Consider the following 182,594-nt stretch of genomic DNA (forward strand, 5'->3'; position numbering starts at 1 on the left):
GTATCCAAAACACTAATGGCTTTATCTGGTAATTGCCGTCCACTGATATAACGATGCGAATTACGTACCGCAGCAATAATGGCTTCATCATCAATGTGCAGCTGAAAATGCTGAGTCATGACCGGAATCATGGCCCGTAACATGTCGATAGCCACTTCTTCAGTCGGTTCTTCTACTTTCACGACCTGGAAACGCCGACTAAGCGCAGCATCTTTTTCAAAATATTGTTTGTACTCAGCCCAAGTCGTCGCTGCAATGGTGCGTAGTTCACCACGTGCCAAAGCCGGTTTTAACAGATTGGCTGCATCATTCTGACCCGCTTGACCTCCAGCACCAATCAGGGTATGGGCTTCATCAATAAATAAGATAATAGGATAACGACAAGACTGAACTTCCTGAATGATTTGTTTGAGTCGATTTTCAAATTCACCTTTGACACTGGCACCCGCTTGTAATAATCCAAGATCCAACATATGCAGCTCTACATTTTTAAGTGGATCAGGTACTTGATGGGTAGCAATTTTAAGTGCCAGTCCTTCTACAACGGCAGTCTTTCCTACTCCTGGCTCGCCAGTAAGAATAGGATTGTTTTGACGACGGCGCATCAGTATATCTAGCATCAAGCGGATTTCGAATTCACGACCAATCACTGGATCAATCTGGCCTAGGCGCGCTTTTTCAGTTAAATTTATTGTGTATTGATCGAGTGCTGGGGTTTTATTAAATTCTGGCTGTTGAACGGGTGAATTTTCTTGTATGTTGCTGCAATGAGTATGATCTGGGCTTTCAATACTTTGCTTACAGTGCTCTAAAAATTGGTGCTTCATGCTATCAATTGGAAATAGCTCAAATAATGCAGAGGCACGAATCGCAACTTGATATAGATCCGGTGCAGTAAGCAAAGCAACCAGTAAATGTCCACTCCGGATCATCGTATTTTTTTCTGCTGAAGCCAAAAGCCAGGCTTGTTCTAATACACGAATAATTGATTTAGCAAAGATAGGAGTGCGAGAATTCCCTTTATTCAGTTGTTGAATACTCAGACGAAGCTCATTAATCAGATTATCTTCATCAATTTTATATTTTTTCAGCAAGAACTTTATATCATTTAATTCATTTTGTTGTAGCAATTCTAAGAAAAAATGCTCAATTTCGATTTCATAATTTTGATTTTTAATGCAGGAGTTCGCCGATTTTTCAAGGTAGAGGCGCGCATGTTCGGATAATTTTGTAATCAAAATTTTTAAATTACTCATATTTTTCTCTTTTCAATATATAGCCTGATATTTTGGGAATTTATAGCTATATGATTCTTATTATTAAGTTTAATTTTTATTTGTTTAAGTTTATCTATAGGCTGTCAAAATATTTTGACGCACTATTTTTGGCATATTCTACTCAAATCTAATAAAAAGTCTGCATTCATTGATCGGAATTTAGCAATTTTAGCAAATTACATAAATTTTTTAACTAAAACTCATTTTCGTATTGACTTTTTGTGATCATTTTTTGTTAAATCCACATCACGATTTTTAAATTATAAGAATAGAAAAATCATTTTTTAATATTCAAAAATAAAAAACAACAAAAAATGAGGCTCACTTTGAAAAACAATTTAAGTTTTATCGTATTGCTCATCTCAGGAATGGCACAGCTATGTTTTGCTCAAACCCACGCTGCAGAATTAAATCGATCATGTATCAAGGCCTATCCACAGGCAAAGGATGTTACTGATTTAGCACTGATCGGTTTATATCAGCAGCTTTGCGACAAATCGGTGAAGAAAAATATTCCGCTACAGCATCAACTCAATACCCAAATCGCCAAGCGCTATGTCGAACTAGGATATAACCTGAAGGCATTGAATTTAATCGAGCAATTACATCAGCAGAATTACCATCATCAGGATTTGACTGATCTTGGTTTTTTGGCCGGTATTGGAATCTCTGCCGGAAGTTTAGAGCAGATGCGTAGTACAGAAGTTCGTGCTTTAAACGAATTTACCTATCCGCAAGCCAAATCACTGACTGAACATATTTATCTGGCACAACCCGCACCGAAATTTTCTGAATCTTCATCCCATACAGCGTTGAATTCGAAATCAAAACAGATAAAAACCAAGGCAAATACTACGCTAAAACAAAATGTTAATCTAAAGAAAAATAAAACATCGAGTAATAATACGAAAGTGAATACAGCAGCCATGAACAATAAGAAACCAGAAAATATAAGCACTCAAACCCATGGCCTCACTACCAATCCATTTGGATCATTAAAAAATAATTAACAAGGAAAATCATGATGGCTAAGCGTGAAAGTGTACAAAAAAAATTACAACGCATTCGGCCGCCGCGTGTGCAATTGACCTACGATGTCGAAGTCGGGGATGGCCGTGAAGTCAAAGAGTTGCCATTTGTGGTCGGGGTGTTGGGAGACTTTTCAGCAGCCTCTGAACTGAAAAGCAGCAAGCTTAAAGATAAAAAATTTATCAATGTAGACCTCGAAAATATTGATGAGGTAATGCAGTCCTTAGCACCCCGTGCCAGTTTTCAGGTGGACAATAGTTTGACCGAAGAGGGCGGAAAAATTTCGGTAGATCTGATGTTCCATGCTATGGATGATTTCCTGCCGGAACAGGTAGTACAACAGGTTGAACCTTTGCGAAAACTGGTTGAAGCAAGAGAACGTTTAACTGATTTGCGCAATAAGATTTCCAATAATGAACGCCTGGAAGATTTGCTGGATGAAGTTTTAAAAAATACTGACCAAATTCAGAAAATGAGTGTGGAGGCAGACAGTGAATCATTCTAATGCTGCAATTGTCCCAGATGTATCTATTCAGGAATACTCGGTTCTGGATTCTATCGTTGAACGTAGTCGAATTGCCCGTACAGAAGAGGAACATGAACGTGCTAAAAGCCTGATTGGTGAATTGGCCAAGGAGGTTATGGCCGGTACGATTATAGTCTCTGAAAATATGACACTGGCTTTAGATAAACGTATTGCAGAAATTGATGCCTTAATTTCGACTCAGCTCAGTAAGGTTATGCATCACGAACAGTTTCAAAAAATCGAATCTACTTGGCGTGGACTATACTATTTTTGTCAGGAAACGCCATCACATTCTTTAATCAAGATTCGCATGCTGAATACCACTAAAAAAGAACTGGTTAAAGATTTTCAGAGTGCAACTGACTTTGATCAAAGTACATTATTTAAAAAAATATATGAAGAAGAATATGGTTCTTTTGGTGGAGCGCCTTATGCCACTTTAATTGGCGATTTTGAATTTGATCGCACACCGTCAGACCTGTATCTGCTAGAGCAGATTTCACATGTGGCAGCCGCCGCACATGCACCATTTATCTCTGCGGCAAGTCCTTCAATGTTTGGACTGGAAGCTTTTACCGACATCGATCGTCCACGCGATGTGTCCAAAATCTTTGAAACAGCTGAATATGTACAATGGCGTTCATTCAGAGAAAGTGACGATGCCCGTTATATGGCATTGACCATTCCGCGAGTATTAGGCCGTTTACCTTATCATCCGAAAGAAGGTACTGCGACAGCAGGCTTTAACTACGTGGAAGATGTTTCCGGTAAAAATCACAATGAATACCTCTGGATGAATGCTGCTTATGCTCTGGGTACACGGTTAACCAATGCCTTTGACATGCATGGCTGGTGTGCGGCAATTCGTGGTGTTGAAGGTGGCGGTCTGGTCGAAGGTCTGCCAGTACATACATTTAAAACCAATGATGGGGAAGTCATTTTTAAATGTCCGACGGAAATTGCCATTACAGATCGTCGTGAAAAAGAACTCAGTGATCTTGGATTTATTCCGTTGGTACATTGTAAAAATACGGATTATGCTGCCTTTTTCGGCGCTCAATCTACACAAAAACCAAAGAAATATGCAAATGACCTGGCCAATGCCAATTCTGCATTATCAAGTCAAATTCAATATATTATGGCAGTTTCACGTATCGCCCATTATTTAAAAGCCATGATGCGTGACAAGGTGGGAAGCTTTGCATCAGCAGGAAATGTCGAAGCATTTCTAAATGATTGGCTGTCTCAATATGTACTCTTGGATGACGGCGCTTCACAGGAAGCCAAAGCACAGTATCCACTACGTGAGGCTTCTATCAAAGTTGTAGAAAATCCGGCAAAACCTGGACACTACAAGTCTGTGGTCTTTTTGAGACCACACTTTCAGCTAGACGAGTTGTCTGTCTCTTTGCGACTGGTCACTGAGCTGCCGCAGTCAAGCAATTAAAGCTGTTGGCAAAATTATAATAACGTTTATAACAATAGGAAAATTATTAAAAATGAAAGATATTTACGTCCAATTTCGAGGCAAATATAAAGTCGATGGTGAATCTCGTGATTCAGAACATAAAAGCTGGTTAGAAGTGAACTCTTGGTCTCACAATATTCGCCAGCCAAAATCGGCAACCTCTTCCAGTGTAGGTGGTCATACTGCAGAACGGGTTGAACATTCTGACATGATTTTTATGAAAGATCTGGATGCAACCAGCCCAAAACTTTGGGAAGCATGTTCAGCAGGTTATACCTTTGATGAAGTACAAATCGATTTTTATCGAGCGAATGGCGATAAACGCATTAAATATCTACAAATTAAATTAAAACATGTGTTGGTTTCACAAGTGACTCCAGTAGTGAATCAAGAAGGTGTTCCAACAGAAGCTTTTGGTCTGAAATATGCAGCAGTTGAATGGACTTATAATCAACAGGATATTAATGGCACGCAAAAAGGTGCAGTGACCAAGAAATGGTCATTGGCAAATAACACTGCATCTTATGCAGCATAATTTGCTCCTTTAGAGGCTGATCCTGATCAGCCTCTCTCAGAATATTTAAAATAATAAATAAAATTAGAAAATAACAATATGAATTTGGATCAGCTCCATCCTTACGGATTTAGAACAACATTATTTGACCGTCTCTTGCCTCAGAACCTAATGAGTGTACAAGGGCTTTCTTTGCAGGCCTTAAGAGAATCAGTCGCTACTGATCTGGAAGATCTATTAAATAGCCGCATGGCTAATCTGGAGGGCAGGGTTGATCGCTATGATCAGGTCAAAGGTTCCATTCTTCAATTTGGCATTATAGATTTTGTCGGTCTTTCAACGGCGAATCCACTGGATCGGGACAAAATCTGCCGTTCTATTGAGCAGTCTATTCATGTTCATGAACTACGTTTAAAACAAGTTAATGTAGAGATGCTGGTAGATGAGCAGAATATGGGGAGCTTGTGTTTGAGTATCCAAGCTTATTTAAATATTTATCCACTCTATGAGCCGGTGATTTTTGATGCTTTTCTCAACCCCACAACACAACAATACGTGATTTTGCCTAGAACATCAGCAGGTGTGCTGTGATTGAAGAATTATTACCGTATTATGAAAAACAATTACAGGAATTCGGACAACAATCACGAGAATTTGCCAAAAAATATCCGAAAATTGCTCAACGTCTTGCTCTCAATCAGGAGCAAATTGATGACCCGCATATTGAACGATTGATTCAGGCATTTTCACTCATTTCCGCCCGCATTGATAAAAAGTTACATGACAGCTACGAGGTATTCACTCGCTCTATTTTTGAGGTGATGTTTCCGCAGTATCTGAAACCTTTTCCAGCATGTTCAGTGGTCAGTTTTGAGGATTGCAATAAAATCCGACAGCTTAAAAGTAGCCAGCAGATTCCTAAAAAAACTATACTAAAATCAAAAAGTACCCGTGGAGTACAATGCGAATATCGTACGGTAAAACAGGTTGAACTATTACCCATCGGATTAAAATCGCTCAGTTTTAAAACACATGCTTCGGCACATATTCATTTAAATCAGAACGCAACTCTAATCTTTGGTTTCGAGATTTTTAACCAGCAGCAACGACTGCTAGACCAACAAAAACTGCCGATTTATCTTGATGCAATTTCCAATCTCCCCTTGCAAGTACTGGATTGTATTTTTAAACCCGAGACCCGTTTTTCTATAAACACACAGACCCAAAAGATTGATATTGAAAATCCATTTGAGTTGCAGGGTTTTACTGAGACAGAAAGTGTATTACCAATCGATCAGCATACTCACCATGCTTATCGTTTATTAATTGAGTATTTTTGCTTTCCAGAGAAATTTAATTTTCTTGATTTGAATCTGAATTTTCTAAAAAACCTGAATATAGAAACTACAGAATTTGAATTAAAGATTCACTTTAAAATGAATCTGAATGATCAGGCAATGATCCGAAACTATTCAGAATTAAATAGCGCCAATTTCAAATTATTTGCAACTCCCATAGTGAATTTGTTCCCTAAACAGGCTGAACCACAGAAAATTGATTATCAACGCCTTGAGTATTCACTCATAAGTGATATCCATCATCCTGAATATTTTCAGGTCTATGCAATCACTGAGATGAATATATTACGAGAAAAAAATGAAAAAAATCAGATGATTTGTTCAGTCTTACCTTTTTTTGCTATGAGTCATTATCATCAGGCAGATGGGCAGTTTTATTATCATCTACTCCCTGAGGACAATAATAACCGTACAGGACTAAAATATTCCATTATTTCAAGATCTTTAGAACCGCATCAAATTTCATCTGACTTTGTCAGTATCCAGTTACTATGCTGTAATCGGGATCTGCCTTATGAAAGTTACCATAAAGATCAAAACACCTTATCTTTAAATGACAGTAGCTTGATGCGGAAGGTGACCTTAGTCAAAAGACCTAATTTACCTTATTATTTTGATCAAAAACTGCAGGAACAGTGGCGGATTATTTCACACTTATCATTAAATAATCTATCTTTAATGCAAGGGGATGCGGTCAGCTATATTAAAGAATTACTTGAACTTTATAACTTGCCACAATCCAAAGAAAATCGCCTCATTATTAACTCAATTCAGACTGTACAATTTTCCCTGACGCAGAAACTGCGTGAGCATAAACCGTTTCCACTATTTGTACGTGGTGTCAAAGTTGAAATTCAAATTGATACCGAAATATTTCGGGGAGCTAGTCTCTATATATTTGTGCAGGTTTTAAATCATCTCTTTAATTTAAAGGTTCAGATGAATAGTTATGTAGACATGCACGTTATTGATTCAAAATCAAAACAGGAGTTATACCAATGCGTACAGCAGATTGGTGGCAAAAGGCTTCTGTAGTTGACCGGCTTTATCAGCAACCGACCAGCTTTGAATTTATTCAAGCCACGCGATTATTAAGGCATGCGCCTGAACAGAAAAACGAGCAGGAATGGAGTAAAGCCTTTCAATTTATCAGTTCACTGAATCTTAATTTTCCAGTCTCTGAAATTGAATCACTACAAACTCAAGATAAGAAAGTGCAGATGACCAATTTAATTGTTGGGCTAACTGGTATTCTGGGAGAATTGCCTTATATCTATACGGATAAAATTAAACAGGGCACACGGGCACAACGAGAAGAAAGCTTGCATTTTCTGGGATTATTCAATCATAAGCTTACTGCACAATATGTCGATGCCTGTCTGAATTATCACTTAGCCTTACGCTATGAAATTGAGCAGGAAAATCATTATCTGAACCTGCTACATGCTTTGAGTGGCTATATGAGTCAGCAGCATGAACAGCAGAATATAGATGATTATTTTGCTGAATTTTCAGGTTTGATGCAGGGTCAAAATAATACACATTATGCCTTAAACAGCGTCCTGTCCTGTATCTTTAAGTTTAACTTTCAGATCAATGAGTTCATTCCAGAAACCTTTCAGCTTAATGAACAGCAAAGAAGCTGTTTGGGAGAATCACGACCGGTTCGGCTGGGAATCAATAGTTTTTGTGGCGAAAGACTTGAGCAAATTGATGAAAAAATTGAAATTGAAATCGGCCCATTAAAACGTGAAGACTATCTGAATTTTTTATCTGAAGGGATCCATAGTGTCAAATTAAAAAAGATTCTTCAAATCTGGTGTAGCCCAACCTTATTGGTAGATCTCCGGCTGATTCTAGAAAAAGATGAATTATGTTCAGTCCAGCTCGGACAAGCGAATCCTATGGGTTTGGCAAAAGGGGCGGTATTGCTGGCCAATCAGGCGACACATAATACGCAAACTTGTTATAGCCTGATAGGAAGCCTGTCATGATCAAGCCTGTCATTCAGACTTTTGTAGGCTTATTTGTGCTTACGAGTGGTCTTGTCATTTATTACTGGAGAGACATTCAGTACGATCCATCCAATATAGAGTTGACATTGTATTTCGGTATTTTACCTTTACTACTTTGCCTGCTGTTATTTACACCTTATTTGATCTATAAAGCGCTAAAAAAGTATCAGCAAAGAAAACAAAAGCAGCAGGATCAAGCAAATTCATTGGCTCAAATACGGCAGCAAGATTCTGAAAATACAAAAGAAACCTTAAAGCCGATTGAAGATTACCCCCTTAATATTTTTTCAGCTGCGGCTTGGCACAGTTTTGGTGAAAATGCAGAAATTTTAGAGAAAATGATGCAGTTTAGTAGTCCAGAATTAGACCCCAAATTGCTGAATTATTTTGGTCTGCCGCTATTGGCATATCGTATTCATGCCATAGATTCATTGCTCGAAAAAGACCAGACTGAGCAAGGAATAATGACAAGCTTAAGTGGACGGCGGATTCAACACCTCATTCAAGATCAACTGGAGCAGCATCAGGAAAGCCTGAGCTTAATATCAAGACAGTTAAAACATTCTGCATTATTTTATGATCAGGAGCTGGCTTATCAATATCGAATGCATCCGGGATGGAGACAGAAAAATTACCAAGAAGATGAGAGTCACATTACACCTCTTACTACCGCACCAGTCGTTCGCTTAAATCGATTGAATCTTCATATTTTGTTAGCCGATCATTTGATTGATGATTGGAATGAAATATATCAGAAACAACTCTTAAGCCAGATTGAGCAGCAATATTCAATAATTCCTGCTCAGATTCATCTCCAGTTGCATTTCTTGCCAGCTGATCGTGCTTATTCCAACTGGTTGAATTTAATACAAGAGAGCGCAGGGCAATCCCATGAGGCCAGTCTTATCATCGTGGCAGATTCTGAAATTGATCAGGACTATCTCAATGATCAACTTTGGCAAAATGAACACTATATTGCGTCAGAATATGCTGCCAGCTGGTGTCTAGCTGCGCCTGAGTTAGAAATTGAAGGAATGATCCCGTTGCAGACCCTGCAAGTAGCTAAGCATGTCACGCATTTGCAGGAATATCTGGCTCAGCATCAAGTTGATCTCTCTACTCAGCTAGAATGGCCTCAACCTTTTTTAGTTGTATTGGATGAAGTCACGCATTCCAAAAAAATGAAGAAAATACAAAAAAGTTTCGAAAATATTGACTTCGAACCAGATCATGTTGTTTATCCTAAAATTTATTTGGGGCATACACAGCATTTAGCCACCGTTTTTGCCGCGATGTTGTCAGCACATCTAGTAGACAATGTCATTACAATAACCTATGGCCTACAACAAGAATCTACCTATTTATATTTTACCAATACAAAAAATGATCAACTCAATCAAAGCACATTAGTCGCTTAACTATTTATAAAAATTAAAATAAGAGATAACCGTGAATACACTATTTTATACCGTCTTGGGCTATGTCTGGCAGTACATTGGTAATCCTAAAGCGATGATGGCCTTATCTTTTTTAGTGGTCATTATTTCCATGAAGAATACGGTCGCTGATCGAGTCTTCTGGATTTTACTGTTGGTCTATGCTGCTATTTTAATAGGTTGGGGGATTTATGCATTTATCCAGCGTTATCGGTCTGCTAAACAGGACGAAAAAATTGCAACGGCCTTAGCTCAAAATACCGAGGCTGAAAGCAAGAATAATAAAGTAGAACTTCAGTTGATCAGTCAACAGGTCAAAGAGTCCATCCAGCTGATTCGTAAATCTAAACTGGGCGATTGCAAGGCTAATGCTGCACTCTATGAACTGCCTTGGTATATGGTGATTGGTCATCCTGAAGCAGGGAAAAGTTCTGCCATTTATCATTCAGGTCTACGCTTTCCATTTGAAGCAACCCATCAGAAAATGCGATCTGCCGGGCTCAATGGAACTCGAAACTGTAACTGGTTTTTTTCAACACAGGGTGTGTTGCTGGATACCGCTGGGCGGTATTCGGTCTATCCTGAAGACCATCCGGAATGGCTGGGATTTTTGAATATTCTCAAGAAAAATCGTGCTAAAGCCCCAGTGAATGGATTGATTGTGATGGTCAGTGTGGCCGAACTGGTCAACCAAAGTCCGGAGAAGTATATGCAACTGGCCAAAAGTCTGCGGGCGCGTATACAGGATCTGACTGAACGTCTAGAGGTATTTGCTCCGGTTTATCTGGTATTTTCCAAGATGGATCTGATTGCCGGATTCACGGAGTTTTTTGATTGTTATCATGAGCAGGAATTTGATCAGGTTTGGGGTGCCACCTTGGCCTATGAACCAGCTTCCAGTGAAAATGCTGTTCAGTTGTTTGAAAAGCATTTCAGTATTTTATATGACGGACTCAAAAATGTAAGTACGACCCACTTAACCCGTCGTCATTCGCAGCAGATATCACCCAGCGTGATGACCTTTCCTTTGGAATTTAAGAGTCTTAAACCAGTATTCAAGACCTTTATTGCAACCTTGTTTCAGGAAAATCCTTACCAATTTAAACCGGTTTTTCGTGGCTTTTATTTTACCAGTGCCTTACAGGAAGGCCAGATTGAAAGTCCAATGACAAAACAGATTGCTAAGGATTTTCATCTGATTCGCAGTGATGATGAAATTGCGCTATCCACTCCATCAACATCCCAGAATCAAGGTTATTTCCTGAAAAGCCTATTTTCTGAGGTCATCCTTAAAGATAAGCATCTGGTAAAGCAGCATATTAATCCGGCACGAAAACGTCAGCGCTTTATGGCTTTTACCGGGGCTTTACTCACAGTATCAATTGTACTGAGTATGTGGATATGGTCTTATCGGAATAACCAGCAGTTAATGGCTGAGGTTCAGGCTGACCTGAATAAGGTGGTGCTGATGCAGCAACAGTCAGGAACTGAACTGGCCACACAAACGGATGCATTATTAATCCTGCAAGCGCATTTACAACAGTTGGATCAATTTGATCAAAGGCTTCCATTCAAGTATCGTTTTGGTCTGTATCAAGGGCATCAGATCCGGGAAAAACTGCAAGCTGAATATTTGAAAGGAATTGAGCAATTAATCTTGCAGCCTACCCAGCAGAGTATTGCGGAATATCTACAACGGGTAAAACAGCATTCGGCGACTTTAAAAGAAAATCATATCAATGTACAAGTTCAGCCGGTTGCACAAGTTCAACAACTGGCCTTAGCGCCATCAGACCAAAATCCACAAGATGCCTATAATGCGCTTAAGACTTATTTGATGTTGAGCAACCGCCAATATATAGATTCAAGTCATTTGAGTGACCAGCTGACACGGTTCTGGCGAAACTGGCTTGATCAGCATCAGGGGCAACAGCCACGTACCGAAATGTTGCAAAAGGCCGAACAATTACTCAGCTATGCCATGACTTTGACAGGTTCAAGTTCATTTCCTCTGCTTAATCCTGATACTGTTCTGGTGGAACAGACCCGTCAGGTTTTGTCAGCACTGACGACAGGCGTATCCGCACGTGACCGTGTGTATAACGAAATTAAAATGCGGGCTTCGGTACGTTTTCCAGCCTTAACCATCAAGCAGATGGTAGGGGAAAGTGCTCAAACAATAATGTTGGGAAGTTATGCCTTACCCGGTTTTTATAGCTATCAAGCCTGGAATGATTATGTACAACATGCCATAGATACGGCAGCTCAAAGCTCAACCGAAAGCAAAGACTGGGTATTGAATACCATCCAATCAGATGACCTGAGTTTCAGTGGGAGTCCGGAACAAATTCGACGCCAGCTGACTGAAATGTATAAAAAAGAATATATCAGTGAATGGCGTAAATTTTTAAATGCAATTCATTATGCCAAGACAACCGATTTTAATCAGCATACCCGTCAGATTGATATTCTGGGTGAGCCAGAAAACTCACCCATCCGCAAGGTCATTCAACGTGTAGCACAAGAAACCAGCTGGGATAATCCTGTGGTGCAAGCTGAATTGGCAGTTCCACAAAAAGGTTTTATTGCCTGGTTTAAACGTAAAGTATTGCAACGTGATGATGTGAAACTGGCACAGAATTCTGCATCACATTTATCTCATGGCGTGATTTCTAAAGATTTTCAGTTGTTTTATCAGATTGTACGCTCGCGAGACGATCTGCAGAACCGGTCGCTGCTAGATGAGTATATGCAGTCCATGGCCAAGGTTCGAAGCCGTTTCAATGATTTAAAAAGTTCTGGCGATATTGGTCCTGCCAGCATGATCTTAGTCAAACAAACCATTGATGAGCAGAACTCTATCTTTAATATCACACAGAAATTTGTCGATGAAAAAATGTCGGTGGGAAGCAATGAGCTGGATCAACAGCTGATTAAAAAATTATTGAGTGTGCCGCTGACACGTTCCTTTGAAAGCCTGATGATTCCGGCCCAGGCTGAAATGAATAAATTATGGCAGATACAGGCCTATCAACCATTTAGTGGAAATTTGGCACAAAAATATCCGTTTAGCAGTCAGGCCAGTTTGCAGGCAAGCTCTCAGGAAATTAATCAGATTTTTGGTGAAAATGGCAGTATTGCACGTTTTGTCAAAGAGCATCTGGATCCTCTGGTGATCCGTCGCGGCTATAGTCTGACTTCAAAAACCTGGCAAGATTTAGGCATTAGTCTAAATCCTGCCTTTATTGCAAGTTTTCAGAATTATGTCGCACCGGTACATGGTCTGGCGACTGGAGAGTTAAACCATACCAATTCAAAAACCGTGAACCTCAATCAATCTAATTTTCAGTTTTATCCCTTAGAACAGTCTCACTTACTAGCGTATACCATTGATATTGATGGACAAAGAATGCTATTTGAAAATGGTGTTCAACAATGGGTGAATTTTATCTGGCCAAATCCTGGCACCATTCCGGGCGCTCGAATCACAGTAATCGATCTGGAAGGGAAGACCCATACCATATTTGATGAACCAGGTGAATATGGCATCAACCGCATGATTGATAATGCACAACGTACTCAAAAAGGCAATATTTTTGAAATGGTGTGGCGCAGCGAAGATCATCCTGAACTATTTGTGAAGACCCATTTCCGGCTGGTGAGTGGTAATAATTCAAGTTCTATCGGAGGTCAGCCAAATTATAGCAATTTGCAACTGGTAGATCAGATCGTCTCGAATAAATCGGTACGTGTGGTCGCTGCACAGCGTACTGCGGTGTCTGGACAAATAAATCAAACATCTATGCTTCCGGTAGGAAAAACAGGAGCGACGACGCCATGATCTTTTTAATCCAAAATAAATAAATAAATGTCAGATGAGCTTAACTCACGATATTAAACTATAAAAAACACATGGGGTAGAAACCTGAAATGAAAATAAAAAAAACCTGCTTAAAATTGAATTATATAAATAAAATCATAATTTTATTATCTATATGTTTAGGCGGCGGCGTACAGGCCCAATCCATTATTGTTGAAGGTGTTGTACCGAATGAAAGCACACAACAGGAAATTTTGAATAAACTCTATGCAACTTATGGCCAGAAAAATGTGATAAATCGCATTCAGATCCGTCAAGTGACAGCACCAATTGGATGGTCGAATGCGGTAAATAAGGTGATTAATGATGATCTTAAAAAGGTAAAACAAGGTAAATTAACGGTCAAAGGGTCTAATATTCAGTTGATTGGTAAGGTTTTGAATCTTCATGAAATGGATATCACTACTAAAAAGTTTCAAGGTTTAATACCAGCAAATTATCATTTAAATGCACAGCTCACTGTAAATCAGGCAGAACAGCAGATTATTGATGCGGTATTAAAGAATCGCATTGTTGAGTTTGAATCTGGTAGTGCGGTACTGGCAGCGTCCGGTGCAAAGATTCTGGATGAAATGGTCATAGCTTTAAATAAGGTGAGCGGAAAGAAGGTACGGATTATTGGACATACTGATAGTTCCGGTGATGCCAACAAAAATATAGTACTGAGTCAACAGCGCGCAGAAGCCGTAAAGAATTATTTAATCAGTAAAAATATAGCAGCTGAAAATTTAAGTGTTGATGGTTTAGGATCAACTCAACCTATAGCTGATAATTTAACAGCTGAAGGTCGTAAGAAAAATCGCAGGATTGAATTTGAAGTGCTTTAAAGCTTAGGTTGCTTGAGCAACATATCTATTTGTGGCTTACAGATTGATTTCGTATAATGTATATTATGTTAAATTGAGTGCATGATACTTTAATATAAATGATTGCTCAAAATGTGAAAAATAGAATGCTGTAAACCATAGGCGGTATTCTGTTCTATTAAGATTTAGACAATGGCGGTATCTAGTTTTACTTAAAATCATGTCAATCACAGCTCTATGAATAATTGATAAATCTCGAATGCATTCTGTTATTAAATGTTGAGACCGAATGCATAAAGCTAGAAAGCCTCTAAGATATTTCTAAACTTTGTACAGAAAAAGGGAAAACATGAATAACTATCCTGAAACCCCTGCTTCAACTGAAACTCAAGATCATCAACCTGGTGTGCAAACCAAAATGGATCCTGCACCGGAAGTCATCAAACCGAATTATAAAGGTAGCGATAAACTTAAAAGTAAAATCGCCCTGATCACAGGTGGCGATAGCGGTATAGGTCGGTCAGTCTCGGTCTTGTTTGCCCGTGAAGGTGCTGATATTGTGATTTGTTATCTGGATGAAGATCAGGATGCTCAAGATACCAGAAAGATGGTAGAGGATGCAGGACGGCGTTGTTTACTGATCAAGTGTGATTTACAAGATCAAGATGAAATCAAGAAAATGGTTGAGCAGACGCTTCAGGAATTTAAAACCATTAATATTCTGGTCAATAATGCCGGGGTTCAATATCCGCAAAAAAGTATTAGCGATATTTCTCCTGAGCAACTTTTTAAGACCTTTAATGTGAATATTCTGTCGATGTTTCACTTGACTCAGGCTGTGATTCCGCACATGCAAGAAGGTGACAGCATTATTAATACCACCAGTATTACCAGTTATCATGGACATGATGAACTGATTGATTATTCAAGTACCAAAGGTGCCATCACCACATTTACCCGCAGTCTTTCCACCAGTTTGTTAAAAAATAAAACCGGGATCCGGGTCAACGGCGTAGCACCCGGCCCCATCTGGACTCCCCTCATTCCAAGCAGTTTTGATGAAGAACAGCTCAAAGAGTTCGGTAAACAGACACCCATGGGTCGGATGGGCCAGCCTAGTGAAGTCGCACCAGCGTATTTATTTCTAGCGAGTGAAGAAGCCAGTTATATTTCCGGTCAAGTCATTCATGTTAATGGAGGCAGTATCATTAACGGTTAATTAGAATTTGAAGATAACAGTCAGTGAGAACCGTTATCTTCATTCATTTATTCTTCAGGTTTTCTATCACTTAAAAGATGCTGGTTTTATAAAATAATTTCAACAAATACATGACAGATATTTACCGCCATAGAAACAGGTCATTGTTATAGTAATTTCAGCCAACCTTGATGAGGACAGCAATATGCCTAGAGGTGACAAATCAGCCTATACCGATAAACAAAAACGGCAGGCCGAACATATTGAAGAAAGCGAAAAAGAACGCGGTCATTCTGAGGAGGAAGCCGAACGTATTGCCTGGTCTACTGTCAACAAGCAAGATGGCGGTGGCAAGAAAAGGAAAAAATCCCATTAATAATAGTAAGTTAGGGTAAAATCCTATGTTGAAAGCTCGGCGAAAAACCCTCTCATTACTGCGTATGAGAGGGTTTTTAATCTGAATCTTTAATATGTATTTTCTACGCGCTGTTGAGTCCAAACCGGCCAGAGTTTTTCCAGCGTTTTTTCAAATTTCGAATTATCGGTTTGCCATTGTGGATTTTTATCTTTATCAATAATCAGTGCACGTACACCTTCAATAAAGTCGCCTTGCTCCAACCAGACATCCTGCAGATCTCGCTCCAGTTGCATACATTTTTCCAGCGATAAATTTTGTCCTGCCTGCTGTAACTTCAGACTCGTTTGCTTGGCCATGACTGGACGTTGCTGCAAGATGACCAGCATTTTATTGGCCCACTCCTGATCGGTAGCACTACTTGCATGTGCCAAACTCTGTTCGATCTCATCGAGGTTTGGATGGCCAAAATGCTGACTAATCAGATCTGCACGTTTTTGCAACTCGCTTTCTACCGGATGGGTAATGTACGCACTGATGATTTTCTGGATTTCAATCTGATTTAATACCGGTGCAGCAATCAATGCGGTTTCCAGTTCAGCAAAATTTTCACTCGGTACATGATAATCGACCAGATCCAGATATAGCGCATCACTGCTGCTGATCTGCTCCCCTGTCAACGCCATATAAATGCCTACATCATCCAGTCGGGAGAGAAAGTGGGTGGCTCCCACATCCGGGAAAAATCCAATCGCGGTTTCTGGCATGGCAAAGCGTGATTTTTCACTGCTCACTTTAATATGACAGGCTTGAGCCAGACCAAAGCCGCCGCCCAGAACATAACCATCCATCATCACGATGACAGCCTTTGGAAAATTGCGCAGTGTGCTCAGCATGCTATATTCAGTGGCAAAAAAATCCTGATATTGGGTATTGCCTGCCTGATAGCTGTCATACAGATAACGGATGTCTCCTCCGGCACAGAATGCCTTGGGACTGTTAGAATTGATCAGAATCGCTTGCACCGCTGGATCATGGCGCCACTGATCTAGTTGTGACTGAATCCCTTGAATCATCCGCAGGGTTAAGGCATTTAAATGACTGGTGCGGTCCAGGCTGATAATGCCTAAACGTCCTTGTACCCGAATCGCTAAATTATTTTCATCACTCATTTTATTTTCCTATTTTTGTTTTATTGATGGGTGAATTTGGCTGGGCGTTTTTCGACAAAAGCCTGCATGCCTTCCTTTTGATCAGCACCGGCAAAAATGGAATGGAATATCCGTCGTTCAAAGCGTAGACCTTCGGCCAGACTGACTTCAAAAGCCCGATTAATTGATTCTTTAATCATCATCACGGCCGTAAGCGACTTTTCAGCAATTTTTTCGGCAGCTTGCAGAGTTTGTTCTAGTAACTCTTCTTTGGCAAAGACACGTGCCACTAACCCACTTTGCTCGGCTTCTTGCGCGCCCATGTGACGTGCAGTCAGACACATTTCCATGGCTTTGGCTTTACCAATCGCCAAGGTTAAACGTTGCGTTCCGCCAATGCCGGGCAATACCCCTAAAGTGACTTCAGGCAAACCAAATTTTGCATTATCAGCGCAGTAAATAAAATCGCACATTAAGGCCAATTCACAACCACCGCCCAAGGCATAGCCACTCACCGCAGCAATTAAGGGCTTACGGCGCTGGGCAATCCGGTCGGCCAGACTGAAAAAATCATCCAGATAAATTTGCGGAAAATTCAGATCTGCCATTTCTTTGATATCTGCACCTGCAGCAAAGGCTTTTTCCGAACCAGTGATGACAATACAGCCAATCTGCGGGTCTTTTTCCAGCTGATCCAGCGCCTGATTCACTTCAACGATCAATTGATTATTCAAGGCATTTAAGGCTTGTGGACGATTTAAAGTAATCAGCCCGACCCCGTTACGCTGTTCGAGTAAAATAGTTTGCCATTGCATGATAAAAATCCCTTTAAAATTATAAACTACGTGCAATTACCAGACGCTGAATATCGCTGGTGCCTTCATAAATCTGACAAATACGCGCATCGCGATAAATGCGTTCAATCGGAAAGTCTTTCAGATAACCGTAACCGCCAAAAATCTGCAGCGCTTTGGAACAGACACGTTCTGCCATTTCCGAAGCAAAGAGTTTGGCCATAGAGGCTTCGGTTAAACAGCTTTCACCTGCTTCCTTTTTACGTGCAGCAAAATGGACCAGTTGTCGCGCCGCTTCAATTTCGGTGGCCATGCTGGCCAGCCTGAACGAAATCGCCTGCTGTTCAAAAATCGGTTTGCCAAAGGCCACGCGATCATGTGCATAAACAGTCGCTTCTTCCAATGCAGCGCGGGCCAGACCCACTGCTTGTGCGGCAATGCCGATCCGTCCACCTTCCAGATTGGCCAAGGCAATTTTTAAGCCTTCACCTTCTGCACCGAGTCTTAAACTTTCATGAACGCGGACATCGGTTAAAGCAATCTGACAGGTATCCGAAGCATGCAGACCGAGTTTTTCTTCGACCCGAATCACTTCATAACCGGGCGTGTCGCGCGGCACTAAAAATGCACTCATGCCTTTTTTTCCCGCAGTTGGATCGGTCACGGCAAAGACAATAATCATCCCGGCATTATGACCCGAGGTAATAAACTGTTTGGCGCCATTGATAATGTAGTGATCGCCATCTTTCACGGCCCGGGTTTTAATCGCTGCAGCATCCGATCCGGTATGCGGTTCGGTCAGGGCGAAGGCACCAATCATTTGCCCTTGAGCCAAAGGTTTTAGAAACTGCTGCTTTTGCTGTTCCGTTCCAAACTTGAGAATCGGCACACAACCCACCGAGTTGTGTACGCTCATGATGGCGGACGTTGCACCATCTGCCGCTGCCACTTCTTCGAGGGCCAGTACATAAGCCAGCGTGCCTGTACCTGAACCGCCCCACTCTTCTGGAATCAGCATGCCTAAAAAACCCAGCTCTCCCATTTGGGCCAAGGCATCTTTGGGAAAGATGCCTTTTTGATCCCACTCGCTGGCAAAGGGTTTAATCTGTTCCTGGGCGAAGCTTTTGGCCATATCCTGAATCAGTTGTTGCTCTTCCGTAAATTGCATGGATGCTTCCTTCAATCTCTTTATTTAATATTTTTATTCAATCTGCTGGCTTTGGCTAGTTATGCGGTCTTTACCTGCTGCTTGTTGATTTCCTGATTACGCAGTAAGAAACGCTGAATCTTGCCACTCGGGGTTTTTGGCAATTCTGTGACGAATTCAATCAAGCGCGGATAGGCATGCGCAGACAAACGCTTTTTCACAAATTGACCCAGCTCTTCTTCCAGATGAGATGAAGCTGTAAAATTATTCGCCAGAATCACAAAGGCTTTAATCACTTCGGTACGTTCAGGATCAGGCACGCCAATGACGGCGGCTTCGATTACCGCATCATGTTCCAGCAAGGCACTTTCCACATCAAATGGCCCCACGCGATAGCCTGAGGTGGTAATGACATCATCACTACGTCCAACAAAGCTCATACTGCCATCAGCATGAATTTCCGCGGTATCACCGGTTAAATAGTAATGTCCAACAAAGGGCGATTTACGGCTTTCTTCATAACCCGAGAACCACATCATGGGTGATTGACTGATATCCACTGCCAGGACGCCCGGAACGTCAGCCGTTAATTCATGACCTTGTTCATCGACGACTGCAATCCGGTAACCCGGGCTGGCAAAGCCTGCCGAACCTGAACGGACCGGATGTTGTAGCGCATGATGATTACACACCACCATCCCGACTTCAGTCTGGCCATAATGGTCATAAATTGGCACATCCAGCACCTCTTTAAACCAGCGGATCACTTCCGGGTTTAAAGGTTCTCCAGCACTGCTGACCACGCGCAACTTGCCCCGTAGCTGTGCCATCTGTTCAGCATCTGCTGCCATCATCATGCGGTAAGCGGTCGGCGCACCGGCCAGATTGGTAATGCCATATTGCTTGACAATGTCGCAGACACTTTCGGCATTGAAACCACCCTCATAAAACAGGGTCGAGTGTCCGAGCAATAACGGGCCGGTAATCCCATAGTACAAACCATAAGCCCAGCCCGGATCAGCAATATTCCAGAAAGCATCATCTTCGGTTAGACCGATGGCATTGTGCATATAGCCAGCAAAAGCAATCAGGGCTTTAAGTGGAACTTTTAAGGGCTTGGCCGGTCCAGTGGTTCCAGAGGTAAACATCAATAAAAATGGCTCATCGATACTGAGCATTTCCAGTTCACAACCTTCAGCCTGGCGGTTTAACACCGTCCAAAAACTGAGGTCCTGTGGATAACGCTCTGCCTCGGTTTCAACATGTACGGTGACGATCGTGGGACAAGCACTAAGATTGGATAGTTTCTCCCGATTCGCCAGATCAGTCACTACCAGCTTGCTTTGCGCCAGCTGAATGCGATGTTCAATAGCTTTGGGACCAAAGGCCGTAAATAAAGGTTGATACACTGCACCAATCCGCCAGGTCGCTAAAATGGTAATGATCAGCTCCGGAGTCCGCGGTAATAATCCGGAAACGCGGTCACCTTTGCCAATGCCTTGAGATTTTAAGAAATTTGCAAACTGGCTGGAATATTTCTTGAGTTCGCGAAAACTATACTGTTCTTTGCGGCCATCTTTACCGTACCAGTGTAAAGCAATTGCATCGGAATCTGCATGGCGGTCGCAGCATTCATAACAGGCGTTCAGCGCCTGCATCGAACCGGACAGATACTGCTTTGCCACTGCATCTAAATCAAAATTTTCAATTGTTTTTTGATAATCTAACATGTTAAACCTCAGCCTGAATTTATCGTTATTACTGACAAGGTATTGTTGATGAAGCGAATCCTTGCTCCATCTGGATATCTTAAGTTTTAAGCAGGTGGCGTGGTGTATTGATGCATGATGCTGGAAAAATCCAGATGCGCATCCCCTTCCTGACAAAGCTGTTGATAGAGTTTCTGCACCATGCTACCCAGAACCACCGGTTGGTCCACCTGTTGCGCTGCATCGACAGCCAGGCCCAAATCTTTAAGCATCAGTTGTGCTGCAAAACCATCGGTATAACCCCGTGATGACGGCGCATTGGCACAGATATCTGGCCAGGGATTATAGATTTCAGAACTCCAGCAACGTCCGGTGGAACTATTGATTACCCCGGCTAGTGCTTGCGGATCAATTCCCAGTTTGGCCCCAAGTGCCATGCCTTCTGCAACAGCAGTCATGGAAATCCCCAGAATCAGGTTATTACAGATTTTTGCAACCTGTCCTGTTCCCACCGCACCACAATGCACCAGATTTTTGCCCATACAGCCAAGGACCGGTTTTACGGCCTCAAAGGTGGCATCGTCTGCACCCATCATAAAGGTCAAGGTACCGTCTTTGGCGCCCAAAGTCCCGCCAGAGACTGGCGCATCGCAGACGCGAATCTGTCTGGCCTGCGCTGCTGCAGCAACTTCCTGAATGGTTTGCGGGTCAATGGTACTGCTGTCGACACACAAACTGCCCGCCTGAAGCACGTTCAGAATACCGTGCTCACCGAGATAAACTTCACGTACATGCTTGGCTGCAGGTAACATGCTGACCACAAAATCTGCCTGTTTTGCGGCCGCTTGTGGACTGTCACAAACGATACCACCCGCTTCGGCAAAATGCTGTAAAGCGACTTCACTCAAGTCATAACCAAAAACCTGATGCCCTGCCTTGAGCAGGTTCTGCGCCATCGAGCCACCCATGTTGCCCAAACCAATAAATGCAATCTTCATGCTGATGCTCCTTAGCGCAGGCTAATCGTGGTATTGACACCTGTGGTTTCCTGATCATCTTCAAACCAGCGGCTGGTAATGGTTTTGGTCTGGGTATAGAACTGCACTGCCTGCTTGCCATAAGGACCTAAATCCCCCAGTTTTGAACCACGCGAACCGGTAAAGCTGAAGAACGGCACAGGTACAGGAATTGGAATGTTAATACCGACCTGACCGATATCAATCTGGTGCTGGAATGTGCGTGCAGTATTGCCATTTTGGGTAAAGAGTCCAACGCCGTTACCGAATGGATTGGCATTAATCAGCTCAATCGCTTGTTCTAAAGTATCAACATGTATGATCGCCAGTACCGGACCGAAGACTTCTTCTTGATAAATGCGCATATCGGTCGTGACCTGATTAAAAATCGTTGGCCCGACAAAATTGCCTTTTTCATAACCCGGAACATTTACATCACGGCCATCCAGCAGCAGTTCAGCGTCCTGTTCAACGCCACTGTTAATTAAGTCTATGACACGGGCTTTGGCACGGGTCGAAATCACTGGCCCAACATCAGTATTCGGTTCATGCCCGGCATTCACCTTTAAGGTTTTGGTTTTAGCCACCAGTTCATCGACCCAGTGCTTGGTGTCCCCGACCATCACGGCCACCGAAAGCGCCATACAACGCTGACCGGCTGCACCAAATGCTGCACCGACCAACGCATTTAAGGTCTGTTCTTTATTGGCATCCGGCATCACCACGACATGGTTTTTCGCGCCCATCATCGACTGTACACGTTTACCGTGCTGGCCGGCCAGATTGTAGACATGCGTACCCACAGCGGTTGAACCGACAAAGGAAATGGCTTTGATGTCACGATGGGTACACAGCAGATCCACCACTTCTTTACCGCCATGCACTACATTCAGCACACCAGCAGGTACGCCTGCCTCAATTGCCAGTTCCACCAGCATCATGGTCGATAGCGGATCCTGTTCCGAGGGCTTTAAGACAAAGGTATTACCGCAGACAATCGCCATCGGGAACATCCACAGTGGAATCATCGCCGGAAAGTTAAACGGCGTAATTCCCGCACAAACACCGAGTGGTTGCTGCAAGGTATAGGTATCGACCCCACGTGCCACACCTTCAACATATTCCCCCATTTGTAGTGAACCAATAGAACAGGCATGCTCCACCACTTCTAAGCCACGCTGAATGTCACCTTCGGCATCAGCCAGGGTTTTGCCCTGTTCCGCCGTTAATACTTGGGCAATACTTTTTAAGTTAGTACGAATCAGATCCTGCAGCTTCAACATAATCCGCATACGTGCCTGAATCGGGGTTTGGCGCCAGCTGGCAAAGGCATTTTGTGCGGCAGCAATCGCGGCATTGACTTCTTCTGCAGTTGCAAATGGTACCTGACCCAAAACTTCTTGAGTGGCAGGGTTGATAATATCTTGCCAATGACTGGTTTTTGATTCGACAAATTCACCATTAATGAGGAGTTTTGCGGTGGTGAATCCGGTACTTTGCTGTGGATGATGAATGGCGTTCATGGTCGCTCCGTGCTGGTTTGTTATTGTCGTTGTGTCTGCCTTTACTGGCTGTTTTAAACGTATTATTTTTACGCTGTTTCAGTAGACTAACAAAGAACACTTTGACCACCAATAGAAATTGATGCACGATAGATGTGCAAATATGCACAGGGATTTAACAGGATGTTAAATAGAAGATGAAAGTAGATTGGGATCATTTACGTTTCTTTTTGGTTTTGGCACGTGCCAAAACGCTCACCAATGCAGCACGCTTGATTGGGGTGGAACACAGTACCGTGGCACGGCGGATTCAGGCGCTGGAAAACACCTTGGGTACTCAACTGTTTAAACGCGAAGCGACAGGGTATGAGCTGACCTCGGAAGGTCTGGCATTGGTGCCGCGTGTGGAACTGATGGAACAATCCTTTATCCAGATTGACAAACGCAACGATCCCTTGCAAGGCCGGGTGCGGATTGGTGCACCAGAAGGTTTTGGTACGGCATTTTTAGCGCGCTTACTGGCCGAGTTCTCCCAGCACTACCCTTTACTGACCATTGACCTGATTCCGGTGCCGAAAGCGATCAAACTTTCGCATCGTGAAGCCGATATTGTAATTGCGATTGACCGGCCCAAATCGGGCCCCTATATCATTACCCGTCTGTCGAATTACTGTCTAAAACTGTATGGCAGTCAGCATTATTTACAGAAAAATCCGCAAATTAAAAAACTGGAAGACCTCAAGCAGCACCGTTTTGTCGATTATATTGATGATCTGGTCTATAGCTCGGCCCTGTATTCGCTGGAACGTTTGCCGTTGCAAGTGACGGCCTGTTTTCGCAGTAACAGTATTCTGGCCCAGCAGATTGCGGTCAGTGCCGGTGCCGGACTGGCGATATTACCGAGATTTCTGGTGCATGATAAAACTGAGCTGGAAGAAGTCTTGAGTGATCAGGTGAATTTTACCCATACTTTCTGGATGCTCACGCTGGTCGATTTACAGCATGAACCAAAAATCAAACTGGTCTGGGACTTTCTGCGCAAACAGGCCGATGTCCAGCAAGAGCTGTTAATGGGCGCTTAGATTTAGATCACTTCTTTGAGCTAAACACGTATCGATACAGCAAATGAACGTATCACAACATTATTTTCCCTAGACCCTTGTTAAATTAACAGCCGATGAGTCGAATAATTTTAGAACAATTTAGGAAAATCATATGAAAATTCTGATCGTGCTGACCTCACATGACAGCTTGGGCGACACAGGCAAGAAAACCGGTTTCTGGCTGGAAGAACTGGCCGCCCCTTATTATACGTTTGTCGATGCAGGTGCTGAAGTCACCTTGGCCTCTCCCAAAGGTGGCCAGCCACCGTTAGATCCAAAAAGTAATGAAGCGGATGCCCAGACCAAAGCGACCGAGCGTTTTAAATCAGATACCTCAGCGATGCAGGATCTGTCTCAGACCCGAAAGCTGAGTGAAGTTTCGATTGCCGATTTTGATGCGGTATTTTATCCGGGTGGTCATGGACCCTTATGGGATCTGGCCGAAGACAGAGATTCAATTGCGCTGATCGAGCAAAGTTTACAGGCCAATAAACCGGTGGCTTTGGTCTGTCATGCACCCGGTGTGCTACGACATGTAAAAGGCCATAATGGTCAGCCGCTGGTCAAAGGCAAGTCCGTGACCGGTTTTAGTAATAGCGAAGAAGATGCGGTTGGCTTGACGGATATTGTACCTTTTCTGGTGGAAGACATGCTGAAAGAACATGGCGGCCAATACTCTAAAGCGGAGGATTGGCAGGTGCATGTCCAGCAAGATGGTTTATTGATTACGGGACAAAATCCGGCATCTTCTGCTGCAACCGCAAAAGCCTTACTGAAATTCGCGAAATAACAGCTAAACGCCCTCTTAATCGTTGATGTCTAAATGGAATAAAACCAATAAACTCCTGAATGGATTTTTCAGGAGTTTATGTTGAGAGAAATGAGATTTAACTGGCGGAAGCAATATGTTGAGCCAGCAGTTCCCGAAGTTTAAATTTCTGGATTTTCCCGGATGGGGTCATCGGAATTTCTTCCCAGACCTCTAAACGTTCCGGAATATACTGGATTGCCAGATTATGGGCTTTCAGGAAATCGACCAGATCCTTTAATGCCATGTGCGGCGCACCTTCTTTCAGCTTCACAATGGCACAGGCTTTTTCACCCAGTCGTTCATCTGCATAAGGAATTAAGGCCACGGTTGCCACATCTGGATGCAGATAGATCAAAGATTCAACTTCGGCCACCGGAATATTTTCACCACCGCGAATAACCACATCTTTTTTACGCCCGGCAATCCGGATATAACCCTGCTCATCTACATAAGCAATATCACCGGTATCAAACCAGTCATCCTCACTGGTTTCGTTTAAATGTGGGCGTTTCAGATAACCACCAAAATTCGAACAGCTCCGGATCATTAGCGTGCCGGATTGATGTGGTGCCAATTCCTCGCCATCATCGCCTACCACTTTGACTTCAACGCCAGGCAGCGGCAGACCGTCAGTATTAAATGAACGCTCATCATCATCTTCCGGACGAGTTGTAGTCACCGCACCACACTCGGTCATCCCCCAAGCGGAAATCACTTTCACACCGATGTTTTGACGTGCTTTTTGCACCAGCGTGCTTGGAATAGGTGCACCGGCACACAGGAATATTTTCAGACTATCTAAAGATTTGTGACTATTGAGTACCGCTTCAGACAAGTCATTTAAAAATGGTGTCGAAGCCATAGTGAAAGTCGCCTGATGCTTATGCATCAGCTCGATGGCCGTATTGACCTCCCAGACATCCAGCAATACCGCTTTGGCTTTTAACAGCACAGGCATAATCAGGCCATACATAAAACCGGTTTGATGCGCCATCGGTGATCCCATGAAAATCACATCATTCTGGTTTAAATGCAAACGCTTGGCATAAGGCACGATATTGGAAAATAAGGTATTCGCAGTATGCATCACCCCTTTGGGTTCGCCAGTGGTACCGGAGGTAAACACCAGTTGAGCAATATCATCAGCTGTGATGGTGACATCATTCAGGGTATTCAGGATTTGTGGATCTTGATCCAGTCCGTGGTTAAGCAATAAGTTTTCAAAACTGTTCTCGCCTTCACCACCGACGACAATAATCTGTTCCAGGCTCTCAATATTTTTCTGTAATTGATCGGCCAGTTTTTCATGGTCAAACTTACGAAATACTTTCGGTACGATAAAGACCTTACTTTCCGTATGTTTCAGCATGAATGAAAGCTCACGCTCTCGGAAAATCGGCATCAGCGGATTCAGGATGGCACCAATCCGGCGACACGCAATATACAATAGCGTAAACTCCCACCAATTGGGTAACTGGCAAGAAACGATATCCTGTTTCTGCACGCCTAAACGCTTCAGTCCCAAAGAGATTTTATTGGCTGTATGCAGCATTTCCCGGTAGCTAAAGCTTGTTTCAGACTGATCTTCAGTTTTATAACTGACCAAGGCCACTTTATCAGGATGTTGATGTACAGCTTCATTCAATGATTGAAGAATGGTCTTATTTAACCAATAACCTTGTTGCAACATTTTTTCCCGGCGTGGGGGTAAAAGAACCGCATCGAAATCCATTCCATAACTCCAATTTTATCATTATCTACCTGTTCTTTTGGTCAGACCGAACACTAGTCATCAACTCAAACATTGCAGATCTAAATTCTGCGATGCAGATGACACAAAATTCTATTTGAATCATCTGCACGATTGATCACGCACCCACATGATCTGTTTACATCAGGCAGGAACGGCTTTACGTCCGGCCTTTTTACGCGCAATAATGGTTTTCATGATCTGAGCTGTTCCGTCACCAATCTGGAAGCCCAGTACATCTCGCATACGCTGTTCCATTACACCACGGTCATAACCAGCATGACCAAAGGTCAGTAAACATTGATGAATCACATCATAGGCCAGTTTTGGCCCCCACCATTTACACATTCCAGCTTCGGAAGTATGTGGCAGATGATTGTCTTTGAGCCATAAGGTTTGCAGACAGAGTAAACGCGCGGCCTCTACCTGAGTTTCATACTCGGCCAATGGATGCGACACGCCTTGAAGTGCTGTTAAGGGCTGACCAAAGGCTTCACGTTGCGCCGCATATTCCCAGGCTTCATCCAGACTGACACGTGCAACAGCCAGAACCTGTAAACCAATCAAGGCACGTGAAAAGTCAAAGCCTTGCATGACCTGCACAAAACCTTTGTTTTCATCACCTAAGCGATGATTGACCGGAACGCGAACATTATCAAAGAAGATTGAACCGCGACCAATGGCACGTTGCCCATGACAGTCAAAACGCGTGGTGCTAATGCCAGATAAATTCATGGGAACCAGAAGTGCTGTCACGCCATGTGCGCCGTCCTCATGGGCACCAGTACGGCCAAACACCACCGAAGCATCGGCCTGATCGGCAGCCGAAATCGAAGTCTTTTCGCCATTAATGATATATTCATCGCCGTCACGTTCGATTTTTAAACGCAGGTTGGCAGCATCTGAACCGCCACGCGGCTCGGTCAAGGCAATCGAAAAAATTGCTTCACCGGCGGTCAGTTTCTTCAGCCACGGTTCAACCACTTCGGGTTGACCATGTTCCGCCAGAATCTGGCCATTTAGCGAAGCGAGCAGATTGATATAGGAAAAACTTAAATCCGCTTTGGCTACCGCTTCATGAATAATGCCTGCTGCCAGACGTCCCATGCCTTGGCCGCCATATTGTTCCGGAAGTTCCGGTGCAATAAAGCCCATCTCTCCCATTTTTTTGACCAGATCACGATCAAACACCCGACTTTGATCGCGTTCTAAAAAACCGGGGGCAATATATTTTTGCGCAAACTTTTCAGCAGTTTCTGCTAAAAACTCTAAGTCTTCCGTAATATAAGGATTTTTAGTCATGCTGTATCTTCCTTATTTATAAAATTTACGAAATTCAGGCTGGCGCTTTTCTTTGAGTGCATTGACGCCTTCACGCGATTCTTCCGTGTCGTAATACAGTTTTAGTGCATACATGCCCATGCCGGCAATCCCCGCCTGATGTGCGGTATCCATATTGAAGCTACGTTTGGCAATGGCGATGGCTGTCGGACTACGCCGACAGATTTCTTCGGCCCAAGCCTGTACTTCAGCATCAAGTTGATCTGCAGGTACACATTTATTGGCAAGACCCATTGCAACCGCTTCTTGGCCTGTATAGCGACGGCACATATACCAGATTTCACGGGCTTTTTTCTCACCGACTACACGTGCTAAATACGCTGTGCCATAACCCGGATCGACTGAACCCATTTTCGGTCCCACCTGACCAAAAATGGCATTCTCTGAACAAATGGTGAGGTCACAAATAGTCGCCAAAACGTTACCGCCACCTATCGCATAACCTTGTACACGAGCGATCACCGGTTTAGGCACATCACGCATTGCGGAAGGTTCCCAAGACTGTTGTCCGATATTCAGTAGGTACATATTCTGCCATCAATGTATTGGCTGCAATATATAAAGCGCCAATTCCGAATGCAGACAGAAAGCGTAATAGCGCGAACTGTTCAAAATTCTGGGTAAAACCCAGTGCCGCAGTCAATGTAGAAAAAATCAGGATGGAAATGACCACGGTGCGTACCCGGCCTAAATGGTCACAGGCCCAACCGCCCATAAATCCGCCAATGGCCATCCCGGCCAAAGTGAAACTTCCCAGTGCTCCTGCCTGTAAATTGCTTAAACCAAACTCAGCTTTGAGACTGTTCAAGCTAAATGACAGCAATAACATGTCTGCGCCATCGACCAGTAAGGCCAGAAAAGCAAATATAAAGGCAATTTGCTGGGTTCTTTTGGTCGTGGGCTTGATTTTTCCTAATTCTGTTGCGAGATCCGTCATTGTAAATATCCTTGTTATTGCTTATTTCGTATTGATGTTTTAATTGCCATCTTGCACATAGACGGGTTGCTACAAATGCAATCCTGACAATTTTTAGCTCCTGTTTTTCTTGGTTTCTCTGAGAGATTTTCAGATCTCCTTTTATTTTTGCTGTTCCTGTCGAGCCCAATCAAGGTAATTAAGATAAGTTGAATTTTCAACAATATTTGATATTAAGTTTTGTTATACGAAATTAGTTATCGCTAATTTGATTATTAAATCATTTTAAGATATTTTGATATGAGGATTAGAAATTAGATGATATTGAATACAATAAAACAGGGAGTGTAAGGATGGGTGCTTTAACAGGCTTTCGCGTACTGGATTTAAGCCGTATTTTAGCCGGCCCGTGGTGCAGTCAAATTTTGGCCGATTTAGGCGCCGAAGTGATTAAAATTGAAAAACCTAATCACGGGGATGACACGCGAATCTGGGGCCCGCCCTGGCTAAAAAATGACAAGCAGGAAGATACGCATGAATCGGCATATTATCTTTCTGCCAACCGCGGTAAACATTCAGTTGCCGTGGATCTGTCTACGCCTGAAGGTCAAGAGATCATTAAAAAAATTGCCCAGCAAAGTGATGTGGTCATCGAGAATTATAAAGCGGGTTCTCTAAAAAAATATGGTCTGGATTATGAAAGTCTGAGTCAGTTAAATCCGCGTCTGGTGTACTGTTCAATTACCGGCTTTGGTCAGAACGGCCCACGTGCACACGAACCAGGTTATGATTTTATTATTCAGGGCATGGGTGGCATGATGAGCGTCACCGGTGAACGCGATGACTTGCCGGGAGGCGGCCCGCAAAAAGCCGGTCTGGCTTTTGCTGACCTGACCACCGGTTTATATTCTGCAATTGCCATTCAGGCGGCATTATTGTCGCGGGAAAAAACCGGTGAAGGCCAGCATATCGATATGGCACTGCTGGATACCCAGGTGGCTTCCCTCTCCGTTCTGGCAATGAATTATCTGACTTCAGACAAAGTGCCGGGCCGCTTTGGAAATGCGCATGCCAATATTGTGCCTTATCAGGTGTTTAAGGCACAGCAAGGTGAGTTTATTATCGCCTGTGGCAATGACCTGCAATTCAAGGCCTTGTGTCAGGCAGTGGGCTTGGCTGAGGTCGCCGAAGATCCTCGTTTCCTAAAAAATTCAGGACGGGTGATGCATCGTGAAGAGCTGACCACAGTGCTACAGGCACATTTCTATAAGCAACCCGCACAAACCTGGGTGGATCTGATTCATGCAGTCAAAGTTCCGGTTGGTATGATTAATAACCTGAAGCAGACTCTGAAAGAAGAACAGGTATTGGCACGTGAGATGGTCATCCAGATGCCACACACTTTACGTGAAGATTACACCTCGATTGGCTCACCGATTAAACTTTCCAAGACCCCGGTAGAGTATAAAAAAGCGCCACCCTGTTTAGGTGAAGATACCGATGTAGTCTTAAGCCAGTTTTTAAGCCCGGATGAAATAGATGAGCTGAAAAGCAAAAAAGTCATCCAGCAGCGATAAGCTAGCAAGCAATAAAAAAAGGAATCTTTAGATTCCTTTTTTACTTTAAATCTAATGAATTAGATTATTCTTTAGCAGACTTTGGCACTCGACTGAACAGTACGAGGCAGTTCACGACGCAGAATTTTGCCTACTGTAGACTTTGGCAATCCAGCCACAAACTCAATGTATTTTGGCAGTTTATAACTGGTCAGTTGCTGTTTCAGGAAAGCCATGACCTCATCTTGAGTCAGGTTGGCATCCTGTTTCACAATAAATGCCTTGGGTACCTGCCCGGATTTTTCATCCTCAATCCCGATCACGGCACATTCCAGTATTTTGGGATGCTTGGACAGTACGCCTTCCAGCTCATTCGGATAGACATTAAAACCAGACACCAGAATCATGTCCTTTTTACGATCGAGAATGGTGATATAACCCTGCTCATCCATACAGCCGATATCGCCTGTCAGAAAGAAGCCGTCTTTCGTAAATGCCTGAGCCGTTGCTTCCGGTTGCTGCCAGTAACCTTTCATCACCTGAGGTCCGCGAATGGCAATTTCTCCAGCCTGATGAAACTCAACCGGCTTGGCCTCATCGTTTAAAATCAGGATTTCAGTCCCTGCCAGTGGCAAACCAATGGTTCCGCTAAAACGTCGGCTCAGCGGTGGATTAAAGGTCGCGGTGGGTGATGTTTCAGAAAGTCCATAACCTTCATAAATCTGGCAGCCTGTGACTTCATACCATAACTCAGCAGTGCTTTTTAAAATAGACGATCCACCACCTGTGGTAGTTTTAAGATGTGAATGATCCAGCTCACGAAATCGAGGATGATGTCCCAGCGCGTTAAACATGGTATTCACGCCCGGAAAAACAGTCGGTGGATGTTTCTGATATTGGTCTAGCAAAGCATCCAGATCTCTCGGATTTGGAATCAGGACATTGGCGAAACCGCGACTCAGACCATAACTGAACAGGCAGATGGTAAATCCATAAATGTGATACAGCGGCAAGGCACAGAATACATATTCATTTTCAGCGGCATAGCGGTCAGTAAAATGACTGATAAATACGGTACTGTTCTGGGCGATATTAAATAAAATATTGCGATGGCTCAGTTCTGCGCCTTTAGAAACACCTGTGGTTCCTCCCGTGTATTGCAGAATGACCGTATCTTCCTGATGCTGTACAGGCGGTGCAAAATCAATAATCTCTACCTGATTTATTGCCTGTCTAAAGTCAGAAAATTGTTTATCCGGATATTGTGCTGCCTGACTATAAATAGCACTTGGCTGCTCTTGAATAAAATCCAGCGGATGCGTTGAAATGACATACTTGAGTTCAGGGCATTTATCTAATGTTATTAATTGCTCCAAAGTCTGCCCCAGGATAATCAAGGCTTCTGCACCTGAATCCTGTAGCTGATGATAGAGCTCGCGCTGGGTGTACATGGGATTGACATTGACCAGCACATAACCGGCACGAATAATGGCAAAGGTCGCAATTGGATACTGAATAATATTGGGTAACATCACGGCAATACGGCTGCCAGCAGTCAGCCCAAGACTCTGTAAATAGCTTGCCAGTTTCTGGCTATACATATCGATATCGTGATAGCTGAATTTACGATCCAGATAAATAAATGCGGTTTTATCCTGAAATTTCACCAAATTCTCAGCAATTGTCGTGCTCAGCGTTTTCTCAGGATCTGGCCGGGTAAACTCCGGATTGATATTCCACTTTTTATATTCTTCCATCCATGGCTGACTGCTCATGACTATACTCCTGTCCTGGATTTACAATTATTTTGTATTATTTAAACCATAAGATTTTGATTTTAATTAAATATTTTTAAACCACTTTCTGCTGTCTCGATTCAACATACTTGTAGTGATAACCGCTACGAATAAAATGCTGATTTTTATCCCTAAATGAATGAGCATAATCAGGCCAGACCAAAGTCAGCTTGCGACTGACCGGGTCCAGATACCAGCTTTTACAGCTTTCCGATAACCAGACACTACCTTGGGAAAGCTGCTGTAGCTCCTGCATATAGCTATTTTCAGCTTCTTGATCTGCTTCAAAGACCTGAATCTGTTGCTGCTCAAAAAACTGCAAGGCATCCAGCACCAGATCAAACTGGGTTTCCAGAAAATAAAGTGCTGAATTATGTCCACTGCCTGTATTTGGCCCATTCAGGATGAACAGGTTTGGAAAGTTGTGTACGGTCGTTGACTGATAACCCTGCATACCACTGGACCATTGCTGCTCCAGGCTTAAACCCTGTTTACCTACCACCTTCGCGGCATAAGGTGGACGTGCCGCTTCAAATCCGGTAGCAAATACGATGATATCTGCAAAAAATTTATTTCCAGCCTGGCTTAATACACCGTCTTTCGTAACTTCTGCCAATGCTGAATCTTCAAGTGTGACATGCGGTTTTAAAAAGGTTGGATAATAATCATTAGAAAGCAATAAGCGCTTACAACCAGGTTCATAATTCGGCGTGAGTTTGTGCTGTAATTCAGGATCTGAAATCTGATGTTTTAAGAATTGCAGGCAGTTTTTCTTGACCCGCTCAAACTGGCTTTTCAGATTACGGCGCTGGGCAAAATTGTATTCATTGCCCCAAAACAAGGAATGTCTTAAGGCTGACATACTGTCCGGATCTTTGCGGAAAAGCTGTTTTTCTGACTCAGAATAAGGTCGGTCTGGTCGGGGCAAAATATATGGTGCACTACGTTGCAAGACGGTCAGGTTTTTTGCTGTTTTGGCAATTTCCGGCACAAGCTGAACGGCTGAAGCCCCTGAACCCACCACAACGACATGCTGGTTCTCCAAACTTATCTGATGATTCCAGCGTGCTGAATGCATGACCTGGCCTTCAAATTCTTCCAGCCCCGGAATTTGCGGGAGATGCTCATCTGCCAGATGCCCGGTTGCGGTAATTAAGATCTCAGCCTGATACAGACCTTTAGAGGTGTGAATTTCCCATATTCGTTCTCGTGCATTCCAGCTAGCCTTTTCCAGTTGCGTATGAAAATCAATATGGGGCCGGATATTTTCCTGATCACAGCATTGAATTAAATAGCACTGAATTTCTACCCCTTGTGGAAAGACACGCGACCAGTTGGGATTTTTAATAAACGAGAAAGAATATAAATGGGAAGGTACATCACAGGCGACTCCGGGATAGGTATTGTCACGCCAAGTGCCGCCCACTTCTGCTGCACGTTCAATGATTTTAAAATCGTGGATGCCCTGCTGTTTAAGGCGGATTGCCATTCCCAAACCACCAAAACCACTGCCTACAATTAGAATCTTGCTGCGCTGTCCTTGAGCTTGCATTATTTATCTCCTTTAAGGCATATAAGGCTGGATTTTTTGATTCACCGGATATTGTTCTGGATGCTGGCTAAACTGGTTGACCAGTTGCACCACTTCGGCTGGCGCTTCGATATAGAGCGCATGTCCTGAAGAAATTTCGATATAGCGACTGTTCGAAATTGAAGCAAACAGCAATTTTGCTTGGGCTACAGGCACCATGCGGTCTTCACGGCAAGCCACAATCAACGTCTCTGCATGAATCTCAGGCAAGATCGATGTAATATCAATGTGATAATTCAGTTCACGCTGTTTGGCTGCATCTAGTGAAGGTTTAACAAAGCGTGCCAGATCCAACACCTGCTGTTCGCTACGTGCAGACAGATAATCATCGCTATACAGGCAATAATTGACAAAATGAGGCAAGGCCGCAGATTGTTCAGTAAATAATTGCTGCCAAATGACGGTACGCAATTGTTGCACCGAGCTGGTCTTGGCCCAACCCGCTAACAGGATCAAACGCGCTACGCGCTGCTTTAAACTGGCTGCTACTTGTGCAGCAATCACGGCACCGAGTGAATAGCCGACCACTGTAATGGTTTCATCTTCTGCAACTGCATGCTGAATCAATGCTTCAACCTGTTGGCTAAAATCAGTCACCTTTAGATCAGCTTTATTCGGGGTATGCAAATCAATGGATAAAACCCGCTGATGAATACCAAGCATCGGAAAAATATAGCTGAAATGCTTGTCGGTATTTCCACCGGTACCATGAATCAGAATAATAGTGGGAAATGCAGAACGCTGTCCGACTTCATGAAAATTAAGTTGCCGATCAGCATAAGGACACTGTCGAGTAATCATGTCTAAATCCATATAGACTCCTGATCTTGTTGTTTTATGGTTTATTCAATACCAAAGAATAACTCTCAATATTTGAATGGGATTAGGATGCAAAAATTATTAAAAAAAGACCCACGACACGTGTATCGTGGGTCAAAAGCTTTAATCGAATTTGAACTCTTCAGGTTCAAGTAAAAACAGGCTTTCGCCACCAACTAGAATATTGGCAGTATGTGTCGCGGTTCTTGGTAAAATCCGAGCAAAGAAGAATTGTGCAGTTTTGATCTTGGCTGCATAGAAGGGATCAGTATTGCCTTCTTCAATTTTCTGCTGCGCAGTAATTGCCATTTTCAGCCACAGATAAGCGGACACGACATAACCAGAGAAATATAGGTAGTCAACTGATGCTGCCCCAATTTCATTGGCAGACTGTTGAGCCTGTGCCTTAATGGTTCTGGTTAATTCCAGCCATTGTTCAGTCAACTGGCTGACTTGTGTAACTTGCTGGCTAAACTGGACATGTTGTTGTTGCTCTTTTACAAAGCCCTGAATTTCATCGGTTAATGCGGTCAGCAGACCCAGTTTTGAACCTAGAACTTTACGCGCCAGTAAATCGATAGACTGAATTTCAGTGGTTCCTTCATAGAGGCTGGCAATACGTGCATCACGGGCAATCTGTTCCATGCCATGTTCAGCTATATAACCGTGACCACCGAAAATCTGCATACCATGTTTAGCCGCTTCTATGCCAGTTTCAGTCATTAATGCTTTGGCAATTGGGGTTAATAATGCCAGACGGTCTTCAGCTGCTTTCTTTTCTTCCGGGCTGTCAGTGGCTTCAGCAATATCGGCATAGGTCGCCAGATAATATGCAAGTGCACGTGAACCTTCTGCAAACACCTTTTGAGTCAGAAGCATGTTACGTACTGCCGGATGTACGATAATCGGATCTGCAGGCTGGCCTGGCGCTTTTGCACCTTCAAGTGAACGCATCGCCAGACGGTCTTTGGCATAAGCCAATGCCCCCTGATAAGAAGATTCTGCTGCTGCCAAGCCTTGAATGGCTGTACCAATACGCGCCGAGTTCATAAAGGTAAACATGCAGTTCAGGCCGCGGTTTTCAGGCCCGATCAGAAAACCTTTGGCATTGTCAAAATTCAGTACACAAGTCGCATTCCCGTGAATCCCCATTTTGTGTTCAAGCGCGCTGCAGACCACGCCATTACGCGAAGCCACATTGCCCGCTTCATCCAAATTGTATTTCGGCACGATAAACAGCGAAATACCTTTGGTACCGGCAGGCGCATCGGGTAAACGTGCCAGTACGATATGCACAATATTTTCAGCCAGGTCATGTTCACCGGCAGATATAAAGATTTTCTCACCGCTGATGCTATAACTGCCATCTTCATTTGGCACTGCTTTGGTACGGATTAATCCCAGATCTGAACCAGCATGCGATTCGGTTAAACACATGGTTCCAGTCCAGCGGCCGGCAATTAAAGGCACCAGAAATTTCTGTTTTTGCTCATCGCTTCCGTGGTGTTCCAGAGTGCGCATAGCACCGTGTGATAGGCCCGGATACATGCCCCAAGACCAGTTGGTCGCGGTAATAATTTCTGAAATCGCGATACGGTATAAAGTCGGGAAGCCTTGGCCGCCATATTTTTCATCACCGGTTAATGAGGTAAAGCCAAGTTCCACATATTTATCATAAGCCGCTTTAAAACCATCTGGTGTGGTTACCACGCCATCTTGTAAACGGCAACCCTGCTGATCGCCTGTGGCATTAATCGGTAGCAGTTCGTTTTGGCAAAAATCGGCAGCGACTTCCAGATATTGCTCCATAATATCCATCGATACTTTGTCTGCGAACCTGGTATAGCCCTGATATTTCTGTTCCACATTGAGCAGGTCTTTCAGCACAAACGTCATGTCTTTTAATGGCGCAATATAATTTCTCATCGTAATTCCCTTGCATGAGTTTTTAATTTGTATATTTATGACTTAAAATTTCATAATACGAAATTATGTTTTAAATCCAATATAATATAAGTCCCAGTATAAAATCTAGTCATTCTGTGAAATTTCCTATTTAAAAAATAAAAATATTCAACATGAAAAAAAGCCATTCATGCTTGAATGGCTTTTTATTGAGTGATAACGCTTAGATGATCTAGCGCGGGAAAAATTGAGCCAAACGTTGATAAATAATCTGCTCGGCATCCTGCATGATATTGTCAATCAGCGCCTGACAGGTCGGAATATCATGAATCAATCCCATCACCTGTCCAGCGGTCAGTACGCCCGCATCTACATCGCCATTTTCCAGCGCAAGCTTGCCTTTTAAACCACTGACATAGGGACGAATCTGTTCAAACTCCAGACCTGGATCTTCACTCATTTTCACCACCAGCTCAGATACTGCATTTTTGGCAACACGCGCAGTATTTCTAAACTGCCGATACAGTAGATGTGTCGCCCTTTCATCATTGTCGACATAAAACTGTTTGATGTTCGGATGGATTGGCGCTTCCTGAGTCGCACAAAAGCGTGTGCCCATATTGATGCCTTCTGCACCCAAAGCCAATGCTGCGACCAGACCACGACCATCAGCAAAACCGCCACTGGCCACAATCGGTACAGTAAGCTGATCTGCTGCCGCAGGAATCAGGATCAGGCCAGGAATATCATCTTCACCCGGATGCCCGGCACATTCAAAACCGTCAATCGAGATCACGTCCGCACCGATTCTTTGCGCTGAAAGTGCATGACGAACCGAGGTACATTTATGAATCACAATGATGCCATGCTGTTTAAATGCCTCAATATGTTCGTGTGGCTTATTGCCTGCTGTTTCTACGATCTTGATACCGCTTTCAATAATGGCCTGTCGATATTCGGCATACGGCGGCGGATTCACAGCGGGTAATAAAGTCAGATTCACCGCAAAAGGCTGATCAGTCATGTCACGGCAACGTGCAATTTCCTTGACCAGTGCTTCTGGCGTTGGTTGCGTTAGTGCCGTTAATGTTCCCAAGCCGCCAGCATTAGATACAGCACTGGCCATTTCCGCTGTACCGACCCACATCATGCCACCCTGAATAATCGGATAGCGAATCCCTAAAAGCTCGGTTATACGGGTCTGAATGTTCATGCAAGCTCTCCTTAGCATCCGGTAAATTGTGCAGGGCGTTTTTCGAAAAAAGCCTGGACGCCTTCTTTATAATCCTGACTGTTTAGCGCCAGATATTGCAGGTTTTGTTCCAGCTCCAGTTGCTGGTCGATGGTATTTTCAGCACTGCGTTGCAAGGCCTGTTTGGTTAAAGCCAGTGCATAAGTCGGCTGTTGTGCCAGTCGCTGTGTAATATCGTCGATATAAACATCAAATTCTGTATCTGGAAGCATTTTCCAGATCATGCCCATTTCGGCAGCCTCTTTGGCATGTAAGGGTTCACCGAGTAAAGTCAGTGCCATGGCACGTGCATAACCGATTAAATGTGGCAACATCCAGGTGCCACCAGCATCGGGAATCAAGCCGATTTTGGAAAAGGCCTGAATAAATCGGGCACTTTCCTTGGCAATGACCAGATCACAGGCCAGCGCGATATTGGCACCTGCACCGGCAGCAACTCCATTTACTGCTGCAATCACCGGTTTGAGACTCTCACGGATCAGCTTAATCAAGGGATTATAATATTTGGCCAGCGAACCTTGTGGTGGCAAAGGCACCTTGCCGAGCTGTCCGGCACGTTCTTTTAAGTTCTGTCCCGCTGAAAAGGCCCGACCATTGCCACGAATCACAATCACCCGTATATCCGGATCTGTATTCCAGCTTTTCAGCACCTGCTGCACTTCCTCATGCATTTTCCGGTTAAAACTGTTAAGTGACTCCGGGCGGTTAAAGCTTAAAGTCGCGATGCCTTGCTGAACCTGAGTTTGAATCGTATCCCACATTCGCAATCTCCTTATTTTTATCTGTATCCCTACAATTAATAACCTTTGTTGACATCTACCTGATGACACAACTCCAGACCCTGCTTGAAACGGCGGTCATTCTCCAGAATCTGTTCCACCACTACCGACATCGGCGCATGTGAGGCCACATGTGGGGTTACGATAATTTTTTCATGCTGCCAGAATGGATGCTCGGCAGGCAGTGGCTCCTGTTCAAACACATCGACAATTGCACCTCGTAGATGACCTGAATCCAGCACCTTCAATAAATCCTGTTCGATTAAATGCTGGCCTCTCCCGACCTGAATGAGAGCTGCCTGTTCAGGGAGTTGCTGGAATAATTCAGTAGATAGAATGCCGGTATTCTCTTCTGTAAGTGGCAACAGGTTAATCAGGATCTGGCTTTGAGCCAGGAAATCGGACAACTGTTCTGAACCGACATAGCTTTTAACCTGTTTAATCTCTTTCGGGGAATTGGCCCAGCCCGAGACCTGATAGCCCATGTCGGCAAAACGTTCTGCTACATAAGCCCCCATATGCCCAAGGCCCATAATTCCGATCTGGATATGCTGGCTATAACTCTGACGATACTGCTTCCATAGCTGCTGCTTTTGTTGCTGAATCATGCGGTCAAAATAACGCTGAAAATACAGCACACCCCAAAGCAGATAATCAAACATGCCTTTTTGATGATGCGGATCGAGTACCCGGCACACGGCTTGATCCGGTCGTATCTCATTCAAGTTTAAATGCTCGACCCCGGCCGCAATCGAATGGATCAGGCCAAGTTTTGGAAGCTGCTGCAATTTCTCCAGATCTGGAAACCAGCAGGCGGCCGTGGTCGCCTGCTCTGCTTCCGGGCTGTCCACTGTACAAAAACTGTCCTCAGGGGCATATTTCTGAAAAGACTTGACCAGAATGGCTTCAATGTTCGGCACAGTACTGGAAATCACAATCATGATGCATACTCCGTATATTGATGCTCAATCAGGGATAAAGCAGCCTGCCAGGCACGCTGTAAAATCGGTTCTACCAACGGACTGGCGAACTGTTTGGCGGTTTTAATCCGCACGTCTTCACTTGGATAATGTAATTCAGCACCGCCACTTAAAGCCTTGACCTGTGCCTGACAGGCGCGCTCCAGAAAATAAATTTCATGAAAAGCCCGTGCAATGGTTTCGCCAGCCGTTAATAGGCCATGATTACGTAAAATCATGGCACGATGACCAGCTAAATCCTCAATCAGGCGTTCCTGCTCATCTGTTGACAGTGCCACGCCTTCATACTCGTGATAGGCCAACTGCTGATAAAATTTCAGCGCATGCTGGGAAATTGGCAGAAGTCCATGTTTCTGGGCAGAAACGGCTATCCCATCTGCGGTATGTGTATGAATGACGCAATTCAGATGAGGATATGCTTCGTGAATTGCGGAGTGGATCACGAAGCCAGCCATATTCACCGGCTTGTCCTGTTCATAGCTTTCTACGACCTGTCCTGCATGATTGATCTTGACCAGCGTTGAGGCACGCATTTTTTCAAAAGCGACGCCATACTGATTAATCAGAAAGCAGTCTGGCTGATCGGGCACTCTTAAACTGATATGGGTATCAATCAGGTCGGTCATCCGGTAATGCGCAATAATGCGATAAAGCGCTGCAAGCTCACAACGTGCCTGCCATTCAGCATCTGTAACCAGAGTTTTTATTGTCATGATTCCATCCTGGAAAAATATAGCATTTTGATCACTATCTGTTATATCATAATTTTAGAAAAACAGAATATTATTTCATAAGGCGAAATAAATCATTACAAGGAGTTGCTATGCCAACATCACAATTAAACGGACTTGAATATCTCACTGCCATCAAGAATGGGGAAATTTCCAGTTCAGCCATGAGTGAAATTATTCCCATGCGTCTAACGTTGGTGCGTGAGAACTATGTGGAATATGAAGTACGCCCCGATCAGCGCCATTACAATTTACAAGGTGGGATTCATGGCGGTTTTTGTGCAACGGTTTTAGACAGTGCGACCGGTGCTGCCGTGCATACGACGGTTGATGCCGGGGTAAGTTTTTCGACCATCGATCTGAATGTGAAAATGCTGAAAGCCATGAAAAGTGGTGAAACCTATACTGCCATTGGTGAAGTCATCCGGATCGGACGTAATGTACTCACTTCAGAAGGCCGGATTGTCGATAAAGAAGGTAAAGTTTATGCCTTTGGTTCAGCGACTTTATTGGTGACTGGACGCAAATAGTCTTTGAACTGATTTAAACATTCCCTGCATGTGCAGGGATTTTTATTTCTCTATCTATATAAATAGCGCAATAAAAAATGCCATGCATATCATCTATACATGGCATGAAGGTGATAACTCAAGCGGTTAAGCTGCTTCAGGGTTTTCAATCACCATTGCCAAGCCTTGACCCAGACCAATACACAGGCTGATCACGGCATATTTTTTACCGGTACGCTGTAACTGACGCGCAACGGTTAAAGCCAAACGCGCACCCGAACAGCCCAGTGGATGGCCAATCGCAATTCCGCCACCATTTGGGTTGACACGCGGATCATCAAAAGCAACATCCAGACCTTTCAGGCAAGACAATACCTGACTGGCAAATGCTTCATTGATCTCGATAATGTCCATATCGTCCAGCGTTAAGCCTGCACGTTTTACGGCTTTTTTGATTGCTTCAATTGGACCTGCACCCATGATGCGTGGCTCAATCCCAGCCGCGGCTGAAGACAGGATCCGCGCCAGAGGTTTTAAGCCGTACTGTTCCTGAACTTTTTCACTGCCGATCATCAGTGCTGCAGCGCCGTCATTGATACCTGATGCATTCCCCGCAGTCACCACCCCACCTTCAAATAGCGGTTTTAACTTGGATAATGCTTCAAATGTTGAAGAAGCACGTGGATGCTCATCTTCAGTGACCTGTTTAGGCGGCAATTTTCGTCCTTGAGAAACTTCAATTGGAGTAATTTCACCTGCAAAGAAACCTGCTTCTTTTGCTGCCTGATATTTTGCCTGTGATGCAGCGGCGAAAGTATCTGCCTGTTCACGTGAAATACCAAATTCTTCAGCCACATTATCACCAGTTTCCGGCATGCTGTGTGCGCCAAACTGTTCAGTGAATTTACGGTTCGGAAAACGGGTACCAATGGTCGTATCATAAATTTTGGCCTCACGTGAATACGCGCTTTCTGCTTTACCCATCACAAAAGGCGCACGTGACATGCTTTCTACACCACCGGCAATATACAGCTCACCTTCGCCTGCGGTAATCGCGCGCGCCGAATCAATCACTGCCCCTAGACCCGAAGCACATAGACGGTTGATGGTCTGTCCGGGCACAGTGACCGGCATACCGGCTAACAATGCTGCAAAACGTGCCACATTACGGCTATCTTCACCGGCCTGATTGGTGCTGCCAAAGATGACATCTTCTACATCTGCTGCCGGAATACCGGTTTTTTCCAGCAGATTTCTAATTACGGTTGCTGCCAGATCATCTGGACGGACACTTGCCAGACTTCCTGCATGGCGACCAATTGGTGAACGTAACCCATCATAGATATATGCATTTAACATGAATGTTATTCCTTTAACTTTTTAATTAATGTGTGCTATGGACAAGTGCTAAACCGAGCTGAACACGGCGACGCAGCCAAGGACTTGGACGGTAGCGCTGGTCACGGGTAATCGCGGTCATGCGATCCAGAATTTTCAGGATTTTTTCAGCACCCAATACATCACCCCATTCAATTGGGCCATGCGGATAACCGAGGCCTAATTTCACGGCAATGTTAATGTCTTCTACCGTAGCTACGCCTTGCTGGGCAATATCACAACCAAGGTTCACAATCATCGCCAAAGCACGCTGCGCCACAAAGCCGACACTTTCCTGAATTGTGCTCGCAGTCACGCCATCCAGATTAAAAATCGATTGTGCGGCATGAGTCAGTTCAGGCTTGGTCACAAGAGTTGGCATTAAAGTGCGATGTTTATTCAGACCATAGAGCAGGTCGATGCAGACCACTTGCTGAGGTGTCACCTGATAACGGACAGCGGCTGAAGTTGCATCTTCACCATAAGTGGCAATTAAGATTAAGGCATCTGCCGAAGGTGTTTCAGTTTGTTCGATCTGAATATTGAACTGTTGCAGATACTGCTCAAGCGCCTGACGATCTTCACTATATTCTGTGCCTAGCCAGACTGCTGGATAGTGATCGAGCTTTTCAACCAGTGTTGGAGCCACATCACCTACTTTGCTACCTGAAGTGTAATCATAGAAGCCTTTACCGGTTTTACGACCGAGCTGTTTGGCAATAAAGCGTTGACGGGTAATCACACTTGGACGGTAACGTGCTTCTTCATAATACTGGTGATAAATCGATTCACTCACCGGATGCGATACATCCATACCGGTCAGATCGCCTAGCTCAAAAGGTCCCATTTTAAAACCGATCCCATCGCGGTAAATCCGGTCAATCTCATAAAATGGCGTGACATTTTCATTCAGAATGGCATAGGCTTCACTGCCAAAGGCCCGACCGGCATGGTTAATGATAAATCCTGGGGTATCTTTGGCTTTGACCGGGCGATGTCCCATCTTGGTAGATAATTGAGTCAAGGCTTGCACAATATCAGCGCGGGTATTGAAGCCTTCGATCACTTCCACCACTTTCATCAGTGGTACCGGATTAAAAAAATGATAGCCGGCCACACGTTCCGGCTGACTGCAATTGGCAGCAATGGCACTGATCGATAATGAAGAGGTATTCGATGCCAGAATGGCTTCCGGTTTTACAAGCGCTTCCAGTTGCTGCATCAGCTTTTGCTTGATTTCCAGATTTTCGATAATCGCTTCAACAATCAGATCACAATCTTTCAAGTCTTCTAGCTGCTGCGCGATTGATAAATGGGCAATATCTTCAGCTGCTTTTTCGTGGCTAAACTTGCCTTTATCGGCCAGTGTATTCAGTGTTTTAGCCAGTTTTTCCTGCGCCTGTTCGGCTGCACCGGCTTTGGCATCAAATAACACCACATCATGCCCAGACTGAATGGCAATCTGGGCAATGCCTGCACCCATGGTGCCGACACCAATAATACCGATTTTCTGAATTTGAATGCTCATGCTTATCGTCCCTGATAATTCGGTTTACGTTTTTCAATAAAGGCCTGCATGCCTTCTTTCTGGTCTTCTGAAGAAAACAGCATCTGGAAAGACTTACGTTCCAGGCTAAGTCCGGCATTGAGCGGCACATCTTCGGCCAGTAATGCCACTTCCTTGATTTGCTCCAAGGCAATTGGCGGTAATTTTGCCAGACCTTCGGCCATCTTGATGGCAGTGGCAAGGGTTTCATTGTCCTCGGTCACTTGAGAGACCAGGCCAATTTGATAAGCTTCCGGCGCAGGTACCAGACAACCGGTCATGATGATGCGCATGGCATGAAATTTACCCACTGCACGGAATAAACGTTGAGTGCCACCTGCACCCGGCATCACGCCAACTTTCACTTCCGGTTGACCGAACTGGGCACTTTTTCCGGCAATAATAATGTCAGCATGCATTGCCAGTTCACAGCCACCCCCCAGTGCATATCCGTTTACAGCGGCAATCACCGGTTTTGAACACTGGGCAATAGCCTGCCAGTAACGTTCAGTACGGCGCTGCATCATCTGGATAGTTTCAGCAGTCGCTAATTCTTTCAGGTCGGCCCCTGCGGCAAAGTCTGTTTCGCCCCCAGTGAGAATAATGGCACGGATATTTTCATCATCATTGAGCTGTAGAAAAGCAGCAGCAAGTTTCTGACGTACTTCTGTATTCAAGGCATTTTTTGCTTCAGGCCGATGAATTTTAACCATCGCCACATGCGTCGAGATTTGCTCTATTTGAACGACCTGTTCCATTATAATCTCCATTTATTTTGTATAGCGAAACTTTATTTTGTATAAAACATATGATTTTTAGGTCATTAAATCAAGTTTTTTTAGTCCATAAACTCTAATAAGTTATTTTTTACTAAAAATAGAGTAAAAACTCTTGTTTGGCTAGTAATTTTATGATTAATTGATTTCGCAATACGGAATTAAATATTTTAAATGTAATTTGGTTGTTTATTTAAGTAAAAAATAACCACAGAGCAAAACTAAATATTGATTTGTGAAACATAAATCCTCAGTAAATGCTGATTTTTCAGCCTGGAAATTGAAAAAATCACTGCAGCCGGATGGTGGATACGGCTCAGGCAAACAGAAGCAATCTCCTTAGATCAAGGAAAATACGTTTCCGTGAGGAATAAAATGGATGTAGTGGCAGCATAGGAATGCTGTTTTTAATAAATAGAGGATATAAGAATGACAAGCGACACGATCGTCACAGGAGACAATAAAACACCTGTCTCTTCCGAGGACACCATTAAACAGGCACCAAAACGCCTGTGGATTACAGCTTTTATCTTTGCTTTCCTGATCTTGCTGTGTGACGGTGCGGATATTGGTATTTTGGCTTTCAGCCTGACTAGTTTAAAAGCAGAATGGGGTTTAAGCTCGATGCAGGCGGGTGCTTTAGGCAGCTGGTCTTTATTGGGTATGGGGATTGGCGGGTTTGTCGGTGGATGGGCCTGTGATCGATTTGGACGGGTTCGTGTGATTGTACTGGCAACCATCACCTTCTCCCTACTGTCTGCCTATTCAGGTTTTGCCCAGTCTTATACTGAATTTGCAATTTTGCGTACGCTTTCATGTCTGGGTTTAGGCTGTTTATATATTGCCTGCAACACCTTGATGTCTGAATATGTGCCAACCAAATACCGTACCACAGTATTGGCCACACTCATGACCGGTTTTACCTTGGGCTCGCTGGTGATTACCCTGCTGTCTGGCTGGATTATTCCCGAGTTTGGCTGGCGTATGCTGTACTGGATTACCATTGCACCACTGGCACTGGGTGTCTTGATGCACTTTATGGTGCCTGAGCCAGAATCATGGAAACGTGTCCGTGAAATGAAGCGTACGGGTCAGATCGTGGATAATGATGCCAAAAAAGGCAATCCATATGTCACCATTCTGAAAGACAAGACCCATGGCAAAATGTTTATCTTGTGGTCTTTCAGTTCCGGTTTCCTGCTGTTCGGTTATTTTGGAGTAAGCAACTGGTTACCGACATATCTGGAAGCTGAATTAGGCATCAAGTTCAAGGAAATGGCCCTTTATATGGTCGGTACTTTCCTGACCATGATCTTTGCCAAAGTGATTGCCGGCTATGTGGCAGATAAAATTGGCCGCCGCATCGTATTTGCTTTTGGCACCATGGGCACCGCGATTTTTATTCCAGTGGTGGTATATCTGCATACCCCTGAAAATATTGGTGTCTTAATGCTGATCTTCGGTTTCCTGTACGGTATTCCTTATGCCATTAATGCAACGTATTTAACTGAAAGCTTTCCGACCGGGGTGCGCGGTACTGCTGTAGGCGGTGCATTTAATATTGGCCGAATTGGTGCTGTTTTTGCTCCAATCACCATCGGTTATCTGGCGATGCATGGTTCAATCGGAACCGGCCTGATGGTGATGGGTGCAGCTTATTTCCTGTGTGGCCTGATTCCTGCCCTGTTTATTAAAGACCGTTTATACGATCCACAAAAAGCAGAATAACTGACCACCTGGAGGGCGGCTCAACAAACCACCCTCCTCACACTTCATCTTTTTTGACCTTGCAAGCCAATATCTGTTGTTAGCTGAACAGAATATTGCTCATTTGACGAGCACGATATTCATGCTTCGAAAGTCAAAATCACCTTTATTTAAATTTAAAAATTAAGGCAATCAAAAGGAAAGCGCTTTCCTTATTTACATCTGAAAATTTCTTTAGGGATTAAGAAATGAAAAAAATAGTATTAGTTACGCTGTGCAGTATCGCATCAGCACAGGCATTTTCAGCAGAGGTTTCTCCTGATCGTATCGAGTTTTTAGAAACGCAATTAAAGCAAATTCAGGCTGAGCTGGAACAACAAAAAGCAGCCCAGTTGTCCTTAAAAGCCCAACAGGAACAAACTAAAACTGCAGACTCCAAGACTTTAGGTTCAATGCTTGATAATGTCGATGTTTATGGCTTGATCCGTCTGGATGGCGCAGTAGATTTTAAGAGCACTACCGAAACGCGTGGCCGTACCATTAACCAGATCAATAAAGTACCTTTTACTGAACCGGATTCGGTACGTTCAGATTTCACTTTAGCAGCCAGCCGGATTGGTTTTCTGGCCAAAGATATTGGTGGTAATCCAAATGTATCGGCACGTGTAGAAGCTGACTTCTGGACCAATAATGGTAAAGGTGATGGCGGATTACGCATTCGTCATGCCCATTTTAAATATTATAACTGGACTTTTGGTCAGGCCTGGTCACTGATGTCTACACCTGAAATCAGTACAGAAGCAGTAGACTACAGTTTACTGCTCGGCGGTTCGGTTCTGCGTACGCCTCAAGTCAGTTATGCTTTCAAACTTGATCCGGAAAATACCTGGAATGTCGGCCTGGAATATATGGCAAGTGGCGACCGCTCATCTGCCTTACCGGCATTCACCAGCAAATATGTGCATCAGTCTGGTCCCTTACATTTATTGGCACAAGGCTTTGTCAATGAAAAGCAGGCTCAAACGGATACAGGTGATATTAATAAAATCGGCTGGGGCGTGGGCGTTGGTGGACGCTACCTTATTGATGATAAAAACTCGGTTCAGGGCAATTATTTTCATATCGTCGGGGATCAGCGGATTGCGGCCTATTTAGTTCAGGGCTCGACCGCCGATGGCGCAGCCTGGGGTGGTGATTATTCAGTTGATACTGCGAATGATGAACTTTTACTGAATTCATTTAACAGTCTGAATATCGGCTTTACCCATAAGTTCACACCAAAATGGCGGAGCAGCATTTCCGGCAGTCTGGTCGACTTTGATGACTCAAGTGAATATGCAAGAGCAAATCCGGAAAGTAATAAACGCTTAACCGACTATGTGGCCAATGTGATTTATTCTCCAGTTCCGAATATCAATCTGGGCGCGGAATATCATCATGGTAAACGCGAAACCTTTGATGCCAAAGAAGCTGATATTTCACGGGTAAATTTATCAGCGACCTATCGCTTCTAAAGTCTGAGGAGACAAGGATGTCAGCCCAAGGGCAACCCTCACGCCGTTTCATGTTTATGATGGCCATGACCTGCGCGCTCTGCGCAGGTTGTAATTACTTTAACCAGCCCTTAATTTATTCGATTGCCCAGGACTTAAATATAAGTGTGGCGCAGTCTGGCTGGACAGTGGTCCTGACTCAGATTGGCTATGCAGCCGGTCTGTTTTTGTTTGTGCCTCTGGGTGATTTATTTGAAAAGCGTTTATATATCTGTAGCCTGATGTGCTGTACCGGCCTGGCACTGATCGGACTGTCTGCCAGCAGTAATTTGCAGATGCTGTATGGCTTTACCCTGCTTGCCTCATTTTGTTCTATTAGCACCCAGATTCTGATTCCTTTTGCCGCCAATTTATCGCAGCGTGAAAAAAGTGCCGAAGTGGTGGGTCTGCTGATGAGTGGTGTTCTGGTCGGTATCCTGTTTGCCCGAACTGTATCAGGAATGATTTCTACCTTATGGTCCTGGCATGCCGTGTACTTATTAAGTGGTTGCGCCATTTTACTTTTAAGTATTGCGATGTGGTATCAGTTACCCAAAGCGAAAAGCCAGTTACAGATGAGCATTTTACAGATCTATTATTCCTTATTTACCTTTGCCAAGACCGAACCGATGTTGATGCGACGGAGTCTTATCGGCGGTCTGGGTTTTGGAATGCTGAGCATCATTTTTACCACCATGACTTTTATTCTGGCAGAAGCACCCTACCATTTTAATGACTTCCAGATTGGTCTGATGGGCGTCGTGGGGGTAATCGGGATCTGGTCTTCACAATGGACGGGGAAAATGATTGGCCGCCATCGGGAGAAGTGGCTGGCACAGCTCGCGACAGCTGGACTGATTTTGGCCTGGATTCCTCTGGCTTTTGCACAGCGCAGTTTATGGTTATATATTCTGGGCCTGATGATTGCCTATTTTGGCATTTCATCTTTACATGTACTCAACCAGAATCTGGTCTATCGGCTTTCAGTCCAAGCCCGCTCGCGTATTAATGCCATCTACATGACCTGTTATTTTTCTGGTGCCGGGCTTGGTGCATTTCTGTCTTTAAGTTTATGGAAAATCTATGGCTGGCCGGCCTGTGTAGCACTCGGTTTTCTATTTGCCTTGCTGATGTTTGTAATTAATTATTATGACCTGAATCAAAAACACAATTTGGTGAATATCCAGCCCAGACCTTAATCACTGTACTTTCACCTTGAATTTTTAATTTCTTTGCGGATGATCAGATTCCATGGATAAATAAAGAGGCTTTAATTCAGTTAAAGGCGCAGGTTTCGCATAAAAAAAGCCTTGTAGTAAATCACAGCCTTGTTGATAAAGTAATTGGGCTTGATTCAAGGTTTCCACACCTTCAGCCACAACATCTAAATCAAGCTGATGGGCCAGATGAATGATGGATTGAACAATTGCAGCATTCTGATCATCCAGTGTCAGTTCCTCGATAAAACTCCGATCTAGCTTGATCTGGTTGATCGGCAGGCGCCGTAGATAACTCAGGCTTGAATAGCCGGTCCCAAAGTCATCAATCGCGACTTGAACACCTAAAGCACGTACCGTTTTCAAAATTTCAATGGTGCGATCTGCGCCATTAATAATCACCCCTTCGGTAATCTCAATTTTGAGCAGTTCCGGAGGCAATTGACTGCTTGCAAGGACATGTTTAAGTATTTGCAGGAAACCTGCCCTGCGGAATTGGAGCGGAGAAATATTGACCGATACGGTGATCTGACGATTGTGCTGCTTGTTCCATGCAGCAATATCTACGCAGGCTTTTTCCAGAACCCACTGGCCTACACCGATAATTTGCCCTGTTCGTTCTGCAAGCGGAATGAAAACCGCAGGAGAAATATAACCCTGCTGCGGGTGCTGCCAGCGAATCAGAGCTTCTACGCCAGTCACCTGACCATTTGCAGGATTAATAATCGGTTGATAGAAAAGATTAAACTGTTTCTGGTTGATCGCTTGCATCAGTTCCATACGCAGATTTGCATAATCTATTTCTGGTGCAGGTTTCATATTGGTTTTTTCATACCATTGCCAGATATTTCGGCCTTGTCTTTTGGCTTCCTGCATCGCCAGAACAGACTGATAAATCAGCTCAGAAGAATGCTGAATCGAACTGTCATCTGCAACAATACCAATACTGGCACTTAAATGAATCTTGTATTCATCCACGATAAAAAGCTGGGACTAAACAATTAGGGCGTGTCATCAATTAGCTTGAGGAAAACCGCCTTGTCCCCATTATACTTTTATGACTAAACGCTATGCATTAAAAGATGAGCAGTGGGAACAGATTAAAGATCTGTTACCTGGACGAATGGGTACTGTTGGAGTAACGGCCAAAGATAACCGACTATTTGTTGAAGCGGTATTGTATCGGTATCGTTCAGGTATCCCGTGGCGAGACTTACCCGAACGCTTTGGTGATTTTAGAGTCGTGCATACTCGTTTTAGTCGTTGGGCTAAAACAGGTGTGTGGCAGAGAGTCTTTGAAGTACTGTCACATGACAGTGATAATGAATATGCCATGTTAGACTCCACCATTGTACGTGCTCATCAACACAGCGCTGGGGGGAAAAAATCAGGCGATTGGACGCAGTAAAGGGGGCTTAAGCACCAAAATTCATGCCCGTACTGATGCTTTAGGCAACCCAACAGGATTTTATCTCACTGATGGGCAGGTCCATGACTTAAACGGTTCAGATGTGTTGCTGGACTTATCGTTGAGCCAGACCTGGCTTATGGATAAAGCCTACAACTCCAGGGATCGAGTCATTGATCCAATTTTAGAGGCGAAGGGTCAAGTTGTGATGCCAGCGAAAAGTAATTCTATTGATCAGCGTGATTATGATCGAAATCTCTACAAGGCAAGACATCTGATCGAGAACTTTTTTGCCAAGCTCAAGCAGTATCGTGCTATTGCCACACGCTATGATAAATTGGCTCAAAACTTCTTATCAGCGATCTACCTGGCTTCAACAATCATTTGGCTTAATTGATGACACGCCCTAGCAAAAATTTGTATTTATATCTTCAAATTGCGTAAAGATCGGCCTTATTCCAGATATTCAAAATCTATATGTAATACTCAGCATTTAAACATGCGTAAATCGCAGCCTAAGCTACGATTTACAAGTTACAGGCATACTGTAATTTATACAAGGTGAAGCTCTGCGCTGTCTACTGCTGCCGATGATCCAGCAATTTACATCCGGTCTGCTGTTGCAGTTCCTCAAAGCTTAACCCCTCCACCATCTCAATGACCCGGGCCTGCTGGTCTTTGAGCTCAATCACACACAAATCGGTATAAATACGGTTTACACAGTGCTTGCCGGTAATCGGATAAGTCAGCTCTTCAACAATTTTGGCTGCACCGTTTTTGGTGACATGTTCCATACAGACATAAACACAACGGGCACCGACGGCCAGATCCATGGCGCCGCCTACGGCAGGTACAGCAGCGGCATTACCGGTATGCCAGTTGGCCAGATCACCATTAATCGCCACTTGAAAGGCCCCCATGACGCAAATATCCAGATGCCCACCGCGCATGATATCGAAGGAATCTGCAGAGTTCATAAAACTGCCGCCTTCCAGCATGCTCACCAGTTCCTTGCCGGCATTAATCAGGTCATCATCTGCCTGTTCAGGATCATTCAAGGCCGCAAAACCCAAAACACCATTTTCAGAGTGCAGGATCACGTTCTGTTCCGGTTTTAAATGACCTGCCACACGGGTCGGTAAACCGATGCCCAGATTGACAAAAGAACCGCTTGGAATATCTTGCGCGACTTTTGCCACAATCTGTTCACGAGTACGTTTTTGAATAGTCATTATTTGATATCTCCGACCTGAACCACATGCTGTACAAAAATGCCCGGCGTTACGATAATCTCTGGATCAAGATCTCCCAGCTCCACAATCTGATGTACCTGAGCGATAGTGGTTGTCGCCGCTTTGGCCATGATCGGACCAAAATTACGCGCTGCCTTGCGGTAGGTCAAATTGCCCCAGCGGTCTGCCTGATTGGCATAGATCAAGGCATAATCGGCATGAATCGGATATTCCAGCACATAATCCTTGCCATTAATGTGGCGCGTTTCTTTACCTTCTGCAATTTTGGTGCCGAAGCCAGTCGGCGTGAAAACTGCCCCTAAGCCGGCACCTGCTGCCTGAATACGGCAGGCCAGATTGCCCTGCGGAACCAGTTCCAGTTCAATTTTTCCAGCCTTGTACAGGTCTTCAAATACAGTAGAGTTATTGGCGCGTGGAAAGGAACAGATCATTTTTTTGACCAGTCCCGATAACAGTAAATTGGTAAGTCCACGATCTCCAGAGGCTGCATTATTATTGATAATGGTTAAATCTTTCGGGCCCAGATCAATCAGTGCTTCGATCAGTTCCACCGGTTGGCCTGCCAGACCGAAACCACTGGTCATAATGTGTGCACCATCAGGAATCTGTTTGAGAACTGTTTCGATATCCTGCGTGATTTTATTCATCATATTGCTTCCTAGCATCTTTTCTATATATTTTGATTGGTAGATCAATCGGCTTTTTGCGGATCAAATAAGCGGTCTTTAATAAAGAAAGCCGGAATCAAGCCACAAAGAAAATAGGCAATTCCCATGATCAGTAAACCCGTACCAATTGAGCCTCCTTGAGCAAAATAACCAATGGTAAGAGGTGCAAACACAGCACCCAGTCTGCCTACGTTATAGGCACCACCCACGGCTGTTCCACGCACTTTGGTGGAGAAGCTTTCTGTCATGTAAGTCGCATTAATACCGTATGGAATACCATAGAGAAAACCAAAAAATAACATCAGCCAGAGAATGTTATCCGGCGTATTACCAAAGACAATCACAGGGATAAAAATTGCAGTACCCATAGTGCCGAAAGCAAATACCGCACGACGGCCAATCCGGTCAGCGATAAAACCGGCAATAACCTTGGTACACATCATGATCAGGAAAGTTCCGATCATATACATGGTCATTTCTTTAAACTTGATTCCCAGATCAGTCTCTAAGTAGGCCGGTAACCAGTTGCTGACTCCATAATAGCCAAACTGTAAAAATGCGGTACTGAAGGACCAGAGGATAAACATGCGACGGCTGAGTGCATCTTCAAAAATCATTTTGAAAGTGTTCTTGGGCTTTTCCTGCACAATGCCACTGGCTTTTGCATCCAGTCGGGCCTGACGTGCTTCTAACCAGGCTTTCGGTTCAGGCACCAAAAAGTACATCGCGAAAGCCAGTACAATTGGAATAATGGCAATATAATAGAGGTATCGCCAGCCAAACTCAGGTAATAACCATCCAGCCAGAACAGTTGCGACCACCGAGCCTAAAGTCCAGCCAGTCATGAGCGTTGCCAATACTGTAGAGCGATATTTGGTGGGTACATACTCTGCCATGAGTGTGTTACAGGCAATATATAGAGCACCTAGTCCAATCGCAGACGTAAATCGCAGCCATTTGAACTGATCATAACTTTCCACGAATCCCAACCAGAAGGTTAATGAAGAAAATAATGCAATGGCAATGACGATAACACGAACCCGGCCAAAACGGTCACATGCCCAGCCACCAAAAAATCCACCAATCGCCATACCTGCCAATGTCCAGCTGCCCAGCGCCCCGGCTTGCATACTGCTTAATGAAAATTCCTGTTTCAGACTGGTCAGACTGTAGGCCAACAACGCAATATCGGCTCCATCGACCAGTAATGCCAAAAATGAGAACACAAAGGCCAGAATCCAGACTTTTTTCTTGGGTTGGTTATCATTTTCCAAATGAGGGTGTTGCGCACTGATCGTATTCATGGCGTCCTTAAAATATTTTGAGCATTCCGGTGCTTTTATAACTTTTATCTTTCACGTAATTATTTATATGAAAGATATAGTGAAACAGGGTGATAATCCTATCATCTGCCTATCGGGTATTTAATTTATGTGCATGTTTCCACTTGATTTTAATTGAATATCTTATAGAAAACCTGGTATTTGCAAACAAACGGCAGCAAATAGTCGGCGCTCTAGCCAGCATGTGCTGGCTAGATGTTATAGCTAGACTTAGTTACAAAATGCAGCGATGCCGGTTTGTGCACGTCCTAAAATCAGGGCATGTACATCATGAGTACCTTCATAGGTATTCACGACTTCCAGATTAACCAGATGACGGGCTACACCAAATTCATCAGAAATCCCGTTACCACCCATCATGTCACGTGCCAGACGTGCAATATCCAGGGCCTTACCGCAGTTATTACGCTTGATCAGCGAAGTTCCTTCAACTGACGCGATACCTTCATCTTTCATGCGACCAAAACGTAATGCGACCTGTAAACCAAGGGCAATTTCAGTTTGCATATCGGCCAGTTTTTTCTGGATCAGCTGGTTTGCTGCCAATGGACGGCCAAACTGTTTACGGTCCATGGTGTATTGATGTGCGGTATGCCAGCAAAATTCTGCTGCACCCATCGCACCCCAGGCAATCCCGTAACGGGCACTGTTGAGGCAGGTAAATGGACCTTTCAAGCCACGCACTTCTGGAAATGCATTTTCTTCAGGGACAAAGACATTATCCATCACAATTTCACCGGTGATCGAGGCACGTAAACCGACTTTGCCATGGATCGCAGGTGCAGACAGCCCTTCCCAGCCTTTTTCCAGAATAAATCCGCGAATGTCACCGACATTACCTTCGGCAGAAACTTCTTTGGCCCAGACCACAAATACATCCGCGATCGGACTATTGGTAATCCACATTTTTGCGCCGGTGAGACGGTAACCGCCATCCACTTTTTTGGCACGGCTAATCATGCTGCCCGGATCAGAACCATGATCCGGTTCAGTCAGGCCGAAGCAACCAATATATTCACCAGTCGCTAGTTTTGGTAAGTATTTCTGCTTTTGCTCTTCAGAACCAAATTCGTTAATCGGCACCATTACCAAAGAGCTTTGTACGCTGGCCATTGAACGATAGCCTGAATCAACACGCTCAACTTCGCGTGCAATCAGACCATAGCTGACATAATTTAAACCAGCACCACCATACTGTTCTGGAATAGTGGGGCCCAGTAAACCAAGCTCGCCCATCTCACGAAAAATGGCCGGATCGGTTTTTTCATGACGGAACTGTTCTAATACGCGTGGCATCAGCTTGTCCTGACAATATGCTGCTGCCGCATCACGGATCATACGTTCCTCTGAGCTGAGCTGCTGTTCAATCAGGAACGGGTCTTGCCAATCAAATCTAGTTTTAGTCGTCATTTTTATATTTCCCTATTTTAAAAATTATATGTTTAGGCTGTGGCCTGTTTAATCATTTCACGTGCAATAATAATTTGCTGGATTTGTGTCGTGCCTTCATATAAACGGAACAAACGCACATCACGGTAAAAACGTTCAATTGAATATTCACTGATATAGCCTGCTCCACCATGAATCTGTAAACAGCGGTCAGCAACACGACCACACATTTCAGTGGCAAACATTTTGGCGCAAGAGGCTTCCGTCGTCACATTCTGACCGGCATCACGCAGTCGGGCTGCATCCAGCACCATACATTTGGCTGCATAAATTTCAGCTTTAGAATCTGCCAACATGCCCTGAATCAGCTGAAAATTTGCAATAGCCTGACCAAACTGCTTGCGTTCTACCGCATAATTTAAGGCATCTTCCAGCATACGCTCTGCCATACCCACGCTATAGCCGGCAATATGTAAACGGCCTTTGTCCAGAACGCGCATGGCTGTCTTGAAACCAACGCCTTCAACACCACCAATCAGCTGGTCTTTATGCACCCGGCAATTATCGAAAATAACATCGCAGGTATAAGAACCATGTTGACCCATTTTTTTATCAATTTTGCCTAGGCTCAAGCCCGGTGTGCCCGCTTCTACCAGAAATGCTGAAATGCCACTGGCGCCTTTGATTTCTGGATTGGTGCGTGCCATGACTGTAAATGTCGTTGCACGTGGCGCATTGGTAATAAAACGTTTGGTGCCATTTAAAACATAATAATCGCCATCTTTTACCGCATTGGTTTTTAAAGATGCAGCATCTGAACCGGAATCTGGCTCAGTCAAACAGAAAGAACCAATGATTTCGCCGGTTGCATAACGCGGTAAATATTTCTGTTTTTGCTCTTCTGTACCATCAATGACGATGCCACTTGAACCAATACCGTTGTTGGTCCCGATTAGAGAACGGAATGCAGCCGATGTCCGGCCTAATTCCATCGCAACCAGAATTTCCTCTTCCATGGTAATGCCTAAACCGCCGTATTCTTCTGGAATCGTCAGACCAAACAAACCCAGTTCTTTCATCTGCTCCACAATATGTTCAGGAATGGCATTGTTCTCTTCTACTTCATGTTCGAGAGGAACCAGTTCATTTTTTACAAAATCTCGAATCGTAGACAGAAGTTGATCGAGCATTTCCGGATCGCGAATCATATGAATCTCCATGTATATGGTCTGGGTAAATTCCTTTACCGTTTTATTTTTAGTTTCGTATTACGAAATAAATAACCATAAAAATAAAAATTCAGCAAGCAAATTCGTCAAAAAATTTATTTTTTATAAAAAAACGAAATTTATCTGGCTTTAAAATGGATTTTATATAGAATAATATTTCACAATACGAAATTATTGCTTTTTAAATTTCGCTTTACTAACGCTGCTTTCTATAAGGAGCTGACCAGAGATGAGAGCTTAAAAAGTGGTAAAATTTATTGTTTATTTAAAGGCTTTATTTTAAAAATAGCTTCACTATTTTTTGCAGTTATTTACTCTGTATAGCAGCATTTAGACATGAGATAGAATAATATTTAGTCGTTACTCATATAATTCATCTACAATTTAAATGTTTTATTTTGTATCGTGAAACTAAGTTGCTATGATATTCATTAATTTACTTCTCTATTTCTGTAGACCATGACTAAAAATAAAACAGGTGAAATACCTAATTTTGATGAAATTCGCTTAGATCCGATCTCGCATATTCATCGCGAAAACAATCCCCAATTTATTGCGTCTATTGCGCGTGGCCTTGAGATTCTAAGATGCTTTTCTGCGACCAATCAGTTGTTGGGCAATCAAGAAATTGCACAAATGACCAATTTACCAAAGCCAACCGTGGCGCGTATTACCAGTACGCTGGTATCTTTAGGCTATCTGAAACAACTTCCAAATACGACTAAATATTTACTCGATGTCGGTGTACTGGCTCTGGGCTATTCTGCCTTAAGCAATATTTCTGCGCGAACCCAGGCCTATCCATTTATGGAAGAAATGTCACGTTATGCCCAGGCGCCAGTGGCAATGGCAACACGTGACCGTCTCAATATGATCTATCTGGAAGTGGTACATACAGATACGACTTTAACCATGCGCCGTTCAGTGGGTTCAACTTTACCAATTCATTCGAGTGCCATGGGGCGTGCATGTCTGGCGGCGATGGACGTGAAAGAACGTGAATATTTATTTGATGCCATTAAAAAAAGAAATGAAGATCAATGGACAACAATTAAACGAAATCTAGAACGCGCCATTCGCGATTATCAGGATTATGGTTATTGTTTATCTCTCGGAGACTGGGCCAAAGATGTGAACTCTGTGGCCGTTCCTTTGATTCATCCCAAACATGGTATTTTAACTTTTAACTGTGGTGCACCAAGTTATTTGCTAAATCAGGAAAAACTGGAAAATGAAATTGGCCCGCGTCTGATTCACATGGTGAATAGTATTGCCATGAACCTGAATAATATGTAAGTAAAACCTCTCATTCGGGCGGCTTAGGTCGCTCTTTTTATTTGTTGCAGCCAATAATAATTAAACCGTTTTCTAATATTGAACCGGATCTTTTCAATTCTATTCATTCTACAGCAATCCAAGACTCTCAAAATCTATCCCTATAAAAAACAAAAATTAGACTTCATAAGCCATCTGGATAATGCTATAAATATCGTATAGCGAAACTGGATTTTATATTATGGAAGATATAACAAGAGAATCGATGGAGTTTGACGTCGTCATCGTCGGCGCAGGCCCTGCAGGTCTATCTGCTGCGATCAAGATCCGTCAACTTGCAATTGAAAACAACTTAAATGATTTGTCCGTTTGTGTCGTAGAAAAAGGCTCCGAAGTCGGTGCACATATCCTGTCAGGTGCGGTACTTGAACCACGTGCCATCAATGAATTATTCCCGGACTGGAAAGATCAAGGCGCACCGCTCAATGTGCCGGTGACCGAAGATAAAACTTTCTTCCTGCTTTCAGATGAAAAATCACAAGAAGCCCCACACTGGATGGTGCCAAAAACCATGCATAACGATGGCAACTATGTCATCTCGCTGGGCAATGTGGTGCGCTGGTTAGGCCAGAAAGCGGAAGAACTGGAAGTCTCGATCTTTCCGGGCTTTGCCGCATCGGACATTCTGTATCATGCTGACGGTACCGTGAAAGGCATCCAGACCGGTGACATGGGCATTGGTAAAGATGGCGAACCAACGCATAACTTTACCCCGGGTTATGAACTGCATGCCAAATACACCATTTTTGCTGAAGGTTGTCGTGGCCACCTCGGTAAACGTCTGATCGAACAGTTCAACCTGGCCAAAGATGCAGATCCACAGCATTACGGTATCGGGATCAAAGAACTGTGGGAAATTGATCCGGCCAAGCACAAAGCGGGTCTGGTGATGCATGGTGCCGGCTGGCCACTCAATGAAACCGGCTCGAGTGGCGGCTGGTGGTTATACCATGCTGAAAATAATCAGGTGACTTTGGGCATGATCGTGGATCTGTCCTACACCAATCCGCATATGTATCCATTTATGGAAATGCAGCGCTGGAAAACCCATCCTCTGATTAAACAATATCTGGAAGGCGGCAAGCGTATTTCTTATGGCGCACGTGCCGTGACCAAAGGTGGCTTTAACTCACTGCCTAAATTTACCTTCCCGGGTGGCTCTTTAATTGGTGATGATGCAGGTTTCCTGAACTTTGCCAAAATCAAAGGTTCACATACGGCAATGAAGTCCGGCATGCTCTGCGGCGAAGCGGTATTTGAAGCGATTGCGGCTGGTGTGGAAAAAGGCGGTGATCTGGCGGTTGCGCGTGTAGTTGAAGGCGAAGATTTCTTTGTCAAAGAACTGACCGCCTATAAAGACAAGTTTGATGCAAGCTGGCTGAAAGAAGAGTTATATAACTCACGTAACTTTGGCCCGGCAATGCATAAATTCGGTCAATGGATCGGTGGTGCATTTAACTTCATTGATCAGAACGTGTTTAAAGTACCGTTTACCCTACATGATCTGGTACAAGACCATGCGGCACTGAAAACTCAGGCGGCTGAAACGTTTAAACCGAACTATCCTAAACCGGATGGCAAGCTGACCTTTGACCGTCTGTCTTCAGTATTTGTATCCAATACCGTACATGAAGAAAACCAGCCTGCGCATTTAAAGCTGACTGATGCTTCGATTCCGGTGGAAGTGAACTTACCGAAATGGGATGAGCCGGCACAGCGTTACTGCCCGGCAGGTGTATACGAAATCATGGAAAATAATGACGGTTCCAAGCGTTTCCAGATCAATGCAGCCAACTGTGTGCACTGCAAGACCTGTGATATTAAAGATCCGTCTCAGAACATCACCTGGGTAACACCGGAAGGTGGCGGTGGTCCAAACTATCCAAATATGTAATTTGGATAGTTCTTGTGAATTAAAAAAATATATCTATTTCTCTGATTCACTTACCCAATCTTGAAGCAGTTCGTACTAACTCTTCACTTTAATTTTTTAGGTAATCCCAGTTCTCTCGAGAGCTGGGATTAATAAATTTTAAAGTAAATCAAAATAAGCCTGTATCACTCTATCTATTGAAATGAGATAGGAAAATAATCTGGTTTATGTCGTGCTGAAAAAATGGCTGACCCGAAGCCGGATCAGCCATTTTAAAATCAGACCTGAACGACTAAAATTTGAGTCATTCAGGGAATTGATTTATTTTGCGACAAACTTGGCACGCGCAGCATGCAGTTTTTTATAGCTATCAATCAGGCGTAAATGACGATCCAGACCTTCAAGCTTCATGCTGGTTTCAGTCAGGCCATGGAAACGAAGCGTGCCTTCAACTGAAGCCATAACCGCATCCATACGTTCATCACCAAACATACGGCGGAAGTTGTGTGCATAATCTTCCAGCTCCATATCATCATCGAGCAATACTTCAAGCACGACATTCATGCATTGGTAGAACAGGCCACGTTCAACGGTATTGGTATTGAACTGCAAGAACTGCTCAACCAGATCCTTGGCTTCTTCAAATTGCTGTAAAGCGATATAAATCAAGAGTTTTAGCTCAAGAATAGTGAGCTGTCCCCATTCAGTATTTTCATCGAATTCAACCCCGATCAGGGTTTTAATTTCGGTATAATCATCCAGTTCGCATTCTTCCAGACGCTCTACCAGTGCTTCAAGCTGTTCTTCATCAAGACGATGCAGGTTCAAGATATCTTCGCGGAATGCCAGAGCCTTGTTGGTATTGTCCCAGATCAGATCTTCAACCAGATAGATTTCAGAATAGCCTGGCACCAGAATCCGACAAGCTGTTGCGCCGAGATGCTGATAAACCGCCATATAGACTTCATGACCGAGCTCTTCCAGAATGCCGAATAAAGCTGCAGCTTCATCTGCATTGGAGTTTTGGCCATTATTGGTAAAATCCCATTCCACGAATTCATGATCTGCTTTGGCACTAAAGAAACGCCAAGACACCACACCACTCGAATCGATAAAGTGTTCGACATAGTTGTTTGGTTCAGTCACGGCATTTGAACTAAAGGTTGGTTTTGGCAGGTCATTCAGACCTTCAAAGCTACGACCTTGCAACAATTCAGTCAGGCTGCGTTCAAGTGCCACTTCAAAGTTTGGATGCGCACCAAAAGAGGCAAACACACCGCCAGTGCGCGGGTTCATCAAGGTCACACACATTACCGGGAATTGGCCGCCTAATGAAGCATCTTTGACCAGCACCGGGAAGCCCTGTTCCTCTAAACCTTTAATGCCTTCCACGATTTTTGGATATTTTGCCAGCACCTGTTCAGGCACATCCGGTAAAGCCAGTTCACCTTCAATAATTTCACGCTTGACTGCACGTTCAAAGATTTCTGACAGGCATTGCACCTGAGCTTCAGGCAAGGTATTCCCTGCACTCATGCCGTTACTTAAGTAAAGGTTTTCAATCAGATTTGATGGGAAATAAACAGTTTCACCATCAGAGTGCCGTACAAATGGCAGTGAACAAATGCCGCGTTCGGTGTTGCCCGAGTTGGTGTCATAAAGATGAGTACCTAAAAGCTCATCTTCAGGATCATAAATTTCAAGCGTGTATTCGTCTAAGACTTCCTGTGGAAGTTCGCCATTTGGACCCGGCTTAAACCATTTTTCATCTGGATAATGTACAAATTCTGCATTGGCAATGTCTTCACCCCAGAACTGGTCGTTATAAAAGAAGTTACAGTTCAGACGCTCGATGAACTCGCCCAGTGCCGAAGCCAGCGCACTTTCCTTGGTTGACCCTTTACCATTGGTAAAGCACATTGGCGACTGCGCATCACGAATATGCAATGACCATACATTTGGTACGATGTTGCGCCATGATGCGATTTCAATCTTCATGCCCAGACCGGCCAGAATGGCAGACATATTGGCAATGGTTTCTTCCAAAGGCAGATCTTTGCCCGGAATGAAGGTGCTGTTTGCCGAGGCCAGACTTGGCATTAACAAGGCTTGCGCATCGGCATCAATGCTTTCGACTTCTTCAATTACAAATTCAGGGCCAGTCTGAATAACTTTCTTGACGGTACAGCGATCAATCGAGCGCAAAATGCCTTGACGGTCTTTTTCTGAAATATCAGCCGGCAGCTCAACCTGAATTTTAAAAATCTGTTTATAACGGTTTTCAGGATCGACAATATTGTTTTGTGACAGGCGAATATTTTCGGTCGGAATATCACGTGCTGCACAATATACTTTGACAAAGTAAGCTGCACAAAGCGCCGATGAGGCCAGAAAATAATCGAATGGGCCGGGAGCGGAACCATCGCCTTTGTAGCGAATCGGTTGATCGGCAATTACCGTGAAGTCATCAAATTTGGCTTCTTGGCGGAGATTGTCGAGATAATTGACCTTGATTTCCATGTGGACACCTAAATGTTCTTATGTGCCGCATGGACAGATAAGATGCTGAATCTGAATGTACAAGCCGAATCACGCAGGAGAACTTGACTTAAAAATGAATCAGGGTAATGACGTAGCCATGCTGCTACGGCGAACCCTTTAAGGATGGGCGCTATTATAGAGTCATTTGATGAAATTGATAACGTTTGTGAGCTTTTCCGCGATATTTTCTATAAAGCTAAGAAATAGAAACAACATGAATCAACACATTTAAAGTTTGTGACGATCCATGTATTGCTTTTAATATCAAATGAGCGCTTCTGATGTAGCTTTAACATATTTAAGACAGATAAAAATCATTTCATCTTCTAAGCTTTAAGGCCTTAAAAATCATAACTTAAACCGAATAAGGCAAGATTTCGCTGCTTGTCACCGTAGCGGTCATAGCCCCCCAGCAGATATTCGCCTGACACACTTAATTGAGGCAAGATTGCATAACTCAGTCCGGCAGACGCATAACGGAAGGCATGCTGTTTTTGGGTATCACCCAGTTCTCCACCTTCATATTTGCCTTCATCATTAAAATAGCTACCTGCAGCAGTCAGACTGGCATTCACACGATCATTCAATTGATGGTTCAGATTCAGCGTATAAAAGGTATCGCCCTGATTGGCATAGGCCACATCATAAAGATAGGTCGATACGCTCGCGCCAATACTGGTTTTTTCATCCAGCATACGGCTGACATTTAAACCCAACTCATTACCGGTGGTGTTTTCGCCCCCTGGATAATAATAGGTGGCATTCCAGAAATCCCAATCATAATGTTCCGAGCTGTGCGTATAGCCGACCAAAAAGTCATGCTCGAATTTATCGGTGCTATGCCCTCTGCGTCCTTGCACCTCAGCATAGGAATAACCCAATGTAGAACCCCAATAGCCCACATAAAAGTTGCCATAGGCCAAATTCAACCCTGCTTGTAGTGCAATATTATCGTCTTCCGGTGCATTGCTTAAACCGCGTGATACATATTTAGACACCACGCTCAGGTTGCCACTTGCTTGTATTTGATTGTTTTGAACGTCATTTGCAAAACTACAAATACTGGAAAATGTGACACAGCCGAAGAGCAAGGTTTGATTTAAGATTCTCATAAAATATAAAATTCTTTTTGGGTAAATAAAAGGGCTGAAAACATGATGCAGCCCTACTTAAAGATCGATTAATATCAAAATATACAGCTTATTTTAACGCATAATTAATATAAGTTTATGCCTATTTCCACCTGTAAAATAGAAATTTCAAGCTTGGCTTGAGACTCGAGCTGCCCGATAAAACGGCGCAGTCGATGCAGCTAAAGCCGGATTTCCCCGAATATGATCTGCCAGTTTCTCGGCCATCATGATGGTAGTGGCATTCAAATTTCCGGTAATAATTAAGGGCATGATGGAAGCGTCAATGACTCTGAGACCCTGCATTTCATGTACCCGGCCATAACCGTCCACAACTGCCATATCATCCTCGCCCATTTTACAGCTAGAAGATGGGTGATATGCGGTTTCAGCATGATTACGCACAAACTCGTCAATCTGGGCATCTGTCTGTACAGCTTGACCCGGACTGATTTCTTCACCCCGATAAGGATCAAGTGCTGGCTGGTGCATAATTTCCCGGGTAATCCGGATGGCATCCCGGAATTCGCGCCAATCCTGCTCGGTACTCATATAGTTAAATAAAATACTTGGATGCTCAAACGGATCTTTGGATTTGAGTTGTATACGCCCGCGGGAGGGTGAACGCATCGAACCGACATGCGCCTGAAAACCATGCTCATGAATGGCATTGGTTCCATTATAGTTGATTGCAATCGGCAGGAAATGATACTGGATATTGGGCCACTCGAACTCGTCGGAAGAACGGATAAAGCCGCCTGCTTCAAACTGATTACTGGCGCCAATACCTGTGCCTAGAAATAACCATTCAGCACCAATCATCGGCTGGTTATACCACTTTAAGGCGGGATAGAGACTGACCGGTTTTTTACACTGGTATTGCAGGTACATTTCCAGATGATCCTGCAAGTTTTCGCCCACACCCGGCAAGTCCTGAACGACTGTAATGTCCAGACTTTTTAATAATGCGGCAGGACCCACACCTGAACGCTGCAAAATTTGCGGGGAAGCAATCGTCCCAGCACACAGCAGAACTTCTTTATCGGCAAAGACCTGAATGGGTTGTAAGGCATTTTGACCTTCAAAATATTCCACGCCAATCGCCTGCTTCTGGCTAAACAGAATTCTATTGGTCATGGCATGGGTAATAATAGTGAGATTGTCGCGCCCTTTGGCCATATCCAGATAACCGCGCGCGGTACTGGAACGGCGGCCTTGCGGAGTCACGGTACGATCCATCGGGCCAAAGCCTTCCTGCTGATAGCCATTTAAATCGTCCGTTCGTGGATAACCGGCCTGTACACCAGCTTCGATCATGGCATGAAACAGCTCATTATTATCATTTTTTGGTGTTGCGACTGAAACTGGCCCGGCATCGCCATGATAGTCATTGCCGCCAATATCGCGTGTTTCCGCCTTTTTATAATAGGGCAGACATTCTGCATAGCTCCAGTGTTCCAGACCTTTCAAGCTGGCCCACTGTTCCAGATCCATGGCATTGCCGCGGATATAACACATGCCATTAATCAGCGATGAGCCACCAAGGCCTTTACCACGTCCGCATTCCATGCGGCGATTATTCATATGTGGTTCAGGATCGGTCAGATAGGCCCAGTTATAACGGCGTCCCTGTAAAGGATAAGCCAAGGCTGCCGGCATCTGGGTTCTAAAATCCAGACGATAATCCGGCCCGCCCGCCTCTAATAGCAAGACTTTGGTATCCGGATCCTCAGTCAATCGAGCAGCCAGCACATTTCCGGCCGAGCCTGCCCCGATAATAATATAATCGTAATTCATCAAGCGGAGACCTCCTTATGCGCTAAACACGGACTGGAATGGGCTCAATTCCACCTGAACCGATTTGGTCTGGGTATATTGCTGCAAAGTCACAATGCCATTTTCACGCCCTACGCCCGAGTGTTTATAACCACCGACCGGCATTTCCGCTGGAGATTCGCCCCAGGTATTAATCCAGCAAATTCCGGCTTCAATCTGGTGAATGATACGATGCGCACGGGCAAGGTCAGGCGTGACAACACCCGCAGCCAGTCCGTACTCGGTCGCATTGGCACGGCGAATGACTTCCTCTTCAGAGTCATAGCTTAAAATGCTCATGACAGGCCCAAAGATCTCATGCTGGACGATACTCATATCATCCCGGCAGTCACTAAATACCGTGGGCAAGACGTAGGCACCTTTGGCCAAATCACCTTGTGTGGCACGGCCACCACCACAAAGTAATCGTGCCCCTTCGATTTTGCCCTGCTCGATAAATTTCAGTACTTTCTGCATATGCGCAAAACTAGAGACTGGCCCAAAATTGGTTTCCGGATCGAGCGGATCGCCTATACGGATATGAGGAATACGCTGCAAGATTTTTTCTTCAAAAGCCGCTTTTAAGGTATAGGGAATGAATACCCGGGTGCCGTTGGTACAGACCTGACCTGAGCTGTAAAAATTGGCCATCATGGCAATGTCAGCGGCAAGATCAAGATCGGCATCTTCACAGATAATCAGGGGAGATTTCCCACCGAGTTCCATGGTGACTTCTTTCAGGCTGGAATCTGCGGCTTGCGCCATGACTTTTTTACCCGTGGCAACACCACCGGTAAACGAGACTTTAGCAATATCCCGATGTGCAGTTAAATAAGCGCCAATCTCGCCACTGCCAGTCACGACATTAAATACCCCGTGCGGCACACCGGCTTCGGTATAGATTTCAGCCAGTTTCAGTGCGGTCAAAGGCGTGGTTTCACTGGCCTTAAAAATCATGGCATTGCCTGCCGCCAGTGCTGGTGCAGATTTCCATAATGCAATCTGGATTGGATAATTCCAGGCCCCGATGCCGGCCACAACACCCAAAGGCTCACGACGGGTATAAATAAATGAAGTCTCTCGCAGTGGAATCTGCTGTCCTTCGAGGGCTGGCAAGATGCCGGCATAATATTCGAGGACATCTGCACCAGTCGCAATATCTACCGTAGAGGTTTCACTCCAGGCTTTACCGCTGTCGAGACTTTCAATACGCGCCAGTTCATCACTACGTTCGCGTAAAATAGCGACTGCTTTATTTAAAATCCGGGAGCGCTCGATCGCCGTCATTGCAGCCCAGACCTTCTGCCCTTTTTGTGCAGATTCGACGGCACGATCAATGTCTTCTTTGCTGCAGATCTGGATTTCCGCCAGGATCTCACCAGTTGCAGGGTTGATGCTTTCAAAGCTGCGATGCGATGTTGCATCGACATATTGGCCGTGAATATAAGGACGCTGTAAATGATAGGTAGTCACTGTAATTCCCTCGCCTATTTGTGTGATTTCAATTGCTGCTGGATAAACTGGCTACACAGTTCGATCGGCATTTCTGGATCAATCTCGCCACTGATCAGTGCTCCACGTAGCCAGAAACCATCAATCAGTGCAGCTAGCCCTTGTGCCGCTTTTTCTGCTTCTGATTTGGACAGCACTTTCATAAATTCGTGCTTGAGATTGGAATGTAAGCGGTAATGGTTAACCTGTTGCAACCGATGCAAGTCCGGTTGATGCAAGCTGCTCGCCCAAAATGCCAGCCAGACTTTCATAGCGGCCTTATTGGTTTGAGGTGCAGCAAAATTACCCCGTACAATGGCAAGCAAACGTTGCTCAGGTGTGGCATCCACCTGGGTCTGCATCTCTGCCACGGTTTTACCTAACTGCTGCAATAAATAACGCATTGTTGCTTCAATGAGGCCATTTTTCCCGCCAAAATAATGGCTTATGATGCCGGTCGAAACACCGGCACGTTGTGCAATCTGGCTGATTGAGGTTTCTGCAAAACCTAGTTCATTTACAGCAGCTAGGGTCGCGTCAATAAGCTGTTGACGGCGGATCGGTTGCATACCAACTTTTGGCATAAGACTAACCTGAATAACGAATCTATAAATCGGACTCATGCTGCAATAGCAGAATGAGGTAACATTAAAAAACGTTTTTTTAATTGAACGATCAATTAATAAAAATTATAGTGCCTAGCAACCTCAGATGTACAGCGCAGTTTGTTTTGGATTTGCAAATGTTTGTAATTGATTCGGCTTTGACTCTTTAAGTGTCGAACCCTGTGTCAAATCGAACTGCGCTGTAAATCACATGACAATAAAACTACGGTCACAGATTTATGCAAAAGAAAACTGAACAAGTGCAGGATAGTCTGAATAAAGTGGTGTTTTATGTTTCAGCAACACTTATTCTGCTTTTTTCTCTCGTCACGATTTTATTCAATCAACAGGCCAATCTGGTCATCACCAATATTCTGAACTGGGTCAGTCGTACATTTAGCTGGTATTACCTGCTGGCTGCCACTTTGTATCTGGTGTTTATTATTTTTATTGCCTGTTCACGTTATGGGGAAATTAAATTAGGGCCTAAACATTCCAAGCCTGAATTTAGTTTATTAAGCTGGTCAGCCATGTTGTTTTCTGCCGGAATCGGGATTGACCTGATGTTCTTCTCGGTGGCGGAACCTCTCTCGCATTATATGAATCCACCCGTCGGTGAAGGCCAGACTTTCGAGGCGGCTCGCCAGTCCATGGTCTGGACCCTGTTCCACTATGGTTTAACTGGCTGGAGCATGTATGCACTGATAGGTGTGGCCCTGGGCTATTTCAGTTATCGTTATAACCTGCCACTGACCATCCGTTCAGCACTCTATCCGATTTTTGGTAAAAAGATTCATGGTCCGATTGGGCATACGGTCGATACTGCGGCAGTACTCGGCACGATTTTCGGTATTGCGACCACCTGCGGTATTGGTGTGGTCCAGCTCAATTACGGCCTGCATGTGCTGTTTGATTTACCGGAAAACCTGTGGGTACAGACCGGATTAATCGCAGTCGCGGTGATTATTACCATTATTTCTGTTGCATCCGGTGTCAATAAAGGCATCCGCGTCCTTTCAGAAATTAATATTTATGTCTCGATTGGCCTGTTACTGTTTATTTTAATGATGGGCAATACCGAATTCTTGCTGGCCGCCCTGATTCAGAACTTTGGTGACTATATCAGTCAGTTTCCAAAGCTGTCCTTAACCAGTTTTCCATTTGAGCAACCTAAAGAATGGATGAATAGCTGGACCTTGTTCTTCTGGGCCTGGTGGATTGCCTGGTCTCCTTTTGTCGGGCTGTTTCTGGCGCGTATTTCACGTGGACGAACCATCCGTGAGTTTGTCGCCGGCACCTTGATTATTCCCCTATTATTTACCCTGACCTGGTTATCTATTTTTGGTAATAGTGCACTCCATAGCGTCATGTTTGATGGCAATACTCAACTGGCGACCACAGTCCTGGAAAATCCGGCACATGGTTTCTATGACTTGCTGGCGCAATATCCTGGCTTTAGCTTTATCGCAGGGATCGCGACCATTACCGGTTTGTTGTTCTATGTCACTTCTGCGGATTCTGGCGCTTTGGTACTGGGGAATTTCACCACTAAATTTACCAATATCGAGCATGATTCACCGCGCTGGCTGAGTATTTTCTGGGCCATTGCGATTGGCTTGCTGACTTTGGCGATGCTGATGGCCAACGGTGTTACAGCCTTGCAAAACACCACCATTATTATGGGACTGCCTTTTAGCTTTGTGATTTTCTTTGTCATGGCGGGCCTGTATAAATCCCTGCGTCTGGAAGATTTCCGTCAGGCCAGTACCAGTATGAATGCCGCTCCTGTGGTCGGAAACGTGGATATTTTTAACTGGAAAAAACGGCTTAGCCGGGTGATGTTACACCCGAGCCTGTCCCAGACTCGCAGCATGCTGGAAGATGTCTGCAAACCGGCTATTCAAGCGGTAGCAACTGAATTAATGAATAAGGGCGTGCATGTCGATGTACAGGAGAAAGCGGTAGATGATGAGCCGGAACTCTATCATCTGGATCTGATTATTCAGCTCGATGAAGAAGAAAACTTTGTCTATGAAATCTGGCCGGTGCGTTATGACACGCCAAACTTCAGCTCACGCGGCAAACGAGCCAAACGTTATTACTACCGTCTGGAAAGTTATCTGTTTGAAGGTTCACAAGGCAATGATCTGGTCGGTTATAGTAAGGAACAGGTCATTAACGACATTCTGGATAAATATGAACGTCATATGATGTATCTACATATTAACCGTATCAGTCCGGGTACACGTCCCCTGTTTCCAGACCGTGAAAATTAATACTGTCCAAGGTCTTAGAAGGAATTGATGATGTCAGAAAGCTTACATGCCTTTGCCCTGTTTTTTTCTTTGCTCAATCCATTTTTGATGAGTATTTATATGCTCGGAATTATCCGTAATTCCGAGGCCAAAGTATTTAACATGGCATTGATTCAGGGCAGCCTGATCAGTTTTATCGTCTTTATCATTTTTGCCAAGACCGGTGAAGCATTCTTTCAGGAAGTGCTGCATGTACGCTTTGAATCTTTCCAGATTTTTGGCGGTATCATTTTTCTGGTGATTGGTTATCGCTATGTCTTTGAAGGCGCCGATACCATTGGCGTGATGCGTGGGGCACCTCATCATCTGGCAGGCACCATTGCCATGCCATTTATGATTGGCCCGGGCACCATTTCAGCGGCGGTGATTACCGGAATTCAGCTCAGTTTATGGCAAACCATGCTGGTGATTTTTCTTACCCTGTTTTTGACCTGTAGCTTACTGATTCTCATGAAATATCTGCATGATCATTTGCAGCATAAATACTCCAACTATATAGATTTATATGTGGATATTGTTGGCCGTGTTGCTGCGCTGCTGATTGGTACCATTGCGATCGACATGATCGTCACGGGCGTCAATGGAATTATCCAGGGATAATCAAGAAGCACTTCTGATATTAAATTGACCAAAAAAAAAAGAGCGGGCTAATCCCCGCTCTTTTTTTGCTATCAGAGCCTAACTTTTAAAACTTGAAAGATACGCCAGCATAAGTCGAGAATCCTTCGCCTGGTGAAGAACGCGCCTCATCCTTTCCTTGATCATTTAGACCGGGAATCACCACAGCAGCATATTTTTCATCGGTGATATTTTTGAAGTTGATCCAGGTTTTCCAGGACTGCTGTTCAGGTGCATAACCCAGATCAATGCCCCAGATCTGGTAATCATCACTAAAGCGGCTATTGGCATAATCATGCGCCATTTTAGAGGCATATTCGCTATTCAGGCCAATATAGAAACCATTATGCATGGCATAACTGAGCTGTGCCTGATACAAATGTTTTGGAATCCCGGGCAACTGGTTTTCGCCAAATAGCGGATCATTTTTATATTGGAAATCACTCAGTGTATAGGCCTGTTGCAAACGCAACTCACCGTGTTGAAATTCGCGTAGAGGTGTATCTAAACTGAGTTCGATGCCTTGATGAATGGTTGGCGTGGCATTTGCTTCTACACCAATTCTTTCTTCTGAAGGGGCAGTATTATTTCCATAATCCTTAATCATTTCAGAGCTTAAAAGTTCATTTTTAACTTTAGAGTAATAATAGCTTAGCGCCCAGTCACCAAGGCCTGATTGGCCACGTCCACCCACTTCAAAACTATTTGCAGTCTGGGTTTTTAAATGAATCGGAGCACGTACCCGACCTGAGGCAACCCCTTCCTCAAAATAATAAGGTGATGACCATGACATCGCCCAAGGATGAGCCGGTTCGATGCTGCGGCTTAAATTGGCAAACCACTGCAAAGACTCGTTTTGCTGATAAGTCATTCCGAGACGTGGGGCAAAATGCCATTCATATTGATTAATTCTAGGACTGGCAACTGGATAAGTCACTTCACTTTCACGATGGGCATAAACTGCTGCAAGACCCAGATCGAGGGAAAGCCGGTCATTGAGCGCCGTCTGCTGATCAAATTGCAATACGTTGTCTGAACCACGATAAGTATATCGGCGTGTGACCGTATCTGCCGGATACTCGACTTCATCAATAACCCTGTCAGTACGGATGGTTTCCGTCACGCCACTGTTGGGCCGATGCGTGGTACTGCGCAAGGCAATACGTCCCTGATGCTCGAGTCCAAATAATTGGTAGGGTTTTTCATACTGAATACGTGCAGTAATATCTTCATAATCGACATTGGTACGATAACTGCTTTCACGTAAATCTAGCGGATAATGATGATAAGCCAGACTTCCTGTCAGTTTTGCATCATCCTGCAAATTCCAGGTGGTGGTATTGGCGAGCCAGGTACTGCCAGGCTGAATACGTTTGGCATCTACGGCCAAATTAAAACTATTGGCTGCTTCAGGATTATTTTTCAGCTGTTCTTGGGTAATACGCCCCGGTGTCAGATGTTTGCTTTCACGGTAACGGGCATAAAAACGGGTTTCTATATCCGGGCTAATCTGGTAGCCAAGATTAAAAGCCAGACCTTTACCATCACCTTCGGCATGATCCTGGATTCCATCAAACTGTGAACCGGTCACTGCCAGATAATAATCCAGTTGATCCAGCTTGCGGCCGGTACTGAACTGGTATTTCTGATAACCATGACTGCCTGCTTCATACTTCAGCTCAGAGCCATTCTGCTCGGCACCGGTTCTGCTTTTATAGTTAATCGCTCCGCCTAAAGCCAGCGCTCCCTGTTTAAAACCGTTCGCACCACGGTAGACGCCAACATGATCAATCCACCAAGGCTCTAGTAATTCATAAGCTGTGCCGCCCGGCCCGGTAAACGGAATGTCATCAATCAGCACAAAAGTACCAGAGGCATGGGCACCTGAAGTCCGGTTAATACCGGAACCACGGATGGAAACCTTGGCCCCTTCATTGCCCGGAGATTGAGCATAGATACCAGGTTGTAAACGAAACACATCGGCATTATTTGCAATATGCTGATGCTCAAGTTGCTCGGCTGAAATAAAATTGGTGCCACCTGAAGTCTGAGCAAGCTCGGCCTGATATTGCTGCTGTGGATCTGCCTGTTCAGCGCTGACCACGATGGTGTTGAGCTGCTGTACAGTCTTCTGGCTTATAGATGTTTCGGCATACACAGCGCTTGAAAGAACCGAAAGAATCATCAAGCTAAGCGGTTTTTTATTTAGTGGAATCGTTATCGTATTCATATCGGGTTTATACAATCCTGTATCCGTGATCGTAATCCTGCGGGATTCTGGTTTTAAAAATCATGGCGTAGCATAAATGAACAATCCTGAATCGAAGCATTATTTTCTGCCAAAAAACTGACTGATCAGCGTATGTTTTTTGATTTAATTTTATATTTTTTCTGCAATTGAACTTGCAAGATCTTTACCACATCTGCACAAGTTCCAAGAACTTAAAAATTAACTATTTGATTATAAATAATAAGTGATTTAATTCTGCACAGATGTATTTCCAGTTGGCAAAATATAATATACAGATAAATTTACCTGGAGCTATACCAGTTTCTTTATCTATAAAGCTGGTTAAAATTGAGCGGATGATTGATCGCATGTCATTCATAACCTCTTTCTAAAGCCTTATAGAGCTAAATTTCTATATCATGGCCTTTGCTATTTTTTTTACTTTTTCGCAGCAAAGTTTACAACAGCATTTCCGATAGCACTGGTTTGACAGATTAAAATTCGCCTATGGAGCTGATCTTCATTTGATAAAATACAGGGAAATAACCAGGAGCAATAAAACAAACAGAATCGCGGTGCAACATTGCCAGAATGCAAGCGGATAACGCTCAATGACAGGACGCGAAGCAGATTGTTTTAATTCAAGGTCGGGTTGTTTCAGATCATAGATAAAGGCTGAAAGTGCCTCATAACGTTGCTCTGGACGAATTGACAGTGCTTTTTTAAAAATCGCATCCAAACCCTTGGGCAAATCCGGACGATATTCAGACAGTGAATGATAGCGTACCTTTTTTAATTTTTTTTCGGTCTTGCAGCGCGCCAGCTCTGTCCCATAAGGCAATTGCCGGGTCAATAAATAATAGCTCATCACTGCCAGTGAAAACTGATCTGATTTTACCGAGGGTGAGCGCCCTATAAAATACTCTGGTGCCATAAATGCCAACGTTCCCAAAGGCACATCTGCATGTTTAGGATTCAGTTCGACCAGCCCTCTAACTGCCGTCGATCCATAATCAATCAGTTTTACTTTCAAAGCATCAATCGGTTCAAGCAGCATGACATTTTCTGGCCGTACATCCTGATGCAGCATTTCAAGTCGATGCATGGCATTCAGTGCTTTGGCCACCTGTTCAATAATCGGAATCAGTTGTTTTAAACTTAAAGCAGTTTTTTGACGATGTAGCCATCGGTTTAAGCTTTCCCCTTGCAAGTATTCATAACTTTGAAATAAAAACTTTTTACTGCCTGTATGCGGATAGTAGTGCATCAGGTTTTCATGTTTTAAACGCTTGGATACCCAGTCTTCCAGCTGGAATTGTTCCACTGCTTTCAGGTCATCCTGCAAATCGACAGACAAGGTTTTAATGACCAGCTGAGCTTGTGTGGCTGCATCCTGCGCCAAATAAAGGCTACTGCGATGATTTTGGTGCAGGATTTTATGAATGCGATAACCTTCAAACAAATCACCATGACTGAGTTGCTGTGGAAATAAAATATTTTCCTGAATCTGAAAGCTTTTCTCTTGAGCTAATGCATCAATTCGGATGATTTGAATGCTGAGATTGTCATCACTGCCGCGCTTTAAGGCTAGTTCGACGATAGATTGGGCAATAGTATCCAGATTTTGTTTTTGCTGCAGCATATCCGAGATCTGCTGTATATTGATAAATTCATAGACGCCATCGGTCATCAAGAGAAACAAATCATCTTCACATAATTCAAGTTGTTGATAATCGACTTCAATCCGATGATCTACACCTAAAGCACGACTTAAATAATGCTCGGTTGAAGATAAACGAACCCGATGATCAATGGTCAGCTGTTCAATGCTTTGGGCTTGAATGCGATAAACACGGCTATCACCTGCATGAAAAATATGTGCCCTGTTTTGTTTCAAAATCAGTGCACTCAAGGTGCAGACATAACCATGATCTTTATCAAAGCGTCCCTGACTCTGTTGGGTTTGCGCATACAGCCAGGAGTTGGTCGCACGAATCACCCGAGCAGCTGAAGTTTGGGTACTCCATGCATCCGAAGTTGAATAATAATCGGATAAAAAACTACTGACCGCCGTTTCTGCCGCAATATGGCTGACATTGCTGCTGCTAATCCCGTCTGCAATGGCACAGGCAATACCTTTGCTGCTCAGCGCATGGCCTTCAGGAATATAAATGCCATGAAAATCCTGATTTTGTGCTTTGATTCCGGCGGAAGAATATTGTCCGATACTGATCTTTAATTTTTTATTCATTGTAGACACTCGAAAAGGGATCGAATCGATCCCTTCAATTTCAAGACATAAATATCATGCTCAAATTAAAATTCTTTTTTATCACCTGTACGGACATGCGTGGTATACAGCGCCAGACCAGTTAAAGCTAAACCACCAACCAGGTTACCCAGCACTACCGGTAATTCATTCCACAAGAAATAGTCTGTAATCGAGAAATCACCGCCCATCATCATGGCAAATGGGAACAGGAACATATTCACGACAGAATGCTCAAATCCCATGGCAAAGAACAGCATGATCGGCATCCACATGGCAATGAATTTTCCACTTACAGTTGTTGACATCATGGCGCCAATCACACCAAGTGACACCATCCAGTTACACAGCATGCCGCGTATAAAGATGGTCATCCAGCCAGCAAAGCCATATTCGGCATAACCCAAAGTCCGGTCTTCACCAATATGAGCAATTTTTACGCCGACTTCGTTTGGTTCAGCTGCGAAACCCATGGTATAGACCGCCGCCATCAAGATCGCGACGGTTAAACATCCAATAAAATTGCCTAAAAACACCAGCCCCCAGTTTTTTAAAATACGCGCCCATGTCACCCCTGGACGTTTGTCTAGCCAGGCCAAAGGAGTCAATACAAATACCCCGGTCAGCAGGTCATAGCCCAATAGATATAACATGCAAAACCCGACTGGAAATAACAGTGCACCGATCAGTGGCACCCCTGTCTGTACAGCAATCGTCACCGCAAATACTGCTGCCAGTGCCAGAATCGCACCGGCCATAAATGCACGAATTACAACATCACGTGTGGCCATATGCAGTTTTGCTTCACCAGCATCGACTACTTTTTTTGCAAACTCTGCAGGAGCAAGATAAGCCATAGTTTTATCCCCTTTATATAAAAATTTCTTGCCTGTTATTAAATAAAAAGACGCCTAAGGTCTATTTCAACCCTAGGCGTCTTTGCCTTGCATTATTTAAGCAGATCAATCGTGTCATGGCGCCGTTGCCATATTTACTAAATAGATCAGCAAATAACGTGCCATATTTTTAAATGTAATTGGCTTTGTTGCACCAACCTACAATTGAAGGCTTATCCAGCAATATAATTTCTGAATGAGCAAGCCTAAAATTTAATCCTCCCCAACCCTCCTTTGCTAAAGAAGGGCTGGAGAGCTTTATCCGATTAGCCTACTTTCCTTAATGCAAAATCCCGACCAAAAAGCAGCTTGCTGCGGATATTACTAATTGGTGTCTGATCTGCAATCAGTTCGGCATACCATGCCCCATCTTCAGTATCGCCAAACAACACCGCACCGATGACTTTGTCCTGTTGAATGATGATCCGTTTATAAATCTGACGCTTCTCATCATTCAGCACGATATCTTCGAAATCATTAGTCGGTTCAAAATTACCTGCCGAGAATACGTCACATCCGCTGACCTTAAGCTGGGTCGGAACAGTCGGTGCCTTAAAGGTCAGTCGGCCATGTTCAGCCAGATGAGTCGCACAGATAAAGGCCTGTCCCCATAATGGCTCAACCAATCCAAAGGTCTGACCACGATGCTCAATACATTCACCCACTGCATAAATACTCGGATCATAGGTCTGCATGGTGTCATTCACCAGCACGCCGCGGTTACAGCGCAGGCCAGACTGTTCGGCCAGACTTTTATTTGGTCGAATCCCGACGGCGAATACCACCAGATCAGCATCCAGCATTGTCCCGTCTTTTAAGCGCAGTTGAGTCACGTGACCATCACTACCGAGTAGTTCTTCGGTATTGGCTTCGGTGATAATCCTAATACCTTTTTCTTCAATTGATTTCTTCAGCATTTGACTGGCTTTCATGTCCAGCTGACGATCCATAATACGGTCTATCAGATGTAGCACCGTTACATTCATCCCTCGCTGTTTCAAGCCATATGCGGCTTCCAGTCCTAACAGACCACCGCCAATGACGACGGCATTTTGCTTGGTTTTGCAGTAATCCAGCATGCGGTTAACATCCTGAATATCCCGGAAGCTCATCACGCCTTCAAGTTCAGCACCTGGAATTGGCGGTATAAAGGGTTTGGAACCAGTGGCGAGGATCAGACGATCATAAGCAACCATTTCGCCTTTTCCGGTATGCACCTGTTTGCGTGAGCGGTCGATAGAGAGTGCTGCATCTCCGCCAATAAAACGGATACCTTTTTCAGTATACCAGTCGACTGAATGCAACATAATTTCGGCAAAACTTTTCTCACCAGATAATACCGGTGACAACATGATGCGGTTGTAATTGCCCCATGGCTCTTCCCCAATCACGGTAATGTCATAACGATCTGGCGCCATATCCAGCAAGTCTTCCAGACAGCGCATACCCGCCAGCCCATTCCCGACCAATACCAGTTTTAAACGCTCTGTGTTTTGACCATTACTGGAAATATAGGTCTTTTGTGCAGTTGGGCTGATAAAGACTGTGCCATTTTCAATTCGGGTTGGAAATACCAGTAATTTCTGATCTTGCTCTTCCAGACAACGGCCGGTCACCAGACTGAAATGCTGCTTGTAAATTGGGGATGCGACTACACGCTCACCTTGCAGATCGCCCAGAATGCCACGTGCCATGACATTGGCCAGACTAAACGGATCCTGATTGCTGAGCGCATACACCCGCTGTTCCTGACCCACGCGAAAAATTGCAATCTGTTGATCTTCAATCAAAGCTGCAACACCAGTATTCGGGGTGATCTCATCCAGATGACAGACTTCGTACCAGTTCAGTTCGTTCATATCTTTTAAAATTGTCATTTTCATTCTCCCTGACTGTGGTGTTTAGGCTTCAACCACTGGAATACGGTTGAGATCACGTTCAGCGTCAGTCTTTGGCCGGATCTGACCACGTACAGGTGCAAACTGAATATGCGGGTCATTCTGCTCGGCTGCTTTGGCGTTGATAAAGGTTTTAAAGCGTTTGCGTACTTCTGGATCTTCAATCGCGGTGCGCCATTCATCCTGATAAGTGCCAATCACATGCTGCATACGGCTTTCCAGTTCAGCCGCAATGCCAAGCGAATCGTGCACAATGACATCTTTCAGATAATCCAGCCCACCTTCCATATTGTCACGCCATACACTGGTGCGCTGTAGACGATCCGCCGTCTGGATATAGAACATAAAGAAGCGGTCGATATATTTGATGAGTGTGGAAGTATCCAGATCTGAAGCCAGCAGTTCTGCATGGCGCGGCTTCATACCGCCATTGCCGCAGACATATAAATTCCAGCCTTTTTCCGTGGCAATCACCCCCACATCCTTGCTTTGTGCTTCGGCACATTCACGGGTACAGCCGGATACGGCCATTTTGGTTTTATGCGGTGAACGCAGGCCCTTGTAACGGTTTTCCAGAAAAATCGCCAAGCCGACAGAATCATCGACGCCAAAACGGCACCAGGTACTGCCCACACAAGATTTCACGGTACGTAAGGATTTGCCGTAGGCATGTCCGGACTCGAAACCGGCATTGATCAGTTTTCCCCAGATTTCCGGTAATTGATGTACCTGCGCACCAAACATGTCAATCCGTTGTCCACCCGTGATTTTCGTATATAAGCCATAATCTTTGGCAATCTGACCGATGCTAATCAGGCCATCCGGGGTGATCTCGCCGCCTGCCACACGTGGCACAATCGAATAGGAACCATCTTTCTGGATATTGCCCAGATAATAGTCATTGCTGTCCTGCAAACCGGCATGACTTGGTTTCAGAACAAAATCATTCCAGCAGGATGCCAGAATATTGGCCACAGTCGGTTTGCAGATATCACAGCCCATCCCATGACCATGTTGCTGAATCAGGTCAGAGAAAGTCTTGATTTCATGCACGCGTACCAGGTGATACAGTTCCTGACGCGAATAGGCAAAATGTTCGCACAGGTGATTGTTCACCGTGACACCCTGACGCTGTAATTCGGATTTGAGAACCTGCGTCACCAGTGGCGCACAGCCACCGCACGCCGTTGCAGCCTGCGTGCATTTTTTCAGTGCACCCAATGAAGTTGCACCGCCATCAATGGCTGAACAGATATTAGCTTTGGAAACGTTATTACAGGAACAGATGGTCGCACTGTCAGGCAATAAATCGATGCCACTGCCACCCGATTTGGAAGTTGACTGATCAAAGCCTGGCATGATCAGGCTTTCCGGTTGCTCCGGTACAGCCAGACCATTCAGCATCATTTGTAGGAGATCGCTATACTCTTTGGCACAGCCCACCAGCACCGCGCCCAGCAGCTTGGTCCTGTCTGCTGACACCACGATTTTTTTATAAACCTGCGCGGCTTCATCAGCATAGAAATAGCTCAAGGCACCAGGTGACATGGCATGTGCGTCACCAATAGAAGCAACATCCACACCCATCAGTTTGAGCTTGGTGCTCATGTCGGCGCCAGCGAATGCATGACTCTCTTGGCCCAGTACATGTTTCGCTGCGATACGCGCCATGTCATAGCCTGGTGCAACCAGACCATAAATTTTATTGTCCCAAAGTGCACATTCACCAATGGCATAAATGTCCGGATGTGAGGTCTGGCAATAATCATTAATGATGATACCGCCTCGTTCACCGATGAGCAGACCGCTCTGCCGGGCCAGTTCATCACGTGGGCGAATGCCGGCAGAGAATAAAATGATGTCGGTTTCAAGGACTGAGCCATCGCCAAACTTTATTACATGCTGAGTGCTGTCACCATCTTCAATACTTGATGTGGCTTTCTGGGTATGAACCTTGACGCCTAAATCTTCGATTTTAGAACGCAATACCCGGCCACCCAGATCATCAATCTGCACCGCCATCAGACGCGGTGCAAATTCCACCACATGGGTGTCTAGATTCAGATCTCGTAATGCCTTCGCTGCTTCCAGTCCGAGCAAGCCGCCACCAATCACCACACCGGTTTTTGCATTCAGGCTGGCGGCACGAATCGCGTCCAGATCTTCAATAGTACGATAGACAAAACAGTTTTGACGCTCATTGCCCGGGATTGGCGGTATAAAGGCATAAGAGCCGGTGGCAAGAATCAACTTGTCAAAACTCAGCACATCACCGTGATTAGTCGTTACCGTTTTATTCAGCTGATCCATTTCAACTGCTTTGGTATTCAGTCGTAAATCAATGCCATAGGCATCGGCGAAATCACTACGGCATAGACTCAGATCCTTGACCGACTTGCCGCTGAAATATTCGGTCAAATGTACCCGGTCATAAGCCAAATGTGGCTCTTCTGCCAAAATGGTCAGCTCAATGTCATCACCGGCCTGTTCCAGTACAGATTCGATGAATTTATGCCCCACCATGCCATGCCCAATCATGAGAATTTTCATATCTGCGCTCCGACTATTGTTTTTTTAAAGACGATAAAAAGCCACATATCAGATCTAGTGGTTGATATGTCGACTGTTTGAATGGGTGGTAAATACCGTGCCCAGCTGTTTGAAATGCTGGATCAAAGGTTGAAATGCCCGTACGGTTTGTATTGCTGAACAACTGACCATGTCATTTATCCTGTGCTGAACGAAATATCAGTTGCACCCTTTTAAAGTGCAACTACGATCAGAACGGGCATCGTTGGCCGTTATTCGTATTGAAAGTCATCTTTGACAATTTGATAAATGCAGGAAGCATGCCAACTTTTTTAGTAACACAATGACTGATATCAGCCAGAAAATTGCAGGAAATGCTTTATTTTGATGATGGATGCCAAACTCCTGCACCAAATTGAACTCAAAATAACTCTTTGATGCACCAATATCATGGCATGTTTTTTGCATTATTCGTACTTGAATATTCCTTAGGCCTTACTTGAAAATATTCCATGTCTAAATTACGAATTGCTCTTATTGATGATGATCTGGAGCGCGCCCAATTCATCCAGGAATCGCTGCTGTTACATGATTTTCAGGTGGTGGCCTGTTTAATCCTGAATGATCTGAATATGGTGCATGTCAAAGGCATCCATGCAGATGTGATTCTGCTAAATATGGATCATCCACATCGGGATATTATTGAAAGCTGTGTCAGCCAATATGAACTTCCTACCGTACTGTTTACCCAAAACTCCAATAAAGACACCATCAAAAGTGCGATTGATGCCGGGATCACGGCTTATATTGTCGATGGTATTGATCCCAGCAAATTAGAAAGCATTCTGGAAATATCAATTGAACAGTTCCGCAAGCATAAAAAGCTGCTGAACGATTTAAAAGAAACCCAAGACAAGCTGATTGACCGTAAAGATATCGATAAAGCCAAAGCATTGCTGATCCAGCTGCATGCATTATCTGAAGAACAGGCCTTTGCCTTATTACGTAAAAATGCCATGAGTCACCGGATTACCATTGGTGAAATGGCCAGACGCCTGCTCGATGCACAGAAGCTGTTATTGGGCCAATAAGGAAAAGCATATGTCCACATTAGAAAAAACTGAACTCAATATTGGCTATATTCCTTTGCTTGATTGTGTGGCCATTCTCTGGGCCGAAAAACAGGGTTATTTTGCCGAACAGGGATTAACCATCAACTTAATCCGGGAGGCCTCCTGGTCCAGTTTAAGAGACCGTCTGGCCTATGGCTTTCTGGACGCTGCGCATTGTTTGTCCGCCATGCTACCTGCTGCTGCTCTGGGTACAGACCAGTTACAGGTGGCTTTGCAAACCCCGTTGGTACTGAGCATGAATCAGGCTTTTATCAGCCTGCGTCAAGATCTGTGTCATGAATTGGGAATTGATGCAGAAGATGATGAAAAAAGCAGTTCTCAAAAACTGGTGCAGGCCTTGCAACAACAGCAGAAAATGAATCTGGCCTATGTCTATAAGCACTCAATTCATCATTATTGTATAAAAGAATGGTTAGCCCTGACAGATGTCAATATTGCCCACAAGATTCAGCTCATGACCTCACCACCAGCTTCGATGGTAAAAGGAATCTCGGAACAGGTCTTTGATGGCTTTTGTGTGGGAGAACCCTGGAATATTCAGGCCAAGCTTGAAGGCTATAGTTTAATTGTCGCTGCAAGCCAGAATGTCATTCCTAAAGTTGCCGACAAGGTTCTGGCCATGACTCAGGAATGGGCAGAATTACATCCATGCACGGTGAAGGCTTTGGTCAATGCTGTCCAGAAAGCCCAAACGGATTTAAAACAGCGTGCTGATCTGTCCCAAGTTTGGGACATGCTGGTTGATTATCAGATTATCCAGTTTGAATGCTCTGCACAGCGTCATGTCTGTGACTATCATAAAATTCAAAACATCATCCGCAATCTTGTTGGTGCAAGTGCGAAACCGCAGCTTGCCGATTTTATCTGGTTAATCGAGCAGATTGAAAAATGGGATGGTGTCGAAATCTCTGAGATAGAGAAAAAGCAGATTGCAGCACAATGCATGTATGCTGAAATGCTATTTGCTTAAGATTTCATGCAACATATTGCGTAGCCATTGATGACTGGTTTTATGATGACAGGACATATGCCAATACTGCTTTACAGAATAGGTCGGGAAAGCAATCGGTGCCCCAAAAATCTTGAGATTGCCACGTGATAACAGGACTTCACTCAAATAATAAGGCACGGTCGCAATCGCATCGGTTTCCTGTACCACCAGTCCCACGCCTAAATAGCTGGGCAGACGCATTAGAATGTCGCGCTTGAGTTCCAGATTCAGCAATTCATTTTCAATATGGTAATGCCCCATCCCGGCATCAATATCGATATGGGTTTCACGTAAATACTCTTCGGTCGTGATGCTGTCACCCGTTAGTCGCGGATGGTCTTTCGCTGCGATCACCACATAATACTGTTCAAACAGTTTCTGCTGATAAAAGCCATTCTCCAGATTTGGCAAGAAGCCCAAAGCCAGATCAATCTCGCCATTGGCCATCTGATAACTGGTTTCCGAGGTAATCGGACGCACATTCAGGCGGATATGTGATGCATGCTGCTTGAGATACTGTGAAATTTTTGGCAATAACACCAGATGCGATACATCGGTCATCGCCAGTGTAAAACGTTGCTGTGAAGTGACCTGATCAAAATTGATGGTGAAATTATTAATCGCTTCAACTTTACTGAGTGCTTCACTGACCAAGGGAAACAACTGCTTAGATAAATCTGTCGGCAGCATTTCATTGCCAATACGTAAAAATAAAGGATCACCATAATGCTGGCGAATTTTATTCAGCAGATTGCTCACCGCTGGCTGGCTCATGTCTAAATGATCAGCTGCCTGAGATACGTTTTTAAATTTATAGACATAATAAAAAATACTGAGCAATTTACAGTCAAGTTCAAACACAGAAACACATTTCCTTTAACTTTCTAATAATTTTGACGAAGATATCATCGACATCATTTTATCAATTGCCAATGTTCAAATATAACACTTTGCAACGATTTCTAGGATCAGTCAATTTCCATGTGGTGTTAAAAATTACTTTTCTCTGATGTGGAGCCTCGTTACAAGTAGTTCTGTTGTAAATATGCACTTCTGTTTTTCCTTGGTCAACTTAAACACGCAAGCTTCATGCTATATACTCAAGCCCACAGAATTAACGATGCAAATTAAGAGAAATATCTTATGTTCCAAGGCAAAAAGTTGGTGTGTTTTGATTTGGATGGCACCTTGATTGATTCCGTGGGAGTCTGGAATCAGGTCGATGCTGCGCTGATTCAGGAGTTGGCAAATATTGAAGTCGACTTAAGTCAGATCCAGCAACAGCGCGATCTTCAGCTCAAAAAATTTAAACATCGGCCGGATCCCTATCTGGAATATTGTGCTTATTTAAAAGCGCTTTATGGATTTGCGCCGAATAAAGAAGAAGTAAAAAACCGCCGTTATGCAATTTCACGGCATTTTCTCGATCATGTGGTCGAGCTAAAACCACATGCTGAACGGTTCATTCAAGCCCTGAAACAACAAGGGATTCAGATCGCCCTGACCACAACCACCAGTTTGTTCAATGTGCAGCGTTATCAGGACAATAATCAAAACATTAACAAAAAAATCAGCTTTAATGATGACTTTGCCCTGCTCTTGACCCGTGAAAATGTGCAGAACATCAAGCCGCATCCTGAAGTCTATTTCAATGCCCTTCAGCATTTTCAGGTGCAAGCCGCAGATTGCCTGATTATTGAGGATTCATTAATTGGCGTTGAAGCGGCCAACAATGCAGGAATCGATGTGATTGCAGTTTATGATCAATACTCTGTTCATGAAATAGATTTGATCAAGGTCCAAGCAAATTATTTTGCAGAAGATTTTACTGAGTTATTAAGTTTAGCCCAATAAAAAAAATGCCATGAATCATTGTATTTCATGACATTTTTTTCTGCAGATCTCTGACCTGAGAAGAAAACGTTATTTGGCTTTCTCATAGACTGAGCCTGAACCGACCAGATTTCCTGTTTTTTCATCGATTGCAAAATCAACCATACCCGCACCTGCATTTAACTGAAGTAAGCCATTTTTGCTCACTGCTGCCGGCATCGGATTTTTCTTTTCGGTTTTACCAGTTTCTTTGTCTTTTATGGTGTTGGTAATGAAGTAATTTTCACCATTTTTCGAAATGACCAATACATTTTCAAGTTTTGGATTTTCCAGCGTATTTTTCCAGTTTCCCTGATAATCTGGAGCTGGTGCTTCTGTGAGGTTACAAGCAGTTAAAAGCAGTAATAATGAGATGCCTGAAAAAAATTGAAGATATTTCAAAACTGAGCCCTTGAGTGTGACAACGCGGCCATTATAGAGACAACCCTCTAGAGCTTAAGCAGGTTGTTGTAGGCAAAGCGTTTCAGCAGTACCGTATCTGTTTTTCTTTGGTGATTTTTTTGAAATATCTCTCCATACTTCATTCATAAAAATGGATGATTCAATTTCTACTAAAACGACAAAAAAGCAAAAAAGGCCTCAATAGACCATGTAAATCTATTGAGGCGTAGCAAACGGGTGAATACCACACATTAAAAATTAGGGCATGATTTTGGATTTAAAGTAGCTCAATGCAGATTTAGCAGAGTGGGTTTTTTCAATAATCTGTGCAGTCCAGTGATTCGGCAATGAACATTTGGCCAGACGCACCCAAACAGTAGAAAACTGTTTTATAAAGCTCGCTTCATTATAATGAATGCCATATTCAGCACACAGCGCTTTTACTTTCGGCGCCACCTGCGCATAGCGATTGGCTGGCATGTCCGGAAATAGATGATGTTCAATCTGATGGCTCAAATTACCACTCAAAATATGCAGCCAGTCCGTCCCGGTAAAATTACTCGAACCACGAACCTGGCGTAAATACCACTCAGCACGGGTTTCATTGTCGGTATTGTCCATCTCAAAAGTTTCAGCATCTTCCGTAAAATGACCATTAAAAATCACCGCAGACGCCCACAGACTACGAATTACATTGGCTACAGCATTTCCGGCAAACACAGGAATGGCATTCGGGCCAGCAATCACTGGAAAAAATACATAATCTTTTAACACCTGACGGCGCATTTTTTGACGCAGTGGAGCCGCTTCTTTCCAAACTTCTTTCCAGGTTTTGGTTTTATAGGCAATCACATCTTCCAGATGCAAGCGTTGCAGGCCGACATACCATTCAAAAAACACCATTAACTGCATGCCCAGTGGAATATTCAACAGGAAACGTGGTTCCCATTTTTGGGATTCACTGACCCGAATCAGGCCATAACCGACATCATGATCCATCCCGACAATATTGGTATAGGTATGATGAATATAGTTATGGGTATATTTCCAGTCATCTCCTGTGGAAATCGTATCCCAGTCATAGGTGGTTCCGTTCAGGGTCGGATCATTCATCCAGTCGAACTGACCGTGCATGACATTATGTCCCAGCTCCATATTTTCCACAATTTTGGAGATGCCAAGCAGCCCTGTCCCTGCCAGCCAAACCGGTGGCAACCAGCCAGCAAACATCAACATGCCTCGGGATGCAATTTCGCTATAACGGACAAAATTACGGATTTTATAAATATAATTGGCGTCTTTTTCACCCAGATCGTCCATGACCTCGCGGCGGATCGCATCGACTTTAGCACCAAACTCCTCAATCTGTTCAGGACTGAGAAATTGCGACTTACTGTGTCGTTTAAAATCAATTTGCATATTCATGGGAGCACCTTTTTATTCGTTTAATACTGGCTTATAAATTAATAACGACTGGACTCATCGCCTGGGAAATACAAAGTTTAATCTGGGTGTTATTGCCATGATCAACCTCACCGGTCAGGACATTACGCACCGAGCCACTGACTTTGGTACAGGAACAGGTATTACAGATTCCCATCCGGCAACCATGAGCAGGACGCAGGCCTGAATTTTCAGCGCTTTCCAGCAAGTTGGACTGAGCCTGAAACACTTGCTGCGATCTTAAAAACTGTACTGGCTGCGCCTTAATTTTTTCATCGACCACAATCTGGAAATATTCCGAATGAAAATTGGATTTCAAATCCAGTTTTTCTACAATTCTAAGTGCAGCCTTCATCATCCCAGCAGAGCCACAGGCATATATTTTTCGTTCTGCAACATCTGGCACCAGTTTTTGCAATAATCTTTGATTCAGATGCTGTTGCTGTTCCCGTGTATTAAAATGATGATATTTCAAGTTTGGATGCATTAAAGCCAGGGTTTTCAATTCAGCATGAAAGGCATCATCGCGAGTAAAATAAATCAGGTCGATCTGTTCCAGGGACTGGATCACTGCTTTTTGCAGCAAGGAATATATTGCAGTAATACCACTGCCGGATGCCAGAAATAAGGTTGGCTGGCTAGAGTTTTGCAGTATAAAGTCACCTTGCGGCTGCGAAATTTCAATGACAGCCCCGATTTGCATCTGGCTCAAGGCGCGTGACACTTTGCCTTGCTGTTTCACCGCAATAATCAGATCACCATTTTTTAATACCGTCACCACAGAATAATATCGCTGATGACGTACACCATCGAGTCTTATTGTTACTGCAATATGCTGGCCAGCCTGAAATGACCTGGCTTTAAAATTATGATTCGGGCGCAAGTGAATCTTGAAAAAGTCAGGACTGATGGCCTGAATGCCCATAATGGCCGCTTTAACTTTTTTAAACGCCCAGGTTGGATGGATTTTTTCACCAATAAAATCAATGAAATCTTCACGAACCCAATGCGGCTGATAGGTCGGCATACTTGTCATTTTTATCCCCTTATCCGCAGACAGTAATATTAATGTACAACTGTCTATTTATTATGTTGTCAGCATAAAGCGTTTTATAATTCAGACCATATCAATACAGGTCAAATTATGTGCTTATCAAACATAATAGAGCTTTTTGTCGGACAATATGAAGCAAAAGCATCTGCTGAAACTATAGTTTTTAGAAAAAGGGATTTTTATATCTGTTAATTCTGCTAACTCTATATAAAAAGCTGACTTTTATAGGGAAATCAATTCTGAGTGATTTTTTTGCTTGTGAGATCGTCATGCGATACATTATTTGTCATCTCTAGTAATTTGAATTGATAACATAGCATCCTTAAATTGCTAACCGTATATATTAGCTTCTCTAATTATTGCTACGTTAGTTTTATTCTTTTTAGACAAATTCGTAAAGGGTAGTTTTTTAAAGAATAGTTGAAATGTATAGCAATATACCAACCATTCTTCTGACTCTATTTCCTGGCTGTGTTATTGGTTGTTTTTGATAAACTTAAAAGACAAAGAATTAGTCTATGAAAAAAATATTATATATCAGCATTTTATCTTTTGCACTAACCTCGGTATCTTTGTTTTATCAAAGATACATCCCTATTAATCGTATAGTGGTAGATCAAATTGAGGAAGTACATAGACTTGCAGGAGGATTTCCTTTTGTATTCTTAATTGATGGAGATTTTACATCACCTGCTAATAATATAAGTGTGTTATTTATTTTCTGGGATCAAGATGAATTTCTCTTTAACTATTTTCTTTTAAATTATTTATTTTGGTTAAGTGTTTTATTAGGGCGTGTCCTCATTTGAAAAATTGGTTTTAAATACTTAAAATCCTCCTTTAAGCTCTTTTGATTTCTATATTTTTTCAATGGCACGTACTCTTCTCACCGATGATATCTGGCAGCAAATTCAAGATACTATGCGATTACACGGTTGTTACTGTTCAAAGAATAGTAGAAATATCATGGAAGCGATCTTATGGAAACTGCGTACAGGCGCCACATGGCGTGATATTCCCCAAGAATTTTGTCCTTGGCAAACTGCTTACAATCGCTTTAATCGTTGGGCAAGCAAGGGATTGTGGGATAAATTTTTTTTAGATTACGAGGCGTCTTGGATCAAGAATGGGTATTCATTGACGGAAGTTACATACGCGTGCATCAACATGCAAGTGGAGCTCGGCATGGTTTCGAAAGAGCAATTGGACAATCACGTGGTGGACGAACAACAAAAATACATCTTGCAACCGACGCGAATGGATTACCGATTGATTTTAAAATCACTGGGGGTGACGTCCACGACAGTCAAGTTGCAAAACAACTGATTGATACGGTAGACGAGGCAACTTATCTCATTGCTGATAAGGGGTATGATGCTGAGCACATTAGAATATATGCCAAGAACAAGAATATGATTCCCATTATTCCATTGAGATCAAACAGTAAGAGATCGAATAAGGAATTTGATAAATATCTATATAAATTAAGACATTTAGTTGAAAATGCTTTTGCGAGATTAAAACATTTCCGTGCTATTGCAACTCGATTTGATAAACTGGCACGCAATTATAAATCTATGATTCGTATAGCCTGTATATTTATTTGGTGCAAAGCCAAATGAGGACACACCCTAGCTTTTTACTTTATGAAAAAGAAATTTAAGATTTTATAATTTTCTAAAACCAATGCCCTAAAACTCCATATATAACTTTAAAAATCAATGATATGAGTATTTATAAAAAGCCTATCCTCTCTAGAATAGGCTTTTCTTATGACAAAAGATATGTCATATATGGCTCAATCAAAATTTCATGTTGAGGCTCTAACCGACAGCCTGCTCTAAAAGAATATTCCCATAGAGTTCCCGCAAATCTTTTTTCAGCATCTTTCCAGTTCCACTTAGTGGAATTGAGTCTACAAAAACCACTCTGTCTGGAACCTGCCATTTAGCGACTTTATCAGCATAATAATCGAGTAGCTCTGTCTCACTCAGCTGACTGTCCGATTTTTTAATCGCAATCAATACCGGACGTTCATCCCACTTTGGATGCTGGGCGGCAATCACCGCCGCCATCGCAATTTCCGGATGGCCCATAGCAATATTTTCCAGATCCACCGATGAAATCCATTCGCCGCCAGACTTGATTAAATCTTTGGAACGGTCACTGAGTTTTACAAAACCATCTTGATTCAGCGTGCCAATATCCCCTGTATCTAACCAACCATCCTCAGTCAATGGAGATTCTTGCTTACCGAAATACTTATTAATAACCCAGTGCCCTTTCACCTGTAAACTTCCGATAGTTTCACCATCTCGTTCAATTTCATGCGTACATTTTTCTACATCAGTTAAACGTACACTAACCCCAAATGGCGGTCGGCCTTGAGACAGACGAATCTGCTGTTTTTCTTCATCTGATAGCTGTAAATGTTTGGCTTTGAGCTGATTGGCAGTAGCCACTGGACCTGTTTCCGTCATGCCCCAAGCATGAATTGTTTCACAGTTAAACTGCTCTTTGAAAGTTCGTAACATTGCCGGTGGACAGGCCGATCCTCCGATTACATTACGTTTCAGACTTTCCAGCTTGGAACCTGACTGGTTTGCTGCGGCAATCAAACCCTGCCAGATGGTTGGCACGCCAAGCGCCACTGAAACTTTATAAGTATCAATCAGATTCACCAGACTGGCACCATCCAGACCTGGCCCCGGCAGTACCAGCGTGCATCCCACCATGGCTGCCGCGTATGGCGTGCCCCATGCATTCACATGGAACATCGGCACCACTGGCAACATAATATCGGCAGCCGAGACATTTAATGAGTCCGGTAAAATGATGGCATAGCTATGTAATACAGTAGAGCGATGGCTATATAGCACGCCTTTAGGGTTGCCCGTGGTTCCTGATGTATAGCACAGTGAACTGGCTGAGTTTTCATCAATGACTGGCCATTCAAATTCTGTGTGTTGACTGGCAATCAGATCATCATAAAATTGCACTTCTGGAATGGCTTCAGTGACGCTCGGATCGGCAGCATCCAGACAGATAAAATGCTCGACTGAGGTCAGCAGCGGTTTTACCGCCTTGATTAAAGGTACAAATGTTTTATCAAAGATGACCACACGATCTGCCGCATCATTCATAATAAAAATCAGCTGCTCCGGAAACAGGCGCGGATTAATGGTATGACAGACCAGACCGCTGCCAGAAATAGCATACCAGGACTCTAAATGGCGATGATTATTCCAGGCAATGGTGGCAACCCGATCTCCCTGTTCCAAGCCGAGTTGTTGCAATACCTTGGCAAAACGTTTCGAGTTTTGATGAATTTCGCCCCAGTTAGTCACCTTAATGCTGGTGTCGGTATTTTTGGAAATTACCTCGGTATCGGCATGATAGCGCCCTGCATGTTCAATCATGCTGCTGATCAGTAAAGGCTGAAACATCATATTTCCGAGCATTGTCCACTCCTTTGTGCTTGTTATTGGTCCGTGTATTCGTATCGTTGTTATATATACATGATGGTTCGGTCTAAGACCGTGACATAGTTTTTATCATCATGTGGACTGAATTTAGCAAGTAAATCTGAATTTGTAAGTATCGAATTGTGACAAATTAAGAGAAGTGACTCAGGCGTATAAAAATTAGAATACGATTGATGGAGAGGTAGAGAATTTCCCTAGAAAGGTTGAGACCTGATATTCAATTTAATGATCATGTATTGAGTTCATGTCGACCCGATTAATACAACCATCCCATTTGAATGGAAATATTTACTTGGATACTGATCTTAGAAGAACAGTACAGCAGATCGATAGAACGCCAGCTTGAAAATAGACTGACAACCACATTAACCTTAATTTGTTATATTGAGCATCTTGAAATATGCTATAAATCAAAATAATTAGAACAGTCTTAGTTCAAGCAAGTGTATGTATAAGTCTGAAAAACTGGCGCAGAATATCCGTCAGATGATTGAAAACGGCGTATGGAGGGTACATGAAAAATTACCTTCACTCCGCGAACAGACCCAATTGTCTGGCTATAGCCTGATGACGGTACTCAATGCTTATCAGGAACTTGAAGCGCAAGGTCTGGTTTATGCCAGAGATAAATCCGGCTATTACGTTGCAGAGCGTTCTACAGATCTGGTCAACAGCAAACAACCAATCCAGATTAGTTTAAGCCCAAAAGTTCAAATCAACTCTGTGGTATTTAATTATTTAAAATCGATCCAAGCAGCAGAAATTGTGCCTTTTGGTTCCGCATTTCCCAATGCAGAGCTGTTATATAACGCCAAATTTATGCAGATTCTGGCGCAGCAGGCCAAAAGAAAAAGCAGTTATAACAACCAGAATCATATGCCGCCTGGCAATCAGGATTTACGCCAACTGATTGCCAATCGTTACCAGTTGCAAGGCATTGCTTGCCATGCAGATGACATTGTCATTACATCCGGTGCACTAGAAGCACTGAATCTGTCTTTACAGGCATTGACCCAACCCGGTGATTTTATCCTGCTGCAACAAACCATATTTTATGGGGCCTGGCAGGCAGCCGAGCGTTTGGGGCTACAGGTGATTACTATCCCTGAGCATCCGCAATTCGGTTTTGATCTGGCATCATTTGAACAGGCTTTGAAACAGTATCCGATCAAGGTGTGCTGGCTAATGCTGAACGCGCATAATCCGATTGGCTTTACTGTTAGTTCGGAAATTAAACAGAGAATTGCTGAACTTTTGTATGAATATCAGGTCTATTTAATCGAAGATGATGTTTATCAGGAATTGAATTATGGTTCATCCAAACCGCTACCGGTTAAATATTTTGACCAGCATCAGATGGTGCTGCACTGTGCTTCATTTTCCAAAACACTAGGCATGGGCGCACGCGTCGGTTGGGTCTATGCCGGTCCATTTTCCGATACCATTCAGCATTTGCAGCTCATGAGCACTTTAACGGTCAGTCCCTTACTCCAGAACACGCTGGTAGAATTTATTTCGCATCATCATTATGAAAAACATTTACGACAGCTAAGATATAATCTGGAAAAATATAAAAAGAAGTTTTATCAGGAACTCAAAAACCGCTTAGCGCCTACATGTAAAATTTACTATTATTCCAGTGGTTATTTTCTCTGGATCGAATTGCCAAATGGTCTAGATGGACAGGTGCTTTATGAGCAACTGATTCAGAAAGGTATTTCAATCGCCCCTGCATTATTGTTTAAACCGGATCATGCCAGTCAGCATTATATGCGCCTGAATTGTTCTTTTGAATGGACCACCGAGATACAAAATGCAGTGAATCTTTTAGCAGATACGATTCAGTAGAAATAGAAAAAGCGTGGATGATTTCATCCACGCTTTTTTTAGGTCAAGATACCCGAATTTACAAGCATCTTAGAAGTTGTAAATGGCAACCGCATTGATACGATTGTCCTCACCTTTATTACTGCCATTTGGTGTAGCTGCAGCTACTGCCTCACGTTCACCATAAACATATTCCAGACCAAAACTGAGTGGCTTGGTTGGGCTATAGAACACGTTTGCCCACGCTTGCCAGAGGTCTTTGTTAACTGCTGTTAGAGTCGGGGCAGCAGCAATATATCCATTATCTTGGTCAAAATTCATATAACCATAGCCTAATGTACCGCGCAACTTGTCATTAAATTGCTGGGTTAAGCCCACCGAAATCGAATCGAATTCACTTTGGTAAAGATCGCTGCCTGCTGCTACTACACCGGTATTGGCATTCGAGACAAAGCTACTATCGCCTTTGACATGATAATAATCCGCTTTTAAAGTCGTCCCCGGCACAATGTCATATTTCGCCCCCAGCCCTACGCCCCACGCCATTTCTTCATTTTCATTGATGCGTTTTTCATGACCCATGGCACGTGCACTGACTGCAAAATTATCGGCAAATTTATGATTTAAACGTGCGGTTAAAGCCGGTAGGCGTTGTTTAATTGTACCGTCTTTTGGATCTTCAACTGCAACGACCAGATTGGTTTCAGGGCTGAAAGTGCTGGTGTGGCGTACTTGTGGTGTGCGTTTAATCGAACCCCCAGCATATACCAGAGCATCTACAGTTTCCGGAATATAGTCTGGCGTGGCAAAGTTTGACCAAGTTTGACCGATCAGCCAGTTAGCATAGCTGATATAAGCATGACGAATTCGCAGGTTGTCAAAGCCGGCCCCACCTAAAAAGTCCACCTCAACTTTACCGCTGAGTGCTTTATCCCCAGCACCTACAGGTGCTTTAAAATCCATCCCTAAACGCGTGGCAGAAAGTGTCGACTTAAACTCATCACTACGCTCCCCAGCACCTTCAAGTGGTACTGCACCAATCTGGTTAAACATGCGGACTGGTAAACCACCTTCAGCCTGATAAGATGCATCGGCACGAATGTTTCCGTATAGATTAAACTCGGCACCACTGGCGATTTTCATCACCGGTTTGCTGACTGGAGTTGCAGGTGTAGATGCGACGACCGACGCAGTTACAGCCGCTTTCTGAACTTGCTGCTGTTCAATCAAGGCACGTAAGGCCTGAACTTCCTGGCGCAGTTGTTCAATTTCCTGCTGACTGCTTTGCGTGGTTTGTGCTTGAACCGATAAGCTCATGCTCCCCATACTGATTGCAATCATGCTCATCAAAAGCGTGTGTTTTAGTGTTGGCTTATTGATTGTTGTGGTGAATAGTGTCGTGTTCATCCTAAACTCGCTTTTTATTGTTCGACTAGATTCTAGCAACAGATCACCACCCGTTACGATGGCGATCTATATCATTGGTAATACTATCTTTATTAACTATAGTTTAATTCATTAACTGGTCTTTTCTGCCAGTGAATCTGGCTGAATAGTCTTCGCTGTAAGGGCTTGACCATCTACAGAGCTTTTTAAGTTCACCAGGAAAATTGCCAGCGCAGCAATCACGCCAGGAATCGCAATAGCAAAGAAGTTCATTTGATGCGGTAAATTCATGGTTAATAAAGCACCGGTCAGTACCGGACCAACAATCGCCCCAATACGTCCAATCCCTGATGCCCAGCCCATGCCGGTAGAACGCACCGTCGATGGATAATATTGTGCAACAAAGGTATAGAGTAGAATTTGTGAGCCAATCGTTGCAGCACCTGCTACAGCAATCAGGGTATAGAGCACAAACTGCGGACTGTTAAAGCCAAGCAAGATCAGGGCGATTGCTCCGCATAAAAACATGATTGTGAGGACTTTTTTGATGTGGAAACGATCTGCCAGATAACCACCGCCAATTGCACCGACCATCCCCCCAATATTTAATGCAAACAGGAAGATCATACTGGCACCTAGCGAGTAACCGGCCTGAATCATCAGTTTAGGTAACCAGCTTCCCAAGGCATAGACCATTAATAGGCACATAAAGAACGCCAGCCAGAACATGAAGGTACTGAAGCTGCGACCTTGTTGAAATAGTGCTTTTAATGGGGCTTCATCACCTTTTTGTACTTCATTCAGTACAAACTGGGTGTCACTGGTAATAACCTGTGTCGGAGATATTTTTTGAATAATATCATTTGCTTGTGCAGTCTGTTGCTTGTTGGTCAAGTACATCAGCGATTCTGGCAAGTATTTCCAAAGAATTGGCAAAAGTAACAGTGGAATACCGGCTAACAAGAACATGATTTTCCAGCCATATTGTGGCACCAGCCATGCACCTAACAGCGCAGAGGTCATACCGCCAATCGCATAGCCACTAAACATTAAGGCCACCAAAGTACTGCGGATACGCTTAGGCGCATATTCGGTCATCAAGGCCACCACGTTCGGCATAACCCCGCCAATCCCTAAGCCGGCAAGGAAACGTAAGATTCCGAATTCGACCGGTGATGTCGCAAAAGCACCGATGAATGTGAATCCACTAAAAATAGCCACGCACATCATGATGGTTTTTTTACGACCTAACTTATCGGACAAGGTTCCAAAAGTCATGGCACCAAACATCATGCCAAATAATGCGGTACTGGCCAGCATCCCGGCTTGCACTGTAGTTAATGACCATTCTTGCATCAACAGAGGCAAGGCCACCCCATAGATCACCAGATCATAGCCATCAAAAATAATGATCAGCAAACACCAGATCAGCACGCCCCAGTGAAAGGGCGTGAACTTTGCTTCATCAATCAGCGTATTTATATTCACTTTATTTGTAGACATCTCCACCTCCAGATTGTGAAGTTCAATTTATGAAAGCCACAATGAAGAAGATGCAGAATAATGTCCAAAACTGAATAGGCATGCCTTTATACCTATAAAGTCTGATTCAGGCTAAACATTTAAATTAATTAAAAAATATATTATTGAATGGTGGAATATTTTTTAATATAGGCTAATAAACTTGCCAAGAGCTGCTGATTGCTGTGCCTCTTGAAATGATTGATTGGACTTAAAACACCGAACGATCATACTTTAATGCTTCAAGATCATAGACTTGATAGACAGCATCAAATAGGTAGCGGATATATTCACTTTCATCCATATTACGCATGGCCATAAATACAGGACTCACAGCAAATGCATCTGCTAAAGGTATAAAGTTGAGATGGGCCAATTTAATATTTTGTGCACTTTCCGGCGCGATACAAACACCCTCTCCCGCCGCTACAAAACCGAGTGCCAGCTGCAATTCGCGTACAATCCGCAGATTTTTAGGCTCTAATCCATACTCAGAAAATATGCCGCGCACCTGGGTGGCAAAATTAGCCTTTCCCGTATTCGGATATAAAAACAACTGCTGATCGACCAGTTCAGATAAATGTAGGCTCTCACGTTGAGCCAATACATGACTGGCATGCGCTGCCACCACTAGACGCTCTTCACGCAACAACACCCGCTTTATGGCCGGATCCGAGATTCTTAAGCGGCCAAAACCGACATCTATACGGCCTTCTTTGAGGGCCTGAATCTGTTCATAAGTATTCATTTCCATCATCTCGATTTTGAGATAAGGATGCTGCTGTTTAAACAAAAACAGAATACGCGACAGCAAACCGAACAATAAAGAACCAACAAAACCGATGGTAATGGTGCGATCTGCAATGCCGATGCGCTTGGTCATCGACTTAATTTCTTCCGCATTAGACAAAAGTTTAACAGCGTGCTGATAGAAGAACTGACCTGCTTCTGTGGTCTTCAATGGACGGCTACCACGCTCAAATAACTGAATATCCAGCTCTGCTTCAAGGTTTTGGATCTGTCTGCTTAAAGGAGGCTGAGCAATAAATAGTTTTTCTGCCGCTTTAGTAAAACTTTGCTCTTCTACCACTGCAACAAAATAGCGTAAATGTCTAAGTTCCATGATCTAGAATACCTTTAAAGTATAAAAAAATGCTAAATCGATCTTAGACCAATCAACATTATTCTTTTAAGGTATATCAAATCGAAGCATTAAAGCAAGAATGTGAATCCGTATTATGTATAAGTCAGTTGAAACCTTGCTGGTAGAAATCCCGACCATTCGCCCTCACAAGATGGCTGTGGCGACGATGCAAACCCAGACCCTGGTCTTAGTTAAAATCACCACTGAAGATGGTTATATCGGTTGGGGTGAGGCAACGACGATCGGCGGCTTAGGTTATGGTGATGAAAGCCCGGAAAGCGTTAAAGTCAATATTGAAACTTATTTCGCCCCCCTTTTAAAGACATTATCCGGTTTAAATGTTGCACAAACATTACAAGCGATCAAAAAGAATATTAATGGTAACCGTTTTGCCAAATGCGCGATTCAGACTGCCCTGCTAGATATTCAGGCACAGCGCATGCAGCAGCCGCTCAGTGAGGTCTTAGGTGGCCGCTTACGTGACAGTATTCCAGTGCTTTGGGTCTTGGCTTCAGGCAATACAGAAAAAGATATTGTTGAAGCAGAAAAAATGATTGCAGCAAAACGCCATAACATTTTCAAACTCAAAATTGGTTCCCGTCCAGTTGAAGAAGATGTTGAGCATGTGCTGGCGATTAAAAAAGCCTTGGGTAAAGATATTTCGATTCGTGTCGATGTCAACCGTGCCTGGTCAGAATTAGACGCCATTAAAGGGATTCAGTTGCTGCAAGACGGCGGTGTTGATCTGATTGAGCAACCATGTGCGATTGATAACCTCGATGCAATGCGCCGTCTCACCCGACGTTTTGATATTGCCATCATGGCAGACGAATCTTTAATGGGCCCACATTCAGCCTATGAAATTGCAAAACAAAACGGTTCATCTGTTTTTGCAGTGAAAGTTGCCCAGTCAGGTGGTCTGATCGAAGGTTGTGAAGTCGGAAATATTGCCAAACTTGCAGGAATCGATCTGTACGGCGGCACCATGCTGGAAGGTCCGGTCGGCACGATTGCTTCGGCACATGTATTTTCAACCTTTGAAACATTAGCTTTTGGTACTGAACTGTTTGGTCCTTTGCTACTGACTGAAGATATTTTGAAAACCCCACTCAACTATCAAAACTTTGAACTTGAGATTCCGAAAGGATCTGGTCTGGGGATTGAGTTGGATGAAAACAAGATTGACAACTTGCGTCGTCAATAATTCGAGGAGATACCCATGCTTTTCCATGTACGGATGGACGTGAACATTCCACAGGATATGCCAGTGGAACAGGCCAATGAAATCAAGGCCATTGAAAAAGCCTATTCCCACGACTTGCAACGTCAGGGTAAATGGCGCCATATCTGGCGAATCACTGGCCAGTATTCAAACATCAGTATTTTTGATGTTGAAAGCAATGAAGAATTGCACAGCCTGCTTCAGGGCCTGCCACTCTATCCCTATATGAAGATCGAAGTGATGGCATTGAATCGTCACCCTTCTTCTATTCGTGATGACGACAGCTAATTAAGAATATGGGAATTGGGGAATAACGTTATTCCCCTTCTCACAGCAAGACCAGAGGGTAACCAAACAAGGATTGTGGCCAGCAAGATTTAGCCAGCCAGAGCAAGCTAAACAGCGCGCCACATAAAAGAATGTAGATATACTGAGGAGTAATAGTATGAATCGCCAAGAAATTGATGCATTAGTAAAACAAATGAATGTCGACACTGCGACAGGTCCTGTAGATGAGCGTGTACAGCAAATTACTGTACGTTTACTCGGTGATCTTTTCCAGGCGATCGAAGATCTTGATATTTCACAAACTGAATTGTGGAAAGGTCTTGAATACTTTACTGATGCAGGCCAAGCAAACGAGCTAGGTCTATTGGCTGCAGGTTTGGGTCTAGAGCATTACTTGGACCTACGTGCTGATGAAGCAGATGCAAAAGCAGGAATTAGCGGTGGTACACCACGTACCATTGAAGGCCCACTTTATGTCTCAGGTGCACCAGAGTCAGTTGGCTTTGCACGTATGGATGATGGTTCTGAATCAGACAAAATCCCAACGTTGATCATTGAAGGGACAGTGACGGATACTGAAGGCAATATCATCGAAGGCGCTAAAGTTGAAATTTGGCATGCCAACAGCCTAGGGAACTATTCATTCTTTGATAAGTCACAGTCTGATTTCAACTTACGTCGCTCTATCTTCAGTGACCAAGACGGCAAATACGTTGCACTCACAACAATGCCGGTCGGTTATGGCTGCCCTCCAGAAGGTACAACTCAGTTTGTACTGGACAAATTAGGCCGTCACGGTAACCGTCCATCGCATGTGCATTACTTCGTATCTGCACCGGGCTACCGCAAGCTGACCACTCAATTCAACATCGAAGGCGACCAGTACCTGTGGGATGACTTTGCATTCGCAACCCGTGAAGGCCTGGTGGCAACTGCGGTGGATGTGACTGATGAAGCTGAAATTGCAAAACGTGGCTTAAAAGGTCCTTTCAAACACATCCAGTTCGATATTGAACTTGTCAAAGAACAAGCTGCTGCACCAACGACTGAAGTTGATCGTCGCCGCGCTAGCGCTTAATACAACTATAGAAGCGGGGTATGTTTCAAAGATATATCCCGCTGACTTCCCCCCAGGAAAGTCGGAGAAAGGACATGCCTCGTATTCCCGTAATTAACACCAGCCATTTAGATCGCATTGACGAATTGCTGGTGGATGATTTTGAATCTGGTGAATTTAAACTGCACCGTTCAGTATTCACAGATCAAGCCCTGTTTGACCTAGAGATGAAATACATCTTTGAAAGCAACTGGGTTTATCTGGCACATGAAAGCCAGATTCCAAACAACAACGATTTCTATACCACTTATATGGGTCGTCAACCCATTATCATTGCACGTAACCGTCAAGGTGAACTGAATGCAATGATTAATGCCTGTTCGCATCGCGGTGCACAGTTGTGCCGTAACAAGAAAGGCAATAAAGCGACCTATACTTGCCCATTCCATGGCTGGACTTTCAATAACTCCGGTAAGTTATTAAAGGTTAAAGACCCGGCTGAGGCAGGTTATTCAGACTGTTTTAATAAAGACGGTTCACATGACCTGAAAAAAGTAGCGCGCTTTGAAAACTATAAAGGCTTCCTGTTTGGTAGTTTGAATCCGGATGTTCCTTCTCTGGAAGAATACCTGGGTGAAGCAACCAAAATCATTGACATGATCGTGGGTCAGTCTGAGCAAGGTCTGGAAGTATTACGTGGTTCTTCAACTTATACCTATGAAGGCAACTGGAAGTTAACTGCTGAAAACGGTGCCGATGGTTATCACGTGTCTGCTGTACACTGGAACTATGCTGCCACGACTCAGCAACGTAAAGAAAAAGAAGCGGGTGACAATATCCGTGCCATGAGCGCAGGTTCATGGGGTAAACAAGGCGGTGGTTCTTACGGCTTTGAACATGGTCACATGCTACTTTGGACGCAATGGGCCAACCCGGAAGACCGCCCTAACTTTGCCAAGAAAGATGAATACACCGAGCAATATGGCGAAGCCATGGCGAAATGGATGATCGAACGTTCACGTAACCTGTGTATCTATCCAAACGTTTACTTCATGGATCAGTTCGGTTCACAAATTCGTGTACTGCGCCCGATTTCTGTCGATAAGACTGAAGTGACCATCTACTGTATCGCGCCTGTCGGTGAAGAGCCTGAAGCGCGTACACGTCGTATCCGTCAGTATGAGGATTTCTTTAACGCATCAGGTATGGCAACGCCAGACGATCTTGAAGAATTCCGTGCCTGTCAGGCCGGTTATGCCGGTATCGCGCTGGAATGGAACGATATGTGTCGCGGTTCTAAACACTGGATTCAAGGTCCTGATGATGCTGCCAATGAAATCGGTTTAAAACCAAAACTGTCTGGTATTAAAACTGAAGATGAAGGTCTATACCTGTCTCAGCACCAGTACTGGTTAGAATTGATCAAAAAAGGTATTGCGACTGAGAAAGAAATTGCAGCATCAACTGAAGGAGAAAACGCATGAGCGACATCACTTTAGAAAATATTGCTCAGTTCCTGTATCAAGAAGCCCGCTTTTTAGATGATGAACAATGGGATGACTGGTTAACTTGTTATGCCCCTACTGCGTCTTTCTGGATGCCAGCTTGGGATGATGATGACAAACTGACCACAGATCCGCAGTCTGAAATCTCGTTGATTTACTATCCAGATCGTCAAGGTTTAGAAGACCGCGTGTTCCGGATCAAGACTGAACGTTCATCTGCAACCATGCCGGACACACGTACCTGCCATAACCTCAGCAATATTGAAATTGTTGAACGTGATGGCGACAAAGTGACTGTACGTTTTAACTGGAATACTTTGAGCTTCCGTTACAAAACAAGTTACAGCTATTTCGGTATGTCTCGTTATGAAATCGATTTCTCAGGCGATAAACCACAAATTTTAAGCAAATACGTGGTACTGAAAAACGATTACATCAACCAGGTTATCGACATTTATCACCTCTAAGACTGTTTTTACAGCTAGGTTATGCCTTTCGGTCAGATGGAAAATTGGCTGAAAGGCTCAGTTACAAAGATTTATATAGGATATTCAGCCATGTCAAACCACAATGTTGCACTTCAATTTGAAGATGGCGTTACACGTTTTATTTCTGTTTCAGATGGTGAAACACTGTCGGATGCAGCTTACCGTCAAAAGATCAATATTCCTTTGGACTGCCGTGATGGTGCTTGTGGAACGTGTCGTGCGTTTTGTGAATCAGGTTCATTTGACATGCCTGAAGAAACTTATATTGAAGATGCTTTAACGCCTGAAGAAGCCGCTGAAGGCTTTATTCTGGCTTGCCAATGTAAACCAACTTCAGATGCAGTGTTCCAGATTCAGGCGTCTTCAGAAGTCTGCAAAACTGAAATTCACGCTTTCCAAGGTACTTTGGCGCGTGTCGAAAACCTGTCTGACTCGACTATTACTTTTGACATCCAGTTAGATGAAGGTCAACCGGATATTCATTTCCTGGCTGGTCAATATGTCAATGTCGGTATTCCAGGTACGACTGAAACCCGTTCATATTCATTCAGCTCAAAGCCAAGCGACCGCTTGACCGGTTTCGTAGTACGTAACGTACCGAACGGCAAAATGAGTGAATTCTTAAGTAAAAATGCCAAAGCTGGCGACAAGATGACTTTTACCGGTCCATTTGGTAGCTTCTACCTGCGCCCTGTGACCCGTCCTGTCTTGATGCTGGCTGGTGGTACAGGTATTGCACCATTCATGTCAATGCTGCAAGTGCTGGAAGAAAAAGGTTCAGAACATCCAGTGCGTTTAGTATTTGGTGTGACCAATGATTTCGACTTGGTAGCGATTGAAAAACTGAACGAACTGCAAGACAAATTCCCGTGGTTCGAATACCGTACAGTAGTTGCTAACCCAGAATCTGCACATGAGCGTAAAGGCTATGTCACCGGTCATATCGAAAACGAATGGCTAAATGGCGGTGATGTAGATGTCTACCTGTGTGGCCCTGTACCAATGGTTGAAGCGGTTCGCGGCTGGCTGGATGCTGAAGGCGTAAAACCTGCAAGCTTCCTGTTTGAAAAATTCTCTGCCAACTAATAGAGGGAATTTGTTCAATGTCTAATCGTCAAAGATTTGAAAATAAAGTCGTAATCGTGACCGGTGCCGCGCAAGGCATCGGTCGTGGTGTCGCGCTGCAAGTGGCGAGCGAAGGTGCTCAAGTCGTCATGGCTGACCTTTCCCCTTATGTGGAAGAAGTTCTGGCTGAAATTGAAGCCACTGGCGGTGATGCGATTACCGTCAAAGCCAATCTGGAAACGTTTGCTGGTGCTCAATCAGTCGTTGAAAAAGCGCTAGAAACCTATGGTCGTGTTGATGCGCTCATCAACAACGTCGGTGGCGCGATCTGGATGAAACCTTTCGAAGAATTTTCTGAAGAGGAAATTATCAAGGAAGTGAACCGTTCATTGTTCCCGACCTTGTGGTGCTGCCGCGCAGTTCTTCCGGAAATGATTAAAAATCAGAAAGGTACCATTGTAAACGTATCTTCTATTGCGACACGCGGGATTAACCGTGTGCCATATTCAGCATCTAAAGGTGGTGTGAACGGCCTGACCGCTTCCCTTGCCTTTGAACATGCCAAAGATGGTATCCGTGTCAATGCAATCGCAACGGGTGGCACTGAAGCACCACCCCGTAAAGTACCGCGCAATGCCAATCCACTGACTGAATCTGAAAAGGAATGGATGCAGCAAGTGGTTGATCAGACCATTGACCGTACGTTTATGGGACGCTACGGTACGATTCAGGAGCAAGTGAATGCGATTGTATTCCTGGCTTCCGATGAATCATCTTATATGACAGGTACCGTGGTACCAGTCGGTGGTGGTGATCAAGGCTAGTCCTGATCATCACGATTTTTAACAGGCTCATGGTTAGACGCAAGGAGGCACATCACCAATGAATACCCTGTTTCAGACATTAAAAAATGATTGGTCAATTTCAGCAACTGTTGCAGGATTCTTAGCAGTGCTGATTTCCTATTCAGGGCCACTGATCATTTTTTTCCAGGCGGCACAGCAAGCCCAGGTTTCCCCGGACATGATGATTTCATGGATTTGGGGAATTTCTATTGGTGCCGCACTCGCAGGTATCTTTTTATCGATTAAATACAAAATACCTGTCGTTACCGCTTGGTCTGCACCCGGAACAGCTTTATTAGTCACGCTGTTTCCCGATATTTCGCTCAATGAAGCGGTTGCTGCCTATATCACCTCTGCCGTGGTGATTTTTTTCATTGGGATCACCGGTTATTTTGATAAATTGCTGTCCTGGATTCCTCAGGAAGTCGCTGCCGGAATGATGGCAGGGATCTTATTGCAGTTTGGTTTAGGGCTGTTTACCGCGACCGATACCATGCCCTATATCGTCTTTGGCATGCTGGCGGTATTTTTGCTGGCCAAGCGTTTCAGTCCACGCTATGCCATGGTCTGGGTACTGGTTGCCGGTGTGGTTTTAAGTATGTTACTGGGCAAGATTAACCCGGTCACGGCAGATTTTAGTCTGGCAATTCCGCAATTTATTGCACCGGAATGGACCTGGAGTTCAACCCTGAATCTGGCCCTCCCCCTGATTCTGGTCAGCCTGTCTGGCCAGTTTTTACCGGGAATGGCGATTATCAAACTCAGTGGTTATGACATGCCAGCCAAGCCAATTATTAGTGCAACCAGTATTGCCTCGCTTGCAGTGGCCTGTGTGGGGGGTATTACCATCGTATTGGCATCTATCACAGCTGCTTTGTGTCTGGGGAAAGATGCCCACGAGCTGAAAGAAAAGCGTTATATCGCTGGTGTGGCGAATGGGCTTTTTTACATTTTAGGCGGGTTATTTGCCGGCAGCATTGTCATGCTTTTTAGCCTGATGCCCAAAGAATTAATTGCGGCTTTGGCAGGACTGGCATTACTGGGTGCGATTGCAACTAACATTTCCGTGGCAATGGGCAAAGAGTCGCAACGTGATGCAGCACTGATCACCTTTTTAGCGACTGCTTCCGGCATGCATTTCTTGGGACTGAGTTCAGTCTTTTGGGGAATTTGCATTGGCCTGGTAGCACATTTTCTGCTGTCACAGAAAAACCGTAACGCAGTTCCGGTTACAGCATCAGATTCAAAACGAGTTTAAAGACATCCATCAGTTTAGGATATGTAAGGACCAGATTATGATAGATAAAAGTTCATTATCATTGAAAGAAGCACTCTCCCAGATCAAGGACGGTTCTACCATTATGATCGGTGGTTTCGGTACAGCGGGTCAGCCTGCTGAACTGATTGATGGTCTGATCGAATTGGGTATTAAAGACCTGATTATTGTCAACAACAATGCCGGTAATGGCGATTATGGTCTGGCGAAACTGCTTAAAGCTGGCGCTGTGCGTAAAATTATCTGTTCTTTCCCGCGTCAGTCTGATTCCTGGGTATTTGACGAGTTATATCGTGCTGGAAAAATTGAACTGGAACTGGTGCCGCAAGGTAATCTGGCTTGCCGTATTCAGGCAGCAGGTATGGGCTTAGGTCCAATCTACACGCCTACCGGTTTTGGTACCTTGCTGGCGGAAGGCAAACCGACCATGAACTACGAAGGCAAAGACTACGTTTTAGAAAATCCAATTAAAGCTGACTTTGCTTTAATCAAAGCCTCTAAGGGTGACCGCTGGGGCAATCTGGTGTATCGCAAGTCTGCACGTAACTTTGGCCCGATCATGGCGATGGCGGCAGATATCACCATTGCTCAGGTGTCTGAAGTGGTGGAACTCGGTGCACTGGATCCAGAACACATCATCACCCCTGGAATTTTTGTTCAACACGTTGTTCAAGTTAAACCTGCACAATAATTGGCATCGGAGATAAATAATGAGCTATACCAAACTGACCCGTGACCAGATCGCTGAACGTGTGGCACAAGACATTCCTGATGGTGCCTATGTCAACCTGGGCATCGGCTTGCCAACCAAAATTTCCAGCTACCTGCCTTCGGATAAAGATGTATTCCTGCATTCTGAAAATGGCCTGTTGGCTTTTGGTCCTCCTCCTGCTGAAGAAGACCGTGATCCAGAGCTGATCAATGCTGGTAAAGAATTCGTAACCTTACTGGAAGGGGGTTCATTCTTCCATCATGGTGATTCCTTCGCGATGATGCGTGGCGGTCATTTAGACATCGCGGTATTGGGTGCCTTCCAGATTGCTGAAAATGGTGATCTGGCCAACTGGCATACTGGCGCACCGGATGCGATTCCGGCTGTTGGCGGTGCAATGGATTTGGCTGTGGGTGCCAAGAAAGTCTTTATTACCACCGATCACGTCACGAAGAAAGGCGAGCCAAAAATTGTGGCTGAACTGTCTTATCCGGCGACTGGTTTGAAATGTGTGGATCGTATCTATACCGACCTGTGTGTGATTGATATCACCAGCGAAGGCATGAAAGTGATTGAGAAAGTCGAAGGTCTGTCATTCGAAGAATTGCAGTCATTGACTGGCGCCAAGCTGATTGATGCGACTCAGGCTTAAAAATCCCTCCTGACCTCCCTGAGCGAGTTTTAAAGCATTGCTTTTAAAACTCAGCGCAAGAAAGGGAGGGAAAAAGTCCCCCTTTGCAAAAGGGGGATTTAGGGGGATTAAAAAATCAAAGGATTAAACAAATGAAAAACGCATATATTATCGATGCCATCCGTACCCCATTCGGCCGTTATGCAGGTGGCCTCGCTCCTGTTCGTACTGATGATCTCGGTGCACTTCCAATCAAAGCCTTAATAGAACGTAATCCATCGGTAAACTGGGAACAGGTCGATGATGTGATCTATGGCTGTGCCAACCAGGCCGGTGAAGATAACCGTAACGTTGGCCGTATGTCAGCGCTGCTTGCAGGTGTGCCTTATCAAGTGCCTGCAACTACAGTCAACCGCCTATGTGGTTCATCGCTAGATACTATCTCCATGGCTGCACGTGCGATTAAAGCGGGTGAAGCCCATCTGATTATTGCCGGTGGTGTCGAGTCAATGTCTCGTGCACCCTTTGTCATGGGTAAATCAGAAACCGCCTATGGCCGTAGTCAGAAAATCGAAGATACCACCATGGGCTGGCGTTTCATTAACCCGAAACTCAAAGACATGTACGGCGTAGAAACCATGCCGCAAACGGCTGAAAATGTCGCTGAACAGTTTGGGATTAACCGTGAAGATCAGGACAAATTTGCCCTGAGCAGCCAGCAACGTACAGCCGCAGCACAAGCCAAGGGTTTCTTTGATAAAGAAATCATTCCGGTGGTGATTCCACAACGTAAAGGCGATCCGGTGGTCGTAGATAAAGATGAACATCCACGTGCCTCTACAACAGCAGAAGCTCTGGCAAAACTAAAACCTGTGGTAAAAGCAGATGGTACAGTTACAGCCGGTAATGCTTCAGGCATTAACGATGGTGCTGCCGCCCTACTGATCGCGTCTGATGAAGCGATTGCGCAATACGGTTTAAAACCACGTGCCAAAATTATTGGCTCAACTGTTGTGGGTGTTGAGCCGCGCATCATGGGCTTTGGTCCGGCACCTGCCATCAAAAAGCTACTTGCTCAAACCGGCTTAACGCTAGAGCAGATGGATGTGATCGAACTGAATGAAGCTTTTGCGGCCCAAGCACTGGCATGTACCCGTGATCTAGGCATTGAAGACGGCTCAGAAAAAGTCAATCCGAACGGTGGCGCAATTGCATTGGGTCATCCACTCGGCGCCTCTGGTGCACGTCTGGTGACCACTGCCTTGAACCAGCTGGAACAAACTGGCGGTCAATATGCACTATGTTCAATGTGTATTGGTGTCGGTCAAGGTATTGCTTTGATTATCGAACGCGTCTAAAAGCACGATCACTTAATAAAAATTTCCCCTCCCTTTTTTAAAGGGAGGTCGGGAGGGATTTTAATGCCAACATTTACATCTAACGATGCACAAATTAATTACCAGACTTTTGGGGATACCTCTAAGCCTGCAATTGTGTTCTCCAATTCATTGGGCACCAAATTCAGCATGTGGCAGCCACAAATTGAATTTTTCCAGAAAGATTATTTCGTGGTGTGTTATGACACCCGTGGTCACGGTGGCTCGAGCGCACCACAAGGGCCATATACCCTGGATCAACTGGGTCAAGATGTAGTGAATCTACTGGATCATTTAAATATCCAGAAAGCTGCTTTCTGTGGCATTTCCATGGGTGGTCTGACTGGCCAATGGCTGGCAATTAACCGCCCAGAACGCTTTAACCAAGTGATTGTGTGTAATACGGCAGCCAAAATCGGTCAGGAACAGGCCTGGCTAGAACGTGCTGCACTGGTGCGTGAGCAAGGCTTGGCACCGATTGCATCGACCGCAGCATCACGCTGGTTTACCGAACCCTTTATTCAAAGCAACGCAGCAATTGTTGCAGAACTTTCAAACGACCTTGGAGCTGGCAGCCCGGAAGGTTATGCGAGTTGCTGTGAAGCTTTGGCTAAAGCGGATTTACATGAACAGTTAAAGACAATTTCAGTTCCTGTATTGATTGTGGCAGGTCAGCAAGATCCTGTAACGACTGTTGCTGATGGTCAGTCGATGCAAGCCAGCATTGCCAATAGCCAACTGTTTGAAATCAATGCATCGCATATTTCCAATGTCGAGCAACCTGAAGCGTTCAATCAGGCAGTTCAGGCATTTATTGCAGCTTAAACTGCTCAAAAAAAGAAAAAAGCCACTGATCATCATCAGTGGCTTTTTTTTATCAAGATGGAGTCAGCATTAAGCCCAAATGACCAAAATCGCAGCGATCACCACCAAGCCCAACCCCCAATGTTCGGCACGTGCCAGTTTCTCCTTAAAGAAATATGCAGAAATCAGCATACTAAATAAAATCTCGATTTGACCTAGTGTTTTGACAATGGGCACACTCATCATGCTCATGGCAGTAAACCAGCCCAGCGATGCCATAAAGCTGCACACGCTGACTTTAAAGGTTAATCTCAAGCGTTGCCACATGGCCACTAAAGTCTGGCGGCTAAATAGACTCAGATAGATCAGCATACTGATGCATTGAAAACTGATGACCATCAGCAGTACCCATGCAGCACGATGGACAGTTGGCAATGTGCTTAGCTCCAGACTCGCCTCCCTGACCAAGAGTGAGGTAATCGCAAAACTTAAGCCGCTGCCGATTCCAATCGCTAAGGTCTGGGCAGAAAATTCGCTGATCTGCTGGCCTTTACTCAGCAAGAACACGGCATAAGCACCGAGTACCACACCGATCCAGGCCAGTACCGATAAATGATCGGCTAAAAACACGACACCAATGACGGCGGCAAGAATGGCTTCACTTTTAGCCAAACCGACCCCAATCGCATAATTTTTTTGTTGAAACAGCTTCACCATCAAGGCAGTCGCTAAAATCTGGCTTGAACCAGCAATCACAATATAGACCCAAAACCTGGGAGTAAAATGGATAATATTTTCAACGGGCTTGAAGTGATAAAGACTGGACAGATAGATTATTGCAAAGGGCAAGGCAAAGATAAACCGTGCCAGCGTGACCCCCCAAACATCGACCGTAGTGCTCAGCTGTTTTTGAAATGCATTGCGCCATGCCTGCATAAATGCAGCCATTAAGGTGAAAAAGATCCAGCTGATTGCCATAAAATGATTTGCATATATAACAAAAGTGAACCAATTCTAAGCCTAAGTAAAAGGCATGACTAATTAAAAATGGAATGAAGGTGAATAGCGGAAAGTTTGGATTGTTTTTAGATGGTTTAAATTTCAGCTAAGTAGTCTTTTCGCATGGGAATAAAACGAATGCCATTTTCCTCAGTGTATTCGCCCATTTCAACAAAACCGAAGCGTTTATAAATATCCAAAGCATATAAACTGGATTTTACAGTAATAGATTGATGACCTTGGCTACGAATCTGATTTTCTAAAAAGCGCCACATTTGGCGACCGTAACCTTGACCTTGATAAGCCTTATTCAAGAAAAAATGCATGAAATGTGCCGGCGCTATATAAGCCACAACACCGACTATTCTGCGGTCAATTTCAGCCACATAATAATAAATATCTGGCCGTTCAAAAATGGTTTGAATCGCTTCAGCTTTAAAACGTAAGCGTCCCTCTTCTGCCGTAGTGACAGCCTCTACAAATGGTGCAATGACTTCTACGATAGCAGATGTATCCTGAACAGTAGCTTTTCTAATTTTCATATTATTTTAAATTTCACCTTAACCTGGCTTTGTTGCAAAAACAGATCATCTGTCAATTTTTATTTCTCTAAGCAATCTTTTTCTATTAAAAATAACGAGTTATTTAGCTCACAATATAATGCCAAGCATCCTCCATTTACAATTCAGCCATATAGAGTTTTTATTAAAATTTTTATGATGTTATTACAATAGGATGAAATTTAGGTAGGCATTCTAGACAGTTTGCTTCCCTACAGGGAGTTTAGATGAAACATTTTGAATGCGCCGTCTGCCAGCAACAGCTATTTTTTTACAAATCAGTCTGTGATCATTGTATGTCACCAATCGGCTATGTCGCTTCGGAAAAAGAATTGTGCGCATTTAAAAAGCAGAGTGCTGATCAATGGATTCCAGTCTCCAAAAGTTATCAGCATGCCAGTTATAAACCCTGTCATAACTATACGCACTATCAGGTATGTAACTGGATGATTCCCAGTAATGAAGATGAAGATTTTTGTGAGTCCTGTCAACTCACTCATGTGATTCCTGATCTGGAAAATTCAGAGAACCTGATTTACTGGTTTCGACTGGAAGAGGCCAAACGCCGCTTCCTTTATTTGGCGCAGCGTATGAACATGATGCCACGCCCCAAAAAATCTGAAGATGATCCATTTGGCCTGCGTTTTGATTTTTTACTGCCTGAAGATGATCAGCCGGTTTTGATTGGTCATGCCAATGGTGTGATTACTTTAAATGCGATTGAAGCGGATGTGGTGTATCGTGAAACAACACGCGTGAATATGGGAGAAAATTACCGGACTTTATTGGGCCATTTTCGCCATGAAAGCGGACATTACTATTTTGCACTGATGCAACACTTACATCCGGAACTGATTGAAGAGTTTCGTCATTATTTTGGCGATGAGCGGCAAAATTACAGTGAGGCGCTGCAAACTTATTATAATGACGGCGCCCCGATCAACTGGCAGGAAAACTATATTAGTGCTTATGCCACCGCACATCCCTGGGAAGACTGGGCAGAAACCTGGGCGCATTATCTGCATATGATGGAAACACTGGAAACTGCTTACTATGCTGGAATCCGCGTTATTGGCAATGGTGGCTATCTGGCCAGCATGGATTTTAAAGAATGTCCAATTGGCGGACAGGACGTTGAACATATTCTTGCAAACTGGGTTACCTTAACCTTTAATTTAAATGCCTTGAACCGTTGTATGGGTCTGGAAGATGCCTACCCATTCAAGCTGACCGAAGCGGTAAAAGACAAGCTTCGATTTATACATCGGCATGTACTGGAAAAAGTTTTTAAATCATCCAAATGATCTTTAAACGACAAAAAAATGGATGTAATCAAATGAATAAAGCCCGTATACAACGGGCTCTATTTGATGATCAATGCGATTAAACGTATTAAGCGGTTTTCATTGAACCGGTTTCTTCAAATTGGGCATGCCAAGACAAAGCTTCATTCAATAAATGCGGTGTCTGACCACCACGCGCACAGGCACGCTCAAAATAATGATTTAAACTTTCGCGGTAATCTGGATGAGCACAGATATCGATAATCTTGCGGGCACGTTCACGCGGTGCCAAACCACGCAGATCTGCTAAACCTTGCTCAGTCACCAGAATATCAACGTCATGATCGGTATGGTCGGTATGGCTGACTAGGGGAACGACTGAAGAAATCGCACCACCTTTGGCATAGGATTTGGTCACAAAGATGGCAATATGCGCATGACGGGTAAAATCTCCCGAGCCTCCAATACCGTTCATCATCTTGGTTCCAGTAACATGGGTTGAATTCACATTTCCGTAAATATCAAACTCAAGTGCTGTATTAATCGCAATAATCCCGAGACGGCGAATCAGTTCAGGATTATTGGAAAGTTCCTGTGGACGCAAGACAATTTTATCTTTGTATCGATCAAAATTGTTCATCACTCGTGCGGCACAGTCATCGGTCAGGGTCATGGAGCAACCTGAAGCAAAGGTCATCTTGCCTGAATCGATAAGCTGGAAAGTGCAATCCTGCAAGACTTCAGAATACATTTCCAGATTATTGAAATTGGAATGTTCGAAGCCGGCAAAGACCGCATTGGCCACGGAGCCCACACCGGATTGCAGCGGCCCCAGATTTTCAGGTAAACGCCCTGCTGCCACTTCCTGTTCAAAGAAATGAATCAGGTGACTGGCAATCGCCAGCGTTTCTTGATCCGGTTCGTCCATGCCAAAGGAAGTGTCTGGAATCTCATTGATGACAATCGCAGAAATTTTTTCAGGTGCAACATGAATCCCGATTGTTCCAATTTTGTCACTGGCTTGAGTCAGAGGAATTGGCTCGCGGTTTGGGCGCGCTTGAGGTACATAGATATCGTGAACACCTTCTAGTACGGGATTAATCGTCATATCAATTTCAATAATGACCCGATCTGCCATTTCGATGAAATTTGCAGAATTTCCGCAAGAGCCTGTCGGAATAATCTGACCGTCTTCAGTAATCGCAGTTGCAGCAATTACAGCCACATTAATCGCTGGCAAGTTTTTATGACGGATATTATCGGCCAGTTCAGAGAGATGCTGATCGACATACATCACTTCACCGGCATTAATCGCTTTACGTAAAGAAGGATCTGCCTGATAAGGATAACGGCGGGTTATGACATGTGCTTCATTGAGTTTTCCATCAATCCGGTTCCCCAGACTTGCACCTGTCGCCAAGGTAATATGAATTGGATACTTCTGTGCATATTCAGCCAAGGCCAAAGGCACAGTTTTCGCTTCACCTGCCCCCCCAAAACCACTTAAACCAACTACATCGCCATCTTGAATCAGTTGTAGTGCTTTTTCGACAGATACGACTTTATCTTGTAATGGGAGCAAACGAATGCGCTCTAAACCGTTCATAAAAAATCTCAAAAATATAAAATAAAGAGGCGTCTGCTCCTGGTGAACCAAGAGCATTAGCGTCTAAATCAATCAATAATTAATTTTGCTAATTCGAGCATTGAATTTTGGCTGGACTTAAACCAGCTCCACTGCAATCGCAGTTGCTTCACCGCCACCGATACACAGTGCGGCAATGCCTTTCTTGCCACCAGTACGTTTTAAGGCATGAATCAAGGTCACAATAATACGGGAACCAGAAGACCCCAGTGGATGACCGAGCGCACATGCGCCACCGTTGATGTTGACTTTTGCAGTATCCAGTTTAAAGCCATCAATGGCTAGCATCGTCACCATGGCAAAAGCCTCATTGATTTCCCAGAGGTCAACATCGGCGGCATCCCAACCGGTTTTTTTCAGCACTTTTTCAATCGCACCGACAGGTGCAATGGTGAATTCCGAAGGATGCTGCGAATGGCTGGCATAGGCCAGAATATTAGCCAGGGGTTTTAAGTTACGCTGTGCAGCAATTTCACTAGAGGTGACCACCAGTGCTGAAGCACCGTCTGAAATTGAACTGGCATTTGCTGCGGTAATGGTTCCGTCTTTTTTGAAGGCTGGACGCAAGCTTGGAATTTTGTCTGTTTTGGCATTTAAAGGTTGTTCATCCTGCTCAACCACTACATCGCCTTTACGGTTACTGACAGTGACTGCTACGATTTCATCTTTAAAGAAGCCTTGCTGAACAGCCGTCACCGCTTTGTTTAATGAGCCAATGGCATAATCGTCCTGCTGTTCGCGGGTATAGCCTTTTTTATCTGCCATTTCCTGTGCCAGAATTCCCATCGACAGACCTGTTTCTGCATCTTCCAGCCCTTCCTGGAACATGTGATCCGTGACTTTGCCATGTCCCATACGGAAACCGGCACGTGCCTTGTCCATCAAATATGGCGCATTAGACATAGATTCCATGCCACCTGCGATCACAATTTCAGCCGAACCCGCTTTGATTGCATCTGCTGCCTGCATCACCGCTTTCATGCCTGAGCCACAGATTTTATTGATCGTGGTGGCACCTGTTGAATCCGGTAAGCCGGCTTGACGCATGGCCTGACGTGCCGGGCCCTGTTTTAAACCCGCCGGCAGTACACAGCCCATAATGACTTCATCAATATCATTTGCAGTTAAACCTGCACGAGCTACAGCTTCCTTGATCGCCACAGCACCCAAATCAGGCGCCGTACAGCTTGAAAGTGAGCCTTGAAAACCACCCATTGCGGTACGTACAGCTTCTACAATTACAATCATTCTCATCTCATCCTTTTTCATCATTGTTATTTAACACCGCACAGCAGAAGCTCTGCAGTGTTTGTCCTTCGCAATACTTGCCGGTTTAAGCCTGTGCAGTGAAATAGTCTTCAGGTAATTGCATGACCAGTTCTGCACCTGCCTGAATACGTTGAATTCGGGCACTCAAATCCGGGAGAACTTTGGCGACATAATAATTCGCCAGTACCAATTTGTTCTGGAAATAGCTATCGTCTTTCGTTGCTGCAGCTTTGCTGATACGCGCATACATATACACAAAACTGAGCAGACCCACCGCATGCAGATAATCGACCGCAATCGAGTTAGCAAAGTCCGGATTCAGTTGAGACTGCTCGACGATAAAGCTGGTGATGTCTTCCAGTTGCTGACAGGTCTCTAATGTCGCCGTTTTAATCGTCAATGAATCATCCAGACCTTGGGCGAACTCGCGGATTTCAGCGATATACTCTGCAATATAAGCACCTTTACATTTGGTGGTTTTACGGCCAATCAGGTCAATTGCCTGCACACCATTGGTGCCTTCATAAATTTGTGAAATGCGCAGATCGCGAATACATTGTTCCATACCCCATTCACGGATATAACCATGACCACCGAAGCACATTTGCGCTTCCAGTGCAGAATCTAATGCTTTATCAGTCAGATATGCTTTGGCAATTGGGGTTAACAGAGCCACACGGTCGGTCGCTTTACGCACCGCTTCAGCATCGGTCGAATATTTGGTGATATCCAGCTGCTGACCGACATAGACAGCAAATGCACGAGATGCTTCATTGTTGGCGCGCACATTCAGCAACATACGGCGCACATCACCATGTACCAGAATCGAATCGGCTGGTTTTTCCGGTGATTTCGCACCGGTCGAGGCACGTCCCTGTAAACGGTCTGTCGCATATTGTGCCGCATTCTGATAAGCAAATTCTGCCGCGCCAATGCCCTGAATTCCCATCGACAGACGTTCGTAGTTCATCATCACGAACATGCCGGCCAGTCCTTCATTTTCGTTACCGACCATATAAGCTTTGGCACCATCAAAGTTCATGACGCAGGTCGCCGAGCCTTTAATTCCCATCTTATGTTCGATTGAACCCGCAGATACTGCATTACGTTCACCGAGTGAACCATCTGCATTCACCAGAAATTTCGGCACAATAAACAGGGAAATGCCACGTGAACCGGCGGGTGCATTTGGTGTTTTTGCCAGCACCAGATGAATGATATTTTCACTCAGGTCATGTTCACCGCTGGTAATAAAGATTTTGGTACCGCTGATGTTATAGCTGCCATCTTCATTGGGTTCAGCCTTGGTTTTGATTATGCCAAGATCAGTACCTGAATGTGGCTCAGTCAGACACATGGTGCCCGACCATTCGCCTGTATAGAATTTTGGTAAATAGGTTTCTTTCTGTTCTTGTGAAGCACGATCATTGATCGCCATGCCTGCACCCACGGTTAACAGCGGGTAAAGCATAAATGATGGATTGGTACTCCAGATCATTTCATCGGCCAGCACGGTCAGCATTTTTGGCATATTCTGCCCGCCCCATTCTTCACTGGCACCTAAACCTACCCAGCCACCTTCAGCAAACTGCTTAAAGGCATCTTTAAAGCCTGTAGGTGTGGTCACTTCACCATGTTTAAACTGAGCACCACCTTCTTCATCCGCAGGACGATTCAGGTCAAGAATGACATTCTTGGAAAATTTGGCCATCTCTTCCAGAATTGCATTTGCAGTTGCCATATCTAAATGTGCAAGATTTTCATTACCTTGCCAAAATTTTTCAGCTTGAAACACATCATTTAAAATAAATTCCATGTCTTTTAGCGGCGCATTATAAATAGGCATTCTTACATTCCTTAACTGGTGATACTCAATTCTGTTGCTGAGCGTTTTATAATCATTGATTAATGAAAATCTTTTTTATGATTTTACTTCAATCAATGCATATCAATCGAAAATCATCATCTCGAATTAATCCAGCAGTAAATCTCATTCAACTAAATAAGCGACATAAAATTTAAAAACCCAAGCTTTATGTCACCGTTATTTACTGAACCAAGCAGGCTTAAAATGATTCTTTATTCACCACTATAATCCTTTGCCAGGACGGTCTTAAACCGAATAATGATTTCACTTGATGTGCTGAAACAATAAAATAATTATGCTGAAAATGGAATTTTATTTAGCAAAGTTGATCTCTAGGGTTCAGTTTTCTTGACAATATTTCCAGACTGACACCATATATATTTTTCATTGTCAGCAGTTGCTGCATAAATATACAAAATTAGATAAATATCACGACCTTAGTTTTATAGCTATCTTGGGTAAAATTGAATATTCTTGAAAGGTTCTTTTTCGAAAAATATGGACCAAGAAGATGACGACTGTAAGACAGCAGAACTTCCTTCTTCGTAAAGAGAAGATCCTGAGCATGGCTGAAAGCCTGCTACTGGACAATAATCAGGACATTACCCTGAGTGAACTTGCCAGTGAACTGGACATCGCGAAAGGAACGATCTACAAGCATTTCAAAAGCAAGAACCAGTTATATTTAGAACTAATTATTCTGAATGAAAAAAGAATTCTGGAAATATCAAAAAAATATAGTAACGATATTAAAAATTATGTTTCGCAATATATGCTCTATCACATGCTCAATTCCAATCGCACCATCCTGTTGCATGTGATTGAAGAGCGTTTAACCAATAATGAAAAGAATCTGAAAGATTTATTTCAGGAGCTTTATCGGATTCGCGAAGAACGGATTATCCGGATTAAAGACATGACCCATAATTATCTGGTGGCTTTAGAAAGTGCCATGTCGATTCGGGATTATTTGTCTTATATCTGGACCGTGACTTATGGTGCTTCACTATTATTAAATTCGACCAATTATCAAAAAGCGATTGGTTCACGTGAACGCCTGATTAAACTGTATATTAATCAGGCGCTGATGACCCCGGATAAAATCTCGTCAGTCTAAGCCCTATAATAAAAAATGCCGGATTGAATCCGGCATTTTATTTCAATTGAATGACTTAACAAATATCAAGCAGCAATTGGCGGAAATCCGTCTTCGGTTAAAGCCGCGACAATCTCGGACTCAGTGACTGTCGATTCAACTTCGACCAGCTTAGTCGCCACATCTATATGAACGGTGGCATTTTCATCCAGATCTTTAATCGTAGCAGTCACACTGCGTGCACAGCCACCACAGGTCATATTTTCAATACGGAATTTCATATTTGGCTCCATAGGATCGCTTTAAAAATTAATGTGATTGGGTAGACTATATTTAACCTGAGCTGCAGATCAGCTCAGTGCTGCTCAGGGACGACACCCTGTTCAATCTGTTTTAAAATCTGGCAATCGGACTGTTCATTGCCGGCACACTGCTCCACCGATTGCTGTAATATCACCAGCATATGCTGCATATCGGCAATTTTCTGTTGTAAAAACTGGATATGTTTTTCGGCCAGCTGTTTCACCTCGCTACTCTGACGTGAGCTGTTTAGCCACAGGCCGAGTAATTCTTTCATTTGCTCTGAAGAAAAGCCGAGTTCGCGTGCATGTTGAATAAAACTTAAGGTTTTAATGTCCGCATCAGTATAAACCCGATAACCTGCATCGCTTCGTTTCGCAGCAGGCAACAACCCGATGTCTTCATAATAACGAATCATTTTTGCAGAGATGCCGGAACGTTTTGCCGCCTGACCAATATTCATCCTGCTTGCTCCTTGAACTGTACCGCTTTGTAGGCTTTTAATCTCAAAGCATTAGTGACAACAAACACGGAAGACAATGCCATCGCGCCTGCGGCAAACATTGGTGATAACAAGATGCCCCAGAATGGATAGAGCACCCCGGCGGCAATCGGGATTAAAGCAATATTATAGACAAAGGCCCAGAACAGGTTCTGCCGGATATTGCGCATGGTGGCCTGACTCAGACCAATTCCGGTGGCCACATGCTGTAAATTACCTGACATCAACACCACATCGGCTGCCTCAATCGCGACATCGGTGCCTGTACCAATCGCCATGCCAACATCAGCCTGTGCCAGTGCCGGGGCATCATTGATTCCGTCCCCGACAAAAGTGAGTACGCCATATTGCTGCTGGAGTTGACGTACCGCATCCACTTTCTCATGCGGTAAAACTTCCGCAATTACCTGATCAATTTTCAGCTGTTTGGCAATGGCCTGCGCGGTATGCTGATTGTCACCGGTGATCATCGCTACTTTTAGACCCTGCTCATGCAAGGCCTGAATCGCACTATAGGTAGTTGCTTTAATCGGATCCGCGACGGCAATAATCGCCGCCAGCTTTTGATTGATCGCCACATATAAGGGACTACGGCCCTGATCACCGAGTTTTTGTGCAGTAGACCGAAACAGATCGACATTTAGACCTAAGTTCTGCATCAGACGTTCAGCCCCAATATGCAACTGCTGACCAGCTACCTGTGCCTTGACCCCTGCGCCGGTGATCGAATCAAAATCTGTGACTTCACTCAGTTCCAGTTGTTGCTCATGAGCTGCCTGAACAATGGCATGGGCAATCGGATGTTCTGACTTGGCTTCAACCGAAGCCACCAGTTGCAATACAGTCTGCTGATTAAAATCTGCTGTGACTTCAAAGTCCGTCAGCAACGGTTTTCCTTCAGTCAAGGTTCCGGTTTTATCAAGTGCGACGACTTGGGTTTGCTGCAATAACTGTAAAGCTTCACCCTTACGAAACAGCACGCCCAGTTCAGCGGCACGCCCAGTTCCGACCATAATTGAGGTCGGTGTTGCCAGCCCCATCGCACACGGACAGGCAATAATCAGCACCGCCACGGCGTTGACCAATGCATAGGTCAGATTGGGTTCAGGCCCAAACAGGAACCAGACCATGAAGGTCAAGGCCGCCAGTGCCATGACGGCAGGTACAAACCATAAAGTCACTTTATCCACCACCGCCTGAATCGGTAGTTTCGAGCCTTGTGCCTGTTCCACCATCTCAATAATCTGCGCCAGTACAGAATCCTGTCCGACCGCAGTGGCCCTGATTTGCAAGGTTCCATTCTGGTTCACTGTACCACCCACCACCTGATCCCCGGCCTGTTTGGCCACGGGTAAAGGCTCACCACTCATCATTGCTTCATCGATATAACTTTGCCCGGCAACCACTTCACCATCGACGGCGACTTTTTCACCCGGGCGGATTTCAATCAGCATGCCCTGTTGTACATCGGCAATCGCCAGATCAACCCAGTTGCCATGCTGTTGTACCCGTGCGGTTTTCGGTTGCAAGCCGACCAGATACTGAATCGCTTCTGAGGTTTTACCTTTGGCTTTGGCTTCCAGATACCGCCCCAGTAAAATCAGCGCAACAATGACAGCTGCCGCTTCAAAATATACATGGACGGTGGACTGGGGTAACAGCTGCGGAAAAAAGGTCGCAATGCAGGAAAATCCATAAGCTGCGATTGTTCCGACTGCGACCAGAGAATTCATATCCGGCGCCAAACGCAATAAAGCCGGAATACCATGCTGATAAAAACGCCGTCCCGGAATAATCAGCACCAAACTGGTCAGCACAAACTGCAGATACCAGCTGTTCTGGGTTCCCAACGTCTGCGCAATAAAATGATGAAAAGCCGGGATCAGATGTGAACCCATTTCTAGAATAAATACAGGGACTGCCAGAATAAGAGCAAGCCAAAGATCCCGTTTCAGTTGCGCGGTTTCAGTGGCTTTCTTTTCCTGAAAAGCCACATGGCGATCTGCCGAGAGATGTGTATTGGTTTTTTCTGTGGCTTTAAAACCGGCTTTTTCTACAGCAGCAATCAAAGCTGGGATGTGCTGACGGGATGCCTGAATCGAAGCAGTTTCAGTCGCCAGATTGACTTGTGCTGTACTGACGCCGTCTACTTTTAATAAAGCTTTTTCAACACGCGCGACGCAGGAGGCGCAGGTCATGCCTTCAATCGCCAGTTCAATCCGGTCAGCCTGAAGATCAAAACCGGCTTTTTGCACCGCCTGAGTCAACTTGGACAATGGCACAGAATTGATTAGACTCACATGCGCCTTTTCAGTGGCCAGATTCACGTGTGCATCCAGTACACCTTCTACTTTTTTTAGGGCTTTTTCTACGCGAGCCACACAAGATGCACAGGTCATGCCTTCAATATTCAAAGCAAACTGTTGCGTCGGTACATCAAAGCCAGTTTTTTCAATTGCTTGAACTAGCACAGCGGCAGCAATCGGCTGCTGGCTTTTAATAAAAGCTTTTTCAGTCGACAGGTTGACAGATGCCTCAACCACGCCCTCAATTTTTTTCAAGGCTTTTTCGACCCGAGCCACGCAGGATGCACAGGTCATACCGCCAATCTGCACCTGCTGTTCATATAACCGGATGCTGTCTTGTTCTGCCACGCCCATCTCCATGCATCAACTTGCTGCCGATGCTATAGCTTAAACATTCCCAGCATGGCAAGGTCAAGTCTTTCATTTAAATATTTTAGGAAAGATAAAGCGGTATTGCGATTGGATGCTCATCCAAGAACCAAATAAAAGCCCGAAGATGACTTCGGGCTTTTATAGCAGTGTTTAAAATATTGAATGCATCAATTTTATTCGGCAGAAATATCTTCAAACAGAACCGAAGACAGGTAACGCTCTCCGCCATCTGGCAAAATCACCACAATATTTTTACCGGCATTTTCCGGGCGTGCAGCCAGTTGTGCCGCTGCCGCCATGGCCGCACCACTTGAAATGCCGACCAAAATACCTTCCTGAGCTGCAGTTTTGCGTGCCCACTCGATTGCCTCTGCGCTATTAATGGCAATCACTTCATCGACCAGATCTAAATCCAGGTTGCCCGGAATAAAGTTGGCTCCGATACCTTGAATTTTGTGTGGTCCCGGTGTCAGCGTTTCGCCGCGTTTGGCCTGACCAATAATTGCAGATTCAGCAGGTTCCACCGCCACCGAATATAGAGGCTTATTTTTAACTTTCTCAAAGTAACGCGAAATACCGGTAATGGTTCCGCCCGTTCCGACACCTGCGACCAGAATATCGACATTGCCCGCCGTTGCTTCCCAGATTTCTGGGCCGGTGGTTTCTTCATGAATTTTAGGATTGGCTGGGTTTTCAAACTGTTGTGGCAGGAAATACTGCTCCGGGTTCTCATTCAACAGACTCTCGGCTGCTTCAATCGCCCCTTTCATGCCTTTGGCCGGATCGGTCAAGACCAGATTGGCTCCTAAAGCTTTGACTACTTTACGGCGCTCAATACTCATGCTTGAAGGCATGGTGAGCGTCAGTTTATAACCTTTAGCGGCTGCCACAAAGGCCAATGCAATACCGGTATTGCCACTGGTGGGTTCAACGATGTGCATACCGGGTTTGAGTTTTCCAGATTTTTCTGCATCGTTAATTAATGCTGCACCAATACGACATTTGACTGAAAAGGCCGGATTACGGCTTTCAATTTTAGCAAGTACAGTTACCGGAGCTGAAATTACACGATTAATACGAACTAGCGGTGTATTTCCAATTGCGTCTGCATTATTACTATAAACCGCTATCCCTAAATTATTTGGTGTTGGAAAAGCTGAATCTGTACTCATGATGATATCCCTGATGTTATTGGTTCAAGTCATTTAAACATCATACAAGCATTTTTTTCGTTTGTAGATGTTTGATGGAATTTGCACTTGATCGCAGTAATTTAAACCAAAATATTTTTTAAATAATTCGATGATTTTATATTATTTATCAACGTTTAAAATATAACTTTAACTAATATTTAACCTGATTAAAACCCGATAATATTTAAATATTATATCAATGTATTAATCATCGAGCCCCTTATAATGTGCGGGCTGTAATTTTATAATGGACATATGAGATGAAAACCGATTTTGAAATCACGACTATGCGCGATTCAGCAGAACAGGTCGTCGGCATTTTAAAATCTCTGGCCAATACTGACCGTCTCCTTATTTTATGCCATCTCTCTCAAGCGGAACTGAATGTTTCCCAAATTGAGGATATTACCGACATTAAACAACCGACACTTTCCCAGCAACTGATGATGCTGCGAAAAAGTGATGTAGTGAATACCCGTCGGGATGGTAAACAGATCTATTATTCAATTAAAGATCAAAATTTGATTGTGGTATTGACTACGCTTTATCAGCTGTATTGTGCGAATCAAATTAAATAGTTTATTTTTAAACACTATTTAACGCCAAAACACACTTCTCTACCCCATTGATCTGGCAGAAATAACGACTTTGTAGAAAATCGCTATAGCTGCTTCAAGAAAATGGAGGCCAGACCTAGCTGATTTATTTTAAAAACATAAATCATCACAAATTCGACCCCTTAAGATTTCTTAGCAGAATTTGTGCATAATATATCTATATTTGTGATTTAGACCTTTTTATGCAAAATTCCAAGTCTAAACTTCTGCATAGACTGCCTGCCTGGGCATGGTTAAGCCACTACACGCCGGTCAAATTTAAGTCTGATGTGCTGGCTGCCCTGATTGTGGTGGCGATGCTGGTGCCTCAAGGGATGGCCTATGCCATGCTGGCAGGATTGCCGCCGATCATGGGCTTATATGCCAGCATCCTGCCGATGATCATTTATGCGCTGCTCGGTGGGAGTTCGACTTTATCGATTGGCCCGGTAGCCATCATTTCCATGATGACTTTTGCTACGCTCAATCCACTTTTTGAAGTCGGCTCACCAGTCTATATTGAAGCTGCGACTTTATTGGCACTAATGGTCGGGATTATTTCCCTGCTTTTGGGATTATTCCGTTTTGGTTTTCTGATCCAGTTGATCAGTCATCCCGTGATTCAAAGCTTTATTATTGCCTCTGCCTTATTGATTGCGTTTGGGCAGTTAAAGTTTTTGGTCGATCTTCCTTTAAAAGCCAATAACCTTCCGGAGTTTGTCAGCAGTTTGCTGCAATATTTCCCGCTGCTGCACGTGCCGAGCCTGATTTTCGGCCTGTTCTCTATCGGTCTGCTGATCTATCTGCCCAAGTTATTAAAATCTCAGGCGGTACAAAGCCGGATCGGCTATACAGATTTTCTGGTACGTGCAGTGCCGCTGATTCTGGTGTGTCTGGGGATTGCGGCGATTGTCTTTCTGGATTTAAAGCTTCAGGGCATTAAAACGGTCGGTGCAATTCCTTCCGGTTTTCCGCCCTTGTCCTTTCCACACTGGAACTGGGAACTGGTGATGACCTTGTTACCGGGTGCCAGCATGATCGCCATGATCAGTTTTGTGGAGTCACTATCGATTGCTCAAGCCACGGCCTTACAGCAACGCAGTCATTTAAACAGTAATCAGGAGCTGATTGCGCTCGGTCTGGCCAATATCAGTGCAGGCGTGAGTTCAGCTTTTCCGGTAACGGGCAGCCTGTCGCGGACGGTGGTGAATGCCGATGCCGGTGCCAAATCACCTATGGCCGGTGTTTTATCCTCTATTCTGATTATTTTTGTGAGCCTGTTCTTTACCGGATTTTTTGAAGATCTACCGCTGACCATTCTGGCCGCGACGATTATTGTTTCCATCTGGAAGCTGGTTAATTTCCAGCCATTTTTTGATGCCTGGCGCTATTCCAAGGCAGATGGCCTTGCCATGTGGATTACTTTTCTGGGCGTGGTCCTGATTGATATTTCCACCGGTTTGATTATTGGAATCGTGTCGACCTTTGTTCTGATGTTATGGCGAATCAGCCGTCCGCATATTGCGGTTGTCGGTCTAGTGGAAGGAACCCAGCATTTTCGTAATATTCAGCGGCATCAGGTCAGTACCTCCGATCGGGTGCTGTCACTGCGGATTGATGAGAATCTGACGTTTCTGAATGCCAATAGCTTCAAAGGTTATCTGATCAATGAGATCAGCCTGAATGACCAGCTGCAACATGTGATTATTAACTGTTCCAGCATCAGTGCGATTGATCTGAGTGCCTTGGAAATGCTGGAAGATTTAAATGCGGAACTGGCCAAACTGGATATTCGCCTGCATTTTGCCGAAGTTAAAGGTCCGGTCATGGACAAGCTGCAAGCTTCTAAATTGATGACGCATCTGAGCGGGCGCATTTATCTGACCCATTTTCAGGCGATTCAGGACTTGGCGCCAGAGATCTTTGAGCAGCATAAAGATTATACGATTTAAAACAGCAGATACTGGAACTTATGGCCGGAGATTCCAGCTGGTCATAAGTGCAGTTTTTTCTGAATTTTCAAATATAATTTGAATTTATCTATTTAACTTTGATATTTATTTCATGAATACAATTTTAAAAGCGCTGATTTATTCATCATTTTAGGAAGTTTTTCTTCAATATAAGCGCTGTTTTAAAGCAATTAGTTTTAGAATAAATCAACAATATCAATATCTTGGTTTTTATATAAAAATATATTTTAAGCCTTGTTTAAATTAAGTATAAAATAGCGCAACTTTTTCCCAAATTTAGCCCTCGTAATTTTCACAAGGCAACCTTATGTTTTCTGCCCTTATGCGCATGAGCTTAGTCTCTCGAATCATCATCGCCATTATTTTAGGTGTGGGTGTGGCTGTGGTATTTCCCGAAGCTACTCCCTCATTAAGCCTATTGGGCGACCTGTTTATTAAAGCCTTGAAGTCTGTTGCACCGATTCTGGTTTTCATTTTAGTTTTAGCTTCTATCGCGAATTTTAAGGTGGGTCAATCCAACACCCCCATCAAACCGATTATGATCATGTATGCAGTGGGTATGTTCCTTGCTGCACTGAGCGCTGTGGTGTCGAGCATCTTATTTCCAAGTACGCTGTTTCTGGATATCGCTGCACAAGCTGAATTACAGCCACCTGGCAGTCTGGTAGAAATCCTGAAGAATTTACTGCTCAGTTTTGTCGCCAACCCGGTTGTTGCAATTGCTGAAGCAAACTTTATTGGCATTCTGGCCTGGTCAGTGGCATTAGGCATCGCTTTCCGTCATGCATCGGATAGCACCAAAACGCTTTTGAATGATGTAGCCTTTGCAGTGAATTATGTGATTCGTTTAGTGATCAGCTTTGCACCTGTGGGTATTTTTGGTCTGGTTGCGGTGACTTTTGCTGAATCTGGTCTGGATACACTGACCAGTTATGCACATTTACTTGCTGTGTTGCTCGGAACGATGGTTTTTGTGGCACTGGTGATTAATCCGCTTCTGGTTGCCTTAATGACGCGTAACAACCCGTATCCACTGGTGTTCACCTGTTTGCGCGAAAGTGGCATTACCGCTTTCTTTACCCGTAGTTCAGCAGCCAACATTCCAGTCAATCTGGATCTGGCAAAACGTCTGGGTGTTAAAGAATCGACTTCAAGTATCGCAATTCCTCTGGGTGCTACGATCAACATGGCAGGTGCTTCTGTGACCATTACTGTATTGTCATTGGCGGCTGTAAATACTTTGGGGATTAGCGTCGATTTCAGCACTATGCTCATTCTTTCTGTGGTGGCAACCGTTTCGGCATGTGGCGCTTCAGGGGTTGCAGGCGGTTCATTGTTACTGATTCCAGTTGCATGTGGCCTGTTTGGGATTTCTTCGGATATTGCCATGCAAGTCGTTGCGATTGGTATGGTAATCAGTGTATTGCAGGATTCTACTGAAACTGCTTTAAACTCGTCTACGGATGTTTTATTTACCACAGCAGTAGACCGCGCATCAAATTGATTTTATATTGAATAATCAAAATTTTTTGCCAATGATGTTGTTATGCCATTACAGCGTTTACCTACCTGGATACAATTAGGGACGTTCTTTCTTGCGGTGAATGCCGGCATGATTAACGTCCTGGGTCTGTTGACGGTATTACACCAGTCTGTTTCACATATGACCGGTAATGTCAGTATGCTGGCCATGGCGCTGCTGGACTGGCAGCCAGACATGATGCTATATCTGCTTCTGGTCACACTCTGCTATGTCATTGGTTCTCTGTATAGCGGGCTGATTCTAGGAAATAGTCACTTTCGCTTGGGACGACTTTATGGTTACCCTTTAAGCCTGGTGGCTTTTTTTATTCTGATCTGCTGGTTATTATTGCCCTATTTCCCGCGCTATGCCCTGTTATGGGCCTGTGTCGCGATGGGTCTGCAAAATGCCATGGTCAGCCATTATAAAGGTGCCATTATTCGCACCACGCATTTATCTGGTGTACTGACCGACCTTGGCTTGGCCATGGGTTACCGTTTACGCGGCTTAGATGTAGAACCACGCCGAGTCGTTTTACATTTACTTATTTTGCTCGGTTTTTTAAGCGGTGGTATTCTTGCCAGCTGGCTTTATCCTTATTTAAAATTAAATGCATTCCTGATCCCGGCAGGGCTGAGCCTGATGCTCAGTCTGATTTACTGGGTGATTTATTTACGTTATCGACATCAACACGATTAATTTCTGGACATTCTCATGGTTAAAAATGCATTGCAGGCACAATTGTTAAAGGCAGGTTTGGTCGATAATAAAAAAGCCAAAAAACTGTCTAAACAGGCTGTGCATGAAAAACGCACCGGTGATAGCACCGAGGCTGAAATCAAGGCGAAAATTGAGCAAGACAAGCAGCAGAAACTGGCCAAAGACCAAGCCATCGAGTTAGAGAAAAAAGCGGCCTTACAGGAAAAAGAACTGAAAGCCGCGATCATCCAGATGATTAACCAGCACAAAATCCGCGATACGGATGGTGATGCGGTGTATCAGTTTATTGATGACAGCAAGATCAAGAAGGTTTACCTGAACCAGCAGATCTATAATGCACTGGTGGCAGGCAGTCTGGTGATTGCACGTGAAAATGACAGTTATGTGTTCTTGCCTAATGCCTTGGGAGATCGCATTAATGCCAAGATGCAAGGCTTTATCATTGTGAATAATTCAGAGAAAAATGAACAAATTACCGATGAAGAAGATCCGTATGCAGCCTATGTCATTCCGGATGACCTGATGTGGTAAGTTATTATTAATACGCGATATCATACTAAACCGGCTTAGGCCGGTTTTTTTATATCAGATCACAGTCTAAAAGCTATTTCAGGTAAACACTTTCCAAAGATATGTATTAAAAGTTTAATTAAAATTAAAAAACTCAGCTTAAAGCTATAAACTCTTTCACAATTTTAACAGTGTGAGAAAAGATAAGTTGGAACAGTTTAAGCTTGTCCAGAATATACAAGTGTGGGCAGATCAATATCCCTGGCTAGAAATGCTCTCTTCATTGAGCATTGTGATTTTACTGGCAATTATTGCAAATTTATTTGCCAAACAAGTCGTTGTTCGCGGAATTCGTAAACTGATTTCCAAAATGCCTTTTGCACATAATGAAATCATTGCCGAGCATAGCGTGATCCGCCGTATTGCCAATATTGTGCCGGCCATTGTGATTATGAATGGAATTACCACCGTTCCGCATTTATCAGACAAGGTCGAGACCTTTATCCAGATGGGTGCGCAGGCCTTTATCTTCTTGACCATTGCCCTAGCGATTGGCGAATTGCTGAATATCTTTAACCTGATTTATCAGCGCAATCCGAAATCGCGTAACAAGCCGATTAAAGGCTATTTGCAACTGGTCAAGCTGATCATCTTCATCGTTTGTGGTTTGATGATTCTGGGGACTTTCCTCAAGAAAGATGTCTTTACCTTGCTGGCCGGTTTTGGTGCCATGGCTGCGGTACTGATGCTGGTGTTCCAAAATACCATCTTATCGCTGGTGGCTTCGGTACAGATTTCCTCTTATGACATGGTGCGTATTGGTGACTGGATTGAAATGCCATCTTTAAATGCGGACGGCGATGTCATTGATATGTCATTACACACCATTACCGTGCAGAACTTTGATAAAACAGTCACCACCATTCCGACCAATAAACTGGTGACGGATACCTTTAAAAACTGGCGTGGCATGCAGGAAGCCGGTGCGCGCCGGATTAAACGTTCCATTCATATCGATCAGAGCAGCGTGCATTTCATGTCAGCTGAGGAACAGAACAAGCTGAAAGAATTTATTCTGCTGGATCAATATCTAAATACCAAAACTGAAGAACTGCAGCAATTTAACTTGCAGCTCAGCCATCATTCGCAATATAACCAACGCCGTCTGACCAATCTGGGGACTTTCCGTGCCTATGTGGAATTTTATCTGCAACAGCATCCGGGAATTAGTAAAAATCACTCGCTGATGGTTCGTCAGTTACAACCGACCAGTGAAGGTTTGCCTCTGGAAATTTATGCATTTACCAATACCACGGTCTGGGTCGAGTATGAAAATATCCAGTCGGATATTCTGGATCACCTGTTGGCGATTATTCCTGAATTTGGCCTAAAAGTGTATCAGGCACCTTCAGGTTTCGACCTCAAGGAATCTTTTAGCGTTTCCTGAAAAGCTGCGACAATCTTCAAATAAAATAAAAGCCTGAAACTGGCTACAGTTTCAGGCTTTTGATTGGTCTGATTAAATAAAAATATAAAAATCGACAACTTAAACAAATATTAGATTGGGTATTGAGATGCTCAGGCTGAGATTGCAGACGCTTGCAGCTGCATCAGTTCTTGTAGCATTTTATAAAAATCATGTTCTGAGTCGAACTGCTCTTCACAGATCCTTTCGCCGTTTAATAATAAATGATGATAGCTTTGATGCTCATAAATCACCGTGTTCAGAAACTGTGCACCGGGCATATGCTTGAGCAGGTGCTGTGTCTGTTTCATTTCTGCAAGTTGCTGCTGTTCAGGAATCTTATTCAATACCGTATAAATTTTTAATTGAGTATTATATTGTGCGATCCCAATCGCCAATTGCACCAGTTCGGTTTCAAGTTGAATATCTTCTGGATTGATGGAACTGGGAATAATCAGCTTATCTGCATGTTTCAGGACTGAACGCAAGGCAGATGTATCCTGCCCGTCAATATCAACAATAATATAGGCGAACTGCTGTTTCAGTAGTTCCAGACGATGATCCAGACTACGACCATCTTGTTTTAAGATATCCAGATGCTCGAAAGAAAATTGTTTATTTTTCAGATTTGCCCATTCATAACCATACGGTTCCAGATTGGCATCAATGAGCAAGGTCGCGCCTTGCCCACGTAATAACTCATTGATATACATCGCAATCGTGGTTTTTCCTGAGCCTCGTTTACGGCTGGCCACTACCCAAATACTCATCTTTAAGCTCTCTCGTTTTTGATTCTTTTTATGAGGAAAAATGGTTTAAACTTTAATATAATTATGGATTTAGAATTACGTATCTGGCATGAAAAGTAAAGTCTGATTTGGATAATAATTTTGTGGCTATTTCATCTAATCCTAGGCTTAAAAAAATTCAATCCTTTATAATCACTACAAAGCAAAATGCATGATAAGAGTACGATAATGTTTCGATGGCTTGAAAGACTGGTTGATCCCTATCCCACCAAAAACCTGAATCAACCTTTACCGACCAAGTTTTTTCCATTTGTCTGGCAGGCAGCCTACGGTGTGCGCCGTTATTTGCTGATTCTGGTGCTGTGTACGGCCGGTGCTGCCAGCTTTGAAGCCTTACTCTACTCAAAAATTGGCGATCTGGTAAATTGGCTCAGCAAAAGCCAGCCAGATACTTTTCTGGAACAACATGCCAGCAACCTAACCTTGCTGAGCATTATCCTGCTGGCCAATATTTTCTTTGCCAGTGCCCAATCCCTGATCAAGCACCAGATTTTGTATAGCAACTTTCCGATGCGGTTACGCTGGCGCTTTCATAATTTACTGATGAAACAAAGTCTGGATTTTTTCCATAATGATTTTGCCGGACGTTTATCTGCCAAAGTCATGCAAACGGCGCTGGCCATCCGGGAATTCTGGGTCATTTTGGGAGATATGCTGGCCTATGTGCTGATTTATTTCGTCACCATCAATATCGTTTTAGGCAATATTTCTCCCTATTTAGTTATCCCTTTGATGGTGTGGCTACTGCTATTTATCTGTGCGGCCTGGTACTTTATTCCGCGTTTAAGCAAGATTTCCAAGTCACAGGCCGATGCGCGTGCCGTCATGACCGGCCGTGTCACCGATGCCTATACCAATATCCAGACTGTCAAGCTGTTTGCCCATGCTGGTCGAGAAAGCCAGTATGCTAAAACCTCCATGCAGGAATTTATGGTCACGGTTTACAAACAGATGCGTCTGGGGGCTCAGTATGAAATCAGTATTTTATTTCTGAGCATTATTCTCTATGGCGGTGTGTTGGGTACGGCCATCTGGCTATGGATGGAAGGACAGGCCGAATTGGGCATTATTGCAGCCACCACGGCCATGATACTCAAACTGAACAGTATTGCCGAGTTTATGATGTGGCAGACCTCTGCCCTGTTTGAAAATGTCGGGACCATTCAGGATGGTATGAAAACTTTAGGCCGCAAGATTGCCATTGAAGATAAACCCAATGCCAAAGAGCTACAGCTTCAGCATGGTGAAATTAAATTCGACAATGTCAGCTTTGCCTATAATGATAAAAATGTCATTGACCAGTTTAACCTGACCATTCGCCCGGGTGAAAAAATCGGGATTGTGGGACGTTCAGGCGCAGGTAAATCGACCCTGATTCAGTTATTGCTGCATTTTTATCATCTTGACCAAGGTCGTATTTTAATCGATGGGCAGAACATTGAAGATGTGACGCAGGACAGTTTGCGTAAGAACATTGCTTTAGTGACTCAAGACACTTCGCTGCTGCACCGTACCGTTGCAGAGAACATCAAATATGGTCGTCCTGATGCAACCGATCAAGAGATGTATGAAGCGGTACGTAAAGCCAAAGCAGAAGAGTTTATTCCTCATCTGACCGACTTACGCGGCAAAAGAGGCTATGAGGCTTATGTCGGTGAGCGTGGTGTAAAACTTTCTGGTGGTCAACGTCAACGTGTTGCAATCGCACGGGTATTTCTAAAAGATGCACCCATTTTGATTCTGGATGAAGCCACCAGTGCGCTGGATTCTGAAGTCGAAGCGGCCATTCAAAACAGCCTCGATGATCTGATGCAAGGCAAAACCGTAATTGCCATTGCGCATCGTTTATCGACAATTGCCCAGATGGATCGCCTGATTGTAATGGATCAAGGCAAAATTGCCGAGCAAGGTACCCATGATGAACTGGTAGCATTAAATGGAATCTACGCCCAGCTTTGGCAGCGTCAAACGGGCGGATTACTGATACAACAACAGATCAAAGCAACGAAGGATCGTGAATAATGCTGTATTTGGAAGATTTGAACATCGCTGACCGCTTTAGCAGCCGTAAATATCATATGGGACTGGAAGAAATTCAAAATTTTGCCCGGGCTTATGACCCACAAGTCTTTCATACTGATGAACAGCAAGCTGCAGCCCATCCGGTATTTCAGGGAATTGCCGCCAGTGGTTGGCATACTGCGGCAGTGGTTATGCGCTTGTGGACTGAATGTTTTCCTGTGGCTTATGGGCTCATTGGTTCAGAGTCGCATCTGCGTTGGCCTTGTCCGACCCGCCCCGGGGATGAAATTCACGTCGAAGTCGAAATCATGGATATTCAGCCCTCCAGAAGCAAAACTGATCGTGGGATCGTTAGCTACCAGACGCAGGCATTTGACCAGCATCATAAAATGATTTTTAGTTCAACCACTAAAATTGTGGTATTTAAACGAGGATTTTCTCCGGTTTAAATTGATTTTTAGGCGAAATTCAGGCTAATCTGCCACAATGATTGTGGCAATAGCCAAAACTTTGTCCAACAATTTTAATGAAAAAAATGGCAGTTTCATGCCAATATCAGACCATAAATAAAAAAATTTAAGTGAGTGCAACGGATCGCGCATGAAAACAATTGCTCCACGCCAAGATCAGGGAATTCCAGGTGTATACGCTCTTTTGCTGCTCGATGTCATTTCCCGCTGGGGATATAATGACGAATCGTTGTTCAAGTCCTTTGGCCTGAGTACGGAGCAGCTGGCGGATCCTGATTTTCGCATCCCGACACCTGTGGCCAATGAACTGGTCAAACATGCCCTCAAGCTGAGCGGTGAACCGACACTTGGTTATCATCTGGGTACCCAGATGCGGATTTCTATTCATGGTTTTATCGGCTATGCCATCATGACGGCCAAGGATATTACCGATGCATTAGTACTGGCCAACCGTTTCATCCAGCTGCGTATGCCCTTTTTACAGCTATTCTTTTCGACCTTTGGTGCCAAGGCTACAGTCCAGTTGCAAACCGATATTCAGCTGGAACCCTTACGCACCGAAATCTCGATTGCACTGATTTTTGGCATGATCAGTATGGCCAAGGCCATTACCGGAATTGATTATGCCGCTGGAGAAATCGATTTTGATTTCAAAAAACCGGAAGGCTTTGAACGCTTTATGGCCAAATTTCCACATCATCAGTTTCGCTTTGAACAGCCGCATTTGATCTTGAGTTTTGATAAGAGCTACCTGATGAACAAGCTGGTGCATGCCGATCCGATTGCCAGCCAGATTGCAATTAACCAGTGTGAAACTGAACTCTCGGCCTTGGGCGAGCGACACCGGATTGCGATGCGGGTCCGTGATATTCTGACCCATTCCGAGCAGCATTATCTGAGTATTGAAAGTGTGGCAGATCGTCTGCATATGTCCGACCGCACCCTAAAACGTCAGCTGGCGGCTGAAGGTACCTCTTTTTCTACGCTGGTCGATGAAGTACGCTACCGGCATGCGACGTCGTTATTGTCCCGGACCGACTTTAGCTTGGAGCAGATTGCTGATGAACTTGGTTATAGTGATGTCGCCAATTTTAGCCGGGCATTTAAACGCTGGAGTGGTCGCAGCCCGAGCAACTGGCGCAAAGATCCTTATTTATAAAGGGTCATAAGCCTTTTGTTTTGGCCAAAAAGAATGTATAAAACATGTCAAAAATGATCTAAAGGTTTTTAAGGAGTTATCAATGAATCATCCTTCAGAATTAAAGTACGCAAGTACGCATGAATGGGTACGCATTGAGGGTGATCTTGTTGTGACCGGTATTTCCGACCATGCACAGGATGCATTAGGTGATTTGGTCTATGTAGAGGCACCAGATCTTGATTCACACATCACTGCGGGTCAGCAAGCCGGTGTAGTTGAATCGGTCAAAACTGCGTCTGATATTCATGCACCTGTTTCTGGTATTGTTGTTGAAATCAATCCTGATCTTGAAGATGATCCTGATTTTATTAATGACGATCCCTATGGCAAAGGCTGGATCTATAAAATCAAACCAGACAATATGTCAGATGTTGAACACCTGCTTTCCAATACAGCATATGAAGCTGGCCTATAAACCCGCTTATATTTAGAAAATCAGCCTGCGGGCTGATTTTTTTTATGCCATAGATATTGTTCAGCTTTCCCAATCGGCTTCAATTACATATATTCATATTAAAATATTATTGTATTTTTCACGTATATTTCCTAAAGTACTGAACAGGACGCGCTGCACTCCTGAATATGCCACACTTATTTATAACAATAATTCCCCCATTCTAAGACCAGCGTCTCATCACCCATCATTTTAGGATAATCATGAATGCCATTGTAGCGCCGTTATGGACCAAGTCATTTGTACTGTGTCTGGCCAACAACCTGTTTTTATTTATTTTCTATTTTGCGCAAACCACAATTTTGCCGATTTATATCTTAAAAGAATTAGGTGGTAATCTGACCCAAGCTGGTCTGGCCATGACCTTATTTATGGTCTCTGCCATTGCAGTACGTCCTTTTAGTGGCTTAATTATCGAAAAATTTGGCATACGCAAAACTTTAATTGTCTCAGAAATATTTTTCAGTCTTTTTTCCTTAGCTTACCTGCTCGCTGATCAGCTCACGATTCTGTTTATCATCCGTTTCTTGCATGGCATCTGGTTTAGTATTCTGACCACAGCCTGTGTGCCGGTGGTCAACCAGTTTATTCCAGAACAGCGTAAAGGCGAAGGCATGGGTTATTTTGTCATGTCTGTCAATCTGGGAATTGTCCTGGGGCCTTTAATTGGTCTGAGTTTAATTGAATACTGGTCTTATTTTCAGGTCAGCACCTTGTTGATCGCTTTGGTTTTTATCGGCTTTATCTTCTGTTTACTGATTCCGGTCAAAGAGCCTGAAAAAATGATCGACAACACCGACAAGAAAACATCACTAGGGCTGACTGATTTTGTCGAAAAGAAAGCACTGCCTGTGGCAGGACTTGCCATGCTGATTTCCTTTTCTTATGCCAGCATCATGTCTTTTATCGCGCCATTTGCAGCCAGTAAGGATTTAATGGCCTATGCCGGTTTATTCTTTGTGATATTTGCAATTTCCATGATGAGCCTGCGTCCGATCACTGGAAAAATTTATGACCGCAAAGGTCCACAATACGTGATTTATCCGGCACTGCTGGCTTTTAGTCTGGGTCTGTTTTTACTGAGCCAGATTCAGACTTTATGGGGATTTATGCTGGCTGCGGTTCTGGTCGGAGTCGGTTTTGGTAGTGTGCAACCGTGCATTCAAACCTTAGCCATTCAACGTGCACCAAAACACCGGATTGGCTACGCAACTTCGACTTTTTATACCTGCTATGATCTGGGTATTGCCATTGGCTCAGTCCTGATCGGTGCTATCATTGCCGCTTATAGTTATCAAACTGCTTTTGTGATTTGTGCTGTCTTGACCCTAAGTAGTATGGGATATTTTCATCTGGTGGTTCAGGCTAAAGCAGTCAAAAATAGCTAACCCAAAACAGGCAGAATTCAAATCTACCTGTTTTGATTGTTTCCCAAGACAGTCTTTATTCAGCTACAGCTTGATTTTCTGCTGATTTTTCTTCAGGTTTTGGTTTTTGTAGCATAGAAAACTGCGTACTTTCTCCGACTGCTGCATTATCCTGACGATTACTTTTTAGCTTGATCTGTAAGCGTAATTCATTGGTGGAGTCGGCATTGCGTAACGCTTCCTCATAAGAAATTTCGCCCTGGTTATACAATTCAAATAAGGCCTGGTCAAAGGTTTGCATCCCCAATTCACGGGATTTTGCCATAATCGCTTTCAGCTCATGAAACTCACCTTTCAAAATCAGGTCGGAAATCAATGGCGTATTTAACATGATTTCAATCGCTGCACGACGGCCTTTACCATCCTGCGTCCGAATCAGACGCTGGGAAATAATCGCCTTCATATTCGAGGATAAATCCATCAATAACTGATTGCGGCGCTCTTCCGGGAAGAAGTTAATAATCCGGTCTAAAGTCTGATTGGCATTGTTGGAGTGCAAAGTTCCCAGACAAAGATGCCCGGTTTCGGCAAAAGCAATCGCATGTTCCATGGTTTCAGTATCACGAATTTCCCCGATCAGAATCACATCGGGTGCCTGACGCAAGGTATTTTTCAGCGCATTGTGCCAGGAATGACAGTCCACGCCGACTTCACGATGCGTAATCATGGATTTTTTATGTTTATGTACATACTCCACCGGATCTTCCACGGTAATAATATGCCCGGCTGAATTTTCATTGCGGTAGTCAATCATCGCAGCGAGCGAGGTTGACTTTCCTGAGCCGGTTCCCCCGACCACCAGCACCAGACCACGTTTCTCCATAATCACATGTTTAAGTGAATCAGGAAGTTTGAGCTTCTGGAAATTTGGAATTTCTGCGGTAATAGTACGAATCACCATGCCAACATTGAGTTGTTGCTGGAACACGTTGACCCGAAAACGCGAAACACCCGGCACAGTGATAGCAAAGTTGCACTCCAGTTCCGTTTCAAATTCCTTGCGCTGCTTTTCATTCATCAGACTATAGGCAAACAGCTTGGTTTTTTCAGCCGTCAGTTCTTGCTGTCCAAAAGGCTTCATTAAACCCTGATGTTTAATACTCGGTGGAAAGTCGGCGGTAATAAATAAATCTGAACCACCATATTCGACCACTTTGGTCAGCATGTGGTGCATGAATTTTCGTGCTTCTTCTAAGAGCTCTGTTGCAAACATCAAGATCCCCAAACAACCTGCCATGACATTAAATTATTGAAAAAAAGGTTATATATTCAAATGGATATATTGTCTTTTAATTGTGTAGGGATTTATAAGAGGACACAAACAGATTTTATTTATTTTATAAAATTCATCATCTTATTTGTGTGATGTATTTCATGTTAAGTCAATTTACTGGGAAGCACTTTAAGCTTCTAAAATAAAATGCACTTTCACCAAACCTGTTCAGAGAAAGTGCTTTTAAAGCTTTATGCACTGCGTTTTAGACAGCGAAGCGATAAATGCTGAGCAATGCCAAGCAACAACTGTTCAGTTTTTGCCCAGCCCAGACATCCATCAGTAACTGACTGACCATACACCATCTCTGCAGAAATTTTCTGGTTGCCATCCACCAGATGACTTTCCAGCATCACGCCGCGAACATTGGTCTGCAGGCGTTCTGCGACGATTTGCTCCAGCACTTTAGCTTGCAGCATTGGATTTTTCGCACTGTTGCCATGACTACAGTCAATCACCAGTGCTGGCAATTCTGCTGAGTATTTCGCTTTGATTTTCTCGATTTCTGAGCACTGGTAATTCGGCCCACTGTTTGAGCCACGTAAAATCAAATGTGCTTTAGGATTGCCCTGAGAGTTTAAAATACAGGGTAAACCGGACTGACTCATGCCCAGGAATTGATGCGGATGAGAGGCAGACTGGATTGCATCCAGAGCAATCTGGATTGAACCGTCAGTGCCGTTTTTGAAACCGATGCTGTAGGGCATGTGACTTGAGATTTCACGGTGAATTTGCGATTCACTGGTGCGTGCGCCAATGGCACCCCAAGCCAGTAGATCATCAAAATAAGCAGTTGCCATCGGACTTAAAATTTCAGATGCAATTGGCAAGCCCATTTCAATAATTTTAAGGTATAAAGCACGGGATTTTTCCAGGCCCAATTGCATATTGGAAGAACCATCGAGGTTCGGATCGTAAAGAAAACCTTTCCAGCCCACGGTCGTGCGTGGTTTTTCGATATAAGCACGCATGACCAGAAAAATTTGATCAGACACCTGGGCTTGTAGCTGTTTTAATTTTTCTGCATATTCTAGAGCCGAGGCTTCGTCATGAATGGAACACGGGCCTGTAACCACCATTAAACGATGGTCCTTGCCTTCTAATATATTTTGAATGGTTTGACGTTGTTCAGCGACTTGATGAGCCAATTGCGCAGACAGGGGCAATTGCTGTTTCAGTTGCTGAGGTAAAGTTAAAATGGTTTCAGCGTGATGTTGTTGTGATGTATTTAAGGTATTCATGACTTTAATCCTGGGACTGGCAATCAGTCCAAACTTTTATTTGAGCGTTATGGGTCTAATTAACGAGGTCGAGAGTGTCATGAGCTGACTAAAGTAAGACCAATAAAAGTTGTTAAAATATGAATAGTTAAAGTTTGTCATGGCTGTCTCCAAAGTTTTGTAAAAATGATAAGCATAAAAAAACCTGATCAGGGTTGCCGATCAGGTATAAACTGGTGGGCAACCTGTTCATTGCCCAAACGCATTCAGGCAATTATCTAAACTGCCAGAAATAAAAATATGCGTTTGAAATGATAGGTTGCTTTAACATGTTATGTCTTTCATAAAATGTGAATCTAAAATTAAAATACGCGGTCTCTGCGCATTTGACAAGCATTAAATATAAAAAAATATTTATTAACTTTTCTACTTTTATTTATCAATTTACTAAATAGTGTTGAATATCGATAAAATTGGCAAAACCTGTAAATTTAATATAGGTCTTGCCAATCAAATTCAATACACAGATTAAAAATTAGTGTGTAACGCGATTCCAGGCATCACGTACCGCATATTTCGCCTGTTCCCAGTTTAAACGCGATTGGCCCTTCATCTGTTCCCATTTTACTCTAAGCTCAGGTTCAACATCTTCAAAACGGGTATTGGCATCATAGCTGCCACGGTTTTCATAACCTACACGGTAAGCAGTATCGTAATCGCGGTCATAATCCAGATCGCTGTATGTGGTACGGGCGTCTGAGTAGTATGGGGTATTTACAGAATTATCACGCCAGTAAGCCTGTTCTTCGGTTGGATTTACCGCTTCGCCTATACCTTTGCCGGCCAGACCACCGACCACAGCCCCGACAACACCACCTACAGCAGCACCAACAGGACCACCTGCTGCACCCACTGCTACGCCTGCGGCTGCACCGCCTGCAGCACCCAAACCTGTTCCTACAGGATGTGCACCAGGTTCACCAGTAATCGGATCTGCATTTAAATCGTCGCGGACATCTTTTGGAGAGTTCTTAATAACATCACGATCAAAATTATCATTCGACATAGCGCTTATCCTTATTTTTTAAAATGGTTTAATCACGTATTTTGATACGCTCTATTTAATATAAGCATCTCGAATGTAATGACATTAGCAGGCTTGTGTTGTTTAAGTGATTCTCTGTGACGCTTTCATGCACTAATGTATCCTGAATTAAGTGAAACGCGCATAAAAAAGACCGGTATTAAACCAGTCTTTTCAAAATCAAACGCTCACTTATTCAAAATGAATAACGGTACGAATTGATTTGCCTTCATGCATCAGGTCAAAAGCATCATTGATCTGTTCAAGCGGCATGGTATGCGTCACAAAAGGTTCAAGTTGAATTTCACCTTTCATGGATTGTTCTACCATGCCTGGTAATTGTGAACGACCCTTCACTCCACCAAATGCAGTCCCCATCCATTTACGGCCTGTGACTAACTGGAATGGACGGGTGGAAATTTCTTTACCTGCTCCAGCGACTCCAATAATCACCGACTGACCCCAGCCACGGTGCGCACATTCAAGTGCTGAACGCATCACATCTACATTACCGATACATTCGAATGAATGATCTACACCCCAACCGGTCATTTCAACAATCACTTGCTGGATCGGCTGATCATAGTCTTTTGGATTCAGGAAATCTGTCGCACCAAACTGTTTCGCCAGTTCAAACTTATCCGGATTGGTATCAATCACAATGATGCGGCCAGCTTTAGCCTGACGTGCGCCTTGTACCACAGCAAGACCAATACCACCTAAACCAAATACCGCAACACTGTCACCTTCCTGAACTTTCGCCGTATTATGCACCGCACCAATACCGGTAGTCACACCACAGCCCAGCAGGCAAACATGCTCATGGTTGGCTTCAGGATTAATTTTTGCCAGAGACACTTCAGCAACCACAGTATATTCAGAAAAAGTTGAACACCCCATATAGTGATAAATCGGCTCGCCATTATAAGAGAAACGGGTCGTACCATCTGGCATGACACCTTTACCTTGGGTCGCACGCACAGCAACACACAGGTTGGTCTTACCTGATTTACAGAACAAGCATTCGCCGCACTCAGCAGTATAAAGCGGAATCACGTGATCGCCCGGTTTCAGGCTGGTGACGCCTTCACCTACTTCAACGACCACACCCGCACCTTCATGACCTAAGATCACAGGAAATACACCTTCAGGATCTTCACCAGACAAGGTAAATGCATCGGTATGACACACGCCTGTATGGCTAATTTTTACCAGTACTTCACCTGCTTTTGGTGGAGCAACATCCACTTCTACAATTTTTAATGGCTGGCCTGGACCAAACGCAACTGCTGCACGTGATTTCATGTAAAACTGTCCTTTTTTTGCTGATTTACAGATGACTAACAGTAACCTCTTTCTATTCGGAGATTCAACTATTAACATCACCAGATAAGGAATAAAAGATCCTATAATTAATGGAACATCAATGACTAAACCTTCGCCCTTTGTATGTTTGAGCATTTTTACTTTTAGCATCATGCTTTCTGGCTGTGAACTGGCTCCCAACACTGCTGAAGAAGCGAAAATTACGCCGGTTCGACCTGCGCACTGGATCGACAATCAACTTTCAAAACAACAAATTAATAGCGGTAAAACGGCTTTCTTGCCGCTCTATGATGGCTTTATGAGTATGGCAGCACGTCTGCACCTGATTAACAAAGCTAAATATCATCTGGATCTACAATATTACATTTGGAAGGATGATTATATTGGCAATATGATCTTGTCCCAATTACTTAAAGCCGCCGATCGCGGTGTCAAAGTACGGGTTCAGATTGACGATCAAAATGGTACCCAGCTTGATGACAAGCTTCTTGCTCTAAGCCAACATCCAAATTTTGAAGTTCGGATTTTTAATCCCTATAAATTTCGTCATTTACGTGCGCTGGATTATGGCTTTAGAATGAAACAGATTAATCATCGCATGCACAATAAACTGATCATTGCAGACGGTACCGCAGCTGTCACTGGTGGCCGTAATATCAGCAGTGAATACTTTGATGCCAGCGAAAATTTCCAGTTTACCGATGTCGATATTTTCTTTGCAGGTCAACCCGTCGAAAATGCCAATCAGACCTTCATCAATTTCTGGAATGATAAACTGAGTTATGATGTTCGGCAGACTCTGAATGATTCAGGTCATCCGGAAATGTTAAAAAGGCTAAGAGCTGATTTTGCGCGCGAAGAAGTGGATGAAACTGAATTAAAACGCCGAGTAGGTATTGCCGAAAAACAAGTTGCAGAGCACTTAAAGAAACAACCTATCTACTGGGCACCGGCTTATTTTGTCGCGGATACACCTGCAAAAGCACGTCCGCATGCAAAAAATGGCGATTATATTTACACCCATATGCTTGAACTGATGGGCGAGCCGAAAAATCATCTGGAACTGGTCTCCTCGTATTTTATTCCCACACAAAAAGGCACAGATTATTTAAGTATGCGTGCACAACAGGGTGTCAAAATTAGAATCCTGACCAATTCTTTTCAGGCCAATGATGTAGCTGTGGTACATGCTTATTATCAGCAATATCGTCAGCAACTCTTGAAAAATGGCATCGAACTCTGGGAGTTTAAACCTTATATAGTCCGGCCAGAACGGACTTGGTATGAAATTATGACCGGTGACATCATCCCTGCCAAAAATAAAAACAGTTCGAGTCTACATGCCAAATTTTTTGATCTGGATGGTATGGTGTTTGTGGGTTCATTTAATTTTGATCCGCGTTCAGCTTATCTGAACACCGAAGTCGGTTTGGTGGTTAAATCGGAAGATTTTCAAAAGGAAATCTCTAATGCGATGAATCAATTTTTACCGCGTGTGGCCTATCAGCTCAAACTAAATGAAAAAGATGAAATAATCTGGTTAGAGCATCAAAAAGATGGCCGTACTATTCAGCATGTACATGACCCTGAAACCACAAAATTTCAGCGTTTTATGATGAATCTGGTGACAAAATTCCCCGGGGAATGGCTAATGTAATGACATTGTAATGACTTTGGTATTACACAACGTACAGAATCTATTTTCCGGGCATGGTAGCGTCAAGTCATCTGGCGCTATCATCGCTTAAAGGGTTTTACAGGCGATTAGCCTTGCTTTAAAATTCAACTTTTCCAATATTTTGCGATTTTTTCGCCCTCTACTCCCATGCAATTTTTTGATTTAAGCCGTCAGTTTAAATTCAGTGATATTCTGACGCCTGTAAAAACTCTCCATGATTTATCTCAGCAAGAATGGTATTTGGCCAAAATTCGGGTAGAACATGATTGTCTGTCTGAATCCGATATTATTCAGGGTCAAGTTGTTCTAAAATCCAGTGAAAATATACAGCTCGAGTTAGAGTGGTTGATTCACGATAGCGGTCATGATTTACAGGTATTATTCAAAGGTGTCGAAACTGAAGCGCTTGAAGAAACCTGCGTGATCTTAAAAGGCGCACAACTAGTCGATGAACAACAGCAATTGCTCTCTGCACAGGCGCTCAGTTTATGGATTGATGGGACGTTATTGCCGATGTTGCCAGAGATCCGTCAGGAAATTAAAACCCGTTTAAACCTGTGGGACTATGTGGAATATCAGGATTGAGCAGTGCTTTAGCATTGAAATAAATATAGGGTGACCACATTCACCCTTTTTTATGTGTGAATGTTCTTAAACCAATGAATGCCGAGTATAGCATCCAGCAATAAGACTCTGCTTAAATCATGTCAGCCTGTTCATTATAAAAATAATGAGAAAATAGCAATATAATCACCAAAATTCAGAACAACCTCTTGTTTTAAAAATTCTTACATATTCTAAGTTTAACTAAGAAAAAATCAGAGTGAGCTTCGATTTCATTAATTTTCTCCTGTCATCCGCTAGACCAGTCCAACATCTAAAAAGAGTTGTCGATAAGCTTCAGCTTTTCTATCTAAAGCCAGAGGATAAGCTCGAGATGAAGATGGCATTCGATATAAATGCAGTTCGCGTCCTTCCAGGTTGGTTTGCGTCGGCTCTCCAATTTTGGGCTTTTCTGCATCTTCAGGCATAGACAGCATCATGGTATCGGTGGCTTTATCACCGGTGGTCATAATGTAGGTACATTCTGGGATCTGTAGCAATAAATCCTTTAAATTGGTCGGTACCACAATTTCCAGAAACTTATCTGAAGCATTGCCCGTCAGCCGTCTGATCTGAGAGGCACTATCAAAAATCGCAATTCCAGTCTCCAATAGAAATTCACGGATCAATGATTCCTGAAATTTTTTATTCTCAATATCCAGAAAGTAATCTTTATTTTGAAAGAAAATTAAACCAAAAATCCGCCACATATCGTTTTGATAATTTGGATAATAAAAATTCATTTTCCAGCGAGTTGCTGGTGGTGGAAAACTACCCAACATCAGTAATTTGGCATTTGGCGGTAAAAAAGGCGGTAATGGATGCGTTTCAATATCAGACATAGAATTCCTTAAATTGAGAACTTTCAACTATTTTAGAGTGTCTGCCGAATCTTGCTAGCCACTTCTTGTCCCCAAAGTGTATAAACTTCCTTACTCGGATGAAAACCATCTGCAGCCATTTCTAAATTCATGGCACGATATTTTTCAATATCATATTCAATCCATTGCATGCTGTCTTGGCTTGCTACGAATTTCGCCAGTTGCTGATTCATTTTTTTGGCATATTGTCCAAATAACCAGGCCAAAGGATTTGGTAATGCCGGGAACATATTCATGGGTGGCACACCTGCTGCAATGACCAGTTCAGGACTGAATTTTTGTTGAATCATGGCATATAGTTTTTTCTGTTTTTGAATCCAGATATCAGCCGGCATGAGCTTGGTTACATCATTTACACCAACCGAGCTAATGACCACATCAAAATGTTCTGTCTCCAGTTGTTCTATGGCACGAATCACTTTAGCTGTACTATCCCCTGTTTTTGCATGCAATTTCCATTGAATTTTAAAGTCATGCTGCAAATCTTTTAAAATGGCGCCCAGCAATGCATCATCCTGATGCTCTACCCCAACGCCGGCAGCCGCAGAATCGCCGACAATCAGTATAGAAAGCGGCTGGCCTTGACCGCACGTTCCTTCACGTTCACCCTCCGGTTCTGGGAGTTGCACAGTGTTTTTTTTGACGCGATTGCCCTGAATTACCAATGCTGGGATTAATGCAAGAGTCGATATTTTCAGCCACATAAATCTATACTTTAAATATAAAACAATGAATTAGAACTTTATTGTAACCTGTCATGCTATGAATTTTGATAAAACATCATGTAAATAATTGAATAAATATATAAAAATAATTGAAAGACAAATCTGTGTTTATTATTGATAATAATTATCATTACTATTTTTTAAAATTAATTGGGGGATGATTTGAAATACTTATACTTAAGCACACTCTTACTAAGCGCACTATCATTACATAGTTTGGCAGATTCACCTTCCTCAATGGAGCAAGCACCTTATGCTGCAGCGTGTGAAGCAGTTCAACCCGAAAGCGACCTGTTAAAAAGTTTACAGCAGCAATTAAAGCAGTCTCCTGAAAACCGAGCCGGATTAATCCAACAATTCTGGGATAAAGTGCAAAATCAAACTACACCGATTATTGAGCCACTTGATCAGGATCATGTTCGACTGATTTTTTTATGGAAAGCAGCCAAACATAATGTGCGTCTGGTCGGTGGCCCGAGTAATGATCATGAATGGTTGACTCGCCTGCCCGATACCGAGATCTGGTTTAAGGAAAATATTGTGAACCGTCGCTATATCGGCAGTTATAGTTTTGCAGTGGATTTACCAAATTTGGACGGTTATCTATCGAATTACTGTGCACATTTAAACCCAGAACTCAAAGAACCCCGGGCGCAGCGCCGTGCTGTATTGCAGGTATTACAACTTGATCCATTGAATCCAAAACGCTGGCTTAAAGAAAATACTGCCTCTAAACTGAGGAATGAAAATATTATCGCCCTGGATCAAGCCCCTCCCTTTATCGATCCTAAACGCTATCCAGATCATCCGCAGCCTGAACTAAAACGTTATCAGCTATCCAGCCAGTTTTTAAAAAATCAACGTCGCGTTGAAATCTATCAATCTAAAAAAACTGCACAACAATCTTATATCACGGCTATTTTCTTTGATGGAAATGAATATGCCCATTTGGTTGATGTGCCAAAAGTGCTGGATATTCTGGTGGAACAAGGCAAACTTCCACCGATTCAAGCGGTTTTTTTACATGCACCGAATAGTGAACTTCGTCCTAAAGAGCTGACACCAAACCCGAAATTTTCAGGTTTTTTTAATCAGGAATTTTTGCCTTGGCTCGATCAGAAAATTGTACGTGATAAGCAAAAAACAGTTCTTCTCGGTTCCAGTTTGGGAGGGCTGAGTGCAGCTTATCTTGCCTTGGAAAATCCGCAGCACATTAGTCATGCTGTGCCTTTATCCGGCTCGTTCTGGTGGTCACCTGAACCACACTCAAAAATCAATGGTATGAATCAATTGATTCATAATTTAAAAAAACAGCCTCAACAGTATTTTCATATTTCAGCGAATCGTTATGAATCTTCGCGTACCAACAATGACTTAAGTATTCTGGAAACGTCACCCATCGTGGCACAGGCTTTAAAGTCCAAAGGGCATGAGGTCAGATATCAGGTTTATGAAGGCGCACATTCCTATGCAATTTGGCAGGTAATATTGCAAGATGCTTTGCTGTACTTCTTTGCAAATTCCAAAGAGTAGATAAAAAAATCCTGCATTTGCAGGATTTTTTTAATTCAGTTTTATTTTGTTTTAATATCATTCCAGCGGTTTAAACGTTTAAATGTGCCCAGGTCATTAAAACGTACGCCCACTTCTTTCATCACTTTATGCGCCGTTTTCGAGGTCATTTGGCGAATATAAAAAGGCTCTTTAACGACAAAGTGATGAATCGCATGCGTGGCCCCAAAATTGCAGCAAAACAACTGAAATGGCATCATCCACCAAGGCGTCAGTACTTGCGTTTGCTTGATGACATCTCTTGGATCAATATCGCCATAATAATGCATATTCGAGCTGACAAATTGCAGGCTAAATGAACGGATAAAATTGGGAATCAGCCAGATGACTGCAATAAAATTAATGATTGGCATTGCTTCGATTACGACTTGCGACCAGCGCATCTCATAGCCAAATAAAGGCACGATTGCATTTGAAACATGGAACACGACAAATAAATAGAACAAGCCATAATAAAGAATGCTTAATGGCACAAAGCCCAATAGCTGGGAAATCATGGCAATTTTACGTTCTTTTTCAGGCTGTTTTTCCAGAAAAAGATGGATCATTTTAAACATCTGGAAAGGACGCAGATAAACCGACATCAATTGATCACTGATGATCAAAATCCGGCGAATTCCCCAGGGCATACCATTGCTGATTCCACGTTCTTCCAGATCATGTTCAGTTCCAGAATATTTATGATGATGCAGGTGTAAACGACGACGTGCCCACGGACTAATGGTATTTGGACGTGCCAACCACACCAAAGCCAGCATCAAGTGATGTGCCCAGGGCGTTTTTTTGAAATACATATAATGAATTAAGTCATGCTCTAATTCATGTGTTAATGAAGCAAAAATTGCAATTAAAGGAATCGTCAGCCATACAGAAAGATAGCCATAGGCATAGGCCAATGCGCATAAAACCATACCGATCCAGGCAAAACCGAGAATACTGGCACCAATAAAATTTTGATGTTTCAATATTGGATAACGGTTACGTAAATCTTCACCTGCCTGTGTCACCACAGTTCTAACTTTGGAGATACGCTGCTGGTCTGTCATCTCTGAAGATGTAGACATATAGAGAACCTTTAATTTCTGGACAGTTGCACATTAAAGGAAATTAAAAAAAAGAGAAGTGATCTTTTGACTGTCCGAGCGAGTATGTTCAAGTTTTGGACAATTTTGGCACTTTTTCTAAGATGAATAAAAATACAGGGAGGTCATGCGTAATTTTTTATGAGATTCAGTCTCTAAAAAATCTGTTTTTTAACAGCAATTTATCTCTATATTAATTAAACTTGGTTTGCCTTGAAATAATAAATATTTCATTATTAAAAGCTTATCAAACTACCTGATCCTGATTAATCGAATTAACGAGCTTTGTTTTCTTTACACAGGATATTGCATGTATTTGGCACATTTTTATCTGCAACTTTGCTGACGCCAGCATTAGCGTTGACTTTGCAAAGCAATTTTTTCAAGTGAAATTACCAGCAAAAAAAGTTCTGAAGTTCTAGAAAAGTAAAAAGCCCCTTATGGAGCTTTTAGATTTTAAACCTTAGCCTAATTTATTCACCAATTTCAGCGGCAATATTTTCATCGCCAGACCCAATGGCAGCCATGGCCATTTTGGCACATAAGCCTTTACTGGCGCTTTTTCAATTTCAGCAGCAAGTAAACGCGATCCGGTTTTTTCATCCACTTCAAATGGCAGTTTCTTGGCGCCTTCATTAAGTTCGGTACGAATATAGCCCGGGAAAATTGTGGTGACTTTGATTGGCGTATCAATCAGTTCGGCACGAATCCCTTCGGCCAGATGTGCAACACCTGCTTTACTTGCACCATAAGCGGTTAAATGTTTAGGCATACCGCGCATGGCACTCATTGAAGAAATCATGACCAGATGGCCTGAATTTTGCGCCCGGAAAATCTCTACTGCTGCTTCACATTGCGCCAAGGCCGAAATAAAATTGGTTTCAACTGTGGCCTTATTAATGGCAAAGTTTCCCTTGCCAATACGACGGCCTTCACCAACTCCGGCATTGACAATCACCCGGTCAATCGTGCCAAAATCTTGTTTAAAAGCACGAAATACGTCAAAGACCTGATCATAATTAGTGACATCTAAAGTTTTAGCAATTACTTGAATGCCGTATTGACTCTCCAACTCTTGTTTAAGTATTTCCAAACGATCCAGGCGACGCGCGCAGATGGCCAGGTTATAGCCTTTCTGAGCAAATTCGCGTGCCATACCTGCACCAATTCCTGAACTTGCACCAGTAATTAAAATTGTTTTTGCCATGTGTTTTACCTTATTCCTTTATTTTTCTAAGCGATCAGATTTGCGGTACAGATTTAAATCCAGGTCAATAAATCCGGACGTTGCGCTTTAATATAATGATGTTCATTTAGGCTTAATAGCTGGGGTTGGTTGCCTACCAGACGTAGCGTGGTCATGCTGGTATTGGTAATTGCCCAGTTTAGAGCAAAGGTTTTATTCGGAGACAAACCGAGAATTTTGCCCGCAGCAACCGAAATGACTCCGCCCGACGTAAACACTACAGCATAGCGCGGTTTCTTTTCAGCCAGATCATCACACAAATGCTGCAATGCCGTTTCCACCCGCTGTTTGAAATCCGGCCAGGATTCTTCATATTCATGGTGATAGTCACCGCCAGTCCAGCGCTCAATTGCACCTTCAAAAATTTTACTTAAATAGGCGCGTGGATTGGTATGCTGCGATACATCTTCTTTCAACAGTTCAGGTTGATTAAAGCGTGGCTCATATTGAGCAAAGACTTGTTGATGATTAAATTCGTTCCAGGCTGAATCTGTAACTGGCTCACTTTCAGGAAAACATTCAGCCAAGGCCAATTGCGCCGTTTGTTGATGACGCTGCATGGAGCCTGCCACCACATAAGGTGCTTCTTTTAAAATTTCATCAAAATAGCGACCCAATAATTTGGCTTGTAATTCACCATTTGGCGAAAGTTTGTCATAGCTTTCTGCACCGAAAGACGCCTGTCCATGGCGGATTAAATAAATCGTCGTCATTTCGGCATGAACTCCTTAAATTTGGTCATATATTTCTGTGCAATATCATTGGCCTCAATTTTCTGGCGGCCAATCAGTTTTAAGGCACGAATATGCAAGGCATGAATCACAATCCAGAAATCCTTAAATGCTGGATTATTGGTCTGTTTATGATAATAGCGATAATAAATTTGCTGCGCGATCACCGCTAAACGGAAAATTCCAAAGACTTCATAGAAGGTCCAGTTTTCAGGGGTTAATCCGGTTTTTTCCAGATAATAATCCACCACTTCTTTACGGCTAAACATGCCTTTTAAGTTGGTGGGTTGACGACGTGTGGCTTTAAAAATTGCATTATCCGTATCTTCAACCCAGTAAGCCAAAGCTGAACCCAGATCCATCAATGGATCACCGAGTGTCGCCATTTCCCAATCCAGAACGCCAATGACTTGAGTCGGATCGTTTGGATCTAAAATGACATTATCAAAACGCCAGTCATTGTGAATCAGACAGGTTTTAGCATCCGCCGGGGTATTGTCTTTAAGCCACTGACGGACATATCTGAAAGATGGCACATTCAAGGTCTTGGCTTTGGCATAACGTGCATCCCAACCATCTACCTGACGATGACAATAGCCCTCGCCTTTGCCTAATTTCTCCAGTTCAGTACCCACATAAGGCACCTGATGCAACTCAATCAGCTTATCAATGACGTTAATACACAGTTCACGTACCTGAGCTTCATTAAAATTCAGTTCTCTGGGTAAATTGGCGCGTGGAATAATGCCTTCAATGCGTTTCATCACATAGAAGTCGCAGCCAATCACGGATTCATCCTGACAAAGTGCCACCATCTCTGGTAATACCGGATAAAACTCGGAAAGTGCGTGCTGAACCTTAAATTCACGGGCCATGTCGTGGGCAGATTTGGCTTTGGTACCTTTGGGTGGACGACGCAGAATTAGATCGGCATTGGTATATTTCAGACGATAAGTCCAGTTCGATGCGCCACCCGAATATTGAGTAACTTCGACCGGACCTTCAAGTTGAACTCCCTGCCCAATCAGCCAGTTTCCTACAGCCTGAACATCCAGTTCCTCACCTGCACGAACCGATCCACCGACATCAATAACTGCCATAATTTTTCCTTCAATTCTTTTTCAAATGTCTTCAAACTTTATATCGTGTTTAAGCTTATTTTTTATGGCGTGTACTGTAACCACGTTTAGCCAGTTCCAGTTTTGCGATCATACCTTTATGCACTTCATCTGGTCCATCCGCCAAACGTAGGGCACGTGCCTGAGCAAAGAATCCGGTGAGTGGCGTATCACGGGAGACACCAGCACCACCGTGAATTTGTATGGCCATGTCCACTACTTTTTCTAATACACTTGGCGCAACCACTTTAATGGCCGAGATTTCAGTCAAAGCCGCCATATTCCCTAAAGTATCCATTTTATAGGCTGCATACAAGGTTAAAAGACGTGCCTGATCAATCGCGACCCGTGCTTCAGCAACACGTTCCAGATTACCACCCAGTTTTAAAATTTCTTTACCAAAGGCAGTCCGGCTCATACCGCGGTCAATCATCAGCTCCAAAGATTTTTCCGCAGCGCCGATACAACGCATACAGTGGTGAATACGGCCTGGCCCGAGACGACCTTGAGCAATTTCAAAGCCTTGACCGGCACCACCAATAAAACTGGCAACTGGAACGCGGACATTTTCAAAACTGACTTCACCATGACCATGCGGTGCATCATAGTCGCCAAATACCGGTAACATTCTTTCGATTTTCACACCCGCCGTATCGACAGGAACCAGAACCATGGAATGCTGATGATGACGGTCTTTGCTTTCATCTGGCGTATGTGCCATAAAAATAATGACTTTGGCATTGGGATCGCCCAGACCTGATGACCACCATTTACGGCCATTCAGAACAATTTCATCGCCTTCGATGACCGCCGTTGCTTGCATATTGGTCGCGTCACTAGAAGCCACCGCCGGTTCAGTCATACAAAATACAGAACGGATTTTGCCTTCAAGTAATGGCAAAAGCCATTGCTGTTTCTGTTCTTCAGAGCCATAACGCCAGAGGACTTCCATATTGCCGCTGTCTGGCGCATTACAGTTAAATACGGTCGGTGCAATCAGGCTACGGCCCGAAAGCTCGGCAATATGAGCATATTCATTGACTGATAAACCTTGGCCCAGTTCAGGACATGGCAGAAACATATTCCACAGCCCTGCTGCTTTGGCTTTGGCTTTTAAAGTTTCCAGTTCAGTCGGCCATTGCCATTTGGTCCAGTCACTGCCTTGATTTAACTCATGCACTTGCTGCCAAAAATCGGCTTCAACAGCTTCGATTTCATCTTTAATAAATTTTTTAGTTCGTTCAACATAGTCTTGCGCGCGTGCGGATAACTCAAACATGGCTATTTCCCTCTGGATATTTTGTATTCTGCTTTACAAGACCTTAACTTAAAAACTATTATGAATAAAATGATTTTAATCCATAGTTCATCATGCATAGCATTCATAATAAAACACTGATGGATATGAGTGTTTTCCATCGTATAGATATCAATTTATATCCACTTTTTGTCGCTATTTTTGAACAGAACAGTATTTCTAAAGCAGCACAGCGATTATGTATCACCCAATCTGCTGCTAGTCACGCTTTGCAGCGGCTCAGAAATCAGTTGCAGGATGATCTGTTCGTACGTTTTGGTGCAAAAATGCAACCCACGCCGTTTGCTGAACAGATTTATCCTGCCATTAAAAATGCCCTGATGACGATTCAAAGTATTTCTATTCAGCATCAACAATTTCAACCAAATATGGTGCAAAGTTTAAAAATTGCCGTACATGATGAAATTGAACCAATGATTTTTCCAAAGTTGGTGGCACATTTTCAGAAAATGAATCTGGATATTCAGTTTAGTAGCATCAAGCTGGATCGTAAAAATATCAGTGCTGACCTGGCGGCGCAGCAGGTCGATTTTGTCATGGATCTTGAGCAAAAACTGGGAGATAAAATTCAGTTTGAACCCTTAGTACAAGATGAATTTGTCGTCTGTACGCAGCAAAATAAAATTTCAGAACAATCCTATCTTTCCTCCCCACATATAGGCGTATCATCTCGCCGTACAGGTATCTTAATTGAAGATCTGTATTTGAGCCGTAAGCAGCTTTCAAGACAGATTTTTTTACGCTGTCAGCATTATTCAACTGCGTTGCAAATTTTGGAGCAATATCCCCAAGCGATGTTGACTATGCCACGCAATATCTTAGAACATTTACAGATAGCCAAAATTCTGAATTTTTTTGAAGTGCCTGTGCAACTGCCTAAGATTAATATGGGAATGTATTGGCACAAAGATTTACAGGAAAATAAGAGACATCAATTTTTGCGAAGCGAAATTAATAACATTTTTACTTAGGCTATTTTAAGTAGATATGAATTTTGCTTAGGCTATTCTAATGGTTGGTATTGTAGCCTGAAATGTCAGGCTTAACCTAAATTGCTTAGGCTATTTATAAATACAAAATGAAACACTGACTGTTTAGCTTTTGAACTCTAGTGCTTGGGGCTTTCCTCTACAATCATGCATCTGCTTGCTGTTGTTCTTCTACAGCTTCTTTTGATGATCTGGATTTTAGCTTGTTGCCTCTTTCTCCCACCTGGCAAATTGTGCTGGGTTTATTTGCCTTATGCTTTTCCTATTATTTGCTGCACAAACTCACCATTTACCTCAAGGATATATTTCGTCCCTTTAAAAAAGGACAGAAATACTGGTGTCGTGTTAAGGCGGTTAGCGATGGGGATACCCTCACCTGCTACCGTTTCAATATTAGACGTTCTGAAACCAGACTACGTTTTGCCTATGTGGATGCGCCAGAATCCAGCCAAAGCTATGGCAAAGAGTCACAGCGTCTAGTTAAAAGCATGGTGAAAAACAAAATAGTTCGCGTGAAAATTACAGATATTGACCGTTATGGTCGCTGCGTCGGCGTCGTTTACCGCTATCGTAAAAATATCAATGAAGAAATCGTGAAACGCGGCGCAGCATGGGTCTACGAAGATTATATTAAAGATAAAAACCATTTACGCTATATGCTGGACTTGCAAAACAAAGCCAAAAAACAGAAAAAAGGACTCTGGAAAAGTAGCCGACCTGTACGCCCAAGTGTGTATCGAAAACAGGTAAAATCCTAATCTTTGCTGATTTCTCTTCGCTATTAAAAAGTGATCCGGCTCGCCAGATCACTTTTTAATTTTTAAATTAATACGCCAGATGGACAAAAAACCTGAATGCGCCTGCAATTAAAGCCAGAGTAACGAAGCCTAAAATCCATAGGCCCACAAACCATAATATCTGCTTCCCTTTCATTGTTGCTCCTTAATGATAGCCATCATCCCCGACCCGCACTTTATGGCGGAATACCCAGTACGACACGCCGGTATAAATCAGAATGATTGGAATAAGTAATAAAGCACCAATTAAGGTAAATAATTGACTACTTTCTGGCGCTGCCGCCTCCCAGATGGTCACTGACGGTGGAATGATATAAGGCCAGAGACTGATCAGAAATCCGGTATAGGCCAGAAAAACCAGCACCAGCATGTACATGAATGGGCTAAGTTCCTTACGTTGTTTGCAGGCACGTAAAGCCAGCCAGGTAAATAACAGGACTAAGATCGGCACGGGCATGAGATACATAAATTGTGGCTGACTAAACCAGCGTTCCGCAATCTGCGGATGAGTCAGCGGCGTATAAATACTGACAGCGCCCAGGATAATCAATAAGGCGATAATCATTTTTGGCATCAGCTGATACATACGGTCTTGTAACTGATCGGCCGTTCTAAAAATCAGCCAGCCACAGCCTAAGGCAGCATACAGCACCATGACACTCAGACCGGTAAACAGGCTAAATGGTGTCAACCAGTCCAGCCCGCCGCCCGCATAAATGCCATTTCGGGTTTCAATTCCCTGAATATAAGCGCCTAAAATCACCCCTTGCAGGAAGCTGGTCAGCGCAGAACCACCAATAAAGGCTTTGTCCCACCAATGTTTACTGCGATTGGCCTTAAAACGGAATTCAAAAGCAACACCACGGAAGATCAGCGCAATCACCATCAGGATGATCGGCATATACAGTGCAGATAATACGGTGGAATAGACCAGCGGAAATGCTGCAAATAAACCTGCGCCACCCAATACCATCCAGGTTTCATTGCCATCCCAGACAGGCGCAACAGTATTCATCATCACATCACGGTCATCCTGATGCGGAAAAAACGGAAATAGAATGCCAATGCCCAGATCAAAACCATCCAGAATGACATAGATCAGGACACCAACGGCGATGATCACCACCCAAATCAATGACAAATCAATCATTTTTTATTCTCCTGATCTGCATTATCGGCCCCCTCCTCAATACTCTCGCGAATACTGCTCAATGGCCGGCGAGATGCCTGAATCACATCACTATCAATTTCATGTGGGGGTGTAGAATGAATAAATTCCGGGCCTTTGTGCATGAGTCGTAACATATAATAAATACCGGCGCCAAAGACCACACAGTAGACCACGACAAAGATAATCAGGGTCAAGCCTACCTGCTCTGCCGATACCGGCGATAGGGCGTCTTTGGTACGCATGATGCCATAGACCACCCAGGGTTGACGGCCAACCTCCGTCGTAAACCACCCCGCCAGCATGGCAATAAAACCGGAAGGGCCCATAATCAGGGCAAACCGATGTAATCCTCGGGATTCATAAAAGCGGCCTTTTTTACGTGACCATGCCCCCCAGATTGCCAGCAGTAGCATCAACATTCCTAGCCCGACCATGATCCGAAAACTCCAGAACACGATTGCCGAATTAGGACGGTCTTCAGGTACAAAATCCTTTAAGCCGGTGACAGTACCGTCCATGGAATGTGTCAGGATCAAGCTGCCCAGATTAGGAATGGCGATGGCATATTTGGTTTCCTCAGCCTGCATATCTGGCAGTCCAAACAGATATAAAGGCATGCCGCCATCATGATTGGTTTCCCAATGACCTTCCATTGCCGCCAGTTTGGCGGGTTGATGTTCAAGCGTATTTAGACCATGTACATCACCCACCAAAACCTGTAGCGGCGCAAGTGCCAGAATCAGCCACATTGCCATGGAAAATGAAGTTTTGACCAAGGCATCACGACGGCCCTGAATAAGATGCCAGGCTGCTGTGGCTGCCACCAGCAATGCAGAAACCAAAAAGGCAGCAATGGCCATATGCGCCAAACGGTAGGGAAATGACGGGTTAAATACGATGGCGATCCAGTCTTTGGGGACAAACAGACCATTTTCGATGGCAAAGCCTTGCGGCGTTTGCATCCAGCTATTGGAGGATAAAATCCAGAACATCGAGATACAGGTGCCTACCGCGACCATCAAGGTCGAGAAAAAGTGTGCACGTGGCCCCACCCGTCCCCAGCCGAAGAGCATAATTCCCAAAAAGCCCGCTTCCAGAAAAAAGGCGGTAAGAACTTCATAGGCCAGTAATGGGCCAGTCACGCCACCTGCAATCCGGGAGAATTCACTCCAGTTGGTGCCGAACTGATAGCTCATGACCACGCCAGAGACCACGCCCATCCCAAATGCTACAGCGAAGATTTTCACCCAAAACTTAAACAGATCCCGATAAATCGGGTCTTGGGTTTTGAGCCAGCGCCATTCCAGAATCGCCAAAAAGCTGGCCAATCCGATTGAGATTGCAGGAAAAATAATATGAAAAGAGACAGTAAAGGCGAATTGTATTCGCGCTAACTCTAATGCGGTTAAACCCAGGGTCATACATTTCACCTATATATAATTATTTGTAGGAGCCTTGCTTAGATTTATTAGTGAAGTGTTTTTTCTTGGTCTTAGCTTAGGCTTAATTTGGCTTGGCAATATGTAGACTTTTGTCGGTTATTTTTTACTCAAGTTAACAATGTGTAAGCGCTATTTAATTAAATATGCAAGTGAATATTTAATTGAACGGTGACCACTTGTGTAATCCCCCAAATAGGCGTAAATTGGCTCTAAATTAGTTAGCCAGGTTAACTATATGCCTTCTGCCTCTCTTCCATTTCGCGCCTTGTTATTACGTTGTGCACGGTTACTCAGTGATGAAATAAATACGATTTTATTATCTTCACAGTTAAATTATTCCTTATGGCAAGTGCTGTATGTGATTCAGACGCATCAGCAATGTACCCTGATGGATATTTCTCATTATTTGAACGTATCTAAACCCAGCATCAGTAAACGTATCCAGAATTTAGTGGAACTCGGTCTAATTAGCCAACTCGAAACTGCAGACAAGCGTCAGAAGCTATTCACACTGAGTGAGCAAGGAGTCGAGACTTTTGCCCTGGGTTCCACACAGATTGAGGCATTTGAAAAGCAGTTGCTTGAGCAAATTGCCTCAGATGATATTGAAAGTAGTAAAAATATCTTGATGCAGCTCATTCAGCAGTTACAACCCGCTTCGCAGGATCGACTTTAATGAGCCAAGAACAAACGCCTTTATGGACTCCCAATTTTATTTTGATCAGTCTGGTGAATTTCCAGTTGGTGCTGGTGTTTTATTTGCTGGTGATTGTGATTGTCGGCTACTCGGTAGCAGAATTAGGTGCAACCACGGCACAGGCAGGGCTGGTTTCTGGCTTGTTTATTGTCGGTACCTTATTCGGCCGTCTTATTATCGGGAAACTGCTAAACCGTTTGGGCCTAAAAATTACGCTTGTGGCCGGTCTGACAGGTTTTCTGCTTTTTTCTGGCCTCTATCTGATTCCGGCCAAGCTGGAAATTTTACTGGGCATCCGTCTGATGCACGGTTTTATGATGGGTGTGGCCTCAACGGTATTAGGCACCGTGATTGCCCAGACCATTCCTGCGACTCGACGTGGTGAAGGCATTGGTTATTTTAGTATGAGCAGCACACTTGGCACAGCGATTGGCCCCTTCTTAGGCATCTGGCTAATGTCAAATTTTAACTATCAGGTGATTTTTGTTTTTACCAGTGTAGTCGCACTCAGCTGCCTGATTTGCAGCCTGTTTATTCAGCCGCCACAGATTAAAATAACGAATCAAGTCAATCATATAGAAAATCAATCATCTAGCAGACTGGCGCAATATATTGAACCCAAGGCTTTGCCGATTTCGATGATTGTTCTGATTGTGGCAACCTGCTATTCCGGCGTCTTATCTTTTATTCATTTCTATGCCAAAGAGATTAATTTAGTCGAAACGGCTTCTTTTTTCTTTCTGATGTATGCCATTGCGATTTTGCTTTCACGTCCATTTACCGGCCCGCTAATGGATCGTAAAGGTGAAAACATCATCATCTATCCGGCCATTGTGATTATGGCCTTAGGAATTTTATTACTCAGTCAGGCCCATAATGCTACGATGTTATTGGCCAGCGCCGCACTGCTTGGTTTTGGCTTTGGTAATCTCCAGTCCGTCTGTCAGACCATTGCGGTAAAAAGTACCAGTTTGCAGCGTATGGGGCTGGCGACTTCAACCTTCTTTATTGCGCTAGATGCAGGTTTGGGTTTTGGACCTTATTTCCTCGGCATGCTTCTGGATCAGATCGGTTATCGTCAGCTTTACCTGTACTCTGCTGTACTGACCATCAGCTGTCTGATCTGGTATTACCTGTTGCATGGCCGTAAAGCGGGGGAAATACAACCTTCTTATTAAACACTTCTAAAAGCGACGGCTAAAGCGGCGCCGATATTCCAGCGGCGTCAAGCCAGTTTTTCTATGAAATAAACGGCGAAATGAACTTGGGTCCTGATAACCAATATTTTGCATGATCACATCCACCGCCTGATCGGTTTCTTCCAGACGTTTGCGTGCAGCTTCAATTCGGATCGCTTGCAGATACTGATTTGGCGGCAAGTCCAGTGCCTGTTTAAAATGGCGAATCAAGGTACGCGTGGTGACATTAAAACGTGTTGCAATATCATCCAAGCTAAAAGACTCATGAAAATGCTGCTCCAACCAGTTCTGGACATTTTGCACCAGTTCATCATGATGCGGTTGTCCAATCTTGAGTAAGGAATAAGACAGCTGGCTATCGCGTCGATAATCAATCACAAAAGATTTGGCCGATTGCATGGCCACCTCAAAGCCATAAAAACGTTCAATCAGATGCAAACCTAAGTCGAACCAGGCCAGGCCACCACCCGCGCAATAGATATTCTGGTCGCGGCTAATCATCAGATCGGCATTCAATTTGACCTGCGGATAATGCGTCCGGAAAATATCTTGAAAGCCCCAATGCGTCGTTGCCACGCGATTATCTAAAATACCGGCTTCTGCCAGAAAGAAATTTCCGGTGCAATTTCCAGCAATTAAGGTCGAATCTGCATGAGCAGATTTTAGAAACCGGATCAGCTCAGGGTTTTGTTGCAATACATCCTGAATCGGTGCAGCTATGGTTGGCACCACCACAATATCTGCAGTTTGAATCTCTTGATAGGAACGATGTGCCTGTAATTCCAGACCATTAATACAACGAATCGGTTGTCCATCCGGACTGGCAATACTGACTTTAAACAGGCGCTGTACATCCTGCTGCTGAATGCGGTTCCAGCTCACACCGGCCATGGCAAATAAATCGACGACACCGGTAATGGCAGAAGCCAGAGCGCCATCAAAACCCAAAACTACGACTCGCTGCATCTTGATCTCATTGTCATTTTTTACCTGTTTGATGTCATTATTGACAATCCTGCTGAATAAAAGCAACTGTTAGTCTTGGCGCTATCTCAAGGATTTTACATTCAGGACAGTACCGTGACCGAGCTAATAAATGATAAAGATCTTAATTTTCTACTTTATGATGTCTTCAAACTTGAAGCTCTGACAAAACTGGAACGTTATCAGGAGCATGATAAAAATACCTTTGACAGTATTTTAGATACAGCCAAGGGTATCGCGACCGATTACTTTGCCCCGCATAATGCCAAAGCCGATCAGCATGAACCGAGCTTTGATGGGAAGCAGGTCAAAACCATTGCTGAAGTTAAAACGGCGTGGCAGCAGTTTGCCGAGGCCGGCCTGCTCTGTGCCCAGCATGATTATGAACATGGCGGTATGCAACTCCCGACTTTATTAAATATGGCCTGCAATGCCTATTTTATGGCGGCCAATCCTTCAACTGTTGCCTATTCTTTTCTGACTGCGGCGGCGGCAAATCTGATTCAAGCCTTTGCTTCACCGGAACAAAAACAGCTATTTTTACCGCATATGTTGAGCGGCCGCTTTGCCGGCACTATGGCCATGACCGAGCCGAATGTCGGTTCTTCTCTGGGTGATCTAACGACCAAAGCTATTCCTCTGGCAGATGGAACTTATAACATTAAAGGCCAGAAAATGTTTATTTCTGGTGGTGATCAGGATATTACCGAAAATATTATTCATCTGGTTCTGGCGCGGATTCAGGATGCACCGCAAGGGGTCAAAGGTATTTCCCTGTTCATTGTGCCGAAATTTAAAACCAATCCAGATGGCTCTATAGGTGAATCCAATGATGTACAGCTGGCTGGTTTACTGCACAAAATGGGTTATAGAGGAACGACTTCAACGGTTTTAAGCTTTGGCGAAAATGATGCTTGCTTAGGCTATTTGATTGGTGAAGCAGGTCATGGCTTAAAATATATGTTTAAAATGATGAATGAGGCGCGTGTCGGCGTAGGCTTGGGCGCAGCCATGATTGGCTATCGCGGTTATCTGGAATCCTTAAACTATGCCAAAAACCGTCCGCAAGGTCGTCTTGCACATGAAAAATCGCCTGATTCCAAACCGGTCAATATTATTGAGCATAGTGATGTCAAACGTATGCTGCTGGCACAAAAAGCTTATGTCGAAGGATCACTGGCCCTGTGTTTATTTGCGGCGCGTCTGATTGATGAACATCAGGCAGCACATGATGAGAACAGTGCCCTCTTGCTTGATCTGATCACTCCAGTGGTCAAATCCTTCCCTTCAGCCTATGGCCCAAAAGCCAATGATCTGGCGATTCAGGTTTTGGGCGGCGCGGGTTATACCCGTGATTATCCGGTCGAACAATGCTACCGCGATAACCGCCTCAATCCGATTCATGAAGGCACGTATGGCATTCAGTCCCTGGATTTGCTTGGGCGTAAACTCTGGCAGCACAATGGCAAGGGACTCAGCCTGTTGATGCAACGCATCCAGCATACGTTGTCTGAGATTCAGAATCCCAAGTTAGTCGCACTGGCAGAAAGCTTTCAACAACATCTGGCTACCGTGCAAAAAACCACCCAGGTTTTAGGTCAGGCTCTGCATCAAGGCCAAATCAATGAAGCATTAGCCAACTCTGGGCTTTATTTAGACATGATGGGAAAAACCATGATTGCCTGGCTCTGCTTAGACATGGCGCAGCAGGCACAACTTAAATTTGGCAATTCCGATCAAAAAGAAGATCAGGACTTTTTGGCGGGCAAGTTTCAGGCAGCCCAATATTTTATCCGTTGGGAATTGCCTGAAATTGAACATCAGGCCAAGTTACTGATGAACTTTGATGATAGCTGCAGGAATATGCAAGCTGACTGGTTTTAAGGTTCATAGCTAAATAAAAATGCGCTGTAAGAAGTAATGCTGATCAGTTAAGGAGTTTAGAAACAGACTCTTTAATTTTTAGTCATTCAATGCGGAGTATTAATGTTATAAATCAAATTCTTGTAAATTATTTGTTACTTTGGTTTCGCCCAAATGAGAAGCGAAGCTTCGCAAGGAAGGCATCTTGCGGAGCAACACTCCTCACCGCAAAACTCGTCAGCCACCATCGACTAGTAAATTTGTCGCAGAAACAATCATTTTTAAATGTAGTCCTGCCTCAAACAGTTGCGGATGACTTTTTTATCTATCAGATATAATCATGAATTTGAAAAAGAAAATGCCAGTCAATTCCTTAACTGACTGGCATTAGCTGTAAGAAGCGCATTTTTTATTTAAAACTAGGTTTATGCTTCAGTACTTAAAATAAGTCCAAACTTTTTAAAAATTTTCTCACGTTTGCCTGGATGAATATTGGCCTTAGTCAGGTCACCCTGATAATGCTGATAGACCCGTTGATCCATCATTTTGTACCATAACGGCGGAATTAAAGCCGGAATCAACATGGTGGCATAACCACTGGGTAATTCGGGTGCTTCATCAAAATGTCGCAGTGCCTGAAATGGGCGACTTGGAAAGGCATGATGGTCTGAATGACGCTGCAACTGGTACAAAAACAGATTGGTCACAATATTGTTATTATTCCAGCTATGTTCAGGCAAGGTCCGTTCATAACTGCCATCATCTTTTTCTGTGCGTTTCAAACCATAATGTTCAATATAATTGACGATTTCAAACAGAGTTACCCCATAAAAGGCCTGAGTCAGTGTATAAGGAATGAGCTTTTTACCATAAGCACTTAGCATCAAGGCATGGTAGCCTGCACTCATCGCCCAGCCATGAAACAGTTCATTTTCCTTGCTCAAAAATTTCAATCCTTTACGTTCCAGACGTTTCTTTTCAATCTGGATCGCTGACTTTAATCCGTCAAACACAGTGCGTGGCCAGAAACGGTAAAAAGACTCGCCCATTTGTGAAGATGCCGGATCTTCTGGCGTTGCCACCCGTTTATGATGCCCATAAGGATGTTCAATACGGAAATGATTATAGGCCAAAGGCATCAGGCTGGCATGCGACCAGTAATGGTCTTTTTTCTGCGGACGATGACTCAGTTCATGTGCCGTATTGACCGCAATGCCGTTAATCGCACCCATGGAAACTCCCAATAAGAGCTGATCCAGTATCGATACATTTGGACGTGTCACCACATAGCCGGCAAAAGCATTAGCTGCCATTTGCAAGGGAATAAAGGCTTTTACAATCCGGTCATAATACGGATCTTTGACCAGCGCCTGAATCTGTTCGTCATTCGGATTGTTGGCATCATCGCCAATCAGGGCATCCAGAGTCGGAATAATCACATGCAATAATAAAGGCCCGCCCAAAGCAAAGACTTTTTTAGTCGCTTTGGGGCCAAAATGATAACCGGCCAAAATTCCCATTCCGATCACAGGCAAACCTGGGCTGAGCAACCAGCCAAAACGTTTTTTATCCAGCTTTACACCTTTTAGTGCTGACGCTTCCTGCGTAAACTGCGCTTTCTGGATTTGTGCAGGGGCATTCATTGCGAGCTTCCTTTTTTATGTTACTCTGCACTTATAGTTGAATATTTCAGCAACAGCGAACAGTATTCAACGTCCAGAAAACCTATGTCAGCGTCTTTGGCACATGCAGCCAAATTCTGGCCTAAAATCACAAAGTTAAAAAATTTATAGTCAATTAAGTGAAATAAATAGAAGAATAGAGTTAGGCATGGATGCTTTAAGTAAAATTTTTGATGATATTCATCTGGAAAAATCGGAATATCTTTATCTGAATGTGTTTCATCCGAGCGGCTTTGACTATCAGCATGAGCCTTTTATGCTGGCTTATATCCTGTTACAAGGACAGGCACAATTAAAGTTCGCCAACGGCGATCTGCTCGAGCTGCAACAAGGTGATCTGGTACTCTTACCCGCAGGTTCTGCCCATCGCATTTCTTGCCCAGACAATGCCGATTTTTCTGCACGCTGTGCGATTAATCCTTATTTCCAAAGCCATGCACAGCAATGTGTCGATCTTAATGGGGAAAATTCGGCGGAGCATAGTTTCATACTGGCCCTTCGTTCCAGTCTGGATATGCAGATGGCAAAACCTCTACTAAGTGCCTTACCTAAATACCTGCATATTCAGCATATTCTGGGCGACACCGCACCGGAATGGTTACAGGTCGGTTTGCAGTTTCTGGCGCTGGAAACCCAGCAGATGCGGCCGGGACGTGACAAGATTCTGGATCATCTGGTCAGTATTTTACTGATCGAATGTGTGCGAGATTATATTTTAAATCTGGAAAATTCCTCGAGCTGGCTGAATGCGCTCTCGCATCCGGAACTGTCCAATGCACTCGCTGCAATTCATGGCAAACCTGAGCAGTTCTGGACCGTAGAAAGTCTGGCTGAGCAATGTCATATGTCACGTTCCAAATTTGCCCAGCTCTTTACCCAGATTGTCGGTGAGCCGCCACTGGCTTATTTGCAACAGCATCGCCTTCGGCTGGCGGCACAATATTTGCGAAATAGCGGATTTAGCATTCAGCAGATCGCACATGGCGTTGGTTATTCATCCGAGACGGCCTTCAGTCAAAGTTTTAAAAAACAGTTTGAACAGACGCCCACCCAGTACCGGCTGAATTGTCAGAACAATAATGTCAAATTACTGGATTAGCGCGAGCACGGCTTTGACCGGGTCTTCGCTATTACCAGACAATAGCTGCTTATGCATGGTGATATGCTGCATCACCTGAATTTGTGCAGTTTCAACATTCATCAGTTTTTCAATTTCAGCCGCCAGCTTTTCAGGCGTAGCATCGGCTTGAATCAACTCCTGAATGACTTTTTTGCCGGCAATGATATTTGGTAGCGAATAATAAGGAATTTTGATGAGAAATTTCACCACATGATAAGTCAACCAATTCAGTTTATAGAAAGTCACCATCGGACGATGTAATAACATCGCTTCCAATGTCGCAGTACCTGACGCCAGCGCAATAATATTGGAGGCATTCATGACCTGACGGCCGATTTTTGACTCGGTACCGCTGTTTTCCAGCAAGCGGATTTGAACCTTTAGACTTTCAGGATAAGTCGCCAGCAAGCGTTCTATCTGCTGCTTGCGTGCCTCATTAATTGCCGGAATCAGGAAAGTATAGTCCGGATATTTCTGATGCAGAATCTTGGCTGCATCCAGAACCAAAGGCCCCAAACGTTCAATCTCACCGCGGCGACTTCCCGGCAATAGTGCAATATGCTTCTGATTCACATCAAGATTCAGTTCTTGTTTAGCATCGATAATCGGATTTTCAAGCGGCAACTGACTGGCCAGAGGATGACCAACAAAAGCGGCTGGCACATCCCATTTTTTAAAGAAGGTTTTTTCGAATGGGAATAAACACAGCACCAGATCAATGTTGGCCTTAATACCATGCACACGTCCCTGACGCCACGCCCAGACCGAAGGACTGACATATTGCACGGTCTTCATCGGCAACTGTTTTTGTTTAATGGTTTTCGACAGGCGCAGGTTAAAATCAGGTGCATCTACACCAATAAAAATATCGACAGGGTTTTTAGTCCAAGTTTCGACCAGCCCATCACGTACAGCAAAGAGTTTTTTAATATCCTTGAGAACTTCAACAATGCCCATCACCGATAAAACATCCATCGGATAATAGCTTTTAAAGCCTTCTGCGATCATTTGTGGACCACCGATGCCTTCAAATTCGGCATCAATCCCTTGCTCACGAAAACGGCGAATCAACTTTGCGCCAAGCGTATCTCCAGAGACCTCACCGACCACGATTCCAATTTTTAGTTTTCGATTTAGCAAGTGAGTTCCCTCTCAGATCCGTATTGAACTGTATTTAATCGTAATTCTAACATAAAGCTGGGTTTATGCCTGAATAAGCAGTGAGCATCTTATATTTTAAGAAAGGTATGCTTTAGAATTACTTAGCCTACTCTTAATCTTCCCTGATGATTTTTTCTATTGAAGTGGTTTTCCTGATTCATCTTCATTTTCAGGCAGATCAAAGTGTCCTTTAAAATAAGTGACCGGTGTTTCACGTTATTTTCTTAGCGAGGATGAACATGAAACTTCATTTAATTTTAAGCCCAGTGCTTTATCTTTTTTATGCATAAGTAAATCAATAATCAAGACAACGACTTATATCCAAAAGTCATAAGATATCCACGTTTTTTGATTTTGGCATATATGCATGTTTGGTCCGATTGAGTTTATTTTAGCAGGTGTGTTGGTAGGTTTTTGTGTTGGAGTAACCGGTGTCGGTGGTGGCTCATTGATGACACCCATTCTGATCAGCCTATTCCGGATTGAACCCCACATTGCAATTGGTACGGATCTGCTCTATGCTGCGATTTCAAAATTCTGCGGTTCTTTTGTGCATGCCAAAAAAATGAATATTGTCTGGCCAATTGTGATCTGGCTGGCAGTGGGCAGTATTCCAGCATCTTTTGCCACGCATTGGGTACTCGACAACTATTTAAGCCAATCGACGCATTATAAGGCTGTCCTGACCATGGTATTGGGCTTTATGCTGACCATTACCGGCTTGTCTATTCTGTTTCGCACCCAGATCGAAAATCTTTTCAACAAATACCGAAAACAAGAACTGCCAGATATGACGCAGGATCTGGAAAAAGTAAAACTGCAAGCCAAGGAAAAGCGCATCGCCATCATGATTATGGGCGTTATCTTGGGTATTTTTGTCACCTTATCTTCAGTCGGTGCAGGTGCATTTGGCATCATGGCTTTAGTGGTGATGTTTCCGAATCTGCCGATGATTCGTATCATTGGCTCAGACGTGGTGCATGCGGTGTTACTGACGCTGGTTGCAGGCTTGGGGCATATGTCATCAGGCAATGTCGATTTCATGCTGCTCATGTGGTTATTGGTGGGTTCTATTCCAGCGATTATTGTCGGCACTTTACTCAGTTCACGGATGCCAGAAAAACTGATTCGCAAAATTTTAGGCATTACCTTATTTGGGCTCGGCCTGAATTTCATGCTTAACCCTGTAAAATCAAAACCGGCTCAACCTGCCGAAACAGCGATGGTCGTCATGAGCCAGAATTCCCAGTCCGTTTAATTTAACTATGCGATTCATCACTTTTTTTTCAAAGAAGTATTCATCTTTTTTATAACAAAGTGACGCATCATTCATGTTATATTCGGGCTATTAAACAACCTTTTGTATGATCGAACCAGTGACGGCAATGAATACACAACAGTCAAATCCCATTTCAGCATCAGATATTGATGACGTGAATATCCACAGCATGATTCCTTTGGTAACCCCTGCTGAGCTTAAAGCAGAATTACCTTTGACTGAAACTGCTTATCAAACCGTACTGCATGGTCGTGAAACGATTCGTAAAATCCTGGATGGTGAAGACAAACGCCTGTTCGTTGTCATCGGCCCCTGTTCTATTCATGATCCTGCGGCTGCACACGAATATGCTGAACGCTTAAAAGCGTTAAGCGAAAAAGTTAAAGACAGCTTATACATCGTGATGCGGGTTTATTTTGAAAAACCACGTACCACAGTGGGCTGGAAAGGCCTGATCAACGATCCGGATATGAACGACTCGTTCAATATCGAAAAAGGTCTGCGTATCGGTCGTAAGCTGTTACTTGAACTGAATGAAATAGGTTTACCATGTGCCACTGAAGCACTTGATCCGAACTCACCGCAGTATTATCAAGACCTGATTTCATGGTCTGCAATTGGTGCACGTACGACTGAAAGCCAGACGCATCGTGAAATGTCTTCAGGTCTGTCTTCACCAGTCGGCTTTAAAAACGGGACGGACGGCGGTTTAACCGTGGCAACCAATGCGATGCAATCGGTCAAACATGGCCATAGCTTCCTGGGTCTAAATGATCAAGGTCAGGTCGCTGTGATCCGTACTTCAGGCAACCCGTATGCCCACGTGGTACTGCGTGGCGGTAATGGCAAGCCTAACTATGATGCCGGCTCGGTCGCAGATGCGGAAGCCGCATTAGCCAAGGCCAAAGTCAGCACCAAAATCATGATTGATGCCAGCCATGCCAACTCAAACAAAGACCCGTACCTGCAACCGCTTGTACTCAAAAATATTTCCGAACAAATTCTTGATGGAAACAAGTCAATTGTTGGTATTATGGTAGAAAGTCATCTTAAAGGCGGTCGTCAGGACATTCCTACGAACCTTTGTGATATGGAGTATGGCCAATCAGTCACTGATGGCTGTATCGACTGGGAAACGACTGAAAAAGTCTTACTCGACATGCATGAGGCATTAAAAGATACTTTAGCTAATCGTTAAATGATCTGACAAACGCCATCGCCAAGATGGCGTTTGCATTTCTGAACAAGGAAATTTTATCTGATGAATGATATTGAAACAGCATTAAGCCAGATTGATAATTTTCAGTTTATACATGACCATTTATTTACATCCGGTCAACCGACAACTGAGCAGCTGCAGCTGATTAAAGAATACGGTGTGTCTACGGTCATCAATGTAGCATTAACAGATAACGACCAATATCTGCCACATGAAGATAAAATTTGCCTTGAGCTGGGCCTGAACTATATCCAGTTACCGATTTCATGGGAAACCCCTTCAGACAATCAATGTTTACTGGTACTCGAGCTGATCAATCACCTGATTAAGGAACAGATGGTCTGGGTACACTGTTCACAAAACTATCATGTCAGCTGTCTGATGTATTTATATCGTCAATACTATATGGACGTGGATCTTCCTACGGCGCATGAACATTTGCATCAAATCTGGGAACCGAATGAAACCTGGACAGGTCTCATGCATGCAGTTGCCCTACAGCTGCAAGGCCGTAAAGCAACCCAGGAACTGGAACGATCCCTGATTAATCCAAATTATTTTGTCTGAGCCTATTTATTATGGCTCAACAGCACGGTTGCCATAGATAGAATACCTTCCTGACGACCGGTAAAACCGAGCTGCTCAGTGGTAGTGGCTTTAATACTGATTTGAGTGACATCGACATTGAGCACATCTGCGATACTTTGACGCATGGCCAGATTGTGTTTCGCCAGTTTTGGACGTTCACAGGCGACGGTAATATCAGCATTGTTCAGCTGATAGCCACGATCCAGAATTAACTGATAAACCTGCTTCAACAATACCCGGCTATCCGCACCTTTAAAATCCGGATCGGTATCCGGAAAATGCTGGCCAATATCTCCAAGTGCCAACGCGCCCAACAATGCATCACAGAGTGCATGCAGAATCACATCACCATCCGAATGTGCTTTCAGACCGTGCGTATGCGGAATTTGAATGCCGGCCAAAGTGACAAACTCACCCTCTTCAAATGCGTGCACATCCAGACCCTGACCAATACGAATTTGTGCGATCACCTTATACATCCTTTAGAAATAGCCCATTGAAATCTTGTACACTTGCTTTCTATTTCGCTATAGTTAGACCAAGCGTAACACAGTGAAAGTATAAGCGATCATGCTACTGAAAACTGATATAAATATGTTGAAAATAATTGGCCTGATGCTCGGCCTGGGGATGATATCTGCGGGTAGTTCAGCGAACCCACTCGACTGTAACAACGACAGCAAAAAAACAGCGGCCATGAATAAAGTCTGCTCAGTAGCGCTGTCCGAAGCTCGGGAAAAACTCGCTGACCAATACTTGACCGCTTTTTTAATTACTGATGCCCCCGTTCGCTTATTGCAAGACACCCAACAGTTATGGGCAAATCGGTTACAGCAATGCAAAACGCTGGACTGTTTTAAACAGCAGTTTGAATGGCGCCTCGATGATTTAAATATCTATATTTCACTGAATCAAAGCCTAACTCAGCATTATATTAAGTTCGAGCAGGGACAAATGGCCAAACAGCCTGTGCATATCAAGATTCATCAACTGACTAAAGACCGCATCAAGATTGAAGGTCAGGCCTATCGCAATCCCAATAACCGGGCCGAAACGCAGACTGTTCCATTTTTAGCCTATACCACGCCTGCAGCAAAAGAACAGATCATGGATAATGAAAATGACTGCCGCTATGAGTTTAACTATAGTAAAGCGATTCTAGCCGTCAACACTCAGCAAAAAGGTTGTGAACGTTTTACTGGGGTTTATCGCTTATATGATTGATTCAATTTAAAAAATATTAAAAACTTAACCTTATATAAAATGAGAAATTTGATGTAAAAAATAGCCCGCATGCGGGCCATCAATTTAAGCAGGATAGTATTGAGCAATTTCCTTGCTAATCAGTGCAGCCGTTGCAGCCGACAAAGTCCAGCCCAGATGACCATGGCCGGTATTATAAAATACCCGCTCATGTTTACCATGGCGCACCACAGGCATCATATTTGGCATCATCGGGCGTAAGCCAGCCCAAGGTACGACATGCTCGGTACACAGATCAAAGTTACGATTGCTCCAGTCAATCAGTGGTTGAATCCGGTCTGCACGAATATCCCGGTTATAGCCATTAAACTCGGCGGTTCCTGCGACTCGTAAACGATCCTTACCCAGACGTGACAAGACAATTTTGGCACTTTCATCGAGCAAGCTGACCCATGGTGCATTGTTTTGGCTCTGTTCATCATTCAGCTGCACGGTAATTGAATAACCTTTGACCGGATAAACATTGACTCGTTCCTCTAAAATCTCGGCCAATTGATAACTGCCCACACCCGCACACACCACAATGGCATCTGCATTAATTTCCAGAATGTCATCTGTAGAATGATGTACATTTTCAGTACTGGGTTTGCATTTCACCCGAATATGTTGAGCCTGATGATCGACGGCAAAGACATCTTGGCCAAATTCAAATTTCACGCCTTTTTGCATGCAGGCTTTGGCCAGTCCTGTACTGAATTTATGAATATCTCCGGTCGCATCGCTCTGGCAGTAAAATCCGGCATAGTAATCGCCTGTTAATGCAGGTTCGATCTGCTTGATTTCCGCATTGGAAATGGCATTGCGCTCCAGTCCGCCGCTACACAACAGGTCATTGACCTTGATCGCGACATCGTAATCCGTCTTGTTATGATAAAAATGTAAAATGCCGCGTTTTTCCAGATCAAAATCAATCTGTTCTGTTTGGGCAATTTCATACAAACGTGCTCTGGCCAATAAAGCCAAACGTACAGTCTCTCGGGTATTGGCTTCATAATGTTTGATATTTCCCAAAAATTCCATGAGCCAACTATATTTATGCACACTAAAAGAAGGATTGAGCAAAAGTGGTGCAGTTTTTTGAGACATCCATTTGATACCTTTGAGTACCGTAGCTTTCTGGTTCCATACTTCGGCATTACAGGCTGAAAGCTGGCCGCCATTGGCAAAAGAAGTTTCCATGGCCGGATAGAGATGTCGATCTATCACAGTCACCTGATAGCCTGCCAAAGCAAGCTCATACGCTGTGGTTACCCCAGTAATACCCGCCCCAATCACCACGACATGACGCATAGACACCTCCTTGATTATATTGATGTCTTTTCCCATCTGTCATGTGTACCTGAGAGCTTCGGTCGCTGCATTGCACATCAATGCGAGCACCTTCCCCTTCGGTGAGTGATTGAACACTTCTCTCCAGAGTTTTTATCCATTATCACAGTCCTTTTGCCTGAGAGTTTCCTGGGAACTTGCTCCTTCGGCGAATGCAGAAGCATTTCTCTCCTGCAATAATGTTTTATTATCATGAGCAATTTATATACCATTTTATTCAATAAGACAGTTTTTATTTATGTGAGTTCACGTGAATCAATTTGTAATTACTGTTCCGAATTAAACTGAGTTATTGCTGCTGACTGATATTGCCCATCTACCAAATTTTTAGATTTCACTTTTGCTCTATTCAGCGAGATACAACAGATTCTAAACTTTATAAGATTTTAGGATTGATTTGATTTTGGCGCTTAAATAGAACCTTTATTGCTTAGGCTATTTTAATGGTTCAAAGCATAGAGAGTTTAAATTCAGGATTTAGATCTTATATCATCTATTTGAGAATCAAGGAATTTTAAATAATCCAGGAAAGTACCAATATTAAGCTTCCCGCCGCTACGACGGTTTGTACACTAATAATGCTCGCCATTAACTGGCTATCGCCGCCATATACCCGGGTTAACACATAAGACGCTGAGGCAGTAGGTAAGGCAAAGAACAATACCAATACTTGCGTGGTGAATGCATCAATCTGGAAAATTTTACAGACTAAAAATGCAATCAGCGGCATTCCAAACAGGCGACCAAAGGTCATCAGACTGAGTGGCAATACATCTCGCTGAAAGCCCTGAAACTTTAAGGCTGCTCCTACACACATCAGACCGAGTGGCAAACTGCATAGTGCAATCTGTTTAAGAAATTGCTCTGCTCCTGCCCAGAGTGCCAAACCGGAAAGATTAAACACACCACCCACCATACAGCCTAAAATTAATGGATTTTTAGACAAATCCAGAATGATTTTTTTCAGCTGCATATCGTGACTGCGGGTAAATGCCAGTACCGATAAGATATTCACCAAAGGAATACACAACACCATGATCACAGCGAAGATGGTCATGCCCTGCTGATGAAATAAGCTACTGACCGCAGCAAGTCCAATATAGGTATTGAAGCGCAACAAGCCCTGAACATAGACGCCAAAACGCGCATAAGATATCTGGTACATATGGCGCAACATATACAGTGCGATACTGACCACGATCATGATACTAAATACCACCAGTACCACATCCTGAATCACATTCATCTGAATCTTGGCAGTGGCCAGATTTAAAAATAACATCACTGGAAACAGTGCATAATAATTTAACTTTTCTGCACCGCGCCAAAAGTCTTCACTCAACCATTGCCCATGCTTAAGCAAATAGCCAAAGCTGATCAAGCCAATAAGAGGAAATAAAGAAGTTAAAATAATTTGCAGCATGTGCCATCCTGGTCTGTTTCCCGTCTATTTTTCAACACCCTTTAGACGGTGCACAAAAACTAGCATATTTAGTGGCTGTTTCACCAATTAATTTAAGAAGTAAAATGCTTGAATTTTCATCAACTCATTATATTGATCTGATCATTTTTTCTAAAATCAGTAAATGTAATGGAATCAAAGGCTCTCCGACATTTTGATCTAGTGGATATGCCTCGATCTTTTCAGTCAGCTGATAGCCCCGGCGCTGATAATAAGCAATCAATTCTGTACGGACATTCAATACTGACATGCGAATCACTTTCTTCTGATACGTTTCAAGAATATAAGACTCAGCAAAATCTAGTAACTGCTTTCCATAACCTGAGTTTTGTTGGTCTGGATCAATGGCAAAACTTCCAATTTCCATAGAGTCATCGAATTCAGTCAGCCCAATACAGCCAATGATCTGATCATGATTCTCTAATACAAAAAGCTTAACGTTGCTCTGCACCAAGAGACTCACTACTTGATCACGATTGATCCGTTGACCAGCAACCATCTTATGTTCATGTGTCCCAGCCATGATTGGAACGATAAGCTGTGTTGATCAATACAACAATGTTCTGGATATCTGTAGTTTTTGCCAAGCGAATATTGTTATTTTTCATTATATAAATATAAAAAAAGCCAGACCGAAGTCTGACTCTAATCGTATCCGCTTCAGATGAAAAGCGAATTATTTTGGTTCAATCGGCTCAAAAGGCGCAACTACATCGGCATTTTGCGCACGATGACGCATAAAGTGATCCATCAGCACAATCGCCAGCATCGCTTCTGCAATTGGTGTCGCACGCACGCCCACGCAAGGATCATGACGGCCTTTGGTCAACACGTCTGTATCTTCACGATCGATATTAATGGTTTTACCCGGAGTAGTGATTGAAGCCGTTGGTTTCAGTGCAATCGCGACACGAATGTCCTGACCACTAGAAATACCGCCTAAAATACCACCGGCATGGTTTGCCAGAAAACCGTCTGTTGTTAACTCATCACGTGTTTCATGACCAAATTGCTCAGCGACGCTAAAACCATCGCCAATTTCAACGCCTTTGACCGCGTTAATCGACATCATGGCATGCGCAATATCTGCATCTAAACGATCGAAGACCGGTTCACCCCAACCCACAGGTACTTTAGACGCAATAATTTCAAGTTTTGCACCGCAGCTGGTGCCTTGTTCACGTAGTGAAGTCACGAGCGCTTCAAAACGTGGCACGGCATCAGCATCACCACAGAAGAATGGATTATTTGGCACTTCATTCCAGTCCAGTTTTTCTGCTTTTTCAGTACCAATTTGTGTGACATGGCCACGAATTTCAATGCCAAATTTCTCTAACAGGAATTTCTTGGCAATGGCACCCGCTGCCACACGCATCGCTGTTTCACGCGCGCTTGAGCGGCCACCACCACGATAATCACGGAAACCGTACTTCTGGGTATAGGTATAGTCTGCATGACCCGGACGGAAAGTTTGCGCGATATTGCCATAATCTTTCGATTTCTGATCCGTATTACGAATCAAGAGCCCGATCGATGTTCCAGTGGTTTTACCCTCAAACACACCAGAAATAATTTCTACTTCATCCGGCTCTTTACGCTGGGTGGCAAATTTCGATGTACCCGGCTTACGACGGTCCAAATCTTTTTGCAAATCGGCTTCACACAGCTCAATGCCCGGTGGAACCCCATCAACGATGGCCATCAGGCCCACACCGTGAGATTCACCACAAGTCGTCACACGGAACAGTTGCCCTATACTATTACCTGCCATGTCACACGACTCCTTATGCTTGAATAGACTGAATGAATAAATCGCGGTAAGTACGGCATTGCTGTGCAGTGAGTGCAAAGATACCTGAACCACCTTTCTGGAATTGTAACCAGTAGAAATCGACTGAATTGAAGTTCTGTTTCATCGCCCATTCCGAGTTACCGACTTCAATGACAATAAGACCGTCTTCAGTCAGGTAATCTGCAGCTTGTGCCAACATTTTACGTACAAGGTCCAAACCATCCTGACCCGCAGCCAATGCCATTTCAGGTTCGTGATGGAACTCATCGGGAAGATCAGCCATATCTTCTGCATCCACATATGGTGGGTTCGATACGATTAAATCATATTGATTTTCAGCAGGAATTTTTTCGAACAGGTCAGACTCAAGCAAGGCCACATTAAACTGTTGGTTATGATGTTCACAGTTAATTTGTGCTACTTCTAAAGCATCCTTAGATAAATCAGTGGCATCGACTTCGGCTTCCGGAAAAGCATAAGCCAGAGCAATCGCGATACAACCTGAACCTGTACACATATCTAAAATACGGCGAGGCATTTTTGGATCTGGATTTTCAGGTAGATTGTTTACCCCTTCACGCGCCTGATAATTTTCATCCAGGCAGTAAGGTGCAAAACGGTTCTGAATCAGTTCAGCAATCGGTGAACGTGGAATCAGTACACGCTCATCCACGTAATAAGGTTTATCGTCAAAGTAGGCTAAATTCAATAAATATGAAGTTGGCATACGCTCATTGATACGGCGCTCCAACAATCCTAAAAATTCAGCTTTTTCACTTGGGAGTAATTTTGCATCGAGAATTTCAGCATCCGCTTTCCATTCCAATGACATGCTTTGTAATACCAATGCTGAACTTTCAGCAAAATAATCTTCTGTACCTTGGCCTAAGTGCGCATCATATTGACGTAATGCTGTCACACCAAAGCGGATAAAATCACGAATTGTGCTTAGGTTTTCAGCGGCTTCCTGAATATGTTCAGGGCTAATAGTCGGTCGATCCACGTAGGGCGTCTCCAAGGTCATTTTTTTAAACGCCTTATGATACCTTGTTTTGCCTGCTTTTATAATGCTAAAAGTATGAAAAACACGAATTCTCTAGGCTCATAAAAATGATAAAATTCGTGTTTTTTTACCCAATCCTCAACCTGTCATTCTAGTTTTTTAGAGCAAGTTCAGACGATTCAAACTATGCCTCATGTATTGATTTATCGTGAACCTGGTGCATAAGAGCGGGATTGATAAAGATTTGCCTGATCCATAATCAAGGCCAGCATACATTGACCTTGTTGCTGTTTGGCATATTTCCCAGACACTCTTAAATTACATTGCTGCGACAGTTTACGTTCCCAAAGCACATGCTGACTGCGGATGGCCGCGGTCTGATTCGGATTCAGCTTTAGATAATTTTTATAGCTTTTCTTCAGACGTTTGTTGTGTAGTTTCAGCTCTTTCTTTAGGCATTTCTCTGCTTTAGCGGTATTACCATAACTAAAGTTCATACACTGCGAATATTCCTTGGAATATCCTACAGCAGCCTGAGTCTGAACTGCACTACCCGCAAAAACTGCAACCAAAAACCATGCAAGACGCATAAAATCCCCTTTACCTAAACTGGTATAATTCCAATAAATGTTTAACAATCAATATTGTTTAAATTATCCATGAATATTAACGCAGTCCTTGCAAAAATCCTATGTATTTCTCCGGCAGCAAATTAAACAGTTGTGCAATTGAAAACTGGCATATCACCCACATATAATCCGAATTAAATCTTCAAACGAGCCCGGTCCTATGAGCTATAAGCACAATAATCTTATGGCGATGCGCCAAAATTACTGGAATGACCAGGTTTCCGGTCAGGTGCAGCAAGAAAAAGTATTTTTGCAGTCAACTTTAATCCAGCATGGTGTATTTAGCAGTGCCACACTGGACGATGCCAAATATCTGTTTTTTGGTTTGCCAAGTATTGTGATTGTAAAAGGCTATGCTTTGGGCTTTATGCACGACAGTGTCCAGCACCTGATTCATCAACATATTCAAACAAATAAACAACAGTTACAACAACGATCTGAATTAAAAATCCAATTTCAAATGGCATAATGCCCTGTCTAAACTGATACAGGCTGGTGAATAAATGAAAGCTTGCCTAGCTTTTACTATGAATTCAGCGGCTTAAACTTTTTTAATACGTGCAGAAGCGCTAATATCCCCTACAATGATTTATTCTGCTTCATGCTGATGATGAAAGGATTGAGTTTACATGTCAGATCAGAACGATAAGCTTAAACAACTGAAAACCTCCTCTATGGATCGACGCTTATCGATCGCAAAGGCATCCTTGCTGGCAGGCACGCGTTGGGCGGCTTCCAGTGCAGGCTCCATATTTTCGAGTGAAGAAGAAAAAGAAAAGAAACGTAAAAAGGCCATGAAAGAGCAGGCGGATTATCTGGTTGCAGAAATTGGTAAGCTCAAAGGTTCAATCGTTAAAATCGGCCAGATGATGGCGCTGTATGGCGAACACTTTTTGCCAGAAGAAGTCACACAGGCTTTAAATACGCTCAACAACCAGACCGTGGCACTGGCTTGGCCAGCGATCAAGACACAATTACAGCAGCAGCTCGGTGCAAAGCTGAATGATCTCACCATTGATCATGAGCCTTTGGGCACTGCATCTTTAGCCCAAGTCCATCGCGCTACCCGCAAATCTGATGGCATGGAACTGGTCTTAAAAATTCAGTATCCCGGTGTGGCAGAAGCCATTGATTCGGATATGAGCCTGTTTAAAAACATGCTCAAACTGACGCGTCTGGTGCCGCAAACCCGCGAGTTTGACCAGTGGTTCGATGAAGTCCGTGAGATGATGCATCGTGAAGTGGACTATCAGATTGAAGCAGATACCACACGGCGTTTTGCTGCACGTTTAAAAGACGATCCACGCTATATCGTGCCGACGATTATTGATGAGTATTGCTCTGATCGCGTGCTGTGCATGACTTTCGAACGCGGTGTGCCGATCAATAGCCCAGTAATGTTGTCTCTGCCACAAGAACGACGCAACCAGTTGGGTGAAGCATCGTTAGAAATTGCCGTACGTGAAATTTTTGAATGGGGTGAAATGCAGACCGATCCGAACTTTGGGAATTATCTGGTTCGTCTGGGCAATGGCGAAGATATTCCTGACAAGATTGTCCTGCTCGACTTTGGTGCCATCCGTCAGTTTGACCAGCATCTGCTCAGCGTCGCGCGCAATCTGATTCAGGCCGGTTATCATCACGACTCAGACATGATGGTCAAAGCCATGACCGGTTATGAGTTTTTTGATTCAATTCCGCAAAGCATCAAGCCGGATATGGCCAAGGTCTTTTTACTGGCCACTGAGGCTTTTAGCTCACCGTTGAATAATCAGGAGCTACCAGCTAATGTGATGGATCAACATAATCGTTATGACTGGAAAAAAAGCCAATTGCATAGCCGTGTCATGCAACAGGCTTCAAGATCTATGGCTTCACGTTATTTCAGTGTTCCACCCAAGGAATTTATGTTTATTAGCCGTAAATTCATCGGTGCATATACCTTTATGACCGTGATTGATGCCAAAACCAATGTGCGTGCCATGATCAAAAATCACCTTTGATACCCCAATAGACGCTACATAGAAACCCGGATGATTTTGTCATCCGGGTCAATTTTTATTCAAAAATAATTTTCTCTCTTCTTGTTTTTAATTATATTTTCATAAACTTAGCTTACCATTTGTTAACTTTTAATAACTTAAAAATTGTCAATCATTCATGTCAGCGATGACATGGTTTTTTCTTGGCGTGCATGTCAGCATGAATAAAATAACGTGACAACACCCATAGGATAATCAAAATGAATAATATGGTGAACAAAGCTCAAGGATTTGGCTTGTCCATGCTGACCAAAATTGCGGGTAGTGAAATATTAGATCAATTAAAGCTGCGTAAATTTATAGAAAAATTCCTGTATCAAAGTTCCAAAGCAGGATTTAAAACCCTGAGTCAAACCCAGAAAATCCTGAAATCTGGCCAGAACATTCAAAAACAGCGTCTCCCCCCTCAATCTAAAGCACTGTTTGATCTAAACCTGTCTGCAGAACAGCAACTGACCTGCGATGCGATGCAGAAATTTGCTCAAGAGGTACTTTATCCATTGGCGCATGCTGCCGATCAGCATGAAATATTTCCGCATGAACTGTGGCAATATAGCACCGATCTCGGCCTGAATTTCTATGCCTTGCCTGAAGCGTTAGGGGGTGTCGCCTCCGAACAGAATATTGTCAGTAATATTTTAATTGCGCAACATTTGGCTCGGGGAGATTTCAGTTTGACTGCCGGTTTACTGTCTAGCTTTAGTGTGATCAATGCCATTACCCGCTGGGGTTCAGAGCAGATTCAGGCAAAATATCTTGGTGCTTTCGCAGAAAATCCAGAGCTGAAAGCAAGCTTTGCGGTACAGGAAGAAACCGCCGCATTTAATCCGTATCAACTAAAAACTCAAGCGATTGCTCATCAGGCGCATTATCTGATTAGCGGTGAAAAGACCTTGGTCATGCTCGGAGAAAATGCGGATCTTTATCTGGTCAGTGCCGATCTAGACGGAACACCTGAGGTCTTTGTGGTACAACGTGACCATAGCATTACTGCAAAAAAATCCCCTGCCATGGGTCTAAAAGCAACTGAAAGCGTCACACTTCAATTTAAAAATACACCAGCGCAGCGTTTGGGTGATGATGATTTTGATTATCATACTTTCGTTGATTTAGGCAATTTGATGTGGGGTGCTATGGCCGTCGGTACTTGTGAGGCCATGAAAAAATACTGCATACAATATGCCAATGAACGGACTGCTTTCGGTGAACCTATTTCCCATCGTCAGAGTGTCGCTTTTATGATTGCCGATATGGTGATTGAAATTGATGCCATGCAGATGCTTATTCTTAATGCTGCCAGTCTGGCTGAATCTGGCCAACCTTTTCATCGAGAAGCTTATCTGGCACGTTTACTCTGCGCAGAAAAATCCATGAAAATCGGTACAGATGGCGTGCAGATTTTGGGTGGTCATGGCTTTACCAAAGAACATCCGGTCGAGCGCTGGTATCGAGACCTCAGAGCCACTGCGATTGTTCATTCTGGCCTACATGCCTGATCGGAGAATAAAGAAAACTATCATGAATCTACAAAATCCAAAAAAATTCAGACTCCTGATTGATCAAGCGCACGAAGTTGCACTCAATGTACTCCGCCCTATTTCGCGTAAATATGATAAGGCTGAACACACTTATCCTAAAGAGCTGGATATGCTGGCCTCCATCGTAGATGGTATGAACCAAGGCAGTGAAGGTATGAATGCGGGCGCAGCAGTGAATAAACGGGGCGAGACCGACAGCAGCAATAAAAATGGTATTAATATGTCTACTGCCCTGAGTATTATTGAAATGTGCTATGGCGATACGGGTTTATTGCTGTCTATGCCACGTCAAGGTTTAGGAAATTCAGCCATTGCAGCGGTGGCAAATGAAGAACAGCGACAACGTTTTCATGGGACTTGGGCAGCCATGGCGATTACCGAACCAGGTTTCGGCTCAGATTCCGCTGCAATTCGCACCACTGCGACCAAAGATGGTGATAACTATATTTTAAATGGTGAGAAGATTTTTGTGACCTCTGGGGAACGTGCCGATGCGGTCGTGGTCTGGGCAACATTAGATAAAAAACTGGGACGATCGGCAATTAAATCATTTGTGGTGACCAAAGGTACGCCCGGAATGAAGGTTGAACGACTGGAACATAAGTTAGGAATTAAAGCTTCGGATACTGCCACGATTCGCCTGATCAATTGTCGAGTACCTGCGGCAAACTTGCTCGGTCATGCAGAAATCGATGTTGCCAAGGGCTTTGCCGGTGTAATGGAAACCTTTGATAATACCCGGCCATTGGTCGCTGCCATGGCAATTGGCTGTGCCAAAGCCTCGCTGGAACGTATCAAGGAAATTTTTAAGGATCAACTGGATTCCAGTTATGTCACGCCCTATTTACAAAGCTCCAATATCGCTGCACAAATCTATCGCATGGAAGCAGAATGGGAAGCTGCGCGCTTGCTGATGCTCAAAGCGGCGTGGATGGCAGATAATCATAAACCGAATTCACGTGAAGCATCTATTGCAAAGGCCAAAGCTGGACGTATGGGTAATGAAATCACCTTAAAATGTGTAGAATTGGCAGCTGCGGTAGGCTATAACGAAACTGAACTGTTGGAAAAATGGGCACGTGATTCCAAGATTCTGGATATTTTTGAAGGTACCCAGCAGATTCAACAACTGATTATCGCCCGACGCGAACTGGGTAAATCTTCGAGTGAGCTAAAATAAAACTTTATCGAAGGAAAATTGAACGAAAAAGATGGCTTTTTTAAAGTTTTCGGACTATAAAAATTCCATCTTCTTTTATGTCATGTGCTATGTATTCTATTCGTCCCATTCAGCCTCAAGATAATGCTCAAATTGCCAAGATTATTCGTGACGTTTCCATGGAGTTTGGTCTGGCAGCGGAGTCCGGTTTCGCTGTAGGTGATTCAATCCTGGATCACCTGTATGACGTATATCAACAGCCAAATTCTGCCTATTGGGTCATTGTTGATGAACAGGATCAGGTCTATGGCGGTGGTGGTATTGCTCCACTACAAGGTGACCACAATATTCTAGAAATACAGAAAATGTATTTTCTACCAGCCATTCGTAGATATGGCTTTGCAAAACAGATTTTGAATTTGGCCTTTGATTTTGCCCGACAACATAAATTTGAACGGATTTATATCGAGACTACCAAAAACCTTTGGCAAGCGGTGAAGCTGTACGAGAACTTAGGTTTTGAGCATCTGGATCGGCCTGAAGGCGACACTGGCCATAGTCAAGCCTGTGAAATCTGGATGCTTAAAAACCTAGCCTAATCGATGTCGATCCTCATCTTCTCCATAACACCAAGAAAAGCCTTAAATAAATCTCTATTCCAACCGGCTTTTCTTTGATCATCTCTTCATAAATCATCCATGATTCAAGTAGATCTACTTTGACTTTGTAAACAAATCATATAATTTCTTGACGATTTTTATACATCTTCCTAAGATCAGTTTAATTTTAAAAATACATGGAAGCTGAAAGTTGTTAGGCAAATTTTCTGTTAGAAAAAACTTATTATTACCAGTATTCAATAGCACAATTTTTAAAATTGGGCTGCTTGGTCTAAGTACCGTGTTATTTAGTGCCTGTTCTTCTCTCGGCGGCAATTCTTTAGAAAAACGTTCTGCTCAACTGTCTAAAGGAATTCAGACAGCCTACGGTGTTCCAGCAACCACAGCAACTCGCGTTTCACCTTTGATTATTCAGAATGCAGAAAAAAATCGTCTGGATCCATTACTTGTAGCAGCCGTAATTCGTCAGGAGTCAACTTATCGTAGCCAGGTGGCTTCACATGCTGGAGCTGTTGGCCTCATGCAAATTATGCCAAGATATTGGCAAGCGACTTGTGGTGATGATTTATATAATGAAGCTATAAATATTTCATGTGGTAGCCATATTCTTTCTCGTTATCATGAATCCAGTGGTAGCTTAGAAAAAGCACTGGGCTATTATAATGTAGGTCCGACTGCCTATGAGAAAAACCGTAAAATGCGTAAGCAAGGCAAACGTTATGCACAACAAGTGAAACAGCATAAAAAAGATCTGAAGAATGTGATTTAATTTATCTTTAACATAATGCTTGAATCAGTTTAAAACTCCTAAAATTAAACTGATTCATCTTTTATCGGCTATATTGATTCTGCAAACGTTAAAATAATGCAAAACCCATCACATATTTGTTTTTTCATTTAATTTGGGAAAGATTAATATTTAATCAATCAACTTTATACCTATATAATAAATATCAACGGCTTTGTTGCATAAACATTCAAAAGCTGAGTTTTCCCCAATCCATTCAAATTTAAGTGACAACTTGGGTGTGAGGTCTACCTAATTCCGTAAATCTATTCAGAACTGCCACACGCGCATGAATTTCATTGACCTGACTTTGAAAATGTCTTGCCGTCAGCTTATCTCCTAATAATTTGATGCAATGCATCTTGGTTTCCACCAAACTGCGACGGTGATAGCCCGACCATTTTTTCCATAGGGTTCTGCCTAAATGCTTAACCGTTTGAAGTAACTCATTTCGTTCTATTGAACTGATTTTAGAATCTTTCCAGGGCTTGGCATTCTTCCTGGGTGGAATTACTGCATGTGCTTGACGATCTGAAATCACTTGTCTGCAGCACTTCGTGTCGTACGCCCCATCGGTATAGACAGAATCTATTCGCTCATTTGGTGGGATTTGATCCAGTAAATCACCTAGTACTTGTGAATCACTGACATTATTTGTCGTAAGCTGAACGGCACGTATTTGCAGTGTTTCAGCATCTATACCAATATGCAGTTTACGCCATTGCCGACGGTATTCAGGCTGATGTTTCTTACGCTTCCATTCACCTTCACCTAAAAATTTTAAACCCGTAGAGTCGACGAGTAGGTGTAACCCATCACGACTTTTCTGATAGCTTATCGCAATATCAATATGCTTTTGTCGTCTACAGAGGGTGGAGTACGAATATCACTGATATTCGGGGCTGCTCAGCCACAGAGTTTAATCAGGCTTTGAGCAAAGCCAGTGACCATACGTAAAGAAAGACGGAATAGAGATTTGATCATTAAACAGCATTGAATCGCTGTATCGGAATAAGTTTGATTTCGTCCGTGCTTGCCTTGTGGTTGTGCATACCATTGGGTCTTAGGATCAAACCAGATTGAAATATTTTCTCGCTTGATTAAAGCTTGGTTATACGAGGACCAATTGGTTGTACGGTAAGTTTTAGGTGCAGGCTTCTTCATCTGGAAATTATATTGCTAAAGAAGCCCTCAAGAATAGCTTTGTGCAACAAAGCCAATGCTTATAGTCATTCTTTCTTCCAAAGAAGTTTTACTGGGTCAGCTACTGTACGCAACCAAAAAAGCTAGCACTGATATTGCAGCATATAAAATTAAAATTTAGGTTTTAAATGCTATATCCTATTTATATTTATGAAACTATGATCTGTCATCAATTAAGCCAAATTATTGTTAAGGCAAGATAAATTGCTGACAAAAAGTTTTGAACTAATTTATCATAACGTATGGTAATAATACGATACTGCTTGAGCTTGGCAAAAAAAGTTCCCGATCAAATATCGTGCTTTATAAAGATATCGGTTTATAATCACCTTGACTCATAGCGTTATTTTTAGAGGGTATCACGCCTTAAGCATTAATTTTATGGATTGGAACAATTATTCGATCTTTAGACTTTTAGGGGTTACCTATGGGCTAAGTTTGACTGAATAATAAGTCCAGCAATATATCAGCAACATTTAAATCATGAACTTGCCCAGCAACAGTAAGATAAAATTTTATTGGATTGCCTAAGACATCATTATGAGCACGCATTTTGGTGCTTAAGTTATCTTTCCTCCGTCCGATCGCCTGATTTCTTCCCCAGCGCTGTGTTGATGAGCACAATGGTGGAGTCGAACATGGCTATTCATTGTCACTGTCATGTGACAGCACTTCAAAGACTCTCTGCCACACACCTGCTTTAGGCCAACGACTAAAACGAATATCCACGACGCTGAAATCACCAAATGTTATGAAAAGACTCACTCGCTAATGAATATCTGAACGATACCGAACTGCTCTCAGCAAATAATCAGTTATCTTTATCAATTACTCTAACAATTTCTATTCTAATATCTAAATCATGCCAGTAACACCTAAGAAAGTTGTCACAGGATTTATTAAATAAAGACCTAGCACTTAGTCCTATTCTAACTATCTTAATAGCTAAACTTGAACATATCTCAATCATTTTTTGAAAAGCTTGAGATTTAAATAATAACTTGATTATTTTAAATACACAAAAAAACACCCCTGCTCATGCAGGGGGTGTTTCAAATAATGAGCTGGCGATGACTTACTCTCACATGGGTAACCCCACACTACCATCAGCGCAAAGAGGTTTCACTTCTGAGTTCGGGAAGGGATCAGGTGGTTCACTCTTGCTATTGTCGCCAGCACAACTGTTTATGGATACTCGCTTTGGTCTTATTTCGTCACTTTTCAGTGTATGCCAATGCTTTCTACCAAATGAGTTATTAACAGAATATTTGTGTTGAATTAAGTTTGTTTAGTTTAACTAGCTTGATCACTAAATCAAGTTATTTTGCTTAATATCGAATCAATCGAGCTTTATACAACAACTGTTTGGGTGTTGTATAGTCAAGCCTCACGAGCAATTAGTATTGGTCAGCTTCACATATCACTATGCTTCCACATCCAACCTATCAACGTCGTAGTCTTCAACGGCTCTTTAGAGGACATAAAGTCCTAGGGAAATCTTATCTTGAGGTAGGCTTCCCGCTTAGATGCTTTCAGCGGTTATCCCTTCCGAACATAGCTACCCGGCGATGCGACTGGCGTCACAACCGGTACACCAGAGGTTCGTCCACTCTGGTCCTCT

Annotated in this window: 150 protein-coding genes, 2 rRNA genes, 7 pseudogenes and 1 riboswitch (1 of these 160 running past the window's edge); of the genes and pseudogenes, 75 read left to right on the forward strand and 84 right to left on the reverse strand. The window is 43.6% G+C overall.

Annotation, left to right across the window (positions count from 1 at the left end; genetic code table 11):
• Positions 1 to 1,256, reverse strand: partial view of a type VI secretion system ATPase TssH gene (gene tssH / locus CWI32_RS08305; RefSeq protein ID WP_100535092.1) — the beginning only. Its footprint begins 1,411 nt before the window's first position; only the first 1,256 of its 2,667 coding nucleotides appear in the window; the start codon lies at positions 1,254 to 1,256; the stop codon falls past the left edge of the window.
• 347 nt (positions 1,257 to 1,603) lie between these two features.
• Between tssH and CWI32_RS08310 the strand changes: the two genes are divergently transcribed.
• The 12 genes from CWI32_RS08310 to CWI32_RS15205 all read left to right on the forward strand — a co-directional run bounded on the left by CWI32_RS08310 (position 1,604) and on the right by CWI32_RS15205 (position 15,883).
• Complete coding sequence (locus CWI32_RS08310; protein ID WP_100328652.1) at positions 1,604 to 2,287, forward strand: hypothetical protein; 684 nt, start codon at positions 1,604 to 1,606, stop codon at positions 2,285 to 2,287.
• 14 nt (positions 2,288 to 2,301) lie between these two features.
• Positions 2,302 to 2,811 carry a type VI secretion system contractile sheath small subunit gene (gene tssB, locus CWI32_RS08315; protein WP_034608519.1) on the forward strand — a complete coding sequence of 170 codons (510 nt, stop codon included), beginning with the start codon at positions 2,302 to 2,304 and terminating at the stop codon, positions 2,809 to 2,811.
• A complete protein-coding gene (tssC, locus tag CWI32_RS08320) occupies positions 2,798 to 4,279 on the forward strand; it encodes a type VI secretion system contractile sheath large subunit (protein WP_005096859.1) in 1,482 nt (493 codons plus the stop codon). The genes tssB and tssC overlap by 14 nt, the downstream gene beginning before the upstream one ends.
• A gap of 52 nt (positions 4,280 to 4,331) precedes the next feature.
• A complete protein-coding gene (locus CWI32_RS08325; protein WP_005096861.1) occupies positions 4,332 to 4,835 on the forward strand; it encodes an Hcp family type VI secretion system effector in 504 nt (167 codons plus the stop codon).
• A gap of 78 nt (positions 4,836 to 4,913) precedes the next feature.
• Complete coding sequence (gene tssE, locus CWI32_RS08330) at positions 4,914 to 5,405, forward strand: type VI secretion system baseplate subunit TssE (RefSeq protein WP_005096862.1); 492 nt, start codon at positions 4,914 to 4,916, stop codon at positions 5,403 to 5,405.
• Entirely contained in the window at positions 5,402 to 7,207 is a 1,806-nt protein-coding gene (gene tssF / locus CWI32_RS08335; protein ID WP_100535093.1) for a type VI secretion system baseplate subunit TssF, read from the forward strand. Before tssE ends, tssF begins: the two co-directional genes overlap by 4 nt.
• A complete protein-coding gene (gene tssG / locus CWI32_RS08340) occupies positions 7,171 to 8,166 on the forward strand; it encodes a type VI secretion system baseplate subunit TssG (protein ID WP_100354989.1) in 996 nt (331 codons plus the stop codon). Before tssF ends, tssG begins: the two co-directional genes overlap by 37 nt.
• Positions 8,163 to 9,605 carry a hypothetical protein gene (locus CWI32_RS08345; RefSeq protein ID WP_005096865.1) on the forward strand — a complete coding sequence of 481 codons (1,443 nt, stop codon included), beginning with the start codon at positions 8,163 to 8,165 and terminating at the stop codon, positions 9,603 to 9,605. Before tssG ends, CWI32_RS08345 begins: the two co-directional genes overlap by 4 nt.
• Before the next feature lie 31 nt (positions 9,606 to 9,636).
• Positions 9,637 to 13,464, forward strand: coding sequence for a type VI secretion system membrane subunit TssM (tssM, locus tag CWI32_RS08350; RefSeq protein WP_100535094.1), 3,828 nt, complete (start codon positions 9,637 to 9,639; stop codon positions 13,462 to 13,464).
• An 89-nt stretch (positions 13,465 to 13,553) separates the two neighbouring features.
• Entirely contained in the window at positions 13,554 to 14,330 is a 777-nt protein-coding gene (locus tag CWI32_RS08355) for an OmpA family protein (RefSeq protein WP_100535095.1), read from the forward strand.
• A gap of 328 nt (positions 14,331 to 14,658) precedes the next feature.
• Positions 14,659 to 15,528 carry an SDR family oxidoreductase gene (locus CWI32_RS08360; protein WP_074382801.1) on the forward strand — a complete coding sequence of 290 codons (870 nt, stop codon included), beginning with the start codon at positions 14,659 to 14,661 and terminating at the stop codon, positions 15,526 to 15,528.
• A gap of 184 nt (positions 15,529 to 15,712) precedes the next feature.
• Positions 15,713 to 15,883 carry a hypothetical protein gene (locus CWI32_RS15205; RefSeq protein ID WP_005096870.1) on the forward strand — a complete coding sequence of 57 codons (171 nt, stop codon included), beginning with the start codon at positions 15,713 to 15,715 and terminating at the stop codon, positions 15,881 to 15,883.
• 89 nt (positions 15,884 to 15,972) lie between these two features.
• Here CWI32_RS15205 and CWI32_RS08365 read toward each other — a convergent pair whose 3' ends face one another.
• The 6 genes from CWI32_RS08365 to CWI32_RS08390 form a co-directional block, all read right to left on the reverse strand.
• A complete protein-coding gene (locus CWI32_RS08365; protein WP_005096872.1) occupies positions 15,973 to 17,034 on the reverse strand; it encodes an enoyl-CoA hydratase/isomerase family protein in 1,062 nt (353 codons plus the stop codon).
• 20 nt (positions 17,035 to 17,054) lie between these two features.
• Positions 17,055 to 17,828, reverse strand: coding sequence for an enoyl-CoA hydratase (locus tag CWI32_RS08370; protein ID WP_005096874.1), 774 nt, complete (start codon positions 17,826 to 17,828; stop codon positions 17,055 to 17,057).
• Positions 17,829 to 17,847: 19 nt separating this feature from the next.
• A complete protein-coding gene (locus CWI32_RS08375) occupies positions 17,848 to 18,975 on the reverse strand; it encodes an acyl-CoA dehydrogenase family protein (RefSeq protein ID WP_100535096.1) in 1,128 nt (375 codons plus the stop codon).
• Positions 18,976 to 19,034: 59 nt separating this feature from the next.
• Complete coding sequence (locus CWI32_RS08380; protein WP_100535097.1) at positions 19,035 to 20,684, reverse strand: AMP-binding protein; 1,650 nt, start codon at positions 20,682 to 20,684, stop codon at positions 19,035 to 19,037.
• A gap of 86 nt (positions 20,685 to 20,770) precedes the next feature.
• Positions 20,771 to 21,661 (reverse strand): 3-hydroxyisobutyrate dehydrogenase, encoded by an 891-nt coding sequence (gene mmsB / locus CWI32_RS08385; RefSeq protein WP_100328641.1) that lies wholly within the window; start codon positions 21,659 to 21,661, stop codon positions 20,771 to 20,773.
• Between the two features lie 11 nt (positions 21,662 to 21,672).
• The gene (locus CWI32_RS08390) at positions 21,673 to 23,202 is read right to left on the reverse strand and encodes a CoA-acylating methylmalonate-semialdehyde dehydrogenase (RefSeq protein ID WP_005170980.1); all 1,530 of its coding nucleotides are present in this window, start codon (positions 23,200 to 23,202) and stop codon (positions 21,673 to 21,675) included.
• A 176-nt stretch (positions 23,203 to 23,378) separates the two neighbouring features.
• On the opposite strand from CWI32_RS08390, the gene CWI32_RS08395 reads away from it, so the two are divergent.
• Both CWI32_RS08395 and CWI32_RS08400 read left to right on the forward strand, forming a co-directional pair.
• Positions 23,379 to 24,263: a LysR family transcriptional regulator gene (locus CWI32_RS08395; protein ID WP_100535098.1), complete on the forward strand. Its 885-nt coding sequence runs from the start codon at positions 23,379 to 23,381 to the stop codon at positions 24,261 to 24,263.
• Between the two features lie 133 nt (positions 24,264 to 24,396).
• Entirely contained in the window at positions 24,397 to 25,074 is a 678-nt protein-coding gene (locus CWI32_RS08400; RefSeq protein ID WP_100535099.1) for a type 1 glutamine amidotransferase domain-containing protein, read from the forward strand.
• 97 nt (positions 25,075 to 25,171) lie between these two features.
• Here CWI32_RS08400 and aliA read toward each other — a convergent pair whose 3' ends face one another.
• The 4 genes and pseudogenes from aliA to CWI32_RS08420 form a co-directional block, all read right to left on the reverse strand.
• A complete protein-coding gene (aliA, locus tag CWI32_RS08405) occupies positions 25,172 to 26,827 on the reverse strand; it encodes a cyclohexanecarboxylate-CoA ligase (protein WP_100535100.1) in 1,656 nt (551 codons plus the stop codon).
• A gap of 162 nt (positions 26,828 to 26,989) precedes the next feature.
• Positions 26,990 to 28,147, reverse strand: coding sequence for a cyclohexanecarboxyl-CoA dehydrogenase (gene aliB, locus CWI32_RS08410; RefSeq protein WP_100535101.1), 1,158 nt, complete (start codon positions 28,145 to 28,147; stop codon positions 26,990 to 26,992).
• A 12-nt stretch (positions 28,148 to 28,159) separates the two neighbouring features.
• Positions 28,160 to 28,675, reverse strand: a pseudogene (locus tag CWI32_RS08415) (enoyl-CoA hydratase-related protein); the annotation flags it as partial.
• Positions 28,671 to 29,123 (reverse strand): annotated as a pseudogene (locus tag CWI32_RS08420) (MFS transporter); the annotation flags it as partial. The pseudogenes CWI32_RS08420 and CWI32_RS08415, both read right to left, overlap by 5 nt.
• 332 nt (positions 29,124 to 29,455) lie before the next feature.
• Here CWI32_RS08420 and CWI32_RS08425 point away from each other — a divergent pair.
• Positions 29,456 to 30,679 (forward strand): CaiB/BaiF CoA transferase family protein, encoded by a 1,224-nt coding sequence (locus CWI32_RS08425; RefSeq protein WP_005096893.1) that lies wholly within the window; start codon positions 29,456 to 29,458, stop codon positions 30,677 to 30,679.
• A gap of 71 nt (positions 30,680 to 30,750) precedes the next feature.
• Here the strand turns inward: CWI32_RS08425 and CWI32_RS08430 are convergent, their stop codons facing one another.
• The 8 genes from CWI32_RS08430 to CWI32_RS08465 all read right to left on the reverse strand — a co-directional run bounded on the left by CWI32_RS08430 (position 30,751) and on the right by CWI32_RS08465 (position 40,493).
• Positions 30,751 to 32,433 carry an AMP-binding protein gene (locus CWI32_RS08430; RefSeq protein WP_100535102.1) on the reverse strand — a complete coding sequence of 561 codons (1,683 nt, stop codon included), beginning with the start codon at positions 32,431 to 32,433 and terminating at the stop codon, positions 30,751 to 30,753.
• 76 nt (positions 32,434 to 32,509) lie between these two features.
• Complete coding sequence (locus CWI32_RS08435) at positions 32,510 to 34,006, reverse strand: flavin-containing monooxygenase (RefSeq protein WP_100535103.1); 1,497 nt, start codon at positions 34,004 to 34,006, stop codon at positions 32,510 to 32,512.
• 12 nt (positions 34,007 to 34,018) lie between these two features.
• Positions 34,019 to 34,858, reverse strand: coding sequence for an alpha/beta fold hydrolase (locus CWI32_RS08440; RefSeq protein WP_100535104.1), 840 nt, complete (start codon positions 34,856 to 34,858; stop codon positions 34,019 to 34,021).
• Between the two features lie 129 nt (positions 34,859 to 34,987).
• Positions 34,988 to 36,790: an acyl-CoA dehydrogenase C-terminal domain-containing protein gene (locus CWI32_RS08445; protein WP_100535105.1), complete on the reverse strand. Its 1,803-nt coding sequence runs from the start codon at positions 36,788 to 36,790 to the stop codon at positions 34,988 to 34,990.
• Between the two features lie 211 nt (positions 36,791 to 37,001).
• Positions 37,002 to 37,982 carry an NAD(P)H-dependent flavin oxidoreductase gene (locus CWI32_RS08450; RefSeq protein WP_100535106.1) on the reverse strand — a complete coding sequence of 327 codons (981 nt, stop codon included), beginning with the start codon at positions 37,980 to 37,982 and terminating at the stop codon, positions 37,002 to 37,004.
• An 11-nt stretch (positions 37,983 to 37,993) separates the two neighbouring features.
• Positions 37,994 to 38,782, reverse strand: a complete 789-nt coding sequence (locus CWI32_RS08455) for an enoyl-CoA hydratase-related protein (protein WP_100535107.1) — start codon at positions 38,780 to 38,782, stop codon at positions 37,994 to 37,996.
• 35 nt (positions 38,783 to 38,817) lie between these two features.
• On the reverse strand, positions 38,818 to 39,741 hold the full coding sequence (locus tag CWI32_RS08460; RefSeq protein ID WP_100328626.1) for a 2-hydroxyacid dehydrogenase: 924 nt from the start codon (positions 39,739 to 39,741) through the stop codon (positions 38,818 to 38,820).
• Positions 39,738 to 40,493 (reverse strand): class II aldolase/adducin family protein, encoded by a 756-nt coding sequence (locus CWI32_RS08465; protein ID WP_100535108.1) that lies wholly within the window; start codon positions 40,491 to 40,493, stop codon positions 39,738 to 39,740. The genes CWI32_RS08460 and CWI32_RS08465 overlap by 4 nt, the downstream gene beginning before the upstream one ends.
• A gap of 110 nt (positions 40,494 to 40,603) precedes the next feature.
• Between CWI32_RS08465 and CWI32_RS08470 the strand changes: the two genes are divergently transcribed.
• Entirely contained in the window at positions 40,604 to 41,041 is a 438-nt protein-coding gene (locus CWI32_RS08470; protein WP_005170934.1) for a PaaI family thioesterase, read from the forward strand.
• Positions 41,042 to 41,167: 126 nt separating this feature from the next.
• On the opposite strand, the gene CWI32_RS08475 is transcribed toward CWI32_RS08470, so the two are convergent.
• From CWI32_RS08475 to CWI32_RS08485, 3 genes are read right to left on the reverse strand one after another with little or no spacing between them, the layout of a single operon-like run.
• Positions 41,168 to 42,379, reverse strand: a complete 1,212-nt coding sequence (locus tag CWI32_RS08475) for a 3-oxoadipyl-CoA thiolase (RefSeq protein WP_005170929.1) — start codon at positions 42,377 to 42,379, stop codon at positions 41,168 to 41,170.
• A 25-nt stretch (positions 42,380 to 42,404) separates the two neighbouring features.
• Complete coding sequence (locus CWI32_RS08480) at positions 42,405 to 43,925, reverse strand: 3-hydroxyacyl-CoA dehydrogenase (RefSeq protein WP_100535109.1); 1,521 nt, start codon at positions 43,923 to 43,925, stop codon at positions 42,405 to 42,407.
• Between the two features lie 2 nt (positions 43,926 to 43,927).
• Positions 43,928 to 44,701 carry an enoyl-CoA hydratase gene (locus tag CWI32_RS08485; protein WP_005170924.1) on the reverse strand — a complete coding sequence of 258 codons (774 nt, stop codon included), beginning with the start codon at positions 44,699 to 44,701 and terminating at the stop codon, positions 43,928 to 43,930.
• Between the two features lie 447 nt (positions 44,702 to 45,148).
• On the opposite strand from CWI32_RS08485, the gene CWI32_RS08490 reads away from it, so the two are divergent.
• From CWI32_RS08490 to CWI32_RS08500, 3 genes are all read left to right on the forward strand, one after another.
• Positions 45,149 to 46,447 (forward strand): MFS transporter, encoded by a 1,299-nt coding sequence (locus CWI32_RS08490; protein ID WP_005170921.1) that lies wholly within the window; start codon positions 45,149 to 45,151, stop codon positions 46,445 to 46,447.
• Positions 46,448 to 46,674: 227 nt separating this feature from the next.
• Positions 46,675 to 47,940, forward strand: a complete 1,266-nt coding sequence (locus CWI32_RS08495; RefSeq protein ID WP_005170918.1) for a DcaP family trimeric outer membrane transporter — start codon at positions 46,675 to 46,677, stop codon at positions 47,938 to 47,940.
• A 17-nt stretch (positions 47,941 to 47,957) separates the two neighbouring features.
• Complete coding sequence (locus CWI32_RS08500; protein ID WP_005170915.1) at positions 47,958 to 49,157, forward strand: MFS transporter; 1,200 nt, start codon at positions 47,958 to 47,960, stop codon at positions 49,155 to 49,157.
• Between the two features lie 24 nt (positions 49,158 to 49,181).
• Here CWI32_RS08500 and CWI32_RS08505 read toward each other — a convergent pair.
• A pseudogene (locus tag CWI32_RS08505) lies at positions 49,182 to 50,168 on the reverse strand (putative bifunctional diguanylate cyclase/phosphodiesterase); the annotation flags it as partial.
• A 64-nt stretch (positions 50,169 to 50,232) separates the two neighbouring features.
• On the opposite strand from CWI32_RS08505, the gene CWI32_RS08510 reads away from it, so the two are divergent.
• Positions 50,233 to 50,980, forward strand: a protein-coding gene (locus tag CWI32_RS08510) for an IS5 family transposase (protein WP_373684755.1) whose coding sequence is annotated in 2 segments (ribosomal slippage) — positions 50,233 to 50,564 and positions 50,563 to 50,980 — 750 coding nt in all. Because the reading frame shifts where the segments join, the coding sequence is not laid out codon by codon here.
• A gap of 181 nt (positions 50,981 to 51,161) precedes the next feature.
• Here the strand turns inward: CWI32_RS08510 and CWI32_RS08515 are convergent.
• The 5 genes from CWI32_RS08515 to CWI32_RS08535 all read right to left on the reverse strand — a co-directional run bounded on the left by CWI32_RS08515 (position 51,162) and on the right by CWI32_RS08535 (position 56,444).
• The gene (locus CWI32_RS08515) at positions 51,162 to 51,815 is read right to left on the reverse strand and encodes a 3-oxoacid CoA-transferase subunit B (RefSeq protein ID WP_005170908.1); all 654 of its coding nucleotides are present in this window, start codon (positions 51,813 to 51,815) and stop codon (positions 51,162 to 51,164) included.
• A complete protein-coding gene (locus CWI32_RS08520) occupies positions 51,815 to 52,486 on the reverse strand; it encodes a 3-oxoacid CoA-transferase subunit A (protein ID WP_005170906.1) in 672 nt (223 codons plus the stop codon). Before CWI32_RS08520 ends, CWI32_RS08515 begins: the two co-directional genes overlap by 1 nt.
• Positions 52,487 to 52,527: 41 nt before the next feature.
• The gene (locus CWI32_RS08525) at positions 52,528 to 53,808 is read right to left on the reverse strand and encodes an MFS transporter (protein WP_100535110.1); all 1,281 of its coding nucleotides are present in this window, start codon (positions 53,806 to 53,808) and stop codon (positions 52,528 to 52,530) included.
• A 249-nt stretch (positions 53,809 to 54,057) separates the two neighbouring features.
• On the reverse strand, positions 54,058 to 55,257 hold the full coding sequence (locus CWI32_RS08530; RefSeq protein WP_100354827.1) for an acyl-CoA dehydrogenase: 1,200 nt from the start codon (positions 55,255 to 55,257) through the stop codon (positions 54,058 to 54,060).
• A gap of 32 nt (positions 55,258 to 55,289) precedes the next feature.
• Entirely contained in the window at positions 55,290 to 56,444 is a 1,155-nt protein-coding gene (locus CWI32_RS08535) for an acyl-CoA dehydrogenase family protein (RefSeq protein ID WP_074383164.1), read from the reverse strand.
• Positions 56,445 to 56,924: 480 nt separating this feature from the next.
• On the opposite strand from CWI32_RS08535, the gene CWI32_RS08540 reads away from it, so the two are divergent.
• Together CWI32_RS08540 and CWI32_RS08545 are read left to right on the forward strand one after the other, a co-directional pair.
• Positions 56,925 to 57,761 (forward strand): IclR family transcriptional regulator, encoded by an 837-nt coding sequence (locus CWI32_RS08540; protein WP_005170895.1) that lies wholly within the window; start codon positions 56,925 to 56,927, stop codon positions 57,759 to 57,761.
• 220 nt (positions 57,762 to 57,981) lie between these two features.
• A complete protein-coding gene (locus CWI32_RS08545) occupies positions 57,982 to 59,694 on the forward strand; it encodes an electron transfer flavoprotein-ubiquinone oxidoreductase (RefSeq protein WP_074382773.1) in 1,713 nt (570 codons plus the stop codon).
• A 300-nt stretch (positions 59,695 to 59,994) separates the two neighbouring features.
• Here the strand turns inward: CWI32_RS08545 and CWI32_RS08550 are convergent, their stop codons facing one another.
• The 5 genes from CWI32_RS08550 to betI form a co-directional block, all read right to left on the reverse strand.
• Positions 59,995 to 62,193 carry an OsmC domain/YcaO domain-containing protein gene (locus CWI32_RS08550; protein ID WP_074382772.1) on the reverse strand — a complete coding sequence of 733 codons (2,199 nt, stop codon included), beginning with the start codon at positions 62,191 to 62,193 and terminating at the stop codon, positions 59,995 to 59,997.
• A gap of 362 nt (positions 62,194 to 62,555) precedes the next feature.
• Positions 62,556 to 63,326 carry a TorF family putative porin gene (locus tag CWI32_RS08555; RefSeq protein WP_100535111.1) on the reverse strand — a complete coding sequence of 257 codons (771 nt, stop codon included), beginning with the start codon at positions 63,324 to 63,326 and terminating at the stop codon, positions 62,556 to 62,558.
• Positions 63,327 to 63,473: 147 nt separating this feature from the next.
• On the reverse strand, positions 63,474 to 65,141 hold the full coding sequence (gene betA, locus CWI32_RS08560; RefSeq protein WP_100535112.1) for a choline dehydrogenase: 1,668 nt from the start codon (positions 65,139 to 65,141) through the stop codon (positions 63,474 to 63,476).
• A 15-nt stretch (positions 65,142 to 65,156) separates the two neighbouring features.
• On the reverse strand, positions 65,157 to 66,632 hold the full coding sequence (betB, locus tag CWI32_RS08565; protein WP_100535113.1) for a betaine-aldehyde dehydrogenase: 1,476 nt from the start codon (positions 66,630 to 66,632) through the stop codon (positions 65,157 to 65,159).
• 14 nt (positions 66,633 to 66,646) lie between these two features.
• Entirely contained in the window at positions 66,647 to 67,234 is a 588-nt protein-coding gene (gene betI / locus CWI32_RS08570) for a transcriptional regulator BetI (RefSeq protein WP_005170886.1), read from the reverse strand.
• 260 nt (positions 67,235 to 67,494) lie between these two features.
• Between betI and CWI32_RS08575 the strand changes: the two genes are divergently transcribed.
• On the forward strand, positions 67,495 to 69,531 hold the full coding sequence (locus tag CWI32_RS08575; RefSeq protein WP_100535114.1) for a choline transporter: 2,037 nt from the start codon (positions 67,495 to 67,497) through the stop codon (positions 69,529 to 69,531).
• 30 nt (positions 69,532 to 69,561) lie between these two features.
• A complete protein-coding gene (locus tag CWI32_RS08580) occupies positions 69,562 to 70,170 on the forward strand; it encodes a MarC family protein (protein ID WP_100357603.1) in 609 nt (202 codons plus the stop codon).
• Positions 70,171 to 70,255: 85 nt separating this feature from the next.
• Here CWI32_RS08580 and CWI32_RS08585 read toward each other — a convergent pair whose 3' ends face one another.
• From CWI32_RS08585 to nirB, 5 genes are all read right to left on the reverse strand, one after another.
• Complete coding sequence (locus CWI32_RS08585; RefSeq protein ID WP_100535115.1) at positions 70,256 to 72,418, reverse strand: TonB-dependent receptor family protein; 2,163 nt, start codon at positions 72,416 to 72,418, stop codon at positions 70,256 to 70,258.
• A 520-nt stretch (positions 72,419 to 72,938) separates the two neighbouring features.
• Entirely contained in the window at positions 72,939 to 74,669 is a 1,731-nt protein-coding gene (locus tag CWI32_RS08590) for a bifunctional protein-serine/threonine kinase/phosphatase (protein ID WP_100535116.1), read from the reverse strand.
• Positions 74,670 to 74,734: 65 nt separating this feature from the next.
• The gene (locus CWI32_RS08595) at positions 74,735 to 75,544 is read right to left on the reverse strand and encodes a formate/nitrite transporter family protein (protein ID WP_005170868.1); all 810 of its coding nucleotides are present in this window, start codon (positions 75,542 to 75,544) and stop codon (positions 74,735 to 74,737) included.
• Positions 75,545 to 75,849: 305 nt separating this feature from the next.
• Positions 75,850 to 77,460: a nitrite reductase small subunit NirD gene (gene nirD / locus CWI32_RS08600; RefSeq protein WP_100535117.1), complete on the reverse strand. Its 1,611-nt coding sequence runs from the start codon at positions 77,458 to 77,460 to the stop codon at positions 75,850 to 75,852.
• A gap of 24 nt (positions 77,461 to 77,484) precedes the next feature.
• Positions 77,485 to 80,031 (reverse strand): nitrite reductase large subunit NirB, encoded by a 2,547-nt coding sequence (gene nirB, locus CWI32_RS08605; protein ID WP_100535118.1) that lies wholly within the window; start codon positions 80,029 to 80,031, stop codon positions 77,485 to 77,487.
• Between the two features lie 491 nt (positions 80,032 to 80,522).
• On the opposite strand from nirB, the gene CWI32_RS08615 reads away from it, so the two are divergent.
• Together CWI32_RS08615 and CWI32_RS08620 are read left to right on the forward strand one after the other, a co-directional pair.
• On the forward strand, positions 80,523 to 81,101 hold the full coding sequence (locus tag CWI32_RS08615; RefSeq protein WP_100328604.1) for an ANTAR domain-containing response regulator: 579 nt from the start codon (positions 80,523 to 80,525) through the stop codon (positions 81,099 to 81,101).
• Between the two features lie 10 nt (positions 81,102 to 81,111).
• Positions 81,112 to 82,113: a CmpA/NrtA family ABC transporter substrate-binding protein gene (locus CWI32_RS08620; RefSeq protein WP_005096939.1), complete on the forward strand. Its 1,002-nt coding sequence runs from the start codon at positions 81,112 to 81,114 to the stop codon at positions 82,111 to 82,113.
• Here the strand turns inward: CWI32_RS08620 and CWI32_RS08625 are convergent.
• Positions 82,102 to 82,995, reverse strand: a complete 894-nt coding sequence (locus tag CWI32_RS08625; protein ID WP_005096940.1) for a LysR family transcriptional regulator — start codon at positions 82,993 to 82,995, stop codon at positions 82,102 to 82,104. The two genes, CWI32_RS08620 and CWI32_RS08625, sit on opposite strands and share 12 nt — an antisense overlap.
• A 282-nt stretch (positions 82,996 to 83,277) precedes the next feature.
• Here CWI32_RS08625 and CWI32_RS08630 point away from each other — a divergent pair, with 282 nt between their 5' ends.
• Entirely contained in the window at positions 83,278 to 83,988 is a 711-nt protein-coding gene (locus CWI32_RS08630; RefSeq protein WP_005096941.1) for an HAD family hydrolase, read from the forward strand.
• A 69-nt stretch (positions 83,989 to 84,057) separates the two neighbouring features.
• Here the strand turns inward: CWI32_RS08630 and CWI32_RS08635 are convergent, their stop codons facing one another.
• From CWI32_RS08635 to CWI32_RS08645, 3 genes are all read right to left on the reverse strand, one after another.
• Positions 84,058 to 84,408, reverse strand: a complete 351-nt coding sequence (locus CWI32_RS08635; RefSeq protein WP_005170837.1) for a hypothetical protein — start codon at positions 84,406 to 84,408, stop codon at positions 84,058 to 84,060.
• Positions 84,409 to 84,666: 258 nt separating this feature from the next.
• Positions 84,667 to 85,833 (reverse strand): fatty acid desaturase family protein, encoded by a 1,167-nt coding sequence (locus CWI32_RS08640; protein ID WP_005096944.1) that lies wholly within the window; start codon positions 85,831 to 85,833, stop codon positions 84,667 to 84,669.
• Between the two features lie 31 nt (positions 85,834 to 85,864).
• A complete protein-coding gene (locus CWI32_RS08645; RefSeq protein ID WP_005096945.1) occupies positions 85,865 to 86,887 on the reverse strand; it encodes a flavin reductase family protein in 1,023 nt (340 codons plus the stop codon).
• A gap of 536 nt (positions 86,888 to 87,423) precedes the next feature.
• Between CWI32_RS08645 and CWI32_RS08650 the strand changes: the two genes are divergently transcribed.
• A complete protein-coding gene (locus tag CWI32_RS08650; protein WP_100535120.1) occupies positions 87,424 to 87,714 on the forward strand; it encodes a hypothetical protein in 291 nt (96 codons plus the stop codon).
• Positions 87,715 to 87,775: 61 nt separating this feature from the next.
• Positions 87,776 to 88,527, forward strand: a protein-coding gene (locus CWI32_RS08655; RefSeq protein WP_370981754.1) for an IS5 family transposase whose coding sequence is annotated in 2 segments (ribosomal slippage) — positions 87,776 to 88,010 and positions 88,010 to 88,527 — 753 coding nt in all. Because the reading frame shifts where the segments join, the coding sequence is not laid out codon by codon here.
• Between the two features lie 201 nt (positions 88,528 to 88,728).
• Here the strand turns inward: CWI32_RS08655 and CWI32_RS08660 are convergent.
• Positions 88,729 to 90,366 carry a long-chain-fatty-acid--CoA ligase gene (locus tag CWI32_RS08660; protein ID WP_100535121.1) on the reverse strand — a complete coding sequence of 546 codons (1,638 nt, stop codon included), beginning with the start codon at positions 90,364 to 90,366 and terminating at the stop codon, positions 88,729 to 88,731.
• A 471-nt stretch (positions 90,367 to 90,837) separates the two neighbouring features.
• Here CWI32_RS08660 and CWI32_RS08665 point away from each other — a divergent pair, with 471 nt between their 5' ends.
• Positions 90,838 to 92,238, forward strand: a complete 1,401-nt coding sequence (locus CWI32_RS08665) for an aminotransferase-like domain-containing protein (RefSeq protein WP_100535122.1) — start codon at positions 90,838 to 90,840, stop codon at positions 92,236 to 92,238.
• A gap of 69 nt (positions 92,239 to 92,307) precedes the next feature.
• Here the strand turns inward: CWI32_RS08665 and CWI32_RS08670 are convergent, their stop codons facing one another.
• The 3 genes from CWI32_RS08670 to CWI32_RS08680 form a co-directional block, all read right to left on the reverse strand.
• Positions 92,308 to 93,624 (reverse strand): DcaP family trimeric outer membrane transporter, encoded by a 1,317-nt coding sequence (locus CWI32_RS08670; protein ID WP_100535123.1) that lies wholly within the window; start codon positions 93,622 to 93,624, stop codon positions 92,308 to 92,310.
• 111 nt (positions 93,625 to 93,735) lie between these two features.
• Positions 93,736 to 95,106 (reverse strand): MFS transporter, encoded by a 1,371-nt coding sequence (locus CWI32_RS08675; protein WP_005170831.1) that lies wholly within the window; start codon positions 95,104 to 95,106, stop codon positions 93,736 to 93,738.
• 229 nt (positions 95,107 to 95,335) lie between these two features.
• Positions 95,336 to 96,247: a LysR family transcriptional regulator gene (locus CWI32_RS08680; RefSeq protein ID WP_005096953.1), complete on the reverse strand. Its 912-nt coding sequence runs from the start codon at positions 96,245 to 96,247 to the stop codon at positions 95,336 to 95,338.
• A gap of 115 nt (positions 96,248 to 96,362) precedes the next feature.
• On the opposite strand from CWI32_RS08680, the gene CWI32_RS08685 reads away from it, so the two are divergent.
• The 12 genes from CWI32_RS08685 to pcaD all read left to right on the forward strand — a co-directional run bounded on the left by CWI32_RS08685 (position 96,363) and on the right by pcaD (position 107,558).
• Positions 96,363 to 97,472, forward strand: coding sequence for a muconate/chloromuconate family cycloisomerase (locus CWI32_RS08685; RefSeq protein ID WP_100535124.1), 1,110 nt, complete (start codon positions 96,363 to 96,365; stop codon positions 97,470 to 97,472).
• Between the two features lie 15 nt (positions 97,473 to 97,487).
• Positions 97,488 to 97,778: a muconolactone Delta-isomerase gene (gene catC / locus CWI32_RS08690; RefSeq protein ID WP_005170825.1), complete on the forward strand. Its 291-nt coding sequence runs from the start codon at positions 97,488 to 97,490 to the stop codon at positions 97,776 to 97,778.
• Positions 97,779 to 97,935: 157 nt separating this feature from the next.
• Entirely contained in the window at positions 97,936 to 98,856 is a 921-nt protein-coding gene (catA, locus tag CWI32_RS08695; protein ID WP_005170822.1) for a catechol 1,2-dioxygenase, read from the forward strand.
• Positions 98,857 to 98,930: 74 nt separating this feature from the next.
• Positions 98,931 to 100,319, forward strand: a complete 1,389-nt coding sequence (benA, locus tag CWI32_RS08700; protein ID WP_100535125.1) for a benzoate 1,2-dioxygenase large subunit — start codon at positions 98,931 to 98,933, stop codon at positions 100,317 to 100,319.
• Positions 100,316 to 100,807: a benzoate 1,2-dioxygenase small subunit gene (gene benB / locus CWI32_RS08705; RefSeq protein ID WP_005096959.1), complete on the forward strand. Its 492-nt coding sequence runs from the start codon at positions 100,316 to 100,318 to the stop codon at positions 100,805 to 100,807. Before benA ends, benB begins: the two co-directional genes overlap by 4 nt.
• Before the next feature lie 90 nt (positions 100,808 to 100,897).
• On the forward strand, positions 100,898 to 101,914 hold the full coding sequence (gene benC, locus CWI32_RS08710; protein ID WP_100535166.1) for a benzoate 1,2-dioxygenase electron transfer component BenC: 1,017 nt from the start codon (positions 100,898 to 100,900) through the stop codon (positions 101,912 to 101,914).
• A gap of 17 nt (positions 101,915 to 101,931) precedes the next feature.
• Entirely contained in the window at positions 101,932 to 102,717 is a 786-nt protein-coding gene (gene benD, locus CWI32_RS08715; protein WP_005106868.1) for a benzoate diol dehydrogenase BenD, read from the forward strand.
• Positions 102,718 to 102,775: 58 nt separating this feature from the next.
• Positions 102,776 to 103,996, forward strand: coding sequence for a benzoate/H(+) symporter BenE (gene benE / locus CWI32_RS08720; RefSeq protein ID WP_004894958.1), 1,221 nt, complete (start codon positions 102,776 to 102,778; stop codon positions 103,994 to 103,996).
• 37 nt (positions 103,997 to 104,033) lie between these two features.
• The gene (locus CWI32_RS08725; RefSeq protein ID WP_100535126.1) at positions 104,034 to 104,705 is read left to right on the forward strand and encodes a 3-oxoacid CoA-transferase subunit A; all 672 of its coding nucleotides are present in this window, start codon (positions 104,034 to 104,036) and stop codon (positions 104,703 to 104,705) included.
• A 19-nt stretch (positions 104,706 to 104,724) separates the two neighbouring features.
• On the forward strand, positions 104,725 to 105,378 hold the full coding sequence (locus CWI32_RS08730; RefSeq protein ID WP_100535127.1) for a 3-oxoacid CoA-transferase subunit B: 654 nt from the start codon (positions 104,725 to 104,727) through the stop codon (positions 105,376 to 105,378).
• 131 nt (positions 105,379 to 105,509) lie between these two features.
• On the forward strand, positions 105,510 to 106,715 hold the full coding sequence (gene pcaF, locus CWI32_RS08735) for a 3-oxoadipyl-CoA thiolase (protein WP_005096966.1): 1,206 nt from the start codon (positions 105,510 to 105,512) through the stop codon (positions 106,713 to 106,715).
• A gap of 63 nt (positions 106,716 to 106,778) precedes the next feature.
• Entirely contained in the window at positions 106,779 to 107,558 is a 780-nt protein-coding gene (gene pcaD, locus CWI32_RS08740; protein ID WP_100535128.1) for a 3-oxoadipate enol-lactonase, read from the forward strand.
• Positions 107,559 to 107,627: 69 nt separating this feature from the next.
• Here the strand turns inward: pcaD and CWI32_RS08745 are convergent, their stop codons facing one another.
• Both CWI32_RS08745 and CWI32_RS08750 read right to left on the reverse strand, forming a co-directional pair.
• A complete protein-coding gene (locus CWI32_RS08745) occupies positions 107,628 to 108,515 on the reverse strand; it encodes a DMT family transporter (RefSeq protein ID WP_100535129.1) in 888 nt (295 codons plus the stop codon).
• A gap of 116 nt (positions 108,516 to 108,631) precedes the next feature.
• Positions 108,632 to 109,078: a GNAT family N-acetyltransferase gene (locus tag CWI32_RS08750; protein WP_100535130.1), complete on the reverse strand. Its 447-nt coding sequence runs from the start codon at positions 109,076 to 109,078 to the stop codon at positions 108,632 to 108,634.
• A 245-nt stretch (positions 109,079 to 109,323) separates the two neighbouring features.
• Here CWI32_RS08750 and CWI32_RS08755 point away from each other — a divergent pair, with 245 nt between their 5' ends.
• On the forward strand, positions 109,324 to 110,400 hold the full coding sequence (locus tag CWI32_RS08755; RefSeq protein ID WP_005096974.1) for a zinc-binding metallopeptidase family protein: 1,077 nt from the start codon (positions 109,324 to 109,326) through the stop codon (positions 110,398 to 110,400).
• Between the two features lie 88 nt (positions 110,401 to 110,488).
• Here CWI32_RS08755 and scpC read toward each other — a convergent pair whose 3' ends face one another.
• From scpC to CWI32_RS08770, 3 genes are all read right to left on the reverse strand, one after another.
• A complete protein-coding gene (scpC, locus tag CWI32_RS08760) occupies positions 110,489 to 111,985 on the reverse strand; it encodes a succinyl-CoA:acetate CoA-transferase ScpC (protein WP_005096976.1) in 1,497 nt (498 codons plus the stop codon).
• 117 nt (positions 111,986 to 112,102) lie between these two features.
• Entirely contained in the window at positions 112,103 to 113,278 is a 1,176-nt protein-coding gene (locus CWI32_RS08765; protein ID WP_167381276.1) for a thiolase family protein, read from the reverse strand.
• 79 nt (positions 113,279 to 113,357) lie between these two features.
• Positions 113,358 to 115,139 carry an acyl-CoA dehydrogenase C-terminal domain-containing protein gene (locus CWI32_RS08770; protein WP_100535131.1) on the reverse strand — a complete coding sequence of 594 codons (1,782 nt, stop codon included), beginning with the start codon at positions 115,137 to 115,139 and terminating at the stop codon, positions 113,358 to 113,360.
• 532 nt (positions 115,140 to 115,671) lie between these two features.
• Between CWI32_RS08770 and CWI32_RS08775 the strand changes: the two genes are divergently transcribed.
• Positions 115,672 to 116,277, forward strand: a complete 606-nt coding sequence (locus CWI32_RS08775) for a TetR/AcrR family transcriptional regulator (RefSeq protein ID WP_100535132.1) — start codon at positions 115,672 to 115,674, stop codon at positions 116,275 to 116,277.
• Positions 116,278 to 116,342: 65 nt separating this feature from the next.
• Here CWI32_RS08775 and CWI32_RS08780 read toward each other — a convergent pair whose 3' ends face one another.
• From CWI32_RS08780 to cysK, 4 genes are all read right to left on the reverse strand, one after another.
• Positions 116,343 to 116,537 (reverse strand): heavy-metal-associated domain-containing protein, encoded by a 195-nt coding sequence (locus tag CWI32_RS08780; RefSeq protein ID WP_005096981.1) that lies wholly within the window; start codon positions 116,535 to 116,537, stop codon positions 116,343 to 116,345.
• Positions 116,538 to 116,611: 74 nt separating this feature from the next.
• Positions 116,612 to 117,019, reverse strand: coding sequence for a Cu(I)-responsive transcriptional regulator (gene cueR / locus CWI32_RS08785; RefSeq protein ID WP_005096982.1), 408 nt, complete (start codon positions 117,017 to 117,019; stop codon positions 116,612 to 116,614).
• Positions 117,016 to 119,718 carry a heavy metal translocating P-type ATPase gene (locus CWI32_RS08790; RefSeq protein ID WP_074383162.1) on the reverse strand — a complete coding sequence of 901 codons (2,703 nt, stop codon included), beginning with the start codon at positions 119,716 to 119,718 and terminating at the stop codon, positions 117,016 to 117,018. The genes cueR and CWI32_RS08790 overlap by 4 nt, the downstream gene beginning before the upstream one ends.
• 191 nt (positions 119,719 to 119,909) lie before the next feature.
• Positions 119,910 to 120,908 carry a cysteine synthase A gene (cysK, locus tag CWI32_RS08795; protein WP_100535133.1) on the reverse strand — a complete coding sequence of 333 codons (999 nt, stop codon included), beginning with the start codon at positions 120,906 to 120,908 and terminating at the stop codon, positions 119,910 to 119,912.
• Between the two features lie 281 nt (positions 120,909 to 121,189).
• Here cysK and CWI32_RS08800 point away from each other — a divergent pair, with 281 nt between their 5' ends.
• From CWI32_RS08800 to CWI32_RS08825, 6 genes are all read left to right on the forward strand, one after another.
• Positions 121,190 to 121,507, forward strand: coding sequence for an ArsR/SmtB family transcription factor (locus CWI32_RS08800; RefSeq protein WP_005170781.1), 318 nt, complete (start codon positions 121,190 to 121,192; stop codon positions 121,505 to 121,507).
• A gap of 221 nt (positions 121,508 to 121,728) precedes the next feature.
• Positions 121,729 to 123,477 carry a SulP family inorganic anion transporter gene (locus tag CWI32_RS08805; protein WP_100535134.1) on the forward strand — a complete coding sequence of 583 codons (1,749 nt, stop codon included), beginning with the start codon at positions 121,729 to 121,731 and terminating at the stop codon, positions 123,475 to 123,477.
• A gap of 328 nt (positions 123,478 to 123,805) precedes the next feature.
• Entirely contained in the window at positions 123,806 to 125,002 is a 1,197-nt protein-coding gene (sstT, locus tag CWI32_RS08810) for a serine/threonine transporter SstT (protein ID WP_100535135.1), read from the forward strand.
• Positions 125,003 to 125,044: 42 nt separating this feature from the next.
• Complete coding sequence (locus CWI32_RS08815) at positions 125,045 to 125,719, forward strand: YoaK family protein (RefSeq protein ID WP_100535136.1); 675 nt, start codon at positions 125,045 to 125,047, stop codon at positions 125,717 to 125,719.
• Positions 125,720 to 125,734: 15 nt separating this feature from the next.
• Positions 125,735 to 126,271, forward strand: a complete 537-nt coding sequence (locus tag CWI32_RS08820; protein ID WP_100535137.1) for a DUF2058 domain-containing protein — start codon at positions 125,735 to 125,737, stop codon at positions 126,269 to 126,271.
• A 187-nt stretch (positions 126,272 to 126,458) separates the two neighbouring features.
• On the forward strand, positions 126,459 to 127,697 hold the full coding sequence (locus CWI32_RS08825) for a mechanosensitive ion channel family protein (RefSeq protein WP_074382743.1): 1,239 nt from the start codon (positions 126,459 to 126,461) through the stop codon (positions 127,695 to 127,697).
• A 131-nt stretch (positions 127,698 to 127,828) separates the two neighbouring features.
• On the opposite strand, the gene CWI32_RS08830 is transcribed toward CWI32_RS08825, so the two are convergent.
• Positions 127,829 to 128,485 carry a hypothetical protein gene (locus tag CWI32_RS08830; RefSeq protein WP_100535138.1) on the reverse strand — a complete coding sequence of 219 codons (657 nt, stop codon included), beginning with the start codon at positions 128,483 to 128,485 and terminating at the stop codon, positions 127,829 to 127,831.
• A gap of 207 nt (positions 128,486 to 128,692) precedes the next feature.
• On the opposite strand from CWI32_RS08830, the gene CWI32_RS08835 reads away from it, so the two are divergent.
• From CWI32_RS08835 to CWI32_RS08855, 5 genes are all read left to right on the forward strand, one after another.
• The gene (locus CWI32_RS08835) at positions 128,693 to 130,546 is read left to right on the forward strand and encodes an ABC transporter ATP-binding protein (RefSeq protein ID WP_005096995.1); all 1,854 of its coding nucleotides are present in this window, start codon (positions 128,693 to 128,695) and stop codon (positions 130,544 to 130,546) included.
• Complete coding sequence (locus CWI32_RS08840) at positions 130,546 to 130,995, forward strand: MaoC/PaaZ C-terminal domain-containing protein (RefSeq protein ID WP_005096996.1); 450 nt, start codon at positions 130,546 to 130,548, stop codon at positions 130,993 to 130,995. Before CWI32_RS08835 ends, CWI32_RS08840 begins: the two co-directional genes overlap by 1 nt.
• Before the next feature lie 151 nt (positions 130,996 to 131,146).
• Entirely contained in the window at positions 131,147 to 132,175 is a 1,029-nt protein-coding gene (locus CWI32_RS08845; protein WP_005096998.1) for an AraC family transcriptional regulator, read from the forward strand.
• An 82-nt stretch (positions 132,176 to 132,257) separates the two neighbouring features.
• Positions 132,258 to 132,632: a glycine cleavage system protein GcvH gene (gcvH, locus tag CWI32_RS08850; RefSeq protein WP_005097000.1), complete on the forward strand. Its 375-nt coding sequence runs from the start codon at positions 132,258 to 132,260 to the stop codon at positions 132,630 to 132,632.
• A 242-nt stretch (positions 132,633 to 132,874) separates the two neighbouring features.
• Positions 132,875 to 134,059, forward strand: a complete 1,185-nt coding sequence (locus CWI32_RS08855; RefSeq protein ID WP_100328583.1) for an MFS transporter — start codon at positions 132,875 to 132,877, stop codon at positions 134,057 to 134,059.
• 55 nt (positions 134,060 to 134,114) lie between these two features.
• Here CWI32_RS08855 and CWI32_RS08860 read toward each other — a convergent pair whose 3' ends face one another.
• The 4 genes from CWI32_RS08860 to CWI32_RS08875 all read right to left on the reverse strand — a co-directional run bounded on the left by CWI32_RS08860 (position 134,115) and on the right by CWI32_RS08875 (position 138,980).
• Entirely contained in the window at positions 134,115 to 135,311 is a 1,197-nt protein-coding gene (locus tag CWI32_RS08860) for a PilT/PilU family type 4a pilus ATPase (protein ID WP_074382739.1), read from the reverse strand.
• 251 nt (positions 135,312 to 135,562) lie between these two features.
• Positions 135,563 to 136,612, reverse strand: a complete 1,050-nt coding sequence (locus CWI32_RS08865) for a 3-deoxy-7-phosphoheptulonate synthase (protein WP_100535139.1) — start codon at positions 136,610 to 136,612, stop codon at positions 135,563 to 135,565.
• Between the two features lie 514 nt (positions 136,613 to 137,126).
• Positions 137,127 to 137,657, reverse strand: coding sequence for a hypothetical protein (locus tag CWI32_RS08870; protein ID WP_100535140.1), 531 nt, complete (start codon positions 137,655 to 137,657; stop codon positions 137,127 to 137,129).
• 210 nt (positions 137,658 to 137,867) lie between these two features.
• A complete protein-coding gene (locus CWI32_RS08875) occupies positions 137,868 to 138,980 on the reverse strand; it encodes an S-(hydroxymethyl)glutathione dehydrogenase/class III alcohol dehydrogenase (RefSeq protein ID WP_100535141.1) in 1,113 nt (370 codons plus the stop codon).
• A 121-nt stretch (positions 138,981 to 139,101) separates the two neighbouring features.
• Between CWI32_RS08875 and CWI32_RS08880 the strand changes: the two genes are divergently transcribed.
• Together CWI32_RS08880 and CWI32_RS08885 are read left to right on the forward strand one after the other, a co-directional pair.
• Positions 139,102 to 140,658, forward strand: a complete 1,557-nt coding sequence (locus tag CWI32_RS08880) for a phospholipase D family protein (protein ID WP_100535142.1) — start codon at positions 139,102 to 139,104, stop codon at positions 140,656 to 140,658.
• A 168-nt stretch (positions 140,659 to 140,826) separates the two neighbouring features.
• The gene (locus tag CWI32_RS08885) at positions 140,827 to 141,264 is read left to right on the forward strand and encodes a hypothetical protein (protein ID WP_005170745.1); all 438 of its coding nucleotides are present in this window, start codon (positions 140,827 to 140,829) and stop codon (positions 141,262 to 141,264) included.
• Positions 141,265 to 141,539: 275 nt separating this feature from the next.
• Here the strand turns inward: CWI32_RS08885 and CWI32_RS08890 are convergent, their stop codons facing one another.
• Both CWI32_RS08890 and CWI32_RS08895 read right to left on the reverse strand, forming a co-directional pair.
• Positions 141,540 to 142,124 carry a uracil-DNA glycosylase family protein gene (locus CWI32_RS08890; RefSeq protein WP_005170739.1) on the reverse strand — a complete coding sequence of 195 codons (585 nt, stop codon included), beginning with the start codon at positions 142,122 to 142,124 and terminating at the stop codon, positions 141,540 to 141,542.
• 32 nt (positions 142,125 to 142,156) lie between these two features.
• Positions 142,157 to 142,867, reverse strand: coding sequence for an SGNH/GDSL hydrolase family protein (locus CWI32_RS08895; RefSeq protein WP_100354800.1), 711 nt, complete (start codon positions 142,865 to 142,867; stop codon positions 142,157 to 142,159).
• Positions 142,868 to 143,050: 183 nt separating this feature from the next.
• Between CWI32_RS08895 and CWI32_RS08900 the strand changes: the two genes are divergently transcribed.
• Complete coding sequence (locus tag CWI32_RS08900) at positions 143,051 to 144,421, forward strand: alpha/beta hydrolase-fold protein (protein WP_252146104.1); 1,371 nt, start codon at positions 143,051 to 143,053, stop codon at positions 144,419 to 144,421.
• A 41-nt stretch (positions 144,422 to 144,462) separates the two neighbouring features.
• Here CWI32_RS08900 and CWI32_RS08905 read toward each other — a convergent pair whose 3' ends face one another.
• From CWI32_RS08905 to CWI32_RS08925, 5 genes are all read right to left on the reverse strand, one after another.
• A complete protein-coding gene (locus CWI32_RS08905; protein ID WP_100535144.1) occupies positions 144,463 to 145,524 on the reverse strand; it encodes a fatty acid desaturase in 1,062 nt (353 codons plus the stop codon).
• 481 nt (positions 145,525 to 146,005) lie between these two features.
• Entirely contained in the window at positions 146,006 to 146,749 is a 744-nt protein-coding gene (locus CWI32_RS08910; protein WP_005097014.1) for an SDR family oxidoreductase, read from the reverse strand.
• Positions 146,750 to 146,802: 53 nt separating this feature from the next.
• Positions 146,803 to 147,501, reverse strand: coding sequence for a histidine phosphatase family protein (locus tag CWI32_RS08915; RefSeq protein ID WP_100328579.1), 699 nt, complete (start codon positions 147,499 to 147,501; stop codon positions 146,803 to 146,805).
• Complete coding sequence (locus CWI32_RS08920) at positions 147,498 to 148,619, reverse strand: phosphotransferase family protein (protein WP_100535145.1); 1,122 nt, start codon at positions 148,617 to 148,619, stop codon at positions 147,498 to 147,500. The genes CWI32_RS08915 and CWI32_RS08920 overlap by 4 nt, the downstream gene beginning before the upstream one ends.
• A gap of 55 nt (positions 148,620 to 148,674) precedes the next feature.
• Positions 148,675 to 149,916 carry an acyl-CoA dehydrogenase family protein gene (locus tag CWI32_RS08925; RefSeq protein ID WP_005097018.1) on the reverse strand — a complete coding sequence of 414 codons (1,242 nt, stop codon included), beginning with the start codon at positions 149,914 to 149,916 and terminating at the stop codon, positions 148,675 to 148,677.
• A 92-nt stretch (positions 149,917 to 150,008) separates the two neighbouring features.
• Between CWI32_RS08925 and CWI32_RS08930 the strand changes: the two genes are divergently transcribed.
• Entirely contained in the window at positions 150,009 to 150,926 is a 918-nt protein-coding gene (locus CWI32_RS08930; RefSeq protein WP_074382731.1) for a LysR family transcriptional regulator, read from the forward strand.
• Positions 150,927 to 151,147: 221 nt separating this feature from the next.
• Positions 151,148 to 151,702 (forward strand): thermonuclease family protein, encoded by a 555-nt coding sequence (locus tag CWI32_RS08935; protein WP_005170726.1) that lies wholly within the window; start codon positions 151,148 to 151,150, stop codon positions 151,700 to 151,702.
• 67 nt (positions 151,703 to 151,769) lie between these two features.
• Here the strand turns inward: CWI32_RS08935 and CWI32_RS15350 are convergent, their stop codons facing one another.
• From CWI32_RS15350 to CWI32_RS08950, 3 genes are read right to left on the reverse strand one after another with little or no spacing between them, the layout of a single operon-like run.
• A complete protein-coding gene (locus CWI32_RS15350) occupies positions 151,770 to 151,877 on the reverse strand; it encodes a DUF2474 domain-containing protein (RefSeq protein ID WP_100328576.1) in 108 nt (35 codons plus the stop codon).
• 9 nt (positions 151,878 to 151,886) lie between these two features.
• Positions 151,887 to 152,891 (reverse strand): cytochrome d ubiquinol oxidase subunit II, encoded by a 1,005-nt coding sequence (gene cydB, locus CWI32_RS08945; protein ID WP_005097023.1) that lies wholly within the window; start codon positions 152,889 to 152,891, stop codon positions 151,887 to 151,889.
• Positions 152,888 to 154,333, reverse strand: a complete 1,446-nt coding sequence (locus CWI32_RS08950; protein WP_100535146.1) for a cytochrome ubiquinol oxidase subunit I — start codon at positions 154,331 to 154,333, stop codon at positions 152,888 to 152,890. Before CWI32_RS08950 ends, cydB begins: the two co-directional genes overlap by 4 nt.
• Positions 154,334 to 154,589: 256 nt before the next feature.
• On the opposite strand from CWI32_RS08950, the gene CWI32_RS08955 reads away from it, so the two are divergent.
• Both CWI32_RS08955 and CWI32_RS08960 read left to right on the forward strand, forming a co-directional pair.
• Complete coding sequence (locus tag CWI32_RS08955; RefSeq protein WP_005170722.1) at positions 154,590 to 155,030, forward strand: MarR family winged helix-turn-helix transcriptional regulator; 441 nt, start codon at positions 154,590 to 154,592, stop codon at positions 155,028 to 155,030.
• A complete protein-coding gene (locus CWI32_RS08960) occupies positions 155,030 to 156,229 on the forward strand; it encodes an MFS transporter (RefSeq protein WP_100535147.1) in 1,200 nt (399 codons plus the stop codon). Before CWI32_RS08955 ends, CWI32_RS08960 begins: the two co-directional genes overlap by 1 nt.
• A gap of 6 nt (positions 156,230 to 156,235) precedes the next feature.
• Here the strand turns inward: CWI32_RS08960 and CWI32_RS08965 are convergent, their stop codons facing one another.
• Positions 156,236 to 157,216, reverse strand: coding sequence for a GlxA family transcriptional regulator (locus tag CWI32_RS08965; RefSeq protein WP_100535167.1), 981 nt, complete (start codon positions 157,214 to 157,216; stop codon positions 156,236 to 156,238).
• A gap of 114 nt (positions 157,217 to 157,330) precedes the next feature.
• On the opposite strand from CWI32_RS08965, the gene CWI32_RS08970 reads away from it, so the two are divergent.
• On the forward strand, positions 157,331 to 159,118 hold the full coding sequence (locus tag CWI32_RS08970; protein ID WP_100535148.1) for an acyl-CoA dehydrogenase: 1,788 nt from the start codon (positions 157,331 to 157,333) through the stop codon (positions 159,116 to 159,118).
• Between the two features lie 404 nt (positions 159,119 to 159,522).
• Here the strand turns inward: CWI32_RS08970 and CWI32_RS08975 are convergent, their stop codons facing one another.
• Positions 159,523 to 160,740, reverse strand: a complete 1,218-nt coding sequence (locus CWI32_RS08975; protein WP_100535149.1) for an alkane 1-monooxygenase — start codon at positions 160,738 to 160,740, stop codon at positions 159,523 to 159,525.
• Between the two features lie 187 nt (positions 160,741 to 160,927).
• On the opposite strand from CWI32_RS08975, the gene CWI32_RS08980 reads away from it, so the two are divergent.
• On the forward strand, positions 160,928 to 161,878 hold the full coding sequence (locus CWI32_RS08980; protein ID WP_100535150.1) for an AraC family transcriptional regulator: 951 nt from the start codon (positions 160,928 to 160,930) through the stop codon (positions 161,876 to 161,878).
• Here CWI32_RS08980 and lpxB read toward each other — a convergent pair.
• Complete coding sequence (gene lpxB, locus CWI32_RS08985; protein WP_100535151.1) at positions 161,867 to 163,039, reverse strand: lipid-A-disaccharide synthase; 1,173 nt, start codon at positions 163,037 to 163,039, stop codon at positions 161,867 to 161,869. The genes CWI32_RS08980 and lpxB overlap by 12 nt on opposite strands.
• Positions 163,040 to 163,427: 388 nt before the next feature.
• On the opposite strand from lpxB, the gene CWI32_RS08990 reads away from it, so the two are divergent.
• The 3 genes from CWI32_RS08990 (at position 163,428) to CWI32_RS09000 (ending at position 166,125) form a co-directional block, all read left to right on the forward strand.
• Positions 163,428 to 164,318, forward strand: coding sequence for a sulfite exporter TauE/SafE family protein (locus tag CWI32_RS08990; RefSeq protein ID WP_005097034.1), 891 nt, complete (start codon positions 163,428 to 163,430; stop codon positions 164,316 to 164,318).
• Positions 164,319 to 164,445: 127 nt separating this feature from the next.
• Positions 164,446 to 165,537: a 3-deoxy-7-phosphoheptulonate synthase gene (locus CWI32_RS08995; protein ID WP_180001437.1), complete on the forward strand. Its 1,092-nt coding sequence runs from the start codon at positions 164,446 to 164,448 to the stop codon at positions 165,535 to 165,537.
• Positions 165,538 to 165,600: 63 nt separating this feature from the next.
• Positions 165,601 to 166,125, forward strand: a complete 525-nt coding sequence (locus tag CWI32_RS09000; protein WP_100535153.1) for a protein tyrosine phosphatase family protein — start codon at positions 165,601 to 165,603, stop codon at positions 166,123 to 166,125.
• A gap of 2 nt (positions 166,126 to 166,127) precedes the next feature.
• Here the strand turns inward: CWI32_RS09000 and ispF are convergent, their stop codons facing one another.
• Positions 166,128 to 166,616, reverse strand: a complete 489-nt coding sequence (gene ispF / locus CWI32_RS09005) for a 2-C-methyl-D-erythritol 2,4-cyclodiphosphate synthase (RefSeq protein ID WP_005170695.1) — start codon at positions 166,614 to 166,616, stop codon at positions 166,128 to 166,130.
• A gap of 100 nt (positions 166,617 to 166,716) precedes the next feature.
• On the opposite strand from ispF, the gene CWI32_RS09010 reads away from it, so the two are divergent.
• Entirely contained in the window at positions 166,717 to 167,370 is a 654-nt protein-coding gene (locus tag CWI32_RS09010; RefSeq protein ID WP_005170692.1) for an A1S_1983 family putative colistin resistance protein, read from the forward strand.
• A gap of 84 nt (positions 167,371 to 167,454) precedes the next feature.
• On the opposite strand, the gene CWI32_RS09015 is transcribed toward CWI32_RS09010, so the two are convergent.
• The 6 genes and pseudogenes from CWI32_RS09015 to CWI32_RS09040 all read right to left on the reverse strand — a co-directional run bounded on the left by CWI32_RS09015 (position 167,455) and on the right by CWI32_RS09040 (position 173,585).
• Positions 167,455 to 168,699, reverse strand: a complete 1,245-nt coding sequence (locus CWI32_RS09015) for a D-amino acid dehydrogenase (RefSeq protein WP_100535154.1) — start codon at positions 168,697 to 168,699, stop codon at positions 167,455 to 167,457.
• Between the two features lie 135 nt (positions 168,700 to 168,834).
• Positions 168,835 to 168,922, reverse strand: a riboswitch (glycine riboswitch).
• Between the two features lie 330 nt (positions 168,923 to 169,252).
• On the reverse strand, positions 169,253 to 170,161 hold the full coding sequence (locus tag CWI32_RS09020) for an AEC family transporter (RefSeq protein WP_005097042.1): 909 nt from the start codon (positions 170,159 to 170,161) through the stop codon (positions 169,253 to 169,255).
• A gap of 127 nt (positions 170,162 to 170,288) precedes the next feature.
• Positions 170,289 to 170,808: pseudogene (locus tag CWI32_RS09025) on the reverse strand (GNAT family N-acetyltransferase).
• Between the two features lie 68 nt (positions 170,809 to 170,876).
• Positions 170,877 to 171,971: a chorismate synthase gene (gene aroC / locus CWI32_RS09030; protein WP_100535155.1), complete on the reverse strand. Its 1,095-nt coding sequence runs from the start codon at positions 171,969 to 171,971 to the stop codon at positions 170,877 to 170,879.
• 13 nt (positions 171,972 to 171,984) lie between these two features.
• Positions 171,985 to 172,995 carry a 50S ribosomal protein L3 N(5)-glutamine methyltransferase gene (gene prmB / locus CWI32_RS09035; RefSeq protein ID WP_100535168.1) on the reverse strand — a complete coding sequence of 337 codons (1,011 nt, stop codon included), beginning with the start codon at positions 172,993 to 172,995 and terminating at the stop codon, positions 171,985 to 171,987.
• 203 nt (positions 172,996 to 173,198) lie between these two features.
• The gene (locus CWI32_RS09040; protein WP_005097047.1) at positions 173,199 to 173,585 is read right to left on the reverse strand and encodes a hypothetical protein; all 387 of its coding nucleotides are present in this window, start codon (positions 173,583 to 173,585) and stop codon (positions 173,199 to 173,201) included.
• Between the two features lie 199 nt (positions 173,586 to 173,784).
• Here CWI32_RS09040 and CWI32_RS09045 point away from each other — a divergent pair, with 199 nt between their 5' ends.
• The 6 genes from CWI32_RS09045 (at position 173,785) to CWI32_RS09070 (ending at position 179,752) form a co-directional block, all read left to right on the forward strand.
• Entirely contained in the window at positions 173,785 to 174,093 is a 309-nt protein-coding gene (locus CWI32_RS09045) for a hypothetical protein (protein ID WP_005097049.1), read from the forward strand.
• Between the two features lie 160 nt (positions 174,094 to 174,253).
• Positions 174,254 to 175,627: an ABC1 kinase family protein gene (locus CWI32_RS09050; RefSeq protein ID WP_005097050.1), complete on the forward strand. Its 1,374-nt coding sequence runs from the start codon at positions 174,254 to 174,256 to the stop codon at positions 175,625 to 175,627.
• Positions 175,628 to 175,866: 239 nt separating this feature from the next.
• Positions 175,867 to 177,162 (forward strand): acyl-CoA dehydrogenase family protein, encoded by a 1,296-nt coding sequence (locus CWI32_RS09055; RefSeq protein WP_100535156.1) that lies wholly within the window; start codon positions 175,867 to 175,869, stop codon positions 177,160 to 177,162.
• 22 nt (positions 177,163 to 177,184) lie between these two features.
• Positions 177,185 to 178,384, forward strand: coding sequence for an acyl-CoA dehydrogenase family protein (locus CWI32_RS09060; RefSeq protein WP_100354785.1), 1,200 nt, complete (start codon positions 177,185 to 177,187; stop codon positions 178,382 to 178,384).
• 89 nt (positions 178,385 to 178,473) lie between these two features.
• Entirely contained in the window at positions 178,474 to 178,962 is a 489-nt protein-coding gene (locus CWI32_RS09065) for a GNAT family N-acetyltransferase (RefSeq protein ID WP_100535157.1), read from the forward strand.
• 211 nt (positions 178,963 to 179,173) lie between these two features.
• Complete coding sequence (locus CWI32_RS09070) at positions 179,174 to 179,752, forward strand: transglycosylase SLT domain-containing protein (protein WP_005097055.1); 579 nt, start codon at positions 179,174 to 179,176, stop codon at positions 179,750 to 179,752.
• A 241-nt stretch (positions 179,753 to 179,993) separates the two neighbouring features.
• Here the strand turns inward: CWI32_RS09070 and CWI32_RS09075 are convergent.
• A pseudogene (locus tag CWI32_RS09075) lies at positions 179,994 to 180,934 on the reverse strand (IS5 family transposase).
• A 52-nt stretch (positions 180,935 to 180,986) separates the two neighbouring features.
• Here CWI32_RS09075 and CWI32_RS15555 point away from each other — a divergent pair.
• A pseudogene (locus tag CWI32_RS15555) lies at positions 180,987 to 181,094 on the forward strand (roadblock/LC7 domain-containing protein); the annotation flags it as partial.
• 48 nt (positions 181,095 to 181,142) lie between these two features.
• Here the strand turns inward: CWI32_RS15555 and CWI32_RS15560 are convergent.
• From CWI32_RS15560 to CWI32_RS09090, 3 genes and pseudogenes are all read right to left on the reverse strand, one after another.
• Positions 181,143 to 181,238, reverse strand: a pseudogene (locus CWI32_RS15560) (IS5/IS1182 family transposase); the annotation flags it as partial.
• Positions 181,239 to 182,035: 797 nt separating this feature from the next.
• Positions 182,036 to 182,150, reverse strand: a 5S ribosomal RNA gene (rrf, locus tag CWI32_RS09085).
• 199 nt (positions 182,151 to 182,349) lie between these two features.
• Positions 182,350 to 182,594 (reverse strand): 23S ribosomal RNA (locus CWI32_RS09090); the annotation flags it as partial.

The sequence above is a fragment of the Acinetobacter pseudolwoffii genome (assembly GCF_002803605.1).
GTDB lineage: Bacteria > Pseudomonadota > Gammaproteobacteria > Pseudomonadales > Moraxellaceae > Acinetobacter > Acinetobacter pseudolwoffii.

Bases quoted from the DNA above. Each gene is read 5' to 3' on its own strand.
- tssB (WP_034608519.1), top strand. From the start codon at position 2,302: ATGGCTAAGCGTGAAAGTGTACAAAAAAAATTACAACGCATTCGGCCG.
- CWI32_RS08325 (WP_005096861.1), top strand. From the start codon at position 4,332: ATGAAAGATATTTACGTCCAATTTCGAGGCAAATATAAAGTCGATGGT.
- tssE (WP_005096862.1), top strand. From the start codon at position 4,914: ATGAATTTGGATCAGCTCCATCCTTACGGATTTAGAACAACATTATTT.
- tssG (WP_100354989.1), top strand. From the start codon at position 7,171: ATGCGTACAGCAGATTGGTGGCAAAAGGCTTCTGTAGTTGACCGGCTT.
- CWI32_RS08345 (WP_005096865.1), top strand. From the start codon at position 8,163: ATGATCAAGCCTGTCATTCAGACTTTTGTAGGCTTATTTGTGCTTACG.
- CWI32_RS08355 (WP_100535095.1), top strand. From the start codon at position 13,554: ATGAAAATAAAAAAAACCTGCTTAAAATTGAATTATATAAATAAAATC.
- CWI32_RS08360 (WP_074382801.1), top strand. From the start codon at position 14,659: ATGAATAACTATCCTGAAACCCCTGCTTCAACTGAAACTCAAGATCAT.
- CWI32_RS15205 (WP_005096870.1), top strand. From the start codon at position 15,713: ATGCCTAGAGGTGACAAATCAGCCTATACCGATAAACAAAAACGGCAG.
- CWI32_RS08365 (WP_005096872.1), bottom strand. From the start codon at position 17,034: ATGAGTGATGAAAATAATTTAGCGATTCGGGTACAAGGACGTTTAGGC.
- CWI32_RS08370 (WP_005096874.1), bottom strand. From the start codon at position 17,828: ATGCAATGGCAAACTATTTTACTCGAACAGCGTAACGGGGTCGGGCTG.
- CWI32_RS08375 (WP_100535096.1), bottom strand. From the start codon at position 18,975: ATGCAATTTACGGAAGAGCAACAACTGATTCAGGATATGGCCAAAAGC.
- CWI32_RS08380 (WP_100535097.1), bottom strand. From the start codon at position 20,684: ATGTTAGATTATCAAAAAACAATTGAAAATTTTGATTTAGATGCAGTG.
- mmsB (WP_100328641.1), bottom strand. From the start codon at position 21,661: ATGAAGATTGCATTTATTGGTTTGGGCAACATGGGTGGCTCGATGGCG.
- CWI32_RS08390 (WP_005170980.1), bottom strand. From the start codon at position 23,202: ATGAACGCCATTCATCATCCACAGCAAAGTACCGGATTCACCACCGCA.
- CWI32_RS08395 (WP_100535098.1), top strand. From the start codon at position 23,379: ATGAAAGTAGATTGGGATCATTTACGTTTCTTTTTGGTTTTGGCACGT.
- CWI32_RS08400 (WP_100535099.1), top strand. From the start codon at position 24,397: ATGAAAATTCTGATCGTGCTGACCTCACATGACAGCTTGGGCGACACA.
- aliA (WP_100535100.1), bottom strand. From the start codon at position 26,827: ATGGATTTCGATGCGGTTCTTTTACCCCCACGCCGGGAAAAAATGTTG.
- aliB (WP_100535101.1), bottom strand. From the start codon at position 28,147: ATGACTAAAAATCCTTATATTACGGAAGACTTAGAGTTTTTAGCAGAA.
- CWI32_RS08425 (WP_005096893.1), top strand. From the start codon at position 29,456: ATGGGTGCTTTAACAGGCTTTCGCGTACTGGATTTAAGCCGTATTTTA.
- CWI32_RS08430 (WP_100535102.1), bottom strand. From the start codon at position 32,433: ATGAGCAGTCAGCCATGGATGGAAGAATATAAAAAGTGGAATATCAAT.
- CWI32_RS08435 (WP_100535103.1), bottom strand. From the start codon at position 34,006: ATGCAAGCTCAAGGACAGCGCAGCAAGATTCTAATTGTAGGCAGTGGT.
- CWI32_RS08440 (WP_100535104.1), bottom strand. From the start codon at position 34,858: ATGGATTTAGACATGATTACTCGACAGTGTCCTTATGCTGATCGGCAA.
- CWI32_RS08445 (WP_100535105.1), bottom strand. From the start codon at position 36,790: ATGAGAAATTATATTGCGCCATTAAAAGACATGACGTTTGTGCTGAAA.
- CWI32_RS08450 (WP_100535106.1), bottom strand. From the start codon at position 37,982: ATGAACATTCAGACCCGTATAACCGAGCTTTTAGGGATTCGCTATCCG.
- CWI32_RS08455 (WP_100535107.1), bottom strand. From the start codon at position 38,782: ATGTGGGATACGATTCAAACTCAGGTTCAGCAAGGCATCGCGACTTTA.
- CWI32_RS08460 (WP_100328626.1), bottom strand. From the start codon at position 39,741: ATGATTGTGATTTCCAGTACTGTGCCGAACATTGAAGCCATTCTGGTC.
- CWI32_RS08465 (WP_100535108.1), bottom strand. From the start codon at position 40,493: ATGACAATAAAAACTCTGGTTACAGATGCTGAATGGCAGGCACGTTGT.
- CWI32_RS08470 (WP_005170934.1), top strand. From the start codon at position 40,604: ATGCCAACATCACAATTAAACGGACTTGAATATCTCACTGCCATCAAG.
- CWI32_RS08475 (WP_005170929.1), bottom strand. From the start codon at position 42,379: ATGTTAAATGCATATATCTATGATGGGTTACGTTCACCAATTGGTCGC.
- CWI32_RS08480 (WP_100535109.1), bottom strand. From the start codon at position 43,925: ATGAGCATTCAAATTCAGAAAATCGGTATTATTGGTGTCGGCACCATG.
- CWI32_RS08485 (WP_005170924.1), bottom strand. From the start codon at position 44,701: ATGGAACAGGTCGTTCAAATAGAGCAAATCTCGACGCATGTGGCGATG.
- CWI32_RS08490 (WP_005170921.1), top strand. From the start codon at position 45,149: ATGACAAGCGACACGATCGTCACAGGAGACAATAAAACACCTGTCTCT.
- CWI32_RS08495 (WP_005170918.1), top strand. From the start codon at position 46,675: ATGAAAAAAATAGTATTAGTTACGCTGTGCAGTATCGCATCAGCACAG.
- CWI32_RS08500 (WP_005170915.1), top strand. From the start codon at position 47,958: ATGTCAGCCCAAGGGCAACCCTCACGCCGTTTCATGTTTATGATGGCC.
- CWI32_RS08515 (WP_005170908.1), bottom strand. From the start codon at position 51,815: ATGACTATTCAAAAACGTACTCGTGAACAGATTGTGGCAAAAGTCGCG.
- CWI32_RS08520 (WP_005170906.1), bottom strand. From the start codon at position 52,486: ATGATGAATAAAATCACGCAGGATATCGAAACAGTTCTCAAACAGATT.
- CWI32_RS08525 (WP_100535110.1), bottom strand. From the start codon at position 53,808: ATGAATACGATCAGTGCGCAACACCCTCATTTGGAAAATGATAACCAA.
- CWI32_RS08530 (WP_100354827.1), bottom strand. From the start codon at position 55,257: ATGACGACTAAAACTAGATTTGATTGGCAAGACCCGTTCCTGATTGAA.
- CWI32_RS08535 (WP_074383164.1), bottom strand. From the start codon at position 56,444: ATGATTCGCGATCCGGAAATGCTCGATCAACTTCTGTCTACGATTCGA.
- CWI32_RS08540 (WP_005170895.1), top strand. From the start codon at position 56,925: ATGACTAAAAATAAAACAGGTGAAATACCTAATTTTGATGAAATTCGC.
- CWI32_RS08545 (WP_074382773.1), top strand. From the start codon at position 57,982: ATGGAAGATATAACAAGAGAATCGATGGAGTTTGACGTCGTCATCGTC.
- CWI32_RS08550 (WP_074382772.1), bottom strand. From the start codon at position 62,193: ATGGAAATCAAGGTCAATTATCTCGACAATCTCCGCCAAGAAGCCAAA.
- CWI32_RS08555 (WP_100535111.1), bottom strand. From the start codon at position 63,326: ATGAGAATCTTAAATCAAACCTTGCTCTTCGGCTGTGTCACATTTTCC.
- betA (WP_100535112.1), bottom strand. From the start codon at position 65,141: ATGAATTACGATTATATTATTATCGGGGCAGGCTCGGCCGGAAATGTG.
- betI (WP_005170886.1), bottom strand. From the start codon at position 67,234: ATGCCAAAAGTTGGTATGCAACCGATCCGCCGTCAACAGCTTATTGAC.
- CWI32_RS08575 (WP_100535114.1), top strand. From the start codon at position 67,495: ATGCAAAAGAAAACTGAACAAGTGCAGGATAGTCTGAATAAAGTGGTG.
- CWI32_RS08580 (WP_100357603.1), top strand. From the start codon at position 69,562: ATGTCAGAAAGCTTACATGCCTTTGCCCTGTTTTTTTCTTTGCTCAAT.
- CWI32_RS08585 (WP_100535115.1), bottom strand. From the start codon at position 72,418: ATGAATACGATAACGATTCCACTAAATAAAAAACCGCTTAGCTTGATG.
- CWI32_RS08590 (WP_100535116.1), bottom strand. From the start codon at position 74,669: ATGAATAAAAAATTAAAGATCAGTATCGGACAATATTCTTCCGCCGGA.
- CWI32_RS08595 (WP_005170868.1), bottom strand. From the start codon at position 75,544: ATGGCTTATCTTGCTCCTGCAGAGTTTGCAAAAAAAGTAGTCGATGCT.
- nirD (WP_100535117.1), bottom strand. From the start codon at position 77,460: ATGACAATTTTAAAAGATATGAACGAACTGAACTGGTACGAAGTCTGT.
- nirB (WP_100535118.1), bottom strand. From the start codon at position 80,031: ATGAAAATTCTCATGATTGGGCATGGCATGGTGGGGCATAAATTCATC.
- CWI32_RS08615 (WP_100328604.1), top strand. From the start codon at position 80,523: ATGTCTAAATTACGAATTGCTCTTATTGATGATGATCTGGAGCGCGCC.
- CWI32_RS08620 (WP_005096939.1), top strand. From the start codon at position 81,112: ATGTCCACATTAGAAAAAACTGAACTCAATATTGGCTATATTCCTTTG.
- CWI32_RS08630 (WP_005096941.1), top strand. From the start codon at position 83,278: ATGTTCCAAGGCAAAAAGTTGGTGTGTTTTGATTTGGATGGCACCTTG.
- CWI32_RS08640 (WP_005096944.1), bottom strand. From the start codon at position 85,833: ATGAATATGCAAATTGATTTTAAACGACACAGTAAGTCGCAATTTCTC.
- CWI32_RS08645 (WP_005096945.1), bottom strand. From the start codon at position 86,887: ATGACAAGTATGCCGACCTATCAGCCGCATTGGGTTCGTGAAGATTTC.
- CWI32_RS08650 (WP_100535120.1), top strand. From the start codon at position 87,424: ATGAAAAAAATATTATATATCAGCATTTTATCTTTTGCACTAACCTCG.
- CWI32_RS08660 (WP_100535121.1), bottom strand. From the start codon at position 90,366: ATGCTCGGAAATATGATGTTTCAGCCTTTACTGATCAGCAGCATGATT.
- CWI32_RS08665 (WP_100535122.1), top strand. From the start codon at position 90,838: ATGTATAAGTCTGAAAAACTGGCGCAGAATATCCGTCAGATGATTGAA.
- CWI32_RS08670 (WP_100535123.1), bottom strand. From the start codon at position 93,624: ATGAACACGACACTATTCACCACAACAATCAATAAGCCAACACTAAAA.
- CWI32_RS08675 (WP_005170831.1), bottom strand. From the start codon at position 95,106: ATGTCTACAAATAAAGTGAATATAAATACGCTGATTGATGAAGCAAAG.
- CWI32_RS08680 (WP_005096953.1), bottom strand. From the start codon at position 96,247: ATGGAACTTAGACATTTACGCTATTTTGTTGCAGTGGTAGAAGAGCAA.
- CWI32_RS08685 (WP_100535124.1), top strand. From the start codon at position 96,363: ATGTATAAGTCAGTTGAAACCTTGCTGGTAGAAATCCCGACCATTCGC.
- catC (WP_005170825.1), top strand. From the start codon at position 97,488: ATGCTTTTCCATGTACGGATGGACGTGAACATTCCACAGGATATGCCA.
- catA (WP_005170822.1), top strand. From the start codon at position 97,936: ATGAATCGCCAAGAAATTGATGCATTAGTAAAACAAATGAATGTCGAC.
- benA (WP_100535125.1), top strand. From the start codon at position 98,931: ATGCCTCGTATTCCCGTAATTAACACCAGCCATTTAGATCGCATTGAC.
- benB (WP_005096959.1), top strand. From the start codon at position 100,316: ATGAGCGACATCACTTTAGAAAATATTGCTCAGTTCCTGTATCAAGAA.
- benC (WP_100535166.1), top strand. From the start codon at position 100,898: ATGTCAAACCACAATGTTGCACTTCAATTTGAAGATGGCGTTACACGT.
- benD (WP_005106868.1), top strand. From the start codon at position 101,932: ATGTCTAATCGTCAAAGATTTGAAAATAAAGTCGTAATCGTGACCGGT.
- benE (WP_004894958.1), top strand. From the start codon at position 102,776: ATGAATACCCTGTTTCAGACATTAAAAAATGATTGGTCAATTTCAGCA.
- CWI32_RS08725 (WP_100535126.1), top strand. From the start codon at position 104,034: ATGATAGATAAAAGTTCATTATCATTGAAAGAAGCACTCTCCCAGATC.
- CWI32_RS08730 (WP_100535127.1), top strand. From the start codon at position 104,725: ATGAGCTATACCAAACTGACCCGTGACCAGATCGCTGAACGTGTGGCA.
- pcaF (WP_005096966.1), top strand. From the start codon at position 105,510: ATGAAAAACGCATATATTATCGATGCCATCCGTACCCCATTCGGCCGT.
- pcaD (WP_100535128.1), top strand. From the start codon at position 106,779: ATGCCAACATTTACATCTAACGATGCACAAATTAATTACCAGACTTTT.
- CWI32_RS08745 (WP_100535129.1), bottom strand. From the start codon at position 108,515: ATGGCAATCAGCTGGATCTTTTTCACCTTAATGGCTGCATTTATGCAG.
- CWI32_RS08750 (WP_100535130.1), bottom strand. From the start codon at position 109,078: ATGAAAATTAGAAAAGCTACTGTTCAGGATACATCTGCTATCGTAGAA.
- CWI32_RS08755 (WP_005096974.1), top strand. From the start codon at position 109,324: ATGAAACATTTTGAATGCGCCGTCTGCCAGCAACAGCTATTTTTTTAC.
- scpC (WP_005096976.1), bottom strand. From the start codon at position 111,985: ATGAACGGTTTAGAGCGCATTCGTTTGCTCCCATTACAAGATAAAGTC.
- CWI32_RS08765 (WP_167381276.1), bottom strand. From the start codon at position 113,278: ATGAGAATGATTGTAATTGTAGAAGCTGTACGTACCGCAATGGGTGGT.
- CWI32_RS08770 (WP_100535131.1), bottom strand. From the start codon at position 115,139: ATGCCTATTTATAATGCGCCGCTAAAAGACATGGAATTTATTTTAAAT.
- CWI32_RS08775 (WP_100535132.1), top strand. From the start codon at position 115,672: ATGACGACTGTAAGACAGCAGAACTTCCTTCTTCGTAAAGAGAAGATC.
- CWI32_RS08780 (WP_005096981.1), bottom strand. From the start codon at position 116,537: ATGAAATTCCGTATTGAAAATATGACCTGTGGTGGCTGTGCACGCAGT.
- cueR (WP_005096982.1), bottom strand. From the start codon at position 117,019: ATGAATATTGGTCAGGCGGCAAAACGTTCCGGCATCTCTGCAAAAATG.
- CWI32_RS08790 (WP_074383162.1), bottom strand. From the start codon at position 119,718: ATGGGCGTGGCAGAACAAGACAGCATCCGGTTATATGAACAGCAGGTG.
- cysK (WP_100535133.1), bottom strand. From the start codon at position 120,908: ATGAGTACAGATTCAGCTTTTCCAACACCAAATAATTTAGGGATAGCG.
- CWI32_RS08800 (WP_005170781.1), top strand. From the start codon at position 121,190: ATGAAAACCGATTTTGAAATCACGACTATGCGCGATTCAGCAGAACAG.
- CWI32_RS08805 (WP_100535134.1), top strand. From the start codon at position 121,729: ATGCAAAATTCCAAGTCTAAACTTCTGCATAGACTGCCTGCCTGGGCA.
- sstT (WP_100535135.1), top strand. From the start codon at position 123,806: ATGTTTTCTGCCCTTATGCGCATGAGCTTAGTCTCTCGAATCATCATC.
- CWI32_RS08815 (WP_100535136.1), top strand. From the start codon at position 125,045: ATGCCATTACAGCGTTTACCTACCTGGATACAATTAGGGACGTTCTTT.
- CWI32_RS08820 (WP_100535137.1), top strand. From the start codon at position 125,735: ATGGTTAAAAATGCATTGCAGGCACAATTGTTAAAGGCAGGTTTGGTC.
- CWI32_RS08830 (WP_100535138.1), bottom strand. From the start codon at position 128,485: ATGAGTATTTGGGTAGTGGCCAGCCGTAAACGAGGCTCAGGAAAAACC.
- CWI32_RS08835 (WP_005096995.1), top strand. From the start codon at position 128,693: ATGTTTCGATGGCTTGAAAGACTGGTTGATCCCTATCCCACCAAAAAC.
- CWI32_RS08840 (WP_005096996.1), top strand. From the start codon at position 130,546: ATGCTGTATTTGGAAGATTTGAACATCGCTGACCGCTTTAGCAGCCGT.
- CWI32_RS08845 (WP_005096998.1), top strand. From the start codon at position 131,147: ATGAAAACAATTGCTCCACGCCAAGATCAGGGAATTCCAGGTGTATAC.
- gcvH (WP_005097000.1), top strand. From the start codon at position 132,258: ATGAATCATCCTTCAGAATTAAAGTACGCAAGTACGCATGAATGGGTA.
- CWI32_RS08855 (WP_100328583.1), top strand. From the start codon at position 132,875: ATGAATGCCATTGTAGCGCCGTTATGGACCAAGTCATTTGTACTGTGT.
- CWI32_RS08860 (WP_074382739.1), bottom strand. From the start codon at position 135,311: ATGTTTGCAACAGAGCTCTTAGAAGAAGCACGAAAATTCATGCACCAC.
- CWI32_RS08865 (WP_100535139.1), bottom strand. From the start codon at position 136,612: ATGAATACCTTAAATACATCACAACAACATCACGCTGAAACCATTTTA.
- CWI32_RS08870 (WP_100535140.1), bottom strand. From the start codon at position 137,657: ATGTCGAATGATAATTTTGATCGTGATGTTATTAAGAACTCTCCAAAA.
- CWI32_RS08875 (WP_100535141.1), bottom strand. From the start codon at position 138,980: ATGAAATCACGTGCAGCAGTTGCGTTTGGTCCAGGCCAGCCATTAAAA.
- CWI32_RS08880 (WP_100535142.1), top strand. From the start codon at position 139,102: ATGACTAAACCTTCGCCCTTTGTATGTTTGAGCATTTTTACTTTTAGC.
- CWI32_RS08885 (WP_005170745.1), top strand. From the start codon at position 140,827: ATGCAATTTTTTGATTTAAGCCGTCAGTTTAAATTCAGTGATATTCTG.
- CWI32_RS08890 (WP_005170739.1), bottom strand. From the start codon at position 142,124: ATGTCTGATATTGAAACGCATCCATTACCGCCTTTTTTACCGCCAAAT.
- CWI32_RS08895 (WP_100354800.1), bottom strand. From the start codon at position 142,867: ATGTGGCTGAAAATATCGACTCTTGCATTAATCCCAGCATTGGTAATT.
- CWI32_RS08905 (WP_100535144.1), bottom strand. From the start codon at position 145,524: ATGTCTACATCTTCAGAGATGACAGACCAGCAGCGTATCTCCAAAGTT.
- CWI32_RS08910 (WP_005097014.1), bottom strand. From the start codon at position 146,749: ATGGCAAAAACAATTTTAATTACTGGTGCAAGTTCAGGAATTGGTGCA.
- CWI32_RS08915 (WP_100328579.1), bottom strand. From the start codon at position 147,501: ATGACGACGATTTATTTAATCCGCCATGGACAGGCGTCTTTCGGTGCA.
- CWI32_RS08920 (WP_100535145.1), bottom strand. From the start codon at position 148,619: ATGGCAGTTATTGATGTCGGTGGATCGGTTCGTGCAGGTGAGGAACTG.
- CWI32_RS08925 (WP_005097018.1), bottom strand. From the start codon at position 149,916: ATGTTTGAGTTATCCGCACGCGCGCAAGACTATGTTGAACGAACTAAA.
- CWI32_RS08930 (WP_074382731.1), top strand. From the start codon at position 150,009: ATGCATAGCATTCATAATAAAACACTGATGGATATGAGTGTTTTCCAT.
- CWI32_RS15350 (WP_100328576.1), bottom strand. From the start codon at position 151,877: ATGAAAGGGAAGCAGATATTATGGTTTGTGGGCCTATGGATTTTAGGC.
- cydB (WP_005097023.1), bottom strand. From the start codon at position 152,891: ATGATTGATTTGTCATTGATTTGGGTGGTGATCATCGCCGTTGGTGTC.
- CWI32_RS08950 (WP_100535146.1), bottom strand. From the start codon at position 154,333: ATGACCCTGGGTTTAACCGCATTAGAGTTAGCGCGAATACAATTCGCC.
- CWI32_RS08955 (WP_005170722.1), top strand. From the start codon at position 154,590: ATGCCTTCTGCCTCTCTTCCATTTCGCGCCTTGTTATTACGTTGTGCA.
- CWI32_RS08960 (WP_100535147.1), top strand. From the start codon at position 155,030: ATGAGCCAAGAACAAACGCCTTTATGGACTCCCAATTTTATTTTGATC.
- CWI32_RS08965 (WP_100535167.1), bottom strand. From the start codon at position 157,216: ATGCAGCGAGTCGTAGTTTTGGGTTTTGATGGCGCTCTGGCTTCTGCC.
- CWI32_RS08975 (WP_100535149.1), bottom strand. From the start codon at position 160,740: ATGAATGCCCCTGCACAAATCCAGAAAGCGCAGTTTACGCAGGAAGCG.
- CWI32_RS08980 (WP_100535150.1), top strand. From the start codon at position 160,928: ATGGATGCTTTAAGTAAAATTTTTGATGATATTCATCTGGAAAAATCG.
- CWI32_RS08990 (WP_005097034.1), top strand. From the start codon at position 163,428: ATGTTTGGTCCGATTGAGTTTATTTTAGCAGGTGTGTTGGTAGGTTTT.
- CWI32_RS08995 (WP_180001437.1), top strand. From the start codon at position 164,446: ATGAATACACAACAGTCAAATCCCATTTCAGCATCAGATATTGATGAC.
- CWI32_RS09000 (WP_100535153.1), top strand. From the start codon at position 165,601: ATGAATGATATTGAAACAGCATTAAGCCAGATTGATAATTTTCAGTTT.
- CWI32_RS09010 (WP_005170692.1), top strand. From the start codon at position 166,717: ATGCTACTGAAAACTGATATAAATATGTTGAAAATAATTGGCCTGATG.
- CWI32_RS09015 (WP_100535154.1), bottom strand. From the start codon at position 168,699: ATGCGTCATGTCGTGGTGATTGGGGCGGGTATTACTGGGGTAACCACA.
- CWI32_RS09020 (WP_005097042.1), bottom strand. From the start codon at position 170,161: ATGCTGCAAATTATTTTAACTTCTTTATTTCCTCTTATTGGCTTGATC.
- aroC (WP_100535155.1), bottom strand. From the start codon at position 171,971: ATGGCAGGTAATAGTATAGGGCAACTGTTCCGTGTGACGACTTGTGGT.
- CWI32_RS09040 (WP_005097047.1), bottom strand. From the start codon at position 173,585: ATGCGTCTTGCATGGTTTTTGGTTGCAGTTTTTGCGGGTAGTGCAGTT.
- CWI32_RS09045 (WP_005097049.1), top strand. From the start codon at position 173,785: ATGAGCTATAAGCACAATAATCTTATGGCGATGCGCCAAAATTACTGG.
- CWI32_RS09050 (WP_005097050.1), top strand. From the start codon at position 174,254: ATGTCAGATCAGAACGATAAGCTTAAACAACTGAAAACCTCCTCTATG.
- CWI32_RS09055 (WP_100535156.1), top strand. From the start codon at position 175,867: ATGAATAATATGGTGAACAAAGCTCAAGGATTTGGCTTGTCCATGCTG.
- CWI32_RS09060 (WP_100354785.1), top strand. From the start codon at position 177,185: ATGAATCTACAAAATCCAAAAAAATTCAGACTCCTGATTGATCAAGCG.
- CWI32_RS09065 (WP_100535157.1), top strand. From the start codon at position 178,474: ATGTATTCTATTCGTCCCATTCAGCCTCAAGATAATGCTCAAATTGCC.